Source organism: Streptomyces sp. NPDC048254 (genome assembly GCF_043201895.1).
Taxonomy (GTDB): domain Bacteria; phylum Actinomycetota; class Actinomycetes; order Streptomycetales; family Streptomycetaceae; genus Streptomyces.
The window spans coordinates 115,344-278,431 of record NZ_JBICZJ010000015.1 but is presented as its reverse complement, the minus strand read 5'-3'; the positions used below and the strand labels follow the sequence as shown (position 1 = coordinate 278,431).

Genomic DNA, 163,088 nt, shown 5'->3' with positions numbered 1-163,088 from the left:
TTGAGCAGGGCGTCGGCGGCGTAGATCCCGGCGGGGCCGGCTCCGACGATGGCTACCCGCAGGGGGCGCGGCATGATCAGGTTCCCTTCGAGTGAGGACAATCGATCTCGAACGGGAAGCCTAAACTAAGGCAGTCCTAAGTTTGTACGCGGGTCCGGTCTATGACCTCATAAGCCGATCTTATGACGTGTATCGGGTCCGGCTGATGACTTCCGCGCTGTCATGGTGGTCTCCCGGTGCTTGGCGGGCGCCCCGGGTATGCACCAACCTGTCCTCTGCGGCGCACCGAGGCGCGGTGGCCGGAGGGCGAGGGGTGAGAGCGTGGACGCACGCGTGGAGACGACCGTCGCGGTCACCGGCGGCAGCGGATTCGTCGGCAGCCATCTGGTGCGCAGGCTGCTGGAGCGCGGCTACCGGGTCCACGCGACCGTCCGGCGCGTCTCCGCCGCGGCCAAGGTCCGTCCCCTGTGGGAACTCCAGGAGGCCTTCCCCGGCCGGCTCGCCCTGTTCGAGGCCGACCTGCTCAAGGACGGCTCCTTCGACGAGGCGTTCCGCGGCTGTGCGACCGTCTTCCACGTGGCCTCACCGTTCCTGATGCCGGAGCGGATCAAGGACGGCCAACGGGACGTCGTGGACCCGGCATTGCTCGGCACCCGCAACGTGCTCGCGAGCGTGGACCGTACCCCGGACGTGGCGACCCTGGTCTTCACCTCCACCGTGGGCGCGATCTTCGGCGACTACTCCGACGTCCGCGAGATGGCCGGCGAGATCCTGACGGAGAAGTACTTCAACACCACCAGCACGGTGGCCGGCAACCCCTACCACTACGCCAAGACGGTCGCCGAACGAGCCGCCTGGGACGCCGAGGCCGCCCAGGACCGCTGGCGCATGGTCTCCGTCAACCCCGGCCTGATTCTGGGCCCTTCGCTCACGCCCGCCTCCGAGTCCGGCAGCCTGTTCCTGCTGGACGAGCTGTTCAAGGGCTACTTCTGCTACGGCGCCCCGGACTTCAGCTTCACCACCGCGGACGTCCGCGACGTGGCCGACGCGCACATCGCGGCGGCGGAGAACCCGGCGGCGGGCGGCCGTTACATCGTGGCCAACGAGACGATGATGTCCTTCCACGAGATGTCCCGGATCATCCGCACCCGCCGTCCCTGGGATCCGCGTCTGCCGCGCACCGCGCTCCCGCACTGGCCGGTACGGATCCTCGGCCCGTCCTTCGGTCTCACCCAGGACTACATACGCAAGCACCTCGGCATCCGCTTCCGCGTCGACAACAGCCGCGGCGTCCACGAACTGGGCCTCACCTACCGGCCTGTCGAGCAGACCCTCCTGGACCACCACGAGAGCTGGCGCACGCGGCGGCGGAGGGTCTGACCCCGACGGCGGGGTTTCAGGCCGGGCGGACCACCCGGTGGATCGCCGACTCCCCGGCGTTGTAGATCGACTCCTCGCGGATGGACGCCCCCGGGCTCGGTGCGTGGATCATCATGCCGTTGCCCGCGTAGACCCCGACGTGGCTGTCGTTGTCGAAGAAGAAGACCAGGTCACCGGGCTCGATGGCGGCCAGCGTCAGCGGGGTGCCGGCGAAGGTCTGGTCCGGCGCGCTGCGCGGCAGCGACACCCCGGCGGCACGCCAGGCGGCCTGGGTGAGGCTGGCGCAGTCGTACGACTCCGGACCGGTCGCGCCCCAGACACAGGGGCGCCCGATCTGCGCCCGGGCGAACGCCAGCGCCTTCATGGCCTTGCCGGGCTCGGCCGCGGCACCGGGCACGAGGAAGGAGCCGGTGTCGGTGACGGCGCCGGGCGCGAAGGTGGCCGCGGCGGCGGCCGGGGGCACGGTGGGGAGCGGGGCGGTGACCACGGGCGGCGCGGTCGGGACGGGGGCGGTGACCACCGGGGGCGCGGCCGGGACAGGGGCGGCGGCGGGGAGCGGGGCCGGGGCGACCGGGGCCGCGGTGGCCATCGCCATGGGGGGCGCGGTCATCGCGGCGGGGGACGCCATCATCGCCCACGGAGGGTCCGTCACCGCCGTGGGTATCACTGCCGTGGGCATCGGCGCCTGGGGCGCGGGCATCGCCGGGGCGGTGGCGTAGGCGGCGGCCGCGGGCTGCATTCCGGTGGCGTAGGCGCCCATGTCGGCGGCGGGTGCGCCGGGGAAGGCGCCGGTGCCGAGGTCGGCCTGCGGCATGGCGGCGGGGGCCGGCACGGCGTAGGCGGCGGGATAGACGGTCTCCGCCGCGGCCGGGGGCACGCTGGCGTAGGCGGCGGTCGCGGCCGGCGCCATACCGGGGAAGGAACCGGTGTCCATCGGACCCGGGACGGGCGCGGCGGACATGGCGGGGGCGGCGGTCGGGAACGCGCCGGTGTTGGTGGGGGCGGCCGTCGGGAAGGCGCCCGTGTTCGTGGGGGTCACGGTCGGGAAGGCGCCGGTGTCGTCCGGCATCGGGAACGTGCCGGTGGCGCCCGGGGTCATGACCCGGAAGGAGCCGGTGTCGCCGGGGCTCGCGGGCGGCATGGCACCGGCGTCCATGGCGGTCACGGCCGGGAAGGCGGTTGTGGCGCCCGGGGTCATGATGCGGAAGCCACCCGTGTCCGCAGGGGACGTGGGCTGGGCGGCGCCCGGGGTCATGACGCGGAAGGAGCCGCTGTCCGTCGCGGGCACCGTCGGGATGGCACCCGTGTCCGTCACGGTCATCGCGGGGAAGGCGCCCGTACCGGTCAGGGCGTCGGTCCGGAAGGAGCCGGTGTCGCCGTACTGGCCGGGCATGCCGGCGGGGGCCGGCCACTGCTGGGCCGGGACCTGGGCCTCGGGCGTGGGCCAAGGGGTCTGGGCGGCCGGGGCCGGCTGCGAGGCCGGCGCGGCCGGTTCGAGTGCCGCGATCGCGCGCTGCCCGGTGCGCCGCGACAGCACCTCGCGCGCCTTGGCGATCTTCAGCTGGCTCTTGGTCTTGGACGTGCCCGGGGTGGCACGCTGCGGTGCGGCGGGGGGCAGCGCCTTGGACGCGCTCGACGGTCCCGGGGGCAGCGCCGCGGGGGACCCGGCCGTCAGTTCCAGCTTCGGACGCTCCGGCAGTTCACGGACGACCTCGATGTCGCTGTTCGCGGACGACCCCGCGGGCAGTTCCGGCCGGGACGGGCCGGAGCCCTCCAACTGGCCCAGCAGATCGGCGGCCATGGCGCTGACCGGCCGCCGCGGGCCGGGCCGGGCAGGCTGCCGGTCGGAGGGCAGCGCCGCCGGGACACTCGGCCCCAGTCGCGATCGCGCGCCGTCGAACCACTCCCGGGCGATGCTCTCGAGGCCCGGGTCGTCACGCCGGGGCCGCTTGAACAGCGGGACACCGCGGGACCGCGAGCCCCCGTTCATCGCACGTGTGGCGTTGTAGTTCCCGGTGGCGTTCTCGGCCTGGTCGTAGAGGCTGTCGATCCGCTGTCGAACCTCGTCACGGCTCTCGGGCGCCATGGGGGTCGTGCTCCTTCCGTGCTCCGCCTACCGAGTTAGCTGTCGGGTTCGGGCGGGTCGATCCGGAAGGCATGCCCTACGGTCCTTGCCCCTAAGGGCAGTTGACCGATTCACCCCAGTGGTTCGGTTGGGTCCCCGGCTCCGGAACGCCCCGTTGGGCACCGGATTAGGCGGAGGCCGCGCGGCCCGACGGGATTCGCCGGGGGGAGCCGAGCGGCTTGCCCGTCAACTTAGCCAACTTGTGTCACTCGTGTGAAGGTTGAAGTGCGTAATGTCCGATACGTAATTGTGATGTTCGTCGTAGCGTTCGAGATCCGGCCGTGCGGGACGGCATTTCGCCCGCATCCCGCTCCCGTCGTGAGGCCGTCGGAGCGGTGCCGTCGGCTGCCTGAGGAGCCGGCTTCCTGTGAGGTCACCGTGAATTTCCGGGACCGTTGAACACGGTGGCGCCATGCCGCGTATAGGGCGGGGGATTTCCATGTCCGGCCGACCACGACACGCAGGGGAACGACCTTGAGACCCAACAGGCGCAGACGCCCGACCGGCGCACAACGCGCGACCTTCGCAGCGGTCGCTCTGATGCTCGGCGGCGGAGTACTGGTCGCGGTGAACGTCTACGCCTCGGCCACCGAAGGCGGTTCGGACCAGTCCGGCCAGACCGCCAACGCCCAGGTGCTGTCCGCGCCCACCGTCTACTGCCCCGACGTCGGCAGCCGGCTGACGGACGTGCCCGATGCGGCCCGGGCCGACGTCGACGGTGAACTCGCGCAGCTGGACCAGCAGATCGCGGCCGCCTACCAGCAGCTCAAGGAGTCGGCCGCGGCGATCCAGCAGAACCCCGGCCTCGCCGACCAGACGATCCTGGATCCGCTGAAGGAGAAGCGGTCCGAATCCCTCCAGCGCATCGCCGACGCCATCGACCGCGAGGGCGACCGCCCCCAGGGCCTCGACGACCTCGCCGCCTGCACCCTGCGCTCCTCCGACCAGGGCGCCGGGCAGTCGGCAGCACCGCAGGACGGCGCCACGCCGAGCCAGAGCGCCAGCGCGAGTGCCAGTGCCGGCGCGGGTGCGGGGATCGGCGGCCAGGGCGGCAACGGCCCCGTCGCCGCCGACTACGCCGACATCACCAGCGTCCAGCCCAACGTCGCGACCCCGGCCGAGCAGCCCGGCGGCTCCACCGGCACCTTCGCCTCCAGCTGCGGCGTCAACGCGAACGGCCTGTTCAACTCGGACAACGTGATCGTCGCGCCCGGTGTCTCCAACGGCGCCCATCACTTCCACGACTACATCGGCAACCAGTCCAACAACGCCTTCGCCAGCGACGACGACCTCGCGAACGCCGACACCAGCTGTGCGGACCAGGGCGACAAGTCCACGTACTACTGGCCCGTGCTGCGGCTGCAGAACGGCAAGCAGGAGCGGGACGCCGACAAGCCGGGCGGCGGCACCGAGGGCAACGCCGGGCAGATCGTCACGGCGAAGCAGGTCACGCTCACCTTCGAGGGCAACCCGACCTCCAAGGTCACCGAGATGCCGCGGCTGCTGCGCATCATCACCGGTGACGCCAAGGCCTTCGTCAACGGCCCGGCCAACGCCAACGCCTCCTGGAGCTGCACCGGTTTCGAGGACCGGCAGCTCAAGGACAAGTACCCGCTCTGTCCCTCGGGCAGTGACGTCGTCCGCACGTTCAAGTTCCAGAGCTGCTGGGACGGCCGGAACATCGACAGCGCCAACCACCGCACCCATGTGGCGTTCGCCGCGGCCGACGGCAGCTGCGCTGCCGGTTTCCAGGCGATCCCGCAGCTGGTGCAGCGCATCGTCTACGACGTCGACGCGCCGAGCCTCCAGGACGGCGGCCGTACGGTCCCGCTGTTCTCGGTGGACTCGTTCCCCGAGCAGCTGCACAAGCCGGTCACCGACCACGGCGACTTCATCAACGTCTTCGACGAGAGCCTGATGCGGAAGATGGTCGACTGCATCAACTCCGGCCGTACCTGCGGGGCGGGGGCCGACGAGCAGCCGCCGTCGCAGAGCGCCGAACCCGACCCGTCCGAGTCGGCGAGCCCGGAGAACCCGCCGTCCGACACGGCGAGCCCGGTCACCGAGCCGAGCGACACGGCCACCCCGGCCGACCCGCCGGCCGAGACCGAGAGCGCCCAGCCCTCCGAGCCGCCGGCCGAGCCGTCCGAGCCGGCCGCGACGAAGACCGACGCCGGCGACAGCGGTCTGCCGCAGGTCTACACGAGTGCCTCGCCCAAGAAGTCGTCGGGTACGGGGGGCGGTGTCATCAGTCGGCCGACCGAGCGGCCCGCGACCCAGACCCCCGACACGGCGACGGGCACGGCGACCGAGGCCGGTGCCGCTCCGGCCGGCCAGGAGGCCCCGTCCACCGCACCCCAGACCGAGCCGCAGGCCGTCCAGGGTGATCTCGCCGAGACCGGCGCCCACCTGTGGCCGGCTGTCTTCGGCGGGCTGCTGCTGGCCGCCGGGTTCGTGCTGCTGTGGCGCACCCGGTGGAGGAACTCGGCCTGACGCGGTCGACGCGGCTCCGCCTGACCCCTGTGTCCGGGGTCAGGCGGAGCGCAGCGTCTGCTGGGCGAGCTCGAACGCGGGGAGCATCTCTTCGTGCTCCGCGCTGTCGAGCCCGCCCAGGTGCAGTACGACGGGTCCGCGGGGCGTGACCACGGCCAGCGCGGACTCCCTCTTGGTCTCGTCCAGCAGCTCGCTCGTGTAGACGTAGTCGACCCGTACCCCGGCGAGCCCGCCCGACGTGAAGGTCCGGTACTTGGCCTCGCTGGTGCCGTCCTCGGCGGCCACGAAGGCCCGCAGCACCGCGCCGGCGTCACCGCTGCCCGGCTTTCCGGTCGACACCCGCAGAAAGCCGATGGCCCCGGCGGGCTTGGCGTCGATCTCGCAGGCCAGGGTCACCGGACCCTGACGCAGCAGGCTCTCCGCCAGGTCGCCGTCCGTGCCGTCCGAGGCGACCGCGGCCAGGCCGTCGACGGCCTTGGCCTGCCAGCCGCGGGCGATGTCGAACGTGACCGGCAGCGCACAGGCCGAACCGGCGGCGCCGACCGTGCCCCCGCTCTGGGCCGCCCCGCTGGAGGCCTGCCCCGAGTCCGTGACGTCGGTCGCGCGCGCCGACACCCCGCACCCCGTCAGCAGCCCCGCGAGCAGCGCGAGCGCGAGCGGTACGGCTTTTCTCCCCAGGGTCCCCACCCGTTGCCTCCCCTTCGGCGTCCCCGGCGGGTCACTGTAATCGAGGGCGCCGACACGGCTGGACGGATTTCCGACCAGTGAGCATTTGTTGACGGGCTGTCATGTTACTGAACCGTAACCTGACGACTGCTACCGCGGGTAACAAGGCGCTCGCTACCGTCGGGGACTCCCCGCACCACCTCCCACGTCCCGCACGTCAAGGAGGTACCCCCATGCCCGTTCGCATCCGCCTGCTGGCCACCGCCGTCGCCGCTGCCGCCTGCCTCTGTGTCCAGACCGCGCAGGCCACGGTCTCCCGGGCGGAGGTCTCCCGGGGCGTCACCATCCCCGCCTTCTACGATCCGCCCACCGGCCTCCCCACGGCCGACGGCACCCTCATCCGCACCGAATCCCTCCCGCTGGCCCTGAGTCTGCCCAGCCTGCCGGGTCCGCTGCCGGGCCGTGCGACCCGGCTGATGTACAAGTCCACCGACTCGGCGGGCGGCCCCGTCGCGGTCACCGGCGCCTACATCGAGCCGACGCTGCCCTGGCTCGGCCCCGGTGCCCGCCCGCTGGTCGCCCTGGCGCCCGGCACCATGGGCCAGGGCGACCAGTGCGCCGCCTCCCTGGGCCTGGAGCACCCGCTGGTCCTCAACGGCCAGACGGTGTCCGTCGGTTACGAGGACCTGTCGATCTACCGGCTGCTCGCCGAGGGCGTCGCGGTCGTCGTCACCGACTACGTCGGGCTCGGCGCGACCGACCGGCTGCACACCTACGTCAACCGGCTGGACGGCGCCCACGCGGTCCTGGACGCCGTACGCGCCGCCCGCAGCGTGCCCGGCGCCTCGGTCACCGCCGCCTCGCGGGTTGGCCTGTTCGGCTACAGCCAGGGCGGCGGCGCGACCGCGGCGGCCGCCGAACTCCAGCCCGACTACGCCCCGGACGTCACCCTCTCCGGCACCTACGCCGGGGCGCCGCCCGCCGACCTCACCGCCGTCACCGCGGCCATCGACGGCACGGACCTGGCCGGTGCCCTCGGCTGGGCGGTGAACGGCTTCGTCCAGTCCGACCCGGCGCTGCGGCCGATCGTCGACGCCCACCTCGGCGCCGCGGGCCGGGCCGCCCTAGCCGACCTGTCGACGATGTGCGTCGGTGACGCGCTCCTCGCCTACGGCTCCCAGCACAGCACTGCCTGGACCACCGACGGCAGCTCCATCTCCGACATCATCGGTGAGGAGCCCGCCCTCCAGGCCTTCCTGGACGACCAGCGCATCGGCAGGACGGCACCGGCGAGCCCGGTCCGGCTGGCGACCGGCGCCAGCGACGACCTCGTCCCGCACGCCCAGGCCCGCCGGCTCGCCGTCGACTGGTGCGACGAAGGCGCGGACGTCACCTATGTGCCGGTCGTGCTGCCGGACGCGGGCCGCGCCCTGCTGAACCACTTCGCGCCCCTGCTGACCGACCAGGGCGACGCCGTCGCCTGGCTCACGGCCCGGCTGTCCGGCCTGCCGGCCGTCTCCAACTGCTGGACCATGCCCGTACAGCCCTGACCGGCGGCCCCACCGTTTGCCGTCGGCGGGCCACGCACGGCAGGGTGCCGGTGTGCCTACCTTGCTGATCGTCCATCACACCCCCTCGCCGCACTGCCAGGCCATGTTCGAGGCCGTGGTCTCCGGGGCGACGACCCCGGAGATCGAGGGCGTCCGGGTCGTGCGGCGGGCGGCGCTGTCCGCCACGGCCTCCGACGTGCTGGCGGCCGACGGCTACCTCCTCGGAACCCCGGCCAACCTCGGATATGTCTCCGGCGCCCTCAAACACTTCTTCGACCAGATCTACTACCCGTGCCTGGACGAGACACAGGGCCGTCCCTTCGGCGCCTACGTGCACGGCGGCAACGACGTCACCGGCGCCCTGCGCGCCCTCGACTCCATCACCACGGGGCTCGGCTGGCGCCGGGCGGCCCAGCCGGTCACCGTGACGGGCGAGCCCGGCAAGGCCGACATCGAGGCGTGCTGGGAACTTGGGGCGACCGTCGCCGCCGGCCTCGCCGAAGACGCCTGAGGCGCTCTGCGCGGCGCCCTCCGTCACCCGCATGGACGAAGGTGCGCGCGCCCGGTCCAGGGCACACGATGGGACCAGGCCATGTCGTCGATCCGAGGGAGCGTCGGATGGCAGCGCATGGGCATGCCTCCGGGCCGCCCACGGAGGAACTGCTGCGGGATTGCGCCCGTGACGTCGTGGACGTCGCCGAGGGCATCCGCGAGGTCTGCGCACGGACCAGCTCCGTCCTCTTCGCCCCGGCGCTGACGAGTTCCGCGCGCCACCGCCCGCGCACCGGCTGCGCCGCCCGCTGGGCGCTGCTGCGGGCGCTCACCAACAGTCAGGGGCTCGGCGGTTCGGCGATCGTGGCACCGGACGGCATGGGCCGGCTGCTCGGCGCGGCGGGGGAGGCGCTGGGCCGGGAGAGCCTCGCCGCGCTGGTGGCGGTCACCTCCCTGCGGCTGAGGATCGCCGCCGTCCTGCTCGACCACCCCGAGTTCGGGCGCGACCCGGGCATGCGCCGGCTGACGGCCGCGGTCACCGCCGACCGGGACCTGGAGGCCGTCCGCGCGCTGCGGTCCCTGTTCAAGGACCGGGGCGCCCAGCGGGCCCTGTCCCAACTGGCCCCGATCCTGGCCGAACTCCTGGCCATCCGCGGCCTGCTGGGCGAGGACCCGGTCAACGACGAGACGGCCTGGGCGCTCGCCGCCGGCCGTGAGCTGACCACCGGCCCGGTGCGGGGCATCAGCGCCGCCCACCCCTCAGCCACGGACCGGGACGAAGGCGCCGTCCAGGCCGTCGAACCGTCCACCCGGGAGGCCCGGGGCATCGCCACCGAGGGCTCGCTGCTCGCCTTCCTGCGCAACCTGGACGTCCTCGACGCCGGGGGCCGTGTCCTGGTCCAGGAGGTGCGTGGCCCCGACGACGTGCTCCGGTACGTCGTCCAGGCACCCGGCACGGCCGCCGGCCGCCCCCGCGACGACTCCCCGCAGAACTTCGCCGACGCCTGGCGCAACCTGTTCATGGCCGACTCGCCCTACACCCGCTCGATCCTGCTGGCGATCCGGGACCACGGTGTCCCGCGCGGCGCCGACCTCGCGCTCGTCGGGCACGGCGAGGGCGGGATCGCGCTGCTGAACCTCGCCCAGGACGAGGAGTTCTGCCGTGCCTACCGGGTCACCCACGTGGTCACCGTCGGCTCCCCGACCGGCGACAGGAGGCCCGCCGACCCGCGCACCTGGGTCGCCGGCATCACCAACCGGCACGACATCGTCCCGGCCCTCGACGACCGCGGCGCCGGCTCCGCCTTCGACCCGCACCCCAACGGGTACCGGGCCGACTACACCGGCCCCGACCACGAGTTCCCGCACTGCCACCTGCTCCGCGTCTACATCGACCACCTGGAGACGGTGATCCCGCAGGTCACCCGGGACGTCGACCAGGCCCTCACCCCCTACCGGGGCCCGGTGGAACGCACCCGCGTCTACCGGTTCGAGGACCCCGCCCGGCCGCCCGAGGGCTACCCCCTGCTGACCGTCCCCACCACCAGCGTCCCCACCTCGGCGGGCCCGGTCGACGTGCCGGTCCGCTACTACGACTCCTCCGCCGCCCACCTGTGCTACCCGGTCGACACCGACGTCGCCCGCAGTCTGCTGCCGGACGTCACCTGGATGGTCCCCGCCCGCTTCGGCCGCCGCGCCCTGGCCGTGCTCTCCCTCTACGAGCACCGCTGCACCACCATCGGCCCCTACACCGAACTCGGCCTGTCCGTCCTGGTCGACGACCTGTGGCGGCCGCACGCCTACGACCTCGCCAGGGACCTGCTGCGCCGCGTCGACCTGCGCCGCACCGGACGGTACGTCGTCTCGCTCGCCGTCGGCACCGAGGAGGCGCGGGCGGTGGCCGAGGAGCTCTGGGCCCAGCCGGCCGTGCACGGATCCGCCGAGGTCGCCCTGCAAGGACGTGCCCTGCGGGTCGAGGCACCGGAACTGGGCCTGAGCGTCGAGGGCGGTCCCGGCCCCGGTGTGCGCTGTCCGGAGGCGGACTGGGTGCTCTACGGCCGCCGGGGCGACAGCACCGTACGCACCTTGGTCCGCGCCGCCGGCCGACCGCGCCTCCACGCCCGCCCCCGGGTACGGCTGCGGCTCGACGGCGGGCACGGGCCGCTGGCCCGCCACCTCCAGATCCTCGAACTCGACACCGTCCGGCCCGGGTTCGTCCTGACCAGCCCGCGGTTCGTGGCCCACAGAAGCGCCGGCGCGCTGCTGCCGCGCTGAGCCCGAGAACAGGTGCGCCCCATGGTGACCGAACCCCGTCCCGCCACCGCCGCTCCCGAACTCCTCGCGTACGTCGACGACCTGAGAGTCGACGCCGACCGGATGGACGGGTACGCGCAACGGCTGCGCGGTGCCGCCGTCACCCTGGCCGGCTGCGCCGAGGCACCGGAGTGGAGCGGGACCACCCTGGAGCGGCAGGCGACGGCCTGCGCGGCCGCGGCAGCCCAACTGCGCTCCGCGGCCACGGCCTTGCTGGCCCACGCGGCGAACTGACCGGCGGCCGCCCGGACGCCGGGCGTACCGCGGGCCGCCGGTCGTCAGCCGCGCAGCGCCGCCTCAAGGACCAGCAGACATGTCTCGCCCGGCGCCGAGGAGTCGTCGGGCAGCGCGTACAGCCGGAGCCGGCCGGCGTCGGCGACCTCGAAGTCCACGGCCCGGACGGTGACCGCGCGTCCGGCGGGGGAGCGGGCGGTGACCGCCGCGCAGTCCTGGGCGTCGACATGGCGGCTCGGCACGGGGGCCCCGCCGACGGGTTCGCCGTCCGTGGACAGCACCACGACCCGCCGGCCGCCCCAGGTCGCCGCGTGCAGCAGACCGGTCTCGGGGTCACGGGCGATGCCGCGGAGGTGGTCCGGGTACCGGAACATCTCCTCCACCTCGCCGGTCGCCGGGTCCAGGCGGTACACGATGGACCGCGAGTCGGGCCGGTCCTCGGCCACCGTGACCCACACGAACTGCCCGTCGTGGGTGAGCCCGCCCGCGTGGTAGACCGTGTCCTCGCCGAGCTCCCAGTGCCGCAGCAGCCGCCCCCGCCGGCTCATCTCGAAGAGGTGCCCACGGCCCGTGCCCGGCGTGTACGACGTCCCGTGCGGGCCGGTGACGGCCTCGGCAGGCCGCAGGATCTCGGCGCTGCTCACGAAGAAGCTGCCGTCGGCCCGGTCCATGCCCTGCGGGTGGTGGCAGGCGAAGTCCAGCGGAACCGTGTCCACGAGGACCCACTCGGCGGCTCTGGCCACGCGGGCGATGGCCTCGTCGACAGTCCGTTTCATCGAGGTGCCGCCTTCCGCCGCGGGCCCCTTCCCCCGATCATGCGGCGCGACCCCGACGGCCGCATCCCGTGCCGGACACCCGCCATGGACACACGACGGCCCGGGCCTCGCAGGAGGCCCGGGCCGCGGGGCGGAACAGGGAGCGGGGTCAGCCGGCCGGGACGGTGCGGGGTTGTTCGGGGCCGGGCTTCGGACGGGAGCCGGTCCAGGAGGGGTCGGCGGCGAGGACGGGCGTGGGGGGATGGTTCATGAGAGGACGTGCTTCCTGAGATGTGGGGAGAGAAGGAGGGAAGGTCAGTCCGGTGCCGTCGACAGCTCGGCCCAGACGACGCGGGCGGAGGATCCCTCCGGCGCGACCGTGACGCCCCAGTCGAGGCTGAGCGCGTCGACCAGGAACAGCCCGCGCCCGTTCTGCTCGTCGGGTCTGGCCTGCCGGGGCGCCGGGAGCGTGAAGCTCCCGCTCTGGTCCTCGACCTCGATACGGATCCGGTCGGGGACGGCGTGCACCCGGCATATGATCCGCCGGCCGGCCGAGTGGACGATGGAGTTGGTGACCAGTTCGGAGGTCACCAGGACCGCGTTGTCGCAGGCCTCCTCGCACACGCCCCACGAGGCCAGCAGCTCGCCCACGCTGCGGCGGGCGTTGCCCACCGCCCGTGGCGTCGGCGCCAGGTCGAACGCCAGGCTGTGCGGGGTGGGCCGGTCCCCGGAGGCGAACCGGTCGAGGCCTTGCGGCCCAGGGAGTCGACCGAGGCGTTCGCCTCCGGGTGGTCGGGGGATGCCCGTCGCGTCGGACGGGCGGTGCGGGCCCTCGGCGCCGGCCGCGAGGGCCGGTCGGGGCAGGCCGGGTATCCGGTCGTCGGGCAGTCGGTCGAGCGGCTGGGGGAGAGAGGGCGGGGCCATCGCCGTGCGCCTTTCGTCCGGCTTCGCAGCGTGGGGGGCTGAGCGGTCGCATCCGCCCCGGGCCGCTCGGGGGCAGACGACGACCCGCGCCTGGACGGCACCGGATCGCAGCTCAGTTTCCCCCAACTGGACTGCTTCGCCTGCTCCTTGGTCGGCCGGAGCAGTAGGTCCACTCTGGCATCTGCCAACATCGCCTCGCAACCGGCAAGTTGAAAATTGCAAGAAGTGAAGTGCATGCTGCTCCCGACAGGAAGTGATCGAATGAGTCCGTGGGCCGATCACGAGCGCGTGAGACGGTGACCCTGAAACCTTGTGCGAGGGGGTAGGGCGTGACCTCGGAGACCGACTGGGGCGGTGCCCCTTCCGTCCTGCGCATGATCCTCGGCCGGCAGCTGGAGGAGATGCGGACCCGGGCGGGTCTGACCTACGAGCAGGCCGGCGCCGCGATCGGTGTCAGCCACTCCACGATCCGCCGGATGGAGGCCGCCAAGGTGGCACGGCTCCGGCTGGCGGACGCCGAGAAGCTGCTGCAGGTCTACGGCGTGACGGACCGCCAGGAGGTCGACACCTTCCTGCAGTCGGTGCGTGAGGCCAACAAGCGCGGCTGGTGGCACACCTACCGCGATGTGATGCCGGACTGGTTCGCCGCGTATCTGAGCCTGGAACAGGCGGCGTTGCAGATCCGTGCCTACGAGAACGAGTTCGTGCACGGCCTGTTGCAGACCCGGGAGTACGCCGCCGCCCTGCTGGGCGCCGGCAACCCGCACGCGCCGGCCGAGGCCACCGAGCGCCGGGTGGCGCTGCGTATGCGCCGCCAGGAACTGCTCACCCGCCAGGCGCCGCCCAGGCTCTGGGTCGTGATGGACGAGACGGTGCTGCGCTGGCCGGTCGGCGGCGCCGGGGTGATGCGCGCCCAGATCGACCATCTCATCGAGATCAACCGGCTGCCCAACGTCACCCTGCAGATCATGCCGTTCGCCAACGGCCCGCACCCGGCGATGCGCGCGGGTGCGTACCACCTCTTCCGGTTCCGGGCTCCCGAACTGCCCGACATCGTCTATCTCAACGGCCTGGTGGGCGCCGTCTACCTGGACAAGAACGAGGACGTCGTGGTCTATCGCGAGGCCCTGGACCGGTTGGGCGCCCAGGCGGCGCCCGCCAGAAAGACCGAGGTGTTCCTCGGTGCGATTCGCAAGGAGCTCTGACGTGCACCACCAGATACACAACGGCATCCCGTCCCGGCAACTCGGCGCGCGCGGCTGGTCCAAGCCGTGGAGCGACGACGCCGGCGGCGCCTGCGTGGAAGTGAAGAAGCTCGCCGACGGGCGGGTGGCGGTACGCCAGTCGACCGACCCGGACGGCCCGGCGCTGGTCTTCACGCCCCGCGAGATGACCAGTTTCCTGTCCGGTGTGAAGGCGGGTGACGCCGACTTCCTGATGTGAGCCGTCTTTCCGGAACTTCCTTGCTATAGCTGATCGTTCACCCAACCCCCCACTTGTATCCCCCTGAGCACAGACCCCCGCATCCCCCCTCACCCGAATGGGAGACACGGCGTTGCCCGACAACGGATGGCCGGCCGACCGCATCGACACCGAGAACGCGCACTCCGCGCGGATCTACGACTACATCCTGGGCGGCAAGGACTACTACCCCGCCGACCAGGAGGCGGGTGACGCCATGGCCCGGGAGTGGCCCGCGCTCCCGATCCACATGCGCGCCAACCGCGACTGGATGAACCGCGCTGTGCGCTGGCTCGCCGAGGAGGCGGGGATGCGCCAGTTCCTGGACGTGGGCACCGGCATACCCACCTCCCCGAACCTCCACGAGATAGCCCAGGCCGTCTCGCCCGACTCCCGGGTCGTCTACGTGGACAACGACCCGATCGTCCTCACCCTGTCCCAGGGCCTGCTCTCCAGCACGCCCGAGGGCAGGACCGCCTACATCGAGGCGGACTTCCGCGATCTGACGGACATCTTCGACGCCCCCGAGCTGCGCGAGACCCTCGACCTCGACCAGCCGGTGGCGCTCACGGTGATCGCCATCGTGCACTTCATGCTGGACGCGGACGACGCGGTCGGCGTCGTACGGCGGCTGCTGGAACCGCTGCCCTCCGGCAGCTACCTGGCGATGTCCATCGGCACCGCCGAGTTCGCGCCCGAGGAGGTGGGCCGGGTCGCCCGCGAGTACGCGGCCCGCAACATGCCGATGCGGCTGCGCACCATCGACGAGGCCGACAAGTTCTTCGAGGGCCTGGAGCTGGTCGAGCCGGGCATCGTCCAGGTGCACAAGTGGCACCCGGACGGCAACGGCGAGGAAGGCATCCGCGACGAGGACATCGCGATGTACGGAGCGGTCGCCCGCAAGCCGTGACCCAGGGCTCCGTGCCGGGGCCCGGCTCACCTTCCCGGCCCCGGCACGGTCGTCTCACGGGTACCGTGAGGTCATGACCAGCACGCGCGTCACCCGGCGGGTGCAGGCGCCCCCGGCCGCCGTCTACCGGGCGCTGCTCGACCCGGCGGCGGTCGCCGCCTGGCGGGCACCGGACGGCATGACCGCCCGGGTCCACGCCTTCGACGCCCGGGAGGGCGGCGAGTTCCGGGTCTCCCTCGACTACGCCGACCCCGGCCGTGCCGGGAAGTCCGGCGGGCACACCGACACCTACCGGGGGCACTTCGCCCGGCTGGTCCCGGACCGCCTCGTCGTCGAGGTCATCGACTTCGAGACCGCCGACGACACCGTGCGCGGCACCATGACGATGACGACGGCCCTCACCGCGGCCGGCGGTGGCACGGACGTCGAGGTCCTGCACGAGGGCATCCCCGAAGGCGTCCGCCCCGAGGACAACGAACTGGGCACCCGGATGGCCCTCGACAACCTGGCCCGGCTCGTCGAGGGCCCCGCCTGACTCAGGCGTTCGGGTCGAACGAGATCCCGGACGGCATGGAGTACGACAGGTTGGCGTTGAACGAGCCGTCCTTGATCTTGATGGTGGCGTCGCCGAAGTCCGCGTTCATCAGCTTGTCGCGGTAGCCCGCCGGGTAGCCGTCCCAGCCCACCAGGCGCGGGTAGAACCAGCCGCCGGTCACGTTCTCCGGCGGGTCGTCGTTGGAGTTGGCGAACCGGAAGTCGTGGGTGGACACGCCGTCCTTGTGGTAGACGATCTTCGGGTGGGTGCCGTCGAACCGGATCGCCGACGCGGCCGCCACCTGGTAGCTGCTGTGCTGCGACACCGAGACGTACTGCACCTGGTTGTTCTGGATCCACACGATGACGTGTTCCCAGTCGTGCCGGTGCCCGATGGCCAGCGGCCCGAGCGTCGCCTGGTCCTTCTCGAAGTAGCTGGCGTACATCACCGCGCACCAGCCGTTGTTGCACTTCTCGCGGGAGTAGGTGTTGGCGTTGGCCAGCTGCGCGTAGTCGTGGCAGTGGCCGTTGACGTCACCCCCCAGTGCCAGACCGGGGTTGATGGTGCCGTCGGCGCCGATCGCGGCGGTGGTGTAGCAGCCGTCGCCGTCGTAGTCGTAGGCCGGGGAGAAGGTCTGTTCCAGTCCGTCGGCGTTCTGCGGGAGCAGCGTCAGGACGTCGGCGTGCGCGGTGGCGGGCACGGCGATGACCAGCGCAAGGGCACCGACGGCGGCGGCGAGGGCCCTGCGGAGCGGCCGTCTGTGGATGGGGGATTGCAGGTCGGGCATGTCGACTCCCTGTCTCTGAAAGGCGAAGCGGAGTCTGACAGTCAGCCAATGGTCGAGACCACCCTTACGACTTAATTTTGACCCAAAGACAATTGAACAGCTCGGTCAACTCCATTGCTGTCAGAGCCTGTTGACCTGCTGTGAGTAGCCCGGTTGCGCTTGCCGCGCCGCCCGGCCCGACGCCAGGCTTCTCGTCGGCTCCCCCCCACGACCCGAAAGAGAGCCCGTGAACGACAGAGACATGCCTTCGGCCGCGCTGAACCGGCGCGGCTTCCTCGGCGCCGCGGCCGCGGCCGGGCTGCTCGGCACGCTGGCCACGCCGGCCGAGGCGGCCCGGAACGCGGCCGACGCCGACCCGGTCACCACCGAGTCCGGCCGGGTCACCGGAGTCCAGGGCGGCCTGCGCGGCGTCACCGTCTACAAGGGCGTCCCGTACGCCGCCTCCACCGCCGGAGCCAACCGCTGGCGCCCGCCGCAGCCGGCCCCCTCCTGGGACGGGGTGCGCGCCGCCGACTCCTGGGGCCCGGCCTGCCCGCAGCCGGTCACGGGGATCCCCGACAGCCAGGTGCCCGAACTGGACGAGGACTGCCTGAACCTCAACATCTGGACCACGGCGACCGGTTCGGGCACCAGCCGCCCCGTCCTCGTCTGGCTCTACGGCGGCGACCGGGCCCTGTGGTCGGGCCAGGAGATGTACGACGGTTCCCTGCTCGCGTCCAAGGGCGTGGTCGTCGTGAACCCCAACTACCGTGTGGGCCCGCTCGGCGGCCTCGCCCACCCCGGACTGACCGCCGAGTCCGCGTACGGCGGCTCGGGCAACTGGGGGATCCTGGACGCCGTCGCCGCGCTGGAGTGGGTCCAGCGGAACATCGCCGCGTTCGGCGGCGACCCGGACCGGGTGACCCTGGCCGGCTGGGCGCAGGGCGCGTCCATCGTCAACATCCTGCTAGCCTCCCGGCGCGCCAAGGGCCTCTACCACCGGGCCCTGCTCTCCTCCGGCGTCCGGTACACCAAGGACCCGGCGCTGGCCCGCGGGACCGGCCGCTACCGCACGCTCGCCGACGCCGAGGCCAACGGCACCGACTTCGCCGCCCACCTGGGCGCCCAGAGCCTCGCCGAGCTGCGCGCGCTGGACGTCGGCGACCTCGTCGCCGGGGCCGCCGCCGACGCCTTTGCCGACTTCGGCCACGTCCTCGACGGACATGTCCTGCCGGACACCTACACGGCCGTGCTGGCGGCCCGCGCCGAGACCGACGTGCCCGTCCTCACCGGCGTCTGCAAGGACGCGAACGGCGCCTCGCCCGGTCTGAGGACGACCCTGGACGCGTTCCAGGCGTACGCCCGGTCCGAGTTCGGCCCGCTGGGGCTGGCCGACACCTTCCTGGAGCTGTACCCGGCGGACAGCGACACGACGGCGGCCCAGCAGTACAACGCCTACGCCCGCGACGAGGAGCGCGTCTCCGCCTTCCTGTGGGCGACCCAGTTCAAGGACACCGCCGGCAATTCCAGCGCCGTCCGCACCTACTTCTGGACCCGCGTCCCGCCCGGGTACGACGACACCAACCCGGTCATCGGCACCGCCGCGACCGGCGCCTTCCAGGGCTCCGACGTCTACTACCTGCTCGGTTACCTCTACAACACCGACCGCCCCTGGACCTCCAAGGACTACGACATCGCCGACACCACCGCCTCCTACGTCGCCCGCTTCGCCGCCACCGGCGACCCGAACGGCAGCTCCCTGACCGACTGGCCCGCCCTCTCCACGGACACCCCGCGGACCATGGAACTCGGCGCGGACTTCGGCACGGTCACGGTGGCGGACAGCGACGCGAAGCTCGCCTTCCTGACGGCCTACCTGGAGTCACAGACCAGGGAGTTCTGAAACGTCCCCGGTCCGGGCGCCGCCGTGGCCGAGTATCCCGTGGTGATGCCGGTGCACGCTCGGGGTGCGGTGCAGGGCGATCAGGGCCGCGTCGTCGTCGAGGTGGCCGCCGGCGTGGGTCAGCAGATCGCGCCGGACGTGGTGGATCAGCGCCTCGGGAGAGGCGTCGGTCCACCGCGTCACCCGGTCCTCGAGCGAATAGAAGCGGCGCCGGACGTCCCGCGCCTCGATGACCCCGTCGGTGTACAGCAGCAGGGTGTCGCCCGGCTCGAAGGAGAACACGTCCAGCGTGTGTTCCGTGTCCCGTTTCCCCTGCACGCCCAGCGGCGGCGACGGATGCAGGCTCGGGACGGTGACCGTGTGCCCGGGGCTCAGCAGCAGGGGTGGCGGATGGCCGCAGCTGGTCATCCGGGTGACCGGGTCCAGGTCCGGGATCTCGATCAGCAGGGCGGTCGCGAACCGCTCGCCCGCCTCCTCCGGCGACTCCAGGTCCGCCGCGTACCGGGTCACGCTCTGCTCCAGGACGGCGGCCAGCTCCGGCAGGGTGATGTCCCGGTGGGCGGACTCCCGGAAGGCGCTGAGCAGCAGCGCCGCCTCGCCGATCGCGGCCAGCCCCTTGCCCCGGACATCGCCGATCAGCACCCGGACCTGGCCCTCGGAACGGGTGACCGCGTACAGATCGCCGCCGATCTGGGCCTCGTCCTCCGCGGCCAGGTACAGCGAGGCGATCCGCAGCGGGCCGATCTGCTCGGGCAGCGGCCACATCAGCACGTGCTGCGCGGCCTCGGCGACCGTGCGCACCTGGGCCAGCTGGGCGCGGCGCCGCTCGCGGACCGCGCTGTACACCACCACGATCACCGAGAGCAGCGCCAGGGTGACGACCTGCACCATGTGGTTCGCGGTGGACAGCCCGCCGTGGAACACGGCGATCACCAACTGGGCGGCCACCGCGAGCGCCCCGACCAGCGCGGTGGACCGGGGGCCGGCGAACGACGGGGTGAGCGCGGGGGCGATGACCAAGGCGGGGCCCAGATGGATGTCCTCCGGCGCGCGCAGGTCCGCCACCGCGATCACCACGATGAGTGCGATCGGGAGCAGCAGCAGCGCGTGGGACGACTGCCACGACCGCCGCAGGCCCGCCGCACCGCTCCGCAGGTTCCCCATGCCACCAGCGTGCGCCACCCCCCACCGAGCGGCCACCGAGAGCGGAAACCTAGAGGTTCACGCTGTTCATCCCGGCCTCGTCGTAGCGCTCGCCCGCGGCCTTGGGCACCTCGGCGTCGATGCGGGCCAGGTCCTCCTTGGTCAGTTCGACGTCGACGGCGCCGGCGTTCTGCTCCAGGTAGGTACGCCGCTTGGTGCCCGGGATCGGGACGATGTCGTCGCCCTGGGCCAGTACCCAGGCGAGGGCCAGCTGGGCCGGGGTCACGTCCTTCTCCGCGGCGATCTCCTTCACCTTGTCGGCGAGGCGCAGGTTGGCCTCCAGGTTGTCGCCGGTGAACCGGGGGCCGGTACGGCGCCAGTCGTTCGCGTCGAGGTCGTCGGGGGAGGAGAACCGGCCGGCCAGGAAGCCACGGCCCAGCGGCGAGTACGGCACGAACCCGATGCCCAGCTCACGGCAGGTCGGGATCACCTCGTCCTCCGGGTCGCGGGTCCACAGCGAGTACTCGGTCTGCACGGCCGCGATCGGGTGCACCGCGTGGGCCCGCCGGATCGTCTCCGGGCTCGCCTCGCTCAGCCCGATGTGCCGCACCTTGCCCTCGGCGACCAGCTCGGCCATGGCGCCGACGGTCTCCTCGATCGGCACGTTCGGGTCGACGCGGTGCTGGTAATAGAGGTCGATGTAGTCGGTGCCGAGACGCCTGAGCGAGCCGTGCACCGAGCTGCGCACGTGCTCGGCCGAGCCGTCCTGGCGGCCGATGCTGCTCATGTCGCCGGGGACGGCGTCGTCCATCCGGAAGTTGAACTTCGTGGCGATCACGTACTCGTCCCGGTGCCCCCGGACCGCCCCGCCCACCAGCGTCTCGTTGGTGAGCGGCCCGTAGAGCTGTGCGGTGTCGAGGAAGGTGATGCCGAGTTCCAGCGCACGGTGGATGGTCCCCACGCCCTCGTCCTGGTCGGCGGTGCCGTAGAAGGCGGACATTCCCATGCAGCCAAGGCCGATGCTGCTCACCTGAAGGTCTCGCAGACTGCGCTGTCGCATGTCACTCCCAGCCTTTCGTTCCTGCTCGGGTTCGGCTCCGGTTCCGGGGGGCCCACGGGCCTTGTTTCCATTCAGCTGCGGAATCCGCGCGTCGGCATCCCGGCGCCGGGGCCTCGTCCGGAGGAGCGCTCTGGACGCTACGGCTTCGAGCGCACTCGATGTCAAACGGCCGCCGCGGCCGTACGCTCCCGGTCCGTGCTCCCGTCGCTGGACGTGGACCCGGATACGGTGGCCGCCGTCGATCCGTCGCCGAGCCCCCCGGGGGAGCCCGCATGCTGCTGCGCCAGCTCGAATACCTCGTCGCGCTCGCCCGAGAGCGGCACTTCGCCCGCGCGGCCGCCGCCTGTCATGTCTCGCAGCCCTCGCTGTCCGCCGCGATCCAGCGGCTCGAACACGAACTCGGCGTCCCGATCGTGCGCCGGGGCCGCCGCTACGAGGGTCTGACCCCCGAGGGCGAGGTGGTGCTGGCATGGGCGCACCGCATCCTCGCCGAGCGGGACGCGCTGCGCCAGGAGCTGTCGGCGCTGCGGGACGGCCTCACCGGCACCCTGCGCCTCGGCATCGTCCCCACCGCCGTCCCCGTCACCTCACTCCTCACCGGCCCCTTCTGTGACCGGCATCCGCACGCCCGGGTGGCCATGGAGTCCCTGTCGTCCGCCGACATACGGCGCGGCCTCGCCGAGTTCGAGCTGGACGCGGCCATGACCTACCTGGACGACGAGGAGCTGCGGCAGGTCCGCCGCTTCCCGCTCTACGAGGAGCGGTACGTCCTGCTCACCCCGGTCGGCGGCCCTCTGGGCGACGCGGTCACCGCCAGCTGGTCCCAGGCCGCCGCCCTCCCGCTGTGCCTGCTCGGGCCCCGGATGCGCAACCGGCGGATCATCGACGACTGCTTCGCCGCCGACGGCGCCGCACCCGTCCCGGCGATCGAGTCCGACAGCGTCGCCGGCCTCTACACCCACCTACCCGGCGGCCGCTGGTCCAGCGTGATCTCGCACGCCTGGCTGCACATGTTCGGCGTACCGGAGGGCCTGCGCGTGGTGCCGCTGGAGGGCCCGGCGCACGGCCCCCGGGTGGGCCTGGTCGTCGCCCGCAGCGAGCCGCAGTCCGTGCTCGCCCAGGCCCTGGTGAAGGTCGCCCGCCAGGCACGGCTGCGGGACGCGCTCGACAGCCTGCTGACCGCCCACCTGGACGGCCGCGACTGATAGCCGCGGGCTATGAGTACATAACAAAGTTCGCTTTGACCAGCGCAGTTGCCCCCGAGGATCGTGAAGGCAAGCCATCCGCAACGGAGTTGAGGAGCCGCCACCATGGCCAAGGTGCTCTGCGTCCTGTACGACGACCCGACCGACGGATACCCGAAGACCTACGCCCGCGACGACATCCCCGTCATCGACCACTACCCGGGCGGTCAGACCACCCCCACCCCCGAGGCGATCGACTTCACCCCCGGCCGTCTCCTCGGCAGCGTCTCCGGCGAACTCGGCCTGCGCTCCTTCCTGGAGAAGGCCGGCCACACCCTCGTCGTCACCTCCGACAAGGACGGCGCGGGCTCCGTCTTCGACCGTGAGCTGGCCGACGCGGACGTCGTCATCTCGCAGCCGTTCTGGCCGGCGTACCTGACCCCCGAACGCATCGCCGCCGCGCCGAACCTCAAGCTGGCGGTCACCGCCGGCATCGGCTCCGACCACGTCGACCTGGACGCCGCGATCGCGCACGGCGTGACGGTCGCCGAGGTGACGTACTGCAACAGCATCAGCGTCGCCGAGCACGTGGTGATGATGATCCTGGGGCTGGTCCGCAACTACCTGCCCTCGCACCAGGTGGTGCTCGACGGCGGCTGGAACATCGCCGACTGCGTGAGCCGGTCGTACGACCTGGAGGGCATGCACGTCGGAACCGTCGCCGCCGGCCGGATCGGGCTCGCCGTGCTGCGCCGCCTCGCCCCCTTCGACGTCAAGCTGCACTACACCGACCGGACCCGGCTGCCCGAGTCCGTCGAGCGCGAGCTGAACCTGACCTTCCACGAGAGTGCGGCCGCCATGGCCCCGCACTGCGACGTCGTCACCGTCAACGCGCCTCTGCACCCGGAGACCGAGGGCCTGTTCGGCGACGAGCTGCTGGGCACGATGAAGCGCGGCGCCTATCTCATCAACACCGCCCGGGCCCTGATCGTCGACCGGGACGCCGTCGACCGGGCGCTGCGCAGCGGGCGGCTGGCCGGCTACGCGGGCGACGTCTGGTACCCGCAGCCCGCGCCCGCCGACCACCCCTGGCGCACCATGCCGCACCAGGGGATGACCCCGCACATCTCCGGTTCCAGCCTCTCCGCGCAGGCCCGCTACGCGGCCGGCACCCGGGAGATCCTGGAGTCCTGGTTCGCCGGCCGGCCGATCCGCGACGAGTACCTGATCGTCGACGGCGGCAGGCTGGCCGGCACGGGAGCCAGGTCGTACTCCGTCAGGACCGCCTAGGAGTCGAGCCGGACCGGCAGCTCGAAGAGGTCGTTCTGGGTGACCACCGGCTTGTTGCGCAGCTCGGACGCCGGTACCGCGAGGTCCAGGCCGGGGAAGCGGTCGTACAGGGCGGGCAGCGCGACACCCGCCTCCAGCCGGGACAGCGCGGCGCCGGGGCAGACGTGCGGGCCGTGACCGAAGGAGATGTGCCGGTTCTTCGATTCCCGGGTGACGTCGAACTCCCCGGCACTCGGCCCGTGCGCCTGCTCGTCCCGGCCGATCGCGGCGTACGACACGATCAGGGCGTCGCCCGCCGGGAGCACCTTGTCGCCGACCGGCACGTCCTCGGTGGCGAAGCGGATCAGCACGTGCGAGGTCGGGGTGGACCAGCGCAGGGTCTCCTCGACCACCGCCGACCAGTCCACCTCACCGGAGAGCACCCTGGCCCGCTGGCCGGGGTGGGTGGAGAGGTTGACCACGGCGTTGACGATCAGGGAGATCGTCGTCTCGTGGCCGGCCGCCACCATCAGCTGGAGGGTGGAGACGATCTCCTCGTCCGTGAGGTGGTCGCCGTCCTCGGAGGCCAGGATCAGCGCGCTGGTCAGGTCGTCGCCGGGCTCGGCCCGCTTGGCGGCGACCGTCGCCGCCATGATCCCCGCCAGCTCGGTGAGGGTCGCGATGACCTCCGCGGGCGGGGTCTGGGTCGAGAAGAACTTCTCGAACAGCACCTTCAGGCGCGGCAGTTCGGCCTCGTCGATGCCCATCAGGTCGGCGACCACGAACATCGGCAGCGGATAGGCGAACGCCGCCTTGAGGTCCAGGGTCTCCTGGTCCGCCGGCAGGGCGTCCAGCAGGTCCTGGGTGAGCTTCTCGATCCGCTCCCGCATCTGCTCCACCCGGCGCGGGGTGAGCGCCTGCGCGACCAGCGTGCGCATCCTGCGGTGGTCGGCGCCGTCCACGGTCAGCATGGAACGGCCGGGGTTGGCCAGGCCGATCAGCGGCCAGTCCGGCGGTATCTCCCCCCGCTGCCAGGCCCCCCACACGTTGATGTCCTTGACCAGACGCGGGTCGGTGAGCAGCGCCTTGGCCTCGGCATGCCGGGTGACCGCCCAGACGGGCACCCCGCCGGGCAGCTCCACGGCGGCGAGCGGACCGGCGGCGCGCAGCCGCGCGCTCTCGCCGTCCAGGTCGGTGACGAAGGGGTCGAGGGCGATCCGGGCTTGTTCGGTACCGGTCGTCATCGTGACGTGCCTCCCAGGGCAGGGTCGGAGTACTGCGCCAATCGGTGCTGCGCCTGACCGTCGGTGTCGGATTACAGGGTGGGTACGGGCGTGAACCGGACGGGAAGCTCGGTCAGCCCCCGCAGCCAGGGCGAGGGCCGGCGGGTGAGGGAGTCGGCGGGCACCGCCAGGTCGATGTCCGGCAGCCGGTCGAGGACGACCTCGATGCCGGTCCGGGCGACCACCTCGGCGACCTCCTGGGCGGGGAACGGGCAGCGGTGCTCGCCGTGCCCGAAGGAGAAGTGCGCGCTGTTGCCACCGGTCAGCGCGGAGGCGTCGGTGCGCACCTGCGGATCGGAGTTGGCGCCCTGCAGGCCGAGGATCAGCAGGTCACCGGCGCGGATCCGGCGGCCGCCCAGCTGGGTGTCACGGGAGGCCCAGCGGCCCGCTATGTTCTGGCTGGGGGTGTCCTCCCACAGCACCTCGTTCATCGCCTCGGCGACACTGTTGCGGCCGCCGAACAGGGAGGCCGCGAACCGGTCGTCGGTGAGCATCAGGCGCAGCGAGTTGCCGATCCAGTCGGCGGTCGGCTGGTGCCCGGCCGCCATCATGACCATCAGGTCCTGGGAGATCTCCTCGTCGGTGAACCCGCTCTTGTCCTGGAGCATCCGCGACACCACGTCGTCGGCCGGGTCCGCCTTCCGGTCGGCCAGCAACTGCGCCATGGACGAGCCCAGATGCTGCTGTCCGGCGATCGCCCGCTCGCGCCCGTCGATCATGTCGTTGAGCGCGGTGACCAGGCCGGGGCCCTCCTCGTCGGGGAAGCCGTACAGCCGCGCCAGCACCCGCACCGGCAGCAGCATCGCGTACTGGCCGACCAGGTCCGCCTCGCCGCTGGTGCACAGCCCGTCGATCAGCTCGTCCGCGAACCGCTCGGCGTGGCCCCGCAGTTCGAAGGGGTCGACGGCCTCCAGCGCGTCGCTGATCATCCCGGCGCGCTCGCGGTGCCGCTCGCCGACGGTGTACAGGATCGACGGCTGCTTGCGGCCGATCATCGGCAGCAGCGGCCAGTCGTCGGGGATCGTGTCCCACTGGTTCCACAGGTCGGAGTCCCGGCTGAACAGCACCGGATCCCCGGTCACCTGGTGCAGCTCGCGGTAGCCGACGACCAGCCAGGCGGGCACGTCCCCGTCGAGCACGACGGGGGTGACGGCGCCGTGGTCGCGCCGCATCTCGCGGTACAGACGCGCCGGTTCGGTCTGGAACCGGGGGCCGCCGAGCGGCACGGCTTCGGGGATCACACGAACTCCTGTCGGGGCAGGTCCGCCGGTGCCGAGGGGTCGGCGTACCGGTTCTTGACGTGCTGGACCAGCTGGATGAGCACCTGCTTGCCGGACTCCCGGGACCGGGCGTCACAGGTGACCAGCGGGATGTGCGGGTCCAGGTCGAGCGCGTGCCGGACGTCCTCGGGCGTGTGCACGGGACCGCCGAAGTCGTTGCAGGCCACGATGAACGGGGTGCCGTGCTTCTCCAGCCGGTCGATGGCGTACCAGGAGTCGTCGATCCGCCGGGTGTCCACGAGCACGACCGCGCCGAGGGTGCCGGAGAACAGCCGGTCCCACAGGAACCAGAACCGCTCCTGGCCCGGCGCCCCGAACAGGTACAGCACGTTGCGGGCGTCCAGCGTGATCCGGCCGAAGTCGAAGGCGACGGTGGTGGCCGACTTGCCGCGCACCTCGCGGATGTCGTCGACCTCCTCGCCGGCCTGGGTCATCGTCTCCTCGGTGTTGAGGGGACGTATCTCGCTGACGGAACGGACCAGGGTGGTCTTGCCGACGCCGAAACCGCCCACGACCACGATCTTGAAACCGTGGTCGGCGGAGGCACCCAACGGGGTGCGCGTGTCAGAGGTTGCGGAGTCCAACGAGCACCTGCTCCAGGATGTCGGGGTCGGTGATGGCAGGCCGGTACGGATGGCGGGCGCTGACCCGGCCGGCCGCCTGCAGGTCGCACAGCAGGACCTTGGTGATACTCACCGGCAGCTTCAGCTCCGCGGCGATCTCCACCACGGAGGTCGGGAACTCGGCCAGCCGCAGGATCGCCGCGTGTTCCGACTGCATCCCGGGGGTCGGCTCCGACTCGGCGACGACCAGCGTGACCAGGTCGAAGGGACTGTCCGGCCCGGTGCTGCTGCGGCCGCCGGTGATGGTGTACAGGCGGTCGGGCGCGTCGTCCCTGCCGGGCCGGCTCATGACGTACGGGGCTGCGCGGTCAGGTGTTCGCCGAGCTGCTCGACCAGTTCGCTCATGTTGTGCCCGACCAGCCCCGGGTCCGCGTCCTCGCTGGTCACCACGGCCAGATGGGCGCCGTCGCCGGCCTCCACGATGAACAGCACGCCCCCGTAGAACTCGGTCATCGCCGACCGCACGCCACCGCTGCCGTCGCCGAACTCGACGGACGCCCCGTGCGACAGCGACTGGATGCCGGCGGCGATCGCCGCGAGCTGGTCGGCCTGGTCGACGGAGAGCTCCGGGGTACGGCAGAGCTTCAGGCCGTCGCGGGAGAGCACCAGGGCGTGCCGCGCGCCGGGGGTGCGCTCCAGAAGGCCCTCGATGAGCCAGGTGAGCTTGTCGTCGGCGGTGGTCCTGCCGGTCATGGAGTGGTGTCGCCTTCCGGGTGCGCGTGCGGGTGGGACGTGGGCTCGGGACCGGACTCCGCGTGGGGTGCGGAGACCGGATCGTGCGCCGGGGCGGGGGTGTAGGGGGCGGCGTCGGCCTCGGCGGCGCCGGGCGCGTCGGAGGGCTCCGCGGCGTCGGACGCGTCGGAGGGCTCCGCGGCGTCGGACGCGGCCGGGCGGACGGCCTGCCGGAAGCTGTTGAAGCGGGTGGCGCGGACCCGGGCGTCCTCGGCCGCGGGCACCGGGCGCGGCTCCGCCGGCTGGGGCGCCGACCGGCGCTCGGCCTCGGCGAGGGTCCGGCCGCGGCGCCGCCTGGGCAGCCCGGTGGGCCCTTCCTCGTCCTCGTCGGGCTCCGCGGACTCGTGCACGGGTACCGGGTCCGGCGGGGCCGGCACCGGTTCGACCGGCTCCGGCTGCTTGGGCAGCGCGGGTTCGTCGGCGACCGGGCGGGTCAGCAGGTCCTGCGGGACCAGCATCAGCACCCCGGTGCCGCCGCGCGCCGACGGCCGGAACGACACCTTCAGACCGTGCTTGCCGGCGAGCCGGCCGACCACCGCCAGCCCGAGCCGGGTACCGGTGAGGCCGCCGAGCTCGGTGGTGTCACCGGCGACCGCCCGCTCGGCGCGGCGCAGCTGCACATCGCCCATCACCAGCCCGCTGTCCTCCACGGACACGATGACCCCGGCCGGCACCTCCTCCACGTAGACGTGGACCTCGGCCGTCGGGGGCGAGAAGGTGGCCGCGTTGTCGAGCAGTTCGGCGAGCGCGTGCATGACACCCTCGGCCGCGTGGCCGGTGACGGCCGTCTCGCTCACCGAGTGCACCCGCACCCGGCGGTAGCCGCTGATGCGTCCCATCGCACCGCGCAGGATGGACTCCATGCTGATCGGACGCGCCCAGCGGCGACCGGAGCGCGCCCCGGTCAGGACGGCGATGGAGTCGGCGATCCGGCCCGCCTGGGCGGTGCGGTGGTCGAGGTGCAGCAGGTCGGCGAGCACCTCCTCGTCGGTGTGCCGCTCCTCCATGGCCCGCAGGTCGGCGAGGGTGGCGGTGGCCAGGGCCTGCATCCGGCCGGCCGCGTTGCCCGCCGCGGCGATCGCGGCGGCCCGCTCCCGGGAGGCCTGCTCCAGGTCGGCGGCGAGCCGGCCGTTCTCCTGCCGGTACCAGTCCAGCTCCTGGTTGCTGCCCTCGTGGATCCGCACCCGCTCCTGTTCGAAGGAGTCGGCGAACTCACTGCGCTGCTGGGCCAGTTCGTCGATCAGCCGCTGCTGCTCCTGGCGTGCCTCCTCGGTCGTGCGGGCCTGTTGCTGGAGAAGCCGTCCGATGTCCTGGCTCACCGTCTCCAGCCGACGCCGGGCCCGCCGGGCGGCCCGTGCCGCGTGGACGGCCCAGGTCAAGGCGGCGCACAGCACCAGCGCGGCCGCACTGGCCCCCAGGGCGAGGGGGGTGCGGACCGAGGCCGGCGCGGCGGTCACCGCGGCGACGACCACGAGGGCCGACACCACCGCGGTCAGCGCGAGGGTCGGGACAAGCGTACGGAAGGCAGGTCGATCGCCGGGATGCGTGGGCGCGGTCATCGGTCCGGTCTGGTCCTCGGAGCGGGTAGGGATGTGATTCCGGTGAGGGAGATGTGACGCTTGGTGCTGAACTGGCCGTCACTATACGAGAGTTCGTGATCGAAACAGAACAGTTCCGGTCTGCTTGCAGGAAACCGCTGTCAGCGACGGCGACTTGCTGTGTCCGGACTGTGAACGATCTTACGAGGCGCTTCGCGTGAGCGTGTCCGCGACCACGGCGGCCGCCTCCTTCACCAGTGCCGAGTCGGCCTGGGCGGCGGGGTCGGTGTGCGTGGACAGGACGGCGACGACGACCGGCGCGCGGCCCGGGGGCCAGGCGATCGCGACGTCGTTGGCGGTGCCGTAAGCGCCCGTGCCGGTTTTGTCGCCGACGGTCCAGTCCTTGGGGAGCCCCGCGCGGATCCGCTCCCCTCCGGTGGTGTTGGCGAGCAGCCAGCCGGTGAGCCGCCGCCGGTCCGCGCCGTCCAGGGCGCTCCCGACAACCAGCCGCGCATAGCTGGTGCCGATGGCCAGGGGCGTGGTGGTGTCCGTGACCCGGCCGGGCTCCGCCGAGTTCAGCTCCGGCTCCCACCGGTCGAGCCGGGTCACCCGGTCCCCGATCGAACGGCACAGCCGCGTCACCGCCACCGGCCCGCCCAGTTGCTCCAGCAACAGGTTCGCCGCGGTGTTGTCGCTGTACGAGATCGCCGCTCCGCACAACTCCGCGATCGTCATTCCCGCCGCGAGATTCTCGGGCCTGCCCGTGACGGGCGCACCGCCCGACTTCTCGACATCGCCCGCGTCGTAGTGGATGACCTCGCCGAGCACGTCCTCGTCCAGGTCCCGCAGCACCGCGGAGACCGCGAGCGTCTTGAACACCGAGCACATCGGGAAGAGTTCGCCGCAACGGTGCCTGACCCGGGCGCCCGAGCCGGTGTCCCAGGCGAACACCCCCAGCCGGGCCCCGTGTGCGCGCTCCAGCGCCCGGAATCTGCTCGTGGCGTCCGGCGCCGTGCGGGCGGGCAGTGCGGTCCCCAGGGCCGCGGTCAGCACAACACGGCGCGACGGCTGCTGCATTACCACTCCTTTGCCGAGGTTTCGCTGAGGGGGACGTGGTCACGCTCCTGGGGGTTGCGTCGTGGACGGGTGATAAACCCGACGCCGATATGCGACCAGTGGTAGCTCCCGCATCGTCGCAAATGATCCAAACGTCTATACGGTGACGCGTGGAACGGCCGGGGAACGGAGAGCCTCTTCAGGGGCGCAGGGCCGAGGGCCGGGAGCCGGTGTCGAGGGGACGATGCCTTCATGAGGGGGAACGGAAGCCGGGGGGCGGCGGCCGCCCGCGCCGTCCGGTTCGTGGGACGCACGCTGCGCGCCGAATGGCGCAGCATCGTGGTGGAGCCGGTACGACAGCTCGTACGGTGTGGTCTCTCCGGGATCGTGCTCGCGTTCGTGGCCGCGTTCGGCGTCATCTTCTTCCACGACATCGCCCAGCACCCCGCCGGCAGAAGGCTGGTGTGGCACCTCGGCGGTGTCACCGCCGACCTCCCCCTGTGGCTGTCCCTGCTGCGCACCCCGGTCTCGCTCTACGTCCCCGCGCTCGACCTCCCGGTGTGGGCCGGCATCACCCAGCTCTTCCTCGCCTTCGCCCTCGCCGAACTCGCCCTCGGCCGCGCCCGGACCCTCGCCGTCGCGTACCTCACCACCCTGGCCGGCACCATGACGGCCCGTGTGATGGTCGCGCTGGGCCCCGGCTGGTGGGGCTTCGGCCTGCCCCCGTCAGCCGGCCGGATCCTCGACACGGGGCCGTCCGCCGCGGTGGTGGGCCTGTTCACCTATCTGGCCGTGGTCCGCCGGGCGCCCGTCGTCTTCGCGCTGACCGGCGGTTCGATGGTGTGGGAGTCCGTCGCCGTACCGAACCTCGCCGGCCGCGAGCACCTGATCGCGGTGACCGCGGCGATCGTCCTCGGCCTGCTGCACGGCCGTCGGCTGCCGATCCCCGCCCTTCTGGCCGAACGCCCCGCCGCACGCCTCGGCACCCCGCCGCCCCCGCCCCGGCCCGACCCGCCCGTGCCCCGGCCCGACCCGCCGCAGTACCACCCCGTACCGTCGCTCCGGGCCCGCCGGAACTCTCCAACCCCTCCTGGTTCCCCGGAACACATAAGTCACGCGGTCGACCCGCCGAAGTGCTCAACAACGTCAATGTGATGGTTTTCGCACTTCAGCCGGTCCGGGCAACCCCTAATGTTGCGCGGGCTACGGCAGGGCGCGGCTGACACCATGGTGTTCGTCGCCGGCAGGCTGAAGGGATCCAGGGATGTTCCGCAAGGTGCTGGTCGCCAACCGTGGAGAGATCGCCATCCGCGCTTTCCGCGCGGGCTACGAACTGGGCGCGCGCACGGTCGCCGTGTTCCCCCACGAGGACCGTAACTCGCTGCACAGGCTGAAGGCCGACGAGGCCTACGAGATCGGGGAACCCGGCCATCCGGTACGGGCCTACCTCTCCGTCGAGGAGATCGTGGGCGCCGCCCGCCGGGCCGGGGCCGACGCCGTCTACCCGGGCTACGGCTTCCTCTCCGAGAACCCGGAACTCGCCCGCGCCTGCGAGGAGGCGGGCATCACGTTCGTCGGGCCGAGCGCCCAGACGCTGGAGCTGACCGGCAACAAGGCCCGCGCGGTCGCCGCCGCCCGCGCCGCCGGCGTACCGGTGCTCGGCTCCTCCCAGCCCTCCAACGACATCGACGAACTGGTCCGCGCCGCCGACGAGATCGGCTTCCCGCTGTTCGTGAAGGCCGTCGCCGGCGGCGGTGGCCGCGGCATGCGCCGCGTCGAGGAACCCGGCGCGCTGCGCGAGTCGATCGAACAGGCCTCCCGGGAGGCGGCCTCCGCGTTCGGCGACCCGACCGTCTTCCTGGAGAAGGCCGTCGTCGACCCGCGCCACATCGAGGTGCAGATCCTCGCCGATGGGGAGGGCAACGTCATTCACCTCTTCGAGCGGGACTGCTCGCTCCAGCGCCGCCACCAGAAGGTCATCGAGCTGGCCCCCGCGCCCAACCTCGACCCGGAGCTGCGCGACCGCATCTGCGCCGACGCCGTGCGCTTCGCCCGGGAGATCGGCTACCGCAACGCCGGCACCGTCGAGTTCCTCCTCGACCGGGCAGGCAAGCACGTCTTCATCGAGATGAACCCCCGCATCCAGGTCGAGCACACGGTCACCGAGGAGGTCACCGACGTCGACCTGGTCCAGGCCCAGATGCGCATCGCCTCCGGCGAGACCCTGGCCGACCTCGGCCTCTCCCAGGAGACGGTGAAGCTGCACGGCGCCGCCCTCCAGTGCCGTATCACCACCGAGGACCCCGCGAACGGCTTCCGCCCCGACACCGGCCGCATCAGCGCCTACCGCTCCCCGGGCGGCTCCGGCATCCGGCTCGACGGCGGCACCACCCACGCCGGTACGGAGATCAGCGCCCACTTCGACTCGATGCTGGTGAAACTCACCTGCCGGGGCCGGGACTTCAAGGCCGCCATCGGCCGCGCCCGGCGTGCCGTCGCCGAGTTCCGCATCCGCGGTGTGGCCACCAACATCCCCTTCCTCCAGGCCGTCCTGGACGACCCGGACTTCCAGGCCGGGCGGATCACCACCTCGTTCATCGAGGAACGCCCGCACCTGCTCACCGCCCGCTCCTCCGCCGACCGCGGCACCAAGCTGCTCACCTACCTGGCCGACGTCACCGTCAACAAGCCGCACGGCGAGCGCCCCCACCTGATCGAGTCGACCACCAAGCTGCCCCCGCTGCCCGCAGGGGAGCCGCCCGCGGGCTCCCGCCAGCGCCTGGTCGAGCTCGGCCCGGAGGGCTTCGCCCGGTGGCTGCGCGAGTCGCCGACCATCGGCATCACCGACACCACCTTCCGCGACGCCCACCAGTCCCTGCTCGCCACCCGCGTGCGCACCCGGGACCTGCTCGCCGTCGCCCCACTCGTCGCCCGCACCCTGCCCGAACTGCTCTCCCTGGAGTGCTGGGGCGGCGCCACCTACGACGTGGCGCTGCGCTTCCTCGCCGAGGACCCCTGGGAGCGGCTGGCCGCCCTGCGCGAGGCCGTCCCCAACATCTGCCTCCAGATGCTGCTGCGCGGCCGCAACACCGTCGGCTACACCCCGTACCCGACCGAGGTGACCGACGCCTTCGTGCACGAGGCCGCCGCCACCGGCATCGACATCTTCCGCATCTTCGACGCCCTCAACGACGTCGGCCAGATGCGCCCCGCCATCGAGGCGGTACGGGAGACGGGTACCGCGGTCGCCGAGGTCGCCCTCTGCTACACCGCCGACCTGTCCAACCCCGACGAGCGGCTCTACACCCTCGACTACTACCTGCGGCTCGCCGAGCAGATCGTCGAGGCCGGCGCGCACATCATCGCCGTCAAGGACATGGCGGGCCTGCTGCGCGCCCCCGCCGCCGCGAAGCTGGTCTCGGCACTGCGCCGCGAGTTCGACCTGCCCGTCCACCTGCACACCCACGACACGGCGGGCGGCCAGCTGGCCACCTACCTCGCCGCCGTCCAGGCGGGCGCGGACGCGGTGGACGGCGCGGTGGCCTCCATGGCCGGTACGACCTCACAGCCCTCCCTGTCGGCGATCGTGGCCGCGACCGACTACTCGGAGCGTCCCACCGGGCTCGACCTGCGGGCGATCGAGGACCTGGAGCCGTACTGGGAGAGCGTCCGCAAGGTCTACGCGCCCTTCGAGGCCGGCCTCGCCTCCCCGACCGGCCGCGTCTACCACCACGAGATCCCGGGCGGTCAGCTCTCCAACCTGCGCACCCAGGCCGTCGCGCTCGGCCTCGGCGACCGCTTCGAGGACATCGAGGCGATGTACGAGGCCGCCGACCGCATCCTCGGCCGGCTGGTCAAGGTCACCCCGTCCTCGAAGGTGGTCGGCGACCTGGCCCTGCACCTGGTCGGCGCCGGCGTGAGCCCCGAGGACTTCGAGGCCACCCCCGACAAGTTCGACATCCCGGACTCGGTCATCGGCTTCCTGCGCGGCGAGCTGGGCACCCCGCCCGGCGGCTGGCCCGAGCCGTTCCGCACCAAGGCGCTCCAGGGCCGCGGCGCCGCCAAGCCGGCACCGGAGCTGGGCACCGAGGACCGCGAGGGCCTCGCCAAGGACCCGCGCGCGACCCTGAACCGGCTGCTGTTCCCGGCCCCGACCCGGGAGTTCGAGACGCACCGCCAGACCTACGGCGACACCAGCGTCCTCGACAGCAAGGACTTCTTCTACGGCCTGCGCCCGGGCAAGGAGTACGCGGTCGACCTGGAGCCCGGCGTCCGGCTGCTCATCGAGCTCCAGGCCGTCGGCGAGGCCGACGAGCGCGGTCTGCGCACGGTGATGTCCAGCCTCAACGGCCAGCTGCGGCCCATCCAGATCCGCGACCGGTCGGCCGCCTCCGACATCCCGGCCACCGAGAAGGCCGACCGCGGCAACCCCGGCCACGTCGCGGCCCCGTTCGCCGGCGTCGTCACCCTCGCGGTGCACGAGGGCGCGGAGGTCGAGGCGGGCGCCACGGTGGCCACGATCGAGGCCATGAAGATGGAGGCCACCATCACCGCCCAGAAGACCGGCCGGATCTCCCGGCTCGCCATCAACCGCATCCAGCAGGTGGAGGGCGGCGACCTGCTCGTCGAGATCGCCTGAGTCGCGTCCCGGGTGAGGGGAGGGCCGGTCGCCGCCGGTCCTCCCCTCGTCGGCTACGAGCGGGCGAAGTGGGCGCCCAGACGCGCCTTCAGCAGGTTCGGGTCGCGCTGGGTGGAGTAGGCGCTGCCCGCCACGAACAGGTCACGGCCGTTCACGGCCAGCGAGGTCGGGTTGGACAGGCCGTCCTGCACGGCGAGCACGGTGCTGCGGACGCCGTCCGGGCGGACCATGACGACCTCGTTGGACGGGTTCAGCGCGGCGAGCACGACCTCCGAGTGCCCGGGGAAGACGAAGTCGTCCACGCCGGTGAGGCCGGTCGCCCGCGTCTCGGTCGCCCCGGACGAGCCGTCTGTGCCGACCGGGATGCGCAGCAGCGTCCCGCGGTCGCTGTTGGTCACCCAGACCGCGTCCTTGTGCACCTTGATCCCGTTGGCGCCGAAGCCGCTGGCCGGCGCCGGGAGCCCGGTGAGGGCGGTGCCCGTGGCCCAGGCCGTCGGCGTGCCGCCGGCCTGCGGGATGCGCCAGACCGTGCCCAGCGCCGAGTCGGCGGCGTAGAGCACCCCGTGCCGCTCGTCGAGGGCCAGACCGTTGGGGAGGCCCTCCGACGGCAACTGGGCGATCTGTTGGGGCGTGCCTCCGCCCGCCGGGACGCGCCAGACGCCGGTCCTGCCGGTGCCGGTGGCGTAGTTGACGTACAGCGTGCCGTCGTGGGCGCGGGCCAGGCCGAGGGTGAGGGCGCCGCCCACCAGGGACGTGCGGGGGTGGTCCTCGGCGGGCAGGGTCGCCAGCACCCGGACCCGGCGCTCCCGGGTGACCTTGGCGACCTGCCGGGCGGATGCGAACGTCACGTCGACCGAGCCGCCCCGCTCGGTGACGACGTTCTCGGGCGTCTGCCCGGCGGTCAGATCGAAGTGCGCGATGACGTGCGCATTGGAGACGACCGGCTCGTCGCCCACGGCCGGAGCCGCCGCGAGCAGGCCGATCGCGACCGCGGCCGGGGCGACGGCGGCCGGACGGAGAAATCGGGGCATGTGACCTCTTTCGACGGGAGCGCGAGGCTCCGGCGTACCGGTCACACCAACATGACGGCTCGTCGGTCCCGGCCCGGGGCAGCCCCGGCCGGGACGTCGCCCGCCCGGCGCACGGCGTGGCCCCGCTTGCCGCGCAGCCGGGTGACGGTCCCGCTCAGGTCCACAGCGGGTAGTTCATGACCTGCGTGTATCCCTCCGGCTTGGCGCCGGCGTAGTTCAGGCTCATCCGCGTGAACTGCTCCACGTTCGGATGCTTCGTCCAGGCCGTCGGCCGGTCGAGCCGTACCGTCACCGCGTACTTGTGGAAGGTGCCGGCCGCGCAGTACGGCTTGCAGTCGTTGACCGCGTTCACGCCGTGGCCGACCGCGGTGTTGTCGTTCCACTGGGTCCAGCGCATGCCGGTGAGCAGGCTGTTGCCGTCACCGCAGGCCAGCATGAAGTCGGTCGGCCGGAACCGCTGGTGCCAGAGGCAGTCGACGAGCACGGGGTGCTGGACCGCGGGCGACGCGGCCGGTGTCGGCGGAGTCGCGGAGGCCGTCGTCATGCCCGCCGTGAGCAGCAGGGCCGCCCCGAGTCCGATCGCCGTTCCCACCACTGGTCTGCGCATGGTCGCTCCCACCAGTTCCGCCGTTCTTCCTTCCCTTCGACGCTACGACCGTCCCGCCGGATGTACCACTTGCGCCGGGTGCGCGAGCCCGTTGTCGTCGTAGTCGGCGGAGGGGCGGGAGAAGACCTGGGTGAGCAGGCCGAGTACCAGGAAGACCCAGACGAGGACCTTCGCGGTGGTGCCCAGGAGCAGCGGCCGGGTCGCGGAGCGGACCTCCTCCGCCTTGGCGGCCGGCTGGTCGCCGAACAGCCCCTTGGGATAGACGGGCGTCAGCATGGCGGCATAGGCGCTGAACCGCATCCGGTAGCGGGCGACCGCCGCCGTCGCCCCGAAGACCGGCTCCGGCAGCCGCCCCAGCACGATCGCGATGATCCAGAAGATGCGGAACCACGGCCCCCGCCAGGCCCGCGCAGGCGAACTCAGCCGTGATTGACGGTCAGACCGTAGAACGCGACCCGAGCGCCGTTGGTCGTGCTGTCGGAGGACGACTGGTTGTACGAGCCCGCCTTGAAGTACTGCTTGTACGGGTTGAAGGAGGACGGAATGGCGTAGTGGGTCGTAGTGCCGTTGACGGTCAGGTCGATGGTGTTCCCGCCGGAGACGGCGATGGTGTAGGTCCAGGTCTTGCCGATCGACACATGGCCCACGGTGTGCGCGGTCTGGCCGCCGGACGGGGAGTTCTCGGTGCCGAGGACGATGTCGCCGTTGGAGTGGTAGTAGAGCTCCAGCAGGGGCTTGGTGGAGGAGCCGCCGGTGCCGAGGTGGATCTGGCCCACGCACACGTTCTTGGTCACCGAGACCACCCGCAGGGTCGCGCTCATCCGGTGGCTGCCGCTGAGCGACCAGTTGGCGGCGCTGCCGTCGCGGTTCATCTCACGCAGTTCGGAGCGTGCGTAGTTGGAGTTCGGGGTCGTGACGCCCTTCTCGGGCGCCCAGAAGGTCATCGCGCCGTCGCGGGTGTCGGTGTAGAAGTACGCGTCCTGGTAGCCATTGGCGCCCTGCAGCCGGGACGAGGAGATGGTGGTCGGCGAGCCGGGGGAGCCCACCGGCTCCTGGAGCTGCCATATGGACAGGTCGAAGTTGCCGCCGGGCGCCTTGCTCGGGTCCGCGGCGCCCGCGCTGCCGCCGGTGAGCAGGACGAGGGCGAGGGCGAGGCCCGCGGCGGCCGGAGCCGCGAGCAGCCGGGAACGGTTCACGTGGGGGGTCCTTTCGGAGGAGGGCTGCGTCCGGAACTCACCTGATGTTCATGTCCGTGAACACCGGACGCATCCATAACCGTCGATGACCCGTGAAGCTAAAGGTCCGAACCAATCCCGTCAAGAGGGTCAGCAGGCGCCCTCGTCCTGCCAGGGGCCCCACTCCGAGGCGCCGGGCACCTCGTTCTGGGTCCACCACTTGGCCTTCCAGTTGTGGCTGTTGTACGAGACCTCGTTGCCGGCCGTGTACACCGCCGTCGAACTCCACGCGGTCTTGCAGGAGGTGGGCGTGGGTGTCGGGGTCGGGGTGGGGGTGGGTGTGGTGGTCGGCGGGGTGACCCCGGCGAACTTCACCGAGTACTTGGCGAAGTCCCAGTCGCTCTGCGCCACGCTGGAGCAGGTCCCGGAGGTGGTGCCGTTGTTGTCGGGCGGAGTGCACTGGCGGTCGCGGTTCAGGGACCAGAACGTGAAGCGGTCCATGGCGTGGCTCGTGGCGTAGTCGAGCACCGTCTGGAAGTCGGCCTGGGTGAAGTACTCGCCGGTGTCGCTCCGGCCGTTCATCCCGGAGAAGCCCTCGTGGGCGTAGGCGGTCGCCTGGTCCCAGCCGAAGGTGGACTGCAGGATCGAGTTGAAGTTGGTGAGCGCGCTGGTCTGCGCCGCCGCCCCGCCGAAGCCGCCGTCGAACGGCATGATGGAGAAGTTGTTCGGCGTGAACCCCTGTGACTTCGCCTCCAGCAGCATCTGCTTGCCGAACCAGCCGGTCCCGTCCGCCGTACCGGCCGTCGTCACCGACACGTACAGGCCCGGGTTGTTCTGCTGGAGGATCTTCGCGGCGCCGATCTCGTTCTTGATCGCCGCGGTGTTCTCGTACTCCGGCTCCTCCAGGTCGAAGTCGATGGCGTGCAGCCCGTACTTGGTGATGACCTGCTGGTAGGCCGCCGCGGTGGAGGCGGCGTCCGCGCAGGTCTGGCCGAGCTTGGTGCCGCCGTAGCCGCCGATCGAGACGGAGACGTCGCCGCCCTTGGCGCGGATGGTGTTGATGACCGACTGGACGGCGGTGTCCGAGGAGACCGCCGCGGTGCCGCCCCAGGTGGGGGAGCAGCCGCCGCCGTTGGGCGCCAGGACGAACGCCAGTTGGAAGGCCTTGAGTCCGGTGGCGTCCATGATGGTGGCCGCGTTCGGCGGGTTGTTGTCCAGCGGCATCAGATAGGGGGCGGCCGCGTACCACCGGTTGCTCAGCGCGGTGGTCGCGCCCGAGGCGTCGCTCGCGACGAGCGCGGTCGTGCCGGCGGCTGCGAGGGTGACGGCGGCCGCCGCGCCCAGACATGCGCGAAGGGGTCTCACTGGTGCCTCCAGGGAGGGCGGGGGAGGTGGGGTGGTGCCCCAGCTTCCGGAGGTGTCGCGATCACGTCAATAGATTGGACTGGACCAAAGTGCACTTTGGACTAGACCATACGAATTCTTTACCTAGGGTGCCGGAGCAGTGTCGGCCGCCCGAACCGCACCCTCACACCGGGGGACCAGAGCACGCTGACCGGCGGCTCGGCAGGTGCGGGCAGGCCCGCCGCCGCCACCAGGTCGTCGTCCAGATCCAGGAGTTCGGCCCGGTGCAGCGGCCAGGGCGCGTGCTCGGCCGGCTGATGCAGAGTGCGCCCGTGCCAGGTGGCGTGCAGCCCCCAGCGCGCGGTCAGGAAGTGCTCCAGCGGCGACGGCTCGGCGATCGGCGGCCCGGTCCGTATGACCGCCCGGCTGGTGGCGGCCGGGCCCCGCCGCCGGCAGGTGTAGGTGATCACTTCGCCCTCACGGCGCAGCCGCATCGAGGACCAGAGGTACGGCAGGCGGAACCCGAGCCGGCCCGCCAGCGCGGGGAGCAGCCGGGCCGCGTCCAGGGATCTGAACACCACCCCGCGCCGGCCCTGCTCGTCCAGCGAGTACAGCCGTACGTTCGTCTCGCAGAAGGTCCCCAGATACGGCAGCCCGGGTCCCGGGCCCAGACCGACGCCCCGCATCAGGAACGGGACGAGGCCGACGTAGGTGACCCCGTCCAGGGTGTCCGGCCGGGTGCCGGCGGGCAGCAGCCCCGCCACCCGATCCGGCTCCACCGGCCAGTGCAGAAAGGTGAGTTCGTACCAGCCCTGCACCTGGGTCGCCCGTCGCACGGGCCGTGGGGCCGAGGCGGTGATCGGCTCGGGTTCCATGGATACGGTTTTAGCACGCCAGTGCGAGGCGACGGTGCGGAGCGTACGCGGACCGGATGCCGTCCCCGCCCCCGCGTGATCAGGACATTCGGGCCTCTCACCGCGCCCACCTGGGTAAACTGTCGGCGACCCACAGGCCTGGAGAAGGAGGAGCCGGGATGCCGTCGCACAGCTCTTCCGCGGCCGGGGCCCCGGCGGAGGGCGAGGAGCACGACGAGCCGCCTCCCGTCCGGCAGGCGCTGTCGGACAGCGTGTACGAGAGCGTCAAGGCGATGGTCATGGACCACGAGATCGCCCCCGGCGCCCGCGTCGGCATCGACGCGCTCTCCCGCACCCTCAAGGTCTCGCCCACCCCGGTCCGCGAGGCCCTGGCGCGGCTGGAGTCCGACGGCCTGGTCGTCAAGCGCGCCCTGTCCGGATACCGGGCCACGGAGCTGCTCACCCGCCAGGGCCTCGCGGAACTCTTCGAGATGCGGCTGCTGTTGGAGCCCAGAGCCGCCGCCCTGGCCGCCGTCAACGCCACCGAGGACCAGCTCGACGCCCTCGAACGGATCGTCGAGGAGATGCAGGGCCAGCCCAGCCCGAACGGCCGGTACGCCTCCTACCGCGACTTCGCCGCGCTCGACCAGCGATTCCACGAGGCCATCGGGCAGGCCGCGCACCGCCCGCTCCTCCTGGACGCGGTGCAGCGCCTCCACGCCCACCTGCACATCTTCCGGCTCAGCAACGTGGTCGGCGCCGGCGGCCCGACCGTCGCCGAGCACGAGCGGATCGTCCGGGCCGTCCTGCGCCGCAACCCCGAGCGGGCGGCCGAGGCGATGACCGACCACCTCACCCGCAGCATGGAACGCCAGCTCGTCGAGGGCGAGGGCGAGGGCGAGGGCGAGGGCGATGGCGACGGCGACGGCGATGGGCAGGGCGAGGGCCAGGGCGCCGGCGAGCCGCCGGCTACCCCATGACCCCGGCCGCGCCGTGCTTCACGCCCTGGCCCGGACCGCGCCGTGGCTCACGCCCCGGCCCCAGCCACCCCGTGCCTCATGAGCGCACCGTGTCGTGGGCGTGGATCAGGCGGATGATCCGGCCGCTCATCCGGTCGTAGTCACGGTCGTTGTCGACCTCGCCGCGGACGCGGTGGTCCGTCATGACCACGATCCGGTCGGCCAGGGTGACCATCTCCGCGAGGTCGCTGCTGATCAGCAGGATGGGCAGGCCGTCGTGGGCGAGATCCCAGATCAGTTCGTGGAAGGCCCGCTTGGTGCGGACGTCCACCCCCACCGTCGGCTCGTCCACGACGAGCAGCCGGGTGTCGGCGGCCAGCCACTTGGCGAGGCTGACCTTCTGCTGGTTGCCGCCGGAGAGTTCACCGGCGTTCTGCGCGAGCCCGGTGATCCGGATACCGAGCCGGCCGACGAGGTCCTGGGCGACCTCGCGCTCCTCGCGTGCCGAGACGAACCCGAGCGCCTTCGCGAGCCGTTGCCACACGGTCACGGTGATGTTCCGGACGATCGGCTGCTCCAGGAAGACGCCTTCCTCCTTGCGGTTCTCGGTCACATACCCGATGCCGAACTCGTGCAGCGCCTGCCGCGGCGAGGCGATCCGGGCCGGTCTGCCGTGCACCCGTACCTCGCCGCCGGTGATGCGGTCCAGGCCGAGCACCGCCTTGACCAGCTCGCTCCGCCCGGCGCCGACCAGCCCGTACAGACCGACGATCTCCCCGGGCCGTACCGCCAGGCTGATGTCCCGGTGCCCGCCGGCCGTGGCGACCGCCTCCAGCTCCAGGACCGGCGCGGCGGACCGGTCGACCGTACGCGGGCGCATCTCCGCCGCCGCGTGGGCGCGGCCCACCATGAGGCTCACGATGTCGTCGTGGGTGTGGTCGGCCAGCGGCGAGGACTCCAGCACCGACCTCCCGTCCCGCAGCACGGTGACGGTGTCGCAGACGGCGAAGACCTCCTCCAGCTTGTGACTGACGAACACGACACAGGCGCCGCGTTCGGCCAGCCGCCGGATCACCTCGAACAGGCGCTCCGTCTCCTCGGGGGACAGCGAGGCGGTGGGTTCGTCCAGGAGCAGCACCCGGCTCTCGGTGTACAGGGCCTTGGCGATCTCCACCAACTGCTGCTGGGCGACGGACAGTTCGCGCACCGGCCGGTCCGGATCGAGGTCGACGCCCAGCTCCGTGAGGCAGGCGACGGCCGGTTCGGTCATGGCCGCGTAGTCGACCAGCCCGCGGCGCGAGGGCGGTCTCTGCAGGGTGATGTTCTCGGCCACCGAGAAGCCCGGGATCAGATTGCGTTCCTGGTGGACGACGCCGATGCCGGTGCGGGTCGCCTCCAGCGGCGAGCGCAGCTGCACCGGTTCGCCGCACCAGGTGAGGGTGCCGCCGTCGGGGGAGTGCACCCCGGTCAGGACCTTGATGAGGGTGGACTTGCCGGCGCCGTTCTCACCGAGGAGCGCGTGCACACTGCCGGCGGTGAGCCGCAGCCCCACGCCGTCCAGCGCGCGGACCCCGGGGAAGACCTTGACCAGGTCGCGGCATTCGAGGAGGACCGTGTTCACCGCGCACCTCCTGGCTGCGGGGCCGGAGTGGTCTTCGCCAGCCGGGTCTGGTGCAGGTGCCCGCCGGCGACCGTGCCGAGGACGACCAGGCCGATCAGGAGGTTCACCCAGCTCGGGTCCAGCGAGAACTGGGCGCGTGCCGCGTCGATGAGCCGGGTCACGAAGGCCGCCAGTACGGTCCCGAACACGGCGATGGAGCCGCCGGTCAGCGCGACACCGCCGATGATCGGTGCGGCGAAGCTCGGCAGCAGCCAGTCACCGCCGACGCTGCGGTTGACGCCCGGCAGCGAGGCGGTCGCCGTCACGGCGGCCACCCCGACCAGCAGCCCGGACAACGTGTGCGCGGCCACGATCTGCCGGTCCGTGGAGATACCGGACAGCCGGGCGGCCAGCGGATTGCCACCGGCGGCCAGCAGCCGCCGTCCCGCGACCGTGCGGTACATGAACCCGCCCAGCAGGACCGCCGCGACGATCGCCGTGACGAAGACGAGCGGGATGTCCAGCGGCGCCGCCGTGCCCAGGTCGCGGAGGGCGGAGGAGTAGCCGTCGACGGTACGGGTGCCGACGAGCCGGTACTGCGCGCCCAGGAGGATCGTCATCGTGGCGAGGGTGACGATGAAGCCGTTGATCTGCGTGGCCACGATGACGAGGCCGGTCACCAGTCCGACGGCCGTCGCCGTCAACAGACCCGCGAGCACGGCGACCACGGCGGGCACCCCGTGGTCGGCCATCAGGACGCCCGTCAGACAGGCGGTGAAACCGCCCAGGGCGCCCACGGCGAGATTGAGCTGGCCCACGCACAGCGCCACCATCTGCGCCAGGCCGATCAGGATGGGCGTGGCCAGGTACTGCAGGAAGACCCGCACCGAGGGGCCCTCGAAGAAGGAGCCCGACGACGCCACCTCCAGTGCCACCGAGCCGGCCACGACCACCAGCAGCAGCATGGCCGTCGTCGTACGGGAGAACCGGTGCAGCACCGCCGCGGCCCGGCTCCGCTGTTCGCGGATCGTGCTCATGTGGAGCGCACCACCTTGCGATAGGAGACCACGGCGCGGATCCGGTCCGCCGACAGGGCCAGCAGCAGGATGCAGCCGAGGTAGATGTTCAGGCTTTCCAGGCCGACGCCGAGCAGGTCGAGCCCCTTGCGGATCACGCCGACCAGCGCGGTGCCGAGCAGCGTGCCCAGGACGGACACCACCCCGCCGGTGAGCAGGGTGCCGCCGAGCACCGCGCCCAGGAAGGACGGCAGCATGAAGTCGTCGCCGATGGAGGCGCGGAACGTGCCCGTCCCGGCGGCGGCCATGAAGCCGGCGAGCGCCGCGAGCAGCCCGGAGAGGGTGTGGGCGAGCAGGACCCGGCGTCCGGTGGGGATCCCGGACAGCTCGGCGGCGGCCGGGTTCGCCCCGGTGAGCAGCAGTTCCCTGCCGATGCGCGTACAGCCGTACAGGAAACCGAGACCCAGCATGGCGAGCACGGTGAACTGGGCCAGCTGCGGGATCGCCGGTGAGCCGCAGACCGGTCCGACGCAGATGTCGGCGAGTGAGTAGGACCTCAGTGCGGCGATGCCGGCCGGCCGGTTGGTGAAGGCGGCGTCCTCGGTGAGGGCCGAGTACATGAGGGAGACCAGTCCCAGCAGGGCGAAGTCCATCGCCAGGGTGACGACGAAGGAGCTCACCCCGGTCCGGGCGATCAGCCAGCCGGTGACCGCGCCGATCGCCGCGCCCGCGGCCAGGCACAGCAACAGGCCCAACTGCATGGGCAGATGGAGCTTGTCGTAACCGAGGCCCGCGAACATGGCCCCGAAGGCCGCCATCCGCCCCACCGCGAGGTTCATGTGCCCCACGGACAGGGCGACCATCTGGGCGAGCGCCACCACGGTCAGCGTGGCCACGTCCCGCAGCAGCGGGAAGAGCACCAGCCGCTGGTCGAGGAAGGCGGGCCGCAACACGCCGAACAGCACGCTCAGCGCGATGACCAGCACCAGCAGACCGAGCCGCTGGTTGACCCAGAACGGCATCCGGTGACCGGCTGTCTTCTCCTCCGGGACGGTGTCCGGCGGGCTGATCGAGGTCGTCATGCCACCCTCCGGTCGTCGAGCGCGTCCGGGTCCCAGTCGATGCCGATGCCCGGCACGTCCGGGGCCACGGCCAGGCCGTCGCGGATGGCCAGCTCGGTCCGGGTCACGGCCCGCAGCTGCGGGATGTACTCGACGAAGCTGCCGTTGGGCACCGCGGCGGCGAGGCTGACGTGCAGTTCCATCAGGAAGTGCGGGCAGACCATCACGTTGTGGCTCTCCGCGAGGTGCGCGACCTTCAGCCACGGGGTGATACCGCCGATCCGGGCCGCGTCGACCTGCACGACGGACGCGGCCCCGGTCTCCAGGTAGCTGCGGAACTGCATGAGCGAGTACAGGGACTCGCCGACGGCCACCGGGATCCGGGTCGCCCGCGCGAGCCGGGCGTGGCCGCTGATGTCGTCCGCGGGCAGCGGCTCCTCCAGCCAGTACGGGTCGTACGGCTCCAGCGCGGCCGCGAGCCGGAGTACCGAGGACGCCGTCTGGGACTGGTTGGCGTCGGTCATGATGTGCAGCGCGGGGCCCACGGCCTCGCGCACCGCGCGCAGCCGCGCCGCGTCCTCGGCGGGATGCGGCTTGCCCACCTTGATCTTGACGCCCGCCCAGCCCGCCTCCTGGGCCCGCAGGGCGCTCTTCACCAGTTCCTCGGTGCTCAGATGGAGCCAGCCGCCCTCGGTGTCGTAGACCGGGACCTCCCGGCGGTGTCCGCCGGCCAGCCGCCACAGCGGCTCGCCCGCCCGCTTGCAGCGCACGTCCCACAGGGCGGTGTCCACGGCGGCGAGCGCGAGGGAGGTGATGGCTCCGGTGGTGGTGGCCCGGGTCAGTGCGAACAGCCGCTGCCACAGGGCCTCGACGTTGCGGGCGTCCTGTCCGACCAGGGCGGGCAGCAGATGGTCGCGCAGCAGGGCCAGTACGGAGGTGCCGCCGGTGCCGATCGTATAGGCGTAGCCGGTGCCCGCGAGGCCGTCCGCCGTCTCCAGGTCGACCAGGACCGTCTCCTGTTTGACGAAGGACTGCACCGCGTCGGTACGGTCCGTCTCGACGGCGATGTCGGCCAGCCTGGCGGTCGCGGTCGTGATGAGGGTCATCGAAGTCCGTTCTCTGTAGGGGGCGGTCAGCCGCACGCGAGGATCTTGTCGGCGAACTCCTGCTTGAGCTGCGCGGTCTTCGCCCGCCGGGCCTTGTCGTAGTCGGCCACGTTGGCCTTGTCGACGACGAACGAGCCGGAGTCCACCTCCACCCCGGGGTCGCGCACGGTGCACTGCTTGGTCTGGAGCAGGGCCAGGGCCCAGACGCCGATCTCGGCCTGGCCGACCGGGTTCTGTACGACGGTGGCCGTGACCGTGCCCTGTCTGATGCCGCTGAGGATCTTCGCGTCGTCGTCGATGGCGATGACCTTCGCCTTCGACCCGGACGACTTGACGGCGTCGGCGGCGGCGACGGCCGGGTTGTAGGCGGTGGCGACGATGCCGGTGATCTGTGCGCCCTTCGCCGCCATCAGGTCGGACACCGCCTTCTGCGCGGTCCCCAGGTCGGTGTCGATGTCGGTGACGGTCTGCAGGAGCCGCACCTTGCCGCCGGACTCCTTGACCGCCCGGGCGACGCCCTTGATCCGCAACTGGGTGTTGGCGTCCACGTTGTTGCCGGTCAGATGGACCAGGGTGCCCTTGCCGCCCATGGCGTCGATGGCCGCCTTCGTGGCCTTGTAGGCGGCGAGTTCGACGTTCGTGGAGAGGCAGAAGTCGGCCTCGTCCGTGCCGCCCGCCGGACAGGAGCCGAGGGAGGCCACCGGGAAGCCCTGCGACTTGAGGTCCGCGAAGGTCGTGTTGATGTCGGTGGGGGAGACCCCGAACACCCCGAAGGCGTTGTAGCCGCGCGCCGCGAGCGTGGACAGCAGGTTGTTCTGCTTCTGCTGGTCCCACTCGGCCGTCTCGTCGAAGGTGACGGCCCCGAGGCCGTACGTCTTCTTCGCGCCGGCGCCCGCCGCCTTCCAGGGCTGGAAGTAGGGATGGGCGCCCCCGGGCACGAGGGCGACCTCGGTCCGGGAGCCGTCCGCCAACTCGGCGCCGCCGCCGGTCCGTTGGGCCGCCGTGGCCTGACCGGCGGCGGGGCCGGGGGCGTTGCGGTAGGTGCAGGCCGCTGTCCCCGCGACGAGCAAGGCCGCCGTGAGAAGCCCGGGCAGGACGGATCTGGTCGGGAAGCGCATCGCCCACCCCTACGGGATCAGATAGGAAATCGATGCGGAGATCGTGGGTCAGTGAAGCGCAGGCGTCAAGACTTGTGACAGAAACGGTTCTGATCAGCGGAGATGTGGGACGACTGCGGCCTGGAATCGTCCCGCATGCGCAGGATCCTATAGGAAATGGCTTGCCCATTTGATGCCTGTCGCCGGCTTGGGATATCTGACAATCCCTCTGTGCAGAACTCTGGCCGCCGCCCGCCACCTTGGGCTACCGTCGGTAACACCCTGCCGTCCCGGCAGTCCCGGACATGTCTCCCGCACCGCCCGCATCCGTACGGAAGGCACCCCCACCCATGGAGAATCCCAGAGCAGGCGCCGGCGCGACCAACGGCGCCGAGCAGTCGTCCCGTTTCACCCGCCGTCAGGTGCTGACGGTGGCCGGCGGCACGCTCGCCGGAATGGCCCTCAGCCAGGCGGGGGCGTTCGCCGCCGAGTCCCAGGACGCGGACGCGATCGTCATCGGCCACGGCCTCGCCGGCCTGGTCGCCACCGCCGAACTCGCCGCTGCCGGCCGCAAGGTGCTGCTGCTCGACCAGGAACCGGAGGCGAGCCTGGGCGGCCAGGCGTTCTGGTCCTTCGGCGGGCTCTTCTTCGTCGACTCCGACGAACAGCGGCTGATGGGCGTCAAGGACACCCATGACCTCGCCTGGCAGGACTGGCTCGGCACGGCCGGCTTCGACCGGGATGTCGACGACCCGAAGGGCCAGGACTACTGGGCCTACAAGTGGGCCCAGTCGTACGTGGACTTCGCCTCCGGCGAGAAGCGCTCCTGGCTCTCCGGCCTCGGCGTGCAGTGGTTCCCGATCGTGGGCTGGGCCGAGCGTGGCGGCGGCCTCGCGGACGGCCACGGCAACTCGGTGCCCCGCTTCCATGTCACCTGGGGCACCGGCCCGGCCGTCGTCGAACCCTTCGAGAAGAAGGTGCGGGCGGCGGTCGCCGCCGGCAAGGTGACCTTCAAGTTCCGCCACCGGGTGGACGGGTTGGTGACCACCGCGGGCGCCGTGACCGGCGTGCGGGGCGCCATCCTGGAGCCCAGCAGCGCGGCACGGGGCACCCCGAGCAGCCGTACCGTCGTCGGCGACTTCGAACTGCGGGCCCCGGTCGTGGTGGTCACCTCGGGCGGCATCGGCGCCAACCACGACCTGGTACGGCAGAACTGGCCGGCCCGGCTCGGCACCCCGCCCAAGTTCATGGTGACCGGGGTCCCCGCGCACGTGGACGGCCGCATGCTGGCCATCACCCAGCAGGCGGGCGGCCGGATCGTCAACCCCGACCGGATGTGGCACTACACCGAGGGCCTGCGCAACTACGCCCCGATCTGGCCGAACCACGGCATCCGCATCCTGCCCGGCCCGTCCTCGATGTGGTTCGACGCGAAGGGCCGGCGCTTCAACACCCCCGACGTACCTGGTTACGACACCCTGCACACGCTGGGGTCGATCACCGCCTCCGGCTACGACTACTCCTGGTTCGTCACCACCCAGAAGATCATCGCCAAGGAGTTCGCGCTCTCCGGTTCCGAGCAGAACCCCGACCTGACCAACAAGAACGTCTGGCAGCTGCTGTCCCGGATCTGGCAGACCCCCGAACCCATCGAGAAGTTCAAGAACAACGGCGTCGACTTCGTGGTCGCCGACAACCTCGCCGACCTCGTCACCGGCATGAACAAGCTGACCGGCGACAACCTCATCGACCTCGCCGACCTCAAACGGCAGATCGAGGCCCGCGACCGCGAGATCGACAACCCGTACACCAAGGACGTCCAGGTCCAGGGCATCCGCAACGCCCTGAGCTACATCGGCGACTCCCTCAGCCGTACGGCGCCGATCCACCGGATCCTGGACTCCAGCGCCGGCCCGCTGATCGCCGTCCGGCTCAACATCCTCACCCGCAAGACCCTGGGCGGCCTCCAGACCGACCTCTCCGGACGCGTCCTGAACAGCGACGGCTCCCCGGTCGCCGGTCTGTACGCCGCCGGTGAGGTCGCCGGCTTCGGCGGCGGCGGGGTGCACGGATACCGCTCGCTGGAGGGCACCTTCCTCGGCGGTTGCCTCTTCTCGGGCCGTCAGGCGGGCCGGGCGGCGGCCGCGGCGACGGCGACCTGACGGGAAAGGACCGGGAAAGTCCGCGTCACCCCACCCCCAACCCGCCGTGACAGTGGCACCCTTGACAGCGTGCGTACTGTTTCGCGACGTTTGAGCGACACCTCCGGACCCGCGACCCGGTCGCCGGCCGCGGACGGAAGGTGTACGGCGGGGAACAGGAGCTGTTCGTAGCAACGGCAGAACGCGGAATTCGCGTTATGGGGGGAGCGGTCGCCATGCGATCCAGAGGTCAGTGCAGAGGTCCGTCCGGGAGTCGGTCCCGGAGAAACGCGCCACACACCTCGTCAACCGAAGGGCGGTTGATCTGAGGTGGACATCACGATCCACAGACCCGGCGAGCTGACCCAGTCGCTCCGCCGGGCCTGGCACCACGCGATGGACGAGTCACCGGAGTACGCCAATCCCTTTCTGGCCCCGGAGTTCACGATCGGTGTCGGCCGACACCGCGGGGGCGTACGGGTGGCGGTCCTGCGCGACGCCGGTGAACCCGTCGGCTTCTTCCCGTACGAGCGCAACGCCTTCGGCGTGGGCCGGGCCGTCGGCCTCGGCCTCTCCGACTGCCAGGCACTGGTGCACCGGCCCGGAGTCACCTGGGACGCCCAGGAGTTGCTGAGCGCGTGCGGGATGTCCATCTTCGAGTTCGACCATCTGGTCGCCGAGCAGAGACCGTTCGCCGGTCATGTCACCGGGACCTTCGCCTCGCCGGTGATCGACGTCAAACCCGGCGACGGCGGTTACCCCGAGTGGCTGCGCGCCACCTACCCCGGCCTGGCGAAGACCACACTGAAGAAGGAACGGCGCCTCGGCCGCGACATCGGCGACCTGCGCTTCGAGTTCGACGAGCGCGACCCGGCGGCGCTGCGCACCCTGATGCGCTGGAAGTCCGCCCAGTACCGGCGGACCGGACGTATGGACCGCTTCGCCCGCCCCTGGATCGTCGACCTCGTGGATCATCTCTTCCACGTCCGCGAGGAACACTTCACCGGCGTGCTCTCCGTGCTCTACGCGGGCGACCGCCCGGTGGCCGCGCACTTCGGGCCGCGCTCGGGCACCGTACTGGCCGCCTGGTTCACCGCCTACGACCCCGAACTGCACTACTACTCGCCCGGGTTGATGATGCACCTGCGCACCGCCGAGGGCGCGGCGCGCAGCGGTGTCACCCTCGTCGACCTCGGGCGCGGTGACAAGGAGTACAAGGACTGGCTCAAGACCCGCGAACTGCGGGTCGGCGAGGGATTCGTCACCCGCACCCACCCGGTGGCCGCGGCGCACCGCCTGTGGCGCCGCCCGGTCCGCGGCCTGCGCAACACCGTTCTCGCCCATCCCCGTCTGCGCGACCCGGCGGACCGGCTGCTCAAGACGGTCGGCACCCTGCGCGCCTCGCGCCGCCCCGACGGGCTCCGCAAGGGGTGAACCCACCGCCCTGACCACGGGACGCCCCGCCCGCCGGGCCGCCCCGTGGTCAGGACGGTGACGGCCGGCCGCGCCCGGCCGTCACCGGGTGCGGCCGACCTCTTGCCCGTCATTCGCACTATGATCCTGTAAAGGTAAAAATCTAGGGGTTTGCCCTGGAAAGGCTGCCGCCTCGGCCGGAGTGATCCATGCCCCGCAAGCGCTCAACGGACGACGACGAGCTGCTGGTCAGACTGAGGTCGCTCACCGCCCAGGCGCGCGAGCGGGCCGAGTACCAGCGCTCCCAGGTCGAGCTGGCCATCGCACTCCAGCGCGGCATGCTGCCCCGCGACCTGCCCGACACCCCCCGCTTCCACCTGGCTGTCCGGTACGCGCCCGCCACCTACGGGCTCAACGTGGGTGGCGACTGGTACGACGCCTTCACGCTGCCCGACGGCCGTATCGGCCTGTCCATAGGCGACGTCCAGGGCCACAACATCGAGGCGGCCGCGTTCATGGGCCAGGTCAGGGCGGGGCTGCGGGCGCTCGCCTCGGTGACCAGCGAGCCGGGCGAACTGCTCGCCCGGACGAACGACCTGCTGATCTCCCTGGGCAACGACCTCTTCGCCACCTGCACGTTCATGCGGCTCGACCCGGAGACCGGGGTCCTGGAGAGCGCCCGGGCCGGCCACATCCCGTTCGTCTGGGCCACCGCCGACGGAAAGTCCGGGGTCGGCGAGGACGAGGGCGGGCCGCCGCTGGGCATCGAACCGGGCATCGAGTACCCGGTGTCCCGGTTCCGGCTCACCACCGGAGGCATGTTCGTCCTGCTCACGGACGGGGTGGTGGAAGGGCCGTCGATGAGCATCGAGGAGGGGCTGGACCAGGTGGTACGGCTCGCCGGTATCGCCGCCGTCGCCGGCCTGGAGGCACACTCCCTGGCCGCCGCCGTGATCAAGGGCGCGGAACAGGTGGGCCACGAGGACGACGCGGCGGTCCTGGTCGTGGGCCACGACGGCCTGGACCGCATACCGTAACGACCGCCGACCTCGCGCCCTGACGGCACAGCCACCGGCCGGCATGTCGGCCGTAGACGACTCCCGCCTCGCCGACCTGGGCGGATCGGTGTCTGATGGCTGCTGTGGTGGGTATCCAGGAACAGCGCGGACCGGCCGTTTTCGCCCTCCGGACGCTGGCCGTCGCCACCTGCTACTACGCGGCAGGGCGGCTTGGCCTGCTGTGCCGGCTCACCGTCGAGGGCGCCGTCTTCACGCCCATCTATCCGCCGACCGGAGTCGCGCTGGCCTGTCTGCTGGTCTTCGGCCTGGGCTGCTGGCCGGGCGTCACGCTCGGCGCCTTCTTCCTCGTGCTGTCGCTCGGCACGCCCGGACCCGACGCCCTGGGCATCCTTTTTGGCAACACGGCCGGGCCGGTGTGCGCCTACCTGATGCTGCGCCGGGTCGGCTTCGGCACCGACCTGGGGCGGCTCCGGGACGGCCTTGCCCTGGTGTTCCTCGGGGCGCTCGCCGCCATGATGATCAGCTCCACCGTCGACGTGGTCACGCTGATCCTCGCCGGCAAGCTCGCCGCGACCCACTTCTGGCCCATCTGGCTGGTGTGGTGGGTCGGCGACGCGATGGGAGTCCTGATCGTCACCCCGGTCCTGCTGGTGCTGTTCGAAGCCCGCGGGCTTCCGTCCCTGGCCCGCTGGAAGGAGGCACTGGCTCTCGGGGTCGTCGCAGCCGTCCTGGTCCCGGTGGCCACGCGCAGCTCCATGAGCGCGCTCTTCCTCGTCTACCCGCTGCTGATCTGGGCCGCGCTGCGCTTCCGCCTGGCGGGAAGCATGCTGTGCGCCCTGTTCGCATCGGTGATGGCCGCGGTCGCCGCGACGCAGGGCGTCGGTGCGTTCGCCCGGCTGTCCCCCGTCGAGGTGATGCTGAAGCTCCAGCTGTTCAACGGTGCGCTGGCGCTGACCGCGCTGCTGCTGTCGGCGGTGATCACCGAGCAGCACAACACCCGGATGTCCGTCGAGGAGGCCTGCCAGGAACTGGCCGAGGCCCTGGAACACCTCAGCGCGCACGATCACCCGGCCGGCCGCGCCCCGCCGGAGGCCGAGGAACTCAGGCGCGCAGAGGAACTCCGGCGCGCACGAGACGAACGGTGACCGGACGGTCGGCCCGGTCACCGTTCACGTGTTGGGGGCCGTTGTCAGACGGTGCCGCTGGCCGTGATCTTGATCTCGGCCTTCGGCGAACCGCTGGAGCTGCCGTAGCCCTCGATCTTGTCGACGATGTCCGAGCCCTCGACGACCTCGCCGAAGACCACGTGCTTGCCGTCGAGCCACGGCGTCAGCACGGTGGTGACGAAGAACTGCGAGCCGTTGGTGTGCGGGCCCGCGTTGGCCATGCTCAGCAGGTACTTGCGGTCGTGCTTGAGCTGGAAGTTCTCGTCCTTGAACTTCTCGCCGTAGATGCTCTTGCCGCCGGTACCGTCACCGCGCGTGAAGTCACCGCCCTGGAGCATGAACTGGGGGATGACCCGGTGGAACGTGGAACCGGCGTACCCGAAGCCGTGCTGCCCGGTGGCCAGCTCGCGGAAGTTGCGGGCCGTCTCGGGCACCACGCTGTCGAACAGGTTGAACACGATCCGGCCGGCCGGCTCGTTGTTGATCGAGATGTCGAAATAAACGTTGTCGCTCATGCAGGTCAACCTATCGCGAACCGTCCCCCGGTCCCTCCCATGGGTGCGGACGGACCGGGGTGTCGGGCCGCCGAAGCCACTCGGGCGCCGGCGGCGACCGCAGGAGCCGCCGCCCGCCGGCTCCTCAGTACCGCTTGCCCAGCCGCTCCAGCACGGCCTGGGCCATGGCTGCCTCGCCCTTGGCGTTGGGGTGGGCGGGAGCCGCCGGTGAGGTCGGCTGGAGGGGCTCGATCCAGCGGTCGGCGGGGGCCTTGCACATGTCGTGGCCGACGGTCGGGCCGTAGGTGTCCACGTACCGGGCGCCGTTCCACGCGGCGACCGCGCGCAGCATGAGGTTCAGCCGCTTCCCGACGTCCCGGAGGTAGGGGAAGTCCTTGGCGGCGAAGGGCACCGTCGGATAGCAGCCGCTGCCGTCGTCGGGCAGCAGGTCGGGGTAGCCGACGACCAGGATCCGGGCGTGCGGCGCCTGGGACCGGACGGCCCGCAGCACCTTGTCGACCTTGGGCGCGGTCTGCGCGATCCTGACCGTCAGCTGGTCGATGCCGGAGGCGTTGTAGTACCGCTGGCAGGGGTTGCCCGCCAGGTCCGTGGCACTGAGCGTCGCGCAGGTGCCGATGATGGAGCTGAACCCGATGTCGTTGCCGCCGATCTGGACCGTCACCAGGTCGGTGTCCCGACGGACGGCGTCGAGCTGAGGGCCGTTCGTGCCCTGCGCCTTCCACATCTCCGCGGTCGTCGCACCGCCGCAGCTCACGTCCTTGAACGCGCTGACGTGCCGCGCCGCCGCCACCAGCGAGGGGTAGTTGTGGTCGGAGCGGGCGCAGTTGGCGTCGACCTGCGTCGGGATCACGGGGCCCGAGGTGTAGGAGTCGCCGAGCGCCGCATAGCTCGTACCGCGGTCGTGGCCGCCGTGGTGGCCGCCGCCGTGCGCCGCGGCCGGTGTCGTGGACGCGGCCACCAGGGCGCAGCCGCCCAGCGCCGCCGCCACGGTCACCCTCCGCCGATGCCGTCTCGCCGAACCGTCGGACGAGGTGCCGTACGCCATGAAGATCCCCCCTGGAACCAGGACGCGCGCGGAACCGGTCCCGACGGGCGGCCCGCACGCGTGTGTGTCGGGGGTCTGTATACCGCCCGGTAGGAGTCCGGAGCCAGAGGTCGGACGCAATGAACTGGATCGAGTAACCAGCCCTGCCCGTAAGGGCATCGGGTGTGGCCGGCGGCCGGGTGCCGCCCTGCGCGATTGAACTTGGAAACCGATCGGTTTACGATGGCCGCAGCGACCGGAAACCGATCGGTTTCCGGGCTCTGTCCCAAGTCTGGAGTGTGAGTGTCATGACCGCGATCAAGGGCTCCGTCGTCCTCGTCACCGGCGGCAGCCGGGGCGTCGGAAAGGCGCTGGTGGAGGAGTTGTACGCACGCGGCGCCGGCAAGGTCTACGCGACCGCCCGCGACCCGCGCTCCGTCACCCACCCCGACGCGGTGGCGCTGGCGCTGGAGGTGACCGACCCCGACTCCGTGGCCGCGGTCGCCGAGCAGGCCCAGGACGTCACCATCCTGGTCAACAACGCGGGGGTCGCCACCGGCACCCGCTTCCTGACCTCCTCGCTCGACGACATCCGCCACGAGTTCGAGATCAACTTCTACGGGCCGCTGCTGCTCACCCGCGCCTTCGTCCCGCTGATCGAGCGCAACGGCGGCGGCCACCTTCTGAACGTCCACTCGGTGCTGTCCTGGGTGGCCGAAGGCGGCGCCTACAGCGCCTCCAAGTCGGCCTTCTGGTCGCAGACCAACAGCCTGCGCCTGGCGCTCCAGCCGCAGGGCATCGGCGTCACCGGCCTGCACATGGGCTATGTCGACACCGACATGGCGGCCCACGTCGACGCGCCCAAGGCGAAGGCGCAGGACATCGCCGCGGCCGCCCTCGACGGCGTCGAGTCGGACGCCTTCGAGGTGCTCGCCGACGACCTCACCCGCTGGGCCAAGGGCGCCCTGTCCGGCGACCCCGCCGCCATGTACCGGGAACTCGCCGCCCGGTGACCCGCTCCCTCTGACCGCCCGTCGGCCTCCCTCCGCCCGGTCGTGGAGGGGCGGCCGGCGAAAATTCCGGTGCCGAAGGGTTGTCGCCTGGTTGCCTCATCACTTAAATCAAATCCTGAACTAAGCGCGGAGGCGCGCCCGTCGGGCGCGTCCCGTGCCCATCTCAGGGAGCCGCTGATGAGACTGAGATCCCTGGGCGTAGCGCTCGCCGCCATGGCGGCGCTGCTCGCCCTGCCCACCGTGCACGCACCGGCGGCCCAGGCCGCCGACGCCCCCTTGTCCCAGGGGAAGACGGCCACCGCCTCCTCCGAGGAGAACGGCGGGACCGTCGCGGCGAACGCGGTCGACGGCAACACCGGCACCCGCTGGTCGTCCGCCTTCACCGACGACCAGTGGCTCCAGGTCGACCTCGGCGCCACCGCCACGGTCAGCCAGGTGGTCCTCAACTGGGAGACCGCCTACGGCAAGGACTACAAGGTCCAGATCTCCGCGAACGGCAGCAGCTGGACCGACCTCACCTCGGTCACCGGCGGGGACGGCGGCACCGACACCCTCGCCGTCTCCGGCCAGGGCCGCTACGTCCGGATGCAGGGCGTGCACCGTGCCACCCAGTACGGCTACTCGCTCTGGGAGTTCCAGGTCTTCGGCACCACCACCGGCACGCCCCCGGTCCAGGGTGGCGGCGACCTCGGCCCGAACGTGATCGTCGTGGACCCGTCCACGCCGAACCTCCAGCAGAAGTTCGACTCCGTCTTCGCCCAGCAGGAGTCGGCCCAGTTCGGCACCGGGCGCTACCAGTTCCTGCTCAAGCCGGGCACCTACAACGGCATCAACGCACAGATCGGCTTCTACACCTCGATCTCCGGCCTCGGCCTCAACCCCGACGACACGCAGATCAACGGTGATGTCACCGTCGACGCCGGCTGGTTCAACGGCAACGCCACGCAGAACTTCTGGCGTTCGGCGGAGAACCTCGCCATCACGCCGTCGAACGGGACGGACCGCTGGGCCGTGGCTCAGGCGGCCCCCTTCCGTCGTATCCACGTCAAGGGCGGCCTCAACCTGGCCCCGAACGGCTACGGCTGGGCCTCCGGCGGCTACATCGCCGACTCGAAGATCGACGGCACGGTCGGCCCTTACTCCCAGCAGCAGTGGTACACCCGGGACAGCTCGGTGGGCGGCTGGACCAACGGCGTCTGGAACATGACCTTCTCCGGCGTCCAGGGCGCGCCCGCGACCAACTTCGACTCCGGCCCGTACACCACGCTGGACACCACCCCGGTCTCGCGGGAGAAGCCGTTCCTGTACCTGGACGGCAGCACCTACAAGGTCTTCGTCCCGGCGAAGCGCACCAACGCCCGGGGCGTCTCGTGGCCGGCCAACGCGGGCACCTCGCTCCCGCTGGACCAGTTCTACGTGGTCAAGGCCGGCGCCACCGCCGCCACCATCAACCAGGCCCTCGCCCAGGGCCTCAACCTGCTCTTCACGCCGGGCGTCTACCACCTCGACCAGACCATCAACGTCACCCGCGCCAACACCGTGGTCCTCGGCCTGGGTCTGGCCACCCTGGTCCCGGACAACGGCGTCGACGCCATGCACGTGGCCGACGTGGACGGCGTGAAGCTCGCCGGGTTCCTCATCGACGCGGGCTCGGTCAACTCCGACACCCTGCTGCGCATCGGCGACCCCGGCTCCACGGCCGACCACTCCGCCAACCCGACCAGCATGCAGGACGTGTTCGTGCGCATCGGCGGTGCCGGACCCGGCCTCGCCACCAACTCCGTCGTGGTCAACAGCAACAACGTGATCATCGACCACACCTGGATCTGGCGCGCCGACCACGGCAGCGGGGTCGGCTGGGCCACCAACCGCGCCGACTACGGCCTCCGGGTCAACGGCAACGACGTCCTGGCCACCGGCCTGTTCGTCGAGCACTTCAACAAGTACGACGTCTACTGGAACGGGGAGAGAGGGCGCACGATCTTCTTCCAGAACGAGAAGGCCTACGACGCCCCCAACGCCGCCGCCATCACCCACGACGGCGTCGTCGGCTACGCGGCCTACAAGGTCGCCGACACCGTGACCAGTCATGAGGCATGGGGTCTCGGCAGCTACTGCAACTACACGGCCGATCCGTCGATCGTGCAGTCCAACGGCTTCCAGGTGCCCACCGGTTCGGGGATCAAGATGCACGACCTGCTGGTGATCTCCCTGGGTGGCATGGGCCAGTACGCCCACGTCGTCAACACCACCGGATCACCGACCTCGGGGACCAGCACGACCCCCTCCAAGGTGACGCAGTTCCCCTAGCCGGCTAGGCCGTCGTCCGCCGGGCCGGACGCCGCAGCAGCAGCCGTCGTGCGGGCCGCTCCACGCCCTCGTAGAGGAGCCAGGACAGGCCCAGCGACACGGCGAACGCGACGGTGGCGACGGCCGCCCCGGTGAACAGGCCGAAGCGCGGGCGGGTACCGAGCAGGTGGGTGCCCGCCCGCAGCACCAGCAGATGGACCATGTAGAACGCGAACGACAGCTCGCCGAGGCGCACCAGCCACCGGCGACGCCACAGCGAGGGCAGCCCGCGCAGGTCCGCGAGGGCGGCCGCGGGGATGAGCAGTGCGAAACCCATGATGGTGCAGGCGGTGGCCGCGTACTCGTCGGTGACCTGCGGGACCAGGAAGTAGCCGATGACGGCCAGCGCCAGCGAGGCCTCCAGGCCGGGGCCGCGCCAGCGGCCGAGCAGCACCAGCCGCGCGGCGGCCGCGCCGAGCACGAACTCGGGCAGCCGGGCCGCCGGGAAGGTGCTGATCGGCTGGTCCCACCAGTGGTGGGAGTCCGTCCAGGCCAGCACCAGCACCGCGAGCACGGCCAGTCCGGCCAGCAGCCTGGCGCCCCGCGCGTCCAGCCGGCGCAGCACCAGGGCCAGCAGCGGGAACGCGGCGTAGAAGAAGGCCTCGCAGGCCAGCGACCAGCTGACCGGGTCCAGCGTCTGCCACCACGGCCGCCACCACGAGTGCACCAGGAAGACGTCGGCCAGGCCCTGCGGCAGGGTCGGCTTCGGCTGGCGGGGCAGCGTGAGGGCCATCAGCAGGGCGATGACGACGGTCACCAGGTGCACCGGATAGACCCGGGCGACGCGCCGCCACCAGAAACGTCCCGCCCGGTCGCCCGGACGAGCGGACCACATCAGGACGAACCCGGACAGCACGAAGAAGAACGACACCCCTGACGCGCCGGCCTCGAATCCCCAGGACACGAAGCGGGCGCCGGTGCCGCCGAAGTAGCGGAAGTTGTGCACGTGCAGTCCGAAGACCAGCAGCGCGGCCATCCATCTCAGCCCGGTGAGGGACGGCAGCGAGGAGGCGGGGGCGGACGGCTGGGTACGGGAGGGTGGCGCGGCGGCCGGAGCGGTCGGAGGGGCCGTGGTCGCCGTCGTCATCAGGTCACCTGCCGGAGGGTTCGCGCGTGGAGCATGGAACGGAGCGTTGCCCGTTCCACACCTTTCATTCCGGCCTCGTACGAAACATCACACCAACGCCGAGCAGCGGCCTCGGCCAAACGGGCCGTAGCGGCCGGATGGGCGGGTGCGACCCTACCCGGACGGCGGACAGGGACCGTGGCCCTCGCGGGGCGCCGCACCCCCCGCCCCGACGCCCTGGACCGCGCGTTCGCAGTACAGGCGGCGCGCCGAAACACGGGGGCACGAACGGGTGATGCGGCCCTATGTCGTGTTGACGTCGCTACGACGGGGAGGGCGTGGCGTCGGCGCTCCGCCGGTCCTCGGAGGGCGCGACCCGCGCCGCCGAGGGAGCCGTCGAGGCTCCACGGGTGGGGACCTGTGTGGCGCGGCTCTGCCCGGGCGCGGTGCTGGGGCGCGGCGAGGGGCTGGCGGGTGCGTGGGTCGCCGGAGGGCGGTGCGGGGCGGTGGGGCTGACGGCCGGTGGCGCGAGGGGGACCCGCGGGGACACCGGCGCCGACGGCGTCGTCAGCCGCAGCGGCAGGGCGACCAGGAGGGCGACGGCGCAGGTCACCCCGGCGCCGGCCGCCGCACGCACCAGCCGGCGGCGGCCCGCGGCCCGCCGGATCTCCTCGTACCGGCCCGGCGGCGGACCCAGATAGGCGGCCGGCGGCCGCAGAACGACGGTGAGGGGATCGTCGGGGCCGTCGAACTCCGACTCCTCGTCAAAGCGTGTGGTCAAGGCTTCTCCTCAGATGGCCGCGGAGCAGTTCACGGGCCGCGTGCAGATCGGCCTTGACGGTTCCCTCCTTGCGCCCGGTCAGCTCGGACACCTCCCGGATCGGCATGTCAGCGTAGTAGTGCAGCAGGATCGGGACGCGCAGTCGCTCCGGCAGCGACTGCACCAGCAGCCGTACCGAGGGATCCGCCTGCTCGGGGTGCGGGCGGGTCGCGGCCTCCGAGCCGACGCGGCGCACGGTCCGGCGCTCGCGCTCCAGCTTGCGCCAGTGGTCCCGGACGAGATTGGCCGCGGTGACGTAGAGGAAGCCGCGGGGCTCCTCCACCGACGTCCACCGGGCCCACAGCCGGGTGAACGCCTCCGAGGCGATCTCGTGCGCCGTCTCGTCGTCGTCGACCAGCCGGCGGCACCAGCCGGCCAGGCGCGGGTACAGGGCGGCGAACAGCTCGGACGCCGCCTTGTCACGGGACCGTTTCAACGTTCTCCAGGGTCGAAGGGCTCGTCGGGGACGTTGTGGAGGATGCGGAACCGGGTCGGTACGTTCCACCGGTCCCGCATCCGTGTCCGCCGGGTCAGGCTGACGTGCCGGTCAGCGTGGCGAAGACGATCACGTTGTCGAGGTAGCCGTCGCCGCCCCGCGGGCCGCCGCAGGTGATCAGCCGCAGCTCCGGGCGGTCCACGTCCCCGTACACGTCCTCGGTCGGGAACTTCGCCTTGGCGACCGTACGCACCTCGTCGACGGTGAACACCGCCGACCGGCCGTTCTCCAGACGCGCCACGACCTGCTCGCCCCGGTGCAGCTCCGCGAGCCGGCGGAAGACGCCGTCACCGTAGGCGCCGACTGTGACATGGCCGAGGATCACCGACGGGCCGACCTGCCCGGGGGTGGGGGAGTGGCGGTACCAGCCGGCCCGGTCGTGCGCGGTGATCGGCGGTACCTGCACCGTGCCGTCGGCCGCCAGCCCCAGCCGCAGCAGCGGGGTGTCGACGCCGATCGCCGGGATGCGCAGCCGGACCGGCGCGGAACGCCCGAGCGCGGTCGGCGTGGCGGACGGCGAGGGCACCGACGGTTGCTCGCGGCGGACGGTGGTGGCCGTCGAGTGGGCCGCTTGGCCCGCACAGCCCGCCAGCAGCGAGGCCGTCGCGGCGGTGACGAAGGCGCGCCTGGAGAGCGAGGTCATGCCCCGGTCGCCCGGCGGCGACGCACGGCGAACACCACGGCGCCCGCGGCGAGCGCCGCCGCCGCCGCGCCGCCGCCGATCAGGGCGCTCTCGGTACCGGAGTCCGAGGACGGCTCCGCCACCCCGGTGTCGGGCGCGCCCGCGGGCACGGCCGCGACCTGGCCGCTGTCCCGGGTCGGCGCGGGGGTCGAGGCCCGGGTGGGCTCGGCGGACGGGGCCTGGGACGGGACGGCGGAGGGTTCCGCGGAGGCGGCGGCGGACGGTGCCACGGTCGGGACCGGGCTCGGGCTGCTGCCGTCGGCGAACGCGGGCACGGTGCCGGCCAGGACGGCCGTGCAGGCGAGTGCCGTGGCGGTCAGGACAGTTCGGCGCATGGAGACGCTCTCTTTCGTCGGCCCGCGGTGGTCAGGGCGGGCTGAGTAACGGATCGAGCGGAGAGACGACCCGGCGCCGGGACAGGTTGCAAAGAGATGGCAAAGTCCGCGGAGGGGTGGTGGCCGGCAGGCGGGAGTTGTCCGCTTCGGCACCAAACTTGAACGGTTTGTTTTCTTGAATCACTCGTGTTTATGAGGATAGGTTGGCGCCATGACCGCATCCCAGCCCCCGACCACCGCCGACGAGCTGCGTGGTGCCGGCCTGCGGGTGACGGCCGCCCGCGTCGCGCTGCTGGAGACCGTTCGCAACGGCGACCATCTCGACGTCGAAGGGGTCGCCTCGGGCGTCCGCGAGCGCGTGGGCCACATATCGCTTCAGGCCGTGTACGACGCGCTGCACGCGCTCACCACGGCAGGACTCGTACGCCGTATCGAACCGGCCGGCAGCCCGGCCCGGTTCGAGGGGCGCGTCGGCGACAACCACCACCACGTCCTGTGCCGGTCGTGCGGTGCCGTCGCCGACGTCGACTGCGCGGTCGGTGACGCCCCGTGCCTGACCGCTTCGGACGACCACGGCTTCGCCATCGACGAGGCCGAGGTCATCTACTGGGGCCTGTGCCCCGCCTGCTCCACCGTCATTAGTTCCTGAGTACGTTGATCCGCCCCTTCCGGAAGGATTTCCCCCATGTCGGAGACCCAGGAGAACACCGCGGGCAAGTGCCCGGTCGCGCACGACCGTGCCCCGCACCCCACCCAGGGCGGCGGCAACCGCCAGTGGTGGCCCGAGGGCCTCAACCTGAAGATCCTCGCCAAGAACCCGGCCGTCGCGAACCCGCTCGACGAGGGCTTCGACTACGCCGAGGCGTTCCAGGGTCTTGATCTCGCGGCCGTGAAACGGGACATCGCGGAGGTGCTCACCACTTCGCAGGACTGGTGGCCGGCCGACTTCGGCAACTACGGCCCGCTGATGATCCGGATGGCCTGGCACAGCGCGGGCACCTACCGCATCTCCGACGGCCGCGGCGGCGCCGGCGCCGGCCAGCAGCGTTTCGCCCCGCTCAACAGCTGGCCGGACAACGGCAACCTGGACAAGGCCCGCCGCCTGCTGTGGCCGGTCAAGAAGAAGTACGGCCAGGCCATCTCCTGGGCCGACCTGATGATCCTCACCGGCAACGTGGCCCTGGAGTCGATGGGCTTCGAGACCTTCGGCTTCGGCGGCGGCCGCGAGGACGTCTGGGAGCCGGAGGAGGACGTCTACTGGGGTCCCGAGAAGGTCTGGCTGGACGACCAGCGCTACACCGGCGACCGTGACCTGGAGAGCCCGCTCGGCGCCGTCCAGATGGGCCTCATCTACGTCAACCCGGAGGGCCCCAACGGCAACCCGGACCCGATCGCCGCGGCCCGCGACATCCGCGAGACCTTCCGTCGCATGGCGATGAACGACGAGGAGACCGTCGCCCTCATCGCCGGTGGCCACACCTTCGGCAAGACCCACGGCGCCGGCCCCGCCGAGAACGTGGGCGCCGACCCCGAGGGCGCCCCGATCGAGCAGCAGGGCCTCGGCTGGAAGAGCACCTACGGCACCGGCAAGGGCGGGGACGCGATCACCAGCGGCCTCGAGGTCACCTGGACCACCAAGCCCACCCAGTGGAGCAACGACTTCTTCAGCATCCTCTTCGGCTACGAGTGGGAGCTGACCCAGAGCCCCGCCGGCGCCAACCAGTGGGTGGCCAAGGACGCCGAGGCGATCATCCCGGACGCGCACGACGCGTCGAAGAAGAAGCTCCCGACGATGCTGACCACCGACCTGTCGCTGCGCTTCGACCCGATCTACGAGCCGATCTCGCGCCGCTTCCACGAGAACCCGGACCAGTTCGCGGACGCCTTCGCCCGCGCCTGGTACAAGCTGACCCACCGTGACATGGGCCCGAAGTCCCTGTACCTCGGCCCGGAGGTCCCGGCGGAGACCCTGCTGTGGCAGGACCCGCTGCCGGCGGCCGAGGGCGAGACCATCGACGCCGCCGACGTCACGGCCCTCAAGGCCAAGCTCCTCGACTCGGGCCTGACGGTCTCGCAGCTGGTCTCCACCGCCTGGGCGTCGGCCTCGACGTACCGCGGCAGCGACAAGCGCGGCGGTGCCAACGGCGCCCGGATCCGCCTGGAGCCGCAGCGCGGCTGGGAGGCCAACGACCCCGACGAGCTGGCCCAGGTGCTGCGCGTCCTGGAGGGCGTCCAGCAGGAGTTCAACTCCGGTGCCAAGAAGGTCTCCCTCGCCGACCTGATCGTCCTCGGCGGTGCCGCCGCCGTGGAGAAGGCCGCCAAGGACGCCGGTGTGGACATCGAGGTGCCCTTCGCCGCGGGCCGGGTGGACGCGACCGACGAGCACACGGACGCCGAGTCCTTCGCGGCCCTGGAGCCGACGGCCGACGGCTTCCGCAACTACCTCGGCAAGGGCAACCGCCTGCCGGCCGAGTACCTGCTCCTGGACCGCGCCAACCTGCTCGGCCTCAGCGCCCCCGAGCTGACCGTCCTGGTCGGCGGTCTGCGTGTGCTCGGCGCCAACCAGGGCGGGTCCAAGCACGGTGTCCTCACCGAGACCCCGGGCGTGCTGACCAACGACTTCTTCGCCAACCTGCTGGACTACGGCACGGAGTGGAAGTCGACCTCCGAGGACCAGACCACCTTCGAGGGCCGTGACCTGGCCACCGGCGCGGTCAAGTGGACCGGCACCCGTGCCGACCTGGTCTTCGGCTCCAACTCCGAGCTGCGTGCGGTCGCCGAGGTCTACGCGAGCGACGACGCCAAGGAGAAGTTCGTGAAGGACTTCGTCGCCGCCTGGACGAAGGTCGCCAACGCGGACCGGTTCGACCTGGTCTGATCCCGGCGAAGCCCGGTGCCCGACGCCCGGACCGGCCACATCGGCCGGCCCGGGCGTCTTCGTATGGGGCCGGACGGTCCACGCGTATGCGGTCGCACGGCCGACGCGTTCGGCTTTACCGTCCGCGTGTGCGGCTTCACGTTCCAACTCCCCGAAGTTTGCTGCACATCAGCGGTTCTTTACCTCACCATGACCTCGACTCCCGTTGTTCACGCGACCTTCGCAGACTCTGCACGTCCTGGAGTCACCCCCCGTCCCGACCGCCCGCGGGAGTTCGCGCATGAGCCACGGTCACAGCCACGACCACGGTCATCATCACCATCACCACACGGACGCCGACGCCTCGTCGCTGCCGCCCGCCCTCGATCTGTCGGTCCCCGACGAGGAGCTGACGCACGGTCAGCTCTCCCGCCGCTCGATGCTGCGCCGCACCGGTCTGCTCGGCGCGGGCCTCGCGGCCGGCAGTGTCCTCGCCGGCGCGGGTCAGGCCGCCGCCTCGGTCTCCTCCTCGCACTCCCAGAGCGGCCGCTCCGGCGGCTACCTGTGGCTGGCCGGTGACCACCACATCCACACCCAGTACAGCTCGGACGCCAAGTACCGGGTCGTCGACCACGTCCGGCAGGGGAACGCGAACGGCCTGGACTGGATGGTCATCACCGACCACGGCAGCGAGGCACACGCCAAGATCGGTGTCGAGAAGGTCAACCCGGACATCGTCGCCACCCGTGAGGAGATCGACGACACCCTGGTCTTCCAGGGCCTGGAGTGGAACATCCCGGCCGCCGAGCACGGCACGGTCTTCGTCCACCCCGGCAAGAACGAGGTGGCCGTGCTGAAGGAGTTCGAGAACTCCTTCGACGGCTCGGTGAAGGGCGCCTCCGCGAGCACCCCCGCGAACGAGGCGCTGGCCATCTCCGGCCTCAACTTCCTCGCCGAGCAGGTGCAGCGCCGCAAGGTCAAGGACGCGCTGTTCCTCGCCAACCACCCGGCGCGCAAGGGCATCGACTCCCCGCACGAGATCCGCGCCTGGCGCGACGCCCAGCCGTCGATCGCCGTCGGCTTCGAGGGCGCCCCCGGCCACCAGGCCGGCGGCCTGCCCAAGCCGAACGGCCCCGGCGGCGCGCGTGGCATCTACGACGGCAGCCCGAGCGCCGACTCCTTCGCCGGCTACCCGCTGGAGAGCTACCGCACCTGGGGCGGCTTCGACTGGATGACCGCCACCGTCGGCGGACTGTGGGACAGCCTGCTCGCCGAGGGCAAGCCGTGGTGGATCACCGCCAACTCCGACTCCCACAACGTGTACGCCGACGCCGCCGTCCGCGGTCCGAACAGCGACTTCAACGCCAACGGCCGTTACAACGACCCGGTCTACGGCGGTGCCATCAGCCTCACCGACACCGACTTCTGGCCCGGCCAGTACTCCCGCACCCACGTCGGTGCCGCCTCCTTCTCCTACAAGGCGGTCATGGACGGCATCCGGGCCGGCCGGGTCTGGGTCGACCACGGCGGCCTGATCAGCGGCCTGAACGCCCAGCTGCGCTCCGGCTCCCGCGAGGTCACCCTGGGCGGGGTGCTCCAGGTCCGCAAGGGCAGCAAGGTCGACCTGGTCGTCGAGATCAGCCTCGCCAACGGCCCCAACTGGGCGCAGTTCATGCCGGCCCTGGCCCGTGTCGACGTCATCCAGGGCGATGTCACCGGCGCGGTCTCCGACAAGGACACGTTCGCCACGCCCGCCACCAAGGTCGTGAAGTCCTTCGAGGTCAACGAGTCGACCGGCTCGGTCAAGCTGACGTACTCCCTCGGCCGCCTCGACAAGCCGGTCTACGTCCGGCTGCGCGGCAGCGACGGCAACCGCTCGGCGGTCGGCATCCACGGCGCCGCCGTGGACCCGGCGGGCCCGGCCATCGACGTCCTCGGCGACGCGGACCCGTGGAAGGACCTCTGGTTCTACTCCAACCCCATGTGGGTCCTGCCCGCATGACCTCCTTGCATCACGCCTCCGGCGTCCACTCCGTCATCGGGGTGGACGCCGGTACGGCGACCCTGCGCGAGGCCGACCACCTGGTCCATGAGCTGCTGGACCGACTGGCGCTCACGGAAGGCGTGTTCGCCTGCACCCACCTGTACCGCACCGACGAACGCCGGGGCACGGCGGTCTCGCTGGCCGTCCCGGACCCGGACGCGGTGTGGCAGGAGCTGCCGACGGCGCTGCCGGAGGGCACCGGCCTCGCCCTGGCCGACCGTACCCACGGCCCGGACGACGCGGTGGCCGCCGCCCGCCGGGCGGCAGCCGCACCCCGCGCCTCCGGGCGGGCCGTGGTCTACCCGGGTGTGCGGCACCTCACCGGCACGGTCACCGCGGGCGCCATACTCGACCGCACCGCCATCGAACGCCTCGTGGTACTCGGCGCACCGGCCGCCGAACTCCCGCCCGCCACCGGGGTCCTGACGCAGGACCACGTTCGCCCGGAGTGGCGGGACGGCGTCCTCACCCTGCCCCTGGTCCCGGCGGCGGGCGGCCTGCTGGCCCCGTTTGAGGTCCCCAACCCCACCCCGTGCTGCGCGGACCACCCCTGACGCGCGGGTTATCCCTTAGTGACATGGCCTGGTCAACTCTGTCAGGCTTCGGACTCGCACCACTCGTAACGCGTGACCTGTGACCGCTCCCCGGCGCACCCCAGCCGGACCGGCGGTCACCGAGCAGACCGGGATCCCGGTCGCCGCAAAGGAGTTTCGTGTGAGATCGACCCCCCACAAGGCCTTCGCCACCAGTGCGTTGGCCATCGCGGCGCTGGCCGCGGCCCTGCTCCCCGGCAGCACGGCGTCGGCCGCCGAGGAGGCGGCCTGCACTCCGACCCAAGTGGTCGCCAACGGCGGCTTGGAGAGCGGCACTTCGTCCTGGACCCAGTCCTCGACCAGTGTGATCACCAGCCGTACCGGGCAGAGCGCCCACGGCGGCACCAGCTTCGCCTGGCTGGACGGCACCGGCGGCACGCACACCGACACGCTGAGCCAGAGCGTCACGATCCCGTCGGGGTGCAGCAGCGCCACCCTCACCTTCTGGCTGCACATCGACACCGCCGAGACGACCTCGTCCACCGCGTACGACAAACTCACGGCGAAGATCGGCGGCACGACACTCGCGACCTACTCGAACCTGAACAAGGCCACCGGGTACGTCCAGAAGTCGTTCGACGTGTCGGCGTTCGCCGGCCAGACCGTGAGCCTCGCCTTCACCGGCACCGAGGACTCCAGCCTCCAGACGAGCTTCGTCCTGGACGACATCGCCCTCAACACCTCCGGCGACACCGCCCCGCCGGCCGACTCGACGCGCACGCCGGCCGCCCCGTCGTACACCGTCAGTCTCAGCAGCAACACCGCCGGCACCGTCTGGACCGGCCACGAGAGCACGACCTTCACCAACGCGTCGGCCACCCCGCTGACCGAGGTGTACCTGCGGCTGTGGGACAACTACCACGGCACCTGCTCCGCGCCGCCGATCACGGTCACCAATGTCACCGGCGGCACCGCGGGCGCCCTCTCGGTCGCGTGCACGGCTCTCCAGATCGCGCTGCCGACCCCGCTGGCGCAGGGCCAGTCGACCACGATCGGCTTCGACCTGGGGATCACCGTCCCGAGCGGCGCCGACCGGTTCGGCTACGACGGCGCCTTCAGCATGATCGGCAACGCGCTGCCGGTCCTCGCGGTCAAGGACGGCTCGGGCTGGCACCTGGACCCGTACACGAACAACGGCGAGTCCTTCTACTCCCTGGCCGCCGACTTCAAGGTGACCCTCGACCACCCGACCACCCTGCTGGTCCCGGCCACCGGTACCTCGGTCGACACCCCCGGCACCAGTGGACGCACGGTCACCACGGCCACCGCGTCCAAGGTCCGCGACTTCGCGTGGGCGGCGGGCCCGTTCACCAAGATCTCGGGCACCTCGACGGCGGGCACCCCGATCAACATCTACTCGGTCTCCGGCATCAGTTCGTCCAGCGCGCAGTCCATGCTCACCACCGCGAAGACCGCGGTCGACGCCCACGCGGGCCGCTTCGGCGCCTACCCGTACGGCGAGCTGGACGCCGTCATCGACAACAACTTCTGGTTCGGCGGCATGGAGTACCCCGGCTTCGTCCTCGACCTGGTCAGCACCACGGCGCTCACCCATGAGATCGGCCACCAGTGGTTCTACGGCATCGTCGGCGACGACGAGTACAACAGCCCCTGGCTGGACGAGGCGTTCACCGACTACGCCACCGACCTGGCCCTGGGCAGCACCGGCACGAACTGCTGGAACAGCGTCTCCTGGGCCTCGTCCGCGGAGAACATCACCAACTCGATGGCCTACTGGGACGCCCACTCGTCCCGCTACTCCACCGTCGTCTACGGCTACGGCAAGTGCGCCCTGCACGATCTGCGCCGCACCCTGGGTGACACCGTGATGGCCAAACTCCTGAAGGACTACGCCACTTCGCACTGGTACGGCGTCTCGACCACGGCCGAGTTCAAGGCCGCCGCGCAGGCCGCCACGACCACCGACCTGACGTCGTTCTGGACCACCCACCGCATCATCGGCTGACGCACACCGGCCCGTACGCCCGGGCGTGGATCGGCCGTTGGTCAAGGCCGTCCCACGCCCGGGCCGTTCCCGCTCCTGGCGTACACCGCGGTGTGGTAATCCTTCCGTCGTCCCGTACGCCGAGGAATGCCGTGGTACCGCTTTCATGAACCAGTCCCGTCCCCTTGCCCTCCGTCGCCGCGAGCTCTCCGTGGCACCGGAACGGCTGGCGATGCTCGGCGACGCCGTGTTCGCCATCGCCATCACCCTGCTCGCGCTCGACATCAAAGTCCCCGAGGGCCTGCACGACTCCGAGGTCGCCCACGCCGTGCGGGAGGTGTTCCCCGCGATCGGCGCGTACCTGCTGAGCTTCGCCGTCATCGGCGTGCTCTGGCTGACCCAGCACGCTCTGTTCACGCTGGTGGCCGAGGTCGACCGCTGGCTGCTCTACCTGTACTTCGCCCTGCTCGCGGTCGTGGCCGCGCTGCCCTTCCCGACCAAGCTGCTCAGCGAGTACGGCGAGACGACCACGGCGACGGCCTGCTACTCGGGCGCGATCGCCCTGTCCCTCGGGCTCCTGTGCGCGATGTACCTGCGGCTGCTGACCGCGCCCGCGCTGACCACCCCGGAGGCGAACCCCGGGCGGCTGCGGAAGGTGGTCCGCGACAACCTCCTGGTCGTCCTGGTATTCGCCACGGCGATCCCGGTGGCGTTCTGGTCACCGGGCCTGGCCAAGTACTGGTGGCTGCTGTCGATCCCGGTCCGCGCCGTGCGCCGCAGGCCCGCGGAGAGCGCCGCCGAGGCGCCGGCCGAGGCAGAGCCCGGGAACTGAGGGCAGCGCGGGGCCCCGGCCCGCGGACCGGGGCCGTGAAGGGCCGGCTCAGGTCAGGAGACGGTCCTGATGGCCGTCTCGACGAAGCGGGCCGTGGTCTTCGGGTGGCTGATCATCGGCACGTGCGACGCGCCCGGCACCTCGATGACCTTCTTGGCCTTGGTGCGCTCGTAGAAGAACCGCTCCAGAGCCGGCGGGATGGCCTTGTCCTCGCCGGCCACCAGGCCGAAGGACGGGATGGTGCGCCAGGCGGCCGCCTGGGTGACATCGGTCAGCGAGGAAGCGCTGAAGGGCCGCTGGGTCGCCTGCATCAGCCGCGTGGTGGCCACGGGCAGGTCGGCGCAGAAGGCCGCCCGGAACTTGTCCGCCGTCAGGTAGAGGTCGGTTCCGGTGGAGCCGTCGGCGTTGGTGAAGGGCACCGCCTCGGCGGCGTCGGCGATCAGGGAGCCCGGGTACTTGTTGAGCAGGACGCCGAGCTGCTCGCCCTCGGCGGGGGCGAACGAGGCGATGTAGACGAGCGCCTTGACGTTGTCGTTGCCGGCGGCCGCGTTGGTCATGACGGCGCCGCCGTAGGAGTGCGCGACCAGGACGATCGGGCCCTCGATCGAGGCGAGGACGCTGGCCAGGTAGGGGACGTCCGTGGGCAGGCCGCGCAGCGGGTTGGCGGGCGCGACGCACTCGTAACCGGCGTGCTGGAGCTCGGCGAGGACGCCGTTCCAGCCGGAGGCGTCGGCGAAGCCGCCGTGCACCAGGACGACGGTCGGCCTGACCTTGGAGGTGCTCCGCCCGGCGGTCGCGGCGGTGGCGACGGACGGGGTGAGGAGGGCCGACGTCGCGGCTACGGCCGCTCCGGTGGCGAGCACGCCGCGGCGCGAGAACGTGGGACGGTCCTGCATGAAGTGGCTCCTGTGTGATGTGCGGGGAAGTGCGCCTCGCCCGGGCCCAGGGCCGTCCGACGAGGCGGTCGTACGCTGCCCGGAAACCCCCGGCGCAGGTCAGGACGTGGCGGTGCCCTCGGCGGCCTGGGCGATGACGGCCGCCACCGAGGCCGGACGCGAGACGTAGACGGCGTGGCTGCCCGGGGTCTCGGTGACCGTCGCCCCGGCGCGCTCGGCCATCGTGTGCTGCACCGGCGGCGGGATCATCCGGTCGTCGGTGGCGACCAGGTACCAGGACGGCCTGACCCGCCAGGCCGGCTCGGTGATCGCCCCGCCGGCCGCGTCCAGGCCCCACGGCACCTGCGAGTCGGCCATGAAGGACGCCTGCGCCTCGGGCACGTCGGCGGCGAAGGACGCCGCGAACTTCTCCCGGTCCAGGAACAGGAACCCGTCCCGGGGCGGCAGGATCGGCGGCACCGGAGCGCCGGGCGCCGGGTCGGAGACCAGCGTGTTGACCGACTCGCCCTTGTCGGGGGCGAACGCGGCGATGTAGACGAGCGCGGCGACACCGGGGTGGTGGCCCGCCTCGGTGATGACCGCACCGCCGTAGGAGTGGCCGACCAGGACGGCGGGGCCGTCGAGGTCGTCGAGGACCTGGTGGGTGGCGGCCACGTCACCCGCGAGCGACAGCGTCGGATTCTGGACGATCGCGACCCGGTAGCCGTCGGCGGTCAGCTGCTCGTGCACGCCCTGCCAGCCCGATCCGTCCACGAAGCCACCGTGTACGAGCACGATGTTCCTGATGGTCGTCATTTACGCCCCTGACCTGGAGGGACAGGCCCCACGCCTGTCCGATGCGCCCCAGTCAAGTCGCGCGGGCCCGGGCGGACCACGCAGAACAGCACGCAGAACCACGGCACTTCACGCCGTCCGGATCACGGCGCGGCGGCCGCCCGCTCCGCACAGCGGCCGTACGCCTCGGCGTCGCCGAGCGCCTCGAACATCCTGGCCGCGAGCGTGTAGGCCCGCCGGCTCTCACCGGTCCGGCCCTCCTCGGCCAGCAGGTCCGCGAGGTTCTCCAGACCGTCGGCGTACCAGTGGCTGGGGTCGAACCGCTCGCCGGGAGCGGTGGCCTCGGCCAGCGCCGCGATGGCCTCGTCACGACGGCCCAGCAGCGCCAGGCACTTGCCGAGCGGGACCAGCGTGTGCCGGCGGATGAACTCCGCGGTGCCCGGGGTCATCCCGGACCCCTCGTCGCTCGCCAGGGCGACCACCTCACGCAGGCTCTCCAGCGCCTCCTCGTGGCGCCCCAGATCCCGCAGGCAGAGACCGAGGTTGATCAGGCTGGAGCAGTAGGCGTCGGTGTCACCTGGGCCCTTGAACATCTCCGCCGCCCGGGACGCGGACGCGGCGGCCTCGTCGAGCCGCCCGAGCAGCCGGTACCCCGGTACGGCGTAGCAGTGCGCCCACGCGACCTGTGCCGTCGCGCCGCTGCGGGTGGCCAGGTCCATCGCCTCGGCCGTGTACCGCAGGACGGCCTCCGCATCCCGGGTCTGGACCCCGTGCACCCAGGCCACATGGTTCAGCTGGGCCGCGTGCCGCGCCCGGTCACCGAGGGCGGCGGCGGCCTGCGCGCCGAGCGTGAACACCTCGTTCCAGTGCGGACCGTGCAGCCAGCGGTCGGAGTACCACTCCATCGCCTCCGCGCAGTCCAGCACCACGGCGTGCCGACCGTCGGCAGCCGCGAGCCGCAGCGCGCCCAGCCAGTTGTCCGCGTTGGCGCGCAGCCATCCGTCGGCCTCCTCCGGGGACGTGGGAGAGGCGAGGCCGGTGCCCTCCTCGTCCGGGCGGCCGTGCACGGGCCCGAACCAGGCGCCCGCGGTCGTGGTGGTGCGCAGCAGCCAGGACGTGATCCGCTCGGTGAGCGCCTCGATCTCGTCGGCGGTCTCCTCCTGCTGCAACCGGTCACGGGCGAAGAGCCTGACCAGGTCGTGGAAGCGGTACCGGCCCGCGGCGGTGTCCTGCAACAGGCCCAGGTCGACGAGGTCGTCGAGCGCGTCCCAGGCGTCCTCGGCCGAGGTCCCGCCGGCCACCGCGGCGAGGGCGGCGTCGAAGTCCCGCCCCGGCACGACGGCGAGCCTGCGGAAGATCCGCCGCGCGGTGGGGGCGAGTTGCTCGTACGACATCCCGAACGCGTTGGCGATCTTGAGGTCGCCGGCCCTGAACTGGTCGAGGCGGCGCTCCTCGTCGGCCAGCCGATGGGCGAGTTCGTCGGCGCTCCAGCCGGGCCGGCTCACCAGCCGGTTGCCGATGATCCGCAGTGCCAGCGGCAGCCCGCCGCACAGCTGCGCGAGCCGGGTGAGCGCCGACTCCCCGTCCGTGGCGGACCGTTCGCCGAGAATGCCGGTCAGCAGCTCGGTGGCCTCCGGCATCTGCAGGGGGCCCAGGATGAGCCTGCGCACGCCCTCCAGGCCGGACAGCAGCCGCCGGCTGGTGACCAGCGCCCGGGCCGCGCCCCCGCCCGGCAGCAGCGGGCGGACCTGCTCCTCCGACGCGGCGTTGTCGAGGACGACGAGGACCCGCCGGTCCCGCAGCAGTGAGCGGTACAGGGAGGCACGCCCGTGGGTGTCGGCCGGCAACTGCTGCTCCGCGACGCCGAGCGCGCCCAGCAGCAGCGCCAGGGAGTCGTCGACGGTCAGCGGCCGCTGGGACATGCCGAACAGGTCGAGGAAGAACACCCCGTCGGGAAAGCCCGGCCGGACGGCGTGGGCGGCGCGGATGGCGAAGGTGGTCTTCCCCAGCCCGGCCGAGCCGGTGACGAGCCCCACCACGGCGACGCCGGGCGCCAGTTCGCTCTGCACCAGAGCGTCGACCCAGGCCACTTCGGCGGACCGGCCGGTGAAGTCGTCGACGGACCGGGGGAGTTCGCATAGTCCGGTCGGACGGGTCCAGTGATCCCGCAGCCGGGCGTCCCGCGCGAGCTGCAGGAGTTGCTGCCGGGCGTCGTAGGCCAGCGAGAGCGCGTCCGCGACGGCGGTGACGGTCCGCTGCTGGGGCCCCTTGCTCCGGCCGCGCTCGATGTCCGACAGGGTCCGGGCGCTGACCCCCGACACGTCGGCCAGCTGCTCCAGGGTCAGACGGGCCGCGCGGCGATGGCGCCGCAGCAACTGGGCGAAGGTCGGACGCTCGTCGATCGGGCTGCTCCTTCTCGGCGATATGGGCACTTGACCCACTTCGAACGCCCGTAAGCCTACTCGGGTCCCGCGGAGCTCCCGCCCCGTCGCCCGAAGGGCCCAGCAGAACTTGCATCACTCGAACGGCGGCCCTGGCGTGCAGCCGGTCGCCCGACCCGGAAGCCTAGGATCCATCACCGGACAAACAGGACATCTCTCGCCTTGTCCGGTAGGGGCGGGGCATCACCTCACGACTGAAGGAGACGGGATGTCGCACCGCGCCGGGAGAACCCGCTGGCGGCTCTTCGCGGTGGTCCTGGTGCCCTCCGTCGCCGCGTGCGCCACCGTCGGTATCGGCATGGCGCAGGGCGTGCTCGCCGCGTCGTTCTTCATCTCCGGCCAGAAGTTCCAGGTCACCGCCGATTCACTGACCGCCCGTGGGGTCAGCCTCTATAGCATGATCGACGTGACCAGGAAGCACGAACTCGTCCCCGTCGTGGTCACCGGCTTCCGGCACGCGAAGGTCAGCGGCCTGTGCGAGGCCATCACGGTCGACGTTCCGGTGCTGGGCACCCAGACCCTGCGGCTCACCAGCGGCGACCACCAACTGGCCGAGGCGTCGGACCTGTTCCTCGACGCGACGGCCGAAGGGGCATCGGACGCGAACTTCACCGGCCTCGACATCGGTGTCGCCCAGGGCGCCGTCTCCAAAGGCCCGGTCAGGTCCGGAGACCGGGACTCCCGGTTCTTCAATCCGGACGGCATCGCCCTCCAGTCCACCTCGGTCACCCTGACCGACGTACGGGTGAACACGCTCGCGCTGTCCGCCGGCACCTTCAACGTCCCGGGTCTGCGGGTGCGCATCCAACCGGGCAACCGCACATGCCCCTGACCCGGCGGACGACGAGACCACTGATCAGGACAGGACGCGTGATCACCAACCCCTTCGCCGGACCGGGCGAACTGCTCGCCGCGGCACCGGAGTTCCGGCGCAGATTCCGGACCTGGCGCGGCGAACGCCCCTTCTGGGCCGCGCTGTTCACCTTCGCCGCCGGGCTGCCCATCCTCTACTGGCCCTACGCGAGACTGGACCTGGGCGGCATCCCGCTCGCGCTGTCGACCACGTCGGGCGCCGGGTCTCTGGTGATCGGAATCCTGCTCCTGGTCCTGGGCGTCGCGCTCTGCTGCCGTACCCATCTCCGGGTCTTCGCGGGGATCGCCACCCTCCTGCTCGCCGTCATCTCCTTTCCCGTGGCGAACTTCGGCGGCCTCTTCCTCGGTGTCGCCTCCGGCCTGATCGGCGGCTCCCTGGCCTGTGCCTGGCTGCCGCCCACGGCCGGGGAACCGCCGACACCGCCGAGCGAGGGCGGGACCACGGCCGTGCCGGCGGCGGAGGGCCCCAGTGGCGACAGCTGACGACCGCGCCGGCGACCGCGCCCACACCGACGGGCGTGGTCGCCCGGGCCGTACGAGTACGACCGGTTCCGTGCTCGCCCGTGCGTTGCGGCCGCTCGCCTGCGCGGCCGCCGTGTCCTGCCTGTCCCTGTCGCTGTACCCGGGGGTCCCGCGCCCGGGCGTGGGCCTGTCCGCGGCGCCCGCCGACGCGCCACGCCTGGGCGCACACCCGCCCCGCGCCGCCAAGGGCTCCTGGGTGCTGCGCGCCGACCGGCTCGTGCTGCGCGGCGCCAGGTTCCACGGGACGGCCACGGTGCACACCGCGACGGGTACCGTCCGGGCACTGAAATTCACCGTGCGGTCACTGGACGCCGTCGACCTCGACCTGACCGCGGGCCGGGGCCGCGCCGCGCTGCGCCTGCGGGCCAGACCGGCGACGACCTCGACGCTCAAGGCCCAGGGCGCCCGCGGAGTGGTCACCCTTTACGTCCGCAAGCTGTCCGGCAGGGTCACGGGCCTCGGCGGCAGCCCGCTCCCGGCGCGCCGTACCGTCACCGTCACCCCCGGGGCCGTACCCCGCTGGCTCTCACGCCCGGTCACCCGCACGCGCACGATCACCCTGGTCTCGGCGACCGTGGTACAGGTCGTGCAGCTCGGCGGCCGACTGTCCATCAAGGGACCGCGGTTGCGGGCCGCGGCCAGGTGACCTACGCCCCCGGCAGCAACCGGACCGTGAGGATCTGCGACGCGTGTCCGACCGGGCCGTCCACGTCGTGCAGGACCGTGCTGGTGAGACCCTGTCCGGTCGGGCCGAAGGTGACCTTGGTGTCCAGCCCGGTCCAGCGGCCACGGGGCTGGCGGTGCAGGTGGATGGTCAGGTCGATGTTCGGGAACATCCACTCGGTGGGCGGCTGCCGGACGGCGATGCCGTTGGCGGTGTCGACCAGGGTGAGATACGAGGCGAGCGTGCTGACCGGAACACCGGCGACCAGCTCCAGGGGCGAGGTGATCCAGGCGGCCGTGCGGCCCGGGCGCCGCGGTTCGACCGGGCGGATCTCCACGGAGTCGATATAGCCGCCGGGCCAGAGCTCGCCGGCCGGCCAGGGGGCGAGGGAGTCCGGCGGGACGAGACGGTCGTCGGGGCCGCCGGCGACCGCGGTGGTGTCGAGTTCGGCCAGGTACCAGGCGCGGGCCCGCAGGACCGAGCGGCCGGAGATCCGTACGACCGCTTCCAGCAGCTCGATGGTCCGCCCGGGACGGACGGTCTCCACCTCGATCTCGCATTCGTCCAGGGCCAGGCGGCCGAGGATGTCGTAGCTGATCCGGGACAGCAGCAGACCGTTGTCCGGGCCCGCCGCCCGATACCGGTCCAGGGCGTGCACGACGAGCCCCGACAGCGGACTGAAGTGCTGCTCGTCCGGGGCCCAGGCCCCGGACGCGTGCGGCGTCGGCTTGTAGCGGCGGTCGTCGACGGCCTCGAAGTAACTGCCCTGGGACACGGTCGGGAGGGACAACGGACGCTTCTCCTTACGGGGTGACCACCCTCGACGCTACCGGCATCCGATCGTCTCGGCGCGTGAGAAAGTGCACAGTGCAACCACTGTGCGGGCGGCACGGGTTCGTTCTCTCGTGCCGGCTGCCGTGCGGTCAGCGGAGGATGACGCGGGCCAGTTCCCACAGCCGCTCGGCGTTCGCGGGGTCCAGGGCGTAGGGGGCCACGCCGGGTACGCCGAGTTCGGTCGGACGTTCGGCGGCCCGCGGGGATTCGTTGACGTCCTCGAAGTAGCGTCCGCCCACGTCCTGGACCAGCGCGGACGCAGCCAGGAACACCGAGGTGGCGGCGCCCTGTTCGACCGTCTTGCGGTACGGCTCGGGGGTCCTCAGACCGCCGGTGTGCCGCTGGAGGTTGGTGGCGATCGCCCCGGGGTGCAGGGCGTTGGCCCTGATGCCCTCGCCCGCCCAGCGACGGTCCGCCTCCACGGCCAGAAGCACCTCGGCGGACTTGGACTGGCCGTAGGCGCCGAGCGCGTCGTAGGGACGGAAGCGGTAGCCGAGATCGTCGAAGACGACGGGCGAGAACAGGTGGCCGCTGGAGGACACGGTCACGACACGGGCGCCGCCGGCCTCGGCGAGCGCGCCGCGCAGGCCCAGGGTCAGAGCGAAATGGCCCAGGTAGTTGGTGGCGAACTGCTGCTCATGGCCGCGGCTGCCCCGTTCGAGCTCGGGCAGCATCATGATCCCGGCGTTGTTGACCAGGATGTGCAGGGGCCCGCGCCACGAGGAGGTGAACGCCGTCACGGAGTCCAGGTCGGCGATGTCGACGTGGGCGACGCGCACCGCGTCGTTCCCGGTGGCCCCGCGCAGTGCGGCCGCGACCTGTTCGCCCGCCTCCGGCCGGCGCACCGCGAGCGTCACCTCGGCGCCCGCGGCCGCCAGCGCCCGCGCGGTCTCCACCCCGATCCCGGATCCGGCGCCGGTGACGACGGCACGCCTGCCGGACAGGTCGACGCCGGCGATCACCTGGGCGGCGGTCGAGTGCCGGTCGAACGGACTGCGGAACAGCTCGGACACAGGGGCTCCTCACGAGGACGGACGGGCTCCTGCCACTGTGAAGCGCCGTCCGCGCACGGACCAGGACGGCTCAGGACCAGGAGTGACAGGGCCACCCGGGCGGCGCGGCTCCTGCCTACCCTGGGCATATGACAGCAGTCGGTGATCCAGGTGCCCTGGCCGGCTATCTCAGGGCCCGCAGGGAACTCGTCCGCCCCGCCGACGCGGGCATCACCGACGACGGCAAGCGCCGTGTCCCCGGGCTGCGCCGTGAGGAGGTCGCCTTCCTTGCCGGGGTCAGCTCCGACTACTACGTGCGCCTGGAGCAAGGCCGCGACCGCCACCCTTCCGAACAGGTGCTGGTCAGCATCGCCGGCGCACTGCGGCTGGACGAGGAGGCCACCGCCTACCTGATCGGGCTCGGCACGGCTCCGCAGGCCACCCGCGGCCGCCGTGCACGCAGACCCGAGAAGGCGGGCGACGGCATCCGCACACTGATCGGCACCTGGCCGCTGACTCCGGCGTACGTCCACGGCAGGTACATGGACGTCCTCGCCGCGAACCGGCTCGCCCTCGCCCTCTCACCGGCCTACGCTCCGGGCCGCAACACGATCCTCGACGCCTTCCTGCTGCCTGAGCTGCGCGAGCTGCACACGGACTGGGAGGACATGACCGCCCGCGTCGTCCCCTATCTGCGTGCGGCCGCGGGCGCCGACGTCGACGATCCACGCCTGGTCGAACTCATCGGGGAGCTGTCCCTGCGCAGCGAACGCTTCCGCAGGCTCTGGGCCCGCCACGACGTACGGCACAAGTCGACCGGAACCAGCCTGCTGCGCCACCCCCAGGTCGGCCCGCTCGAACTGCACTACGAGAAGCTCCTGATCCCCGGCAGCGCGGGCCAGACCCTGGTCACCTATCACGCCCGCCCGGGCAGTGACTCCGAGGACCGCCTGCGGCTGCTCGCCTCCCTGGAGGGTCCTGCCCGCCCCGGCACCGGTACGCCGGACCCCTCCGCACCGGCCGCGGACCCCCGCACCGCACGGTGACCGAACCGGACGGCACGCGCCGCGCCGGCACCCGGACCATCCCCGGGTGCCGGTGCGAGCCGCTGCGAGGGGTCAGCCCGTGTGGCCCTCGCCATGGCCGCCGTGGCCTGCCCCGTGGTCGAACTTCATCGCCTCCTCGGGCATGACGACGAACGGCCGCATCATGCCCATGTCCTCGTGTTCGAGGAGGTGGCAGTGGTACATGAACCGCCCGTACGCGCCGTCGAACTTCCCCATGACGCGCAGGATCTGGCCGCCCGGTACCCGGAAGACGTCCTTGTGGCCCAGCTCGTTGGGTGCCAGTGGGAGCTGGGTCGTCGCGTCGTAGGCGACGGGCTTGGTCGTGCCGCCCACCGCCGGGTCGAAGCCCGTGACGTCGTAGGCGTCGCGGCCCAGCAGCTGGAAGTCGGCCAGGTGGATGTGCATCGGGTGGACGATCGGCGCGAGGTTGAGGAAGCTCCACTGCTCGTAGGAGCCCTCGGCGATGGTGAAGCCCAGCGCGTCGTTGAAGGTCCGGGAGGTGCGGCGGTAGGTCTTCGTCGTTCCGTCGGTTCCGGTGAGCTGGATGATGCCCTCGGCGGGGACCTGGATGCCGCCGGGGTCGGTGACCTCGGTCATCTCCCAGATCTCCGGGTGGCCGCCGGCGCCCTTGGTGGCCGGCGGGGTGAGCACGATCAGCCGGTGGCCGTGCGGGATGTCGTGCGTGAGCCGGCGGAAGGAGCCGGAGAGCACCTCGGGCAGCTCGAAGGTGTCCGTCTCACCGCTGCAGCCGACCCGGAACTCCAGGACCGCCGGATAGCGCACGTCACCGGCCGGGTCGGGTACGCCCGGCGCCTGGTTGCGGCCCTTGTTGACCAGACGGAGCTTCTTTCCGGCCAGGCCCCGGAAGTCGACGAGCAGGTCGAAGCGCTCGGCGGGGGCCACGGTCAGCGTCGGCAGCGCGTCGTCGAAGGCGACCGGGACCGGGCGGGGCAGCAGTCCGCCGTCGCTGCCGATCTGGTGGATGACGCCCGGGACCGGGCTGCCGTCCTCGTCGACCAGGACGAGGTTGTAGATGCGCGCGTTGGACGCGTTGACGAGCCGGAAGCGGTACCAGGCGTCGGCCACATCGGCGTACGGCCAGATGCGGCCGTTGACCGTCGTGTACGGGCCGGTGAACGGGATGGTGACCGGCTTGCCCGTCTCCGGGTTCTGCTGCTGGACGATCACCGTCTTGTGCAGCAGCCGGCCGTTGAGCCGGCCGTCCTCGTCGGTGTCCAGGTTCCGGTCGGCGAGCAGCAGCGGGATCTCCCGCTCCCCGCAGGGGAGCCCGAGCGCGTCCTCCTCGTCGTCACGGACGAGATAGGTGCCGTACAGGCCCGTGTGCACGTTCCACCGCGTCACGTTCATGGCGTGGTCGTGGTACCACCACTGCACCGCCTGGTGGTCGTTCGGGTACTCCGAGAGCTGGGCGTCGCCGAAGCCGACGGCGTTGTCCGCCCAGCCGTCGTTGCCCCCGCCGGTCTGTGCTCCGTGCAGGTGGGTCACCGTCCAGGCGGGCAGGGCGGCGACGTCCTTGTTCGGCTCGACGCCCGCGCGGCCCGGCTCGGTGCTGGGCGGTGCGGTGCCCGGCGCGGCGCCCGGCACCTCCACCGAAGTGACCGGATACTCACTGCCCTTGGGGATCCGGTTGGTCCAGGCGATGCGGACGCGCTGCCCGCGGCGCACCTCGATGGTCGGGCCCGGCACCTGCCCGTCGTACCCCCACATGAGGGTCGGCGGGAGCTGCGGGTGCAGCCGCACCCAGGCCGGGCGCAGGGCGATCTCCGTCTCGCGCAGCACGTCTCCGGTGCCGGGCCGCAGGACGGGCGGGACGGGCAACGGCGTCACATAGGGCGCGAGTTGCTCCGGAGTCGGCGCCGCTTCCCCCGCGGCGTCCTCGGTGATCCTGTCGATGATGTCGGTCAAGGTCCGAACACCCCCGTGTGTTCTGTGGTTTCTGCCTTCACCCCACAGGACTCCCGAGGAATGACCGACGTTCCCTGAATGCCCTGTTCCACCCGAAAGGGTGGCGAATTCGAGCCATGTCCACACGCGCCTCGGCACGGTACGGAGAGACGGACCGTGCCGAGGTGATGGAGGCCGTGCGGAGGTCAGGCCGGGGTGCGCTGCCTGCGGCGCAGGGTCAGGTACGTGCCCGTGGCGCCGGCGGCCACGAGGGCGCCCGCGCCGAGGCTCACCGGGAGCGTCGGGAACGCGCCCGAGCCGGTCGTCGCGGCCGTGTCCACCATCGCCGGGCCCGGCGTGATGTGCGTGCTGACCGGAGCCACGTGGTGGATCGGGCCGACGTGCTTGACGGAGCCGTTCGCGTTCAGCAGCACCTGCTTGTTGTTGGGGTGCCGGAAGTCGAACATGTTGGTCAGGGTGCCCGCGGTGGCGTCGAAGGAGTGGTCACCGACGCGGCCGGTGCGCCAGTTGTCCTCGATGAAGCGGATGACGGACGACTGGTCGGTCCCCGTGTGGTCGACCTTGTTCACCTTGCTGTAGGGCGAGATGACCAGCAGCGGCTGCCGGGTGCCGGGGCCGCAGCGGTCGGCGTAGCCGCCGGACGCGGCCGGGCCCGCCTGGCAGGCCGCGCTGTCCGTGGCCTTGCCGTTGGAGCCGGCGGTGGTGTCCTTGGAGCCGTTGCGGGGCTTGGCGTAGGCGTGGTCGTACCAGCCGTCGGAGTCGTCGTAGGCGACGACGACCGCCGTGGACTCCCACTCCGGGGAGCTCTGGACGGCGTTGATCTCGTTGACGAGGAAGTGCTGCTCGTCGGTCGGGTCGGAGTACCCGGCGTGGCCGTCCTGGTACTCGCCGGCCTTGAGGAAGCTGACGGCCGGGAGTCTGCCCGCCTTGGCGGCCGCGGTGAAGTCGGTCAGGTCGTAGTTGTGGTTGGCCTGGCCGTTGTGACCGATCTCGTTGACGTTCTTCGGCGCCACGTGGTGCGGGTTGGACGTCGACTTGTAGTACGAGAACGGGTTGTGGTGCGGGCTGTAGTCGACCACGGAGGCGCCGCCCACGTTGGTGTGCGTGGTGTCGCACTTGGCGTAGTCGGCCGACTTGCCGTCCCAGCCGGTCGACGGACGGAAACCGCCCTGGAACCAGCCCCACGTCACGTGCTTGGAGTTGAGCAGGTCACCGATGTTCTTGCCCTGGAGCGAGGCCAGCGCGCTGGTGCTCGTGTGGTCCTTGTCGGAGCAGTCGTCGAAGGCCGGGTCGGGGTCGTTGATGACCGTGCCCACACCCTTGGCGTCCGGGGAGGCGATGGCGTACGAGTCGGGCGTCGACGTCTGCTTGCCGGTGACCGAGTCGACGGAGATCGCGCCGTGCGTCTGACCCGAGATCAGGTTGAGCGCGCCGGGCGTGGACGGGCCGTAGACCGAGCTGTAGGAGCGGTCGTTGAGGGCGTACTGCTGGGCGTAGTTCCACAGCCCGGTGACGGTGTTGCCGTCGTAGTAGTCCATGACCAGGCCCGGCTCGCCGAACAGGCCGCCGCTGCACTTGTCGACCTCGGTGTTCTGCACGAACTGGTCGGCCTTGCCGCCGTCGTAGGCCAGCTGCTCGGGCCCGTAGGAGTGGTTCTGGTCGCAGGTCATGGCCTGCGACGGGGAGAGCCGCTTGGGCGCGTACTGGTTCGGGTTCTTCGTCAGCAGCCCGGCGTGCGCGACGGTGTCGATGTCCTTGGGGGTCCTGCTGGACGCCGTGAACTTCGTGCCGTCGGTGTTCGCGGCCTTCGGGTAGGTCGCGAAGTAGTGGTCGAAGGAGATGTTCTCGTCGAACAGCACGACCACGTGCTTGATCGGCGTCGCGGTGGACGACCCGCTGCTGTGTCCGGCGGGAACGGTTGCCCAACTGGGCGCGGTACCGCCGAGGACCGTGAGCGCGGCGGCACCCGCGAGCGCCCCCAGACTCCTGATCGCCGTTCGTCTTCCTGTGCTGGCCATGCGGACTCACCCTCCGGGCATGAACGTCACTGCGTCGTACAGGCAGGGATGCTTCGCCCGCTTCCGGGCGCTCCGGCGGAGCCATGATGGCGCGTGAGTGAATACCGGGTCAGGGATGCTGGGGCAAACCTTGACCGTGTATTGACCGATCGGGTCCCGAAGTTGTTCGAACAAGCTCAGGTCAGCAGAGCGCGCCCGTACCAGTCGTTCCGGTCCCGCACCCCGGGCAGCGCGAAGAAGTACCCGCCGCCGAACGGCGAGATGTAGTCGACCAGCGGTTCGCCGGCCAGCCGCTTCTGCACGGTCTCGAATTGCCGTGCCAGGTCCTGCTGGTAGCAGCTGAACAGCAGACCCATGTCGAGGTTGCCGTTGCTGTCCATGCCCCGGTCGTAGTTGTAGGCGCGGCGCAGGATCCGCTGCTCGGCGGTGGCCGTGGTGCGCGGGTTGGCCAGCCGGATGTGCGCGTCCAGCGGGATGACGTCACCCTTGGGGTCGTCGGCGTAATCAGGCGTGTCGTGCTCGGCGTCGCCGTCCAGGGGCGCCCCGGACTCGCGGGACCGGCCGAACATCCGCTCCTGCTCGCTGAGCGAGACCCGGTCCCAGAACTCCACCAGCATGCGGATCAGCCGCACCACCTGGTAGCTGCCGCCGACCGCCCACTCCGGCTCGCCGGAGTCCGCGCCGACCCACACCAGCCGGTCCATCTCCCGGGCGCTGCCGGTCTCCGGGTTGGCGGTGCCGTCCTTGAAGCCGAGCAGGTTGCGCGGGGTGCCGGACGGGCGGGGCGGGCTGGTGAAGCCGTCCAGCCGCCAGCGGACCTGCATGCCGCCCCGGGTGTGCCGGGCGATGTCGCGCAGTGCGTGCAGCACGGTGTCGGTGTCGTCCGCGTGCAACTGCAAACTGAGGTCGCCGTGGCACCACTCGGGCCGGAGGTCGTCGTCCGGGAAGGCCGGCATCGTGGTCAGCCGACGGGGCCTCAGTCTCCCGAGCCCGTACCGGTCGTCGAAGAGCGAGGCGCCGACGCCGACGGTCACCGCCAGCGCACCCGACGGCAGTTCCTCGCCGAGGACACCGGAGTCGGCGGGCGGCGCGGTGACGCCCACCGGGTCGGGGGTGCCGCCGGAGGTGAGGAAGCGGGCGCGGTCGGTGAGCGTGCGCAGCAGGTCGGTCAGCTCGGCGCGGTTCCCGGCGGTCACGTCGAGCGAGGTGAAGACGGTCGTCCGGCGCGGCGCCGCGATCGCGGACCGCTGACGGGCGCCGTGGAAGGGTGCGATGGCCGGCGTTGCCGTGGTGGCGTCGGTGATCGGGGCGGCCGCGCCGCCGGCGGCCAGTCCCGCGCCCGCGAGCGCCGCGCCCCGCAGGAAGCCACGGCGGCCGACCCCGCCCTTGCCCGTCGTCTCGTCGGTGCTCACACCGTCCTCCGTGGATCGCACAGGGTCGCCACCGACGCCAGCCGTTCCACCAGGTCCCCGAGCGCCGCGTCGACGTTCTCGCGCTGCCGGTGGCTCAGCCGCCCCAGGGGTGTCCAGGTGCCGTCGTGCTCGAAACCGTCGAGCGTCTTCCCGACCCGGTCCAGTTCGCTCTCCAGAGCCGGCAGACCGGCGTACCGCGTGGCCAGCAGCGGGTGCAGCCGGGACATGACCTGCACCGTGCCGTCGAGGTTGGCGCGGGCGGTGGCGAGGTTGCTGCCGCTGCCGTAGTCGGTGCGGCCGGTCAGCTCGAACTGCACCGTGTTCTCCAGGATCTCGTGCGCCCGCAGCCCCAGCTGGGCGGGGTCCATCCGGGTTCCCGCCCAGTCGTCGCGGAGCGCGGTCACCGCCTTCACCAGGTCGGCCGCCGGGCCGCGCAGGCCGTTCGCGGACTCGCCGTGCCACAGGCCGTACTCGACGCGGTGGAAGCCCGTGAAGTCCTTGTCGTGCACCCCGCCGGGCAGGCCCGCGTCCGTGCCGTTGATGGCGCCGTCCGCGTCGCCGAAGGCGTCGTACGCAGCGCCCAGCCGCTCGTACTCCAGGTGCGCCGGCAGCCAGTCGGCGCGGGCGGCGGCGAGGTCCCCGCCGTCGATCGCGTCCCGCAGGGTCGTCGTCAGCCGGACGACGTCGGACAGGCCGCTGCCGATCCACTTCTGGTAGGCGAGCGCCGGCGGGATCAGGTCGTGCTCGGTGACCGGGGCCGCGGCCGGTCCGCTGCGCCCCGTGGTGATGCGGACCGTGGGTCCGGTGACGGCGTCGGCGTCGTCGGGGACGCACTTGAACGCGTAGGTGCCCTTGCCGAGACGGACGGTGAGTTCCCGGGTGGTGCCGGGGCCGATGTCCTCCACCTCGCCGTAGACGGCCTGGCTCTTCGGGTCCTCCAGGAGGACCTCGGCGGGGCCGTCGGTCGGGTTGCGCAGGTCGAAGACCTGGACACCAGGGGTGGGTGTGCGCCAGCCCCGGCCGCAGCGGCTGGCGGACACCTCCACCGCGGTGTGCGGCAGGGCGGCAGGGGCGGCGTGTGCGGGGCGCGAGTCGTGTGTGAGCGCCAGGGCTCCCGCCACCAGGCATACGACGGCGACCGCGACGACCGCCCAGGGACGCAACGACCTCCAGCCGAGGCCGGACAACACCATCCCGAGCTCCCGGGTTCGTACCGTTCGTGATCGCCTCATGCTAGGCAGCACTTCGCACTCGAACGGCCGTCCAGGCAAACCCATGACCAAGAGTTCCCTGCCGGTTCACCGGACCTCCCGAGGAGCCCCTCAGTCGGTGCCGGGCTGGACCATCCTGAAGAAGGCGCGGGCACCGGCGCGCTGCACCGACCGCCGCAGCCGCGCCGGGAGCGGACGGGAGACGGGCGCGAGGGCGGGGACGCCGGCCAGGCGGGGGAAGAGGGCCTCGGCGTTGGTGCGGTTGACGGCGGCGAGGATGCCGGGGCCGACACCGGTGTCGAGGCCGTTGGCGAAGTACTGGCCGGCCGCGGCGGGCGCGAACGGCCAGTCGCTGCCGAACAGCACGTGCCCGGGGCGGGCGAAGGCGAGCAGGGTGGGCAGGGCGGCGGGGCTGGACGAGAGCGCGGTGTCGCAGTAGAAGCCGCGGAAGTCCCCCAGGATGTCCAGGGGGCTGCGCCCGGTGTCGGCGGCGAGGGCGACGGCCATCCGGTGCGAGGCGTACGGCACGAAGCCGCCCGCGTGGCTGAGGACGAACCGGATCCGCGGGTACCGGCGCACCACACCGTTGCGCACCAGGAGATAGGCGGCCCGGGTGGTGTCGAGGAGGAAGTCCGCGGCGAACGGCGGGATGCCGTCGACGGCCGGCCCGGGCAGTTCGGCCGGGTGGACGAAGGCGACGGCACCGTGCTCGTCCAGCACCCGCCAGAGGGCGTCCTGGCCGGCGGCGCCGAGGTAGTCGCCGTCGGTGTTGGCGAGCAGGGTGACGCCGTCGGCGCCGAGTCCGGCGAGCGCCCGTTCGGCCTCCTGTGCCGAGGCCGGCGTGTCCGGCAGGGGCAGGGTGGCGAACCAGCCGAAGCGGCCGGGGTGCTCGGCGGTGAGCGCGGCGGAGAAGTCGTTGAGCTGCCGGGCCAGGCCTGCCGCCGCCCCGGGTCGGTGAGGAAACCGGTGCCCGGGGTGGAGGCCGACAGGATCGCCGTCTCGGTGCCGAGCAGATCCATCGCCTCCAGGGCCGCCTCCGGGCTCCAGTCGGGCAGGGCGCGCCCGCCCGCCTCGGTGATCCCCTGCCCGGTCAGGGCCTTCCGGTAGCCGGGCGGGATCAGGTGCTGGTGGACGTCGATCCGGCGCGGGGTGCTGGTCAGGGGGCTGCCCTTCCCGTCGTCACGGCACTGGAACGTCCCTGACGGCCTCCCTGCCGTAGCGGATGTTCCAATTGGAGCAGACGCTACATCAGCGAGCCGAGGCAAGAGCGACACGAGGTGCCCAGGTGAGTGGGACCGGGGCCGTGAGCAGAGCCATGGACAGCCCGTACGACGTGGCGGTGATCGGGTACAGGCCCACCGGGGTGACCGCGGCGAACCTGCGAGTGCCTGTCCCGGGCCCGTCGACGCCTCAGGGAACCCCGGTCGCCGTCGGTCTCGGCGGGCTGAGGGGAGCGGCCTCTCAGCCCGCCCGCTCCGCCGCCCGCAGGGGGCATCCGGTGCCGACGCGCGCCTCGAGTTCGGTCCGCAGGGCCGCGAGTTCGGCCATGCGCGCGTCGACGACCCGGATCTTCTCCTCGAACAGTGCGGACAGCGCCTCGGCCGAGTCCGGCGCGTCGCTCAGCTCCTCGAAGTGCCGGCCGATCTCGGCCAGTGAGAAGCCGAGGGTCTGCGCGGTACGGACGTAGTGCAGCCAAGGCACCGTCTCCGGCGGGAAGTCGCGGTAGCCGTTGGCCAGGCGCCGGCCCGTGACGAGGCCGATCTTCTCGTAGAAGCGAATGGTGTCCTTGCTCAGGCCGGCCTGCGCGGCCAGCTCTCCGATACGCATGACCCTCCGCCGGACTGCCGCGCTGGGACTTGACGTTGGACAGTACTCCACTGTTTAGCGTGAGGCGTCGCTGCCACGAATCGAGCAGGAGCCCCCTCATGATCCGTCTCGCCGCCCCCACCCACCCCGCCTATCCGCGGGTCGTCCGTGCGAGCGCCTGGTACGACCTCGTCGTCACCGTGGGGTTCGCGACCCCCTGGACCTATGCGCTCGTGCACGACGGACTGTCGTCGCTGGGGGACACCCTCGGGCTGGGCGTGCTGCCCGCCCTCGACCCGATGCAAATCCTGTACGCGAACCTGATGGGCTCGGTCGTGGTGGTGTGGGCGCTCCTGCGGATCATCGAGCCGCTTCCCGCGCACGGCCTGTTCGACGGCGTGGCGCGCGTCCAGTTCGCCCTGTGGCAGGCGTACGCGCTGGGCCACGGAGCCACGCGCCTGCTGTGGCTCTTCCTCGTGGTGGAGGTGGCGTTCGGTGTCGCCCAGCTGTGGCCATGGCGGTGGACCCGGCGGACCGGCCTCGTCTCCTGCCCTCGGCTGCCATGAACGCCATCGCGGATACGACGGCCGTGGGACGCGAGGGCGTCGAACGGATGCTCCGGGACACCGTGATCCTCTACGAGGACGGGACCCCTGACGATCCACCTGGTGGGGGACGTGCGCCACCATCTGCGTGCGTAGTCTCCATGGGTCCATGGGCCGGTGTTCCCGGTGTTCCCGGCGGGCGGTGCCGTCCGCCGGGAACACACCGGCCTAGCGGGTGAGTTCGGCCGGCTCGTCGAGTCGCGTCAGCTTGCTCGGGTTGGCCACCGCGTGGATGCGGACGACGCGGCCGTCCGCCACCTCGACGCTCACCGCAGCCAGTCGGCCGCCGACCTCGATCCGGCCGGCGGGCGCGCCGTTGAGCCAGACCGGGGACACCGTCCGGTCCGGCCGGGCGAGCAGCGCGGCCACGAGCTCGGCGCCGTGCACCGGGGCGGTCGCGGCACCGGCCTGTCCACCGCCGTCGGCGATCAGGACCACGTCGGGTGCCATGACCTCCATCAGCTCCTGCACCCGCCCGGTGCGCAGCGCGGCCAGGAACCGCTCCACCACGGCACGCTGTTCCGACCGGCTCACCCGGACCCGGGGCCGCCGGGCCGCCACATGCTCGCGGGACCGCCGGGCGATCTGCCGTACCGCGGCGGCCGACTTGCCCACCGCCTCGGCGATCTCCCCGTACGGCACGTCGAAGACCTCGCGGAGCACGAACACCGCCCGCTCGGTCGGTGCCAGCGTCTCCAGCACGGTGAGCATCGCGATCGAGACGCTGTCCGCGAGTTCGACGTCCTCGGCGACATCGGGACCGGTCAGCAGCGGCTCCGGCAGCCATTCGCCGACGTACTCCTCACGGCTGCGGGACAGCGTCCGCAGCCGGTTGAGCGCCTGGCGGGTGACGATGCGGACGAGATACGCCCGCGGGTCCCGCACCCGGGACCCGTCGACGTCGGCCCATCGCAGCCAGGACTCCTGGAGCACGTCCTCCGCGTCGGCCGCCGACCCGAGCATCTCGTAGGCGACCGTGAACAGCAGACGGCGATGGGCGACGAACAGGTCCTCGGGGGCCGAGCCGGCCGTCATGCCGTCGCGGCGGGCTGGGCCAGCGGGATCGCGCAGGCGTCGGAGAAGCCCTGCGAGCCGACCCCGTTCGCCACGTTCGCCCTGGTCGCCAGGTTGACATAGGCGATGAACGCGGTGAGCTCGACCATCGCCGGCGCGCCGAGCCGGTCCAGCAGGCCGGCGTACATCTCGTCGGTCACGGTCGGCGGGGTGTTCGTCATGGCCTCGGCGTACTCCATCACGTCCCGCTCCGGTTCCGTGAAGACGTCCGCCTCCCGCCAGCGCGGTACCTGGCTGGCCTTGACCAGGTCCAGGTTCCCGTTCTGGGCCTGGAAGTAGCCGACGTCCAGGCACCAGCTGCAGCCGACCTGCGCGGCCACCGCCATGTGCGCGAACGACTTGAGGCTCGCGTCGGCCCGGTCCCAGGCGCCGACCTTGCCGCCGAACTCCAGGTTGTCCTGCGCGACCTGGGGGCTGTGCCACAGCACCTCGACGTTCTCGGGCACGGCACCGAGCTGTTCGACCATGTTCTCCTTGAGCCCGGCCGGGAGCTCGGCCTTCGGGATGCGCAGCGTCACGGTGTTCTCCTCATGCGTTGCCGGTATGCGTTGCCTGTTCGGCATGAAGACACCGCCCGGAGCGCGGATGTGACAGGGGCCGGCCCGGGGGCCCGCCGGCGTCGTCGGTCGCCGCCAGGATCCTGCGGCCGATCTCGTGCAGCTGGCGCACCTGCGCCCGGGTCAGCGGGTCGAAGACCAGTCGGCGTACGGTCGCGACGTGCGCCGGTGCCGAGTCCGCGACCTTGGCCCAGCCCGCCTCCGTCAGCGTTGCCACGGTGAAGCGGCCGTTGTCCGGGTCCGGCTCCCGGCGCAGCCAGCCCCGGTGCTCCAGGCGCTTGGCGACATGGGAGAGCCGGGACAGCGACCCGTTGGCGAACAGCGCCAGTTCGCTCATCCGCAGGGCACGGCCGGGCGCCTGACCAGCACACCGGCAAGGGCGAGCCAGGACGGTGTCTCGTCGTCGGTCAGCCGGCGCGGCTCGGGAGCGACCATGGGGAAATCCTAGCTTTACGCCTCAAGTGACCCTACCGACGGGTCGGTTGACGCTTTCAACCCGAAAGGATCCGGCTTCGACCGGTACCCGCACCGCGCGGTCCGCGGACGGCACGCCCGACGAACCGCCCACCGCGGCCCCGCCTGGGCGACCCGCGACACCCTGGACGGAGCAGGACCCGGGCGTTGCTCAGACGAAGGTCGTCGACAAGGACGGCCCCGGGGGTACGCGGTCGCCGACCGCGCGCTCCGGCTGCACGGCGGCTACGGCTACCTCAGCGCGTACGGTATCGAGAAGATCGTCCGTGACCTGCGGGTCCACCAGATCCTGGAAGGAACCAACGAGATCATGCGCGTCATCGTGACCCGCGGCCTCTTGGAGGCGTTCGGATGAGCGACGTCCTGCTCCACACCGCCGGCCGGGCGGCCCACCTCACCCTCAACCGGCCCAAGGCACTCAACGCCCTGTCCCACGCCATGGTGCTCGACATCGCCGAGGCACTCACCCAGTGGGAGCACGACCCGGCCGTCGAGACCGTCGTCATCACCGGCGCGGGGGAGCGCGGCCTGTGCGCGGGCGGTGACATCCGGAGCATCTACGAGGACGCCCGCGCCGGGGACGGCAGTGCGTCGGCGGAGTTCTGGCGCGACGAGTACCACCTCAACGCCCGGATCGCCCGCTACCCCAAGCCCTATGTCGCGATCATGGACGGCATCGTCATGGGCGGCGGTGTCGGCGTCTCCGCGCACGGCAGCGTCCGGATCGTCACCGAGCGCTCCCGGGTCGCCATGCCGGAGACCGGGATCGGCTTCGTCCCCGACGTCGGCGGGACCTATCTGCTCGCCCTCGCCCCGGGCGAACTGGGCACCCATCTCGCCCTGACAGGGACTCAGATCGGTGCCGCGGACGCCCTGTTGTGCGGACTCGCCGATCACTGGGTCCCGTCGGACAGGATCGAGCGGCTGATCGCCGACCTCGCCGACCGGCCGGTGCACGAGGCGCTCACCCGGCAGGTGCGACCGGCGCCGGAGGGCGAACTGGTCCGCCACCGGGAGTGGATCGACGCCTGCTACGCCGCCGGCACGGTCGAGGAGATCGTCCGGCGGCTGCTCGCCCACGGCGACCCGGCGGCGAAGGAGGCGGCGGAGACCCTGCTGTCCAGGTCGCCGACCGCCCTGAAGGTCACCCTGGCGGCGATGCGCCGGGCGCGGCGGCTCGGCCCGCTGGAGCGGGTCCTCGACCAGGAGTACCGCGTCTCCTGCGCCGCCCTGTCCGCCCCCGACCTGGCGGAGGGCATCCGCGCCCAGATCATCGACAAGGACCGCAACCCGCGCTGGTCCCCGGCCACCCTCGCCGAGGTCACCGACGCCGACGTCGAACGCTTCTTCGCTCCGCTCGGCGAGCGCGAACTGGGTCTCGCCGGACCCGGCACCACCCCGGAGGCGGCCTGGTGAGCCGTACCGTCGCGTTCATCGGACTCGGACACATGGGCGCCCCCCCATGGCCGCCAACCTCGTCAAGGCGCGCCATCGGGTGCGCGGATACGACCTCGTGGTCACTTACCGGCCCCGGTCTTGAGCCCGCCGCCCGCCCCGGCACCCTCTTCGTCGACTGCTCCACCATCGACGTCGCCGACGCCCGCACCTCCCTGACGGCCAAGGCCCTGGGACCGGCCGCCGACGCCGTTCGCTCAGGCGGATTGCACGCCGAACTCGGACTGCACGCCGCCGAGTTGTACGCCTCCTGTGCCGAACGCAAGGGCCGTACCGCCCTGCTCACACTCAACCGGCCGCAGGCCCTCACGCGCGCAACCGCCGGCCAGAAGGACGGCATGAGCGCCCTCGTCGGCAGACGTCCCGTCGAGTTTCGTCACCGCTGACCCAGCACGCCCAGAACCGGCCACCAGGCGCGAGATGAAGATCACGCCTGGTGGCGCGGTCTTGGCCGTGCTCCTGACACGCGGTACGGTCTGTCCGATATCGACGACGCCAGAACGGAAGCCGGTGGGAGTCCGGCACGGTCGCGCCACTGTATGCGAGAGCCCCCGGGTGCTCGTGAGTCAGACCCGTAGCCGTCGTCCAGTGCACCACCGAGATGGGACGCGAACTCCCAGAGGAGGTTCTGCCATGGCGCAGACCGTCGCGCAGCCGACAGCCACCACCCCCGTCATTCCCGCCAAGCTGCCGCTGAGTGCGATAGCTCCCTGGGCGGTCTTCTTCGGCATCCTCATGCTCATCCTGCTCTACTTCGTCGGCGCCGAGCAGGGCGCCACCTCCGTGTTCAACGGCACGGACGTCCACGAGTGGGTGCACGACGCCCGCCACCTCCTCGGCTTCCCCTGCCACTGACGTAAGGGACGCCGCACGCCCATGAACTCCGCAACGGTAAGAAACCTCCTGGTGCGGGGCATGCTCGCCGGCCTCGCCGCCGGCGTGCTCGCCCTGGTCGTCGCCTATCTCCTCGGTGAGCCGAACGTCGACAAAGCGATCAGCTTCGAGGACGCCCACTCGCACGAGCACGAGATGGAGGTCGTCTCCCGCTCCCTCCAGTCCACCGCCGGCCTGGCCACCGGTGTGCTGCTCTACGGGGTCGCTTTCGGCGGCATCGCCGCCCTCGCCTACTGCTTCGCCCTCGGCCGCGTCGGCCGCTTCTCGCCACGGGCGACGGCGCTGCTGCTGTCCGGGTGCGCGCTGTTCGCCGTGTACGTGGTGCCGTTCCTGAAGTACCCGGCCAACCCGCCGTCGGTGGGCGACCCGGACACCATCGGCAAGCGGACCACGCTGTACTTCCTGATGATGGTGCTCAGCGTGCTCCTGGCGGTCGCCGCGACCATCCTGGGCAAGCGGCTCCGGCCGAGCCTCGGCACCTGGTGGGCGACCGTGGTCGCGGTGGCCGCGTTCGCGGTCGTCATCGGGCTGGCGTACCAGTTCCTGCCGACCATCAACGAGGTACCGACGGACTTCCCGGCCACCCTGCTGTGGCGGTTCCGGCTCTCCGCGCTGGCCATCCAGCTGGTGCTGTGGGGCGGATTCGGCCTGCTCTTCGGCGAGTTGGCCGAACGGCAGCTCAACCCCAGGCCGGCGAAGGCCCCGGCCGGGCGGACGGTTCCCGCCGCCCACTGAACGATTCACGTCACGCGAGGGCCCTTCGGAACCATCCGGGGGCCCTCTCGCGTTCTCCGGGAACCGACCCAGCAGGCGAGGACGAGCAAGGCGAGGAGCGGAGGACCCGAGTGGCCAGACACCCTCAGCCACGCCGCATCACCCTCGGCGGTCACGAGGCCGTCGCCCTCACCGTCCGCGAGTACGAGTAACTGATCGCCAGCCGCTGGCAGATCGGCGGTCAGAGCGCCCGGGTACGGGTGCTCGCCCAGCAGGTGAAGCGGACCGAACGGCTTCTGAACGAGTTGGAGAGCCTGGTCAGCGACCACGCGGACTGCCACGAGCCGGACTGCCGTGAGCCGGATGGCCCGCCGGCGTCGGAGTGCCACGCCGCGTCGGCCGCGGGCGACGCGGCGGACGCCGAGTGCCTGCGCTGCGCGATAGCGGACCTGCTCCGCCGCCACCGCCCCCGGCCCCGCGACCAGGCCCGCGACCCGGCCACCTGACGCCGGTCAGCGACGGCGGCCGTATCCCGCCCGGCGCGTTGGGATAGCCTGGCGGAGCCAGTCGTGCCACATCCGTGGTCAGGGAATCCGGTGCGAATCCGGAGCTGACGCGCAGCGGTGAGGGGGACGGGCGGGGCAAAGTGCCACTGGGAGACCGGGAAGGCGCCTCGTCCGGACGAACCCGAGTCCGAAGACCTAGCTGGCACCTCCGTCCTCCGGGGGACTCCGTAGGCCAGGCTCCGCGTACGAGCCCCGACCCCTGAGGCATACCCGTGCTCCGCACCCCCGCGCTTCTCCTCACGTCCGACCTGCTGCTCACCGCATGCGGCTCCTCCGGCGACGGCGGCGACGCCACGTCGCGGCAGGCGTCCGTCGCGGGCTATCCGCGCACCCTCGGCAACTGCGGCCACCAGGTCACGCTCGAATCGGCTCCGGAACGGGCCGTCTCCCTCAACCAGGGCACCACCGGGATCCTGCTCTCCCTCGGCCTCGCCGACCGCATGGCCGGTACGGCGACCTGGACCGACCCGGTGATGAAGGGACTGGAGAAGGCCAGCGCGTCCGTCCCGCGGCTCGCCGGCAACAACCCCTCCTTCGAGAAGGTCCTGGACGCCGAACCCGACTTCGTCACCGCCTCCTTCGTCTCCACCCTCGGCAAGGGCGGGGTCGCCACCCGCGAGCGGTTCGAGAAGCTCGGCGTGCCCACCTACGTTGCGGGCGAGAGGGAGTTCTCCACGGTGCGGCCTCTCGTGAGTGCCCGGGGGCACGGGAGTTGACTGATATTCAGTATGTCCCGTCACGCGCTTTCCGGAACGTCCGCCGCGCCCGTCGGGGAGCCGTTCGGCCGAGCCTCGATGGGGCATCTTCGAGTCGCGTGCCCCGGGAACGCCGCGGCTGCTGTGAACCAGCCGTGAACCCGCGGTGTCTTCGGCGGCTGTGCCGGTGCCGCACTCGCGTCCGCCGCCGCTGACAAGGAAAGATGGGCGTCCAGCGATCGATCAACGACTGCGGAGGAAGTGGACTCATGCCGCATGAGCGAGCGGGCCGGCCGGCGGCTCCGGAGGACCTCGTCGACGTGGCCCGGCTGGTCACGGCGTACTACGCACTGCACCCCGACCCGGCCGACCCGGCCCAGCGGGTGGCGTTCGGCACCTCGGGGCACCGCGGATCGTCGCTGACGACCGCGTTCAACGAGGACCACATCGCGGCCACCAGCCAGGCCATCTGCGAGTACCGGAGCGGCCAGGGCACCGACGGCCCCCTCTTCCTGGGCGCCGACACCCACGCCCTGTCCGAGCCCGCCAAGGTCACCGCCCTGGAGGTGTTCGCCGCCAACGGCGTCACCGTCCTGATCGACAGCGCCGACGGCTACACGCCGACCCCCGCCGTCTCGCACGCCATCCTCACCCACAACCGCGGCCGTACGACCGGACTCGCGGACGGCGTCGTGGTCACCCCCTCGCACAACCCGCCCGCCGACGGCGGCTTCAAGTACAACCCGCCCAGCGGCGGCCCGGCCGCCTCCGACGCCACCTCCTGGATCCAGGACCGCGCCAACCAGATCATCGCGGGCGGGATGAAGGACGTACAGCGCATCCCGTACGAGCGTGCGCTCGCCGCGCCGGCCACCGGCCGGTACGACTTCATGGGCGTCTACGTCGACGACCTGCCCAGCGTCCTCGACCTCGACGCGGTCCGGGCGTCCGGGCTGCGCATCGGCGCCGACCCGCTCGGCGGCGCCTCCGTCGCCTACTGGGGCCGGATCGCCGAACGGCACAGCCTCGACCTCACCGTGGTCAACCCGTACACCGACCCCACCTGGCGGTTCATGACGCTGGACTGGGACGGCAAGATCCGCATGGACTGCTCCTCGCCGTACGCGATGGCCTCGCTGATCGAGAAGCGGGACGAGTTCCGGGTCGCCACCGGCAACGACGCGGACGCCGACCGGCACGGCATCGTCACCCGCGACGCCGGCCTGATGAACCCCAACCACTACCTGGCCGTCGCCATCTCCTACCTCTACCGCCACCGCGAGCAGTGGGCGGCGGGCGCCGGCGTCGGCAAGACCCTCGTCTCCTCCTCGATGATCGACCGGGTCGCCGCCGACCTCGGACGTCAACTGGTCGAGGTCCCGGTCGGGTTCAAGTGGTTCGTCGACGGACTGGTCAGCGGCGCCATCGGGTTCGGCGGCGAGGAGTCGGCCGGCGCCTCCTTCCTGCGCCGGGACGGCTCGGTGTGGACGACCGACAAGGACGGCATCCTGCTCGCCCTGCTCGCCTCCGAGATCACAGCGGTGACGGACAGGACCCCGTCCGAGCACTACGCCTCTCTGACCGCCCGCTTCGGCGAGCCCGCCTACGCCCGCATCGACGCCCCGGCGACCCGCGAGGAGAAGGCCCTCCTCGCCAAGCTCTCCCCGGCCCAGGTCACCGCCGAGGCGCTGGCCGGCGAACCGGTCACCGCGGTGCTCACCGAGGCGCCTGGCAACGGCGCGGCGATCGGCGGCATCAAGGTGACCACGGAGAACGCCTGGTTCGCGGCCCGCCCGTCCGGCACCGAGGACGTGTACAAGATCTACGCCGAGTCCTTCCAGGGCCCCGACCACCTGACCCGGGTACAGGAGGAGGCCAAGGCGGTGGTGATGGCCGCGCTCGGCGGCTGACGCCCCGTGCTGGAGGCGGTGGCCGGACCGGCTGGACCACCGCCTTCGGCGCCCGCTGGGCGGGCCTGTGCGGCGAGTCGGGCGGCCCGCTTCCGAGTGTGCCGGGCGCCGTGTCTACAGCTCGATCAGCCCGTCCGGTTGGGCGTCGTCGGCGGCCGGTAGGCGGCGACGGTGAGCAGGGGGACCCCGGTGACGGCGGCGGCCGCCTCGACCAGGGCGAGGGTCTCGGCGTCGGCGTGGTGCAAGTCCTCCAGCAGGACGGCGAGGGGCGCCGCGGAGGCGGCGGCGCACAGCCGGGAGGCGAAGACACGGTGCAGCCGGAAACGCCCGGCGGCGGCCGCGTCCTCCGGCTCCTGCGGCGGCACCGTCAGTCCCTCCGGCCCGGCCGGGGGTACCTCGCGGGCGAGCGCGCCGAGTGCCTCCGTCCAGGCCCAGGCGGGCGGCGCGCCCTCGTACTCGGGGCTGCAGCCGGTCACCACCCGCCAGCCGTCCTGCCGCAGCCGGGCGGCGGCCCGGTCGAGGAACGCGGACTTGCCGGCGCCGGCCTCGCCGGTGACCAGCAGCACGGTGCCGCCCTGCCGGGCGGCCCGGGCGGCGGCGTCGACGGCCCGCAGTTCCGCACCCCGGCCGACGAACAGGCCGCGGCCCTTGCGCCGCGGCGCGGTGCGTGCGGGCCGCTCGTCGTCGGGCTCCGGCACGGCCGCGCGCAGGACGTCGAGCCGCCCGTTGAGCACGGCCTGCTCCAGCCTTCTCAGGGCGGGGCCGGGATCGCAGCCGAGTTCGTCGCGCAGCACGGCGCTGGCGCGGCGCAGCGAGGAGAGCGCGTCGGCCTGCCGGTCGCAGGCCCACTGCGCGAGTGCGAGCAGCCGCCAGCCCTCCTCACGCAGGGGACTGTCCCGGACGAGAGACTCGGCGTCGGTCGCCGCCTGTGCCACCCGGCCGGTGCGCAGATCGGCGGCCACGGCGAGTTCACGGGCCTCGGTACGCAGCGCCGTGAGCCGGGCCACCTCGGCGGCGGCCCAGGCCTCGTCCGCGTGCTCGGCGAAGGCCGGCCCGCGCCACCAGCCGAGCGCCTCGGCGAGCAGCAGGCGGGCTTCCGCGGCCGGGGCGTCGCGGGCCCGGCGGACCCAGGACTCGAACCGCCAGGCATCCACCGCGTCCCCGGCGAGCCTGAGCGCGTACCCGGGTGGCGCGGTGACCAGAACGGCGGCCGGGGCACGCGGCGGCCGCCCTGGCTCCAGGGACCGGCGCAGATTGGACAGGTAGGCGTGCAACGACACGCTGGCCTTGGCCGGTGGCCGGCCCCGCCACAGCGCTTCCGCCATCCGGTCGACCGGTACGACACCACCCCGGGCGGCGATCAGCAGCGCCAGCACGGCACGCTGCCGCGGAGCGCCCAACTCGACCGGCGTTCCGGCGACTTCGGCGCCGAGCGGACCCAGGACTCGCAAACGCAGCACGGCGCGGGAATCTACCCGAGCCGCACGTGCAACCCGTCAACAGACGATAAACGCGATGCTCTTCGAGCCGGACACCGAGTCGGACACCGAGCCGCGCGCCAAGCGGACGCCAAGAGGGTCGCGGAACGCTGGGCGGCTCACGCAGAACACCTGATCGTTGGAGCAAGCAAGCGTGTCCCTCAACAGCAGTCACGGCGCCTCTGTCACCGCCGAGCGTCCTCATACCCACGAAATGGTCGTGGTCCACCGGGTCTTCCGCCGCGAGTCGGCGCTGCTGCCCCGGCTGGTGCGCGCCGTGCCGGACGGCGACACGGCCCGCGCGGCGCGGATCGTGGCCGCCCTGCGCGACTACACCCTCGGCCTGCACCACCATCACCACGCCGAGGGCGAGCTGATCTGGCCGCTGCTGCGGGCCCGGGCCGCGCACGACGACGACCTCGTGGCACGGATGACGGAGCAGCACGAGGCGATCGACCGCACCCTGGCGGCGGTGTCCGAGTGGATGCCCGTGTGGGAGCGCACCGGTGACCGGATATCCGGCGAGGAACTCGCGCTGGCGCTGGACGCGCACCGGACCACGCTCCTGGAGCACCTCGACGAGGAGGAGCGGTCGGTGTTGCCGCTGGTCGCGGAGCACCTGACCGTCCCCGAGTGGGACCTGGTCGGAGAGCGGGGCCTGGCGGGGCTGCCGAAGAACAAGCGGCTGCTGGCGCTCGGCGCGATCCTGGAGGAGGCGACACCTGAGGAGAGCGCCTACTTCCTGGGCAAGGTCCCGCCGGTCGGCCGGCTGCTCTGGCGGGCCGTCGGCCGCCGCCAGTACGACGCCCACCGCCGGACCACGCGCGCGCCGCTGGACGGGGAGTAGACCGGTGACCCTGCTCGACTCCGCTCCTCTCGACGTCCTGGACGCCTACCGGACCTGCGAGTTCGCCACCCTGGGCCGGGACGGCACACCGCTGGCGTGGCCCACGGCCGTGTGGCGCCGCCCGGACGGGACGCTGCTGCTGAGCACATCCCTGGCGTTCGCGCAGAAGGCGCTGAACATCCGCCGGGACGGCCGGGTCGCCCTGCTCTTCTCCGACCCGACCGGCAGCGGCCTCGACGAGGCCCCGCAGATATTCGTCGGCGGCCACGCCGAATGCCCCGACGAGATCATGACCGGGCCGCAGGGGGCCGAGGACTACTGGCGGATGCTGTTCGAACGGCAGCCGCACAGCAGGTCGTACCTCGCTGCTCCGATGCGGCCGCTGATGAGCTGGTACTACCTGCGACTGCTGATCACCGTGACACCCCAGCAGGTGGTCGTACGACCGCCGTTGCCCGCGTCCGACGCGTCCGCCGTGCCCGCACCTGCCAGTGACCTGCCGGGCGCCGCGCAGCTCGCCCGCTTCCCGACGGCGGTGCTCGCCGCACGCGACGCCACCGGGGTGCCGGTGCTGGCGCGGACCCGGCCGGTGCCCACACCCGAGGGCTTCGCCGTGGACATCCCGGCCGACTGCCCGGCCGCACCGGGCCCCGCCTCCCTCCTCGTGCACCGGCACGACGAGCGGCTCAACCACATGCACAACGCCCTCGTACGCGGCGCGTTGCGGGAGACCGGTGGGGGACCGGTGCTGGTCCCCGCCAAGGTGGTGGAGCCGATGGGCTCCGGTCGCGCGAGCGACGCGGTGAGCGTGCTCCGCAGCACCCGGCGGGCCACCGACCGCTACCTGCGACAGCGCGGCCTGACCCGGCCCCGGGTGGCATGGCAGGAGTTCAGGGCTCTCGCCGAGGACGCGCGCCGCCGCGCCGGGGCCTGATCCGGGCACGGTGCTCCGGGCCGTCCCTGCCGGGACGGCCCGGAGCCGTCGCTCAGTGGGGGGTCGCGGTGCAGGTGACGTCCGCGGCCGGCAACCGCCCGGTGGCGAGGTAGGAGTTGACCGCCGCGTCGACGCAGACGCTGCCGTAGACGCCGAACACCGCGTGCTGGTCGGCGCCGCGCAGGGTCACCAGCCGGGAGCCGGGCCAGTCGCGGTGCACCGCCTCCGCACCCTGGTAGGTGGTGCGCGGGTCGCCGGTCGCGTTGACCAGCAGAGCCGGCAGGTCGTCCCTGATCGTCGTCGGGCGCTCGCGCGGTGCGTCCCAGAAGGCGCACGGTCCGATGTCGTTGGTCACCGGTCCGAACAACGGGTCCCGGGCGCGGGCATGTTGGACATCACGCCAGTACGTCTCCGGATAGCGGGGCGCACCGACGTCGCCGCAGAGGATGGAGGTCTGCACGCTGCCGTACTCCGACTCGGATCCGGTCAGCAGGAAGCCGAGCATGTCGGCGAGCCACGGACCCGGGGTGACCGCCTTGCCGTCGGCCGCGTCACGCAGGTCGCGGACGGCGGCCGCGAAGTCACCGTACGCCGGGTCGTTGTCCTGGGAGAGGCCGTTGAAGACGACGAGCGGTGCGACGCTCTCGTCCACCCGGTAGTCGCCGACCCGCAGCGGGCCCCGCTCGGCGGCCCTCTGGATCCGGTCCACGACCGCCAGCACCGCGTCCCGGGTGCGGCCCAGGCCGTACGCCGGGTCGCGGACGGCGGCCCAGGCGGCCCAGTCCCGCAGGGCGTGCCGGTTGGCGGACTCCGCGCCGCGCAGCAGCCGGGGGTTGTAGCGGCCGGGATCGATCACCCCGTCCAGGACGACCCGGTCGGTGCGCCCAGGAAACATCGTGGCGTACACCTCGCCGAGGTAACTGCCGTACGAGTAACCGAGATAGGAGATCCGCCGCTCACCGAGCGCGGCGCGGATCACGTCCATGTCCCGCCCCGTGTTCCGGGTGGTGACGTACGGCAGCACGTCGCCCTCGTACTTCTGGCAGCCGCGGGCGAGTTCCTCGGCGAAGGCGGTCGAGCGGTCGAACCCGGCGCGGTCGTGGCCCGGGCTGCGGAACTGCGATCCGGTGGGCCAGTGGCAGTCCAGCGGGGTGCTGCGGCCGACGAAACGGGGGTCGACACCGACCACGTCGTAGCGCTTGCCGGTGTCGACCCCCGTTTCGCGCACCCACGGTGGGTCACCGAGCGTCTGCCCGCCCGGACCGCCGCTGTTGAGCAGCAGGGCGCCGACGCGGTGGGCGGTGTCGGTGGCCTTGATCCGGGAGATCGCGACGGTGATGGTACGGCCGCCCGGGTCGGCGTAGTTCAACGGCACGGTGACGTCGGCACATTGGGCGCCCGCCTTCTGGAGGTCCTTGCCGGTGTCGTCGTCGGGCCCGCGCACGCAGCTCTTCCAGGTGAGGTGCTGGTGGTGGTAGCGGGTGAGCGGGTCGGGGGCTCCGGTGGCGGTGGCCGGCGTGGTGCCGAGGGCCAGTGCGCCGGTGAGGGCCAGGGCGGCCGCGGCCGCGAAGCCTGTCATGCCGTGCTCCTTCCGGTCTCGCAGAGGGACTTGTCGACGAGGTCCTGGAAGTCCAGTTCGGCGTGGAGGCTGTCCGGCACCTGGTTGAGGGCGACGGCCACGCTCCGGCCGCCGGGTCCGACGGCGACCAGCGCCCGGTGGCCACCGGGCACGGTCCCGGCGTGCCCCCACCACACCCCGCCGCAGGACAGCGGCGACGAGATCAGGCCCAGCCCGTACCGGGCGCCCGGCCAGAGCCGGTCCGGATCGGCGGCCACCGTCCGCTTCATCTCGGTCAGTTGGGCCGCGGGCAGCAGCCGGCCGCCGAACAGCGCGGTGGCGAACCGGGTGAGGTCGCCCGGCGTGGAGACGAGAGCGCCACCGACACCGCCGAAGGACGTGTTCCAGTCGGTGCCGTCGACACGCTGCCCGTCGGCGGAGGTGAAGTAGCTGTGCGAGTAGGCCCCTTGGATCCGGGTCTCGTCTCCCGGCCAGTAGGTGTCGTGCAGTCCGAGGGGCCGGATCACCCGGCGGCTGATCTCGTCCTCGGGACCGCGGCCGGTGATCTTCCGGACGATCTCGCCCAGCACCAGGTAGTTGGTGGTGGCGTAGTGCCATGACTGCTGCGGGCGCGGCAGTTCGAGGGCCTGCGCGATCAACTCGCCCGGCTCGAAGTGGCGGTAGCGCGCCCGCTCCGGGTACTCCCACTCGGGCGCGTCGAGGTAGTCGGGCAACCCGCTGGTGTGGCGCAGGAGCCGGCCTACGGTGATGTGCCGTCCGTCGTAGCCGTGGGCGTGGATCAGGCCGGGCAGGTAGCGGTCGACGGAGGCGTCGAGCGAGAGCCGGTGCTCGGCGGCGAGTTGCAGCACGACGGTCGCGGTGAACGTCTTGGTGACGCTGCCGACGCGCAGCCGGTCGGAGGCGTGCATGGGGCGGCCGGTGCGCAGATCGGCCGTGCCGGCGGTCTCGGTCCAGCGCCCGCACGGGCCGTCGGCCAGGACCGAGGCTCCGGCGATGTGATCCTTGGTGGTGAGCGTGGTCAGCGCCCCGCGGACGTCGTCATGGGTACCGCAGCGCCCGGACGGCCCTGGAGGTGACGACCGTGCGGTGGCCACCGGAGCGGACACCAGCACGAGTGCTGCCACCGATAACGCCAGGGCGGACTTCACGGAGAAGGTTGCCATGGACCATCACGCTAGGCGCGGCCCGGCCCGCGATCACTCCCGTAGGCTGCCGCATCCGGAGTGGGGGCAACCCCCGGCCGGAGCCTGCGGCGAACCCCCGGTCCTACCCGGACCGGCACTCCGTCAGCCGCTTCTCCAGGAACCGGCGTTCCGCGGCGTTCTCCACCAGCTCCAGAGCCCGCGCGTACGATTCGGCCGCCTCCCGGCTACGCCCCATCCGGCGCAGCAGGTCCGCACGGGTCGCCGGCAACAGGTGGTAACCGGTCAGGTCGTCCTCCGCCTCCAGCTCCGCCACCAGCGCCAGGCCTGCCTCCCCGCCCTCGGCCATGCCCACGGCGACCGCGCGGTTGAGGCGGACCACGGCCGAGGGGACGTACCGCTGGAGTTCGCCGTAGAGGCCGGCGATGTCCGCCCAGTCGGTGTCGGCGGCGGTCGCCGCGGTGGCGTGGCAGGCCGCGACCGCCGCCTGGATCTGGTACGGGCCGGGGCGGCCGCGGCGCAGCGCGCCCTCCAGGAGAGCGGCGCCCTCGTCGATCTCGGCGCGGTCCCAGGCCGTGCGGTCCTGGTCCTCCAGGGTCACCAGATCACCGGCCGCGTCCACCCGGGTGTCCCGGCGTGCGTCGTGCAGCAGGAGGAGCGCGAGCAGCCCGACGACCTCCGGCTCGTCGGGCATCAGCCGGGCCAGCAGCCGGGCCAGCCGGACGGCCTCGGCGCACAGGCCGGTCCGCATCAGGTCGGCGCCGGCCGTGGCCGCGTACCCCTCGTTGAAGAGCAGGTAGAGCACGCCGAGGACGCCCGTCGTGCGGTCCGGCAGCAGATGCGCGGGCGGCACCCGGTACGGGATGCCGGCATTGCGGATCTTCCGCTTGGCGCGCACCAGCCGCTGCGACATCGTCGCCTCGGGGACGAGGAACGCGCGGGCGATCTCCGGCGTGGTCAGCCCGGCGAGGGTGCGCAGGGTCAGGGCGACCCGCGCCTCGATCGGCAGGGCCGGATGACAGCAGGTGAAGATCAGCCGCAGCCGGTCGTCGGCCACACCGCTGTCGTCGCCGTCGTGATCCGGGTCGTACGGTCCCTCGTCCCGTGCCAGCACGGCCGCCTCCCGCAGCTTCGCCGCCCCCACCGCCTCCCGGCGCAGCACGTCCAGGGCGCGGTTGCGGGCGGTCGTGGTCAGCCAGGCGCCCGGGCGGCGCGGCACTCCGTCGCGCCGCCACCGCTCCAGCGCCTGGGCGAAGGCGTCCTGCGCGCACTCCTCGGCGAGGTCCCAGTCGCCGGTCACCCGGATCAGGGTGGCGACGATCTGGGACCACTCCTCGCGGAAGGCGGCGGCGACGGCCTTCTCGACGTCGTCCGTGACACTCACTCCCAGACCGGCCGCACCTCGACCGAGCCGCCGGCGAGCGCCGCGGGGTGCCGGGAGGCGAGCGCGATGGCCTCGTCGAGGTCGGCGACCTCGATGATGTCGAGGCCCGCGACGTACTCCTTGGTCTCGGCGAACGGCCCGTCGCTCAGCAGCACTTCGTCACCCTGGACGCGCACGGTGGTCGCGTCGGCGGCGGGCCGCAGCCGGGCGCCGCCCTTGACGAGGTCACGGCTGCGGACCTCGTGGATGTACGAGGTGAAGCGCGGGTCCTCGGCGATCTCGGCGGGGCTGAGCTCCTCGCCGCCGACGGGCGTGCAGATGAACAGGACGTACTTCATGACCGCTCCTTCCCGGCCGTCTCTTCCAGCGGCACCGACACGTGCTCGTGGGCGATCAGCCAGCTGAAACCGGTGTCCCGGTAGCCGGTGGTGACGCGCACCGTCCGGTCCAGGGGCTCTCCGGTCAGGCGGGTGCCGCGGATCCGGACGAGGGCGTGGCTGAAGGCGCTGCCCTCCCCGGGCCGTACCCGCAGGTCGAGCACCTCCCGGTGCACAGGCCCGTCGAGGGTCGCGAACCAGCCCTCGACAGCCTTGCGGAACGCGGCGATCCCCGACCGTGCCTCGACGCCGGAGGGCTGGAAGGTCTCCACGTCGGGCGCGTAGCAGGCCGTCAGCCGCTCGACGTCCCGGTCGCGGGCGGCCTCGGTGAGCTCGGCGTCGATATGACGGATCACCGTCTCGGCATCCTCGGCGAACCCCTCGTCCCAGAACGGCCGCACCTCCATGGCCCCGATGGTGGCCACCGGATGCCCGGCCGCGATCCGTACGGCCTCCTCCAGACTGTCGCAGTCGACGACGTCGAATCCGGCGACGTACTCCTTCGTCTCCGCGAACGGGCCGTCGGTCCGCAGCACCTCACCGTCGCGCACCCGCACGGTGACCGCCGTGTCGGGCAGCTGCAGCCGGTGGCCGTAGAGCCGGGCCCCGTGCCGGACGCCGTGCTCCTCCACCCAGGGTTCGACCGGCGCCATCCCAGAGGCGTCGGCGGTGTCGTCGCCGCAGACCAGCAGCATGTATTTCATCGTTCCTCCCGGTCCTCAAGTGCTTCCTACACCCCACCGACGAACGGCGCCCCGCGGAATCGACACCCCGGCGGACGGCAGTGCTCAGTACGCCATCCCGTGCCCCCTGCCCAGGATGCCGTGCGGGTCGTGGACGCCCTTGGCCCGAGCCAGGGTGTCCCACTGGTCGCCGTAGTGCTCCCGCCAGTCGGCCGGGGTCATCGGCAGCGCGTTGACCGGATAGGCGACGGCGCCGTTCGCCCGCGCGTACTCGTACGCCGTGCGGTTGGCGGCCACCATCGGGTCGGCCGCGCCCGGGGCGGCCGTGCGCAACAGGGCGAGCAGGAAGACGACCTGGCCGCGCGGGCGGCGGAACAACGGCGCCCGCAGGGCGCGGGTGAGCAGGGGATAGAGCAGGACCACACCGTTCTCGCGCAGATCCCGGAAGCCGGGATCGGCGAGGATGCCGGACACGACGGACGCGGCGGTGTCCTCGGGCAGCAACAGGTTCAGCCAGGGGTGCGGATGCAGCCACTCGCCGGTCGCGCGCAGGAGCTCCTCGTCGGCCGCGACCCGGTGCGCGAACTCGGCGTGTCCGAGGTCCGTGATCTCGGCCGAGTCGAAGGCGAGGTCCGCGAGGAGGCCTTGGTCGTCGGGCGGGGTCGGGCCCTGGTGGGCGGCGACGGCCTCGACCATGTAGTTCCAGCCGCCGGCGGTGTCCTCGGCCGGGCGGGCCTGGCCTTCCAGGTAGTCGAAGCGCCGGTCGGTCGCGAGCAGGTGCTGGTCGGCCAGGTAGGCGTCGAGACCGCGGTAGTACAGGCAGTAGCGGCGCACCAGGGTGGGCGCGGGGGACAGCCGGAGCGTGGCCCGGATGATCACGGCCACCTGCCCCAGGCCGGCGAGGACGGCGTGGAAGAGGGCGCCATGCCGGTCAGGCGAGCAGACCAGGTGCTCACCGGCCCCGGTCACCACCTCCAGTTCCAGCACCGAGTCCGCGACCAGACCGTGCCGGTGACTGGCGCCGCCCAGCCCGCCCGCGCTCAGCACACCGCCGACACCGGCACCGAGGTAGTCGGTGAGGACCGGAGGCGTGAGTCCGTACGGCAGGGTGGCCGCCAGCACGTCACGCCACAGCGCCCCGGCCCGCACCGCCACCCGGTCGCCGGCCACCGGCCCGACCGCGCTCAGCCCGGACAGGTCGAGGACGATCCCGTCCGGCGCCTGCCCCTGGCCGTGGAGAGAGTGACCGCCGGCCCGCGCGGCCACCGGGATCCCGCGCGGCGCCGCGTACACCAGCGCGTCCCTGACCTCGGCCGCGGAGCGGGGCCGCAGCACGCCCAGGGGCTGTCGGCGCACCAGGTGACCGAAGTCGTCGGCCGCTTCCCGAAGGGCTTCCGGGCGGGTGTCCAGCAGTTCCCCGACGGGCGCGGAGACTCGGTCCGAGGACGTCACGCGGCACGCTCCCAAGAGGCTTCGGTCGACACGGGCGGAACCATCTTCGTGCCGGCGCACGGCGGCCGGACGCCGTTTCCCGTATCGACGCCGGAGCATCACGGCGGGTTTACCCCGCCGGAATCCGGAGAGCAGCGTCTCCGGAGTACCGCCCGTGTACCGCCGTCGTGCACCGGCCCCGTGCCGGGCCTCGTGTGCGCCCCCCCGTCGCTCCCCGGAGCGCATGTCGTGTGAGAGGTGTTCTGGTCTGTCCGGCTCCCGCGAGACAGCAACCACAGTCGACCCGTCACCCGCCCCCCGGGTGACGGACGCGGACCGGGCCCCGGTCCCGCCGCCCCGCCCGGGCCCGGCCACCCGGAAGGGCCCGGCCACCGGCCGGCGGGACGCCTACTTCGACAACGCGAAGTACCTGGCGATCGTGCTCGTGGCCGTGGGGCACGCCTGGGAGCCGCTGCGCTCGGACAGCCGGACCGTCACCGCGCTCTACACGTTCGTCTACGCCTTCCACATGCCGGCGTTCATCATCATCTCCGGCTACTTCTCCCGCGGCTTCGACGCCAGTCCCGCCCGCGTCAAACGGCTGGTCACCGGGGTCGCCGTGCCCTACGTGGTGTTCGAGGTCGCCTACACCCTCTTCACCCGGTGGAGCGACCACGCCCCCGACCGCGAGATCAGCCTGCTGGACCCGCTGTATCTGACCTGGTTCCTGGCGGCCCTGTTCATCTGGCGGCTGACGACGCCGATCTGGCGGCTCCTGCGGTGGCCGCTGCCCCTCGCGCTCGCCGTCGCCGTGCTGGCGAGCCTCACACCGTCGATCGGCAGCGACCTCGATCTGCAGCGGGCCCTGCAGTTCCTGCCGTACTTCGTGCTGGGCCTGTGCCTGCGGCCGGAGCACTTCAGCGTGCTGCGCCGGTGGAGTGTGCGGCTGTGGGCCGTTCCGGTCGCCCTGTGCGCCCTCGCCGTGGCGTACTGGTCGGTGCCGCACCTGGGCTACCGCTGGTTCTTCCACCGGGACAGCGCCGAGCAGCTCGGCGTGCCCGCCTGGTACGGGCCCGTCATGACCCTCGCCACCTTCGGCTGCTCCCTGGTGCTGGTCGCCTGCTTCCTCGCCTGGGTGCCGGGCCGCCGCACCTGGTTCACCGCCCTCGGCGCCGGCACGCTCTACGGCTACCTGCTGCACGGCTTCGTCGCGCAGAGCGCCAAGCCCGCCCACTGGTACGACCCGGCCTGGATGCACGGCCCGCTGGGCGCGGTGACGGCCACCCTCGTCGCCGCCGTGACGGTGACCCTGCTGTGCACACCGCCGGTGCGCCGGGTCTTCCGGTTCGTCATGGAGCCCCACATGGAGTGGGCGTTCCGGGCACGGGAGGGCCAAGCGGTCCAGGACGGCCGACGAAACGCCGCCGAGGTGCTTTCCGGAAACCGCTGAAGCGGCAAATATGCCGCACCATGGACATTCTGCTCGTCGCCAGCGCGTTCAACAGCCTGTCCCAACGGGTGTACGCCGAACTGTCCGACCTGGGCCACCGGCTGGACGTCGTCCTCGCCGGCCACGGCCCCGACGCCGTCCGGTCAGCGGTGCGGCACCGGCGCCCGGAGCTGATCATCGCGCCGATGCTGAAGACCGCGCTCCCCGAGGACATCTGCCGGGACCACACCTGCCTGATCGTGCACCCGGGCCCGCCCGGCGACCGCGGCCCCTCCTCGCTCGACTGGGCCATCGCCGGGCAGGCACCCCGCTGGGGAGTGACCGTGCTCCAGGCCGAGGCGGCCGTGGACGCGGGCGCCGTCTGGGCGAGCGAGCCCTTCCCGGTGGAGCCGGTCGGCAAGAGCGACCTCTACCGCAACGAGGCCGCCGACGCCGCCCTCACCGCCGTCCACGAGGCCGTACGACGCTATGCGGAGGGCTCGTACAAACCGGTGCCGCAGAGCGATCCCGCGATCCACGGCCGGATCGTCTGGCGGGACGTCTTCCGCCAGACGCGGCGGCGGATCGACTGGGCGGCCGACGACACCGAGACGGTGCTGCGCAAACTGCGCGGCGCCGACTCGCAGCCCGGCGTGCTCGACGAACTCCTCGGCCGGGAGCTGTTCCTGCACGGCGGCCACCCCGAGGACCGACTGCACGGCCGTCCCGGTGAGGTGCTCGCGACCCGCGCGGGTGCGGTCTGCCGGGCCACCCGGGACGGCGCCGTGTGGATCCCCGAGCTGCGCTCCCCCAAGAACTCCGGCGACCCCGCCCCCTTCCGCCGCCCCGCGGCCGACGTCCTCACCATCCCCGGCCTCCCCGACAGCCCCGCCCCGCTCGAACTGCCCCCGGACCGCCGCACCTGGACCGACATCCGCTACCGGCAGCACGGCGACGTCGGCTTCGTCACCTTCTCCTTCCCCGGCGGCGCGATGAGCACCGGCCACTGCCGGCGCCTGCTCGCCGCCTACGAGTACGCGCTCGCCCGGCCGACCCGGGTTCTGGTGCTCGGCGGCCGCCGGGACTTCTTCTCCAACGGCATCCATCTGAACGTCATCGAGGCCGCCCCGGACCCCGCCGAGGAGTCCTGGGCCAACCTCAACGCGATGGACGACCTGGTGGAGGCCGTGCTGCGGACCACCGACCGGCTGGTCGTGGCGGCGCTCGGCGGGAACGCGGCGGCCGGCGGCGCCATGCTCGCCCTCGCCGCCGACGAGGTCTGGTGCCGTACCGGGGCCGTCCTCAACCCGCACTACCGGCGGATGGGCCTGTACGGCTCGGAGTTCTGGACGTACTCGCTGCCCCGCCGGGCCGGAGCGGAGACCGCCCGGCGGCTGACCGAGGAGGCACAGCCGGTGAGCGCCGCGACCGCCGCCCGGACCGGTCTCGTCGACCGGCTGCTGCCGGTCCCCGCGCAGCGCTTCGCCACCGAGGTCGAGGAGCTGGCGACCGCGCTCGCCGGCACCCCGGATCTCGGCCGGCGTATCGCCGCCAAGGCCGCGGCACGCCGGGCCGACGAGGCGCGACGGCCGCTCGCCGAGTACCGGAAGGACGAACTCGACCGGATGCACGCCCTGTTCTTCGACCCGGCCGCCGACTACCACTCGCTGCGCTCGGACTTCGTCCGCAAGGTCCCGGGCGGTGCCCGGTGACGCGGCTGCTGGTGGCGGGCGTCGGCAACATCTTCCTCGGCGACGACTCCTTCGGCCCCGAGGTGATCCGCGCCCTGGCCCGGCGCCCGCTGCCCCCCGAGGTACGGGTCCGGGACTACGGCATCCGGGGGATGGACCTCGCCTACGAGCTGCTCGACGGCTGGACGGTCGCCGTGCTGGTGGACGCCGCCGCCCGCGGCCGGCGCCCCGGCACCCTCTCCCTGATCGAGCCCGAACTCCCCGACGGCGCCCCGGCGGCCCCGCCCGAGGCACACGGCATGGACCCGGCGAAGGTGCTCGCCCTCGCCGCCCACCTCGGCGACGAACCCCTGCCGCGGGTCCTCGTGCTCGCCTGCGAGCCCGGGGAGCTGCCGCGCGGCGACGAGGACATCGCCCCCGGCCTGAGCGAACCCGTCCGGGACGCGGTCGAACAGGCCGTCGAAGCCCTGCACGCCCTGGTCCCCGCGCTGCTCGCCGATCCCCAGGTCACGCCCTCGTTGGACCGCCCGGAGGAATCCAGGGGCCCCGTAGCGGCCGGGCTCCCGCACCCGGCCGCCACCGGCGCGGAGGATCGCTAGCGGACCAGGACGGGACCCGCCCGATCCGACGGTTCTTCCGGAACTCAACGATCGAGGAGCACCCATGTGTCAGTCCGAGGAGGTCACCCGGGCCGTCCTGGCCAGGAACGACGGCTTGGCCGCGAGCCTGCGGGACGACCTGGCCGCCCGCGGGGTGAGCGTGGTGAACCTGCTCTCCAGCCCCGGCAGCGGCAAGACCGAACTGCTCGGCCGGGTGCTGACCAGGGCGCTGGAGCGGGACGTGCCCGTCGCCGCCTTCACCGCCGACCTCGCCACCGAGAACGACGCCAGGCGTCTCGCCCGTTCGGGAGCGCCGGTGAAACAGCTGCTGACCGACGGGCTGTGCCATCTGGAGGCCCGGCAGGTACGCGGCCACCTGGAGGGCTGGCTGCCGCCGGACACCGCGCTGCTGTTCGTGGAGAACGTCGGCAATCTCGTCTGCCCGGCCTCCTACGACCTCGGCGAGCAGCTGCGGATCGTGCTGATGGCGGTGACCGAGGGCGAGGACAAGCCCGCGAAGTACCCCACCGCCTTCGGCTCCGCACACCTGGTCGTGCTCACCAAGACCGACCTCGCCGGGCCGGCCGGCTTCGACGAGACCGCCTTCGCCGACCAGGTACGGCGGGTCAACCCCGGGGTGGAGATCGTCCGCTCCTGCGCCCGCACCGGCGAGGGAGTCGACACGGTCCTGGACCGGGTGCTCGCCGTACGGGACGGTGCTCCCGCGCACCAGCCGCCTCTCGCCCCGCATCCGCACGGTCACGTCCACGCGCCCAGCGCCTCGTGACGGCCCCGACCAGGGCGACGGCCGTCCGCCGGCGCATCACCGTGCGGGGAACCGTGCAGGGCGTCGGCTTCCGCCCGCACGTCCACCGCCTCGCCGCCGGTCTCGCACTCACCGGGTTCGTCAGCAACACGCCGAACGGCGTGCTCATCGAGGTCGAGGGAACGGCGGTCCGGGTCGAGCGGTTCCGCGAGCTGCTCGCCACCGAGCCGCCGCCGCTGGCCACCGTGACCGCCGTCGGCGTCGAAGAGGTACCCGTCACCGGGGCGGACCCCGGCTTCACCATCCGCGCCACCGATCCGTCGTCCCAGGGCCGCACCCAGCTCCCGCCCGACACCGCGACCTGCGCCGACTGCCTGCGGGAGCTGGCCGATCCGGCCGACCGCAGACATGGACACCCCTTCATCACCTGCACCCACTGCGGCCCCCGCTTCACCATCGCCACCGGCATGCCGTACGACCGTGCGGTCACCACCATGTCCGGCTTCCCCATGTGTGCCGGCTGCGCCCGGGAGTACGAGGCCCCGGCCGACCGCCGCTTCCACGCCCAGCCCGTGGCCTGCCCGGACTGCGGGCCCCGGCTGCGGCTGGTGCCCGCCGCGGACAGCGGAGTGAGGGCTGCTCGCGATGGTGATGCCCTCTCACGGGCGCGAGAGCTGCTCGCGGCCGGGCGGATCGTCGCCGTGAAGGGCATCGGCGGCTACCACCTGGCCTGCGACGCCACCAACGCCCGGGCCGTCGACGCCCTGCGCACCCGCAAGGCGCGCGGGGACAAGCCGTTCGCCGTGATGTGCGCGGACCTGGACGAGGCGGAGCGGATCGCCGTGGCCGGGTCCGCCGAACGGGCCGCGCTCACCGGCCCCCGCCGCCCCATCGTCCTGCTCCGCCCCCGCGACGGCGTACGGCTGGCATCCGGGGTCTGCCCCGGCAGCCCCCACCTCGGTGTGATGCTGCCCTACACCCCCGTCCACACCCTCCTGTTCGGCCTCCCCGGTGATCCGCCCGGCCCCCGCGTCCTGGTGATGACCAGCGGCAACCGCTCGGGCGAGCCGATCGTCACGGACGACGACGAGGCGCTGACCCGGCTGTTCGGACTGGCCGACGCCTGGCTCGCCCATGACCGGCGCATCGCCTCGCCCTGCGACGACTCCCTGCTGCGGGTGCGCGCCGACGGCACCGAACAGGTCCTGCGCCGCTCCCGCGGATATGTGCCCCGCCCGCTGCGCCTGCCCGTCCCGGTGCGGCCCGCGCTCGCGGTGGGCGGCGACCTCAAGAACGCGCTGTGCGTCGGCGAGGGCGAACTGGCCTGGTTCGGGCCGCACATCGGCGACATGGGCGACCTGGCCACGCTGGAGGCGGCCGTCCGCGCGGAACGGCATCTGCGCCGGCTGACCGGAGTCCGCCCCGAGCTGGTCGCCGCCGACCGTCACCCCGGCTATCACGCGTCCGCCTGGGCCCGCCGCCGCGCCGCTCGACTCCCCGTGAACAGACCGGTGTTCGTGCAGCACCACCACGCCCATGTCGCCGCCGCGATGGCGGAGGCCGGCCTCGACGGCAGCACACCGGTCATCGGCGTCGCCTTCGACGGCACCGGTTACGGCGACGACGGCACCGTCTGGGGTGGCGAGGTGCTCGTCGCCGACTACTCCGGCTACCGGCGCCTCGCCCACCTCGCTCCGGCCCCGCTCCCCGGCGGTGACGCGGGAGTCGCCAACCCGTGCCGGATGGCGCTGGCCCGGCTGTGGGCGGCCGGCCTGCCCTGGGACGCGGACCTGCCCTGCGTCATCGCCAGCTCCCGCGAGGAACTCAGAGTGCTGGCACGGCAGTTGCCGAGCCAGGTCGGCTGTGTGGCCACCTCCAGCATGGGCCGGCTCTTCGACGCGGTGTCGTCCCTCGCGGGCGTGTGCCACCGCGCCGGGTACGAGGCCCAGGCCGCCCTGGAACTGGAGGCACAGGCCTGCCTGGCCTGGGACGAGGAGACGGCCGCGTACCCGTTCGGCGACCGCTTCGACCCGGCCCCGGCACTGCGCGCGATCGTCACCGACCTGCGGCGCGGCGCCCCCGTGCCGTTGATCGCGGCCCGCTTCCACCGCGGTGTCGCCCGGGCGGTCCTGGACCTGTGCCGCGGCGCGCGCCGGGCCACCGGCCTGACCACGGTGGCCCTGACCGGAGGAGTCTTCGCCAACGCCCTTCTGGAGCAGGCCGGTTCCGACCTGCTGCACGGCTCCGGGTTCACCGTCGTCCGGCACCGCGAAGTCCCGCCGAACGACGGCGGGCTGGCGCTCGGGCAACTGGTGGTCGCGGCCCACGGACAACGCCCCCACGACGACCGACGTACGGCAGTCAGCGACGAGACGGAGTGACCCATGTGTTTGGCAGTGCCCGGCAGAGTGGTGAGCATCGACGACACGGCCGATCCGCTCACCGGCCTGATCGACTTCGGCGGTGTGCAGAAGCAGGCGTGTCTGGAGTACGTGTCCGACGTCCGCGTCGGTGAGTACGTCATCGTCCATGTGGGCTTCGCCCTCCAGCGGCTCGACGAGGAGTCGGCCCTGGCCTCCCTCCAGCTCTTCGAGGAACTGGGGCTGCTGGACGAGGAGTTCGGCGACGCCTGGCAGCAGGCGGCGCGGCAGGCCGAGGGGAACGAGGCACGGTGAAGTATCTCGACGAGTTCAACGACCCCCAGCTGGCCCGCCGGCTGCTGGACGGGATCCGGTCGGTCGTCACCCGGCCCTGGGCCCTGATGGAGGTGTGCGGCGGCCAGACCCACTCGATCATCCGGCACGGCATCGACCAACTCCTGCCCGAGGAAGTGGAGTTGATCCACGGTCCGGGGTGCCCGGTCTGCGTGACCCCGCTGGAGTGCATCGACAAGGCGCTGGAGATCGCCGCCCGCCCCGGGGTGATCTTCTGCTCGTTCGGCGACATGCTGCGGGTGCCCGGCACCGACCGGGACCTGTTCCGGGTCAAGGGCGAGGGCGGTGACGTGCGTGTGGTGTACTCGCCGCTCGACGCGCTGAAGCTCGCCCAGCGACACCCGGACCGCCAGGTGGTGTTCTTCGCCATCGGCTTCGAGACCACCGCCCCCGCCAACGCCATGGCCGTCCACCAGGCCAAACGCCTCGGGCTGACCAACTTCAGCCTGCTGGTCTCCCATGTCCGGGTCCCCCCGGCCATCGAGGCGATCATGACCGCACCCAGCTGCCGGGTGCAGGGCTTCCTGGCCGCCGGGCACGTGTGCAGCGTGATGGGCATGGCCGAGTACCCGGAACTGGCCGCACGCCACCGGGTCCCCGTCGTCGTCACCGGCTTCGAACCGCTCGACATCCTGGAGGGCATCCGCCGCACGGTCCTTCAACTGGAGCGCGGCGAGCACCGGGTGGAGAACGCCTACGCCCGTGCCGTGCGCGAGGACGGCAACCCGGCGGCCGTCCGCATGATCGAGGAGGTCTTCGAGGTCACCGACCGCTCCTGGCGGGGCATCGGCCCCATCCCGGCCAGCGGCTGGCGGCTCAGCGAGGCCTACCGGGCGTACGATGCCGAGCTCCGCTTCGACGTCACCGGCCTACGCACCGAGGAACCGGCCGAGTGCCGGGCCGGCGAGGTCCTGCAAGGGCTCATCAAGCCCACCGAGTGCGCGGCCTTCGGCACCAGCTGCACCCCGCGCACCCCGCTCGGCGCCACCATGGTCTCCAGCGAGGGCGCCTGCGCCGCCTACTACCTCTACCGCCGGATGTCCGAACCGGCGCTCCCGCGCGAGGAGATGAACCCCGTTGGCTGAGCAGACCGTCGCCGACCCGGCGAACTGGAGCTGTCCGGCGCCGATCCGCGACCAGCCGGTCGTGGTGATGGGCCACGGCGGCGGCGGCGCCCTCTCCGCCGAACTGATCGAGCAGGTCTTCGTCCCCGCCTACGGCAACGCCCTGCTAGCCGGGATGACCGACTCGGCCGTCCTCCAGCTCGGCGGCGCCCGGCTGGCCTTCTCCACCGACTCCTACGTGGTACGGCCGCTGTTCTTCCCCGGCGGCTGTCTCGGTGACCTGGCCGTCAACGGCACGGTCAACGACCTGGCGATGAGCGGCGCCCGGCCCGCCTACCTCTCCGCCGCGTTCGTCCTGGAGGAGGGCGTGGAGCTGGCCGTCGTCGAGCGCGTCGCGCGGGCCATGGGCGCGGCGGCCGAGACGGCCGCAGTCACCATCGCCACCGGTGACACCAAGGTGGTCGAGGCCGGGCACGGGGACGGCGTGTACGTCACCACGGCCGGGGTCGGCCTGGTGCCCGAGCGGGTGGACATCCGGCCGCAGCGGGCCCGGCCCGGTGACGCGGTCATCGTCAGCGGGCCGATCGGACTGCACGGGGTCGCCGTCCTGAGCGTGCGCGAGGGACTGGAGTTCGGCGTCGAGATCGCCAGCGACACCGCGCCGCTGGCCGACCTGGTCGCCACCATGCTGGACGTCACCCCGGACATCCACGTGCTGCGCGACCCGACCCGCGGCGGTCTGGCCGCCTCGCTGAACGAGATCGCCCGCGCCTCGGGCACGGGGGTGCGGCTGACCGAGCGGGCCGTGCCGGTACCGGACGCGGTCGCCAACGCCTGCGGATTCCTCGGGCTCGACCCGCTCTACGTCGCCAACGAGGGCCGGCTCGTCGCCTTCGTCCCGCCGACGGAGGCCGAGGCCGTCCTCGCGGCGGTGCGCGCCCATCCGCAGGGGGCGGGCGCGACCCGGATCGGCGAGTGCGTGGCCGAGCACCCGGGGATGGTCGTGGTGGCGACCGGACTGGGCGGCACCCGGGTCGTGGACCTGCCGCTGGGGGAGCAGCTCCCGCGGATCTGCTGATCAGGGCGAGACCCCGCCGGTGCCCGGGGCCGTCCCGGGCACCGGCGGGGTCATTCGACGGCGGTGATCTCCAGCTCCCGGCCGCTGCGCAGCTCAGGGCAGGGCCGGTCGCAGCGCGGGCACCAGAAGAACGGCGGCATGCCCACCGCGAACTCCTCGGCGCACGGACCGCACCAGGCCCGCGCGGGCACCTGCTCGACCACCAGGTCCGCCCCCGCCAGGGCGGTGCCGTCACGGGCCACCTCGAAGGCGAAGGTCAGGGCGTCGGGTACGACCCCGGACAGCTCGCCGACCCGGACGGACACCGCCGAGACGGCGTCCGCCCCGTCCTCGCGGGCCCATGCGCCAGCCTGCTCCACGATCGCGGTCGCGATCGACAGTTCATGCACGACCGGCTCACGGATACCGGTGACGGGCGCGCAGACCACCCGCGATCCGCCAGATCTTCATCTCGCGCATGATCGAGGGCAGTTCGGTGACGAACAACGCCAGGGCGACGGCGCCCACGACGGCGATCTCGGCCGTCAGCACGCGCTGGGCCGCCGTTCCGGTTCTCTTTCGCTGGACCTTCATGTGGGGAACTCCCTGTTCTGTGTCATCCGGGAGGGATGTTCGGCATGACGTCCAGCAGGGTGTCGTGCCGCTTCCAGTGGATGCCGGTGGAGCGCCGCGCGTCGGCGGTGCCGTCCGGGTGGTGCCCTGTCTGGGTGGTGTGCGGCCCCTCGTTGCCCTGGTGCATTCCGGGCACGTGGGACGGCGTGTCGGGCCTCGCCTGGGCTCGGCCGACTCGGATGCTTCCCATGGGGTTTCTCCTTCCTGTGTTGCCGTTCCTCAAGGCCGCTCGGTGAGCTCCTCGAAGAAACGCTCCACGGCCGGCCACATCCGGCCTCCACCGGACAGGCCGCGCCATTCCCGGCGGACCACGGCGAGCATGCGGAAGCAGTCGTCGACCGGTGCGATCCAGTGGTGGTCCAGGCCGTGGACGGTGTTGACCAGCAGCGCCTCGACATCGGGCGTCATGCCGGCCAGGGGCGGGCAGCCGGCGACCGCCCGCCGCCAGGCCGCCGCGTCCACCTCCCAGCGCATGGCACCCGCCGGGCTCGGCCCCTCGGCGGTGACCGAGCCGTCGGCGCGCGGTACGAAGAAGACCAGGCCGACCGGTACCCCGAGGGCCGCGGTGTCCACCTTCGGGAGCCGGACCCGGCGGGTCGGGATCAGCCGGAACTGGACTTCGCCGGCGCCCTGTCCCGGCTTTCCCGGGAACAGCACCGAGCAGGGACGGCAGGCGCAGCGGACCTCGGCCTGCCCGGTGTCGTACAGATGCGGATGGTTCTCGGGCACCGGGGCGGCGCACAGGTCGCACACCTCCGCCTCCGCCGCCGGCCGGTGGTCGGCGGCGGAGCGGATGAGGCGGGCCAGGGCTCCGTCGGTGCTCACCGGGCCTCCTGTGGCCGGCGCAGGGAGTCCAGGGGGACGAAGGCGGGGGGCCGGGGCCGCGGGCAGCGGCTGCACGTCAACCAGCTCGGGGGCCGCGGCGAGCACCGCCTCGCGGACCGCGTCGGCCACCTCCGTAGTACCTCCGCCGCACCCGGAGCCGCAACCGCCGCCCGTGGTCAGCCGCACCCGGCCCACCTGGCCCTCCACACCGGCCCACTCGACGTCACCGCCGCGTTCGCGCACGGCGGGGCGCAGCCGCTCGACCGCGCGGGCCGCCCGGCGCTCGGGTGACTCGGGGTGGATGTCGTGCAGGACCAGGAGGTGGTCGAGCAACTCGTCGTCGGCGAGCCGCTCGGCCAGCGGTGCGTCCGTGCGGTCCAGGACGCGGGCGAGCGCCTCGCCGTAGACCTCGGTCAGCAGGCGCACCGCCTCGACGGCCGAGCCGCCGGTCGGGCCGGGGGCCGACTCCAGCCCCTCAAGCAGCGTGTCGAGGCGGGCCAGCCGGACCTCGACGGCCGGGCCGTCGAGCCGTCCGGGGTCAGCCATGGTTCGCCCCGTACGTCGGCGAGTGCGTGACGGTCAGCGTCTTGCCCTTGCCCGTGTACATGTGGACACCGCACGGCAGACACGGGTCGAAGCTGCGGACCGTGCGCATGATGTCGACGCCCTTGAAGTCGTCCGGCCCGTTCTCCTCGAAGATCGGCTGGCCCTGGACGGCGTCCTCGTAGGGGCCGGGGGTGCCGAACTTGTCGCGGGGGCTGGCGTTCCACGGGGTCGGCGGGTACGGGTGGTAGTTGGCGATCTTCTTGTCCTTGATCACCAGGTGGTGGGAGAGAACCCCGCGCACGGCCTCGTGGAAGCCGCAGCCGATCGCCTCGTCCGGCACCTCGAAGTCCTCGAACACCTTGGTGTCACCGGACCGCACCAGGCCCATCGCCTCGTCCAGGAACTGCAGCGCCATGGCCGCCGCGTAGGCGACGAAGTACGGCCGGGCGCGGTCGCGTTCGAGGGTGTTGGACCACTTCGGGATCTTCCACTCCAGCGTGGTCTCCGGCAGGCTCTCGCCCTTGGGCAGCGAGATCCGCACACTGGTGCCGGTGGCCTTGATGTACGGCGTGTCGACGATGCCGTTGAGCGCGGTCGACCAGAGCCGGGCCAGCGGGCCGCCGCCGGTGTCGAGCGCCAGGTGGTCGCCGGTGCGCTGGTCGAACCAGCGCGGGCTCATCACCCAGCTGTAGTTGGCGTCGAAGTCCCGCTTCTGCGGCACCGGAAGGGTCGTCTGGTTCCACGGGTGGCGCATGTCGACCGGGTTGCCCAGCGGGTCGTGGGTGACGAACGGGTCCTCGTTCACCCAGTCCTCGTAGAACGAGCTGCCCAGCATGATCCTGAGGCCCAGGTTGATGTCGACCAGGTTGTTGGTGACCAGTTGGCCGTCGACCACGATGCCCGGGGTGACGTACATCGCCTTGCCCCAGCGGTCCATGTTCTCGTAGCGGTAGTCGACGACCTTCGGGTCCTGCCAGGCGCCCCAGCAGCCGAGCAGGATACGGCGCTTGCCGACCTCCTCGTAGCCCGGCAGCGCCTCGTAGAAGAAGTCGAAGACGTCGTCGTTCATGGCGACGGCCTTCTTCACGAAGTCGATGACGTGCATCAGCCGGCTGAGGTAGTCGGTGAACACGGTCGGCGACGGCATGGTCCCGACACCGCCCGGATACAGCGTGGAGGGGTGGACGTGCCGGCCCTCCATCAGGCAGAACATCTCGCGGGTGGTCCGGGAGACCTTCAGGGCCTCCTTGTAGACCTCGCCCTCGAAGGGGTTGAAGGCCTTCATGATGTCCGCGATGGTCCGGTACCCGTGGATGTCACCGCGCGGCGCGGCGGTCTTCTGCGCACGGGCCAGGACGCTGGGGTTGGTGGCCTTGACCATCTGCTCGCAGAAGTCCACGAAGACCAGGTTGTCCTGGAAGATCGTGTGGTCGAACATGTACTCGGCCGCCTCGCCGAGGTTGACGATGTGCTCGGCCAGCGGCGGCGGCTTCACCCCGTACGCCATCTGCTGGGCGTAGTCGGAGCAGGTGGTGTGGTTGTCACCGCAGATACCGCAGATCCGCGAGGTGATGAAGCCCGCGTCGCGCGGGTCCTTCCCCTTCATGAAGACGGAGTAGCCGCGGAAGAGGGAGGAGGTGCTGTGGCACTCCACCACCTCCTGGTTGGCGAAGTCGATCTTCGTGTAGATGCCCAGGTTTCCGATGATCCGGGTGATCGGATCCCAGGACATGTCCACGATCTGCTCGGGCTTGCGCCCTTTCTGCCGGGCCTCGGTTGTCATCAGCGTCGCTGGCCTTTGCTGTGGGGGGACCTTTTTGGGGGGCGGGGAGGACTCTGGCGTGTCAGGGCCGCCAGCGCGGGGCGTACCCGCTGGTGAGCTTGCGCTTGTTGTGGCGCCACTTGGGTTCGTGGTTGACCAGCTCGTTGGTGAAGCCGCGCAGCCGGCGGATGACCGCCCCGTACGGCTTGATGACCAGCGAGGAGAGGGTGCCGCCGGGCGGCTCGTCCATGAACGGCATGAACGCGTCCGGGAAGCCCGGCATGGTGCAGCCGATGCAGATACCGCCGACGTTGGGGCAGCCGCCGACGCCGGCCATCCAGCCCCGCTTGGGCACGTTGCAGTTCACGACCGGACCCCAGCAGCCGGTCTTCACCAGGCACTTGGGCGAGTTGTAGTCCATCGCGAAGGACGCCTGCTCGTAGTACGAGCCCCGGTCGCAGCCCTCGTGCACCGTGCGCCCGAACAGCCACTGGGGGCGCAGCATGTGGTCCAGCGGGGGCGGCGGAGCGGTGCCGGCGGCGTGGTAGAGCACCCAGACCAGGGTCTCCATGAAGTTCTCCGGCTGCACCGGGCAGCCCGGAATGTTCACCACGGGCAGCCCGCCCTGCGACTTGTAGTCCCAGCCCAGGTAGTCCGCGAGACCCATCGAACCGGTCGGGTTGCCGGCCATCGCGTGGATGCCGCCGAAGGTGGCACAGGTGCCGACGGCCACCACCGCCCAGGCCTTGGGCGCCAGCTGGTCGATCCAGTCGTTGAGGGTCTGCGGCTGGCCGGTCTCCGGGTCGTTGCCGAAGGACGTCCAGTAGCCCTCGCCCTCGATGATGTTCTGGTTCGGGATCGAGCCCTCGATGACGAGGATGAACGGCTCCAGCTCGCCCCGCGCGGCCTTCCGGTACGGCGCGAGGAAGTCCTCGCCGCCCAGGCTCGGCGACAGCACCTTGTTGACCAGGTTGACCTTCGGGATGCCCGGGATCAGGCCGAGGACCAGGTCCTCGATGGAGGGCTGGTCGGCCGCGGTGACCGAGACGGTGTCGCCGTCGCAGCTCATGCCCTCGGAGATCCACAGGATGGTGATCTCGTCGAACCCCTGGTGCGCGCCGGTTTCGCCGGGCTCGCCGCCGACGGCGGTGGTGGTGGTGCCGTTCTTGGTGCTCATACGCTAGGCCTCCGATGGAGTGGGTCCCGTGGGCGGCTCTTGCGCCGCCGCTGGGTCCGGGACGTCGGTGCCCCCGAGCGGCTCGACTTCGTCGGGCCGGAAGTAGTGGAACCGGCCGTACCAGCCGTGCAGTTCGGCTGCCGGGTCGTCGTCGACGGTGACGGCGAGATGGGTGCTGCCGTCCACGTCGTGGAAGACGGCGGCCACGGTCGCGGTCCGCCCGGCCAGGAACATGTCCTGGGCGTCGGCGCCCCGGCCGCGCGGGCGCAGCCGCACCACGCTGCCGCCGCCGACCCGCACACCGTCGACCAGGACGGTGTCGGTGGCCGGCGAGAGCCCCTCGTCGGCGCCCTCCTGCCACCAGGCGGGACGGCCGGCGACCGGCTTCAGCGAACGGATCGCGCCGTGCAGCCGCCCGAAGACCTCCGGCGGCATGGTGTCGACCCGGTCGAGGATCTCGGCGGCCCGCGGGTCGGTGGCGCGGGCCTCCCGCTTCTCCTCGTCCGTCAGCAGCATGGTGCGCAGGGTGAGGATCTCGTCGATCTCCCCGGCGTCGTGCAGATCCCCGGGGCTCTCCGGTGCCACCTGCGGATGGTCGGGCAGGATGATCGGCGAGGAGAGCAGCAGGGCGGAGACCGAGCCGTCGGCGGGGGCGTCGGCGGGAGGTGCGCCGCCGAGCACGGGGAACGTGAAGTGGTTACGGCAGCTCCGGGCGGCCTCCTGGAGGGCCGGACCCGGGTCGATCAGGGAGACGAACTCCGCGCCCTCGGCACCGAGCAGGGTGTGGGTGGCGATGAGGGCGTGGCGCAACGCCCGGTCGCGCGGGGCGTGCGGATCCCCCGCCCGCCCCTCGTGCGCGGTACGCACCCGGAGCCGGAGGAGGCCCTCGCCGAACCGCTCGACCCCGACCGTGGTGCTCGCCCGCACCTCCTCCCGGCGCCTGACCACCTGGCCGGCACCGGAGGACAGCGTCGCCGTGGCGGCACCGGCGGGGGACCCCACCGGGAAGGTGTGCTCGCCCTCGGCCAGGGCGACCGTGAGGTCGGCCTCGCGCGGTACGGCCTCCTCGAAGGTCAGGTGGACGGTCCCGTCCTCGCACGTCAGCGACTCGACCGGCCGCCGGTCCGCGTCCTCGACCTGCTTGTGCTGCATCTGCAGGTACCGCACCCGAACCCGCAGGACCGCGCCCGGCCGGTGCACCCGCACCAGGCACTCCGTCTGCTGGTACCAGGAGTCCGCCGAACCCGACACGCCCGCGCAGACCGGGCCGTCGGCCTCCACCCAGTCCCTGGGGAAGAGGACCCCGAACTGCCAGCGGGCACGATTCTTCGGCGAGGACCGCCGATAGGGGTAGAGCAGGTAGCCCTCGTAGAGGACGGCATCGGCGACCGCGGTCAGCTGCCCGAAGGACCACCCGGACCGCTCAGGAGGCGGCTTCGAGCCGTCCACCAGGGCAGTGCGGGGCGCTCTGCCGTCGACCAGTCCCTCGGCCATGCAGCCTCCTCGGATCCGTGCGCGCGCCCATACCTTCCACCACGGTCACATCGGTCACGCCCGCTCGCCTCTTCTGGCCGAGCGGGGTTGGGCCGAACGGGGCGTGCCCGGGCGTACGCCGGGTCAGCCGGCGGAGGCGGCCCGCACGGGACGGTCCGGGCGGACCGAGAAGACGATGCCGCCGGCCCGGGCCACGATCGCGTCCTTCACCGGCAGCAGGCTCGGCACGGTGGCCTCGGCGGAGGGGCCGGGGCCGGCCACCTTGGCCGTGCTACCCGGTTCCCGCGCGGTACAGGGGCACGTACCCGCCTCCCCTACGCCCCCCCGGCAGGCCGTCCAAAGACCTCAGCCCCGGCGGATCGCCGGGTGGTCAGGGGGCGATGAAGAGGGAGGGGAAGCGGGGGGCCAGCCAGGGCTTGCGGCCGGTGGCGAGTATCTGGCCCCGGGCCATGGCCAGCCACGGGTTGCGGCGGCCGAGGGCGATGAGGAGGAAGGCCACCGGATCGATGACGATCGTGCAGTCCGGGCGGTCCTGCGGATCCGCAGCCACCCGCACGGCGCCGTCGGCGACTGTGACGCCGAAGGCGCCGCCGCCGCGCAGCCGGATCGTGTAGCGGGCGGTCAGTCCGGCGATCGCCGAACCGTCCGCCACGGCCGGCATCACCGAGAGCATGAACGGCATGCACAGCGCGACCCGTTCGGCGTCGATCATGTGCGGGCGCCGCAGCGCGCGGGCGAGGTCGTAGCCGTGGCCCAGCATGTGCGTGAGCAGGTAGGAGGCGAGGACGGACCGGTCCATCGAGCCGAGCGGGGTGACCGGCGCGGGCCCGTCCGCCGTCATGGCGAGCGCGTCGACGCACCGCGCGGCCTGCTCGGTGATCATCGCCGCGAGCGGCTCGGCCCGGCGCTCCCCGAACGCTGCCAGCGACTCGGCGTTGGCCGCCGCGAGGCTCCGCGGTGTGCCGTCCCCGTAAGGGCGTTCCCTGCCGAGAGCGAGGTCGGCCATGAGCTCGTTGGCCAGCGCCAGATGGGCGGCCGCCTCACCGACCGTCCATGCCGACCCCGGTACGGCGACACTCGCGTCGGCCACGCCGTCCAGCAAGGCCGCGATGTCGTGGCCGGCCTGCCGTATCGCCTGCCCGAGCCCTGCGGGCAGCGCCCCGCGGACGTCCTGCCCTGCCGCCTGATCCATGTCGGTTGCTTCCGTTCTACCGGGCGGTACCCAACCAGACGTACGGGCGCACCACAAGACCCGTGGCGGTCAGCGCGGGCCGAGGCCGCGCAGGAAGGTGTCGACGACCACGTCGGCGGCCTGGGCGGCGCTGAGCTCGGGCAACTCCTGCGAGGCCAGGTGCATCAGCTGCGGCAGCAGTGAACTCGCCCACGCGAGCGGGAGATCCGCGCGCAGGAGCCCCTCGTCGGTGGCGCGTCGCAGGAAGTCGTCGATCTCCCCGATCAGAGCGTCGCGCCGCTCCCGGATCGCGTCGTCGGCCCGCAGCCGGGTGAGTTCCACCGGCCACCTGCGATTGACGCCGATGATCTCCTCGACGTACCGGTGCAGCGCCACCGCGACCGGAGCCGCACGCAGCCTGGCGTTCTCCACGGCCCGCTCGACCGCGTCGTACCGCGCTTCGTAGATGGCCGTCAGCAGCTCCTCGCGGGACGCGAACCGCCGGTAGACGGTCCGCCGGTCGACGCCGGCCTCGGCGGCGATCGCGACGATGCTCGCGGCCGGATCGGCGGCGAGCATACGGGCCCCGGTCATCAGGACCGCATCCAGGTTGCGTGCTGCGTCTGCTCTCACGCGCCGAGCATAGTCCGAGGTGTGGAACCTGACTCGTCTAGTGACTCAGAGATGAGGCTGTCGCCGACATAACTGCTACATTGATGTGACAGATAAGGGAGTCGCTTCGCTCGACATCCTCAGGAGAGGGCAAATGATCACTTACGACCGTCTCTTCATCGGCGGATCCCGGGAGACGCCCAGTGACCCCGACCTGCTCGACATCCGGTCGCCGCACGACCAGGCGGTCATCGGCCGTGCCGCGCAGGCCCGGCCCGCCGACATCGACCGTGCCGTGGCCGCCGCCCGGGCCGCCTTCGACCAGGGCCCCTGGCCGCGTACGGCACCGGCGGAGCGCATCGCCGTCGTGCGGCGTCTGAACGCGCTGCGCGAGGCCGGCGCCGAGAGGATCGCCGACCTCATCTCGGCCGAGAACGGCTCGGCCGCCTGGTTCACCAGGGCCGGGCAGCCGGGGCTCACCCGGCAGGCCGAGGCCTACCTCAGGGCCGCGGAGAAGTTCGGCTGGGAGGAGACGCTGGAGTCCGGTTCCGCGGTCCGTGCTGTCGTACGCCGCGAGCCCGTCGGTGTCGTCGCCGCCGTCATTCCCTGGAACTCCCCGTTCTCGGCGGCCATGGCGAAGATCATCCCGGCGCTGCTGGCCGGCAACACCGTCGTCCTGAAGGTGTCGCCGGAGAACTCGCTGAGTATGGGGGTCCTCGCCGAGCTGCTGGAGCGGGCCGGACTGCCGGAAGGGGTGATCAGCGTGCTCCCGGCCGACCGGGAGACCAGCGAGTACCTGGTGTCGCACCGCGACATCGACAAGATCGCGTTCACCGGCTCGACCCGGGCCGGGCGCCGGATCGCCGCCATCGCGGGCGAGCAGCTCAAGAGGGTCAGTCTGGAGCTGGGCGGCAAGTCGGCGGCGATCATCCTGCCGGACGCCGACGTCGACCGGGCGGTGCGCGGGCTGAAGTTCGCCTCCCTGCTCAACAACGGCGAGTCGTGCATCGCCCAGACCCGTGTCCTCGCCCCGCGCGGCCGGTACGACGAGGTCGTCACCGGCCTCAAGGATCTCGTGGAGTCGCTCAAGGTCGGTGACCCGGCCGACCCCGACACCTTCATCGGCCCGATGATCCGCCGCGACCAGCAGCAGCGCGTGCGCGACTACATCGAGGCCGGCATCGCGGAGGGGGCCCGCCTCGTCACCGGCGGCCCCGGGATCCCGCCGGGGCTGGAGAACGGCAACTACGTGACCCCGACCGTGTTCGCCGACGTCGACAACTCCATGCGGATCGCCCAGGAGGAGATCTTCGGCCCGGTCCTCGTGGTCATCCCGTACGACGACGAGGACGACGCCGTACGGATCGCCAACGACTCCGAGTACGGGCTCTCGGGTGGCGTCTGGTCCGCCGACGAGGCGCATGCGCTGGCGGTCGCCCGCCGGCTGCGCACCGGCACGGTCACCGTCAACGGCGCGGCCATCTCCTTCGACGGCCCGTTCGGCGGCTACAAGGCCAGCGGGATCGGGCGCGAGTACGGGGCGGTGGGGCTCGCCCAGTACGTCGAGCACAAGACCGTCACACTGCCGGCAGCCGGGGCCTGACCTGGGGCACTGCTGGCCTGGGCAAACACTCTGACGTCCCGTCAGGCGCCTTGCAGAGTGGGGTAGACCGGGTGAGCGCGTCGAGCGGTATCCGTCGCAGGTCCGTGCGCTGTGCTTCCGGGCGGCCGCCGGTGCCGTCGTCACCTGTCTCGAACAGGACACGGCCGTCCTGTCCCCCGAGCGCGCATCGCCTGGCGCCCCTCCAAAACGCGCGGAATTCCGTCATCGGCTCGGCCGCCTCGATGGCGCACTGCCCGTTGCAGTCGTGAATATCGAGCATCCCGCCCTGCGTCCGCGTCTCGGTCGATGCTTCCGCCTCGTACCTCTACCGGTATGCCGTCGACGTGGCAGGGCGCCGGCGGGCGTGAGTCCGCCGAGCCCGGCTCCGATGATCGTGACGTGGTGCATGAGGCCCCTTTGCTCTTGCGGCCGGTGTTGGCCGACCAGCACGTTGGTGCACTGTTCCAAAGTGGGGAACGTACGGCACTTTGGTACGGCGCACCAATTTGGATCGCTGCACCAAATGTGGCACCGTCGAGGTATGACGACGCGAGCACGCCGACCACAGCGGCGCAACCAGGTGCTCTCCCGGGAGCAGATCATCGACACGGCGGTCGAGATGCTCGATGCGGGCGGCGAGAGCGCGCTGACCATCCGGGCGCTGACCGAACGGCTGTCCACCGGTTCCGGGGCGATCTACTACCACGTGGGCACCCGCGACGAGCTGCTCGACACGGCGACCGAAACCGTGATCGGTGCGGCGCTGGCGACCCGGCCCGCCGGGACCGCGGCCACGCCCGGGGACGAGATCCGTGTCGTCGCGCTGGCTCTGTTCGACGCGATCGCCGCACATCAGTGGCTCGCCACGCGGCTGACCCTCCAGATCATCCGGAATCCGGTCGGCCCGGTGACGGTGGGGATCTTCGAGCGGATCGGCGGGCAGGTGGGCGCCCTGGGCGTGCCGAGAGCCTCCTGGTTCGACGCGGCCTCGACGCTCGTGCACTACGTCCTCGGAGCCGTCAGCCAGAACGCGCGCATCGAGGGGGACACCTCAGGGATCGACCCCAGCGGGGATCGCGACGAGTTCTTCGACGCGGCGTCGACGGCATGGCAGGGGCTCGACCCGGAGGCATACCCGTTCATGCACGCCATCGTCGGCCAGATGAGAGAGCACGACGACCGCGAGCAGTTCCTCACCGGCATCGCCGTCATCCTCGATGGCCTCACCCGTCTGCGCTGACCCGGCCGATCTGGCCGGGTGACCCCATCGTTCGTTTCTCGAAAGGACACCTCGCATGCATGACGTCGTGATCGCGGGCGGCGGCCCGGTCGGTCTGTTCCTGTCCGGCGAGCTGGCCCTGTCCGGCTGCTCGGTTCTGGTCCTTGAGCGGGACCCGGAACCCACCTCGCCCCTGAAAGCGCTCCCGCTCGGGCTGCGGGGCCTGAACGCCGGGTCGGCCGAGACGTTCCACCGCCGCGGCCTCCTGGAGGCGATGGCGCAGGCTTCGGGAGTCAACCCGGAGAAGGTGGGCGCGGAGCCGGAAGCGGTCGAGGCGCCCGACCCTCGTGAGCTGAGCCATTTCGCGGGCATGACGCTCGACGCGGCCGACATCGACACAGCCGCCCTTCCGTCTCGGCTGCCCAGCCCGGCGATGGAGGGGTTCATGACGAGCCTGGAAGCGGTCGGAGCGGTGCTTTCCGAGCGGGCTACCGCGCTCGGAGCCGAGATCATCCGGAATGCTCCCGTCACGGCCGTGGCGCAGGACACCGAATCCGTCCTCGTCACGGCAGGCGGCCAGGAGTACCGGGGGCGCTGGCTGGTGGGCTGCGACGGCGGGCGCAGCGCCGTACGTCAGCTCGCCGGCATCGAATTCGTCGGCACCGAGCCACTGTTCACCGGCTACGTCGCCAAGGTCACCTTCGCCGATCCCGAGCAGCTGCCGCTCGGGTTCAACCTGACGCCGAACGGCATGTATCTGCGTACGCCCCTCGAAGGGCACCTGGGCATGATGGACTTCGACGGCGGCACCTTCGACCGCTCCCAGCCGCTGACCCGTGAACACCTCCAGACGGTCCTGCGCCGCATCAGCGGCACCGACGTGACGCTGAGCGAGGTCCATCTCGCCTCCAGTTTCACCGACCGCGCGATGCAGACGACCACGTATCGCGAGGGCCGGGTGCTGCTCGCCGGCGACGCAGCACACATCCACTCGCCCCTGGGTGGCCAGGGCCTCAACCTCGGCATCGGCGACGCCGTCAACCTCGGGTGGAAGCTCGCCGCCACCGTGCGTGGCTCCGCGCCCGAGGGTCTGCTCGACACCTACACCACAGAGCGGCACCCCGTCGGCGCCGCCGTGCTCGACTGGTCTCGCGCCCAGGTCGCGACCATGAAGCCGGGCCCCAACGCCCCCGCGCTGCGTCAACTCGTCCACGATCTGATGAGCACCACCGACGGAACGACCCACGTGTACCGAAAGACGTCGGGACTGTTCAACCGCTACGACCTGGGCAGCGAACAGCCGCTCATCGGCCGCACCGCCCCGGATTTCCGCTTCGAGGACGGCACTCGCCTCGGCGAACTGCTGCGCCAGGGGCAGGGAGTCGTACTCGACTTCAGTACCGACCGTGCGCTGCAGGTCGCGGCCAAGGGGTGGGCAGTCCGGATCCACTACGCGGCCGGCCCGGCGCGTGACGACCTCGGGCTGGGTGCCGCGCTGATTCGGCCCGACGGCGTTGTGGCCTGGGCGAGCGAGCCCGCCCCGGAACGCGACGCGTTCGAGCAGGCGGCTGCCCAGTGGTTCGGCGCGCCGCAGGGCTAGAACGAACGGAGACTCCCCGGCCCTGTTCCAGACGCGGTGCCGTTCACCCGCTGCCGATCGACCTCCCCCGCGCCGGAGTATCGGTCTGGAAGCGCAAGACCGCGAACGAGGCCCCCAGGCCCCTCCACCGCATCAGGCAAGGCCGCGTGACATCGAACTCGCCGAGCACCAGCACCCTCAAGCACCGCCGTAATACCCGACAGCCGAAGGGCAACGACCGTGCACAACGCCATCAACACCCCCTCCAGCTACGAAGGTTCGGCCCCGCGCACAGTTGCATGGGTTCGCACATGGGGCGCCTCCCCGCAGGCACCGGACAACTCCGTCAGCTGCATCGAACCCTTCGAGAACGCGACGCTGCGGCAGATCGTCCGCATCACCGGCGGCGGACACCGCATCCGCATCCGCATCAGCAACGAGTACGGAACCGCACCGCTGACCATCGGCGCCGCCCGTGTCGCCATCACGGAGGCCGACGACGGAGTCCAGCGCGGAAGCGATCACGCGGTGACCTTCAGCGGCCGGTCAACCGCCACCGTGTCGGCGGGCGCGCCGATCCTCAGTGACCCCATCGATCTGCGGACCGCCGCGCTGTCTCGGCTGACCATCAGCCTTTACCTGCCTGGCCGAGTCGACACCGCAACCTGCCACGGGACCTTCCACACGCTCGGCTGGCTCATCCCCGGCGACGCGAGCGCCCTCATGTCGCCACCCGCGGACGCCACCCCCTTGCCGGCACAAGCCCTGATCACGGCCGTGGAAGTGCAGCCTGAGACACCGGCCCAGGCCATCGCCGTGATCGGCGACTCTCGCGTCGATGGCATGGGGTCCACCCCGGGCACCGACCGACGCTGGACGGACAGGCTCGCCGAACGTCTGGCAGCCCGCGGCGAACAGGCACTCTGTGTGGTCAGCCAGGGCATCAGCGGCAACCGCATGCTCACCGACGGCATCGGCACCGCCGCCCTCGCCCGTTTCGATCGCGACATCCTCGCCACGCCCGGCCTCGGCCATGTGGTGATCGCCGTGGGCAACGACCTCATCTTCTCCTTCGCCCCACGCACCGAGGAGACCGCCGGATTCCTCTCGATGTTCCCCGGCCCACCCGTCGACGTCGACGACGTCATCGCAGCCCACCTCCAGCTGGCGGCCCGAGCCCGCGCGCACGGCGTGAAGGTCCATGCCGCGACCATCGCTCCCTACGGCAGCTCGGAAATGTACACAGCCGAGGGTGACAAGGCGCGCGAGCAGGTCAACGCATGGATCCGCACGAGCGGCGCCTTCGACGGCGTACTCGACTTCGACGCCGTCTGGCGCGACCCCGCAGATCCCAGCCGCATCCGCAGCGACCTGCACATGGGTGACAACCTCCACGGCAGTGACGCGGGCTATGCCGCCCTCGCGGAATCCATCGACCTCTCCCTCTTCGGCTGATCACTGACCGAGGCGGCTTCCGAGCGACCTCGTGGCAGAAGGAGCGTCCCCCTGGACGCACCCGACAACGCCGCGGCGTTCGGCCCATGCGGTGACCGCATACGCCGAACGCCGCGGCGGGCCGTCAGGAGCCGCCCGGCCAATCGCGCTGTATGAAGGGTCGCCACCGCCGGGCCATACGGGCTCGGTGGTGCCAAAAGCACGGGGCGGAGCGGTCTGCTTGCCTGGCCCCGACTCCTGTGTGGTCAGCAGGCGGTGACGGCCTCAGCGGAGCCTGAGTGGACCAAGTCCAGTCCTCATGCTCCGCCTTTGCGGCGGCGAGGGCCGGCCGAGCGAGGCGGCGTCGAGCGCATGTGGTCGCGCACCGGCGCCAGCAGGCCGGCGAGGGTTTTGACGTCGTCGCGCGAGAGCGGCTCGAACAGCAGGCCGCTGACCACCTCGATGTGACCGGGCAGTACCCGCGCGAGCAGCGCGCGCCCGGCATCGGTGATGGTGACCGTGATGCTCCGCTCGTCGTCCGGAGAAGGGGCGCGCGCGACCAGGCCCGCCTTCTCGAGCGAAGCAGCCTGGTAGGTCAGGCCGCTGCGGCTGTAGACGACGCCGTCGGCTCCGTGGCGGGTTCATGCAAGGCCCGATCCCGGTGGTGCTGCCCAACACCCCCGGTATCGACGTCGCCGGCACGGTCGAAGCGCTCGGTGAGGGCGTGGTCGGCCTCGAGGTCGGTGACGATGTTGTCGGCTTCCTGCCGATGGACGGCAATGGAGCCGCCGCGGAGTACGTTCTCGCGCCGGCCGAGGTCCTGGCCCCGGCGCCCAAGAGCATCCCCTTGACCGACGCCGCCGCGCTGCCGGTGGTGGGCCTGACCGCGTACCAGGCGCTTTTCGACCACGGCAAGTTGACGGCCGGGCAACGCGTGCTGGTCAACGGCGCCGGCGGTGCGGTCGGCGGCTACGCCGTGCAGCTGGCCAAGAACACCGGTGCCCACGTCATCGCCACAGCCAGCCACCGCAGCAGCGAGGCGGTCAGGTCCGCGGGCGCCGACGAAGTCATCGACCACACCACCACCAGCGTGACCACGGCAGTGACCGAACCGGTCGACATCGCGCTCAACCTCGCACCGGTCGACCCAGCCGAGCTGGCCGCCTTGGTCACCCTGGTCCGTCCCGGCGGGGTCGTCGTGAACACCACGGTGTGGATGCCCGCCCCCAGCGACGAGGAGCGCGGCGTGCGGGGCATCGACCTGTTCGTCCGCAGCGACGCCGAGCAGCTGGCGCAGTTGGTGGCGTCGATCGACCGCGGCGAGCTGCGCGTCGGCGTCGCCGAGCGGGTGCCGCTGGCCGAGCTGCCGGCGCTGCACGCACGAGCCGCCGAGGGCGCGGTGCACGGCAAGGTCATCGTCGTCCCGTCCGCTGACTGACGCCGATCCTCCACCGAGTGGAAGAGGCCACCGCACTCAGTTTGGATCCCGAAATCGCCCTCGCGCCGGCTCCGACGGCCGGTGCGAGGGCGGACGCGGTACCACCGGCCGTGGGCGACGTCGCGGCGCGTCGCGCCATGGGGGAGCCGGTCATCGGCGCCGCGGGAACGGCCAGCCGATCCCGGCCGACGTCAAGACCAGCGAGCACCATGCGACCGCCGGCGACGGCGCGCGGATCAAGACGTGCTTGGGTGGCAGTGGCTGCGGGATCCGTTGAGGTTCCTGGAATCGCTGACGGAATGCGGTGATCCGGCGGGGGTTCGTCTGGGGCCACTGGACCTGGTGATGGTGTGTTCAGCCGAGCTGACGCGGCAAGTGCTCCTGGACGACCGGACGTTCGACAAGGTCGACGTGCTCACGAAGCGGGTGCGTGCGTCGGCAGAGAAGAGTCCGGCCACGGCGACGCACACCACGCACCGGCATCGGCGGCGGTTGGCGCAGCCGGTGTGCCATCCGTCTCGGCTGCCGGGGCACGCGCGGACGATGACCGCCCGGGCGTCGGCGAGGACCACCGGGTGGCAGGACGGGCAGACCCTCGACGGGACGGGGGAGATGCCGGGGATGACCGTCGTCCACGACCTGTCGGACACGGCCTGGTCGGACCGGGTCCATCGGGCGGTCCCGGCCGAAGCCGCGCCCCGACACCCTGACGATCCCGCCCGGGCTGTACGCCGGAGCACGATGCCCGCCCTAACGGGCGCTGCAGCCTCACGCCGAGGATGCTCATCGAGGCGTCCATCGCTGCACGTGGCCACCTGCGCCACTGATCCCGGCGGGCAGCGCTGGCTTCGTAACTGACGGACGACACCGCTTACCACCGAGTTTGGACAGCACTTGGTGATCACAGGGCAAGAAAATGTCGATGAGAACCGACACCGGTCATAGGCGCACTGCGGCGCGACGCTGATGAGGATCTCCGAAACCCCACCGCAGCTCGGTTGATCCACCAGACTTGCTCCTGTTTCCCAACGGAGAAGGGACGGCAAGCATGGCGAAAAGCGCACTTCTGGTGATGGACGTCCAACGGGACATCGTGGCCATCGCCGACGACGGTTCCGGATACCTGCCGCGCTTGCGCAGAGCGATCGACGGTGCCCGGGCTGCCGGCATCCCCGTCATCTACGTGGTGATCGGGTTACGGCCGGGCGATCCAGAAGTCAGCCCTCGCAACAGGGTGATGACAAACGCCGTGCGGGCAGGCCTGTTCACCGAGGGCGCCCCTGGCACCGCGATTCATGATGACGTTGCGCCGCAGCAGGACGACGTGGTGGTCACCAAGAGGCGGGGGAGCGCGTTCTCGGGCAGCGACCTCGACTTGGTACTCAGGGCTCGCGATATCGACAGCCTTGTTCTCACTGGCATCGCCACCAGCGCTGTAGTGCTGTCCACTCTGTGGCACGCCATCGACCTGGACTTCGGTCTCACCGTCCTGGAGGATGGCTGCCTCGACACCGACCCCGAGGTGCACCGGATGCTCACCGAAAAGCTGTTCCCGCAGTGGGCAGATGTCGTCGCCGTCGAGGACTGGCTCAAAGCGATCGCACCGCAATAGCGGGAGGCCGTCCGGACCCTCGCGTGCAGGGGCCGCGACCGGATGCGGCGGTCGTCATCCTCGGCATCCCACCGCTCCACCATCGCGTTGAGTTCGGCGAGAGAGTCGACTTCCGGGACGGGGACCAGGTGGTTTCGCCTGAACCAGCCGATCTGGCCTTCCACCCCGCCCTTCTCATGCGCTCCTTCGAGTCCTGGGCGGCAGTACGTGCTTTCGATGCCGTAGTGCGAACGGAACGCGGTCCACCGCTCGTTCTCCACCCGCGCTCTCGACAGGCCCAGCACCCGGGCGACCGCGGCCCGCAGGTTGTTGTAGCGCACCTTGCCGCCGGGACGCCGCCCAGCACGCTGAGAGCGTGGACGTGGCCTTCGAAGAACGCCTCCTGGCAGCAGGAAGCGAAGATGCGGTGTACCGCCTTGCCGGAATACGACAGGCGCATCGCGAACAGGAACACCTTGACCTGCTCACCGGCCAGACGGATCGTCACGTCACCGAAGTCGACCTCAGCTTCCGCCCCCGCAGGTGGGTCTGTGGGATGAACGCGTTCAGCGTCCCGCGTCCCGCCTCGTATCTGCGGCCGGCGGACAGCGATATAGGACCGCGCCATCGGACAGGGCACCTCCGCCGCACCGCGCTCATCCAGCAGCCGGTCGAAGAACCGCTTGACGGTGTGCCGCTGCTTGCGCGGCCGTCCAGATCCGCCCGCAGCATCTGGTCGATGGCCGGCTTGAACACGTCCAGCCTCGTCTTGCGGGGCGGCAGTTGCTTGCGGGGTTCCGGCCAGACGGACTCCATGGCCGCCTTCGCCGTCCGGAAGCCCACGCCGTACTTGCGCTGCAGGGCCCGGTTCGACATTCCTGCCCGGGTATCACGGCGGATCGCCGCGTACAGATCGACCTTGGACTTCGGTGGCACCGGCGGCCCCCTCACCACGCAGAGCACTCCCAGCCTCCCACCGCAGGCATCCAAGTGATGTCAAAACTCGGCGATATCACTCTCCGCCAACACCGGGCGGTGTCACCACCGATCGACAACCGGTGTCAGAACTCACCGACAAAGCCACCGCGCCGCGCTCCCCTCGAGTACCCCTTGGACCGGTGGCTACGTCTTTGTGCGCATGTGCGCCGTCGGATACGGCCTGAGCTACCTGACGAAGTTGCCGAGGGAGCGCCACGGCCTTCCGCGCGCAGCACTGGCTGAGCCGTCTCCCTTCTGTCCCGGGCACACGGCGGAGTCTTCAGGAGTGCGAAGGGCCGGCCCGGCGGTCGGTTAGGGGGCAGGACAGGAGGGGCCGTCGGGACCGGGCCGGTAATTCCCAGCCGCGCCGTTCCGCATGGCGTAAGCTGAGGTCATCGACGCGGGGTGGAGCAGCTCGGTAGCTCGCTGGGCTCATAACCCAGAGGTCGCTGGTTCAAATCCGGCTCCCGCTACGACAGTTCGGCCCCCTCGGCGCACGTTGAGGGGGCCGAACTCATTCACGAAGGAAGCCCACAGGGTGTGACCTTGCCGTTTCTGAAGGCGGGTGCGACCGAGTCGCCCGGGATCGGCGGTCGACAGCTTCGGTCGATGTCGGACTGGGCAAGAGCACCCGGATGACGCGGCCGATCCGTAGCACGTGGCAGAGGAACTCGCCGCGGCGCACGAGGTCGTGGCTCTTGGACCTGGACAGGCCGAACGCCCGGGCTGCGTCCTCGACGCGCGCGGTTCCGCTCCAGGCTGAGCGGATATACGCGAAGCTGAACTGCTCGTTCTGCGTTGCGTTGTTCTGGCCAAGCATTCGTCTCGTTAGTTTGACCCGTTCCAGTTCGATCGCCGTAAATACGATGACGCTGCGCGAGCCCTGAGTGCGGCGATCAGCCCTGACGACACGTGAGTACCTCCCATCGGCTCAGCGCGGGAAGGAGAGGTCATGTTTGACCACATCAACGGACTACGCCCCGAGGAGGCCGCACGCTGGGCCGCGCTGGTCGAGCAGTCCCGACCAGTCCTCGAGAGCGATGGGATGGAGGCTGTCCAAACCTTGCTGGCCGAGCGCGGTGTGAGCATCATCCAGGCGATCGCAATCACCCGGGCGCTGCTTGGGTATGCGGAGACACCACTTCAAGTCGCCATCGACATCGTGACCACGAGTACGGCTCGGCAGTAGGTTCAGAGGAGCCTGCGTTTGCTGCTCGATGCTCTGGCCCGGCCCCGTGCAGCGTGGCCGGCTTGTCGAGGTCCGCGACAACCTCCTCGCCCGCATCGCCGAGACCGAACGCGAAGGATGGTCTGGTGAGCACGACGTCCCACAACCGCGTCGAACCGGCGACGGCCAACGGGGCCGCGAAAGGCCACGGCCCGTTTGTTGCGCGTCACGCGGGATGAGGGCGACCGGAACTGGTCCCGGTGACCAACGCCCGCAGCTGCTCACTACACTCCCACGATGAACAACATACGGTGCACCCAATGCGGTGTGGTGGGGCTGGAGCCGGGCTTCGTCGAGGACTCCGGACAGGGCGCTCGCGGGTTCGCGCGGTGGATCGCGGGCCCCCTTCAGCGAGGCCCGCTCGGCGGTGCCAGGAGGATGGGCCGACCACACTGGCAGATCGATGCCTATCGTTGCCCCACCTGCGCCCACCTGGAACTGTTCGCCGCCCAGCGGGACTAGCGGTGTGGTGTGCGAGAGGCAGGAACGGCCGGGCCATGACGTGAGGAGAGCCGTACGGGTTGGGGAGATTGTGACGTCTTCCGTGACCCGCATTGCTCTCTCGTATCCCATCTGCACTGGCATCTCAAGGCGTCGACTTGGCGCGCTCATCGCCGAGTTGGCGGGCCCATGGATGGCGCGGGTCCTGCGATTCCAGCTTCCGCACGCGGCTCTGGCCGTCTTCTACGGCGTCGACCGCTCCACCATCACCCGGGCCGTCCACGAGATCCGCCCACTCCTGGCGGCGCGCGGCTTCGCAGTTCCCGGGGAGGTCGGACTGCGCTTGCAAACGATGGCTGATGTCTTCGCGTACGCCAGCGCGCAGGGCGTTGAGCTGCGGGTCGACGGAACCGAGGTACGGGTACGGCGCCCGAAGACCGGCAGGCCCGGCCGCCGGGCCTTCGTCTCCGGCAAGATGCGGCAGAACACGAAGAAGGTCACCGATATCACCGACGGGCAGGGCCGCACCCTGTGGACGGGCGCAAACCGGCCGGGCCATATGACCGATCAGACAGCAGTGAACACTGAAGGGATCGGTGATCTGTTCGAGCGGCATCCCACGGTCAAGGCCAAGGTCGACGCCGGATACCGGGACATGGCCGCCCGCAAGCAGCAGACCTCGGAGCGGAACGAGACCCATCTAGTGATCGCCGCCCTGGTCTCCGGCCGCACAGCCATGCGGTGATCATCCAACAGCCGAGCCGCCAGGCCAGCACATCCCGACCTCAGTCGTGCACCACGCCGTAACAGCCGCCATCGATCCACGAAGACCGGCTTCCGAAGAGCTGCGACGCTCCTGTCACCCCAGAAAAATCAGCTTGCACAACCCGTGAGCTGCGAGGAACCTCAGGTCTCGGTCGCGCGAGCGGCCGGCCCGTCAAGCCGGAAAGGAGTGCCGTGACCCGCGGCCTTGGACAGCAGCTGCTGCGGCTACTCCGTGCCCGCGCCGACGTTCCCGGCGTCCGAGCGTACCTGTCCGACGACCACCTGCCCGACCGGCCGACCGCGCAGCGACTCCGCCACGCGACAGCCGCCGTCGAGTCCGCGCGCGGCGGCAAGGCCGATGAACTGTCAGGTCTGTTGCTCGCCGTTGACCGCGACGGTGACCCCACGTTGCTTGCCGAAACCGGAGAGCTCCTGCTGCGGGCATCCCCCCGCCTGTGGCTCATGCTCGACGTGGCGACACGCGCTGCGTGGTCGCAGGCTCCGCGCTGGTCGGCGATCGCGGTACAGCGGCTGGTGCAAGCCGAGCCTCCCCTTCTGGGACTCACGGTCGCTGCGTTCCACCCCGACGGCCACGTCCGTGAGGCAGCCGTTGCGCGTCTGGCCGAACGCGACGAAACGCTGGTGCTCCCTGCACTGACGCTGCGGGCCTCCGACTGGGTGCCGCAGGTCCGTGATCGTGCCCGGGCGGCGCTCGAGCACCGCCTCGCCGAGCCCTCCGGTGCGGCGTTGGTCGCGGCCGCGGCGGTTGCCTTGGCTCTGCGGGAACGACGTGAGGGCCGCTGGCTGGCCAACCGCATCGAAACCGTGTTCCGGGAAGGCCCGGTCGAGTTGCTGACCGCTGCTCTTGCCGCACCGGACTGGCGCACCCGCCGTGCCGCACACCTGACCGCGCTCGCCGCCGGACGGCTCGACCTGGCGCAGATGCTCCACGCCGCCGAGCACGACGGCGACCTGCCGACCCGGATCCGATGCGCCGAAGCCGCGGTGAGGACCGCGGTCACGGCCGGAACCGCCGGCCTCGTCCGTCCTCTGCTGTCCAGTGGCACCGCAGTGGTACGCGCGGAGGCGGTACACGGGCTGGCCCGAACCGGCGACATCGCCCCCGCCATCGTCGCGCTTGCCGACCGCAACCCGATCGTGCGGGCGGTCGCTCAGGCCGCGCTGCGCCGTGCCGGGTCCGACCCGGTGGAGCAGTACCGGCGCCTCGTCATGACGTCCCGCCCCAAGCCAGGAGCCATTGCCGGCCTCGGTGAGACCGGGACCGCCGACGACGCCAAGCTCATCCCTTCCTGGCTCGATCACCCGCAGCCCCGCGGACGAGCAGAGGCTGTGCGCGCACTGCGCCGCCTGGGCGCAGCCGACCCAAACACCCTCTCCGGCATGCTCGCCGACCCGTCCGGCGCGGTCACCCGGCAGGTCACCACCGCGCTGCGCCCCTGGGCGTCCCGCCTTGACCCGCAACGCCTCCGGGAGCTCCTCACCGTGAGCAACCCGCACCACATCCGCGTGGCCGCCTACCGGCTGCTGCACGGACGGGACACCTGGACGCGACTGCTCATCGACCTCGAACTCGTCGCCGACCCAACACCCTCAATGCGCAACCGCGCCCGTAGCGACATCGCGACCTGGCTCACATACGAAGCCGCCACTACGCACTCGATGCCGCAAGGCCATACTGCCGATGCGCTGAACAAACAACTACGCGACGCCGAAGACGTGCTTGGCCCGGACCGGATCCGCCTACTGCGCTTCCACTTCGGGCTCAAAGCCCCATCAACGGCGTGAGCTCATTCAGTGAGCTCCTTCAGCATTGCCCCTCCAGGATGAGACAACGCCGAAAAGAGCTCCGTGCGTGCGGCTGGGCATCGCCGGCGAGATTCTCAGCAGCAGCAGCAGCAGCAGCCCGGCCGGGTCGGTCACCACCTGCACGTTCACCCGGTGCCGGGTGCGCGGTCGGCGAGCGGGTCGACTCCGGCTGCCGTGTGGGGGTGGCCGGCGCCGACGGAGATGCCCTGGTGCAGTGGTGACCCGCTCGACCAAAGCGGGAGGCAGGCCGGGTACGGCAGAGCACGGAACCAACACGGCTCCTGTGGCTGTGGGTTGAGACTTCGAACGCCTCCCCCAACGACACGGGAGCCGCGTGCGCTGCGAGCATCGATCCCGCCTGCTCTGGTGTTGGCGTGTGGCATGCTCCAGAAGTGGACACACTGGGGTGGATTCTGGTCGGACTGGTCGTCTTTCCAATACCTTTTATCTTTTGGTTCGGCTTGGTCCCATTGTGGGGCGAGCGACGGCTGAGACACGTGGGTAAGGAAGTCGTCGGCCGCTGTAGAAACGTTTCGGTCTCCGAGGGCAGCTACTCGACCAGCTTTGAATTCGTGACGGATTCGGGCCGGCAGGTGATGTACATATCGCCGCTCCGCAGAAGGATTCTGGGCACGCCCGGCGAGGAAACCCTTCTCGTGTACGACCCTGCCTCGCCGTGGCGACGGGTCCGCACTCGGGAGGAACTCGATTCGCGTTCTGAAGCGTGGCATCCTCTGTGGTGGCTGCTGGGCGTGGAAGCGATGATCGTGCCACTTCTTCTGCTGTATGTGCTGACGTACGTGATGTGACCGGGCGGGTTACGCAGGCGGGGTGCGCAACGCACGAGGCAAGGTCCAGGAGAACAAGTCCCAGGGCGGACGGATCACCGCGTCGCGCGGCCAGATGCGCGTCATGAACGGCGACCCGTTCTACGTGATCGCCTGAGCCTCGCCACACTCCCGCCAAGCCGGACAGGGTGCCTCTTCCCGCTCACCGGGGGATGGGGCACCCTGCCGGTTCCAGGAGGCCCCTCAGGCTGGTTCGTGCGTCCTCGTTCACCGTCGAACTCGGTGAAAACGGCTACCTCATCGGCTTCACCGACGACTACGAGTACCCCGCCGAGATGCCCTTCGGCTGGCGCTGCGGCCCGGTCACCGACGCCAACGCCGTCGTTCTGACCACCACCGACACCGGCCCCCTCCGGATGACCATCCAGGTCCACGATGCCCCACCGGCCCCGGAGACAGGCGGCGGGTGGGAGCCAGTTGAAGAAATCAGCCTGCGCGGCGACCTCCCCGCCCTCCACCTCGCGACACTGGAGTCGGGCGACGTCATGGACGCATGGCCTGACGAGGAACCGCCCCTTCACCTCCCGCCCGCCCCGGACGGCGGCGACTGGGTGCGCGCATGCGCCTGTCCTGCCATGCCGACGACCCTGAACCCGGCATCGGCGACCATGGGGAACGCCACCTGGTCCAACTCTGGCCCGCACCCCAGACGCCCCCGGTCCACCCGGACATCACCGAAGAAGACCGGCAGGCGCGCGCTGAGTACGCCCGCGGACCAGGCGTTGGCCGTGCACGGCTAGAGCCTCACCCAACCGACGCAGACGGAATGAGACCAAGGCTGGCGCTAGGGGGTGTCCCGGGCCGCCCCGGCGCGAGGACGGTCCTGAGACGTACGGGCCACCGCCTCCCTGGCGGCGGGCCCGGCTCCTGTGTGATCGGTGGGCGAGGGTGACGGTGATGGGCTCCTCGGGGCAGGCGGCGAGGCGTTCGGCGACCGCGCTCTGCTCGGCGGGGTCGATGCTCAGCAGGCAGCGGGTCTTGTCCGCGCACGAGCCGGTGAGGTAGGTGCACCAGTCACCGGGAGTGCGACGGCAGCCACTCGGTCGGGTCCTTGTCGGCCTTGGACCGGTTGGGAACGCGCGGGTTCGCGGAATCTCGGATGCCGAGGGCGAGAACCCGCACGCGAGGTAGCCGTTGGACGGCTTCTGGCCAGCGGGTTCGGGAGATTGGAAGATCGGAAGAGGACGCCGCCGTCGGGCGGGACGAGCGGTTGACCGGCCCGAGAGGGCGTTCAGGCGTCACGTATGCGCAGCAACAGGGCACCGGCCAACAGCGCCGCGGCGGCCCACCCGGCGGTCACGCCGAGGCCGGCCCAGGGGCTGATGGGCAGGCCAGGGAGGTCGGTGGTGGCCTGGATGGCGAGCCCGGCGTTCATCGGCGCGAACTTCTGGAACAGGCGCTGCCAGTGCGGATCGCCGATGGTCTGGGAGACGATGGGGACTATGTAGAGCAGGCCGAGGACAATCCCGATGCTGGTTGCGGAGTCCCGCACGGCGGTTGCCGTACCGAGACTCAGAAGGCCGATCAGGATCAGATAGAGGACCGTCCCGAAGACCGCGCGCAGCGTCGGCCCGTCGGACATGGACAGGGCCCGGTCGCCGAGGTAGGGCAGGATGAGCCGCCCGGCGAGCACCGATCCGAGGACGGCGACCGTTCCGTCGACGGCCACGACGCCGGTGAGGACCACGGCCTTGGCCGCGAAGACGGTCGCTCGCCGCGATATCGCCGTCAGGGTGGTGCGGATCATGCCCGAGCTGTACTCCCCGCTGATGATCTGCACGGCCAGGATGGCGACCAGCGCCTGACCGAGGTAGATGCCCATGAGGGTGACCTTGGTCGTGTCGCCGCCGCAGCCACTGGCCGTGCAGTGCACCACCGAGGTCGCCACGGTGCTGAGGGCCACCGTCGCCGCGACGGTACCCAGCAGCAGCCACAGAGGGCCGACGACGGTCCGCACCTTCGTCCATTCCGCGTGCAAGGCCAGTCTCAGCCCGGCCGCCACCTCCGCGCGGTCGGGGAGCGTCGGGTCGACATGCAGACAGTCCAGGGCGACGGGGTGAGCGCTGTCCTGCTGCCCCCACCACAAGGAACGGCCCACGATCCGCCCGTCGTCCTCGGCGATCCAGGTCCCCTCCGGCCGGTACATGCCCTGCTTCAACTCGTCCAGGTAGCGGTCGGCGTCGATCCACCCCACCGGTTCATCCACGATGACTGCTGCGACACTCTCTTGATCGGTCTCGGTCGTGGGGCGAAACAACACGTGTGCTCCTACTGCTTGGTGTACGTAGTGAAAGTCGCGCCGGTGGCGAAGACCCGGAAGTCGGTCAGCGTGAAGGCGGCAGGGTCGAATGCCGCGTGGAACAGCGGAACGCCGGCCCCGAACACCACCGGGCGGCGGTGGACCACGAGTTCGTCGACCTCGCGCAGCAACCGCCCGGCCAGCACCGGGCCGCCGCACAGCCAGATGCCCATGCCCCGCCGCCGCTTCAGGCCGCGGACGAACTCCGCCGGGTCCCCGGCGACGACATCGACGCCTGACGCGGGCCGTTTCAGGGACGAGGAGACCACGTACTGCCGAAGCCAGGGGTACGGGCTGTCGGCACCGGCCGCCCGAGCGGATTCGTAGACGCCGCGCCCCATGACGACCGTGTCGAACAATCTGTTCGCCGTGCTGACGACGCCCAGCGACCTGCGGGCATGGTCCGGGACGGTCTCGGGGTACTCGGCCAGAACGGCGGCCTTGAGATCGCCGTCGAAGCCGAAGTGGTCGCACTGTCCGTCGGGACCGGCGGTGAAGCCGTCGATACTGGAGCCGACGAGGCACGTGAGCATACGCACGCGGGTCCGATTCCGATCCGTTGCCACCAGGGACGAGATGACACTAGGCACCCCGATTCAGGCGGGCATCGGTCATCACGACGTAACGTGACCCGCCTTGCCCGGGAAGGCATCGGTAGCGGTGTCGGGTCGGTACCGGCGGGCCGGGGTGTCTGGGCCGCCCCTTCTCCCACGCCTGCGATGAAGTGGCCGCAGACCGTGCGGAGTTCACCGAACCAGCGGCCCTCCAAGGCTCGCGCACCCAGAGTTGCCCGAGGCGCATGTCCTCGCGGACGGTCTCGGCGGCGAGCGTCACCGTCTCCAGGGCGGGCAATGCCCTCAGTGTCCCCGGGAGGCACCCGACAGGATGAACGGCGCCTTGGCGTGGACGTTGAACGCGGCGACGAACATCTCGTCCGGAGTGGACTCGGTCGGCGCGAAGCCCCCGCCACCGGCGTTGTGCACCAGGACGTCAAGGGGGCCGTCGATGTCCTCCCGTACCTGCTCAACCAGCTTGCGCACCGACGCCGGGTCACTCAGCTCGGGTGTGGGGGTGCTCCGGCCGACTGGTGGAGGGGATCGGCGAGCCGCGGTGGCCGCAGGACCAGGGGGCGGGGGCCGGTCACTGGGGTGCCGGGGTGGCCTTCGTTCCTGTGGCCGATCCGTTGCCCGGCGTGTGTGGGTGGCCGCCGACGCGTGCGCGGCGTCGCGCCGACGGCCTCGTCGTCATGGCTGACCGGGCTCGGTTCAGGCGCGAGGGGCCGGCTCGGCGGCGTGGAACCTGCGCACCTCGTTGCGTAGGCGCGGGCCCCACTTGGTGAGGAGGGCCGCGATCTCCGGTGTGGCCACGTGCCGGTCGAGGGCCTCCTGGGACGCCCACTGTTCGAGCACCGTGACGGTTCCGGTTGCCGCGTCCTCCACGCAGAACGAGATCATCACGTTCCCGGGGTTCGCGGCGGCGAGCGGGTACGACGTCGCCCGTGCCTCGGCGACGAACGTCTCGACGTCCTCGGCGGGGGCGTACACCCGGCCGGCGATGATGATGGCTGTCCGGGCGTCGTCGTGGAGCTTGTTCGACGGATTCATCGTTCTTCCTCGTTCTTCGTGTCGGGTCAGGCGGTGGACTGGTAGGCGGGACAGGTGAGATGGCCCGTGTCGCCTGCCCTGTTCGTACGTGGCAGGGCCGGCGGGCGCTAGCGGCAGGCCGGTGCGGAGCCGTTCCACCGGGTCGGGGTTGGCGATGAAGGCGCGGCCGAAGCCGATCAGGTCGGCGCCGAGGCCGAACCAGTGGTCGGTGGCGGCCCGGTCGGCCTGCTTGGGATGGCGTTCGCGTACGAGCGGACTGGTCGGGCACTTCGAGGAGGTCCAGGGCGCGGGGGACCGGCGTGGGCCGGCCGGGGTGAACACTTCGCCGCCGTGCATGATCTGGGCGAAGACGTGCCCGCCGTTGGCGTGTACGGCGTCGGTGACGGGCCGCCAGGAAGCCACCTGCTCGTCGGTGTGCGGGCCCGGGTGTTCGGCTTGGACTGCCCGATCGGGCTGGGCTGCACCCCATCGGTGACGATCAGCCCTGCGGTGGCCCGCTGGGCGTGGAAGGCCGCCATGGACGGGGTGGTGAGGCTCCCAACCCCGGCCCGGACCCGGGCTATCGGGCCCATCACGACCCGGTCGGGCAGCTCCGGGCCGCCTAGGCGGTGGCGGTCGAACAGCGTGGTCAAGCCGGAACTCCTTCGTACCGTCGAAGGCCCGGGAGCAGCGGGCCCGACCGGTACGCTAGAACCTGACATCGATGTGAGCTGCAAGTCTTGGGCCAAGGTCACGGTCGGGAGAGTGAGATGCGGATCGGTGAACTCGCGGCGCGGACCGGGGTGAGTGTCCGTTCGCTGCGCTACTACGAGGAGCAGGGACTGCTCGTCAGCACCCGTAGCAGCGGCGGGCAGCGGCACTTCACAGAGGGCGACATCGAGCGGGTCGACTTCATCCAGCGCCTGTACGTGGCCGGGCTGTCGAGCCGCACCATCATGGAACTGATGCCGTGTCGCGATGCGCCCAGCGACGAGAACTCCGACTCCGCGCTGGAACGCATGGCCCAGGAGCGCGACCGACTCTCCGCCCACATTGAGGAGTTGCTGCGCACCCGCGACTCGCTCGACGGCCTGATGGCCGCGGCCCGGGCCGACCGGGACGGCCGCCGGACCGCCGCATGAGGAGGTCTGGACGGTCTCGCCGGTGTTCAGGCGAGGAACTCGGTGGTGACCTTGGTGAACCAGCGGGGATCCTCTTCGGCGACGAAGTGCCCCGTTGACGCGACCTCGCTTCGCAGGCTTTTCGCGTGCGGGCTCAGGGCATCGGCGGCGGCTGTGCCGGAGTGGGTGCTGCCGATGGCCAGGACGGGCATGGGCAGTGGCCGGTCGGCCAGCAGGGCACGGTTGTCCCGTCCGTCCTCAAGGAGGGTGCGGTAGTGCTCGAAGCCGCCGCGAAGCCGGTCCCGCCCGGTGTAGGAATCCGCGTACGCGGTGAGGTCGTCGGGACTGAAGGTGCCGGGGTTGGACATGGCGGTGAAGGTGGCGGTGACGAACTCCAGTTCGTGCCCGTCGAAGAGCATCTCGGGGACGTGGGGGGTCATGAAGAAGCCGAAGTGCCACATGCCGCCCTCGGCGACGTTCATCGCCTCCTCCAGACCAAGGCTCGGCAGCAGCGCGTCGACCAGGATGAGCCGGTCGATGTCGTCGGGGTAGGCGGCTGCCCATGCCAGGGCGACCATCGCGCCGATGTCGTGGCCGGCCACAGCCACCGGGCCAGGGAGGCCGAGTTCCTTGAGGATCCCCTGCATGTCACGTGCCTGGTTGGTTTTTGTGTAACCGGCCTCGGGGCGATCGCTGGAACCGGTGCCCCGCAGGTCGGGTACTACCACGGTGTGCCGCTCGGCGAGGTCCGGCATGACGCGCGCCCATGCACGTGAGGTCTGCGGCCAGCCGTGGAGCAGGACCAGAACCGGGCCGCTGCCGCCGACCGCGACGGCGAGATTGGTGTTGTTGGTCGGGATCCGGCGGATCTCGAAACCCTCCGGAACCCAGTCGAAAGTGCTCATGAGCACCCCTCTTTCGGTGTACGAGTGAATGTGAGTGCTGCGCCGGGCACACAGGGTGCGGCGTCCGCCGGCCGGCGCCCGAGGCCCGGCCGTCATGGCGGCGAGACGTCCGTCACGTGCTGCGGGTGCCGAGTTTCCGCAGACGTGCTTCACCGATCGTGGACAGCATGTCGGTGTGCTCTGGCCGCCATCCCAGTTCCTGCGGTGCGCGCACGGCACGCAGCCGGCTGGAGGCTGCCATGACGAGGGCCCCGAACTCGCCCCAGACCAGGGCCGCTTCCTGCGGTGTGACGCTGCGGGTGTCGCAGCCGAGGTCGCCCGCGACTCTCTCCGCGATCCAGCGGTTGGGCACTTCCCCGGCCACAGCGTGGTAGAGCCCTCCCGGGCGTCCCGCTTCCAGGGCGAGGGTGAACAGGCGGGTCACGTCGTCGATGTGGACGTGGCTGTAGGTGTTCAGTCCGGGCCCGACGTAGCAGGCCGCGCCGGTCGCGGCGACCGACTGGTAGGTCATCGGCACGTGTCCGTGGTCGCCGGGGCCCCATATCAGGCCGGGGCGGACGACCATGGCGCGCAGCCTGTCGGAGGCGGCGGCCAGGACGGTGTCCTCGGCGGCTTTGCGGGAGGTCGCCAGGGGTTCGACGGTGAAGGGGTCGTGCTCGGCGAAACTGTCCTGGCTCCAGGCACCCGCGGTGCGCTGCAGGAGCACACCGCTGCCGGAGAGGAAGATCAACGTCTTTCCCGTTCCCGCCATGGCGCGGGTCAGGCTCTCGACGGTTTCCGTCTCGAGCACCGGGTCGGGCTGGGCGGTGTAGAGGACGGCATCGGCCCGCAGGGCCGCCTCGATCGTGGCAGAGCGCCTGGAATCCAGGTCTGCGGTCACGGGGGCGATCCCGTCCGCGGCGAGCGCGACTGCGGCGGCGTCGGTGCGGGCCAGGCCGGTGACCAGGTGTCCGCGGGCTGTCAGATGGCGTGCGAGGGCGCGGCCGACGAAGCCGGTGGCGCCGATGACGAAGACGTTCACAGCGCCATGCCTCAGCCGGGCAGAGCGCTGAGCTCGCCGCCGTCGGCGAACAGGATGGAGCCGTTGACGTAGCTGCTGGCCGGGCCGACCAGGAACGAGACGATACCGGCGATCTCGCTCGGGTCGCCCGCCCGGCCACGCGCGTTGGTCCTGTCCAGGACCGCGGTGTGCTCGCCGAGCATCGCCGAGGTGCCCTCGGTGTGCACGGGGCCCGGAGACACGGCGTTGACCCGCACGCCGGACGGGCCGAACTCGGTGGCCCAGTACCGGGTGAGGATCTCCACACCGGCCTTGGAAGCACCGTACGCCGCGCCGACCGGAGCCGGCATACGCGCCGCACTCGACCCGACCAGCACGATCGATCCCCGTCCCCGCTCCGCCATGCCGGGCGCCAGGACACCGACCAGCAGGAACGGGGCCCGCGTGTTGACCGCGATGTGCCGGTCGAAACTCGCGGCGTCGGTCGCGGGGGTCGGCGCGAACTCGTACAGGCCCGCGTTGCTCACCAGAATGTCCACGTCGCCGGCCCGCGAGGCCAGCTTCAGTGTGTCCTCGGCGTCGGTGAGATCAGCGGCGACGAAACGGGCGATGCCACCCTCGTACGCGATCTCCTTCACCAGGGCCTCACCACGGGCCTGGTCCCGCCCGTGCACCACGACCTCGGCCCCTTGCCGGGCCAGGCTCTGCGCGACGGCCTTGCCAATACCCGACGTCGCTCCGGTGACCAGTGCGGTACTGCCCCGCAAAGCGGTGCTGATGTTCATCTCGGTCTCTCTCGTCGTTGTCATAACGCCTCAGCGGGCGGATCCCACGCAGGGCGCCCTCCCTCAACAACTATGCACAGCAGATGTTCTGCTTGCAAGAACATCTGTGAGGTAGCGCTTGGGTGCTAGATTGGACGGGTGAGCGCAGCAACTTCCGAACACGACAAGCGGCGCGGCGAGACCGAAGACCTGGCGCTGGAGACCGATCTGGGCTGGGCGATCCGCATGGTCTCCGCCGCGTTCAGCCGCGTCGCCACCGAATCCGTCTCCGAACTGCCCGGAGGTCCGCGCGGCTACCTCGTACTGGTCGCCCTGGCCGGCGGCGAACCACCCACACAACTTGCCCTCGCCAAAGAGGTCAGCCTGGACCGCACCGTGATGACCTACCTGCTCGACGACCTCGAAGCACACGAACTCATCACCCGAAGGCCCGACCCCCGCGACCGACGTGCACGCCAGGTCCTCATCACCGACACCGGACGCACCCGGCTCAAGCAGGTACGACAAGGCCTGTCCGCCGCCGAGGCACGCCTCCTCGCCGAGCTCAGCGACCGGGACGCCGAAGAACTGCGCACCCTCCTCTCCCGGGTCGCGCAGACCGCCCAGCGAGAGTCGATCGCCCCTGAAGAAACGGACTGCTGAGAAGCAGCCTCCACACCTTGCGAGCCGGTGACACCGCAGGTTCTGCCGGCCGCGGCGCGACCGGTCGACCCGGTGCACGGCGTCCTTTCGGCCGACCGAAGAGAGGGGCAGCTCCACCATGCCCCCGCCGGTATCCGGCGGACGTGGTCACCCGTCTTCCGGGCCCACCGGGCTTCCAGCGAAGCTTCAGGACGGTCAGCGACTGGTTGCCGGTCCACTGGGTGGACAGGGAGCGGACGGCCTCGGGTCGCCAGGGCGGAACAGGCGCGCTCTTGTCCGGGGCAGAGGCCGGCCGTCGTCGGTCTGGCGGGGCGCGATGTGGATGTGCGGGTGGAAGACGTGCTGGGCCGTCTCGGCGCCCTTCGAGGTGACTTCACTCCTCCAAGCCTCGGCGGTCGTACACCGCCTGGCTTTCCCGGATCTGGCCGGCGTGTTCGACGGTCCACACGTAGAGGTGGCTGAACGGCTCACGGAGGGAGTGCCCCAACGGGGTCAACGAGTACTCGACTCCCACGGGAGATGTGGGCAGTACCGTGCGCACGACCATGCCGTTGCGCTCCAACCGGCGCAGTGTCTGGGTGAGAACTCGCTGGGTGATGCCCTCGAGTCGCCGCTTGATGTCGTTGAAGCGCCTCGGTTCTTCGAGCACTGCCATCACCATCAGCGACCACTTGTCGGCTATCTGGTCGAGGATTGGCCGCGCGGGGCAGTCGGCCCGGAAGGCCGGCATGGTCGCGTCTGCCCGGTCCACGCCGGCCATTGCGTCAGCACTCATATCGGTATCCTCCAGGATCCCTGGGATGCCCAGAGTGCGTTATTGACGCTTCGTCCGGACACCACAACAGTACGTATCCACTGGTAACTACGTGCACTCAGGCCCCTTGGCACCGCATGAACGACGGGGCCAGGAAACGGACAGCCTTGAATCAGCACGACTACGCACATCTCCACGTGACCATCGATACGGGCGTCGCTCACGTGACCATCGACAACCCGCCCGTCAACGTCCTTGGCTTCGGCTTGATGACCGAGCTGAGCAGCCTGCTGACCTCACTGGCTGACGACGCCTCAGTCCGGGTGATCGTCTTCGACAGCGCGGACCCGGACTTCTTCATCGCCCATGTCGACATGACACTTGGCGAGGACCAGGGCGCCGTAGCAGAGCTGATGGCCCGCGCGCCGAAGGACCTCAATCCGTTCCAGGCCCTCAACGAGCAGTTGAGGAAGCAGCCGCAGGTCACCATCGTCAAGCTGGCCGGGCTGGCCCGTGGCGGTGGCGCGGAGTTCGTGACCGCCGCCGACCTGGCGTTCGCTGCCATTGGCCGGGCAGGCCTCGGACAGATCGAGGCCCTCATGGGCATCGTCCCCGGTGGCGGCGGAACCCAGTATCTCGCCCACCGCATCGGTCGCAATCGGGCGCTCGAGGTTGTGCTCGGAGCCGGACTGTTCGACGCCGGTACCGCCGAACGCTATGGCTGGGTCAACCGTGCCCTGCCCGCCGACGAGCTGGACGACTTCGTGGACCAGCTCGCCCGCAACATCGCAGGGCTGTCGGACGGCGTCGTCGCGGCCGCCAAGAGCGCCATCCGCCCCGCGGATCTCAGCGAGGGAATGGTGCGCGAGAGTGAGGCGTGGGGTGGGCTGGTCTTCCTTCCGGCAGCCGGAGAGCTGATGGCTGGAGGGCTTGGCGGCGGCGCCCAGACACCGGACGGGGAACGCGACCTGGAGGGGCTGTTCCGGCGGCTGCGGCCCGTTTCGGGAACGACCGACTGAACCCGCACCAGAACAGGCCGGTTCCGATGCCGCCCCTGGAATCTGCGGCACCAGGACTGGCTCCGAGCTCACAACGCGGTCGCGAATCGATGAATGTCCGCGCCCGTGGCGTCGAGGTAGTCGGAAGCACCGTTGCGGAAGATCGAGCGGCGTGCGTGATGCCGAGGTTGCCGCGGTCGGCAACAGCGAAGCGAGTGCTGCCTCGTCGGTGTTGGCGGGCATCCGCCAAGAGGTGGGTGTGGGCAAGCGGTGGGTGTGGGCAAGCGGTGGGTGTGGGGGCGACCGTGCCGAACACCCCTGCCTGGTCCCGCAGCACGGCCGGACGGCGATGGACTCGCCCCGTCGGCGAGCATCACCGCCAGGTCGGTGGTGACCCGGCCCGGATCATGCCCGGTCCCGCGCGGCCGAAGCGGCCTGAGAACGGCGGAGCAGGCGGCGGTCGGCCCGGTGACATCAGCGAGATCCGCCGGTGACCGTGCCCTGGCATGCCACCGCCGGTTCGCGGGCGGCGGCGGCGGACGGGTCGGCCGGCCGCGTCGCCGTCAGGACCCGTGGGTGACGCTCACCCGCACGGTCAGCGAGCCCCTGTTGTCCTCGGAGCAGGACCCGGCCGTGTCGTTCATCCCCAGCTCCAGGTCACCGTTCCCGGTGGCCCGGAACGTCAGCTTCGTTCCGACCGCGTAAATGGGGAAGTCCTTGGTGCCCACCAGACGCGCCACCAGGGTGCCGAACGGAGCCGAGGCCTTGACCTTGCAGTCCTGCGCGCCGTCGAGCCGCTGGTTGGTCTCCGCGTCGTACCCGGCCGGCCCGGTCATGGGCATGTTCCGGGTGTCGGCCGTCCATTCCCCGGCGACGAACCGCACCGTGACCTGGTCGCCCTTGGCCACCGAGACTCCCGGCACCTTCTGCCAGCCGGTCGCCGACTCGACGACCTGGTTGACGGTCGTCGTCTTCGGGCCGTCCTCGGGCGGCAGTATGCCGGTGAGGAAGAGACCGCCCACGACACCGGCCGCGAGGACGACCGTGCCGGCCAGCGCCCACAGCAGCCGCCTCGGCCCTCTCCGGGGGGACGGCGGGGCGACCGGGGCGCCGACGGACGTGGTGTGCCGCGCCGTCATCGCCGTACCGGTCGGGCCCGCCGTCCCGGACGGATGGAGCTGGTGGTGGCCGCCGGTGACGGTGTCCGCGTAGGCGGCCGGGGCCGTGAACGACGCGGTGGCTGCCGTGGTCTGCGCCGGGGAGGGCGCGAACACGCGCACCGTCGGTGTCGGCAGCGGCTCGACGTACGTGGCCCCCGATGCCACGCTCCACAGCGCCGACCGTACGACGGCCGACTGCGGGCGCTCTTGCGGGGCCTTGCGCAGCAGCGCCTCGACGACCGGCCGCAGCGGGCCGAGCCGCTCCGTCAGGGCGGGTTCCTCGTACGCCACGGCGTGCAGCGTCGAGGGTGCCGCCGGTCTGCGGAACGGGGACTGCCCGCCGCAGACCGTGGCCAGGGTCGCGCCCAGGGACCACAGATCGGAGGCCGGGCCCACCTCCGCCCCCATCACCCGCTCGGGCGCCATGAACTCCAGGGAACCGACCAGTTCACCGGTGGTCGTCAGGAACTGGCCGTCGTCCAGTGCCGCGATGCCGAAGTCGGTGAGGACGGCACTGTCGTCGTGGCGCAGCAGGACGTTGGCCGGTTTCACGTCGCGGTGCAGGGCGCCGGCCGCGTGCACGGCCTCCAGAGCGTCGAGCAGTTGCAACCCGAGGGCGGCGGTGTGCTGCGGGGTGAGCGGTCCGGTGTCGGCGATCCGGTGGGCGAGGGAGGGGCCCTCGACGAGTTCCATCACGATCCACAGGCCGCGCTCCGACTCCACCAGGTCGTGGACGCCGACCACATGGGGATGCGGCACCCGGGCGACGGCGCGGGCCTCGCGGACGGCTCGGCGCACACGGGTGCGCTGCGACTCGTCGTCCTGGGCGAGGACATGCAGCTCCTTGGCGGCGACCGGACGGTCCAGCAACTCGTCGTGAGCGCGCCAGACCGTACCCATGCCGCCCCTGCCGAGGACGTCGTGGAGGCGGTAGCGGCCGGCGATCAGCTGCTCCGGCTCGCGGTCCGAACGGGGCGCGGCCTGGTGATCGCCGTCTCGGGACATCGCACGCTCTCTCACGTCTCTCTTCCGGCGGCGCGGAAGGGCCGCCGCCGACGGTTCTCTGTTCGAACGCGGCCGAGCATAGCGGAGCGACAGTGGGGAACCGGCCATCAACTCCGTTGTGGAGATGGGCATTTGGGCACGGCTGCGTCGGCGGGGCACTTCGTCGCCGAAGAGGATCCGCGCTGGTTCACCGAGATCACCACCGAGTTCCTCGCCTGCCCCAACGGTGCCGTTGTGTTCAGCGCCCTTGCGACCGCCGCCGCCTATCTCATCGGCAAGGACCCAGCCGGCGAGACCGTCCAGGCCTCCTCACGCGGCGGTCCGGCGGCCGTCGCGGTCGGCCTGGGCCGCGGCCACCAGGCCGTCGAGGGAGTCACGGGTGTGCGGCAGGCCCACGACGCGAGGATCTTCTCAGCCGGATCGCCCGGCGTACGACTGGCTCGGGGCCCGGCCGTGTCGGGCGGGTGTGCTGGTTCATCCGGTCACGGGTGGGAAGAAGGCGGTGCGGGTGAGGAAGTCCCTGATGAGCCGGCGCCAGACGAACCACTCGTGGCCGCCGTTGACGAAGTCCGCGGTCGAGCAGGACCGGTGCCCCGCCGGTCCAGGTGACTCTCGACGAGCATGTCAACGCCGCCCGGCGGAAGTTCGGGGAGTTGGCCGACGAGTTCCTGCGGCTGTACCCGGCCGCCACGGACGACGAGGCCGCGTGGGCGAGCAGCCAGGCTGTGCGCGACAACTCCCGCATCTCGACGTACCTGTGGGCCACGGACTGGACCCGGCACGCCACCCGCCCCGTCCGGACGTACTTCTGGACGCATCGCGCCCCGGCCCAGGGACCCGGCCCGCGCCGCGCCTGCCATGGCTCCGAGATCGACTACGTCTTCGGCAACCCCGCTCCCGGCACCGGGCCGTGGACCGACGAGGACCGCGAGAGGGCGGAGACCGTCTCCTCGTAACGTCTACCTGGGCCTGCGGCTGCGGGAACGCGAACTCGTCGAGGTCGTCCAGGTGATGGGTGGCCGTCGGCACCACGTCCTCGGCTACGTCACGATCCCGACGCTCGCCGCCCCGTTCTTCGCCGCGCTCAAGACGGGCGGACCACTGGCCATCCTCGGCGTCATCGGCGGCGAGTTCATCGCCTCCTCCGAAGGCGTCGGCCATCAGCTGTTCACCTCGGCCCAGAACCTGGACGCGGCGAGCGAGTTCGCCGGACTGATCATCCTCGTAGCCATGACACTCGTCCTCAACGGCGCGCTCACCGCGCTCGACACCTATGCCCTCGAACGCCTCGGCCTCGCAGCCCGCCGGACACCGCGCCGGGACCGGGGCGGAGCACATCCGAAGAACGAGAAGGGACTTGACGCTCGATGAACGCATCCCCTCACCTCCCTGGTGGGCACCGGCCCCAAGGGCTCACCCGCAGAACCGTGCTCGGCGCCGTCACGGCGACCGCCGCCACCGCCGTGCCGCTGTCGGCCGCCGCTCCGGCCAAGGCGACATCGAGCCGCGGAGGCGACCTCGTCTACGTCGGCACCTGGGGACGGGGACAGGTCCACGCGATCCGTTTCGACCCGGCCGACGGAACCATGACGCCCATCGGATCCGTCGCGCAGGTCACCTCCAACTGGGTGACCGCACACCCGACCCGCCCGGTCCTGTACGTCGCCGGCAGCGAACAGGGCGGATACATCCGCGTCTTCCGCATCGACGACACCTCGGCGGCCCTTGAACAGATCGGCGAGATCGAGACGGAGAGCGTGCCGGCCGGCAGCGGCGGACTGTCGTACATCGGCGTGGACGCTCGCTCCCAAACCCTGCTGGTCGCGGACTTCGCGGCCGGCACCGCGGCCACCGTGCCGATCGAACGGGACGGCGGCCTCGGTACGGTGGCCTCCCGCGTGCAGGACACCGGCTCCGGCCCCAACCCGCGACAACTCGGGCCGCATCCTCACCATGTGGTCATCGACCCGAGCCGCCGGTTCGCTCTGGTCGCGGACTTCGGTGCCGACCGGGTCTTCGTCTACCGCTACGACCAGGAAACCCGCGCCCTGTCCGCCGCCACACCTGACGGCCCCGGCGCCTACGCGACGGCGCCGGGGTCAGGGCCACGCCGCCTCGCGTTCCATCCGAGTGGCCACACGGTCTACCTGCTCGACGAACTGACCGCCGACATCCAGGCCCTGAGCTGGGACACGGCGCGCGGAGAGTTGACCAAGTTGCAGAGCCTGACGACCAACGCGCCGGACCACACCGGCACCACCAGCGCCGCCGAACTGGCCATCAGCCGCGACGGCCGCTTCGTCTACACGTCCAACCGGGGTGAGAACACCCTGGTGGTCTTCTCCTCGGACCCCAGGACCGGCCTGCTCGCCGAGAAGCAGCGCATCTCCTGTGCGGGCGTCACACCCTGGAGCTTTGCTCTCCACCCAGGCGGGCGGTGGCTGTTCGTCGCCAACGAGGCGAGCAGCACGGTGAACCTCTTCCGCGTCGACCCGCGGTCCGGGCGGCTCACGGACACCGGCGCGTCCGTGACCGTACCGAACCCGGACTGCATCAGCTTCCGCGTGTCCGCCTCAACAGCCCGTCTTGAGTAGGGCCGCGAGGAGCACCACCAGGCCGAGCCGTGGTCTCACTGGATCCTGCTGCGGGCCCAGTTGGGCCGGCACATCGACGGTGGGGGCGACAGCGGATGGCGTTGGGCAGCCCTGACTACTGTGTCCTGCGGGCTGGACGGTGATCGAGGGCCATGGGCATCTTGCGTCGGCGCAGCCGGCTCATGGCCGGTCACGGGCATCGCCGCCGGTGTACGACGGCGCCGGCCGGGCGGCGAAGGGTTGAGCCTGTCAGCCCCATTTGATCCGTTCCCGGGGGAAGTTTTCGGCGCCGCGGATACCAGGGTGGTTCCGTGGTACGCCGAGGAGCTGTATCCGCAGGTCCGGCATGCGCTCGAGCCCCGTCAGGTCGGCTTCCCAGTCGAGCCCCGTGAAACCGAGGGTAAGGCGGCGCAGGGCCGGGAACGCGGTCGGCAGACCCGTCAGGTCGATCTCTTCGCGCCTCAACTCTCCGTAATACCCATGGATCATGAGGCCGAGGTGGGTTACCCCGCCGTGGCCGAGGCGTGAGGGCACGGTGAATTGCCGCGCCGTGCACGAGACGGACAACTGCGTGAGCGCCGGCAGGTCGCGGAGCGAATCGATCCCTGCCACCGCGGAGCCGTTGAGCCAGACCTGGGCCAGGCTCGTCCAGCCGGCAACATGCGCCGACCAGTCGAGGGGCATGGATGTGAGCGCGAGATCCCGCACTCCAGGCAGCGCGGGAAGGGTGAACCGGAACTCCCGATACTGCCGATTGGGCATGAGAATCATGGAGGCGATGAACAGCGGGTCACTCGTAGCCGGCGCGATTCCAAGAAGCAGGCTGGTCAGCCCCTCTGCCTCGCGGAGAAGGTCGAAGGATTCGGTGTCCTTGAGGCCGGTGGGGGTCCAGTTCAGAAGACTGGTCCGATGTCTGTTGGCGAAGGAGACGACCTCTGCGAGCGGCATGGCCCTGCGCACCGTCAGGCCGTCCACCGAGCCCAGGACGTGCGCCTGGTCGAGCTGCTCGACCGAGTCGGCCCAAAGCCGGGAGACGTCCAAACCGGCGAGTACGGCATCGGCGTATTCCTGACCCGGGCAGCTCTCCCATATGCCGACGAGTACAGAGGCGAGCTTCTTCCGTTGCTCGAACGGCATCTGGGACAGGAAGGCGAGAGCTTCGGAGCCTCCCAGCCTGCCGGCCAACTGGGCGGCGCTGCGACAGAGGTCCATGTCCTGCCAGTCGAAGTCACGCTGCAGAGCCGAAAGCAGGTCGGGCCCGACCGAGGCGTACTGGTCAGTCTCATGCGGCAGACTGTCGTCGTCCGACCCGCTGGGCTGAGCAGGGGCCTTCTCCGAGTCCGCGGTGAATGACTTGCTCTCTTCCTTCGCCGCGGCCCGGAACGTTTTGGCGATCCCCGAGATCAGCGCAGCCCGGTCCTCCTCCTCCATCTGCACCGCGTAGGGAATGCACGCTGCCGCGGCCATGCGCATGCGCGCGCGCTGCCTCCGGTTGGTCACCCGCCGTGCCTTGCGCCGCATCTGGGCGACGAACTCACGGGTGTCGGCAAGATTGCACTGGCTCATGGCGAACCGCAGGACGTCGTCCCACATCTCGTCCCCGGCGTGGCTGGCGAGTTGCCCGAAGGAGCGCTGGGCGACCAGGTCCGTGGCCGCGAGGTAGTCCTGGAAAGTGCGATGACTGAAGCGCAGCGTGTCCTCCGCCGGGGCGACCAGAAGCCCGCTCCGTTCGTGCAGGGCCTTGCGGATCTCGCTGGGAGTGTGGGCACCGGGCTCCCGACCCAGACTGGGCAGCCGGCTCTGCACCTTCTCGTCGAAGCGCGTCAGGGTGATCTCCCGTTCGCCCTCCGCCGTCAGATAACCGGCGACCCAGGAGAGAACCGCCCGGCGCTGATCGATGTCCAGGCCGGGCAGCGGCTCGGGCACCTCACGGTCCGCGTCGCGCAAGCCGAGCATCATGTCGACGGTCCGCGCGTACAGCTCCTGCCGGAAGCGCGGGAGCCGGGTGCCGTGCACCTCGTGGAGCTTGCACAGCACCGCGCAGAGCAGCGGGGTCGCGGCGAGCGCGGAGAGGTCCGGCGACGCGTTGATATGGCGGGTCAGAGAGATCTCGTAGGCGGAGAGACGGGCGACCCGCCGGTCGCGCTCCTCCTCGCCGAGCCGTGAGGAGTGTACCCCGAGGATCGCCGCCTGGTGCCACTTGTGGATGAGCTCTGCCCGTTGGTCGGCGTCGAGTTCAAGGAGCTTGAGCTCCACGAAGCCGAGCCTGGCAGGCGGGGACCAATGCTGCAGCGCCTCCGGGCGCCCGGTGACGATGACATGCAGGGCAGGGAACTCCCGCAGGAGATCGCTGATCCAGCGCAACACGCCGTCCCGGTGGCACTCCAGCACCTCGTCGAGGCCATCGACGAGCAGGAGCACCCGCTCCTGCTCGAGCATCCGGCGAATCCACCCGTCCGGCGGAGCGGAGTCGGTCGCCAACCCGCTGAACTCGAGGAACTTCCCAGGCCGCGGCGGAACTCCGTCAAGTCCCTCGATCCGTTTCCATCTCGGCGCGTACATGTCGCGCAGGCGCAGCAGGAAGGGAACCCGGTCGTTGAACGGTTCGAGTTCGCCCTTGCACGAGCCGCGCGCCATGGAGACGGCAAGCCACTCGAGCAAGGTGGACTTCCCGGCCCCTGGGCTGCCTCGCAGCAGAAGCCGTGTGTTCTTCGCGATCAGGGGCTCGACGGGTCTGGACTGCTCGGCCGTCGACGACAGGCGGAGCGAAGGAACACCCGCACGGAGACTCACGTACGCGTGGTCGATGCTGATGTCGTCCGCGAGGTGGCCTTGGTTACCGAGCCCGAACAGCTCGATGTGCCCGTAGCGGCGGATCGCCTCCCTGCGGTACGTGTCCAGGAACGCGGCGTCCCGGGCGTCCGACTCGGTGACCGGCGGTGAGGGCCGGACGCGGAACAGCGCATCCGCGAGCGGCGCCCCTTCGAATACGGCACTGATAGGGCTCGCCTCGAGCCGGGAATGGTTCCAGCCCGTCGAGTCGCGCACGACGACTCCGATCAGCCACCGGCCCGCGTGGAACACCGGTGCACCCGACATGCCGCTCCACGGTTCCGGGCCCGTCGGCGGGTGTCCGTCAAGTTCGAGGGAGAGGTAGCCGTGGTTGTCCGCGCTGTTGGGTGCCACCCGGAACGCGGCCTCGAGCGGGGCGACGCCTGCGGCCAATCGCGTCATCACCGCCGGCAGCCCCAGGGCCGAGCAGTCGTCGAAGCGCGAGTCGGGTGCCAGCTCGCGCAACGCCACGGGATCCAGCTCACCCGGCACGGCCAGGTCCTCGGCCGTGAGGAGTACGGCGATGTCCTTCTCGATCCGCAGAACCTCGGCCGTCGTCACGCGCAGGGAGTGCAGCCGGCAGACACGAAGATCCTCGGCCGGGACGTCCTCGACCACGTGGCCCGCGGTCACGACCACGCGGCTGTTGAGGAGGTACCCGCTGCCACGCACCCGGTCGTCTTTCGTGGTGAGGGCGACCAGGTGGGAGCGGCTGGGATGGCGGACGGCCGCGGTCATCGGACGATGCGGTGGCCGGGCGCGGTGTTACGGATCTCGGGGCTCTCGCCGGTGGTGGCCGACACGGGGGTGAGGTTGAGCGTCACACGATGGGTGTGCGCCGTGGAGCGCTTGCGCTCCGCATCGGCTGTGACGACCCACGCCTTGATCCCGCCCGTGGCCGTCCGGTCGCGGGTCAGCGAAACAGTGAACTCCAACTCGATCGGGCCCACTCGGAAGTGAATGTCCGAGTCGGGGTCGGAGGCGGCCGCTTCGGTGATCTGTGCGCGAAGTGCCTGTACGGCGGACACGAGCTCGACGGAGGCGTCACCGGGACCGTTGTTCGGCTCGCCGCGAGAGAACCACATCTCTTCAACTCCTCGCACAGCCAAAGTACTTGGATCACAACATGATGAGCCCCGCGAGGTGGGCCAGCAAGACTGTCATGCGCAGGTGTTCTGTGAGCCTTCGTCCGGTGTCAGCGGGGCGAAGGTGAACAGGCCGGGTTCGGGTCCACGGCACGGGGACCGGCTTGCCGGCCGGGGATCATTCCTCGGCCGGAGCACAGAATCAGCCGAAGGCCGCGCCCCCGTTCGGCGCATCCCCAAGTGAGTGATCAGGTTCGGTCGTTGTTCGCCCCCTCCCGGCGCAGAAGCCGTCGCGCCGCCATGTGCGTTCCTGCCGTGGCCGCCGCGGCCAGCGCCAGCCCCTGTAGCGCCTCACGTGGACGTGTCGGGCGCAGGACGCCGGCTTGCCGCAGCCGGCCGCGCGCCCACAGCGTGAAGGGGATGACCACCAGCGGTGAGGTGACCGCACCGGGTGTGTATCCACGGACGGCGGCGGCCTGGGCCAGATGCACCAGGGCGTGCAGCCCGAATCCGTTGAGAGCCCCCTGGTAGAAGCCGGAGCGTCCACCCGTGCGGTGCCCGTCGGCAGCAGCGCCGGCCACCACCACAGCCATCCCGGCGACGGCCGTTGCGAACGCTCGCCCGTCCATGGACTCCAGGCGCTGCCACACTCGTTCTGGCACGTGCGGAAACCGCTGGCGCAGCCCGGGCACCCGCCCGCGTGCCCAGCCCGGCACCGTGGCCACTTCCTCCAGATCGTGCACCGCCCAAGCAGCCAGCAGCCCGAAGGTCACACCGGCCCCGACCCCCGCGCCGGCATCGCCCACATCATGTCCCCTCATGGACAAGAAGTCTGTCAGCAAGCCTGTCAGCGGTGTGCGGGCGGCGTATCCGGTACCTGACGCAAGGATCAGCCCGTGGCCGCCAAGCGAGGGGTTCGGCCGCGCAGCGCCGCCGAGAAGCGGTCCGTGACCTCCGCCAGGGCCTCGGCCGACCCGGGGGCCACGGTCAGCCGGCCGTCGGCGTCCGTCGTGATGTCCTTGTCGAGCGTGAACCAGCCCGGGACGATGTGCGCGGCGCCCATGGAGCTGAGCACCGGCCGCAGGGCGTAGTCGATGGCCAGAACGTGCGCCGTGCTGCCGCCGGTCGCCAGCGGCAGCACGGTCTTTCCGGCCAGCGCGTACTGCGGGAGCAGGTCGAGCAGTGCTTTGAGGACGCCCGAGTAGGCCGCCTTGTAGATCGGGGTGCCGATCACCACGCCCTCGGCCCGTTCGAACAACGCGGTGGCCTCGACGACGGCCGGATGCGTGAAGTCCGCACCCAGCAGGGCTTCCGGAGGCAGGTTCCGCACGTCGAGGGCGATCACCTCGTGGCCCTGCGCGGCCAGCCGGCGGTCCAGGTGACGCAGCAGACGCGCGGTGCGCGAGGTGGCGGACGGGCTTCCGGAGACGGACAGGACAGTGGCCATGGTGAGCCTTCCAGAGTGAGGGTGGGGCCAGATCTCGGCCGGGCGGTCCAGCGCGTCGCGGTCCGCGACCGGGGCGGCGCTGCTCACGGCAGTTCGAACCGGTGTCGCGGGGACGACCAGTCGGCCGCCGCCACCGCGCGGTCGACGTCCTCGGCCAGCAGGAACCGGCGCGCCACGAGGTCCTCGGCGGCGGCCCTGATCGCGGTGGCGTACCCGTCCGCGTCCTGGTGGCGTTTCTGGACGCTCGGGCGTGGGTCGCCGGTGATCAGACGCTCGTCCTCCGTCGCGGCGAAGGGGAACGTGGAGCCGCTGAACTCGTGCAGCGCGCCATGGCCCTGACCGGGAGCGCGCGTGTTCCAGCCGGTGTAGGTGGCGAGGGGGACGGCCACCATGGGCGCCCGGACGCCCGCCGGCAGGTCGAAGCCGCGCCAGTCGCCGTCGTACACCAGGTCGCCGAGCAGGTCGGCGTGTGGCATGCCGGTGCTGAAGCCGATCTGGAGCCGGCCCCGGGACAGCACGTCGGCCAGCGCCAGGTCCTCGGCGAGGCGGAACGGGCTCTCGTAACCGATCGGGATGACCGCGGTACCCAGCTCGATCCGCTCGGTCCGCTGCCCGGCCGCCGCGAGGAACACGGCCGCCGAGCCGACACCGTGTTCGAGGTGGCGCTGCCGGATCCAGGCGCCGTCGTAGCCGAGCCGCTCGCCGTACTCGAACAGCTGAAGGGTCTCCTCCAAGCCCGGGTAGGGGTCGTCGTCCGCGAAGTTGCCGGGGGTCAGGAAGGCCAGGGAGGTGATGGTTGGAGTGCTCATGCGTCGCCGGTCCTCAGCTTGTGGTGGTCTCGGCGGCGGGGGAGGGGACACGCCCGCCCGGGATCGCCGCCAGCAGCTCGCGGGTGTACGCGTCGCGAGGCTCGGAGAACAGGTCCTCCGGCGGGCCCGTCTCGACGACCCGTCCGGCCCGCATGACGGCGACCTGGTGCGCGATCTGCCGTACGACGGCCAGGTCGTGCGAGATGAACAGGTACGCCACGCCGGTGTCCGCCTGCAACTCGGCCAGCAGGTCCAGCACTTGGGCCTGCACGGACACGTCGAGCGCGGAGACGGCTTCGTCGCACACCACCAGGTCGGGGGAGAGGGCGAGGGCACGGGCGATGGCCACCCGCTGGCGCTGTCCGCCCGACAGCTCGGCCGGGCGCCGCTCCAGGGTCGCGGCAGGCAGCGCGACCCGGTCGAGGAGTTCGCGGGCGCGGTCGAGCCGGGAGGTGCGGTCGCCGACCTTGAACGCCCGCAGCGGCTCGGTGATCACCTCGCCGATGGAGAAGCGCGGGTCCAGCGAGGCGTACGGATTCTGGTAGACGAGCTGGGCGCGCCGGCGCAGCTGCCTGACCTCGGCGCCCTTGGCGGTGGTGACGTCGGTGCCGTCGAACAGCACCTGTCCGGAGGTCGCCTCGGCCAGGCGCAGCACCAGCCGGGCGGTGGTGGACTTGCCCGATCCCGACTCCCCGACCAGGGCGAGGGTCTGCCCGCGCCGCAGGGTGAGGCTGACGTCGTCGACCGCGCGCAGGGTCCGGGCCTCGCCGTCGGCGCGTGGCAGCCTGAACTCCTTGACCAGGTTGCGTGCCTCGACCAGGGGAACCGCCGGGTCGGCTGGGGCGGCGGAGACCGGGGTCCGGGGGCGGGCCGTGGTCAGGCTCGGGGCGGCGGCCAGGAGTCGCCGGGTGTACTCGTGCTGCGGGTCGGCGAGGACGGCACGGGTCTCGCCCGCCTCGACCACCTTGCCCTGCTCCATGACCACCAGCCGCTGGGCCCGGTCGGCGGCCACCCCGAGGTCGTGGGTGACGAGCAGGATCGCGGTGCCCGACTCCTCGGTGAGGTGCTGGAGGTGGTCGAGGATGACCCGCTGCACGGTGACGTCGAGCGCGCTGGTCGGCTCGTCGGCGATGATCAGCCGGGGCTGCGCGGCGATGGCGACGGCGATCAGGGCCCGCTGCCGCATGCCGCCGGACAGCTCGTGCGGGTACTGCCGGGCCCGGACGGCCGCGTCGGGCAGTCCGGCCCGGTCAAGGACGGCGACCGCCTCGGCGCCGGCCGCCCGGCGGGTCGCCAGGCCGTGGATGCGCAGCACCTCGGCGACCTGGTCGCCGATCCGCTCGACCGGGTTGAGCGAGACCGTCGGATCCTGCGGGACCAGCCCGATCTGCGCGCCCCGCACGGTACGCAGCTCCGCCTCCGACAGCGTTGCCAGGTCGTGCCGGCCGAAGCGGACCGTGCCCGCGTCGATGGTGCCGTTCGCCGCAAGCAGCCGGGTGACGGCGTGCGCGGTGGTGCTCTTGCCGGAGCCGGACTCGCCGACCACGGCGGTCACCTGCCCGGGCCATACGTCGAGGTCCACGCCCCGTACGGCCGAGACCGTGCCGCCCCGGGTGCGGTACGACACGGACAGGCCGCGGATCTCCAGGAGTGGTGTGGTCACGTTCTCACCGTTCTCGCGTGTGTCACCGTTCTCGTGTGCGTCACGGTTCTCGTGTGCGTCGTCGGTCATCGCTGCCGCGCCCATTCGCCGTCCAGCGCCCTGGCGACGCGGTTGGTGGCCAGCACGGTCGCGGCGATCGCCAGCCCGGGCAGTGCGGTCAGCCACCAGGCGTTGGCCAGGTAGTTGCGGCCGTCGGAGATCAACGTCCCCCACTCCGGGGCGGGCGGCGGCGCGCCGTAGCCGAGGAAGCTCAGCGCCGACACGGCCAGGATCGAGGAGCCGAAGTCCAGGGTGGCCAGGACGATCACCGGGCCTGCGGCGTTGGGCAGGACGTGCCGGCCGAGGACCGCGTACCAGCGGGTCCCGCAGGAGCGGGACGCCTCGACGAACACCGCCTGCCGCACCCGCAGCACCTCGGCCCGCGCCACCCGGGCGAAGGAGGCGACGCTGGCGATGCCGACCGCGACGGCCACCTTCACCGTCCCGTACCCGAGCGCGGTGACCAGGGCCAGCGACAGGAACAGCGCGGGGATGGCGAGGAGGACGTCGACGAAGCGCATCAGCACGTCGTCCACCCAGCGGCCCACGAACCCGGCGACCACGCCGAGCAGCCCGCCGACCACGAACGCGACCAGGACCGCGATCAGCGTGGCCTTGAGGGAGAGCTGGGCGCCGTGCACCACGCGGGAGAAGACGTCCCGGCCCAGTTCGTCCGTGCCGAACCAGTGACTGCCGCTCGGGCCGCGGAAGTTCTGGGACGGCACCCCCTTCAGCGGGTCCTGCGAGGTGAACAGATCAGGCCAGAAGGCGGCCAGTACCACCAGCACGAGGACGACGGCGGACAGCAGCAGACCGGGGCGGCGCAGCAGGAAGCGGACCACCCGGCGGATGTCGGCGGGCCGTGCGTGTTGTGCGGGAGGTCCCGTCTCGACCGGCCGGGCGAGGCCGAGGGCGGCCTCGGCCTGGTCGTCGACAAGGCTCTGGCTCATGCGAAGCTCGCCTTTCTGTCCGAGGCCACCACGATCCGCGGGTCCAGCAGCGGATAGACGAGGTCGACGAGCAGGTTCGTCGCCACGAAGATCAGTGCCCCGAACACCACCACCCCCTGGACCAGCGGGATGTCCTGGGTGGTGACCGCCGCCGCGGTCACCCGGCCCAGACCGTCGCGGGAGAACACCGTCTCGACCACCACCGAACCGGCGATCAGCTGCCCGACCAGCAGGCCCACGACGGTCAGCGCCGGCAGCGAGGCGTTGCGCAGCGCGTGCCGCAGATGCACCCGCCACCGGCCGGCGCCCTTGGCCCGCGCGGTCTCCACATAGGCCTGGTCCAGCGCGGTCAGCAGGCTCTTGGCCAGCACCTGGGCGACCTGCGCACCGGTCGGGATCGCCAGAGTGAGCGCCGGCAGTACCAGACCCTTCAGCCCGTCGTTGCCGAACGCCGGGAACCAGTGCAGCTTGAACGAGAACGCCTCGACGAGCAGCAGCCCCACCCAGAACGTCGGGACCGACACCCCCAGCGGGGGCAGCGACAACAGCAGTTGCCGCAGCCACCGCTGCGAGGTGTACGTGGCCACCACCGCGAGGCCGCCGCCGAGCACCACCGCCAACAGCAGCGCGGCACCGGTCAGTTGCAGTGTCTGCGGCAGCGCGTCGGCCAGCGTGGAGGTCACCGGGCGGCCGGTGGAGACCGCGTCGCCGAAGTCCCCGCGCACCGCCCGGCCCAGATACTCGGCGTACTGGACCAGCACCGGCTTGTCGAAGCCGTACTCGTGCCGCAGCTCGGCGAGTTGGGCCGGATCGACCTGCCCCGAGTCCATCCCGGCCCCGGCCATCGCCGAGACCGGGTCACCGGGGAGGAAGTCGAGCACCAGGAACGACACGGTGTAGGCCGCCCACAGCACCCCGACCGCCTGCGCCAGCCGTTTGATCACATAGCGCCGCATCCGCTAGCCGATCCAGGTGTCGTGCAGCTGGACGCGGCTGCCGGAGTCGAACGTCAGGTCGTGCACCTTGTTCGAGACGCCGAGCTGGGTCTGGAGCTCCACCACCGGCACGTCGTACGCGTTGCGCACGATCAACTGCTGTGCCTCACCGACCAGTTGCTTACGCTTCGCGGTGTCCGTGGTCGCGGCCTGCGCGGACAGCGCCGTGTCCAGCGAACTGGCGGACAGGTGATAGAAGTTGGCCAGCTGGGTGGAGAAGGAGCTGCGCAGGATGTCCGGGTCGGCGCGGGTCGTGTTTCCCCACACCACGTCGAAGTCACCCGACTGGAGCGTGGTGGCGAACTGGGTGACCGGGAGCTGCTTGAGCACCACGTCGATCCCGACGGCCTTGAGCTGCTGCTGCACCAGCTCCAGCGCGGGCTGGTTGGTGGCGGAGTTGGGGAACCAGGTGATGGTCAGGGTCAGCTTCTTGCCGTCCTTGGTGCGGATGCCGTCGCCGCCGGCCTTCCAACCTGTTTCGTCCAGCAGGGACTTGGCCTTGGCCGCGTCGAGGGTCAGGTCCGAGGAGAGGTCCGTGTAGTCGGGCGTGGTGTGCGCCAGGATGCTGGTCGCCGGCTGGGTGCCGGTCGGGAAGACGGTGTCGGCGATCTGCTTCCGGTCGATGGCGGCCGAGATCGCCTGACGGACCTTCGTGTCCTTGAGTAGGGGCCGCGAGTTGTTGAGCCCCAGGCCGAACACCACACCGGGGTTGGCCCGGCTCCGGAGGGCGACCTGGCCGCCCTTGAGCGCCGCCTCGTTGGCCTTGCCGACGCTGCTGATCACGTCCACCTGCCCGGACCGGAGACTGCCGGCCCGCACCCCCGCCTCGGGTACGACCTTGAACACCAGCTTGTCCAGATAGGCCGCGCCCTTCTTCGACCACAGCGAGGAACCCCAGTCGTACCCGGTCCGCCTGTCCAGGGTGACCGACTGGTTCTGCGCGTACTGCTTCAGCACGAACGGCCCGGAGCCGACCACGCCGTCACTGCACTTCTGCTGCGGGGACTTCTTGACGCTCGCCGAGGATTCGATACCCAGCGAGTGGGTCGAAGTCGCCTGGAGGAACTGGGCGTTGGGCTGCTCGAACGCCACCTTGACGGTGAGCGGGTCGACCACGGTGGTGCTCTTGACGCCGCTCAGATAGCCCTCGGCGAGGGTGCCCAGGGCGCCGAGGCCCGGCACCGCGTCGAAGTTGTCCTTGACTACCTGCGCGGTCAGCTTC

General features: G+C 71.5%; 147 protein-coding genes, 1 tRNA gene, 6 pseudogenes and 3 riboswitches (1 of these 157 only partly in view). Of the genes and pseudogenes, 71 read left to right on the top strand and 83 right to left on the bottom strand.

The genetic code is table 11. The features are described 5' to 3' along the window. The first annotated feature begins 321 nt into the window (after window positions 1-321). Window positions 322-1,380 carry an NAD-dependent epimerase/dehydratase family protein gene (locus ACGFZQ_RS35805; RefSeq protein ID WP_393843848.1) on the top strand — a complete coding sequence of 353 codons (1,059 nt, stop codon included), beginning with the start codon at window positions 322-324 and terminating at the stop codon, window positions 1,378-1,380. A gap of 16 nt (window positions 1,381-1,396) precedes the next feature. Here the strand turns inward: ACGFZQ_RS35805 and ACGFZQ_RS35800 are convergent, their stop codons facing one another. After that, entirely contained in the window at window positions 1,397-3,466 is a 2,070-nt protein-coding gene (locus ACGFZQ_RS35800; protein WP_393843847.1) for an NlpC/P60 family protein, read from the bottom strand. Between the two features lie 8 nt (window positions 3,467-3,474). Further along, window positions 3,475-3,649, bottom strand: a riboswitch (cyclic di-AMP (ydaO/yuaA leader). 396 nt (window positions 3,650-4,045) lie between these two features. Here ACGFZQ_RS35800 and ACGFZQ_RS35795 point away from each other — a divergent pair. Next, the gene (locus ACGFZQ_RS35795; protein ID WP_393843862.1) at window positions 4,046-5,998 is read left to right on the top strand and encodes a DUF1996 domain-containing protein; all 1,953 of its coding nucleotides are present in this window, start codon (window positions 4,046-4,048) and stop codon (window positions 5,996-5,998) included. 39 nt (window positions 5,999-6,037) lie between these two features. Here ACGFZQ_RS35795 and ACGFZQ_RS35790 read toward each other — a convergent pair whose 3' ends face one another. Then, window positions 6,038-6,685: a lipoprotein gene (locus tag ACGFZQ_RS35790; protein WP_393843846.1), complete on the bottom strand. Its 648-nt coding sequence runs from the start codon at window positions 6,683-6,685 to the stop codon at window positions 6,038-6,040. Between the two features lie 212 nt (window positions 6,686-6,897). Between ACGFZQ_RS35790 and ACGFZQ_RS35785 the strand changes: the two genes are divergently transcribed. From ACGFZQ_RS35785 to ACGFZQ_RS35770, 4 genes are all read left to right on the top strand, one after another. Next, window positions 6,898-8,214, top strand: a complete 1,317-nt coding sequence (locus tag ACGFZQ_RS35785; RefSeq protein ID WP_351734248.1) for a lipase family protein — start codon at window positions 6,898-6,900, stop codon at window positions 8,212-8,214. Window positions 8,215-8,266: 52 nt separating this feature from the next. Continuing rightward, window positions 8,267-8,725 (top strand): flavodoxin family protein, encoded by a 459-nt coding sequence (locus tag ACGFZQ_RS35780; protein WP_393843845.1) that lies wholly within the window; start codon window positions 8,267-8,269, stop codon window positions 8,723-8,725. 107 nt (window positions 8,726-8,832) lie between these two features. Continuing rightward, the gene (locus ACGFZQ_RS35775; protein ID WP_393843844.1) at window positions 8,833-10,980 is read left to right on the top strand and encodes a hypothetical protein; all 2,148 of its coding nucleotides are present in this window, start codon (window positions 8,833-8,835) and stop codon (window positions 10,978-10,980) included. A gap of 21 nt (window positions 10,981-11,001) precedes the next feature. Beyond that, a complete protein-coding gene (locus tag ACGFZQ_RS35770) occupies window positions 11,002-11,253 on the top strand; it encodes a hypothetical protein (protein WP_351734254.1) in 252 nt (83 codons plus the stop codon). Between the two features lie 44 nt (window positions 11,254-11,297). Here the strand turns inward: ACGFZQ_RS35770 and ACGFZQ_RS35765 are convergent, their stop codons facing one another. Further along, complete coding sequence (locus ACGFZQ_RS35765) at window positions 11,298-12,029, bottom strand: DUF6454 family protein (RefSeq protein WP_393843843.1); 732 nt, start codon at window positions 12,027-12,029, stop codon at window positions 11,298-11,300. Between the two features lie 294 nt (window positions 12,030-12,323). Next, on the bottom strand, window positions 12,324-12,932 hold the full coding sequence (locus ACGFZQ_RS35760; RefSeq protein WP_393843842.1) for an ATP-binding protein: 609 nt from the start codon (window positions 12,930-12,932) through the stop codon (window positions 12,324-12,326). A gap of 329 nt (window positions 12,933-13,261) precedes the next feature. Here ACGFZQ_RS35760 and ACGFZQ_RS35755 point away from each other — a divergent pair, with 329 nt between their 5' ends. The 4 genes from ACGFZQ_RS35755 to ACGFZQ_RS35740 all read left to right on the top strand — a co-directional run bounded on the left by ACGFZQ_RS35755 (window position 13,262) and on the right by ACGFZQ_RS35740 (window position 15,838). Beyond that, window positions 13,262-14,137 (top strand): helix-turn-helix domain-containing protein, encoded by an 876-nt coding sequence (locus ACGFZQ_RS35755; RefSeq protein ID WP_393843841.1) that lies wholly within the window; start codon window positions 13,262-13,264, stop codon window positions 14,135-14,137. A 1-nt stretch (window position 14,138) separates the two neighbouring features. After that, the gene (locus ACGFZQ_RS35750; protein WP_351696756.1) at window positions 14,139-14,375 is read left to right on the top strand and encodes a DUF397 domain-containing protein; all 237 of its coding nucleotides are present in this window, start codon (window positions 14,139-14,141) and stop codon (window positions 14,373-14,375) included. A gap of 112 nt (window positions 14,376-14,487) precedes the next feature. Beyond that, complete coding sequence (locus ACGFZQ_RS35745; RefSeq protein ID WP_351734262.1) at window positions 14,488-15,303, top strand: SAM-dependent methyltransferase; 816 nt, start codon at window positions 14,488-14,490, stop codon at window positions 15,301-15,303. Window positions 15,304-15,376: 73 nt separating this feature from the next. Further along, window positions 15,377-15,838 (top strand): SRPBCC domain-containing protein, encoded by a 462-nt coding sequence (locus ACGFZQ_RS35740; RefSeq protein ID WP_351734264.1) that lies wholly within the window; start codon window positions 15,377-15,379, stop codon window positions 15,836-15,838. A gap of 1 nt (window position 15,839) precedes the next feature. On the opposite strand, the gene ACGFZQ_RS35735 is transcribed toward ACGFZQ_RS35740, so the two are convergent. After that, complete coding sequence (locus ACGFZQ_RS35735; RefSeq protein ID WP_393843840.1) at window positions 15,840-16,625, bottom strand: NPP1 family protein; 786 nt, start codon at window positions 16,623-16,625, stop codon at window positions 15,840-15,842. 226 nt (window positions 16,626-16,851) lie between these two features. Between ACGFZQ_RS35735 and ACGFZQ_RS35730 the strand changes: the two genes are divergently transcribed. Further along, window positions 16,852-18,507, top strand: a complete 1,656-nt coding sequence (locus ACGFZQ_RS35730; protein ID WP_393843839.1) for a carboxylesterase/lipase family protein — start codon at window positions 16,852-16,854, stop codon at window positions 18,505-18,507. Here ACGFZQ_RS35730 and ACGFZQ_RS35725 read toward each other — a convergent pair. Both ACGFZQ_RS35725 and ACGFZQ_RS35720 read right to left on the bottom strand, forming a co-directional pair. Then, window positions 18,487-19,671 carry a PP2C family protein-serine/threonine phosphatase gene (locus ACGFZQ_RS35725; protein WP_393843838.1) on the bottom strand — a complete coding sequence of 395 codons (1,185 nt, stop codon included), beginning with the start codon at window positions 19,669-19,671 and terminating at the stop codon, window positions 18,487-18,489. The genes ACGFZQ_RS35730 and ACGFZQ_RS35725 overlap by 21 nt on opposite strands. A gap of 49 nt (window positions 19,672-19,720) precedes the next feature. After that, window positions 19,721-20,710: an aldo/keto reductase gene (locus ACGFZQ_RS35720; RefSeq protein WP_393843837.1), complete on the bottom strand. Its 990-nt coding sequence runs from the start codon at window positions 20,708-20,710 to the stop codon at window positions 19,721-19,723. A 272-nt stretch (window positions 20,711-20,982) separates the two neighbouring features. Between ACGFZQ_RS35720 and ACGFZQ_RS35715 the strand changes: the two genes are divergently transcribed. Next, window positions 20,983-21,915: a LysR family transcriptional regulator gene (locus tag ACGFZQ_RS35715; RefSeq protein WP_393843836.1), complete on the top strand. Its 933-nt coding sequence runs from the start codon at window positions 20,983-20,985 to the stop codon at window positions 21,913-21,915. Between the two features lie 105 nt (window positions 21,916-22,020). Continuing rightward, a complete protein-coding gene (locus ACGFZQ_RS35710; RefSeq protein ID WP_393843835.1) occupies window positions 22,021-23,184 on the top strand; it encodes an NAD-dependent formate dehydrogenase in 1,164 nt (387 codons plus the stop codon). On the opposite strand, the gene ACGFZQ_RS35705 is transcribed toward ACGFZQ_RS35710, so the two are convergent. From ACGFZQ_RS35705 to bla, 7 genes are all read right to left on the bottom strand, one after another. After that, window positions 23,181-24,407 carry a cytochrome P450 gene (locus ACGFZQ_RS35705; RefSeq protein ID WP_393843834.1) on the bottom strand — a complete coding sequence of 409 codons (1,227 nt, stop codon included), beginning with the start codon at window positions 24,405-24,407 and terminating at the stop codon, window positions 23,181-23,183. The genes ACGFZQ_RS35710 and ACGFZQ_RS35705 overlap by 4 nt on opposite strands. A gap of 71 nt (window positions 24,408-24,478) precedes the next feature. After that, a complete protein-coding gene (locus ACGFZQ_RS35700) occupies window positions 24,479-25,687 on the bottom strand; it encodes a cytochrome P450 (RefSeq protein WP_351734278.1) in 1,209 nt (402 codons plus the stop codon). Then, window positions 25,684-26,310, bottom strand: coding sequence for an ATP/GTP-binding protein (locus ACGFZQ_RS35695; protein WP_382544208.1), 627 nt, complete (start codon window positions 26,308-26,310; stop codon window positions 25,684-25,686). The genes ACGFZQ_RS35700 and ACGFZQ_RS35695 overlap by 4 nt, the downstream gene beginning before the upstream one ends. Continuing rightward, window positions 26,291-26,638 carry a DUF742 domain-containing protein gene (locus tag ACGFZQ_RS35690; protein ID WP_351696726.1) on the bottom strand — a complete coding sequence of 116 codons (348 nt, stop codon included), beginning with the start codon at window positions 26,636-26,638 and terminating at the stop codon, window positions 26,291-26,293. The genes ACGFZQ_RS35695 and ACGFZQ_RS35690 overlap by 20 nt, the downstream gene beginning before the upstream one ends. Continuing rightward, window positions 26,635-27,042, bottom strand: a complete 408-nt coding sequence (locus tag ACGFZQ_RS35685; protein ID WP_351734280.1) for a roadblock/LC7 domain-containing protein — start codon at window positions 27,040-27,042, stop codon at window positions 26,635-26,637. The genes ACGFZQ_RS35690 and ACGFZQ_RS35685 overlap by 4 nt, the downstream gene beginning before the upstream one ends. Beyond that, complete coding sequence (locus tag ACGFZQ_RS35680; protein ID WP_393843833.1) at window positions 27,039-28,640, bottom strand: ATP-binding protein; 1,602 nt, start codon at window positions 28,638-28,640, stop codon at window positions 27,039-27,041. Before ACGFZQ_RS35680 ends, ACGFZQ_RS35685 begins: the two co-directional genes overlap by 4 nt. A gap of 180 nt (window positions 28,641-28,820) precedes the next feature. Beyond that, a complete protein-coding gene (bla, locus tag ACGFZQ_RS35675; protein ID WP_393843832.1) occupies window positions 28,821-29,696 on the bottom strand; it encodes a class A beta-lactamase in 876 nt (291 codons plus the stop codon). 231 nt (window positions 29,697-29,927) lie between these two features. Between bla and ACGFZQ_RS35670 the strand changes: the two genes are divergently transcribed. Together ACGFZQ_RS35670 and ACGFZQ_RS35665 are read left to right on the top strand one after the other, a co-directional pair. Next, window positions 29,928-30,830, top strand: coding sequence for a hypothetical protein (locus tag ACGFZQ_RS35670; RefSeq protein WP_393843831.1), 903 nt, complete (start codon window positions 29,928-29,930; stop codon window positions 30,828-30,830). 109 nt (window positions 30,831-30,939) lie between these two features. Continuing rightward, window positions 30,940-34,314, top strand: a complete 3,375-nt coding sequence (locus tag ACGFZQ_RS35665; RefSeq protein ID WP_393843830.1) for a pyruvate carboxylase — start codon at window positions 30,940-30,942, stop codon at window positions 34,312-34,314. A gap of 53 nt (window positions 34,315-34,367) precedes the next feature. Here the strand turns inward: ACGFZQ_RS35665 and ACGFZQ_RS35660 are convergent, their stop codons facing one another. The 6 genes from ACGFZQ_RS35660 to ACGFZQ_RS35635 form a co-directional block, all read right to left on the bottom strand. Continuing rightward, entirely contained in the window at window positions 34,368-35,345 is a 978-nt protein-coding gene (locus ACGFZQ_RS35660; RefSeq protein WP_393843829.1) for an SMP-30/gluconolactonase/LRE family protein, read from the bottom strand. A 154-nt stretch (window positions 35,346-35,499) separates the two neighbouring features. Next, a complete protein-coding gene (locus tag ACGFZQ_RS35655; RefSeq protein ID WP_393843828.1) occupies window positions 35,500-35,952 on the bottom strand; it encodes a hypothetical protein in 453 nt (150 codons plus the stop codon). Between the two features lie 42 nt (window positions 35,953-35,994). Then, window positions 35,995-36,321, bottom strand: a complete 327-nt coding sequence (locus tag ACGFZQ_RS35650; RefSeq protein ID WP_393843861.1) for a DUF4389 domain-containing protein — start codon at window positions 36,319-36,321, stop codon at window positions 35,995-35,997. A 50-nt stretch (window positions 36,322-36,371) separates the two neighbouring features. Further along, complete coding sequence (locus tag ACGFZQ_RS35645; RefSeq protein ID WP_393843827.1) at window positions 36,372-37,148, bottom strand: polysaccharide lyase family 7 protein; 777 nt, start codon at window positions 37,146-37,148, stop codon at window positions 36,372-36,374. A gap of 129 nt (window positions 37,149-37,277) precedes the next feature. Beyond that, window positions 37,278-38,492 carry a carbohydrate-binding protein gene (locus tag ACGFZQ_RS35640; protein ID WP_393843826.1) on the bottom strand — a complete coding sequence of 405 codons (1,215 nt, stop codon included), beginning with the start codon at window positions 38,490-38,492 and terminating at the stop codon, window positions 37,278-37,280. A 119-nt stretch (window positions 38,493-38,611) separates the two neighbouring features. Next, complete coding sequence (locus ACGFZQ_RS35635; RefSeq protein ID WP_393843825.1) at window positions 38,612-39,346, bottom strand: YqjF family protein; 735 nt, start codon at window positions 39,344-39,346, stop codon at window positions 38,612-38,614. A 158-nt stretch (window positions 39,347-39,504) separates the two neighbouring features. Between ACGFZQ_RS35635 and ACGFZQ_RS35630 the strand changes: the two genes are divergently transcribed. Next, on the top strand, window positions 39,505-40,305 hold the full coding sequence (locus ACGFZQ_RS35630) for a GntR family transcriptional regulator (protein ID WP_393843824.1): 801 nt from the start codon (window positions 39,505-39,507) through the stop codon (window positions 40,303-40,305). 76 nt (window positions 40,306-40,381) lie between these two features. Here ACGFZQ_RS35630 and ACGFZQ_RS35625 read toward each other — a convergent pair whose 3' ends face one another. The 5 genes from ACGFZQ_RS35625 to ACGFZQ_RS35605 are packed head-to-tail and all read right to left on the bottom strand — an operon-like array spanning window position 40,382 to window position 46,185. Next, complete coding sequence (locus ACGFZQ_RS35625; RefSeq protein ID WP_393843823.1) at window positions 40,382-41,905, bottom strand: sugar ABC transporter ATP-binding protein; 1,524 nt, start codon at window positions 41,903-41,905, stop codon at window positions 40,382-40,384. Beyond that, the gene (locus tag ACGFZQ_RS35620; protein WP_393843822.1) at window positions 41,902-42,921 is read right to left on the bottom strand and encodes an ABC transporter permease; all 1,020 of its coding nucleotides are present in this window, start codon (window positions 42,919-42,921) and stop codon (window positions 41,902-41,904) included. The genes ACGFZQ_RS35625 and ACGFZQ_RS35620 overlap by 4 nt, the downstream gene beginning before the upstream one ends. Continuing rightward, complete coding sequence (locus ACGFZQ_RS35615; protein WP_393843821.1) at window positions 42,918-43,982, bottom strand: ABC transporter permease; 1,065 nt, start codon at window positions 43,980-43,982, stop codon at window positions 42,918-42,920. The genes ACGFZQ_RS35620 and ACGFZQ_RS35615 overlap by 4 nt, the downstream gene beginning before the upstream one ends. Continuing rightward, window positions 43,979-45,067 carry a mandelate racemase/muconate lactonizing enzyme family protein gene (locus ACGFZQ_RS35610; protein WP_393843820.1) on the bottom strand — a complete coding sequence of 363 codons (1,089 nt, stop codon included), beginning with the start codon at window positions 45,065-45,067 and terminating at the stop codon, window positions 43,979-43,981. The genes ACGFZQ_RS35615 and ACGFZQ_RS35610 overlap by 4 nt, the downstream gene beginning before the upstream one ends. 26 nt (window positions 45,068-45,093) lie before the next feature. Further along, window positions 45,094-46,185, bottom strand: coding sequence for a sugar ABC transporter substrate-binding protein (locus ACGFZQ_RS35605; RefSeq protein WP_393843819.1), 1,092 nt, complete (start codon window positions 46,183-46,185; stop codon window positions 45,094-45,096). Between the two features lie 329 nt (window positions 46,186-46,514). Between ACGFZQ_RS35605 and ACGFZQ_RS35600 the strand changes: the two genes are divergently transcribed. From ACGFZQ_RS35600 to ACGFZQ_RS35585, 4 genes are all read left to right on the top strand, one after another. Continuing rightward, a complete protein-coding gene (locus ACGFZQ_RS35600) occupies window positions 46,515-48,326 on the top strand; it encodes an FAD-binding dehydrogenase (protein WP_393843818.1) in 1,812 nt (603 codons plus the stop codon). Window positions 48,327-48,635: 309 nt separating this feature from the next. Further along, window positions 48,636-49,739: a GNAT family N-acetyltransferase gene (locus tag ACGFZQ_RS35595; RefSeq protein ID WP_382544264.1), complete on the top strand. Its 1,104-nt coding sequence runs from the start codon at window positions 48,636-48,638 to the stop codon at window positions 49,737-49,739. A 188-nt stretch (window positions 49,740-49,927) separates the two neighbouring features. Next, a complete protein-coding gene (locus ACGFZQ_RS35590) occupies window positions 49,928-50,755 on the top strand; it encodes a PP2C family protein-serine/threonine phosphatase (RefSeq protein ID WP_393843817.1) in 828 nt (275 codons plus the stop codon). A gap of 95 nt (window positions 50,756-50,850) precedes the next feature. After that, on the top strand, window positions 50,851-51,882 hold the full coding sequence (locus ACGFZQ_RS35585) for an MASE1 domain-containing protein (protein ID WP_393843816.1): 1,032 nt from the start codon (window positions 50,851-50,853) through the stop codon (window positions 51,880-51,882). 44 nt (window positions 51,883-51,926) lie between these two features. Here ACGFZQ_RS35585 and ACGFZQ_RS35580 read toward each other — a convergent pair whose 3' ends face one another. Together ACGFZQ_RS35580 and ACGFZQ_RS35575 are read right to left on the bottom strand one after the other, a co-directional pair. Then, a complete protein-coding gene (locus tag ACGFZQ_RS35580) occupies window positions 51,927-52,418 on the bottom strand; it encodes a peptidylprolyl isomerase (RefSeq protein ID WP_393843815.1) in 492 nt (163 codons plus the stop codon). A gap of 124 nt (window positions 52,419-52,542) precedes the next feature. Then, window positions 52,543-53,463, bottom strand: a complete 921-nt coding sequence (locus tag ACGFZQ_RS35575; RefSeq protein WP_393843814.1) for an SGNH/GDSL hydrolase family protein — start codon at window positions 53,461-53,463, stop codon at window positions 52,543-52,545. Window positions 53,464-53,750: 287 nt separating this feature from the next. On the opposite strand from ACGFZQ_RS35575, the gene ACGFZQ_RS35570 reads away from it, so the two are divergent. After that, the gene (locus ACGFZQ_RS35570) at window positions 53,751-54,455 is read left to right on the top strand and encodes an SDR family oxidoreductase (RefSeq protein WP_393843813.1); all 705 of its coding nucleotides are present in this window, start codon (window positions 53,751-53,753) and stop codon (window positions 54,453-54,455) included. Window positions 54,456-54,632: 177 nt separating this feature from the next. Beyond that, window positions 54,633-56,765 (top strand): discoidin domain-containing protein, encoded by a 2,133-nt coding sequence (locus ACGFZQ_RS35565; protein WP_393843812.1) that lies wholly within the window; start codon window positions 54,633-54,635, stop codon window positions 56,763-56,765. Window positions 56,766-56,769: 4 nt separating this feature from the next. On the opposite strand, the gene ACGFZQ_RS35560 is transcribed toward ACGFZQ_RS35565, so the two are convergent. The 5 genes from ACGFZQ_RS35560 to ACGFZQ_RS35540 all read right to left on the bottom strand — a co-directional run bounded on the left by ACGFZQ_RS35560 (window position 56,770) and on the right by ACGFZQ_RS35540 (window position 60,203). Further along, on the bottom strand, window positions 56,770-57,891 hold the full coding sequence (locus tag ACGFZQ_RS35560; protein WP_393843811.1) for an acyltransferase family protein: 1,122 nt from the start codon (window positions 57,889-57,891) through the stop codon (window positions 56,770-56,772). A 301-nt stretch (window positions 57,892-58,192) separates the two neighbouring features. Then, a complete protein-coding gene (locus ACGFZQ_RS35555; protein WP_393843810.1) occupies window positions 58,193-58,651 on the bottom strand; it encodes a hypothetical protein in 459 nt (152 codons plus the stop codon). Beyond that, window positions 58,635-59,126 (bottom strand): RNA polymerase sigma factor, encoded by a 492-nt coding sequence (locus ACGFZQ_RS35550; protein ID WP_382547150.1) that lies wholly within the window; start codon window positions 59,124-59,126, stop codon window positions 58,635-58,637. Before ACGFZQ_RS35550 ends, ACGFZQ_RS35555 begins: the two co-directional genes overlap by 17 nt. Window positions 59,127-59,220: 94 nt before the next feature. Further along, the gene (locus ACGFZQ_RS35545; RefSeq protein WP_393843809.1) at window positions 59,221-59,829 is read right to left on the bottom strand and encodes a class F sortase; all 609 of its coding nucleotides are present in this window, start codon (window positions 59,827-59,829) and stop codon (window positions 59,221-59,223) included. Further along, window positions 59,826-60,203, bottom strand: coding sequence for a sortase-dependent protein (locus ACGFZQ_RS35540; protein WP_393843808.1), 378 nt, complete (start codon window positions 60,201-60,203; stop codon window positions 59,826-59,828). The genes ACGFZQ_RS35545 and ACGFZQ_RS35540 overlap by 4 nt, the downstream gene beginning before the upstream one ends. A gap of 211 nt (window positions 60,204-60,414) precedes the next feature. Between ACGFZQ_RS35540 and ACGFZQ_RS35535 the strand changes: the two genes are divergently transcribed. The 6 genes from ACGFZQ_RS35535 (at window position 60,415) to ACGFZQ_RS35510 (ending at window position 68,474) form a co-directional block, all read left to right on the top strand. Beyond that, entirely contained in the window at window positions 60,415-60,852 is a 438-nt protein-coding gene (locus ACGFZQ_RS35535; protein ID WP_382547141.1) for a Fur family transcriptional regulator, read from the top strand. A 36-nt stretch (window positions 60,853-60,888) separates the two neighbouring features. After that, window positions 60,889-63,081, top strand: coding sequence for a catalase/peroxidase HPI (gene katG, locus ACGFZQ_RS35530; protein ID WP_393843807.1), 2,193 nt, complete (start codon window positions 60,889-60,891; stop codon window positions 63,079-63,081). Window positions 63,082-63,361: 280 nt separating this feature from the next. Further along, complete coding sequence (locus ACGFZQ_RS35525; protein ID WP_393843806.1) at window positions 63,362-65,062, top strand: PHP domain-containing protein; 1,701 nt, start codon at window positions 63,362-63,364, stop codon at window positions 65,060-65,062. Continuing rightward, window positions 65,059-65,658 carry a hypothetical protein gene (locus ACGFZQ_RS35520; protein WP_393843805.1) on the top strand — a complete coding sequence of 200 codons (600 nt, stop codon included), beginning with the start codon at window positions 65,059-65,061 and terminating at the stop codon, window positions 65,656-65,658. The genes ACGFZQ_RS35525 and ACGFZQ_RS35520 overlap by 4 nt, the downstream gene beginning before the upstream one ends. A 160-nt stretch (window positions 65,659-65,818) precedes the next feature. Then, on the top strand, window positions 65,819-67,663 hold the full coding sequence (locus ACGFZQ_RS35515; protein WP_393843804.1) for a M1 family aminopeptidase: 1,845 nt from the start codon (window positions 65,819-65,821) through the stop codon (window positions 67,661-67,663). Between the two features lie 145 nt (window positions 67,664-67,808). Next, window positions 67,809-68,474, top strand: coding sequence for a TMEM175 family protein (locus ACGFZQ_RS35510; RefSeq protein WP_393843803.1), 666 nt, complete (start codon window positions 67,809-67,811; stop codon window positions 68,472-68,474). 53 nt (window positions 68,475-68,527) lie between these two features. Here ACGFZQ_RS35510 and ACGFZQ_RS35505 read toward each other — a convergent pair whose 3' ends face one another. The 3 genes from ACGFZQ_RS35505 to ACGFZQ_RS35495 all read right to left on the bottom strand — a co-directional run bounded on the left by ACGFZQ_RS35505 (window position 68,528) and on the right by ACGFZQ_RS35495 (window position 72,576). Beyond that, entirely contained in the window at window positions 68,528-69,370 is an 843-nt protein-coding gene (locus ACGFZQ_RS35505) for an alpha/beta fold hydrolase (RefSeq protein ID WP_393843802.1), read from the bottom strand. Between the two features lie 99 nt (window positions 69,371-69,469). Continuing rightward, window positions 69,470-70,165: an alpha/beta fold hydrolase gene (locus tag ACGFZQ_RS35500; protein ID WP_393843801.1), complete on the bottom strand. Its 696-nt coding sequence runs from the start codon at window positions 70,163-70,165 to the stop codon at window positions 69,470-69,472. Between the two features lie 122 nt (window positions 70,166-70,287). Continuing rightward, window positions 70,288-72,576, bottom strand: coding sequence for a tetratricopeptide repeat protein (locus ACGFZQ_RS35495; protein WP_393843800.1), 2,289 nt, complete (start codon window positions 72,574-72,576; stop codon window positions 70,288-70,290). A gap of 217 nt (window positions 72,577-72,793) precedes the next feature. Here ACGFZQ_RS35495 and ACGFZQ_RS35490 point away from each other — a divergent pair, with 217 nt between their 5' ends. From ACGFZQ_RS35490 to ACGFZQ_RS35480, 3 genes are read left to right on the top strand one after another with little or no spacing between them, the layout of a single operon-like run. After that, complete coding sequence (locus ACGFZQ_RS35490) at window positions 72,794-73,417, top strand: DUF6230 family protein (protein WP_351734357.1); 624 nt, start codon at window positions 72,794-72,796, stop codon at window positions 73,415-73,417. Between the two features lie 38 nt (window positions 73,418-73,455). Next, window positions 73,456-73,941, top strand: a complete 486-nt coding sequence (locus tag ACGFZQ_RS35485; protein ID WP_351734359.1) for a DUF6114 domain-containing protein — start codon at window positions 73,456-73,458, stop codon at window positions 73,939-73,941. After that, a complete protein-coding gene (locus ACGFZQ_RS35480) occupies window positions 73,928-74,626 on the top strand; it encodes a hypothetical protein (protein WP_393843799.1) in 699 nt (232 codons plus the stop codon). The genes ACGFZQ_RS35485 and ACGFZQ_RS35480 overlap by 14 nt, the downstream gene beginning before the upstream one ends. Before the next feature lies 1 nt (window position 74,627). On the opposite strand, the gene ACGFZQ_RS35475 is transcribed toward ACGFZQ_RS35480, so the two are convergent. Together ACGFZQ_RS35475 and ACGFZQ_RS35470 are read right to left on the bottom strand one after the other, a co-directional pair. After that, window positions 74,628-75,434 (bottom strand): thioesterase family protein, encoded by an 807-nt coding sequence (locus ACGFZQ_RS35475; RefSeq protein WP_393843798.1) that lies wholly within the window; start codon window positions 75,432-75,434, stop codon window positions 74,628-74,630. A gap of 133 nt (window positions 75,435-75,567) precedes the next feature. Further along, complete coding sequence (locus ACGFZQ_RS35470; RefSeq protein ID WP_393843860.1) at window positions 75,568-76,482, bottom strand: SDR family NAD(P)-dependent oxidoreductase; 915 nt, start codon at window positions 76,480-76,482, stop codon at window positions 75,568-75,570. Between the two features lie 137 nt (window positions 76,483-76,619). Between ACGFZQ_RS35470 and ACGFZQ_RS35465 the strand changes: the two genes are divergently transcribed. Next, window positions 76,620-77,516 carry a helix-turn-helix domain-containing protein gene (locus tag ACGFZQ_RS35465; RefSeq protein WP_393843797.1) on the top strand — a complete coding sequence of 299 codons (897 nt, stop codon included), beginning with the start codon at window positions 76,620-76,622 and terminating at the stop codon, window positions 77,514-77,516. A 72-nt stretch (window positions 77,517-77,588) separates the two neighbouring features. On the opposite strand, the gene phsA is transcribed toward ACGFZQ_RS35465, so the two are convergent. The 6 genes and pseudogenes from phsA to ACGFZQ_RS35435 all read right to left on the bottom strand — a co-directional run bounded on the left by phsA (window position 77,589) and on the right by ACGFZQ_RS35435 (window position 85,931). After that, complete coding sequence (gene phsA, locus ACGFZQ_RS35460) at window positions 77,589-79,463, bottom strand: O-aminophenol oxidase PhsA (protein ID WP_393843796.1); 1,875 nt, start codon at window positions 79,461-79,463, stop codon at window positions 77,589-77,591. 185 nt (window positions 79,464-79,648) lie between these two features. Next, window positions 79,649-81,481, bottom strand: a complete 1,833-nt coding sequence (locus ACGFZQ_RS35455; RefSeq protein WP_393843795.1) for a phospholipase C — start codon at window positions 81,479-81,481, stop codon at window positions 79,649-79,651. Between the two features lie 176 nt (window positions 81,482-81,657). Beyond that, complete coding sequence (gene efeB, locus ACGFZQ_RS35450; RefSeq protein WP_393843794.1) at window positions 81,658-82,893, bottom strand: iron uptake transporter deferrochelatase/peroxidase subunit; 1,236 nt, start codon at window positions 82,891-82,893, stop codon at window positions 81,658-81,660. Next, on the bottom strand, window positions 82,890-84,086 hold the full coding sequence (locus tag ACGFZQ_RS35445) for an EfeM/EfeO family lipoprotein (protein WP_393843793.1): 1,197 nt from the start codon (window positions 84,084-84,086) through the stop codon (window positions 82,890-82,892). The genes efeB and ACGFZQ_RS35445 overlap by 4 nt, the downstream gene beginning before the upstream one ends. Window positions 84,087-84,215: 129 nt before the next feature. Beyond that, window positions 84,216-85,264, bottom strand: a pseudogene (locus ACGFZQ_RS35440) (amidohydrolase family protein). Window positions 85,265-85,565: 301 nt separating this feature from the next. Further along, entirely contained in the window at window positions 85,566-85,931 is a 366-nt protein-coding gene (locus tag ACGFZQ_RS35435; protein ID WP_393843792.1) for a MerR family transcriptional regulator, read from the bottom strand. Between the two features lie 98 nt (window positions 85,932-86,029). Here ACGFZQ_RS35435 and ACGFZQ_RS35430 point away from each other — a divergent pair, with 98 nt between their 5' ends. Then, complete coding sequence (locus ACGFZQ_RS35430) at window positions 86,030-86,476, top strand: hypothetical protein (protein ID WP_393843791.1); 447 nt, start codon at window positions 86,030-86,032, stop codon at window positions 86,474-86,476. Between the two features lie 207 nt (window positions 86,477-86,683). On the opposite strand, the gene sigJ is transcribed toward ACGFZQ_RS35430, so the two are convergent. The 3 genes from sigJ to ACGFZQ_RS35415 are packed head-to-tail and all read right to left on the bottom strand — an operon-like array spanning window position 86,684 to window position 88,483. After that, the gene (gene sigJ / locus ACGFZQ_RS35425) at window positions 86,684-87,550 is read right to left on the bottom strand and encodes an RNA polymerase sigma factor SigJ (protein WP_393843790.1); all 867 of its coding nucleotides are present in this window, start codon (window positions 87,548-87,550) and stop codon (window positions 86,684-86,686) included. Beyond that, complete coding sequence (locus ACGFZQ_RS35420) at window positions 87,547-88,107, bottom strand: carboxymuconolactone decarboxylase family protein (RefSeq protein WP_351734383.1); 561 nt, start codon at window positions 88,105-88,107, stop codon at window positions 87,547-87,549. Before ACGFZQ_RS35420 ends, sigJ begins: the two co-directional genes overlap by 4 nt. A 10-nt stretch (window positions 88,108-88,117) precedes the next feature. After that, window positions 88,118-88,483, bottom strand: coding sequence for a MarR family winged helix-turn-helix transcriptional regulator (locus tag ACGFZQ_RS35415; protein ID WP_393843789.1), 366 nt, complete (start codon window positions 88,481-88,483; stop codon window positions 88,118-88,120). Window positions 88,484-88,804: 321 nt separating this feature from the next. Between ACGFZQ_RS35415 and ACGFZQ_RS35410 the strand changes: the two are divergent. From ACGFZQ_RS35410 to pgm, 8 genes and pseudogenes are all read left to right on the top strand, one after another. After that, window positions 88,805-88,975: pseudogene (locus ACGFZQ_RS35410) on the top strand (acyl-CoA dehydrogenase family protein); the annotation flags it as partial. Beyond that, window positions 88,972-90,036, top strand: coding sequence for an enoyl-CoA hydratase/isomerase family protein (locus tag ACGFZQ_RS35405; RefSeq protein ID WP_393843788.1), 1,065 nt, complete (start codon window positions 88,972-88,974; stop codon window positions 90,034-90,036). The pseudogene ACGFZQ_RS35410 and the gene ACGFZQ_RS35405, both read left to right, overlap by 4 nt. Beyond that, window positions 90,033-90,317: pseudogene (locus tag ACGFZQ_RS35400) on the top strand (NAD(P)-binding domain-containing protein); the annotation flags it as partial. The gene ACGFZQ_RS35405 and the pseudogene ACGFZQ_RS35400, both read left to right, overlap by 4 nt. A 214-nt stretch (window positions 90,318-90,531) precedes the next feature. After that, a riboswitch (cobalamin riboswitch) is annotated at window positions 90,532-90,672 on the top strand. Between the two features lie 36 nt (window positions 90,673-90,708). Continuing rightward, window positions 90,709-90,930 (top strand): CbtB-domain containing protein, encoded by a 222-nt coding sequence (locus tag ACGFZQ_RS35395; RefSeq protein ID WP_393843787.1) that lies wholly within the window; start codon window positions 90,709-90,711, stop codon window positions 90,928-90,930. A gap of 21 nt (window positions 90,931-90,951) precedes the next feature. Continuing rightward, complete coding sequence (locus ACGFZQ_RS35390; RefSeq protein WP_393843786.1) at window positions 90,952-91,704, top strand: CbtA family protein; 753 nt, start codon at window positions 90,952-90,954, stop codon at window positions 91,702-91,704. Window positions 91,705-91,958: 254 nt separating this feature from the next. Further along, window positions 91,959-92,189, top strand: coding sequence for a hypothetical protein (locus tag ACGFZQ_RS35385; RefSeq protein ID WP_393843785.1), 231 nt, complete (start codon window positions 91,959-91,961; stop codon window positions 92,187-92,189). Window positions 92,190-92,230: 41 nt separating this feature from the next. Continuing rightward, window positions 92,231-92,408, top strand: a riboswitch (cobalamin riboswitch). Between the two features lie 47 nt (window positions 92,409-92,455). Next, on the top strand, window positions 92,456-92,965 hold the full coding sequence (locus tag ACGFZQ_RS35380) for an ABC transporter substrate-binding protein (RefSeq protein WP_393843859.1): 510 nt from the start codon (window positions 92,456-92,458) through the stop codon (window positions 92,963-92,965). Window positions 92,966-93,213: 248 nt separating this feature from the next. Then, window positions 93,214-94,854, top strand: coding sequence for a phosphoglucomutase (alpha-D-glucose-1,6-bisphosphate-dependent) (gene pgm, locus ACGFZQ_RS35375; RefSeq protein WP_393843784.1), 1,641 nt, complete (start codon window positions 93,214-93,216; stop codon window positions 94,852-94,854). A 125-nt stretch (window positions 94,855-94,979) separates the two neighbouring features. Here pgm and ACGFZQ_RS35370 read toward each other — a convergent pair whose 3' ends face one another. After that, on the bottom strand, window positions 94,980-96,314 hold the full coding sequence (locus tag ACGFZQ_RS35370; RefSeq protein ID WP_393843783.1) for a BTAD domain-containing putative transcriptional regulator: 1,335 nt from the start codon (window positions 96,312-96,314) through the stop codon (window positions 94,980-94,982). A gap of 232 nt (window positions 96,315-96,546) precedes the next feature. On the opposite strand from ACGFZQ_RS35370, the gene ACGFZQ_RS35365 reads away from it, so the two are divergent. Both ACGFZQ_RS35365 and ACGFZQ_RS35360 read left to right on the top strand, forming a co-directional pair. Further along, on the top strand, window positions 96,547-97,179 hold the full coding sequence (locus ACGFZQ_RS35365) for a hemerythrin domain-containing protein (RefSeq protein ID WP_393843782.1): 633 nt from the start codon (window positions 96,547-96,549) through the stop codon (window positions 97,177-97,179). 4 nt (window positions 97,180-97,183) lie between these two features. Further along, window positions 97,184-98,113 carry a pyridoxamine 5'-phosphate oxidase family protein gene (locus tag ACGFZQ_RS35360; protein WP_393843781.1) on the top strand — a complete coding sequence of 310 codons (930 nt, stop codon included), beginning with the start codon at window positions 97,184-97,186 and terminating at the stop codon, window positions 98,111-98,113. Between the two features lie 52 nt (window positions 98,114-98,165). Here ACGFZQ_RS35360 and ACGFZQ_RS35355 read toward each other — a convergent pair whose 3' ends face one another. From ACGFZQ_RS35355 to ACGFZQ_RS35330, 6 genes are all read right to left on the bottom strand, one after another. Further along, the gene (locus ACGFZQ_RS35355) at window positions 98,166-99,692 is read right to left on the bottom strand and encodes an alpha/beta hydrolase (protein WP_393843780.1); all 1,527 of its coding nucleotides are present in this window, start codon (window positions 99,690-99,692) and stop codon (window positions 98,166-98,168) included. Beyond that, the gene (locus ACGFZQ_RS35350; protein ID WP_393843779.1) at window positions 99,689-100,855 is read right to left on the bottom strand and encodes a serine hydrolase domain-containing protein; all 1,167 of its coding nucleotides are present in this window, start codon (window positions 100,853-100,855) and stop codon (window positions 99,689-99,691) included. Before ACGFZQ_RS35350 ends, ACGFZQ_RS35355 begins: the two co-directional genes overlap by 4 nt. A 103-nt stretch (window positions 100,856-100,958) precedes the next feature. Further along, window positions 100,959-102,218 (bottom strand): RNA polymerase sigma factor, encoded by a 1,260-nt coding sequence (locus ACGFZQ_RS35345; RefSeq protein WP_393843778.1) that lies wholly within the window; start codon window positions 102,216-102,218, stop codon window positions 100,959-100,961. Beyond that, window positions 102,215-102,556, bottom strand: a complete 342-nt coding sequence (locus tag ACGFZQ_RS35340) for a YciI family protein (RefSeq protein ID WP_351734416.1) — start codon at window positions 102,554-102,556, stop codon at window positions 102,215-102,217. The genes ACGFZQ_RS35345 and ACGFZQ_RS35340 overlap by 4 nt, the downstream gene beginning before the upstream one ends. Beyond that, on the bottom strand, window positions 102,553-103,299 hold the full coding sequence (locus ACGFZQ_RS35335) for a nuclear transport factor 2 family protein (protein WP_393843777.1): 747 nt from the start codon (window positions 103,297-103,299) through the stop codon (window positions 102,553-102,555). The genes ACGFZQ_RS35340 and ACGFZQ_RS35335 overlap by 4 nt, the downstream gene beginning before the upstream one ends. Before the next feature lie 84 nt (window positions 103,300-103,383). After that, window positions 103,384-104,730 carry an FAD-binding protein gene (locus ACGFZQ_RS35330; RefSeq protein ID WP_393843776.1) on the bottom strand — a complete coding sequence of 449 codons (1,347 nt, stop codon included), beginning with the start codon at window positions 104,728-104,730 and terminating at the stop codon, window positions 103,384-103,386. A 223-nt stretch (window positions 104,731-104,953) separates the two neighbouring features. Here ACGFZQ_RS35330 and ACGFZQ_RS35325 point away from each other — a divergent pair, with 223 nt between their 5' ends. The 8 genes from ACGFZQ_RS35325 (at window position 104,954) to hypE (ending at window position 114,050) form a co-directional block, all read left to right on the top strand. Beyond that, the gene (locus tag ACGFZQ_RS35325) at window positions 104,954-106,159 is read left to right on the top strand and encodes an acyltransferase family protein (RefSeq protein ID WP_393843775.1); all 1,206 of its coding nucleotides are present in this window, start codon (window positions 104,954-104,956) and stop codon (window positions 106,157-106,159) included. A gap of 20 nt (window positions 106,160-106,179) precedes the next feature. Then, the gene (locus ACGFZQ_RS35320) at window positions 106,180-107,850 is read left to right on the top strand and encodes a hydrogenase maturation protein (RefSeq protein ID WP_393843774.1); all 1,671 of its coding nucleotides are present in this window, start codon (window positions 106,180-106,182) and stop codon (window positions 107,848-107,850) included. Continuing rightward, the gene (locus ACGFZQ_RS35315; RefSeq protein ID WP_393843773.1) at window positions 107,847-108,428 is read left to right on the top strand and encodes a hydrogenase maturation protease; all 582 of its coding nucleotides are present in this window, start codon (window positions 107,847-107,849) and stop codon (window positions 108,426-108,428) included. The genes ACGFZQ_RS35320 and ACGFZQ_RS35315 overlap by 4 nt, the downstream gene beginning before the upstream one ends. A 64-nt stretch (window positions 108,429-108,492) precedes the next feature. Continuing rightward, window positions 108,493-109,215, top strand: coding sequence for a hydrogenase nickel incorporation protein HypB (hypB, locus tag ACGFZQ_RS35310; RefSeq protein ID WP_382544431.1), 723 nt, complete (start codon window positions 108,493-108,495; stop codon window positions 109,213-109,215). Then, on the top strand, window positions 109,212-111,575 hold the full coding sequence (gene hypF / locus ACGFZQ_RS35305) for a carbamoyltransferase HypF (protein ID WP_393843772.1): 2,364 nt from the start codon (window positions 109,212-109,214) through the stop codon (window positions 111,573-111,575). The genes hypB and hypF overlap by 4 nt, the downstream gene beginning before the upstream one ends. Before the next feature lie 3 nt (window positions 111,576-111,578). Continuing rightward, a complete protein-coding gene (locus ACGFZQ_RS35300) occupies window positions 111,579-111,869 on the top strand; it encodes a HypC/HybG/HupF family hydrogenase formation chaperone (RefSeq protein ID WP_351734432.1) in 291 nt (96 codons plus the stop codon). After that, window positions 111,866-112,993, top strand: a complete 1,128-nt coding sequence (gene hypD, locus ACGFZQ_RS35295; RefSeq protein ID WP_393843771.1) for a hydrogenase formation protein HypD — start codon at window positions 111,866-111,868, stop codon at window positions 112,991-112,993. Before ACGFZQ_RS35300 ends, hypD begins: the two co-directional genes overlap by 4 nt. Window positions 112,994-113,060: 67 nt before the next feature. Beyond that, a complete protein-coding gene (gene hypE, locus ACGFZQ_RS35290) occupies window positions 113,061-114,050 on the top strand; it encodes a hydrogenase expression/formation protein HypE (RefSeq protein ID WP_393843858.1) in 990 nt (329 codons plus the stop codon). Between the two features lie 50 nt (window positions 114,051-114,100). On the opposite strand, the gene hypA is transcribed toward hypE, so the two are convergent. The 11 genes and pseudogenes from hypA to ACGFZQ_RS35235 form a co-directional block, all read right to left on the bottom strand. Next, complete coding sequence (gene hypA / locus ACGFZQ_RS35285) at window positions 114,101-114,439, bottom strand: hydrogenase maturation nickel metallochaperone HypA (protein WP_393843770.1); 339 nt, start codon at window positions 114,437-114,439, stop codon at window positions 114,101-114,103. Window positions 114,440-114,446: 7 nt separating this feature from the next. Then, the gene (locus ACGFZQ_RS35280) at window positions 114,447-114,623 is read right to left on the bottom strand and encodes a hypothetical protein (protein ID WP_393843769.1); all 177 of its coding nucleotides are present in this window, start codon (window positions 114,621-114,623) and stop codon (window positions 114,447-114,449) included. 22 nt (window positions 114,624-114,645) lie between these two features. Further along, window positions 114,646-114,852, bottom strand: coding sequence for a hypothetical protein (locus ACGFZQ_RS35275; RefSeq protein ID WP_351734440.1), 207 nt, complete (start codon window positions 114,850-114,852; stop codon window positions 114,646-114,648). A gap of 29 nt (window positions 114,853-114,881) precedes the next feature. Next, entirely contained in the window at window positions 114,882-115,487 is a 606-nt protein-coding gene (locus ACGFZQ_RS35270; RefSeq protein WP_393843768.1) for a DUF5947 family protein, read from the bottom strand. Next, window positions 115,484-116,033 (bottom strand): annotated as a pseudogene (locus ACGFZQ_RS35265) (NifU family protein). The gene ACGFZQ_RS35270 and the pseudogene ACGFZQ_RS35265 overlap by 4 nt, the downstream one beginning before the upstream one ends. Then, entirely contained in the window at window positions 116,026-117,819 is a 1,794-nt protein-coding gene (locus ACGFZQ_RS35260) for a nickel-dependent hydrogenase large subunit (protein ID WP_393843857.1), read from the bottom strand. The pseudogene ACGFZQ_RS35265 and the gene ACGFZQ_RS35260 overlap by 8 nt, the downstream one beginning before the upstream one ends. A 58-nt stretch (window positions 117,820-117,877) precedes the next feature. Beyond that, a complete protein-coding gene (locus ACGFZQ_RS35255) occupies window positions 117,878-118,972 on the bottom strand; it encodes a hydrogenase expression protein HypE (RefSeq protein WP_393843767.1) in 1,095 nt (364 codons plus the stop codon). A 3-nt stretch (window positions 118,973-118,975) separates the two neighbouring features. Continuing rightward, window positions 118,976-120,466 carry a hypothetical protein gene (locus tag ACGFZQ_RS35250; RefSeq protein ID WP_393843766.1) on the bottom strand — a complete coding sequence of 497 codons (1,491 nt, stop codon included), beginning with the start codon at window positions 120,464-120,466 and terminating at the stop codon, window positions 118,976-118,978. 123 nt (window positions 120,467-120,589) lie between these two features. After that, a complete protein-coding gene (locus ACGFZQ_RS35245; RefSeq protein ID WP_393843765.1) occupies window positions 120,590-120,727 on the bottom strand; it encodes a hypothetical protein in 138 nt (45 codons plus the stop codon). Between the two features lie 109 nt (window positions 120,728-120,836). After that, window positions 120,837-121,658 (bottom strand): maleylpyruvate isomerase family mycothiol-dependent enzyme, encoded by an 822-nt coding sequence (locus tag ACGFZQ_RS35240; RefSeq protein WP_393843764.1) that lies wholly within the window; start codon window positions 121,656-121,658, stop codon window positions 120,837-120,839. 69 nt (window positions 121,659-121,727) lie between these two features. Continuing rightward, complete coding sequence (locus ACGFZQ_RS35235) at window positions 121,728-122,216, bottom strand: TetR/AcrR family transcriptional regulator (RefSeq protein WP_393843856.1); 489 nt, start codon at window positions 122,214-122,216, stop codon at window positions 121,728-121,730. A 187-nt stretch (window positions 122,217-122,403) separates the two neighbouring features. Here ACGFZQ_RS35235 and ACGFZQ_RS35230 point away from each other — a divergent pair, with 187 nt between their 5' ends. The 14 genes from ACGFZQ_RS35230 to ACGFZQ_RS35165 all read left to right on the top strand — a co-directional run bounded on the left by ACGFZQ_RS35230 (window position 122,404) and on the right by ACGFZQ_RS35165 (window position 137,940). Then, window positions 122,404-123,852: an aldehyde dehydrogenase gene (locus ACGFZQ_RS35230; protein WP_393843763.1), complete on the top strand. Its 1,449-nt coding sequence runs from the start codon at window positions 122,404-122,406 to the stop codon at window positions 123,850-123,852. A 541-nt stretch (window positions 123,853-124,393) separates the two neighbouring features. Continuing rightward, window positions 124,394-125,092 (top strand): TetR/AcrR family transcriptional regulator, encoded by a 699-nt coding sequence (locus tag ACGFZQ_RS35225; protein ID WP_393843762.1) that lies wholly within the window; start codon window positions 124,394-124,396, stop codon window positions 125,090-125,092. A gap of 55 nt (window positions 125,093-125,147) precedes the next feature. Then, window positions 125,148-126,671, top strand: a complete 1,524-nt coding sequence (locus ACGFZQ_RS35220; RefSeq protein ID WP_393843761.1) for an FAD-dependent monooxygenase — start codon at window positions 125,148-125,150, stop codon at window positions 126,669-126,671. 219 nt (window positions 126,672-126,890) lie between these two features. Beyond that, entirely contained in the window at window positions 126,891-128,105 is a 1,215-nt protein-coding gene (locus tag ACGFZQ_RS35215) for an SGNH/GDSL hydrolase family protein (RefSeq protein ID WP_393843760.1), read from the top strand. A gap of 622 nt (window positions 128,106-128,727) precedes the next feature. Then, window positions 128,728-129,522, top strand: a complete 795-nt coding sequence (locus ACGFZQ_RS35210) for an NADP-dependent oxidoreductase (protein ID WP_393843759.1) — start codon at window positions 128,728-128,730, stop codon at window positions 129,520-129,522. 1,048 nt (window positions 129,523-130,570) lie between these two features. Beyond that, window positions 130,571-131,134: a cysteine hydrolase family protein gene (locus tag ACGFZQ_RS35205; RefSeq protein ID WP_393843758.1), complete on the top strand. Its 564-nt coding sequence runs from the start codon at window positions 130,571-130,573 to the stop codon at window positions 131,132-131,134. Window positions 131,135-131,489: 355 nt separating this feature from the next. Then, window positions 131,490-132,107 carry a hypothetical protein gene (locus ACGFZQ_RS35200; RefSeq protein WP_393843757.1) on the top strand — a complete coding sequence of 206 codons (618 nt, stop codon included), beginning with the start codon at window positions 131,490-131,492 and terminating at the stop codon, window positions 132,105-132,107. A 383-nt stretch (window positions 132,108-132,490) separates the two neighbouring features. Further along, window positions 132,491-132,564: transfer RNA gene (locus tag ACGFZQ_RS35195), tRNA-Met, on the top strand. 479 nt (window positions 132,565-133,043) lie between these two features. After that, window positions 133,044-133,280 (top strand): hypothetical protein, encoded by a 237-nt coding sequence (locus ACGFZQ_RS35190; protein ID WP_351734474.1) that lies wholly within the window; start codon window positions 133,044-133,046, stop codon window positions 133,278-133,280. A 309-nt stretch (window positions 133,281-133,589) separates the two neighbouring features. Next, window positions 133,590-133,781: a hypothetical protein gene (locus tag ACGFZQ_RS35185; protein ID WP_393843855.1), complete on the top strand. Its 192-nt coding sequence runs from the start codon at window positions 133,590-133,592 to the stop codon at window positions 133,779-133,781. Between the two features lie 172 nt (window positions 133,782-133,953). After that, window positions 133,954-134,505 (top strand): transposase family protein, encoded by a 552-nt coding sequence (locus tag ACGFZQ_RS35180; protein WP_393843756.1) that lies wholly within the window; start codon window positions 133,954-133,956, stop codon window positions 134,503-134,505. 212 nt (window positions 134,506-134,717) lie between these two features. Then, the gene (locus ACGFZQ_RS35175) at window positions 134,718-136,331 is read left to right on the top strand and encodes a hypothetical protein (RefSeq protein WP_393843755.1); all 1,614 of its coding nucleotides are present in this window, start codon (window positions 134,718-134,720) and stop codon (window positions 136,329-136,331) included. 413 nt (window positions 136,332-136,744) lie between these two features. Next, a complete protein-coding gene (locus tag ACGFZQ_RS35170) occupies window positions 136,745-137,161 on the top strand; it encodes a hypothetical protein (protein WP_393843754.1) in 417 nt (138 codons plus the stop codon). Window positions 137,162-137,352: 191 nt separating this feature from the next. Then, window positions 137,353-137,940, top strand: a complete 588-nt coding sequence (locus ACGFZQ_RS35165) for a hypothetical protein (RefSeq protein WP_393843753.1) — start codon at window positions 137,353-137,355, stop codon at window positions 137,938-137,940. A gap of 491 nt (window positions 137,941-138,431) precedes the next feature. On the opposite strand, the gene ACGFZQ_RS35160 is transcribed toward ACGFZQ_RS35165, so the two are convergent. From ACGFZQ_RS35160 to ACGFZQ_RS35140, 5 genes and pseudogenes are all read right to left on the bottom strand, one after another. Beyond that, window positions 138,432-139,406, bottom strand: coding sequence for an ABC transporter permease (locus ACGFZQ_RS35160; protein ID WP_393843752.1), 975 nt, complete (start codon window positions 139,404-139,406; stop codon window positions 138,432-138,434). 62 nt (window positions 139,407-139,468) lie between these two features. Continuing rightward, the gene (locus ACGFZQ_RS35155; protein ID WP_393843854.1) at window positions 139,469-140,032 is read right to left on the bottom strand and encodes a dihydrofolate reductase family protein; all 564 of its coding nucleotides are present in this window, start codon (window positions 140,030-140,032) and stop codon (window positions 139,469-139,471) included. 324 nt (window positions 140,033-140,356) lie between these two features. Next, complete coding sequence (locus tag ACGFZQ_RS35150; protein ID WP_393843853.1) at window positions 140,357-140,557, bottom strand: SDR family NAD(P)-dependent oxidoreductase; 201 nt, start codon at window positions 140,555-140,557, stop codon at window positions 140,357-140,359. Window positions 140,558-140,764: 207 nt separating this feature from the next. Then, window positions 140,765-141,049, bottom strand: a pseudogene (locus ACGFZQ_RS35145) (putative quinol monooxygenase); the annotation flags it as partial. An 80-nt stretch (window positions 141,050-141,129) separates the two neighbouring features. Beyond that, window positions 141,130-141,735: pseudogene (locus ACGFZQ_RS35140) on the bottom strand (hypothetical protein). A 117-nt stretch (window positions 141,736-141,852) separates the two neighbouring features. Between ACGFZQ_RS35140 and ACGFZQ_RS35135 the strand changes: the two are divergent. Beyond that, window positions 141,853-142,224: a MerR family transcriptional regulator gene (locus ACGFZQ_RS35135; protein WP_393843751.1), complete on the top strand. Its 372-nt coding sequence runs from the start codon at window positions 141,853-141,855 to the stop codon at window positions 142,222-142,224. A gap of 26 nt (window positions 142,225-142,250) precedes the next feature. Here ACGFZQ_RS35135 and ACGFZQ_RS35130 read toward each other — a convergent pair whose 3' ends face one another. The 3 genes from ACGFZQ_RS35130 to ACGFZQ_RS35120 form a co-directional block, all read right to left on the bottom strand. Further along, on the bottom strand, window positions 142,251-143,108 hold the full coding sequence (locus tag ACGFZQ_RS35130) for an alpha/beta fold hydrolase (RefSeq protein WP_393843750.1): 858 nt from the start codon (window positions 143,106-143,108) through the stop codon (window positions 142,251-142,253). A 112-nt stretch (window positions 143,109-143,220) separates the two neighbouring features. Beyond that, entirely contained in the window at window positions 143,221-144,129 is a 909-nt protein-coding gene (locus ACGFZQ_RS35125; protein WP_393843749.1) for an NAD-dependent epimerase/dehydratase family protein, read from the bottom strand. Between the two features lie 11 nt (window positions 144,130-144,140). Continuing rightward, window positions 144,141-144,893 (bottom strand): SDR family NAD(P)-dependent oxidoreductase, encoded by a 753-nt coding sequence (locus ACGFZQ_RS35120; protein ID WP_393843748.1) that lies wholly within the window; start codon window positions 144,891-144,893, stop codon window positions 144,141-144,143. A 138-nt stretch (window positions 144,894-145,031) separates the two neighbouring features. Here ACGFZQ_RS35120 and ACGFZQ_RS35115 point away from each other — a divergent pair, with 138 nt between their 5' ends. After that, window positions 145,032-145,535: a MarR family winged helix-turn-helix transcriptional regulator gene (locus tag ACGFZQ_RS35115; protein WP_393843747.1), complete on the top strand. Its 504-nt coding sequence runs from the start codon at window positions 145,032-145,034 to the stop codon at window positions 145,533-145,535. Window positions 145,536-145,908: 373 nt separating this feature from the next. Here ACGFZQ_RS35115 and ACGFZQ_RS35110 read toward each other — a convergent pair whose 3' ends face one another. Continuing rightward, window positions 145,909-146,310, bottom strand: a complete 402-nt coding sequence (locus ACGFZQ_RS35110) for a winged helix-turn-helix transcriptional regulator (protein ID WP_393843746.1) — start codon at window positions 146,308-146,310, stop codon at window positions 145,909-145,911. A 146-nt stretch (window positions 146,311-146,456) separates the two neighbouring features. Between ACGFZQ_RS35110 and ACGFZQ_RS35105 the strand changes: the two genes are divergently transcribed. Then, complete coding sequence (locus tag ACGFZQ_RS35105; protein WP_393843745.1) at window positions 146,457-147,308, top strand: enoyl-CoA hydratase/isomerase family protein; 852 nt, start codon at window positions 146,457-146,459, stop codon at window positions 147,306-147,308. A gap of 542 nt (window positions 147,309-147,850) precedes the next feature. Here the strand turns inward: ACGFZQ_RS35105 and ACGFZQ_RS35100 are convergent. Continuing rightward, window positions 147,851-149,452, bottom strand: a complete 1,602-nt coding sequence (locus ACGFZQ_RS35100; RefSeq protein WP_393843744.1) for a serine/threonine-protein kinase — start codon at window positions 149,450-149,452, stop codon at window positions 147,851-147,853. A gap of 605 nt (window positions 149,453-150,057) precedes the next feature. Here ACGFZQ_RS35100 and ACGFZQ_RS35095 point away from each other — a divergent pair. From ACGFZQ_RS35095 to ACGFZQ_RS35085, 3 genes are read left to right on the top strand one after another with little or no spacing between them, the layout of a single operon-like run. Continuing rightward, window positions 150,058-150,408: a hypothetical protein gene (locus ACGFZQ_RS35095; protein ID WP_393843743.1), complete on the top strand. Its 351-nt coding sequence runs from the start codon at window positions 150,058-150,060 to the stop codon at window positions 150,406-150,408. Further along, window positions 150,311-150,823: an ABC transporter permease gene (locus ACGFZQ_RS35090; protein WP_393843742.1), complete on the top strand. Its 513-nt coding sequence runs from the start codon at window positions 150,311-150,313 to the stop codon at window positions 150,821-150,823. The genes ACGFZQ_RS35095 and ACGFZQ_RS35090 overlap by 98 nt, the downstream gene beginning before the upstream one ends. After that, window positions 150,820-152,046, top strand: coding sequence for a lactonase family protein (locus ACGFZQ_RS35085; protein ID WP_393843741.1), 1,227 nt, complete (start codon window positions 150,820-150,822; stop codon window positions 152,044-152,046). The genes ACGFZQ_RS35090 and ACGFZQ_RS35085 overlap by 4 nt, the downstream gene beginning before the upstream one ends. A 249-nt stretch (window positions 152,047-152,295) precedes the next feature. Here the strand turns inward: ACGFZQ_RS35085 and ACGFZQ_RS35080 are convergent, their stop codons facing one another. The 9 genes from ACGFZQ_RS35080 to ACGFZQ_RS35040 all read right to left on the bottom strand — a co-directional run. Then, window positions 152,296-155,616 (bottom strand): NACHT domain-containing protein, encoded by a 3,321-nt coding sequence (locus tag ACGFZQ_RS35080; RefSeq protein ID WP_393843740.1) that lies wholly within the window; start codon window positions 155,614-155,616, stop codon window positions 152,296-152,298. Then, entirely contained in the window at window positions 155,613-155,963 is a 351-nt protein-coding gene (locus ACGFZQ_RS35075; RefSeq protein WP_351734522.1) for a trypco2 family protein, read from the bottom strand. The genes ACGFZQ_RS35080 and ACGFZQ_RS35075 overlap by 4 nt, the downstream gene beginning before the upstream one ends. Window positions 155,964-156,211: 248 nt before the next feature. Continuing rightward, window positions 156,212-156,784, bottom strand: coding sequence for an HXXEE domain-containing protein (locus ACGFZQ_RS35070; RefSeq protein ID WP_393843739.1), 573 nt, complete (start codon window positions 156,782-156,784; stop codon window positions 156,212-156,214). A gap of 68 nt (window positions 156,785-156,852) precedes the next feature. Beyond that, on the bottom strand, window positions 156,853-157,410 hold the full coding sequence (ssuE, locus tag ACGFZQ_RS35065) for an NADPH-dependent FMN reductase (RefSeq protein ID WP_393843738.1): 558 nt from the start codon (window positions 157,408-157,410) through the stop codon (window positions 156,853-156,855). Between the two features lie 83 nt (window positions 157,411-157,493). Further along, window positions 157,494-158,219 (bottom strand): LLM class flavin-dependent oxidoreductase, encoded by a 726-nt coding sequence (locus ACGFZQ_RS35060; RefSeq protein ID WP_393843737.1) that lies wholly within the window; start codon window positions 158,217-158,219, stop codon window positions 157,494-157,496. A 13-nt stretch (window positions 158,220-158,232) separates the two neighbouring features. Continuing rightward, window positions 158,233-159,951, bottom strand: a complete 1,719-nt coding sequence (locus ACGFZQ_RS35055) for a dipeptide ABC transporter ATP-binding protein (protein ID WP_393843736.1) — start codon at window positions 159,949-159,951, stop codon at window positions 158,233-158,235. Continuing rightward, window positions 159,948-160,871 carry an ABC transporter permease gene (locus ACGFZQ_RS35050; protein ID WP_393843735.1) on the bottom strand — a complete coding sequence of 308 codons (924 nt, stop codon included), beginning with the start codon at window positions 160,869-160,871 and terminating at the stop codon, window positions 159,948-159,950. Before ACGFZQ_RS35050 ends, ACGFZQ_RS35055 begins: the two co-directional genes overlap by 4 nt. Next, window positions 160,868-161,827 carry an ABC transporter permease gene (locus ACGFZQ_RS35045; RefSeq protein WP_393843734.1) on the bottom strand — a complete coding sequence of 320 codons (960 nt, stop codon included), beginning with the start codon at window positions 161,825-161,827 and terminating at the stop codon, window positions 160,868-160,870. The genes ACGFZQ_RS35050 and ACGFZQ_RS35045 overlap by 4 nt, the downstream gene beginning before the upstream one ends. 3 nt (window positions 161,828-161,830) lie before the next feature. Next, window positions 161,831-163,088, bottom strand: the 3' portion of a protein-coding gene (locus tag ACGFZQ_RS35040) for an ABC transporter substrate-binding protein (protein WP_393843733.1). It continues 362 nt past the right edge of the window; the window shows 1,258 of its 1,620 coding nt (coding positions 363-1,620); its start codon lies off the right edge, out of view; its stop codon occupies window positions 161,831-161,833.

Excerpts from the sequence above, each read along its gene's own strand:
- ACGFZQ_RS35800 (WP_393843847.1), bottom strand. The coding sequence starts at position 3,466 with ATGGCGCCCGAGAGCCGTGACGAGGTTCGACAGCGGATCGACAGCCTC.
- ACGFZQ_RS35795 (WP_393843862.1), top strand. The coding sequence starts at position 4,046 with ATGCTCGGCGGCGGAGTACTGGTCGCGGTGAACGTCTACGCCTCGGCC.
- ACGFZQ_RS35785 (WP_351734248.1), top strand. The coding sequence starts at position 6,898 with ATGCCCGTTCGCATCCGCCTGCTGGCCACCGCCGTCGCCGCTGCCGCC.
- ACGFZQ_RS35775 (WP_393843844.1), top strand. The coding sequence starts at position 8,833 with ATGGCAGCGCATGGGCATGCCTCCGGGCCGCCCACGGAGGAACTGCTG.
- ACGFZQ_RS35770 (WP_351734254.1), top strand. The coding sequence starts at position 11,002 with ATGGTGACCGAACCCCGTCCCGCCACCGCCGCTCCCGAACTCCTCGCG.
- ACGFZQ_RS35765 (WP_393843843.1), bottom strand. The coding sequence starts at position 12,029 with ATGAAACGGACTGTCGACGAGGCCATCGCCCGCGTGGCCAGAGCCGCC.
- ACGFZQ_RS35760 (WP_393843842.1), bottom strand. The coding sequence starts at position 12,932 with ATGGCCCCGCCCTCTCTCCCCCAGCCGCTCGACCGACTGCCCGACGAC.
- ACGFZQ_RS35740 (WP_351734264.1), top strand. The coding sequence starts at position 15,377 with ATGACCAGCACGCGCGTCACCCGGCGGGTGCAGGCGCCCCCGGCCGCC.
- ACGFZQ_RS35735 (WP_393843840.1), bottom strand. The coding sequence starts at position 16,625 with ATGCCCGACCTGCAATCCCCCATCCACAGACGGCCGCTCCGCAGGGCC.
- ACGFZQ_RS35725 (WP_393843838.1), bottom strand. The coding sequence starts at position 19,671 with ATGGGGAACCTGCGGAGCGGTGCGGCGGGCCTGCGGCGGTCGTGGCAG.
- ACGFZQ_RS35720 (WP_393843837.1), bottom strand. The coding sequence starts at position 20,710 with ATGCGACAGCGCAGTCTGCGAGACCTTCAGGTGAGCAGCATCGGCCTT.
- ACGFZQ_RS35715 (WP_393843836.1), top strand. The coding sequence starts at position 20,983 with ATGCTGCTGCGCCAGCTCGAATACCTCGTCGCGCTCGCCCGAGAGCGG.
- ACGFZQ_RS35710 (WP_393843835.1), top strand. The coding sequence starts at position 22,021 with ATGGCCAAGGTGCTCTGCGTCCTGTACGACGACCCGACCGACGGATAC.
- ACGFZQ_RS35705 (WP_393843834.1), bottom strand. The coding sequence starts at position 24,407 with ATGACGACCGGTACCGAACAAGCCCGGATCGCCCTCGACCCCTTCGTC.
- ACGFZQ_RS35690 (WP_351696726.1), bottom strand. The coding sequence starts at position 26,638 with ATGAGCCGGCCCGGCAGGGACGACGCGCCCGACCGCCTGTACACCATC.
- ACGFZQ_RS35685 (WP_351734280.1), bottom strand. The coding sequence starts at position 27,042 with ATGACCGGCAGGACCACCGCCGACGACAAGCTCACCTGGCTCATCGAG.
- ACGFZQ_RS35680 (WP_393843833.1), bottom strand. The coding sequence starts at position 28,640 with ATGACCGCGCCCACGCATCCCGGCGATCGACCTGCCTTCCGTACGCTT.
- bla (WP_393843832.1), bottom strand. The coding sequence starts at position 29,696 with ATGCAGCAGCCGTCGCGCCGTGTTGTGCTGACCGCGGCCCTGGGGACC.
- ACGFZQ_RS35670 (WP_393843831.1), top strand. The coding sequence starts at position 29,928 with ATGAGGGGGAACGGAAGCCGGGGGGCGGCGGCCGCCCGCGCCGTCCGG.
- ACGFZQ_RS35665 (WP_393843830.1), top strand. The coding sequence starts at position 30,940 with ATGTTCCGCAAGGTGCTGGTCGCCAACCGTGGAGAGATCGCCATCCGC.
- ACGFZQ_RS35660 (WP_393843829.1), bottom strand. The coding sequence starts at position 35,345 with ATGCCCCGATTTCTCCGTCCGGCCGCCGTCGCCCCGGCCGCGGTCGCG.
- ACGFZQ_RS35655 (WP_393843828.1), bottom strand. The coding sequence starts at position 35,952 with ATGCGCAGACCAGTGGTGGGAACGGCGATCGGACTCGGGGCGGCCCTG.
- ACGFZQ_RS35635 (WP_393843825.1), bottom strand. The coding sequence starts at position 39,346 with ATGGAACCCGAGCCGATCACCGCCTCGGCCCCACGGCCCGTGCGACGG.
- ACGFZQ_RS35630 (WP_393843824.1), top strand. The coding sequence starts at position 39,505 with ATGCCGTCGCACAGCTCTTCCGCGGCCGGGGCCCCGGCGGAGGGCGAG.
- ACGFZQ_RS35620 (WP_393843822.1), bottom strand. The coding sequence starts at position 42,921 with ATGAGCACGATCCGCGAACAGCGGAGCCGGGCCGCGGCGGTGCTGCAC.
- ACGFZQ_RS35615 (WP_393843821.1), bottom strand. The coding sequence starts at position 43,982 with ATGACGACCTCGATCAGCCCGCCGGACACCGTCCCGGAGGAGAAGACA.
- ACGFZQ_RS35610 (WP_393843820.1), bottom strand. The coding sequence starts at position 45,067 with ATGACCCTCATCACGACCGCGACCGCCAGGCTGGCCGACATCGCCGTC.
- ACGFZQ_RS35605 (WP_393843819.1), bottom strand. The coding sequence starts at position 46,185 with ATGCGCTTCCCGACCAGATCCGTCCTGCCCGGGCTTCTCACGGCGGCC.
- ACGFZQ_RS35600 (WP_393843818.1), top strand. The coding sequence starts at position 46,515 with ATGGAGAATCCCAGAGCAGGCGCCGGCGCGACCAACGGCGCCGAGCAG.
- ACGFZQ_RS35590 (WP_393843817.1), top strand. The coding sequence starts at position 49,928 with ATGCCCCGCAAGCGCTCAACGGACGACGACGAGCTGCTGGTCAGACTG.
- ACGFZQ_RS35585 (WP_393843816.1), top strand. The coding sequence starts at position 50,851 with ATGGCTGCTGTGGTGGGTATCCAGGAACAGCGCGGACCGGCCGTTTTC.
- ACGFZQ_RS35580 (WP_393843815.1), bottom strand. The coding sequence starts at position 52,418 with ATGAGCGACAACGTTTATTTCGACATCTCGATCAACAACGAGCCGGCC.
- ACGFZQ_RS35575 (WP_393843814.1), bottom strand. The coding sequence starts at position 53,463 with ATGGCGTACGGCACCTCGTCCGACGGTTCGGCGAGACGGCATCGGCGG.
- ACGFZQ_RS35570 (WP_393843813.1), top strand. The coding sequence starts at position 53,751 with ATGACCGCGATCAAGGGCTCCGTCGTCCTCGTCACCGGCGGCAGCCGG.
- ACGFZQ_RS35565 (WP_393843812.1), top strand. The coding sequence starts at position 54,633 with ATGAGACTGAGATCCCTGGGCGTAGCGCTCGCCGCCATGGCGGCGCTG.
- ACGFZQ_RS35560 (WP_393843811.1), bottom strand. The coding sequence starts at position 57,891 with ATGACGACGGCGACCACGGCCCCTCCGACCGCTCCGGCCGCCGCGCCA.
- ACGFZQ_RS35545 (WP_393843809.1), bottom strand. The coding sequence starts at position 59,829 with ATGACCTCGCTCTCCAGGCGCGCCTTCGTCACCGCCGCGACGGCCTCG.
- ACGFZQ_RS35540 (WP_393843808.1), bottom strand. The coding sequence starts at position 60,203 with ATGCGCCGAACTGTCCTGACCGCCACGGCACTCGCCTGCACGGCCGTC.
- ACGFZQ_RS35535 (WP_382547141.1), top strand. The coding sequence starts at position 60,415 with ATGACCGCATCCCAGCCCCCGACCACCGCCGACGAGCTGCGTGGTGCC.
- katG (WP_393843807.1), top strand. The coding sequence starts at position 60,889 with ATGTCGGAGACCCAGGAGAACACCGCGGGCAAGTGCCCGGTCGCGCAC.
- ACGFZQ_RS35525 (WP_393843806.1), top strand. The coding sequence starts at position 63,362 with ATGAGCCACGGTCACAGCCACGACCACGGTCATCATCACCATCACCAC.
- ACGFZQ_RS35520 (WP_393843805.1), top strand. The coding sequence starts at position 65,059 with ATGACCTCCTTGCATCACGCCTCCGGCGTCCACTCCGTCATCGGGGTG.
- ACGFZQ_RS35510 (WP_393843803.1), top strand. The coding sequence starts at position 67,809 with ATGAACCAGTCCCGTCCCCTTGCCCTCCGTCGCCGCGAGCTCTCCGTG.
- ACGFZQ_RS35505 (WP_393843802.1), bottom strand. The coding sequence starts at position 69,370 with ATGCAGGACCGTCCCACGTTCTCGCGCCGCGGCGTGCTCGCCACCGGA.
- ACGFZQ_RS35500 (WP_393843801.1), bottom strand. The coding sequence starts at position 70,165 with ATGACGACCATCAGGAACATCGTGCTCGTACACGGTGGCTTCGTGGAC.
- ACGFZQ_RS35490 (WP_351734357.1), top strand. The coding sequence starts at position 72,794 with ATGTCGCACCGCGCCGGGAGAACCCGCTGGCGGCTCTTCGCGGTGGTC.
- ACGFZQ_RS35465 (WP_393843797.1), top strand. The coding sequence starts at position 76,620 with ATGACAGCAGTCGGTGATCCAGGTGCCCTGGCCGGCTATCTCAGGGCC.
- ACGFZQ_RS35455 (WP_393843795.1), bottom strand. The coding sequence starts at position 81,481 with ATGGCCAGCACAGGAAGACGAACGGCGATCAGGAGTCTGGGGGCGCTC.
- ACGFZQ_RS35445 (WP_393843793.1), bottom strand. The coding sequence starts at position 84,086 with ATGGTGTTGTCCGGCCTCGGCTGGAGGTCGTTGCGTCCCTGGGCGGTC.
- ACGFZQ_RS35435 (WP_393843792.1), bottom strand. The coding sequence starts at position 85,931 with ATGCGTATCGGAGAGCTGGCCGCGCAGGCCGGCCTGAGCAAGGACACC.
- ACGFZQ_RS35430 (WP_393843791.1), top strand. The coding sequence starts at position 86,030 with ATGATCCGTCTCGCCGCCCCCACCCACCCCGCCTATCCGCGGGTCGTC.
- sigJ (WP_393843790.1), bottom strand. The coding sequence starts at position 87,550 with ATGACGGCCGGCTCGGCCCCCGAGGACCTGTTCGTCGCCCATCGCCGT.
- ACGFZQ_RS35415 (WP_393843789.1), bottom strand. The coding sequence starts at position 88,483 with ATGAGCGAACTGGCGCTGTTCGCCAACGGGTCGCTGTCCCGGCTCTCC.
- ACGFZQ_RS35405 (WP_393843788.1), top strand. The coding sequence starts at position 88,972 with ATGAGCGACGTCCTGCTCCACACCGCCGGCCGGGCGGCCCACCTCACC.
- ACGFZQ_RS35395 (WP_393843787.1), top strand. The coding sequence starts at position 90,709 with ATGGCGCAGACCGTCGCGCAGCCGACAGCCACCACCCCCGTCATTCCC.
- ACGFZQ_RS35390 (WP_393843786.1), top strand. The coding sequence starts at position 90,952 with ATGAACTCCGCAACGGTAAGAAACCTCCTGGTGCGGGGCATGCTCGCC.
- pgm (WP_393843784.1), top strand. The coding sequence starts at position 93,214 with ATGCCGCATGAGCGAGCGGGCCGGCCGGCGGCTCCGGAGGACCTCGTC.
- ACGFZQ_RS35365 (WP_393843782.1), top strand. The coding sequence starts at position 96,547 with ATGGTCGTGGTCCACCGGGTCTTCCGCCGCGAGTCGGCGCTGCTGCCC.
- ACGFZQ_RS35355 (WP_393843780.1), bottom strand. The coding sequence starts at position 99,692 with ATGACAGGCTTCGCGGCCGCGGCCGCCCTGGCCCTCACCGGCGCACTG.
- ACGFZQ_RS35350 (WP_393843779.1), bottom strand. The coding sequence starts at position 100,855 with ATGGCAACCTTCTCCGTGAAGTCCGCCCTGGCGTTATCGGTGGCAGCA.
- ACGFZQ_RS35340 (WP_351734416.1), bottom strand. The coding sequence starts at position 102,556 with ATGAAGTACGTCCTGTTCATCTGCACGCCCGTCGGCGGCGAGGAGCTC.
- ACGFZQ_RS35335 (WP_393843777.1), bottom strand. The coding sequence starts at position 103,299 with ATGAAATACATGCTGCTGGTCTGCGGCGACGACACCGCCGACGCCTCT.
- ACGFZQ_RS35325 (WP_393843775.1), top strand. The coding sequence starts at position 104,954 with ATGTCGTGTGAGAGGTGTTCTGGTCTGTCCGGCTCCCGCGAGACAGCA.
- ACGFZQ_RS35320 (WP_393843774.1), top strand. The coding sequence starts at position 106,180 with ATGGACATTCTGCTCGTCGCCAGCGCGTTCAACAGCCTGTCCCAACGG.
- hypB (WP_382544431.1), top strand. The coding sequence starts at position 108,493 with ATGTGTCAGTCCGAGGAGGTCACCCGGGCCGTCCTGGCCAGGAACGAC.
- ACGFZQ_RS35300 (WP_351734432.1), top strand. The coding sequence starts at position 111,579 with ATGTGTTTGGCAGTGCCCGGCAGAGTGGTGAGCATCGACGACACGGCC.
- hypE (WP_393843858.1), top strand. The coding sequence starts at position 113,061 with ATGGGCCACGGCGGCGGCGGCGCCCTCTCCGCCGAACTGATCGAGCAG.
- ACGFZQ_RS35280 (WP_393843769.1), bottom strand. The coding sequence starts at position 114,623 with ATGAAGGTCCAGCGAAAGAGAACCGGAACGGCGGCCCAGCGCGTGCTG.
- ACGFZQ_RS35275 (WP_351734440.1), bottom strand. The coding sequence starts at position 114,852 with ATGGGAAGCATCCGAGTCGGCCGAGCCCAGGCGAGGCCCGACACGCCG.
- ACGFZQ_RS35255 (WP_393843767.1), bottom strand. The coding sequence starts at position 118,972 with ATGAGCACCAAGAACGGCACCACCACCACCGCCGTCGGCGGCGAGCCC.
- ACGFZQ_RS35250 (WP_393843766.1), bottom strand. The coding sequence starts at position 120,466 with ATGGCCGAGGGACTGGTCGACGGCAGAGCGCCCCGCACTGCCCTGGTG.
- ACGFZQ_RS35240 (WP_393843764.1), bottom strand. The coding sequence starts at position 121,658 with ATGGATCAGGCGGCAGGGCAGGACGTCCGCGGGGCGCTGCCCGCAGGG.
- ACGFZQ_RS35235 (WP_393843856.1), bottom strand. The coding sequence starts at position 122,216 with ATGCTCGCCGCCGATCCGGCCGCGAGCATCGTCGCGATCGCCGCCGAG.
- ACGFZQ_RS35230 (WP_393843763.1), top strand. The coding sequence starts at position 122,404 with ATGATCACTTACGACCGTCTCTTCATCGGCGGATCCCGGGAGACGCCC.
- ACGFZQ_RS35225 (WP_393843762.1), top strand. The coding sequence starts at position 124,394 with ATGACGACGCGAGCACGCCGACCACAGCGGCGCAACCAGGTGCTCTCC.
- ACGFZQ_RS35220 (WP_393843761.1), top strand. The coding sequence starts at position 125,148 with ATGCATGACGTCGTGATCGCGGGCGGCGGCCCGGTCGGTCTGTTCCTG.
- ACGFZQ_RS35210 (WP_393843759.1), top strand. The coding sequence starts at position 128,728 with ATGCAAGGCCCGATCCCGGTGGTGCTGCCCAACACCCCCGGTATCGAC.
- ACGFZQ_RS35205 (WP_393843758.1), top strand. The coding sequence starts at position 130,571 with ATGGCGAAAAGCGCACTTCTGGTGATGGACGTCCAACGGGACATCGTG.
- ACGFZQ_RS35190 (WP_351734474.1), top strand. The coding sequence starts at position 133,044 with ATGTTTGACCACATCAACGGACTACGCCCCGAGGAGGCCGCACGCTGG.
- ACGFZQ_RS35180 (WP_393843756.1), top strand. The coding sequence starts at position 133,954 with ATGGCGCGGGTCCTGCGATTCCAGCTTCCGCACGCGGCTCTGGCCGTC.
- ACGFZQ_RS35165 (WP_393843753.1), top strand. The coding sequence starts at position 137,353 with ATGGGGCACCCTGCCGGTTCCAGGAGGCCCCTCAGGCTGGTTCGTGCG.
- ACGFZQ_RS35155 (WP_393843854.1), bottom strand. The coding sequence starts at position 140,032 with ATGCTCACGTGCCTCGTCGGCTCCAGTATCGACGGCTTCACCGCCGGT.
- ACGFZQ_RS35135 (WP_393843751.1), top strand. The coding sequence starts at position 141,853 with ATGCGGATCGGTGAACTCGCGGCGCGGACCGGGGTGAGTGTCCGTTCG.
- ACGFZQ_RS35130 (WP_393843750.1), bottom strand. The coding sequence starts at position 143,108 with ATGAGCACTTTCGACTGGGTTCCGGAGGGTTTCGAGATCCGCCGGATC.
- ACGFZQ_RS35120 (WP_393843748.1), bottom strand. The coding sequence starts at position 144,893 with ATGAACATCAGCACCGCTTTGCGGGGCAGTACCGCACTGGTCACCGGA.
- ACGFZQ_RS35110 (WP_393843746.1), bottom strand. The coding sequence starts at position 146,310 with ATGAGTGCTGACGCAATGGCCGGCGTGGACCGGGCAGACGCGACCATG.
- ACGFZQ_RS35100 (WP_393843744.1), bottom strand. The coding sequence starts at position 149,452 with ATGTCCCGAGACGGCGATCACCAGGCCGCGCCCCGTTCGGACCGCGAG.
- ACGFZQ_RS35090 (WP_393843742.1), top strand. The coding sequence starts at position 150,311 with ATGGCTCCGAGATCGACTACGTCTTCGGCAACCCCGCTCCCGGCACCG.
- ACGFZQ_RS35085 (WP_393843741.1), top strand. The coding sequence starts at position 150,820 with ATGAACGCATCCCCTCACCTCCCTGGTGGGCACCGGCCCCAAGGGCTC.
- ACGFZQ_RS35080 (WP_393843740.1), bottom strand. The coding sequence starts at position 155,616 with ATGACCGCGGCCGTCCGCCATCCCAGCCGCTCCCACCTGGTCGCCCTC.
- ACGFZQ_RS35075 (WP_351734522.1), bottom strand. The coding sequence starts at position 155,963 with ATGTGGTTCTCTCGCGGCGAGCCGAACAACGGTCCCGGTGACGCCTCC.
- ACGFZQ_RS35070 (WP_393843739.1), bottom strand. The coding sequence starts at position 156,784 with ATGAGGGGACATGATGTGGGCGATGCCGGCGCGGGGGTCGGGGCCGGT.
- ssuE (WP_393843738.1), bottom strand. The coding sequence starts at position 157,410 with ATGGCCACTGTCCTGTCCGTCTCCGGAAGCCCGTCCGCCACCTCGCGC.
- ACGFZQ_RS35060 (WP_393843737.1), bottom strand. The coding sequence starts at position 158,219 with ATGAGCACTCCAACCATCACCTCCCTGGCCTTCCTGACCCCCGGCAAC.
- ACGFZQ_RS35055 (WP_393843736.1), bottom strand. The coding sequence starts at position 159,951 with ATGACCGACGACGCACACGAGAACCGTGACGCACACGAGAACGGTGAC.
- ACGFZQ_RS35050 (WP_393843735.1), bottom strand. The coding sequence starts at position 160,871 with ATGAGCCAGAGCCTTGTCGACGACCAGGCCGAGGCCGCCCTCGGCCTC.
- ACGFZQ_RS35045 (WP_393843734.1), bottom strand. The coding sequence starts at position 161,827 with ATGCGGCGCTATGTGATCAAACGGCTGGCGCAGGCGGTCGGGGTGCTG.